Source organism: Pontibacter sp. LHS2 (genome assembly GCF_058932845.1).
In genome coordinates this window covers 863,615-1,094,300 of sequence record NZ_JBZYWG010000002.1, presented here as the reverse complement: position 1 = coordinate 1,094,300, position 230,686 = coordinate 863,615, and the positions used below count along the sequence as shown (strand labels likewise).

The 230,686-nt window shown below is 49.6% G+C and carries 179 protein-coding genes and 1 other RNA gene (2 of these 180 cut by a window edge); 82 read left to right on the top strand and 98 right to left on the bottom strand.

Translation table 11 applies throughout. The annotated features are described in order from the left end of the window. From porU to AC5FX6_RS13260, 3 genes are all read right to left on the bottom strand, one after another. Positions 1-176: the 5' portion of a type IX secretion system sortase PorU gene (porU, locus tag AC5FX6_RS13270; protein ID WP_493597529.1), read on the bottom strand. The gene continues 3,394 nt to the left of window position 1, outside the view; the window shows 176 of its 3,570 coding nt (coding positions 1-176); the start codon lies at positions 174-176; its stop codon lies off the left edge, out of view. A gap of 230 nt (positions 177-406) precedes the next feature. Next, positions 407-1,111: a CDP-alcohol phosphatidyltransferase family protein gene (locus tag AC5FX6_RS13265; protein ID WP_493597528.1), complete on the bottom strand. Its 705-nt coding sequence runs from the start codon at positions 1,109-1,111 to the stop codon at positions 407-409. Between the two features lie 9 nt (positions 1,112-1,120). Next, a complete protein-coding gene (locus AC5FX6_RS13260; protein ID WP_493597527.1) occupies positions 1,121-1,759 on the bottom strand; it encodes an MBL fold metallo-hydrolase in 639 nt (212 codons plus the stop codon). 80 nt (positions 1,760-1,839) lie between these two features. On the opposite strand from AC5FX6_RS13260, the gene AC5FX6_RS13255 reads away from it, so the two are divergent. The 5 genes from AC5FX6_RS13255 to AC5FX6_RS13235 all read left to right on the top strand — a co-directional run bounded on the left by AC5FX6_RS13255 (position 1,840) and on the right by AC5FX6_RS13235 (position 9,512). Then, on the top strand, positions 1,840-2,928 hold the full coding sequence (locus tag AC5FX6_RS13255) for an NAD(P)/FAD-dependent oxidoreductase (RefSeq protein ID WP_493597526.1): 1,089 nt from the start codon (positions 1,840-1,842) through the stop codon (positions 2,926-2,928). A gap of 4 nt (positions 2,929-2,932) precedes the next feature. After that, positions 2,933-6,139, top strand: coding sequence for a hypothetical protein (locus AC5FX6_RS13250; RefSeq protein WP_493597525.1), 3,207 nt, complete (start codon positions 2,933-2,935; stop codon positions 6,137-6,139). A gap of 7 nt (positions 6,140-6,146) precedes the next feature. After that, positions 6,147-7,298 carry a serine hydrolase domain-containing protein gene (locus AC5FX6_RS13245; RefSeq protein ID WP_493597524.1) on the top strand — a complete coding sequence of 384 codons (1,152 nt, stop codon included), beginning with the start codon at positions 6,147-6,149 and terminating at the stop codon, positions 7,296-7,298. A 156-nt stretch (positions 7,299-7,454) separates the two neighbouring features. Next, positions 7,455-8,336 carry a YicC/YloC family endoribonuclease gene (locus tag AC5FX6_RS13240; RefSeq protein ID WP_493597523.1) on the top strand — a complete coding sequence of 294 codons (882 nt, stop codon included), beginning with the start codon at positions 7,455-7,457 and terminating at the stop codon, positions 8,334-8,336. Positions 8,337-8,708: 372 nt separating this feature from the next. Further along, the gene (locus AC5FX6_RS13235; RefSeq protein WP_493597522.1) at positions 8,709-9,512 is read left to right on the top strand and encodes a M57 family metalloprotease; all 804 of its coding nucleotides are present in this window, start codon (positions 8,709-8,711) and stop codon (positions 9,510-9,512) included. 14 nt (positions 9,513-9,526) lie between these two features. On the opposite strand, the gene AC5FX6_RS13230 is transcribed toward AC5FX6_RS13235, so the two are convergent. The 18 genes from AC5FX6_RS13230 to AC5FX6_RS13145 form a co-directional block, all read right to left on the bottom strand. Next, entirely contained in the window at positions 9,527-9,673 is a 147-nt protein-coding gene (locus tag AC5FX6_RS13230; protein WP_493597521.1) for a hypothetical protein, read from the bottom strand. A gap of 47 nt (positions 9,674-9,720) precedes the next feature. Further along, positions 9,721-12,315 (bottom strand): S8 family serine peptidase, encoded by a 2,595-nt coding sequence (locus AC5FX6_RS13225; RefSeq protein WP_493597520.1) that lies wholly within the window; start codon positions 12,313-12,315, stop codon positions 9,721-9,723. Between the two features lie 215 nt (positions 12,316-12,530). Further along, a complete protein-coding gene (locus tag AC5FX6_RS13220; protein ID WP_493597519.1) occupies positions 12,531-12,857 on the bottom strand; it encodes a VanZ family protein in 327 nt (108 codons plus the stop codon). Between the two features lie 70 nt (positions 12,858-12,927). After that, positions 12,928-13,308 carry a glycine cleavage system protein GcvH gene (gene gcvH / locus AC5FX6_RS13215; protein ID WP_493597518.1) on the bottom strand — a complete coding sequence of 127 codons (381 nt, stop codon included), beginning with the start codon at positions 13,306-13,308 and terminating at the stop codon, positions 12,928-12,930. A 58-nt stretch (positions 13,309-13,366) separates the two neighbouring features. Continuing rightward, positions 13,367-20,497 (bottom strand): T9SS outer membrane translocon Sov/SprA, encoded by a 7,131-nt coding sequence (gene sov, locus AC5FX6_RS13210; RefSeq protein WP_493597517.1) that lies wholly within the window; start codon positions 20,495-20,497, stop codon positions 13,367-13,369. 72 nt (positions 20,498-20,569) lie between these two features. Beyond that, complete coding sequence (gene ruvA, locus AC5FX6_RS13205) at positions 20,570-21,163, bottom strand: Holliday junction branch migration protein RuvA (RefSeq protein ID WP_493597516.1); 594 nt, start codon at positions 21,161-21,163, stop codon at positions 20,570-20,572. Next, on the bottom strand, positions 21,164-23,437 hold the full coding sequence (locus tag AC5FX6_RS13200; protein ID WP_493597515.1) for an NADP-dependent malic enzyme: 2,274 nt from the start codon (positions 23,435-23,437) through the stop codon (positions 21,164-21,166). A gap of 298 nt (positions 23,438-23,735) precedes the next feature. Then, positions 23,736-25,247: a lytic transglycosylase domain-containing protein gene (locus AC5FX6_RS13195; RefSeq protein WP_493597514.1), complete on the bottom strand. Its 1,512-nt coding sequence runs from the start codon at positions 25,245-25,247 to the stop codon at positions 23,736-23,738. 6 nt (positions 25,248-25,253) lie between these two features. Beyond that, complete coding sequence (gene gatA / locus AC5FX6_RS13190) at positions 25,254-26,690, bottom strand: Asp-tRNA(Asn)/Glu-tRNA(Gln) amidotransferase subunit GatA (RefSeq protein WP_493597513.1); 1,437 nt, start codon at positions 26,688-26,690, stop codon at positions 25,254-25,256. Position 26,691: 1 nt separating this feature from the next. Next, positions 26,692-26,904, bottom strand: coding sequence for a twin-arginine translocase TatA/TatE family subunit (locus tag AC5FX6_RS13185; protein WP_007654420.1), 213 nt, complete (start codon positions 26,902-26,904; stop codon positions 26,692-26,694). A gap of 18 nt (positions 26,905-26,922) precedes the next feature. Beyond that, the gene (locus AC5FX6_RS13180; protein WP_101446552.1) at positions 26,923-27,132 is read right to left on the bottom strand and encodes a Sec-independent protein translocase subunit TatA/TatB; all 210 of its coding nucleotides are present in this window, start codon (positions 27,130-27,132) and stop codon (positions 26,923-26,925) included. Positions 27,133-27,866: 734 nt separating this feature from the next. Further along, a complete protein-coding gene (locus tag AC5FX6_RS13175; RefSeq protein WP_493597512.1) occupies positions 27,867-29,102 on the bottom strand; it encodes a murein hydrolase activator EnvC family protein in 1,236 nt (411 codons plus the stop codon). Positions 29,103-29,185: 83 nt separating this feature from the next. Next, the gene (gene lolB1 / locus AC5FX6_RS13170; RefSeq protein ID WP_493597511.1) at positions 29,186-29,929 is read right to left on the bottom strand and encodes a lipoprotein insertase outer membrane protein LolB1; all 744 of its coding nucleotides are present in this window, start codon (positions 29,927-29,929) and stop codon (positions 29,186-29,188) included. Further along, a complete protein-coding gene (locus AC5FX6_RS13165; protein ID WP_493597510.1) occupies positions 29,922-31,691 on the bottom strand; it encodes a tetratricopeptide repeat protein in 1,770 nt (589 codons plus the stop codon). The genes lolB1 and AC5FX6_RS13165 overlap by 8 nt, the downstream gene beginning before the upstream one ends. A 12-nt stretch (positions 31,692-31,703) precedes the next feature. Next, complete coding sequence (locus tag AC5FX6_RS13160; protein WP_493597509.1) at positions 31,704-32,711, bottom strand: sugar phosphate nucleotidyltransferase; 1,008 nt, start codon at positions 32,709-32,711, stop codon at positions 31,704-31,706. A 142-nt stretch (positions 32,712-32,853) separates the two neighbouring features. Then, the gene (gene dut / locus AC5FX6_RS13155) at positions 32,854-33,303 is read right to left on the bottom strand and encodes a dUTP diphosphatase (protein WP_493597508.1); all 450 of its coding nucleotides are present in this window, start codon (positions 33,301-33,303) and stop codon (positions 32,854-32,856) included. A gap of 16 nt (positions 33,304-33,319) precedes the next feature. After that, positions 33,320-34,813, bottom strand: coding sequence for a lipopolysaccharide biosynthesis protein (locus tag AC5FX6_RS13150; protein ID WP_493597507.1), 1,494 nt, complete (start codon positions 34,811-34,813; stop codon positions 33,320-33,322). 103 nt (positions 34,814-34,916) lie between these two features. After that, positions 34,917-35,699, bottom strand: coding sequence for an enoyl-CoA hydratase/isomerase family protein (locus AC5FX6_RS13145; protein WP_493597506.1), 783 nt, complete (start codon positions 35,697-35,699; stop codon positions 34,917-34,919). A gap of 202 nt (positions 35,700-35,901) precedes the next feature. Between AC5FX6_RS13145 and AC5FX6_RS13140 the strand changes: the two genes are divergently transcribed. Beyond that, positions 35,902-36,858 (top strand): DUF3078 domain-containing protein, encoded by a 957-nt coding sequence (locus AC5FX6_RS13140; protein WP_493597505.1) that lies wholly within the window; start codon positions 35,902-35,904, stop codon positions 36,856-36,858. 153 nt (positions 36,859-37,011) lie between these two features. Continuing rightward, a complete protein-coding gene (locus tag AC5FX6_RS13135) occupies positions 37,012-37,296 on the top strand; it encodes a hypothetical protein (protein WP_493597504.1) in 285 nt (94 codons plus the stop codon). Positions 37,297-37,710: 414 nt separating this feature from the next. Here AC5FX6_RS13135 and infB read toward each other — a convergent pair whose 3' ends face one another. The 3 genes from infB to rimP form a co-directional block, all read right to left on the bottom strand. Further along, the gene (gene infB / locus AC5FX6_RS13130) at positions 37,711-40,776 is read right to left on the bottom strand and encodes a translation initiation factor IF-2 (protein ID WP_493597503.1); all 3,066 of its coding nucleotides are present in this window, start codon (positions 40,774-40,776) and stop codon (positions 37,711-37,713) included. Between the two features lie 118 nt (positions 40,777-40,894). Beyond that, positions 40,895-42,148 carry a transcription termination factor NusA gene (gene nusA / locus AC5FX6_RS13125; protein WP_493597502.1) on the bottom strand — a complete coding sequence of 418 codons (1,254 nt, stop codon included), beginning with the start codon at positions 42,146-42,148 and terminating at the stop codon, positions 40,895-40,897. A gap of 7 nt (positions 42,149-42,155) precedes the next feature. Next, positions 42,156-42,629, bottom strand: a complete 474-nt coding sequence (gene rimP, locus AC5FX6_RS13120) for a ribosome maturation factor RimP (protein ID WP_493597501.1) — start codon at positions 42,627-42,629, stop codon at positions 42,156-42,158. Positions 42,630-42,939: 310 nt separating this feature from the next. Between rimP and AC5FX6_RS13115 the strand changes: the two genes are divergently transcribed. The 3 genes from AC5FX6_RS13115 (at position 42,940) to AC5FX6_RS13105 (ending at position 46,689) form a co-directional block, all read left to right on the top strand. Further along, on the top strand, positions 42,940-44,070 hold the full coding sequence (locus AC5FX6_RS13115) for an endonuclease/exonuclease/phosphatase family protein (protein ID WP_493597500.1): 1,131 nt from the start codon (positions 42,940-42,942) through the stop codon (positions 44,068-44,070). Between the two features lie 119 nt (positions 44,071-44,189). Then, entirely contained in the window at positions 44,190-45,683 is a 1,494-nt protein-coding gene (gene cysS, locus AC5FX6_RS13110) for a cysteine--tRNA ligase (RefSeq protein WP_493597499.1), read from the top strand. Further along, positions 45,673-46,689: a M28 family peptidase gene (locus AC5FX6_RS13105; RefSeq protein WP_493597498.1), complete on the top strand. Its 1,017-nt coding sequence runs from the start codon at positions 45,673-45,675 to the stop codon at positions 46,687-46,689. Before cysS ends, AC5FX6_RS13105 begins: the two co-directional genes overlap by 11 nt. Before the next feature lie 48 nt (positions 46,690-46,737). Here AC5FX6_RS13105 and AC5FX6_RS13100 read toward each other — a convergent pair whose 3' ends face one another. Then, positions 46,738-47,403: a DUF4136 domain-containing protein gene (locus tag AC5FX6_RS13100; protein WP_493597497.1), complete on the bottom strand. Its 666-nt coding sequence runs from the start codon at positions 47,401-47,403 to the stop codon at positions 46,738-46,740. Positions 47,404-47,679: 276 nt separating this feature from the next. Between AC5FX6_RS13100 and AC5FX6_RS13095 the strand changes: the two genes are divergently transcribed. The 4 genes from AC5FX6_RS13095 (at position 47,680) to AC5FX6_RS13080 (ending at position 51,822) form a co-directional block, all read left to right on the top strand. After that, positions 47,680-48,738, top strand: coding sequence for a class I fructose-bisphosphate aldolase (locus tag AC5FX6_RS13095; RefSeq protein WP_299987808.1), 1,059 nt, complete (start codon positions 47,680-47,682; stop codon positions 48,736-48,738). 172 nt (positions 48,739-48,910) lie between these two features. Next, entirely contained in the window at positions 48,911-49,810 is a 900-nt protein-coding gene (accD, locus tag AC5FX6_RS13090; protein ID WP_493597544.1) for an acetyl-CoA carboxylase, carboxyltransferase subunit beta, read from the top strand. Between the two features lie 295 nt (positions 49,811-50,105). Then, a complete protein-coding gene (locus AC5FX6_RS13085; RefSeq protein WP_493597543.1) occupies positions 50,106-50,837 on the top strand; it encodes a YiaD family glycine zipper/OmpA-like lipoprotein in 732 nt (243 codons plus the stop codon). 319 nt (positions 50,838-51,156) lie between these two features. Continuing rightward, positions 51,157-51,822: a YiaD family glycine zipper/OmpA-like lipoprotein gene (locus AC5FX6_RS13080; protein WP_493597496.1), complete on the top strand. Its 666-nt coding sequence runs from the start codon at positions 51,157-51,159 to the stop codon at positions 51,820-51,822. A 64-nt stretch (positions 51,823-51,886) separates the two neighbouring features. Here the strand turns inward: AC5FX6_RS13080 and AC5FX6_RS13075 are convergent, their stop codons facing one another. Together AC5FX6_RS13075 and AC5FX6_RS13070 are read right to left on the bottom strand one after the other, a co-directional pair. Next, a complete protein-coding gene (locus tag AC5FX6_RS13075) occupies positions 51,887-52,549 on the bottom strand; it encodes a DUF2238 domain-containing protein (protein ID WP_493597495.1) in 663 nt (220 codons plus the stop codon). 88 nt (positions 52,550-52,637) lie between these two features. Then, positions 52,638-53,330, bottom strand: a complete 693-nt coding sequence (locus AC5FX6_RS13070) for an MBL fold metallo-hydrolase (RefSeq protein WP_493597494.1) — start codon at positions 53,328-53,330, stop codon at positions 52,638-52,640. A 190-nt stretch (positions 53,331-53,520) separates the two neighbouring features. Between AC5FX6_RS13070 and AC5FX6_RS13065 the strand changes: the two genes are divergently transcribed. Then, positions 53,521-54,228 (top strand): endonuclease III domain-containing protein, encoded by a 708-nt coding sequence (locus AC5FX6_RS13065; protein ID WP_493597493.1) that lies wholly within the window; start codon positions 53,521-53,523, stop codon positions 54,226-54,228. Positions 54,229-54,243: 15 nt separating this feature from the next. Here the strand turns inward: AC5FX6_RS13065 and AC5FX6_RS13060 are convergent, their stop codons facing one another. From AC5FX6_RS13060 to AC5FX6_RS13040, 5 genes are all read right to left on the bottom strand, one after another. Beyond that, complete coding sequence (locus AC5FX6_RS13060; protein WP_493597492.1) at positions 54,244-54,765, bottom strand: GNAT family N-acetyltransferase; 522 nt, start codon at positions 54,763-54,765, stop codon at positions 54,244-54,246. Between the two features lie 24 nt (positions 54,766-54,789). Next, on the bottom strand, positions 54,790-55,308 hold the full coding sequence (locus tag AC5FX6_RS13055) for a GNAT family N-acetyltransferase (protein WP_493597491.1): 519 nt from the start codon (positions 55,306-55,308) through the stop codon (positions 54,790-54,792). A 196-nt stretch (positions 55,309-55,504) separates the two neighbouring features. Then, positions 55,505-55,630 (bottom strand): hypothetical protein, encoded by a 126-nt coding sequence (locus AC5FX6_RS13050; protein ID WP_493597490.1) that lies wholly within the window; start codon positions 55,628-55,630, stop codon positions 55,505-55,507. A gap of 105 nt (positions 55,631-55,735) precedes the next feature. Next, on the bottom strand, positions 55,736-56,425 hold the full coding sequence (locus AC5FX6_RS13045; protein ID WP_493597489.1) for a TlpA disulfide reductase family protein: 690 nt from the start codon (positions 56,423-56,425) through the stop codon (positions 55,736-55,738). A gap of 66 nt (positions 56,426-56,491) precedes the next feature. Further along, on the bottom strand, positions 56,492-57,391 hold the full coding sequence (locus AC5FX6_RS13040; RefSeq protein ID WP_493597488.1) for a S66 peptidase family protein: 900 nt from the start codon (positions 57,389-57,391) through the stop codon (positions 56,492-56,494). 165 nt (positions 57,392-57,556) lie between these two features. On the opposite strand from AC5FX6_RS13040, the gene AC5FX6_RS13035 reads away from it, so the two are divergent. Further along, on the top strand, positions 57,557-59,089 hold the full coding sequence (locus AC5FX6_RS13035) for an AbgT family transporter (protein ID WP_493597487.1): 1,533 nt from the start codon (positions 57,557-57,559) through the stop codon (positions 59,087-59,089). Positions 59,090-59,197: 108 nt separating this feature from the next. On the opposite strand, the gene AC5FX6_RS13030 is transcribed toward AC5FX6_RS13035, so the two are convergent. Together AC5FX6_RS13030 and AC5FX6_RS13025 are read right to left on the bottom strand one after the other, a co-directional pair. Then, positions 59,198-59,800: a porin family protein gene (locus AC5FX6_RS13030; RefSeq protein ID WP_493597486.1), complete on the bottom strand. Its 603-nt coding sequence runs from the start codon at positions 59,798-59,800 to the stop codon at positions 59,198-59,200. A gap of 179 nt (positions 59,801-59,979) precedes the next feature. After that, the gene (locus tag AC5FX6_RS13025; protein WP_493597485.1) at positions 59,980-60,411 is read right to left on the bottom strand and encodes a RidA family protein; all 432 of its coding nucleotides are present in this window, start codon (positions 60,409-60,411) and stop codon (positions 59,980-59,982) included. Between the two features lie 215 nt (positions 60,412-60,626). Here AC5FX6_RS13025 and AC5FX6_RS13020 point away from each other — a divergent pair, with 215 nt between their 5' ends. Together AC5FX6_RS13020 and AC5FX6_RS13015 are read left to right on the top strand one after the other, a co-directional pair. Continuing rightward, complete coding sequence (locus AC5FX6_RS13020; protein WP_493597484.1) at positions 60,627-61,607, top strand: radical SAM protein; 981 nt, start codon at positions 60,627-60,629, stop codon at positions 61,605-61,607. Positions 61,608-61,769: 162 nt separating this feature from the next. Continuing rightward, complete coding sequence (locus AC5FX6_RS13015) at positions 61,770-62,291, top strand: gamma carbonic anhydrase family protein (protein WP_493597483.1); 522 nt, start codon at positions 61,770-61,772, stop codon at positions 62,289-62,291. A 47-nt stretch (positions 62,292-62,338) separates the two neighbouring features. Here AC5FX6_RS13015 and AC5FX6_RS13010 read toward each other — a convergent pair whose 3' ends face one another. Together AC5FX6_RS13010 and AC5FX6_RS13005 are read right to left on the bottom strand one after the other, a co-directional pair. Further along, positions 62,339-63,676, bottom strand: coding sequence for a hemolysin family protein (locus tag AC5FX6_RS13010; protein WP_493597482.1), 1,338 nt, complete (start codon positions 63,674-63,676; stop codon positions 62,339-62,341). A gap of 189 nt (positions 63,677-63,865) precedes the next feature. Then, on the bottom strand, positions 63,866-64,177 hold the full coding sequence (locus AC5FX6_RS13005) for a hypothetical protein (RefSeq protein WP_493597481.1): 312 nt from the start codon (positions 64,175-64,177) through the stop codon (positions 63,866-63,868). Positions 64,178-64,580: 403 nt separating this feature from the next. Between AC5FX6_RS13005 and AC5FX6_RS13000 the strand changes: the two genes are divergently transcribed. Then, complete coding sequence (locus AC5FX6_RS13000; protein ID WP_493597480.1) at positions 64,581-66,800, top strand: protein-disulfide reductase DsbD family protein; 2,220 nt, start codon at positions 64,581-64,583, stop codon at positions 66,798-66,800. 153 nt (positions 66,801-66,953) lie between these two features. Here AC5FX6_RS13000 and AC5FX6_RS12995 read toward each other — a convergent pair whose 3' ends face one another. From AC5FX6_RS12995 to AC5FX6_RS12985, 3 genes are all read right to left on the bottom strand, one after another. Continuing rightward, positions 66,954-67,562: a superoxide dismutase gene (locus AC5FX6_RS12995; protein ID WP_493597479.1), complete on the bottom strand. Its 609-nt coding sequence runs from the start codon at positions 67,560-67,562 to the stop codon at positions 66,954-66,956. 88 nt (positions 67,563-67,650) lie between these two features. Then, positions 67,651-68,100 carry a nucleoside deaminase gene (locus tag AC5FX6_RS12990; protein WP_493597478.1) on the bottom strand — a complete coding sequence of 150 codons (450 nt, stop codon included), beginning with the start codon at positions 68,098-68,100 and terminating at the stop codon, positions 67,651-67,653. Positions 68,101-68,198: 98 nt separating this feature from the next. Continuing rightward, positions 68,199-68,750, bottom strand: a complete 552-nt coding sequence (locus tag AC5FX6_RS12985; RefSeq protein WP_493597477.1) for a hypothetical protein — start codon at positions 68,748-68,750, stop codon at positions 68,199-68,201. Positions 68,751-68,962: 212 nt separating this feature from the next. Between AC5FX6_RS12985 and AC5FX6_RS12980 the strand changes: the two genes are divergently transcribed. Both AC5FX6_RS12980 and AC5FX6_RS12975 read left to right on the top strand, forming a co-directional pair. Next, positions 68,963-69,394: a hypothetical protein gene (locus tag AC5FX6_RS12980; protein ID WP_493597476.1), complete on the top strand. Its 432-nt coding sequence runs from the start codon at positions 68,963-68,965 to the stop codon at positions 69,392-69,394. Between the two features lie 567 nt (positions 69,395-69,961). Further along, on the top strand, positions 69,962-70,378 hold the full coding sequence (locus AC5FX6_RS12975) for a GtrA family protein (protein ID WP_493597475.1): 417 nt from the start codon (positions 69,962-69,964) through the stop codon (positions 70,376-70,378). A 3-nt stretch (positions 70,379-70,381) separates the two neighbouring features. On the opposite strand, the gene AC5FX6_RS12970 is transcribed toward AC5FX6_RS12975, so the two are convergent. Then, complete coding sequence (locus tag AC5FX6_RS12970) at positions 70,382-71,998, bottom strand: glycosyltransferase family 39 protein (protein ID WP_493597474.1); 1,617 nt, start codon at positions 71,996-71,998, stop codon at positions 70,382-70,384. Positions 71,999-72,085: 87 nt separating this feature from the next. Between AC5FX6_RS12970 and AC5FX6_RS12965 the strand changes: the two genes are divergently transcribed. Continuing rightward, positions 72,086-72,991 (top strand): glycerophosphodiester phosphodiesterase, encoded by a 906-nt coding sequence (locus AC5FX6_RS12965; protein ID WP_493597473.1) that lies wholly within the window; start codon positions 72,086-72,088, stop codon positions 72,989-72,991. Between the two features lie 256 nt (positions 72,992-73,247). Next, on the top strand, positions 73,248-75,005 hold the full coding sequence (aspS, locus tag AC5FX6_RS12960) for an aspartate--tRNA ligase (RefSeq protein ID WP_493597472.1): 1,758 nt from the start codon (positions 73,248-73,250) through the stop codon (positions 75,003-75,005). A 493-nt stretch (positions 75,006-75,498) separates the two neighbouring features. Here the strand turns inward: aspS and AC5FX6_RS12955 are convergent, their stop codons facing one another. From AC5FX6_RS12955 to AC5FX6_RS12935, 5 genes are all read right to left on the bottom strand, one after another. Further along, positions 75,499-76,890: an NADH-quinone oxidoreductase subunit N gene (locus tag AC5FX6_RS12955; RefSeq protein ID WP_493597471.1), complete on the bottom strand. Its 1,392-nt coding sequence runs from the start codon at positions 76,888-76,890 to the stop codon at positions 75,499-75,501. A gap of 28 nt (positions 76,891-76,918) precedes the next feature. Continuing rightward, entirely contained in the window at positions 76,919-78,379 is a 1,461-nt protein-coding gene (locus AC5FX6_RS12950; RefSeq protein ID WP_493597470.1) for a complex I subunit 4 family protein, read from the bottom strand. Positions 78,380-78,391: 12 nt separating this feature from the next. Continuing rightward, positions 78,392-80,353 carry an NADH-quinone oxidoreductase subunit L gene (nuoL, locus tag AC5FX6_RS12945; protein WP_493597469.1) on the bottom strand — a complete coding sequence of 654 codons (1,962 nt, stop codon included), beginning with the start codon at positions 80,351-80,353 and terminating at the stop codon, positions 78,392-78,394. A gap of 46 nt (positions 80,354-80,399) precedes the next feature. Next, positions 80,400-80,729: an NADH-quinone oxidoreductase subunit NuoK gene (gene nuoK, locus AC5FX6_RS12940; protein WP_196117166.1), complete on the bottom strand. Its 330-nt coding sequence runs from the start codon at positions 80,727-80,729 to the stop codon at positions 80,400-80,402. A 246-nt stretch (positions 80,730-80,975) separates the two neighbouring features. Continuing rightward, entirely contained in the window at positions 80,976-81,101 is a 126-nt protein-coding gene (locus tag AC5FX6_RS12935; RefSeq protein ID WP_493597468.1) for a hypothetical protein, read from the bottom strand. A 65-nt stretch (positions 81,102-81,166) separates the two neighbouring features. On the opposite strand from AC5FX6_RS12935, the gene AC5FX6_RS12930 reads away from it, so the two are divergent. Then, positions 81,167-82,105 carry a DUF6929 family protein gene (locus AC5FX6_RS12930; RefSeq protein ID WP_493597467.1) on the top strand — a complete coding sequence of 313 codons (939 nt, stop codon included), beginning with the start codon at positions 81,167-81,169 and terminating at the stop codon, positions 82,103-82,105. Between the two features lie 53 nt (positions 82,106-82,158). Here the strand turns inward: AC5FX6_RS12930 and AC5FX6_RS12925 are convergent, their stop codons facing one another. The 15 genes from AC5FX6_RS12925 to AC5FX6_RS12855 form a co-directional block, all read right to left on the bottom strand. After that, positions 82,159-82,677: an NADH-quinone oxidoreductase subunit J family protein gene (locus AC5FX6_RS12925; RefSeq protein WP_493597466.1), complete on the bottom strand. Its 519-nt coding sequence runs from the start codon at positions 82,675-82,677 to the stop codon at positions 82,159-82,161. Between the two features lie 4 nt (positions 82,678-82,681). Continuing rightward, positions 82,682-83,191: a NuoI/complex I 23 kDa subunit family protein gene (locus AC5FX6_RS12920; RefSeq protein ID WP_493597465.1), complete on the bottom strand. Its 510-nt coding sequence runs from the start codon at positions 83,189-83,191 to the stop codon at positions 82,682-82,684. 73 nt (positions 83,192-83,264) lie between these two features. Beyond that, complete coding sequence (gene nuoH, locus AC5FX6_RS12915; RefSeq protein WP_493597464.1) at positions 83,265-84,326, bottom strand: NADH-quinone oxidoreductase subunit NuoH; 1,062 nt, start codon at positions 84,324-84,326, stop codon at positions 83,265-83,267. 3 nt (positions 84,327-84,329) lie between these two features. Continuing rightward, positions 84,330-85,310: an NADH-quinone oxidoreductase subunit G gene (locus AC5FX6_RS12910; protein WP_493597463.1), complete on the bottom strand. Its 981-nt coding sequence runs from the start codon at positions 85,308-85,310 to the stop codon at positions 84,330-84,332. Between the two features lie 224 nt (positions 85,311-85,534). Beyond that, on the bottom strand, positions 85,535-86,881 hold the full coding sequence (nuoF, locus tag AC5FX6_RS12905; RefSeq protein ID WP_493597462.1) for an NADH-quinone oxidoreductase subunit NuoF: 1,347 nt from the start codon (positions 86,879-86,881) through the stop codon (positions 85,535-85,537). A 63-nt stretch (positions 86,882-86,944) separates the two neighbouring features. After that, positions 86,945-87,478: an NADH-quinone oxidoreductase subunit NuoE gene (nuoE, locus tag AC5FX6_RS12900; protein WP_493597461.1), complete on the bottom strand. Its 534-nt coding sequence runs from the start codon at positions 87,476-87,478 to the stop codon at positions 86,945-86,947. 55 nt (positions 87,479-87,533) lie between these two features. Further along, positions 87,534-88,784, bottom strand: a complete 1,251-nt coding sequence (gene nuoD, locus AC5FX6_RS12895; protein WP_493597460.1) for an NADH dehydrogenase (quinone) subunit D — start codon at positions 88,782-88,784, stop codon at positions 87,534-87,536. A gap of 15 nt (positions 88,785-88,799) precedes the next feature. Beyond that, on the bottom strand, positions 88,800-89,306 hold the full coding sequence (locus AC5FX6_RS12890; RefSeq protein ID WP_493597459.1) for an NADH-quinone oxidoreductase subunit C: 507 nt from the start codon (positions 89,304-89,306) through the stop codon (positions 88,800-88,802). 5 nt (positions 89,307-89,311) lie between these two features. Beyond that, entirely contained in the window at positions 89,312-89,866 is a 555-nt protein-coding gene (locus AC5FX6_RS12885) for an NADH-quinone oxidoreductase subunit B (protein ID WP_007655226.1), read from the bottom strand. An 80-nt stretch (positions 89,867-89,946) separates the two neighbouring features. Beyond that, on the bottom strand, positions 89,947-90,321 hold the full coding sequence (locus AC5FX6_RS12880) for an NADH-quinone oxidoreductase subunit A (RefSeq protein ID WP_196117186.1): 375 nt from the start codon (positions 90,319-90,321) through the stop codon (positions 89,947-89,949). 295 nt (positions 90,322-90,616) lie between these two features. After that, entirely contained in the window at positions 90,617-90,844 is a 228-nt protein-coding gene (locus AC5FX6_RS12875) for a transposase (RefSeq protein WP_493597458.1), read from the bottom strand. Between the two features lie 67 nt (positions 90,845-90,911). After that, positions 90,912-91,160 (bottom strand): transposase, encoded by a 249-nt coding sequence (locus AC5FX6_RS12870; protein ID WP_493597457.1) that lies wholly within the window; start codon positions 91,158-91,160, stop codon positions 90,912-90,914. A gap of 163 nt (positions 91,161-91,323) precedes the next feature. Then, entirely contained in the window at positions 91,324-92,958 is a 1,635-nt protein-coding gene (gene pruA / locus AC5FX6_RS12865) for an L-glutamate gamma-semialdehyde dehydrogenase (RefSeq protein ID WP_493597456.1), read from the bottom strand. 118 nt (positions 92,959-93,076) lie between these two features. Continuing rightward, entirely contained in the window at positions 93,077-93,778 is a 702-nt protein-coding gene (locus tag AC5FX6_RS12860; protein ID WP_493597455.1) for a YjjG family noncanonical pyrimidine nucleotidase, read from the bottom strand. A gap of 141 nt (positions 93,779-93,919) precedes the next feature. After that, on the bottom strand, positions 93,920-94,306 hold the full coding sequence (locus tag AC5FX6_RS12855) for an ArsR/SmtB family transcription factor (RefSeq protein WP_196117194.1): 387 nt from the start codon (positions 94,304-94,306) through the stop codon (positions 93,920-93,922). Between the two features lie 73 nt (positions 94,307-94,379). Between AC5FX6_RS12855 and AC5FX6_RS12850 the strand changes: the two genes are divergently transcribed. Both AC5FX6_RS12850 and AC5FX6_RS12845 read left to right on the top strand, forming a co-directional pair. Further along, the gene (locus AC5FX6_RS12850; RefSeq protein ID WP_493597454.1) at positions 94,380-95,051 is read left to right on the top strand and encodes a carboxypeptidase-like regulatory domain-containing protein; all 672 of its coding nucleotides are present in this window, start codon (positions 94,380-94,382) and stop codon (positions 95,049-95,051) included. Positions 95,052-95,265: 214 nt separating this feature from the next. Next, on the top strand, positions 95,266-96,612 hold the full coding sequence (locus tag AC5FX6_RS12845; RefSeq protein ID WP_493597453.1) for an NAD(P)/FAD-dependent oxidoreductase: 1,347 nt from the start codon (positions 95,266-95,268) through the stop codon (positions 96,610-96,612). A gap of 107 nt (positions 96,613-96,719) precedes the next feature. On the opposite strand, the gene AC5FX6_RS12840 is transcribed toward AC5FX6_RS12845, so the two are convergent. Together AC5FX6_RS12840 and AC5FX6_RS12835 are read right to left on the bottom strand one after the other, a co-directional pair. Then, positions 96,720-99,059 (bottom strand): M1 family metallopeptidase, encoded by a 2,340-nt coding sequence (locus AC5FX6_RS12840; RefSeq protein WP_493597452.1) that lies wholly within the window; start codon positions 99,057-99,059, stop codon positions 96,720-96,722. Positions 99,060-99,131: 72 nt separating this feature from the next. After that, positions 99,132-99,725 (bottom strand): HupE/UreJ family protein, encoded by a 594-nt coding sequence (locus tag AC5FX6_RS12835; protein WP_493597451.1) that lies wholly within the window; start codon positions 99,723-99,725, stop codon positions 99,132-99,134. 222 nt (positions 99,726-99,947) lie between these two features. On the opposite strand from AC5FX6_RS12835, the gene AC5FX6_RS12830 reads away from it, so the two are divergent. Beyond that, a complete protein-coding gene (locus AC5FX6_RS12830; protein WP_493597450.1) occupies positions 99,948-101,162 on the top strand; it encodes a lactonase family protein in 1,215 nt (404 codons plus the stop codon). Positions 101,163-101,166: 4 nt separating this feature from the next. Here AC5FX6_RS12830 and AC5FX6_RS12825 read toward each other — a convergent pair whose 3' ends face one another. Beyond that, positions 101,167-102,021 carry an alpha/beta hydrolase gene (locus AC5FX6_RS12825; protein WP_493597449.1) on the bottom strand — a complete coding sequence of 285 codons (855 nt, stop codon included), beginning with the start codon at positions 102,019-102,021 and terminating at the stop codon, positions 101,167-101,169. Between the two features lie 129 nt (positions 102,022-102,150). Between AC5FX6_RS12825 and AC5FX6_RS12820 the strand changes: the two genes are divergently transcribed. Continuing rightward, positions 102,151-102,516, top strand: coding sequence for a SpoIIAA family protein (locus AC5FX6_RS12820; RefSeq protein WP_493597448.1), 366 nt, complete (start codon positions 102,151-102,153; stop codon positions 102,514-102,516). Positions 102,517-102,537: 21 nt separating this feature from the next. On the opposite strand, the gene AC5FX6_RS12815 is transcribed toward AC5FX6_RS12820, so the two are convergent. The 5 genes from AC5FX6_RS12815 to AC5FX6_RS12795 form a co-directional block, all read right to left on the bottom strand. Continuing rightward, the gene (locus AC5FX6_RS12815) at positions 102,538-102,972 is read right to left on the bottom strand and encodes a nucleoside deaminase (RefSeq protein WP_493597447.1); all 435 of its coding nucleotides are present in this window, start codon (positions 102,970-102,972) and stop codon (positions 102,538-102,540) included. A 145-nt stretch (positions 102,973-103,117) separates the two neighbouring features. Continuing rightward, the gene (gene clpB / locus AC5FX6_RS12810) at positions 103,118-105,736 is read right to left on the bottom strand and encodes an ATP-dependent chaperone ClpB (RefSeq protein ID WP_493597446.1); all 2,619 of its coding nucleotides are present in this window, start codon (positions 105,734-105,736) and stop codon (positions 103,118-103,120) included. A gap of 200 nt (positions 105,737-105,936) precedes the next feature. Then, positions 105,937-106,536: a transposase gene (locus tag AC5FX6_RS12805; RefSeq protein WP_493597445.1), complete on the bottom strand. Its 600-nt coding sequence runs from the start codon at positions 106,534-106,536 to the stop codon at positions 105,937-105,939. Between the two features lie 86 nt (positions 106,537-106,622). Next, positions 106,623-107,309, bottom strand: a complete 687-nt coding sequence (gene nfi / locus AC5FX6_RS12800) for a deoxyribonuclease V (RefSeq protein ID WP_493597444.1) — start codon at positions 107,307-107,309, stop codon at positions 106,623-106,625. A gap of 192 nt (positions 107,310-107,501) precedes the next feature. Beyond that, the gene (locus AC5FX6_RS12795; protein WP_493597443.1) at positions 107,502-108,191 is read right to left on the bottom strand and encodes a hypothetical protein; all 690 of its coding nucleotides are present in this window, start codon (positions 108,189-108,191) and stop codon (positions 107,502-107,504) included. Between the two features lie 148 nt (positions 108,192-108,339). Between AC5FX6_RS12795 and AC5FX6_RS12790 the strand changes: the two genes are divergently transcribed. Further along, positions 108,340-109,017 (top strand): dienelactone hydrolase family protein, encoded by a 678-nt coding sequence (locus AC5FX6_RS12790; protein ID WP_493597442.1) that lies wholly within the window; start codon positions 108,340-108,342, stop codon positions 109,015-109,017. A gap of 94 nt (positions 109,018-109,111) precedes the next feature. Next, complete coding sequence (locus AC5FX6_RS12785) at positions 109,112-109,747, top strand: phosphoribosyltransferase (RefSeq protein WP_493597441.1); 636 nt, start codon at positions 109,112-109,114, stop codon at positions 109,745-109,747. A 5-nt stretch (positions 109,748-109,752) separates the two neighbouring features. On the opposite strand, the gene AC5FX6_RS12780 is transcribed toward AC5FX6_RS12785, so the two are convergent. Together AC5FX6_RS12780 and AC5FX6_RS12775 are read right to left on the bottom strand one after the other, a co-directional pair. Further along, positions 109,753-111,087, bottom strand: coding sequence for an SGNH/GDSL hydrolase family protein (locus tag AC5FX6_RS12780; RefSeq protein ID WP_493597440.1), 1,335 nt, complete (start codon positions 111,085-111,087; stop codon positions 109,753-109,755). 87 nt (positions 111,088-111,174) lie between these two features. Beyond that, positions 111,175-112,053, bottom strand: a complete 879-nt coding sequence (locus AC5FX6_RS12775; RefSeq protein WP_493597439.1) for an SGNH/GDSL hydrolase family protein — start codon at positions 112,051-112,053, stop codon at positions 111,175-111,177. 282 nt (positions 112,054-112,335) lie between these two features. Between AC5FX6_RS12775 and AC5FX6_RS12770 the strand changes: the two genes are divergently transcribed. The 4 genes from AC5FX6_RS12770 (at position 112,336) to AC5FX6_RS12755 (ending at position 119,385) form a co-directional block, all read left to right on the top strand. Continuing rightward, positions 112,336-114,564, top strand: a complete 2,229-nt coding sequence (locus AC5FX6_RS12770) for an NADP-dependent isocitrate dehydrogenase (RefSeq protein ID WP_493597438.1) — start codon at positions 112,336-112,338, stop codon at positions 114,562-114,564. 141 nt (positions 114,565-114,705) lie between these two features. Beyond that, positions 114,706-115,386 carry a potassium channel family protein gene (locus AC5FX6_RS12765; RefSeq protein WP_493597437.1) on the top strand — a complete coding sequence of 227 codons (681 nt, stop codon included), beginning with the start codon at positions 114,706-114,708 and terminating at the stop codon, positions 115,384-115,386. A gap of 107 nt (positions 115,387-115,493) precedes the next feature. Then, positions 115,494-118,424 carry a DEAD/DEAH box helicase gene (locus tag AC5FX6_RS12760; RefSeq protein WP_493597436.1) on the top strand — a complete coding sequence of 977 codons (2,931 nt, stop codon included), beginning with the start codon at positions 115,494-115,496 and terminating at the stop codon, positions 118,422-118,424. A gap of 46 nt (positions 118,425-118,470) precedes the next feature. Then, on the top strand, positions 118,471-119,385 hold the full coding sequence (locus AC5FX6_RS12755) for an NmrA family NAD(P)-binding protein (protein ID WP_493597435.1): 915 nt from the start codon (positions 118,471-118,473) through the stop codon (positions 119,383-119,385). A gap of 86 nt (positions 119,386-119,471) precedes the next feature. Here the strand turns inward: AC5FX6_RS12755 and AC5FX6_RS12750 are convergent, their stop codons facing one another. Together AC5FX6_RS12750 and AC5FX6_RS12745 are read right to left on the bottom strand one after the other, a co-directional pair. After that, entirely contained in the window at positions 119,472-122,432 is a 2,961-nt protein-coding gene (locus tag AC5FX6_RS12750) for a M16 family metallopeptidase (RefSeq protein ID WP_493597434.1), read from the bottom strand. A gap of 132 nt (positions 122,433-122,564) precedes the next feature. After that, positions 122,565-124,466, bottom strand: coding sequence for a DNA polymerase III subunit gamma/tau (locus tag AC5FX6_RS12745; protein WP_493597433.1), 1,902 nt, complete (start codon positions 124,464-124,466; stop codon positions 122,565-122,567). Positions 124,467-124,779: 313 nt separating this feature from the next. On the opposite strand from AC5FX6_RS12745, the gene AC5FX6_RS12740 reads away from it, so the two are divergent. Further along, positions 124,780-127,578 carry a T9SS-dependent M36 family metallopeptidase gene (locus AC5FX6_RS12740; RefSeq protein ID WP_493597432.1) on the top strand — a complete coding sequence of 933 codons (2,799 nt, stop codon included), beginning with the start codon at positions 124,780-124,782 and terminating at the stop codon, positions 127,576-127,578. A gap of 424 nt (positions 127,579-128,002) precedes the next feature. Further along, positions 128,003-131,098, top strand: coding sequence for a T9SS-dependent M36 family metallopeptidase (locus tag AC5FX6_RS12735; RefSeq protein ID WP_493597431.1), 3,096 nt, complete (start codon positions 128,003-128,005; stop codon positions 131,096-131,098). A 179-nt stretch (positions 131,099-131,277) separates the two neighbouring features. On the opposite strand, the gene cfa is transcribed toward AC5FX6_RS12735, so the two are convergent. The 3 genes from cfa to AC5FX6_RS12720 form a co-directional block, all read right to left on the bottom strand. Next, entirely contained in the window at positions 131,278-132,399 is a 1,122-nt protein-coding gene (gene cfa, locus AC5FX6_RS12730; RefSeq protein ID WP_493597430.1) for a cyclopropane fatty acyl phospholipid synthase, read from the bottom strand. Between the two features lie 85 nt (positions 132,400-132,484). Further along, on the bottom strand, positions 132,485-133,843 hold the full coding sequence (locus AC5FX6_RS12725; protein ID WP_493597429.1) for a sensor histidine kinase: 1,359 nt from the start codon (positions 133,841-133,843) through the stop codon (positions 132,485-132,487). After that, the gene (locus AC5FX6_RS12720; RefSeq protein ID WP_493597428.1) at positions 133,833-135,212 is read right to left on the bottom strand and encodes a sigma-54-dependent transcriptional regulator; all 1,380 of its coding nucleotides are present in this window, start codon (positions 135,210-135,212) and stop codon (positions 133,833-133,835) included. Before AC5FX6_RS12720 ends, AC5FX6_RS12725 begins: the two co-directional genes overlap by 11 nt. A 289-nt stretch (positions 135,213-135,501) precedes the next feature. Between AC5FX6_RS12720 and AC5FX6_RS12715 the strand changes: the two genes are divergently transcribed. The 5 genes from AC5FX6_RS12715 (at position 135,502) to ssrA (ending at position 142,863) form a co-directional block, all read left to right on the top strand. Beyond that, a complete protein-coding gene (locus AC5FX6_RS12715; protein ID WP_493597427.1) occupies positions 135,502-137,859 on the top strand; it encodes an ABC transporter permease in 2,358 nt (785 codons plus the stop codon). A 41-nt stretch (positions 137,860-137,900) separates the two neighbouring features. After that, entirely contained in the window at positions 137,901-139,286 is a 1,386-nt protein-coding gene (locus AC5FX6_RS12710; protein ID WP_493597426.1) for a S41 family peptidase, read from the top strand. 25 nt (positions 139,287-139,311) lie between these two features. After that, entirely contained in the window at positions 139,312-140,724 is a 1,413-nt protein-coding gene (locus tag AC5FX6_RS12705) for a hypothetical protein (RefSeq protein ID WP_493597425.1), read from the top strand. Between the two features lie 491 nt (positions 140,725-141,215). Then, positions 141,216-142,352, top strand: coding sequence for a transglutaminase-like domain-containing protein (locus AC5FX6_RS12700; protein ID WP_493597424.1), 1,137 nt, complete (start codon positions 141,216-141,218; stop codon positions 142,350-142,352). 141 nt (positions 142,353-142,493) lie between these two features. Next, positions 142,494-142,863: a transfer-messenger RNA gene (ssrA, locus tag AC5FX6_RS12695) on the top strand. A gap of 127 nt (positions 142,864-142,990) precedes the next feature. Here ssrA and AC5FX6_RS12690 read toward each other — a convergent pair. Continuing rightward, positions 142,991-143,356: a hypothetical protein gene (locus AC5FX6_RS12690; RefSeq protein ID WP_493597423.1), complete on the bottom strand. Its 366-nt coding sequence runs from the start codon at positions 143,354-143,356 to the stop codon at positions 142,991-142,993. 326 nt (positions 143,357-143,682) lie between these two features. Between AC5FX6_RS12690 and AC5FX6_RS12685 the strand changes: the two genes are divergently transcribed. Beyond that, positions 143,683-144,111, top strand: coding sequence for a hypothetical protein (locus AC5FX6_RS12685; RefSeq protein WP_493597422.1), 429 nt, complete (start codon positions 143,683-143,685; stop codon positions 144,109-144,111). Between the two features lie 9 nt (positions 144,112-144,120). After that, entirely contained in the window at positions 144,121-144,480 is a 360-nt protein-coding gene (locus AC5FX6_RS12680; protein WP_493597421.1) for a hypothetical protein, read from the top strand. A gap of 22 nt (positions 144,481-144,502) precedes the next feature. On the opposite strand, the gene AC5FX6_RS12675 is transcribed toward AC5FX6_RS12680, so the two are convergent. The 17 genes from AC5FX6_RS12675 to kduI form a co-directional block, all read right to left on the bottom strand. Further along, positions 144,503-145,162: a trimeric intracellular cation channel family protein gene (locus tag AC5FX6_RS12675; protein WP_493597420.1), complete on the bottom strand. Its 660-nt coding sequence runs from the start codon at positions 145,160-145,162 to the stop codon at positions 144,503-144,505. 123 nt (positions 145,163-145,285) lie between these two features. Then, a complete protein-coding gene (locus AC5FX6_RS12670; protein WP_493597419.1) occupies positions 145,286-145,801 on the bottom strand; it encodes a GAF domain-containing protein in 516 nt (171 codons plus the stop codon). Between the two features lie 35 nt (positions 145,802-145,836). Further along, a complete protein-coding gene (locus tag AC5FX6_RS12665) occupies positions 145,837-146,241 on the bottom strand; it encodes a response regulator (RefSeq protein WP_493597418.1) in 405 nt (134 codons plus the stop codon). 1 nt (position 146,242) lies between these two features. Next, on the bottom strand, positions 146,243-149,164 hold the full coding sequence (locus tag AC5FX6_RS12660) for a PAS domain-containing sensor histidine kinase (RefSeq protein WP_493597417.1): 2,922 nt from the start codon (positions 149,162-149,164) through the stop codon (positions 146,243-146,245). A 420-nt stretch (positions 149,165-149,584) separates the two neighbouring features. Further along, complete coding sequence (gene xylE, locus AC5FX6_RS12655) at positions 149,585-151,039, bottom strand: D-xylose transporter XylE (RefSeq protein ID WP_493597416.1); 1,455 nt, start codon at positions 151,037-151,039, stop codon at positions 149,585-149,587. A gap of 34 nt (positions 151,040-151,073) precedes the next feature. After that, on the bottom strand, positions 151,074-152,405 hold the full coding sequence (xylA, locus tag AC5FX6_RS12650; protein WP_493597415.1) for a xylose isomerase: 1,332 nt from the start codon (positions 152,403-152,405) through the stop codon (positions 151,074-151,076). A gap of 33 nt (positions 152,406-152,438) precedes the next feature. Continuing rightward, on the bottom strand, positions 152,439-153,923 hold the full coding sequence (locus AC5FX6_RS12645; RefSeq protein ID WP_493597414.1) for a xylulokinase: 1,485 nt from the start codon (positions 153,921-153,923) through the stop codon (positions 152,439-152,441). 93 nt (positions 153,924-154,016) lie between these two features. After that, a complete protein-coding gene (locus AC5FX6_RS12640) occupies positions 154,017-155,315 on the bottom strand; it encodes a TRAP transporter large permease (protein ID WP_493597413.1) in 1,299 nt (432 codons plus the stop codon). A gap of 23 nt (positions 155,316-155,338) precedes the next feature. Further along, positions 155,339-155,833 carry a TRAP transporter small permease gene (locus tag AC5FX6_RS12635; RefSeq protein ID WP_493597412.1) on the bottom strand — a complete coding sequence of 165 codons (495 nt, stop codon included), beginning with the start codon at positions 155,831-155,833 and terminating at the stop codon, positions 155,339-155,341. A 12-nt stretch (positions 155,834-155,845) separates the two neighbouring features. Continuing rightward, complete coding sequence (locus AC5FX6_RS12630; protein WP_493597411.1) at positions 155,846-156,907, bottom strand: TRAP transporter substrate-binding protein; 1,062 nt, start codon at positions 156,905-156,907, stop codon at positions 155,846-155,848. Beyond that, the gene (locus AC5FX6_RS12625; protein ID WP_493597410.1) at positions 156,907-157,572 is read right to left on the bottom strand and encodes a bifunctional 4-hydroxy-2-oxoglutarate aldolase/2-dehydro-3-deoxy-phosphogluconate aldolase; all 666 of its coding nucleotides are present in this window, start codon (positions 157,570-157,572) and stop codon (positions 156,907-156,909) included. Before AC5FX6_RS12625 ends, AC5FX6_RS12630 begins: the two co-directional genes overlap by 1 nt. Continuing rightward, entirely contained in the window at positions 157,562-158,581 is a 1,020-nt protein-coding gene (locus AC5FX6_RS12620; RefSeq protein ID WP_493597409.1) for a PfkB family carbohydrate kinase, read from the bottom strand. The genes AC5FX6_RS12625 and AC5FX6_RS12620 overlap by 11 nt, the downstream gene beginning before the upstream one ends. Positions 158,582-158,586: 5 nt before the next feature. Beyond that, entirely contained in the window at positions 158,587-160,020 is a 1,434-nt protein-coding gene (gene uxaC, locus AC5FX6_RS12615; RefSeq protein WP_493597408.1) for a glucuronate isomerase, read from the bottom strand. 127 nt (positions 160,021-160,147) lie between these two features. Then, entirely contained in the window at positions 160,148-161,575 is a 1,428-nt protein-coding gene (locus tag AC5FX6_RS12610) for a tagaturonate reductase (RefSeq protein WP_493597407.1), read from the bottom strand. 173 nt (positions 161,576-161,748) lie between these two features. Beyond that, the gene (locus tag AC5FX6_RS12605) at positions 161,749-162,774 is read right to left on the bottom strand and encodes a LacI family DNA-binding transcriptional regulator (RefSeq protein ID WP_493597406.1); all 1,026 of its coding nucleotides are present in this window, start codon (positions 162,772-162,774) and stop codon (positions 161,749-161,751) included. Between the two features lie 37 nt (positions 162,775-162,811). Then, positions 162,812-163,600 carry a gluconate 5-dehydrogenase gene (locus AC5FX6_RS12600; RefSeq protein ID WP_493597542.1) on the bottom strand — a complete coding sequence of 263 codons (789 nt, stop codon included), beginning with the start codon at positions 163,598-163,600 and terminating at the stop codon, positions 162,812-162,814. A 7-nt stretch (positions 163,601-163,607) separates the two neighbouring features. Beyond that, positions 163,608-164,447 (bottom strand): 5-dehydro-4-deoxy-D-glucuronate isomerase, encoded by an 840-nt coding sequence (gene kduI / locus AC5FX6_RS12595; RefSeq protein ID WP_493597405.1) that lies wholly within the window; start codon positions 164,445-164,447, stop codon positions 163,608-163,610. A 441-nt stretch (positions 164,448-164,888) separates the two neighbouring features. Between kduI and AC5FX6_RS12590 the strand changes: the two genes are divergently transcribed. The 16 genes from AC5FX6_RS12590 to AC5FX6_RS12515 all read left to right on the top strand — a co-directional run bounded on the left by AC5FX6_RS12590 (position 164,889) and on the right by AC5FX6_RS12515 (position 186,912). Beyond that, positions 164,889-168,149, top strand: a complete 3,261-nt coding sequence (locus AC5FX6_RS12590) for a SusC/RagA family TonB-linked outer membrane protein (RefSeq protein ID WP_493597404.1) — start codon at positions 164,889-164,891, stop codon at positions 168,147-168,149. 19 nt (positions 168,150-168,168) lie between these two features. Then, positions 168,169-169,980 (top strand): RagB/SusD family nutrient uptake outer membrane protein, encoded by a 1,812-nt coding sequence (locus AC5FX6_RS12585; protein WP_493597403.1) that lies wholly within the window; start codon positions 168,169-168,171, stop codon positions 169,978-169,980. A gap of 35 nt (positions 169,981-170,015) precedes the next feature. Further along, the gene (locus AC5FX6_RS12580; protein ID WP_493597402.1) at positions 170,016-171,662 is read left to right on the top strand and encodes a DUF4957 domain-containing protein; all 1,647 of its coding nucleotides are present in this window, start codon (positions 170,016-170,018) and stop codon (positions 171,660-171,662) included. Positions 171,663-171,721: 59 nt separating this feature from the next. Then, positions 171,722-173,212 carry a pectate lyase gene (locus AC5FX6_RS12575; RefSeq protein ID WP_493597401.1) on the top strand — a complete coding sequence of 497 codons (1,491 nt, stop codon included), beginning with the start codon at positions 171,722-171,724 and terminating at the stop codon, positions 173,210-173,212. A 17-nt stretch (positions 173,213-173,229) separates the two neighbouring features. After that, positions 173,230-174,507: a DUF4861 domain-containing protein gene (locus AC5FX6_RS12570; protein WP_493597400.1), complete on the top strand. Its 1,278-nt coding sequence runs from the start codon at positions 173,230-173,232 to the stop codon at positions 174,505-174,507. A gap of 63 nt (positions 174,508-174,570) precedes the next feature. Continuing rightward, the gene (locus AC5FX6_RS12565) at positions 174,571-176,004 is read left to right on the top strand and encodes a pectate lyase family protein (RefSeq protein WP_493597541.1); all 1,434 of its coding nucleotides are present in this window, start codon (positions 174,571-174,573) and stop codon (positions 176,002-176,004) included. A gap of 3 nt (positions 176,005-176,007) precedes the next feature. Beyond that, positions 176,008-176,976, top strand: coding sequence for a pectinesterase family protein (locus AC5FX6_RS12560; RefSeq protein WP_493597399.1), 969 nt, complete (start codon positions 176,008-176,010; stop codon positions 176,974-176,976). Positions 176,977-177,022: 46 nt separating this feature from the next. Continuing rightward, positions 177,023-178,252, top strand: coding sequence for a glycoside hydrolase family 88/105 protein (locus tag AC5FX6_RS12555; RefSeq protein WP_493597398.1), 1,230 nt, complete (start codon positions 177,023-177,025; stop codon positions 178,250-178,252). A 24-nt stretch (positions 178,253-178,276) separates the two neighbouring features. Then, entirely contained in the window at positions 178,277-179,263 is a 987-nt protein-coding gene (locus AC5FX6_RS12550; protein WP_493597397.1) for a pectinesterase family protein, read from the top strand. Positions 179,264-179,288: 25 nt separating this feature from the next. Next, positions 179,289-180,995 carry a glycoside hydrolase family 43 protein gene (locus tag AC5FX6_RS12545; protein ID WP_493597396.1) on the top strand — a complete coding sequence of 569 codons (1,707 nt, stop codon included), beginning with the start codon at positions 179,289-179,291 and terminating at the stop codon, positions 180,993-180,995. 10 nt (positions 180,996-181,005) lie between these two features. Beyond that, on the top strand, positions 181,006-182,754 hold the full coding sequence (locus tag AC5FX6_RS12540; protein ID WP_493597395.1) for a glycoside hydrolase family 28 protein: 1,749 nt from the start codon (positions 181,006-181,008) through the stop codon (positions 182,752-182,754). 93 nt (positions 182,755-182,847) lie between these two features. Beyond that, positions 182,848-183,669, top strand: a complete 822-nt coding sequence (locus AC5FX6_RS12535) for a rhamnogalacturonan acetylesterase (RefSeq protein WP_493597394.1) — start codon at positions 182,848-182,850, stop codon at positions 183,667-183,669. A gap of 4 nt (positions 183,670-183,673) precedes the next feature. Then, the gene (locus AC5FX6_RS12530; RefSeq protein ID WP_493597393.1) at positions 183,674-184,879 is read left to right on the top strand and encodes a dienelactone hydrolase family protein; all 1,206 of its coding nucleotides are present in this window, start codon (positions 183,674-183,676) and stop codon (positions 184,877-184,879) included. 21 nt (positions 184,880-184,900) lie between these two features. Further along, positions 184,901-185,311 (top strand): VOC family protein, encoded by a 411-nt coding sequence (locus AC5FX6_RS12525; protein ID WP_493597392.1) that lies wholly within the window; start codon positions 184,901-184,903, stop codon positions 185,309-185,311. Between the two features lie 124 nt (positions 185,312-185,435). Further along, positions 185,436-186,176, top strand: coding sequence for a rhamnogalacturonan acetylesterase (locus tag AC5FX6_RS12520; RefSeq protein WP_493597391.1), 741 nt, complete (start codon positions 185,436-185,438; stop codon positions 186,174-186,176). Between the two features lie 49 nt (positions 186,177-186,225). After that, on the top strand, positions 186,226-186,912 hold the full coding sequence (locus AC5FX6_RS12515; protein WP_493597390.1) for a LamG-like jellyroll fold domain-containing protein: 687 nt from the start codon (positions 186,226-186,228) through the stop codon (positions 186,910-186,912). 109 nt (positions 186,913-187,021) lie between these two features. Here AC5FX6_RS12515 and AC5FX6_RS12510 read toward each other — a convergent pair whose 3' ends face one another. Next, a complete protein-coding gene (locus AC5FX6_RS12510; protein ID WP_493597389.1) occupies positions 187,022-188,668 on the bottom strand; it encodes a UxaA family hydrolase in 1,647 nt (548 codons plus the stop codon). A gap of 409 nt (positions 188,669-189,077) precedes the next feature. On the opposite strand from AC5FX6_RS12510, the gene AC5FX6_RS12505 reads away from it, so the two are divergent. From AC5FX6_RS12505 to AC5FX6_RS12495, 3 genes are all read left to right on the top strand, one after another. Next, complete coding sequence (locus tag AC5FX6_RS12505; RefSeq protein WP_493597388.1) at positions 189,078-189,614, top strand: YceI family protein; 537 nt, start codon at positions 189,078-189,080, stop codon at positions 189,612-189,614. A 132-nt stretch (positions 189,615-189,746) separates the two neighbouring features. Next, entirely contained in the window at positions 189,747-190,682 is a 936-nt protein-coding gene (locus AC5FX6_RS12500; protein ID WP_493597387.1) for a ring-cleaving dioxygenase, read from the top strand. 34 nt (positions 190,683-190,716) lie between these two features. Beyond that, positions 190,717-191,346, top strand: a complete 630-nt coding sequence (locus AC5FX6_RS12495) for an alpha/beta hydrolase (RefSeq protein WP_493597386.1) — start codon at positions 190,717-190,719, stop codon at positions 191,344-191,346. Between the two features lie 70 nt (positions 191,347-191,416). On the opposite strand, the gene AC5FX6_RS12490 is transcribed toward AC5FX6_RS12495, so the two are convergent. Further along, on the bottom strand, positions 191,417-193,000 hold the full coding sequence (locus AC5FX6_RS12490) for a hypothetical protein (protein WP_493597385.1): 1,584 nt from the start codon (positions 192,998-193,000) through the stop codon (positions 191,417-191,419). A gap of 493 nt (positions 193,001-193,493) precedes the next feature. Here AC5FX6_RS12490 and AC5FX6_RS12485 point away from each other — a divergent pair, with 493 nt between their 5' ends. The 15 genes from AC5FX6_RS12485 to AC5FX6_RS12415 all read left to right on the top strand — a co-directional run bounded on the left by AC5FX6_RS12485 (position 193,494) and on the right by AC5FX6_RS12415 (position 220,150). After that, the gene (locus tag AC5FX6_RS12485) at positions 193,494-195,917 is read left to right on the top strand and encodes a glycoside hydrolase family 2 protein (RefSeq protein WP_493597384.1); all 2,424 of its coding nucleotides are present in this window, start codon (positions 193,494-193,496) and stop codon (positions 195,915-195,917) included. Further along, a complete protein-coding gene (locus AC5FX6_RS12480) occupies positions 195,917-197,068 on the top strand; it encodes a galactokinase (RefSeq protein WP_493597540.1) in 1,152 nt (383 codons plus the stop codon). The genes AC5FX6_RS12485 and AC5FX6_RS12480 overlap by 1 nt, the downstream gene beginning before the upstream one ends. 136 nt (positions 197,069-197,204) lie before the next feature. After that, on the top strand, positions 197,205-198,239 hold the full coding sequence (locus AC5FX6_RS12475; protein WP_493597383.1) for a UDP-glucose--hexose-1-phosphate uridylyltransferase: 1,035 nt from the start codon (positions 197,205-197,207) through the stop codon (positions 198,237-198,239). A gap of 96 nt (positions 198,240-198,335) precedes the next feature. Then, positions 198,336-199,913 (top strand): sodium/sugar symporter, encoded by a 1,578-nt coding sequence (locus AC5FX6_RS12470; protein WP_493597382.1) that lies wholly within the window; start codon positions 198,336-198,338, stop codon positions 199,911-199,913. Positions 199,914-200,191: 278 nt separating this feature from the next. After that, on the top strand, positions 200,192-201,463 hold the full coding sequence (locus AC5FX6_RS12465; protein WP_493597381.1) for an exo-beta-N-acetylmuramidase NamZ family protein: 1,272 nt from the start codon (positions 200,192-200,194) through the stop codon (positions 201,461-201,463). Positions 201,464-202,059: 596 nt separating this feature from the next. Further along, a complete protein-coding gene (locus AC5FX6_RS12460) occupies positions 202,060-205,167 on the top strand; it encodes a SusC/RagA family TonB-linked outer membrane protein (protein ID WP_493597380.1) in 3,108 nt (1,035 codons plus the stop codon). Between the two features lie 11 nt (positions 205,168-205,178). Beyond that, on the top strand, positions 205,179-206,780 hold the full coding sequence (locus tag AC5FX6_RS12455) for a SusD/RagB family nutrient-binding outer membrane lipoprotein (protein WP_493597379.1): 1,602 nt from the start codon (positions 205,179-205,181) through the stop codon (positions 206,778-206,780). A 15-nt stretch (positions 206,781-206,795) separates the two neighbouring features. Further along, entirely contained in the window at positions 206,796-207,602 is an 807-nt protein-coding gene (locus tag AC5FX6_RS12450; RefSeq protein ID WP_493597378.1) for a DUF4397 domain-containing protein, read from the top strand. 208 nt (positions 207,603-207,810) lie between these two features. Beyond that, a complete protein-coding gene (locus AC5FX6_RS12445) occupies positions 207,811-209,352 on the top strand; it encodes a glycoside hydrolase family 10-like protein (protein ID WP_493597377.1) in 1,542 nt (513 codons plus the stop codon). A gap of 4 nt (positions 209,353-209,356) precedes the next feature. Next, positions 209,357-211,204: a glycoside hydrolase family 9 protein gene (locus AC5FX6_RS12440; protein WP_493597376.1), complete on the top strand. Its 1,848-nt coding sequence runs from the start codon at positions 209,357-209,359 to the stop codon at positions 211,202-211,204. Positions 211,205-211,240: 36 nt separating this feature from the next. Next, positions 211,241-211,858: a peptidoglycan recognition protein family protein gene (locus tag AC5FX6_RS12435; RefSeq protein WP_493597375.1), complete on the top strand. Its 618-nt coding sequence runs from the start codon at positions 211,241-211,243 to the stop codon at positions 211,856-211,858. 299 nt (positions 211,859-212,157) lie between these two features. Then, positions 212,158-214,020 (top strand): outer membrane protein assembly factor BamB family protein, encoded by a 1,863-nt coding sequence (locus AC5FX6_RS12430; RefSeq protein WP_493597374.1) that lies wholly within the window; start codon positions 212,158-212,160, stop codon positions 214,018-214,020. Between the two features lie 58 nt (positions 214,021-214,078). Then, positions 214,079-214,891, top strand: a complete 813-nt coding sequence (murQ, locus tag AC5FX6_RS12425; RefSeq protein WP_493597373.1) for an N-acetylmuramic acid 6-phosphate etherase — start codon at positions 214,079-214,081, stop codon at positions 214,889-214,891. A gap of 768 nt (positions 214,892-215,659) precedes the next feature. Beyond that, positions 215,660-217,186 carry a sodium:solute symporter gene (locus AC5FX6_RS12420; protein WP_493597372.1) on the top strand — a complete coding sequence of 509 codons (1,527 nt, stop codon included), beginning with the start codon at positions 215,660-215,662 and terminating at the stop codon, positions 217,184-217,186. A gap of 138 nt (positions 217,187-217,324) precedes the next feature. Beyond that, positions 217,325-220,150 carry an FAD-binding and (Fe-S)-binding domain-containing protein gene (locus AC5FX6_RS12415; RefSeq protein WP_493597371.1) on the top strand — a complete coding sequence of 942 codons (2,826 nt, stop codon included), beginning with the start codon at positions 217,325-217,327 and terminating at the stop codon, positions 220,148-220,150. An 81-nt stretch (positions 220,151-220,231) separates the two neighbouring features. Here the strand turns inward: AC5FX6_RS12415 and AC5FX6_RS12410 are convergent, their stop codons facing one another. The 3 genes from AC5FX6_RS12410 to AC5FX6_RS12400 form a co-directional block, all read right to left on the bottom strand. Beyond that, positions 220,232-220,975 (bottom strand): DeoR/GlpR family DNA-binding transcription regulator, encoded by a 744-nt coding sequence (locus AC5FX6_RS12410; protein WP_493597370.1) that lies wholly within the window; start codon positions 220,973-220,975, stop codon positions 220,232-220,234. Between the two features lie 317 nt (positions 220,976-221,292). After that, positions 221,293-222,468, bottom strand: coding sequence for an acyltransferase family protein (locus AC5FX6_RS12405; RefSeq protein ID WP_493597369.1), 1,176 nt, complete (start codon positions 222,466-222,468; stop codon positions 221,293-221,295). A 52-nt stretch (positions 222,469-222,520) separates the two neighbouring features. After that, a complete protein-coding gene (locus AC5FX6_RS12400; RefSeq protein ID WP_493597368.1) occupies positions 222,521-225,568 on the bottom strand; it encodes a serine hydrolase domain-containing protein in 3,048 nt (1,015 codons plus the stop codon). Between the two features lie 268 nt (positions 225,569-225,836). On the opposite strand from AC5FX6_RS12400, the gene AC5FX6_RS12395 reads away from it, so the two are divergent. The 5 genes from AC5FX6_RS12395 to AC5FX6_RS12375 form a co-directional block, all read left to right on the top strand. Then, positions 225,837-226,751 (top strand): N-acetylmuramoyl-L-alanine amidase, encoded by a 915-nt coding sequence (locus AC5FX6_RS12395; RefSeq protein WP_493597367.1) that lies wholly within the window; start codon positions 225,837-225,839, stop codon positions 226,749-226,751. Between the two features lie 28 nt (positions 226,752-226,779). Then, entirely contained in the window at positions 226,780-228,129 is a 1,350-nt protein-coding gene (locus AC5FX6_RS12390) for a D-alanyl-D-alanine carboxypeptidase/D-alanyl-D-alanine-endopeptidase (protein WP_493597366.1), read from the top strand. 236 nt (positions 228,130-228,365) lie between these two features. Beyond that, positions 228,366-229,382 carry a dipeptide epimerase gene (locus tag AC5FX6_RS12385; RefSeq protein WP_493597539.1) on the top strand — a complete coding sequence of 339 codons (1,017 nt, stop codon included), beginning with the start codon at positions 228,366-228,368 and terminating at the stop codon, positions 229,380-229,382. Beyond that, entirely contained in the window at positions 229,382-230,464 is a 1,083-nt protein-coding gene (locus AC5FX6_RS12380) for an aminotransferase class I/II-fold pyridoxal phosphate-dependent enzyme (protein WP_493597365.1), read from the top strand. Before AC5FX6_RS12385 ends, AC5FX6_RS12380 begins: the two co-directional genes overlap by 1 nt. 60 nt (positions 230,465-230,524) lie before the next feature. Continuing rightward, positions 230,525-230,686, top strand: partial view of a DUF819 family protein gene (locus AC5FX6_RS12375; protein WP_493597364.1) — the 5' portion only. The gene runs 1,098 nt beyond the window's last position; only the first 162 of its 1,260 coding nucleotides appear in the window; its start codon is at positions 230,525-230,527; its stop codon lies beyond the right edge, outside the window.

Genomic DNA, 230,686 nt, shown 5'->3' with positions numbered 1-230,686 from the left:
GAAGTGGCGAAACCAGTTTGTGTGTCTTCGGTACTATGGGTTGTGTTGCGAGACGATTCTTGCGTGATCTGCTCTTGTTGCCTGGTCGCTGTTATGCCTCCCTGTGCCCTTGCGTGGGGCGCTAGCAGGCAAGAGCCAAGCAGCAAACAGGTATACAGCGACAGAAAGATCCGCATAGCAGATGGGGGTAAATGAATGATAGGCTGTATAAATTTACAGAAGATTATCCTTAGAGCTAAATAATTGAGCAGTAATTATAATGACAGTGCCAGCAGTTCTTTGTCATACCTGTCGATATGTGTTTGCAGCGCTTATACCTGGGTTGCGACATGCTGCTATACCTTGTCCCTTCTATATGAAGCTTGCTGTCCGGAAAACTGCTTTGCAGTGAGTCCGGGCGTAAATTTCAGGAAGTAGTGGTTCTTCTGAAAATCGACAGGACCACGTAAAGTACGATGATCAAAGGTATGGCTGCGAACTTTGCAAGAGCCAGTAAGATGACAGAGATACCCAGGAAAACGAAACGGGTGGCATTGTCTTTCCAGGTCAGGTTCTTGAATTTAAGCGCAAACAAAGGCAACTCCGCTATCAGCAGGTATGAGAAGATGACTGTGACCGCTATCAGGAAATAAGGATTCAGAATAACGTCATCGTACAGATTGCCGGAAGTAGCCAGAATCAAAGGCAGCGAACCAATGAACATAGAACAGGCCGGGGTCGGTACCCCAATGAAAGACTCTGCCTGTCGTGTGTCGATGTTGAACTTAGCCAGGCGTAGGGCCGAGAAAATCGTGATCAGGAAACCGAAGAAAGGCAAAATATCAGCCGGTATACCTAGCACAGAGGCTTCGGCCTGCCAAAGGAGCGCAAACATAATAGCACCCGGCACTGCGCCAAATGACACCATGTCAGCCAGCGAATCCAGTTGCTTTCCTATCTCCGAATAAGCTTTCAGCACACGTGCCAGCATGCCATCCAGAAAGTCGAAGATGGCGGCTATACCGATCAGGTAGGCTGCATACTCCAACCTAAAGTTGAAGGCAAAGTATAGCGCCAGGCAGCCGCAAAAAAGATTAAGACAGGTGATGGCGTTAGGTATGTGTTTTTTCATCCGGGAGGCTTAGCGCAGGAATGGGTTATACTTCTTTTCGTACGCGATGGTAGTTTCAGGTCCGTGACCCGGGTATACCGTCGTTTCGTCCGGCAGTGTGAATAGCTTTGTTCTGATGCTGCTAATCAAGGTATCGAAGTCGCCGCCAGGCAGGTCAGTGCGACCGATGCTGCCTTTGAACAGCACGTCACCGCCTATGCATACCTGGTCGGGTTCGCTGTAAAACACCACATGGCCAGGTGCGTGGCCAGGCGCAAATATAATCTGCAGTTCGGTGTTGCCGAACTTGATCGTATCGCCTTCATTCAGGTAATTGGTAGAGGCCTCGACACCGCTGTACATCTGAAAGCCGTAGTTTGGGGCGTATACCGGCACGGCACGCAAAATCTCCAGTTCTTTTTCGTGTATTTCCAGCTCTACCTTGTAAGTGTCAGCTACAAACTTGTTGCCCAGCACATGGTCAATGTGGCAATGGGTGTTGAGCAGGCGCACCACTTTCAGGTCGTTCGCTTCGATATAGCGCTTTAGTTCTTGCTGTTCGGCTTGTTCATAGCAACCAGGATCCACTACTACGCATTCCTTGGTGTCGTCGTGCAGCAGGTAAGTGTTTTCCTGGAAGGGGTTAAATGTAAGACAGGTTACGTTCATGTTGTTTTCGTTCAAGGGCGCAGGCCCACAAATTCGGCTTCTAAGTTACGAACTTCAGGCGTAAGTCGTAAATTGCCTGTATGAATTATGACTACATAGTCGTGGGGCATGGCATTGCCGGCGCCACACTTGCCTATACCTTACGCAAACAGGGCCAGCGGGTGCTGGTGATCGACGAGCCGAAAGCAAACTCCGCCTCCCGTGTCGCAGCCGGCCTGGTAAACCCGGTGGCAGGCAAGCGCTTCGCCAAGTCCTGGCTCGTAGACACGCTGCTGCCCTATGCCGACAGCTTTTACGAGGAGTTGGAGGATCGATTTAATCAGCAGCTTTACATTCGCAAACCGATCTACAAAGTATTCTCGACTATAGAGGAGCAGAACAACTGGATGGCCAAAAGTGCCGAAGGGAACTGGAGCGAATACATTGGAGCCACCTATACCCAGAGCACTGGCCATGAAACGATCCAGGATCCATTTGGCGGCATCATGATCAGGAAAGGCGGCTACCTGCGCATAGCCGATACGCTTGATCTGTTGCTGCAAGACTTACAGCAGGATAATGCATTGCTGTCTGAGCGCTTTGAGATGGAGCAACTGCAACTGCCGGGACAAGGTATAGCATACAAAAACATTACGGCAAGTCATCTGGTTTTCTGTGAAGGCTGGCAAGCTGTGCAGAATCCTTACTTTAAGTGGTTGCCGCTACAGCCAACTAAGGGCGAGGTATTAGAGGTGCAGACACAGGATTTTAACCCGGAATGCATCTATAATAAAGCCGTTTACGTTGTTCCCGTAGGAGAGGGCCGCTTTAAGATAGGGGCCACCTACAACTGGCGCCAACCTGACGAGCAACCAACCACAGAAGGCAAGGATGAGTTAAGTGAGCGCTTTGAGCAGATTACCACACAATCTTACCAGGTGAGCAAGCACTGGGCCGGTATAAGGCCTGCTGTGCGCGACCGCCGTCCGCTAATAGGCCGGCATCCGGAGCATGCGCAGTTGAGCGTGTTCAATGGCATGGGTTCCAAGGGTGTGCTGATGGCGCCTTACCTCGCCTGCGTATTTGCCAAAGCACTCACGGAGGGTACAGAATTGCTGCCGGACGTACACATTTCGAGATATTATTCGTTATATTACGACTACATAAAACACCATAACCCAGAACTCTAAGCGCATGCGTTTTCCTATAAGGTTATTGTTACTGTTCCTGTGCTGCGTTGCTACAGGCGAAGTGGCTATGGCCCAGCCTAATGTCCAGACCTTTGGCCGGAGCCGAATTCAGTATAAGAACTTCGATTGGAAGCTCTACAGCACCCAGAATTTTAACATATACTTCTATGCCGGCGGTGATCAGTCGGCCCGCAACGCAGCGGAGTATGCCGAGCGCGAACTCAAGCGCATCACCAGCTTTATCGGGTACTACCCTTACTCCAAGATCACGCTGATCGTCTACAACTCGATGACGGACCTGAAGCAAAGTAACATCGGGATGCAGCGCGACCAGTTCCAGACGGGCGGCGAAACGCTCTTCCTCAAAAACAAACTGGAACTAGCATACGACGGCACTCAAACTGACTTCAAGCGTGACCTGAGCTATCAACTCACTGAGCTATTGCTCAACGATATGATGTATGGCGGTAGCCTGAAAGAAGCCCTGCAGAGCAGCTACCTGCTGCGCCTGCCTGACTGGTTTATCAGTGGGGTGGCGGCTTATACCGCTGAGGGCTGGAGCCTGCGCATGGACAACTATGTGCGCGATATGCTGATGGTGAACAGCAAGGCCCGTATGGAAGACGTGCTGGCCCGCGATCAGGAATTAGGCGGCCAGGCCATCTGGAATTACATAGCCGAGCGCTATGGCTATACCTCCATCCAGAACATACTGAACCTGACCCGCATTACCCGCGATACCGAGGTCGGCATTACAAGCAGCCTGAACATTCCATACAAGCGTTTTCTGCAGGACTGCCACAACTACTACATGCAGATCAATACCCGAGGGGAGAATCCACTGATTAGCCTGCCTGCTGAAAATAAGGTTTTCCAGAAAAACCGTAAGGATATCCGCTATACCCAACCTGTGCTGAACCCGGCCGGTACACTGATGGCTTATGCCGAAAATGAGAATGGAAGTTACCAGATCATCGTGAAAGAGGTGGGCAGCAACCGCAGCCGTGTGGTATGGAAGAGCGGCTATAAAACCGTTGACCAGCGCATCGATTACAAACTGCCCATACTGGCCTGGCGTACCAATACCCAACTTGGATTTATTGAAGCAAGACGCGGTCAGATGGTACTGCGTCAGATCAACTCCACCCGTCGCCGTTCCCGCATTCCGGTATTTGACGATGTGCGCACTCCTGCCGTCACACTCAGTCAGTTCTCGCAGGTCCGTGATATGAGCTACTCCGAAGACGGGAACACCCTGTTGATTAGTGCCGTTCGCGATGGGCAGACCGACCTTTACCTGCTCTCCAGCAGCGGCCGCATGCAACAGCAGCTGACCAATGATATTTATGACGATATCCAGCCAGTTTTCCTGAAAGGAGGAAACAACAACATCGCCTTTAGCTCTAACCGCTTTGTGGACACGACAGGTCAGGCTGCAACAGGCAGTTTCTTGAGTGTAGTCAACAACTACGACATTTTCCTGATGCCACGCGATGGTGGCAATGCGCGTCAGATCACATTCTCCATTGCAAGTGAGCTGCGACCTCGTGCCACAGCAGACGGCAACCTGGTATACCTCAGCGAAGAGACTGGTGTGCGGAGTCTTTACAAGTATGATATAGCCTCGGGTACGCGTCGGCCTTTAACCAACTTCCTGCAGGATATTGAAAGCTATGACCTGGGGGGAGATGCAAACACGCTGGTACTGACTGCAGATGACAACGCCCGCAGCTTTGTATACCTTTTCCCGACGTTCAGCCCAACCACCCAGAGCGAGCTGCCAAAAACCTCACGACAAATTATACTGGAGACCCGCGCACGAAGCACAGCTGCTACCACCGCCACTACCCGTAAGATTGTGGAAGGTGCTACTACCCGTAAGAGATCTCAGCGCCAGGGCGAGGTAGATATAGAGAATTACCAGTTCGAGAGTGATGCCAAGGAGCAACAACAGGCCGAAACCGAAGCTAAAACACAGGCCGCAGCACCGCAGCGTGCACGCACTACCGAAGGCGGTGTGCCGATTGCAGGCCCCGTGGACTATGATCTTCGCTTCAGCGTGCAGGAGGTAATCACGTCAGTTTATGCCGATCCGCAGCTAGGCTTTGGTATCGTGGCCGGAGTGAATATGAGCGACTTGTTCGAGAATCACCACATACGAGGTAATGCCTTTGTTCGCACCGACCTGGAGACCAGCCGCATGTTTGCGGAGTACATGAACCTGAAGAATCGCTTTGACATCGGATTGCAGTATCGCCGTGATGTGATTGTGGGGCAGGCACCGGAGTTTCCGGGATCTGTGGTGCGTTTCGGCAAGCACGAGTTCTCCCCAACCTTGGTTTACCCGCTAAGCTACAGTACCAGCATCCGCATGCAGCCTCGTTTCGTCAACACACGCTTCACCTATATCAACAGCTTTGTGACACCCGACCGTATTGATTACTTCGGTGGTGGTAGCGTGGAATTGGTATTTGATAACTCCGTGGTGCGCGGCGTGAACATGCTGGAAGGAACCCGCATGAAAGCAGGTATCATGAGTTTGAAGAACTTTGAGCATAGCGAAGAGAACTTCAGCAAGTTTTACCTAGATTTGCGTCACTATCAGAAAATACACCGCCAGATCATATTGGCCGGTCGCATCAACTACGGTGCTTTCTTTGGTAATGCACCCAAGAACTTCCTGATAGGCGGTATGGACAACTGGCTTTTCGCATCGGAGGACGATGGCATTTCCACACGTGACGATGTAGTGGTGAGAACACCTGCTGACCTCTTTTACCTTGATTATACCACACCGTTGCGTGGCTTTAACTTCAACGCACGCCGCGGTTCCAAGGTGTTGCTGGCCAATCTGGAGCTGCGTATACCTATTGTGCAGTATCTCTACGATGGCCCTATCCCGTCCGGCTTTTTCCGCAACCTGCAGTTTACTGCTTTCGGTGACGCAGGATCAGCCTACAACGGTACAAACCCATTCACTGGTAACAACTCCATCAACACCCGCGTCATAGGCGGCCGCATAGACCAGACCAACACGAGTCCGTTTGAGATCACGGTGATCAACTATCGCAATCCGTTCTTGCTGGGATATGGGGTAGGGGCACGTACCACCCTGTTTGGGGTATACGGTAAGGTCGATATGGCCTGGAGTCAGGAGGACAATTCGCGTAACGGACCTAAGTTTTACATTACCTTAGGCTACGACTTCTAGCATAAGCATGAACCGGAAAACCAAACGATTCGGTATTGGCTTTATTCTGGTGATCGGGCTGGCAGCCGCCTGGCTGCACATGGCCGACAAAAACTATGTGTACAAAGCGCTCTACCACAACTTTGCCGATATTGATGATCATCTGATTTTTCATCAGCGCAAAATAGAGGCCGCAGATGAGCCACAGCCCTGGCCGCTTGCAGTTAAATACAACCAGCTTACCCTGCCGCAGGAGTTACGGCAACTGCATAATCAGTTGGAGTCAGTGGCTTTTGTGGTGGTGCACCGGGACTCATTGCTGTATGAGCAATACTGGGAGGGCTATTCCAAAGAGTCGCTGAGCAATTCGTTTTCGGTTGCCAAAAGCATAGTGAGTATTCTGGTAGGCGTTGCGCTGCAGGAAGGAAAAATCCAAAGCTTAGACCAGCCGGTAGGGGATTTTCTGCCAGAATTCAGGGAAAGAGACAAGGCGAAGATCACGCTCCAGCACTTGCTTTGGATGAGCTCTGGCCTGAACTGGGACGAATCCTACGGTAACCCCTTCTCCATTACAACAGAAGCCTACTACGGCTCGGATCTCAGGAAAGTAATCAGAAGACTGGAAGCGGTGGAAGAGCCGGGGCAGGCATTTTCCTACAAAAGCGGTGACACCCAAATCCTGGGCTTTGTGTTGGAGGCAGCCACTGGGCAGAACCTGGCAGACTACGCTGAGGAAAAACTTTGGCGTCCGCTTGGGGCTGAGCGCAAGGCGGAATGGAGTATTGATCACCCATTGGGGAACGAGAAAGCTTACTGCTGCTTCTTTTCCAATGCTCGTGATTTTGCACGCATCGGACAACTATACCTTCAGAAAGGGAGCTGGCAAGGCAACACGCTGGTGTCGCCTGAGTATGTGCAGGCTTCGCTCACTCCTAGCGGTCTGACTGATTCAAACACCGGAAAACGGACAGACCACTATGGCTACCAGTGGTGGCTATTGCCGGATTACAAAGGCCAGTCTATCTTTTATGCGCGCGGCATTCTGGGGCAGTACATTATCGTTATACCTGAGAAAGAACTCGTGATCGTGCGGCTTGGCAAGAAGCGTGGTGAGCGCATCAACCATCACCCGGAAGAGGTCATGGCGATGATTGATGCCGTGAATAAGCTGGTGCCTTAGGTATAAAATTCTCTTCTGAATTAATGGCGAACAGCCTGTGCTACCTGATCGTAATGGAATCCTGCCACCCGGGCGGATTTTAGCTTTTGGCCTACCGGCTGCGTATAAGTGAGGAATTATACCTAATTTGCCAGAACATCATACATTCTAGTGCTTATGTTGCAGTCCATGACAGGCTATGGCAGTGCCCGCCTCGATACTGACCAGTATTCTATTAACGTCGAAATCAGATCACTCAATTCTAAAGGCATGGACCTTACTGTCCGTTTGCCGCGCTTTCTATCAGAGCGTGAATACGAGATACGTACGATGCTCACCAAGGCGCTTGTGCGAGGTAAGGTAAGCATCTGTGTTGATTATACCAGAAACAAAGCGCAGCGAGCCAAGAGCAATATCAACAAAGACCTGCTGAAAGCTTATTACGAAGAACTGAATGCAGCTGCTGATATGGTGGGCGGTTCTAAAAACGACCTTTTCCGACTAGCCCTGCACATGCCTGATGTGTTGCAGCAAGACCAGGGGGAAGATGAGGAAGGCGAAGCTGATTGGGATACAGTACAACCACTCGTACAGCAGGCGCTCGAAAGCATCAACTCATTCCGGGCTGACGAAGGCAAGGCACTTACTGCTGAGATCATGTCCTACATCGACCGCATCCGGATACTATTGGCTGAGGTTGAGAAACAGGATCCGGTACGTATGGAGCACATCCGCAACCGCATCAAGAACCACATCACTGAAATATCGACTTCTGACCACTACGACCAGAATCGCTATGAGCAGGAGATGATCTACTACATGGAGAAGCTTGACATTGCAGAAGAGAAAGTGCGCCTGATCAATCACTTGCACTACTTCACGGAAACGGTATACCTGCCGGAGCCAACAGGCAAGAAGCTTGGTTTCATTTCGCAGGAAATCGGTCGCGAGATCAATACGATTGGCTCAAAAGCGAATGATGCGGCCATACAGCACCATGTGGTTGAAATGAAGGAAGAGCTTGAGAAGATCAAAGAGCAGATCAACAATATCTTGTAAAAGTCTAGACCAAAGCAATCATAAAAAAAGCAGCTGCCTATCCGGGTAGCTGCTTTTTTTATGATTGCTTTGGAGTGTTTCTTTTAATTGAGAACTAGTGTTTAAACACCCGTCTGATTATAGATATCACTCCAAACTTTTTTAATTTTTTTTAAATTTTTTTGTGGTTCAGATACGACACTTTTTTGCAACCTAGTTTCATAAGTATCCTTAAATTCTTATATAAATTATATTTAATGTTTGTTATTTCTGAAACTTTTTAAAAGCATGAATTATGTTGTTAAAACGCTGATTTACAGCTTATTTGATAGGTTGTTTAGCATATTGTTTTCATCTATATTTCGCCATGTTTAACTATAAAAGTATATTTTAATGAAAACAACACGTTTACTTTCGCTCATGGCCCTGGCGGTCATGTTTGGCTTTTCCTCTTGCCAGAAAGAAGAGGCAGAAGTAACAGCCAACGAGATTTCACCCCTCACCATGGCTAAAATCTCAGAGATGGGTTTCAACACGGAAAATGTGCAGCGCACTGAGGGTGGCTACATTGTGGAAGGTGACATCTTCTTCTCTGACAGCGACCTGCAGGCCTCTTCTGAAACCACTGCCCTGCGCGTGGGTGAGGAGGAGCAGTACCGCACTAACAACCTGGTAAGCGTAGGTACTAGCCGCACGATCAACGTGGCCATCACCACCAGCCTGCCTTCTTCTTATGTAACGGCACTGGACGAGGCTATCCGTCGTTTCAACGCGGAGAACCTGCGCCTGAAGTTCCGTCGTGTGTCTTCGGGCTACAACATCCTGCTGTCGAAAGCGCCAAGCGGCTCGACTTACCTGGCCTCGGCCGGTTTCCCTTCTGGTGGCAACCCTTATAACTCCGTTAAGGTGAACTCAGACTATCTGGGCTCTAACCCGGGTACCAATTACCTGGCTACGATCCTGGCGCACGAGATCGGTCACACCATCGGCTTCCGCCATACCGACTACATGAACAGAGCCTATAGCTGCGGTGGTTCGTACTACAACGAGGGTGCCAGTACAGTGGGTGCCGTGCATATCCCGGGCACGCCGACTGGCGCCGATCCGAACTCCTGGATGCTGGCCTGTATCGGTACTGGCGTGAACCGCTACTTCAACGCTAACGACAGAACAGCCCTAAGATACCTGTACCAGTAGTCCAGCTCTTAATGCTACAAAAGGCACAGTCCCTCAACAGGGACTGTGCCTTTTTCTTTGGCCTTAGTCAATTGCTTAAGTAAGGTATAGGTATAGGTATAGGTATAGGTATAGGTATAGGTATAGGTATAGGTATGCTGAGTAAGTGAGGCGCTATCCAACTGGTAGGTATACCTGCAGCTGGGAGCTATACCTACTAGCTGCAGGTCTATTGCAGTATCACTTTGCTCGACAGGGTTGCGCCTTTTTCATTGGTTAGACGGAGTATGTAGAGCCCGGGCGGGAGGCCTTTGGTTTGGAGCTCCTTCAGCATACCGGTTTCCTGCGATTCCCGCACCAGCCTCCCCAAGCGGTCGAATACCTGCACCCGCACAGTTTCGCTTTCTACGGCCACAAACACTGTCTCGCCTGGTGCAGCCGGGTTGGGGTATACCTGTACAAAGTGCCGCGGGGTGTGGATGACTGTCTCTTCCTGACTGTAAATTGCCTTACCATCGATCGTGATCGCACTTGCGCGGTACACATTCCGGCCTGGCACCGGGGCTTCGTCGATGAGCTGGTATTTCAGGCTGGATGAGGGAGTTCCGGCATGTACTGTTTTGAAGTCGTCTTTCTCTAAGCGCTCCAGACGTAGGTATGCTAACTGATGCGTAGTACTCAGGCTCAAGGTAAAACGTGCTATATCAGGGGTTACCAATTGGCGGGGCTGGAAGCTGCTAATGTAGCAGGGCGATGCATCGGTCTGGGCTGTTATGCTTCGACCGTAAGCGGCCTGTGAGCCCTGAATAAGCGGTGCTACTGCCAGGTAACTGCCCTGCAGGTCGCTTCTGTCTATAATAGCAAGTGTGTCGGAAGTCCTCAGGAGAGGCTCCAGGTGCGTGGCACCTAGTTGGAATAGCTGATACTCTTGGGCATTAGGTTGTCGGGACCAATGCAGCATTACTTGCTCCTCGCAGTTGAAGCCGATCCGCAGATCAGCAGGGCGGGCCAGGATAAATTCTTCTGTTTGCAGGGTTATACCTTCACGGACTAACCGTAGTTGAGCTCGCGCTGCAGTATCAGGAGTTTGCCAGGTATAGCTGCCCTCACGGAGGTTCAAACCTTGTGCAATGGTATGCCAGGCAGCCGTGCCATGCAGGCGATACTGCAGCGTCGCTGTACCTGCCATTGTGCCCGCCTGCCAGGCAAGTCGGTTAGGCTGGCCAGCTGCCAAGGTAGAAGCGACTACTGGGTATAGCCATTCCATGCCCTGCTCCAATTCATAGACTAAACTGAACTGCTGTGGTCCCTGGGGCACATGATAGCCGGTCACTTGAAAAGTATACGTGCCGGCTGCTGGTACTTCAATGGTGATTTGTTCTACATTGTTCAGGCGGTCAATCCGGCGGCGGGCTGGTCGTTGCAGGGAGTCGGGGTGCGGGTAAGTACTCAGCACCCAAGGCCGCCAGGTCTTCCCGGAACTTGTGTGACGCAATACCAGATCCAGGTCGTTGATAAGCGCTTGCTCGGCATTGGGCTCCGCTTCCGGGTCATGCCATACCAAAGTGGCTTTTAGTCGCTGCACGCCTGCGGGTACTTTCAACTGAAAGGTGCGGGATTGGCCAGTCGTTACCGCATCGAGCTTGAAGTGCTGCGCCTGAATAGACCGGAGGGCACCAAGGGCGTCAGCATTGCCAAACCCGGAAACAAAATCAGGACCTGGGCTGCCTACTTCATCTGCGCTATTGATCAAAGCTGCTTTCACCAGAGAGGCTGGAGGCAGGCTGCCGTGCTTCCTCTGATAGGACTGTTGTACCAGTAAAGCTATACCTGACACCACTGCTGCGGCCTGTGAGGTGCCCCCTGCCCCATGTGCCACCAATTCAGGCTTGATACGGCCATCATACGCCGGCCCTCTGGAGCTAAGCACTCCGACCTGGCCATCCGGGTCCAGCGCTCCTACGCTCAGCGTGTTTTTAGAAGTCTTAAACTGCCCGGTCAGGTTGGCTATACCTGGCAAGTCAGCATAGGTGCCATTTGTCACAGCTTTATCGCCGCTGTTGCCGGAAGAGAATACATGAAGCAGCTCAGGATGCTGGTGGCTCTGTAGGTCATAGGCCTGTGCTTCCAAGCCATAATAGTTCTCGACACCTACACCGTAAGAGTGATTCTGCACACTTATGCCCTGGCTTTGCAGCGTATCAATTTTATCAGGAAACAATTCCTCGAAACTGGCGTGCGCAATGAAGGTATGCTGCGTGACACCTCTGCCATTCGGGCCTGTATTGCCGGCTCCCGCTATCAGAGTAGCCATGGTGGTGGCATGCGGACTGCGGTTGCCCGCCATGGATTGCGGATTGATTACGCGGCCCAGCAAGTCAATATCATCAGGGTCAAAGGCGTATTCTTTTACAGATACTGCCATACCTTGACCGGTCAGCTCCGGAAATTCGGCTTGGGCAGCATAAATGTTGTTTACCACAAAATCTGCATCGCGCAGCTCCAGTTCTTCCACGGCCTGGCGGTTGGGCTTGTCGATATACAGCACTTCTGGGGAGGCAGCCAACTGAAGTAGCTGGCTTGCTTTAATGCCAGTCACCAGCAGGGTATTAGGCTGATCACCCGTGTCTGATACCGTTGCGTCCAGTTGCTGCTGACCAAACCAGGTATAAAAGCCCTGTTTGTCTGCTACTTTGATGCGGTATGAGGCAACTGGAAGATCTCTTGCGACCTCTTGCAGAGGAGGTGCGAGTTTGCGGACTACCTGCTTTGGAAGCGGTAACGCTGTTTGCTGTGCCTGGAGTTGGAGGGGAAGCCAAACCATTAGGCATAGCACAGGCACCCATAGTGTTTGTTTAAGTTTGTAGCGTGGTGGCATAGAGCAGACGTCAGAGTAAAGCTCAGTTTCTATCCGGACAGAATAGGACTAAAGCTAAGCAATCGCCAGCATATAGACAATAGCCAATAAAGCATGATTTGCTGAGAATCAATACAATACTCCAAAAAGATTGCTCGAACAGGGAGGATGTTTAGCGTGAACTACTGTTTGTAGACCCACTTAAAGAGGAGGATGCCAAGGATACAGCCGATTGTGTTGCTCATGACATCTACAATGTCACCTTGGCGGCCAGGTACCAGGAAGTGCTGCAGCAGCTCGATTGCAATGCCAAACATAGAGCTCACAAAAAAAGCCGTGCGGATGGCATAGTGCTGCACGCGCGGAAAGGTATATTGCTTTTTCAGGCCCACCACCATCAGGTAAGTGAGCACGGCAAACATGAATGCGTGCGCAAAAGAATCAAAAGAAAAGATCTCCCAAAGGGAGAGGGCAGGCATAGAAGAGGAGGGCAGCAGCGTCAAAACCATGATCACTGCTGCCCAAATTATGGTAAAGAAATTATACCTTAGGATCAAACCTGCTTCTATACTTTCAAAATTACTGACCGATTACTTCGCGGTAGCCTTCTACTGTCAACAGGCCTTCCACTTCGCTTGTGTCGTCTATCGACATTTTAATGATCCAGCCGTCGCCGTAAGGATCAGAGTTTACCAGCTCAGGGCTACCGTCCAGCTTGTCGTTGAACTCCAGCACAGTGCCGCTCAGTGGGCTGAACAGATCAGATACTGTCTTTACTGCCTCTACTGTACCGAACACGTCGTTCTGGCCGATCTGCTTGTCCACTGTGTCGATGTCCACGTAAACGATGTCGCCCAGCTCGCTCTGTGCGAAATCAGTGATGCCTACATAAGCTACGTCGCCTTCTATGCGTACCCACTCGTGGTCTTTGGTATACTTTAGGTTGTCAGGTAAATTCATTTTTATCGCTTTGGGTTAATGATGTCCAAAAATACGCTCTTTTTTGCAATGCCAAAAATTATTGCAGACTAACACGTAGCTGTACTCCACCTTCCGACACACTGTTACGGAACGAGGTGGAAATTTTAGGGTCGGACACGGTGCGCAGCAGGTAGAACTGAATGTTCACGCGCTGGCTCAGTACATAATCCACAGTTGGCCGCAGCTGCACCTGGCGTGTACCATTCGTGATCTGGTTCTGGCTGATCTCGTTGCCTTGCTCGTCTTGTGTAATGGCCCGCTGCACGGTCTGGTTGTCCCGCACCGACATATCCATACGCATGGTCAGCTCGTTCTCCAGCGTGCGTCGTTCACCGCCAATCCGGAAAGGTATACGGAAGTTGGTGGTGCTGTACCCGAAGCCGAAGGTATAATCCTTAACGTTGGTTTCAGTTACCTGGGCATTTGTCAGGTTAAGTGACAGGTTGCGTTCCAGCCTATACCCGATGCGACCCGTCAGGTTGGTATTCGTTCGGAAATTCACGCCTAGCAATTCCAGTCGCTCCTGTACCGTGAGCTGGTTCACGATATAGTACGGGATCAGCTGCCCAAACTCGTTGGTACGGGTCGGATAGTCGCCTGGGCTATTATCGTAAGCCAATGAGGTGGTGAAGCTGGTTACGTTATAGGTCGAGTTGTAGGAGTGCGTCAGGTTCACCTGGCTAAACCAGCGTTTGAAGAACGCGAGCTGCGACAGACCATTGTAATCAATACGCCAGTTAGGTATAGGCATCCGCTTGACTGGGTTCCCGCCTTTCGCCTGGAATCCATCGGCGTCACGTCCCTGATAAGCATATAGGAAAGATTGCAGGAGCACATCCTGTGAGTTCAAGGTATAGCCTGAGTCACCGGCTGCCGCATTGGCATTGGTGAGGCGCTCCCGTATCTCGTAGCGGTTGCGGATAAAGTTGTCGAAAGCAGCAGAGGTTCCTCCCGCAGTAGACTCGAACATGGTGCCCAGTGCAAAGAATGAGGTACTGAATGAGCCTGTGTTGATCGGGTTCTGACGTTCGTTCACAGTGCCAATGTTACCGAAGTCATCAAACTGCTTGCGGTAAAACACCTCCTGTATCTCCGATATGTTGCGACGAGCATCCAGCTGCAGGTTAAAGTTACGGAAAGGCTCCATGTTGGCTCTGGCCGTGAATGTCTCCGTTTTGATACCGCTGAAAGGCGTGTTCAGGTACTGGCTGCTGTCGGTGTACCAACCATTCGTAAAGGCGCGGTTGTAGAGCGCATCCAGGTCATACTGGCGGCCAAGTATAAACGGTAGACCCGGAGCATCGAAACCATCATCAAAACCTAACATTTGAGTGCGCGGCAGGTAGCCTGGCATCATAGTGCCCTGGTTTTGCAGGTAGGTGAAGTTTACCGAGCGGGTCATCATCAGGAAGCGAGCCAGTCCCTTGGCAAATTTCATCTCAGATTGTTTCTTCACAGCCGTATCGCCTGGCGCAGGTACAGGTGGTCTGCCTTGCTGCGGTGTTGGGCTGTTTACGTCTTTCAGGAACTTCACCTTGTTGTACAGCTTCACCATATCGAAGCGACCATTTACGCTGAACTCGGCATTGTTCTCGGCCGTGTTACCCAAGCGGAAAGGAGCGTCCTGGTTTAATGCCGTGGAGCCTGCCGTCCAGATATACGTAACGGCATAGCGGGTTTCAGCACCCAGCCAGTCAGTGAGTGGGAATTTCTCGAACGGCACTTTGTAGTTGGCGGCAACCAGCTGATTGAAGTTCGTGTTACGGCCAAAGTTGCGCAGGTTCTCCCAAATCACTTTGTTCTTATAGCGCAGCGAGTCCACATCGCGGTTAATGCGGTAATCCGGTTCGTCTACCACAGCGCGGTTAGTAGCCGTGTAGTCCAGCGACAGACTCTTGCTGATGTCCCACTTCAGGTCGTAGATGCGGTTAAAGAAGAAGTACTTCTGGAACACCGGCTCTATACCTCTGGAAGTGATCAGGCCCGAACCTGGATCGCGGCGCTGCAGAAACGTTTCGTTATACCTGCGGTCAAGGTCGGCACGGAAGGCAAAGCGACTTGGCAGTGGCGTAAAGTTCAGGTCTTTGATCAGGCGCATGTACGGGGACTTGAGTCGCTCGCTTTTGGCAAACAGCTCGTAATTGCGCGGTGTATTGCTATAGGTATAAGCCACCGCCCCGGTATAGGTGCGGGTAAAGTCACGGTCTGTCTCGATGTTGGTGAATAGGCGTTCGGCATAAGAGTACGAGAAGGACAGGTTTTCCACATCATACGGGCGCACCTTGGCCTCCGGATTCGTCCGTTCTTTGCGCACATTGAGCAAGCTCACACTTTTTCGGGTTTCCCGGGTGCTCACCTCACGCCTGTATTCCCGCTGCGATGCGTCAGTCTCATACCTGGTCAGGGATTGCTCCAGCGGTACGTCCTTGTCGAGCGGGTCAAACTGTGGGGCACTGTTCATGGTGCCGTACTGCACCGACACCGGCACCTTGATACCTAACTTTTCAGGCAGGAATTTATCGGCTACGATGTTGGCGCTGACATCGAAAATGGCTGTGTTTTCGCGGGCACGTTGGGCGATCTTCTGCTGCAGTGATCCAAAACCGATAGTGGTATAACTACCGGTTGCTGTGATGTTTGCAAAGTCGGCCAGTTTGGTATTGAGTCGGGCGTTAGCGGCCCAACCCGAGTTATTGCGGAAGTCAGTTACACGCAACTCATCCACCCAAATACAAACCGAGTGCGGTCGGGCGTCTTCACCTGGCACAGTAGGGTTACGCAGACCGATCATAACGCTTTGCACTTCGCTGAAATCCGGGTTACCCACCACACGGATCATCTTACCGCCCTCGAGCATCACCTCCCAAGGCCGGCGGTTGTCCCAGCCTCCGGCGACCCTGTTACGGTCTACTTTGGCGTTCACAAAATCCTCTATGGCAACGTCAATTTCGTTTTCGGCAAGCCAGATGCCTTCGCGGCTGGTGATACCCAGCGGCGTAAGCTTAAGCGGCACCACGTATTCGTAGTAGTTCTGTGTATAATCCGTGCCGATCCGGATGAAAGCCTGCACATCGTTATCGCGGGTATTCGGGTCGCGGGTCTGAGCATGCAGGAATAACTTCAGGCGCTTGTAGATCAGCATGTCAATCGACAGGTTCTTATACACAGCCTTGGAGAAAGAGTCTTTCAGGTCCTCGACGCACAATTGCAGCGATTGCTCATTCTGGCGGCGGTTGTTGGTGGCGGCATAGTCGCGCAGCCGCTCTATACCTGGCGGCATCACATAAGGGATAATCGTTTCGTCGCCGCCCTGCTCACCATTCTCTTCCACGTTTACCGTCGATACAGTAAAGGAGCGGGCATCATCTGTACAGTTCAGGCAAGGGTTGCCGTCCGTGATCGGTTGCAGGAAAGTACGCCACTGGTTGGCTACAAACTGGAACTGCACAAAGCGAAGCACCACCGGGTCGGCAAACTCGGTCATGTACATACGCATGAAGCGGATCGACTTAAAGCCGCTGATATTACCCACATTGCCCGTTGGCTGACGCACCGGCACACGGAACTGGTACCAGGTAACATTATCACCAGTTGTAGGCTCTACGATCTTATCTACGATATAATTTTGGCCTACATTCATTTCTCCTGGCTGTAGCTTGATCTTATACTCGTAGTACTGCTCCAGGTCACTGATCACGTTATCGCGGTTCAGGTCTTCCTTGTCCGGGAAGGCATAGTTGGAGAAGCGGCTTTGCTCCGGCGAGTTGCCTTCCATGCCATTGAAGCGCTTGTAACGCTCCAGGATACCGGCGTTTTGCTGGTCGTAGGTAGCGTCGAGGTGATGCAGGAAGTTATCGGCTGACGGGTCGGCAAGAACAGTCTGAGGTGCTCCGCCAGGTATACGGCCCAGGAAAGAATCGCGGAAGAACTCCTGCTCACCGGCATCGCCCAAACCATCCAGACCTATATCCTGGAAGGAGCGTGCACCCGGCACAGCTGAGAAGGCGTCCGTAAGGAACTGTTGCGTCGTGACACGGCCCCATGCAGTCCGCTGCAGGTTTTGGTTGTCGGTAGCGGAGGTTGGCAGACCGTTCTCAAATGAATAGCGGTTGTCTTTCAGGATGTCCTCCGACACATTGCCCAGGTTAAGAACCAGTTCACCCCCTTCATTATTTACGATTGGGTTGCCGTTTGCGTCTTTCCGTCCGTTTGGTCCTGTCAGGAAGGGATCCATCAGCCAGAACTCCACATATTCTACGTTGGCATTATCAAAGTCAGTGTCGAAGGTGATCTCCCGGCTGATACCACCCCAATTCTTGCGTGGGTCGCCTGTGAGCCTGCCCCGTGCGTCCAGGTTTGGATTATAGTTGTACTGGCCACGCTCCTGTGGATAATAGGCCATGTCGAAGGTGTACTCGTAGGCATTGGCGATCTCACGGTCACGACCAGGGAACACTTCATACCTGGGAACGGCGCGCACATAATGGTTTCGTAGCTCTTCGTCGTTGATATTGCTCGGACGAAGACCCTCGCTATCGCGGTAGAAGATCTGGTCGATGGTATACCAGGCCACACGGGCACGGTTGTAAGCGTAATTCAGTCCCTCCCCCTGTACTAATGGGGCAGGAGTGGCTGCAAGTCGCCAGGTCGTATTGTTAAAGCCACCCAGGCTAAATGGCGTTTCAGCACCTTCAAAGTCATCCAGGTATGAAGTGCCGTCCTCGTTCACCGGCGACTTGGATGCAGCTGGCACCAGGTGCGCAAACTCACCGCTGAATGTTACGCTTGATGGCACTTTAGTCTGGATAAACGGAATCATGTCCGTCATCTTCGTCAGGAAGCGTGACTCCCGGTTGAAGTTCACATCCAGACCATAGATCGTGTTGTTGGTTGGCTCGTCGCCGATGCTCACGCGGTTGATGTAAGGCCGTTCGTTCAGGTGTAGCACCGTGCCGCCCAGGTTCAGGTCATTGTTCACCCGGTAGTCGAAGCGGGCACCCAGCAAGGTGCGAGGCTGTATATTCAGGAGTTCAGCCTTCTCGTACGTCACGCGCAGGTCGCTGGCCGAAGCGATGTAGCTTGGGTTCAGGATCTTGATACGGCCCAGGTCATAGAACACCTGGTAGTCGGTTCCTTCTTCGAGGCGTGTGCCGCCTGAGTAAACTGCTACTGATCCCTCTGCAATTCGGAAGCCAGGCAGCATGATTTCGTCAGTAGAACTAGCCTGTAAGCGGCCTTTGAGGAAGAACTTTGCCTTCAGCGTATTCTGCTGGGCGTCCGTCTGGGTCTGTTCGTAAAGCTCCTGGAATACATAGCGTTCAATCAAATCCTGCCGTCCTTCAAACTGACTGGCCAGGTATGAGCCAAAGGGCTCTACTACCGGGAAGATGATGCGCCCTGTTTCCGGGTCAATGGTTATACCTTCCAGAAAGTCAAAGTTGCCGTCACGTGGTTTGTCGTTGTTCGTGTTGACATTGTCCAAGTTGAGCACTTCGATCAGGGGAACGTTCTGAATCGGGCTCGGCTCTTTCAAGCTGGTGATGTCGACACCCGTTTCATCGTCTTTGTAAACGATCTGCATCTGGAAGTTCTGTCGGTTCACCTGCGTTGCATCCAAACTATAGACGTTCTTCATCATCAGGTCCCAAGTGGGATATTCCAGTGCCGGATTGGTTGCCTTCAGCAACTTCATATGGATGATCTGGTCGTCTCGCAGGTTCTGGTAGTCCTCCATCAACTCACCTACCTTGTAAGTCTGGCCGTTGTAGGTATACTCAAAAGCAACGCCCAGCACCTGGTCAGGGAGTAGGGCAGTGGTAAGGGAGATATAACCCAACTGTGGGTTGAACTTGTACTCACGCGGGTCCAGACGACGGGCACGAACGTGTTCAAAGTCGATGGCTTTCTGCAGACCCAGGCTTCGCAGGGTAGCGTCCACCTGGTCATTGTTACGGGCACCCGGATTACTGGAAATCTGGCTATACAATGTATTGGCATTGTTAGCGGCTGGTGCCAGCGCATTACGCTCAAACTGGTTTCTGAAAGGATCGGCCTCACCCAAGTCCATGTAGGCAACCATGTTGCGCAGGTTCTCGGTGCTGCGGTTGTTATTGGTTACATAAAGCTCGAGTCGGCGGATCACAATGCCTGAGTTCACCAATGGCAGGTTTTGCAGGGTGCGGTCGTAGCGATTACGGAAGAACTGTGACAGGAAGAAGTGCCTATCACGGTCATAATTGTCGACCCGGATCTCGAAAGGCTTGTTCTGGGCACCGTTCTGGATTACTACTTCATCGTTACGGCCCCGCACATTGGCGGCAATAGTGGTGACACCTAACCGGCCAAACTGCAGCTGCGTCTTTATACCAAACAGGTTTTGGGCGCCTGTGATCAAAGAGTTGTTGAGCGGCAGGCTTACGTTACCAGCCTCTACCTTGCGGATGATCTCCTCTTCAAAACCGGTATAGTCCAGCTTCATGTTGTTCTCAAACTCGAAGTTGGCGTTGTTGTCCCAGTTAAAGTTGAGGCGCATTTTCTCTCCGATCTTACCTACCAGGTTAAGTGAGATGTTCTGATCGAAGTCGAAGTCGCCGGTACGCTGCTGGCGTAGGGGGATGGAAGGGTTCTCGTTTCGGTTGAAGCGGGCCCCGAATTTCAGGTTGACGTTACCGTTTGGCTGAATGTCCACAAAGTTGCCTCCGAACACACGGTCAAATACCGGGCTGATATAGATTTTGGGTACCAGACGGCGACCACTTACGACACTCTCACCATCCAGACCGGCCGATTTGCTACGCCAGTAATCACGTATGGCTTGCTGGCGCTGATAACGCGAGTACTCTTCCCATGACATGGTAGAGGGTAGCCGGTAGTCCAGCTCACCCATGCGCTCGTTTATGTTATACTGCTGCAGACTGTCGTCCAGCTGTATCTCCAGCTCAATATTGGATGGCTGACCGAGTAATAGGGGAGAGGAGCTTGGGCGAGTACCGAATGGGCTTCCGAGACGGTCGCTTGGGGTAAAAGTCGGGCGGCGGCTCGGGATGTAAGGTTGAAGTCGGGCAGAGTCCTGCGGAATGGTATCCTGCTGGAAGAAATCTGAAAAAATGAGCGTGCTATACCTGTTGTGAGAGCGCAATGCTGCGGCCTGCGACCACCATGCCAGCATAGTGATAGCAGCAACCGTTGCAAACAGCAGGCTGTTTTTTTTACTTTTCCAGATCAAGTTGGGCTCTACCGATTAAGAAGACTTTAAGGCAAATTTTATTAGTTCCTCTACGCTCAGGCTTCTGTCTTCACGCTTGATAATTGCATCGAGCGTTTTCTCTGCCACGTTTTTGGCAAAGCCTAGTGTAACTAAAGCTGATAACGCTTCTGCACGTGACGTATTGTGTGCAGAAACAGGAACTGCTGTGCTACCAGCCAGCATGGTTTCTTTCTTTATTTTATCTTTTAATTCCAATATGATGCGCTGCGCGGTTTTCGCCCCGATTCCCTTCACATGCTGGATCGTGCGCACGTCTTCCCGCACAATGGCCTGCTGCACTTCGTCCACCGTAAGCGACGACAGTATCATCAAGCCCGTGTTGGGTCCCACACCCGAAATCGAGATCAGGTGCAGGAAAGTCTCCTTCTCGGCAGCCGTTGTGAAGCCATACAAGGTATGGGCATCTTCTTTGATGTGCAGGTAGGTATGTAGCTTACAACGCTCTCCCTCGGGCAACGACGAGTATGTGGTGAGAGAGATCTTGATCTGATAACCTATGCCATTGACATCGACAATGACATAGGTCGGATCTTTCACGGCAAGCTTACCGTCAATGTATGCGATCATCTATATATGTTTATTATTATAGTTTTGAGCATCTACGACAGCAATGGCCACCATGTTAACGATTTCACGGATGGAGCTACCCAACTGCAGAATATGCACTGGCTTGCGCATACCCATCAGTACAGGGCCAATTGCCTCAGCACCACCTATTTCCTGTAGTAGTTTGTAGGCAATGTTACCTGACGTAAGTGTCGGGAAAATAAGTGTATTGGCTCCTTTTTCTGCTAATTCGCTAAAAGGATAATGCTCTTTCAGCAGGTGACGGTTCATGGCTGTGTTCGCCTGCATCTCGCCATCTATCATCAGGTCTGGGTAGCGCTGCTTCGCTTTGCGCACTGCCTCAGCTCCTTTGTTCGGTATATCGCCCTGCACCGAACCGAAGTTAGAGTACGACAACACCGCCATGCGTGGCTCTGTGTCGAAGAAACGAACAGCACGGGCAGTCAGGCCAATGATATCAACCAGTTCATCAGCGGTCGGATTTACGTTCACGGTGGTATCAGCGAAGAAGTATGGCTCCTTCTTGCTTAGGATGATGTACATACCTGCCACTTTGTTAATACCGTCTTCTACCCCGATGATCTGCAGCGAAGGCAGGATTGTCTTGGAGTAGTCACGCGTGAGGCCTGATATAAGCGCATCCGCTTCGCCTGTTTCGAGCATCATGGCGCCGAAGTAGTTACGGTCGCGCATCTGGCGGCGGCTGTCAAACAGGGTAAGGCCTTTGCGCTGGCGCTTCTTATAAAGGAGCTGCGCAAACTCTTCGCGTTTGTCTTCTTCTTCGTATGGGTCGATGATCACACAGTCATGCAGGTCCAGGTTGGTTTCCTCTATGATAGCGGCGATGCGGGCTCTGTTACCCAGTAAGATCGGGTTTGCGATGCGTTGCTCTTTTACGATCTGAGCAGCCTTCAGAATCTTGTAATGGTCTGCTTCTGCAAATACCACTGTTTTCGGATTCTTCTTGGCCTGGTTGGTAATGCGGGTCATCAGCTTCTGGTCGATGCCGATGCGCTCCTGTAACTCTTGCTCGTAAGCTTCCCAATTCGTGATCGGGTATTTGGCTACACCGCTCTCCATGGCAGCCTTCGCCACCGCTGGCGATACCGTAGTGATCAGGCGTGGATCAAGCGGCTTTGGTATAAGGTAGGTACGACCAAAAGAGATCGTGTTATCCCCGTAAGCTTTATGTACCAATTCTGGAACAGGCTCTTTTGCAAGATCAGCCAGTGAGCGCACAGCGGCCAGTTTCATGGCTTCGTTGATCTCAGTAGCACGCACGTCCAGTGCACCTCTGAAAATGTATGGGAAACCCAGTACGTTGTTTACCTGGTTAGGATGGTCTGAACGGCCAGTTGCCATGATCAAATCCTCACGTGTTTCCATCGCCACGGCATAAGGAATCTCCGGGTCCGGGTTGGCCAGTGCGAATATGATCGGGTCTTTCGCCATCAGCTTCACCAATTCAGGGGCAAGTACGTTACCAGCCGACAGACCGATAAATACATCTGCACCTTCCATCGCCTCAGCCAGCGTGTTGATCTTGCGCAGCGTAACAAACTGGGCACGATAAATATCCAGATCGTCTCGCTCCGGACGGATGATGCCATCCTTGTCGAACATCACGATGTTATCGAGCTTGGCACCCAGCGCCACATATAGCTTTGCGCATGCAATGGCGGCGGCGCCTGCCCCATTCATTACGATTTGAATTTCATCTATTTGCTTACCGGCCAGTTCCAGTGCATTAAGCAGTGCTGCAGCCGAAATAATGGCTGTGCCGTGCTGGTCGTCGTGCATGAGCGGAATGTTCATCTGCTCTTTCAAAGCGTTCTCTATCTTGAAGCTCTCAGGGGCTTTGATATCCTCCAGGTTGATGCCGCCAAACGTTGGCTCCAACGACTTTACGATGCGGATAAACTCCTCTGGGTCGGTGCAGTCGATTTCAATATCGAACACATCTATACCTGCGAATTTTTTGAAAAGTACGCCCTTTCCTTCCATTACTGGTTTAGAGGCGTCAGGACCGATGTTACCCAGGCCCAGTACTGCAGTACCGTTAGAGATTACTCCTACGAGATTCCCTTTTGCGGTGTATTTATAAACATTCTCTTTGTCAGCGGCTATTTCTTTGCAGGGCTCAGCTACTCCAGGAGAGTAAGCCAGAGCCAGGTCATGCTGAGTGCTCAGCATTTTGGTCGGCACTACTTCTATTTTGCCGGGTTGCCCCTGCATGTGATAGTTCAGCGCGTCCTCTTTGTTTACTTTGATCATGGTATGCGTTATTGTGTTGTCTCGTGTTAAGTGTTCCCTTGCGCTGTGCAGCTCTTGCGCATAGCAGAAGCCCAAAGCCAATTTGATAAGATTTTATGGTTTATCAAAGCCGTAATCGACAAAGATACGTCCTGAAAAATCTTCATCTAGCAGAATATTGTGTTTTTTATCAGGTAGCTAGGAATCAGGAACTGGCTACTGTGGTTTTTTGCAATAAATTGATAATTCAGGTATGTCTGTAAACGAAGAAACACCCTTCGGTCGGAAGAGTGTTTCGTTCATTTTTACACCAGTCAGCTTATCCAAGAATAAGTTGCTGACCTGGTTTGATTGCGCTGTTTTTGAGTTTATTCAGTTTCTTGATCTGCTCGACCGTCACCCCTTCGTGACGTTGGGAGATGGTCCACAGCGTGTCGCCAGGCTGTACATGGTAAACGCGCTCTGGAAGGGCTTTGCTTTGGACTGGCTTTGCTTTTGCCGCCGTGCTAACTACTTTGTTTGTGCTGCTTCCGGCAGATGCCAGCAAAACAGGAGCTGCTTCCGGTGCAGGATGCCATACCAATAGTTTGTCCTGCACTCTGATGGATGTGCCATCCAGTTTGTTCCACTCCTTCAGGTCTTCTAGCGTGACGCCATACTTGCGGGCAATTGCATACAGGTTGTCACCACGCTGTACCACATAGGTAGCTTGCACCAAGCTATCTTTAGAAACTTCCTGGGTGGTAGCAGAGGCCAGCATAACTGGTGACTCAGCCGGTGACGCTATGTGTTTAGCTGGTGGAGGCGTTGGGGCAGAAGCCAGTAAAATGCAGCTTTGTTCAGCAGCCAATAATTTAGAGGCCTGTGCAGGAATACGCAGTTTATAATTGCGCATAGTGGCAGGAAGTTGGGTCTGTTTTAGCTCCGGATTTAGAGCTAGCAAGGCCATTTTGTCTACATGTAGTTCTACTGCCAGCTTTTCTAAGTCCAACGCCTGGTTCACTTCCAGGTGGGTATAGTCGGCGGCATACAGGATCGAGTCAGAGAAGATGTTGTGCTCTGGCGCATATTTCATGGCATAAATCACAGCAGTCATAGAGGGTACATAGCTGCGGGTTTCCTTCGGCAGGTATGGGAAGATCTCCCAGAATGTCTTTTTGCCACCACCGGCTCTTCTGATCGCTTTGTTCACATTGCCTGGGCCGCAGTTGTAAGCAGCCATAGCCAGTTCCCAGTCGCCATAAGTGCGGTGTAGTCTACTCAGGAAACGCATCGCTGCATCCGTGGATTTCTCCACATCCATGCGCTCGTCAATGTACTGGTCCTGGTCCAGGCCATATTCTTTCCCGGTAGATTTGATGAACTGCCAGGGGCCAACCGCGCCAGCCCATGAGGCGGCTTTCGGGTTCAGGCCAGACTCTACAATAGAAAGGTATTTGATGTCCTGCGGCATGTTGTACTTCTTCAGGTACTTCTCGTAGATCGGGAAATACACATTCTCGCGGGAGATCATAGTGCGCGTATACTTTCTGTTTCGAACAGTGAAGTAGTCGATGTGGTTGCGCACAAATTTGTTGAATACCAAAGGAATGTCAGCCTCTATACAGCTTAGCCTGTCCTGAATCACCTCGTCGGGCTCATAAGGGATATACTCCACCAGCAGGGCCATTTCCTCGTCAGAGAGGACTGTGGCATCTGGCTTCGGTTTCTTAAGTGAATCCTCTAGTATGTGCCTTTCGAACCTGAAACTGTAGCTGGAGGCTTGGGCATGGAATGCCCCTATACTTCCAACCAGTGCTGCAAGTACTGTAAAGAGTCTAAACTGCATCATTATAATTTATGCTTCAACGGTTAGCTTGTCCAGTATGTAATTCGAGAAAGCAAGCAGTTGCGGCTCCTCGAATGAGCGGGTCATTAATTGCAACCCGATGGAAAGGCCTTTCGCATCACGTCCTACCGGGATAGAAATGGCAGGAACACCAGCAAGCGAGGCCTGAACCGTAAAGATGTCGGCCAGGTACATGGCCAACGGGTTTGCCGTATTCTCCTCTAGCCTGAAGGCGGTAGTAGGAGCGGTAGGCAATATAAGAAAATCATAATTTTGCAGCAACTCGTCCGTCTTCTCTTTTATGAGACGACGCACGCGCTGTGCTTTGGTGTAGTAGGCGTCGTAGTAATCGGCGCTCAGCACAAAAGTACCCAGCATGATACGACGCTGCACCTCCGGACCAAAGCCCTCAGAGCGTGTTTTTTTGTATAGGGAGGTAAGGTCGGTTGCGTTTTCGCTACGGTAGCCATACTTCACGCCATCAAAGCGGCCCAGGTTAGAGCTGGCTTCCGCTGTGGTGAGGATGTAATAAGTGGGGACCATGAAATCCAGGTATGGGAATTCCACGGCTTCTACCTGATGTCCAGCGTCTTTGAGCATATCTTTCACGCCCAGGATGCTTTCTTTCACCTCTGCGTCCAGACCTTCGCTCTCGAAGCAGTCACGGATATAACCAATTTTGTATTGCTTGTCTGACTCCAGCAACTGGCTGTAAGCCGGCACTGGGCGGTGGCTCACGGTACTGTCATATTCGTCGCTACCTGCCATTACTTCCAGCAGCAATGCCGCATCTTCCACGCTTTTCGAAATGATACCGATCTGGTCGAAAGAAGAGGCATAGGCAATGAGGCCATAGCGGGAGATGCGCGAATAAGTAGGCTTCAGGCCTACCACACCACAGAAAGAAGCAGGCTGGCGAACTGAGCCACCCGTGTCAGAACCGATCGAAGCCAGGCAAAGGTCTGCCTGCACAGCTACAGCCGAACCACCAGATGAGCCACCCGGTACGCGGGTTGTATCGTCTGCGTTGAGGGCAGGTCCGAAGGAAGAGTTCTCGTTAGATGCACCCATTGCAAACTCGTCACAGTTCTGGCGACCGATGATGATAGCGTCTTCAGCAAGCAGGCGCTGCACTGCCGTAGCAGTGTAGAGTGATTTGAAGCCGTCAAGAATCTGGCTGGATGCCTGCAGCGAGTGGCCTTCGTAAGCCAGTACGTCCTTAAGGCCGATCACCATACCTGCTAGTTTGCCGGCATGGCCTGAAGCGAGTTTCTTGTCTACGGCATCAGCCTGGGCAAATGCTTCCTCCTCGAATATCTCCAGGAAGGCGTTTAGCTCAGGCTTCTGCTTTATGTTATGAAGGTAGTGCTCTACCAGCTGTCTGCACGAAAGTTGCCCGTTGGCAATATCGCTGCGAATGTCACGGAGTGAATGGTATGGTTTCAAACTATTCAGGCTTTTTTATGTCCTTGATGGAGCGTTCCAGCTCGTTCTGGATTTCGTTTTTGGCATCGTTAAAGCTACGGAGACCGCGACCGGCAGAACGTGCCATGCCTGGAAGTTTATCGGCGCCAAAAAGCAGGAGTACTGCGGTTAGTACAACAAGAATTTCTCCTCCTCCCAGGTCTGCCAGGAAGAGGAGAATTGCACTAAGTATCATAAAGCGGTATGCCGGAAATTACTTTACAGGAGTATCCTTTGTTGACTTTTCCAGATCGTCTTTGATCTCGTTGGTGGCATCTTTGAATTCGCGGATACCACGGCCCAGACCTCTTGCAAGCTCTGGAATGCGCTTTGCTCCAAAAAGAAGCAGAATCACCACAAGGATCAGGATTAGCGAGCCGCCCCCAATGTTCTGGATAAATGCTAGTGTGTTGGTAAGTACCATGTTCTTAAAATTTTAAGATGAATTGCTGCAAAAATAAAGCTTATATTTTAATAAAACCCACATTTGGAGACATTAGTTTACCAGTAGGCCAATATCTTGAAAAGTCATATTGGAGATGGGGGAAATGCGGCTACGGAATAGAGTCTCTGTAACCAACGCAAGTCAGTTGCAACTTCACTTGCCGGTAGGCGTATAGAAGAGCAAATAAATTTAAGATTCCACTACAAAGGCTACATTCCTAAGCCAATTTGCCTGTGCTCTTTCCCAAAATGAAAAAAAACATTCCGGGAGAGGGAAAAATGAATGCATTGGTCAGATAAATTATGGCTGATAATCAGCTAGTTGATGTTGCTGGCATTTTTGGCAAGCTACTTGTAATATGCCATGTACAACAGTATTACACAAAGCCGCCTAACCGAGGTGGAAATCAAGGAAGCAATTTAAGAAGAAAATAAATATTAAGTTTTTTTAATCTTCTGTTTGCAAGTGTAATGAAAACGTTGTAAATTAATCCTAGAAATTTAACACCATACTCTCTGCTTGAGAGAAAGTGTATAAATATAATTTTAAGTTTGTTTTCATAGCTTGGAAAGGCACCCTGCTTTGTAGGGTGTTTTTTCTTTTATAGGATTTTTAGAAAGCAGGCTTCAAATGGAATGAAAGCAGAAAAGCGCAGCGGGTATCCTGATAGGTAGCCCCGCTGCGCTTTTTTTATACAAGGTATAACAAAGGGTTTACTTTGGTCTGATCCAGCTTTCAGGGTTTAGGTTGGTGTTGTTTTTCCAAAGCTGGAACTGAAGTTCTGTTGTGCCGTTTGCGTCAGTATACACGGTGCCTATTACATCTTTTTGCTTCACGTCCTGGCCCTCTTTAACACTGACTGTACGCAGCTTTGCATAAACTACGAAGTACTCACCGTGCTGCACCATCACAATGTTATTCATACCAGGCACGCTGGCCACCGTTAATACCTTGCCTTCAAAAATAGCTCGCGCAGGTTCTCCCTGACTGGTCTGAATGTCGATGCCATTGTTTTGAGTAACTACCCCCTTCAGCACCGGGTGATTGTGACGGCCGAATTTCTGTGAGATAAAGCCACGGTCCACTGGCCAGGCGAGACGTCCCTTATTGCCAGCGAACGATGATGAGATAAGTGCAGCTTCCGGTGTAAGAGTGATCTTGCTTGCGCTTCCGCTGGTAGCACGTCCTTCTTCGCGAGCGGCTCGGGCGGCTCGGGCCATTTCTTCCTTTACAATATCGGCAATCAGATTGTCCAGCTTTTTGATGGACTGCTGGCGCTGTGCTACCTCTTTCTTAAGTTGCTCCTCCTGTTTGCTGAGCTTTTGGATCATGCCATCCTGCTGCGTGCGCAGTGTCAGGAGGTTTTTATTCTCTACCATCTGCTTGCTGAGCAGGCTGCGTTTCTCTTCGCGCTGCGACTCCAGTGTACGGAGTTGGCCAGTAAGGGCTAGCTGTACTTTATTAATCTGCTCCACCTGTTTTTTGCGGGCTTCGGAGTATTGCTGCAAATAACGCAGACGGCGTACCATCTGGTTGAAAGAATCAGCTGCAAACACAAACATGAGCTTATTGTAGCTATTGGCGGTTTTGGATGCAGCGTATACCATGGTGGCGTACTCTGCTTTCAGGCTCTCCAGGTCGGCCTGTAGTTCACCTACTATACCTTCCGTCTCCTTCATACCTGATTCCAGTAGCTGTATTTCGCGTGAAATGGTGTTGATAACGCCTTTCTGTACCGAAATTTTTTCCTGAATGGCGTTGAGCTGGCCAATAGAGGCTTCCTTCTGCACCTTGGTCTGCTGCAGAATGCGGTTAGCTTCTTTAATACGGTTTAGGTTTTCCTTTTTCTCTTTCTCGAGCTGCGCCTTTGACTTTTGTTTTTGGGCTTGGGTAACCAGCGGCAACAGCAGGATGATCAAGAAAAAGGCTGATTTGTAAAGGGCCTTCATCAGAAATAGGGGTATACTACACTTAGCTTACAAATATGGCAAAACTAAATGGCAGGAACCAGAACCCCGAAGATTTTATTCGGCTAAAGACGCTTATAACCAGTAGGAACGCTGAAAGGAAACTCCAGCACCTCGTCAGAAACGGAAACTTTGCTGTGGCTCATGTTGAAGTCAGATATCTGTCCTGACTGCAGTACCTGGGCCAGCATGTTGTGTGCGAAAGGAACTTTGCCCAGTGGCTGAAAGCCCTCGTACTGTACCACAATACTGTTGCCGGAGAGCTGGTCTTTCACGTTGAGCTGCTGCAGCTTCATGTTTTCAGAGCTGATGAAATAATCGAAGAGCAGGTTCTGACGCAATTGCTGCACATGCTGCATCTGTCCTTGATTGGTGGATTTTTCGGATCCGTTTGCCTGGTAGTTTCCCAGCAGAATGGCCTGTACCACCTGAAAATCGAGCGCTACGTTAAAACGCTTGCTTAGGAAGGCATAATCAGTGGCAGCATACTCTCGCTGGATGCGGTTCACCATGTATACCGAGTCAGGCGTGAGTTTAATACGGGCAGCTTCTATACCTAGCCCTGGCAGCACCGATATCCAGATCACGCTATCCTTTTGCATACGCAGGGCATAGCCTGATGAAGTGCTTTGGCCTTTGTCGTCAAACTTAAGCTGGCCACGGGCATTCAGGTAAGTGAATTCCAGATTTTGGACAGTAACGTTTCCAACTGTTTCGGTGGTGGCAGTGGCGCTAGACGGGATTGTTTCTTTTTTGCAGGCGGAAAACAGGAGTATGCCCAGCAGGCATAGCAGAAGCTGTTTATTCATAGAGTCTTTTTTCTTTTATCTTTCTGTCAAGGAAAGCGGAAGCCTCCCCTTTAAGCTTAGCTTTTTCCCACTGTCTTACTGCCTCGTCGCGTTTGCCCATTTTGAACAGCACGTCGCCGTAATGCTCCACAATGGTAGCGTCTTCAGAAACAGCAATAGCCTGCTCGAGGTATTTTAGTGCGCCTTCGTAATCTTCCATTTTGTACAGTACCCAAGCGTAAGTGTCCAGGTAAGTCGGATTGGCAGGATGTTTTTCTATCAGTCGGCCCGCCATGGTTTTGGCTTTAGGAAGCTGCTCACCACGAAGTGATAAGAAGTAGCTGTAGTTGTTGAGCACATGCTCATTGTCGGGATCCTGAGAGAGCACGGCTTCATAGGCCTCATCTGACTTTTTATACTCCTTCATGGAGTTGTACGCATCCCCCAGCTGTGCATTGAACTGCATTACCAGTTCAGGTTCACTTGCTGAGAGTCGCTTGCCATGCTCCAGTGACTTAGCAGCCCGATCAAAGTTTTTCTCAATCAGGTGGCCCGTACCGTTATAGAACCAGAAAACAGCCTGGTTGGGAAATAACTCCAGCGCCTGCTCCGAGTGCTTTACCAATTCTCCGGACTCGCCTAATTCAGCATCCAATAGCACAATCTGCTGCCAGATCTTGAAGTGGGAGTCATCCAGTTTGACGGCTTTGATATAGTTGACACGAGCTTTGTCCTTTTTGCCGGTGATCGTTTGCAGGTCTCCTGCTACGGCATAGGCTTTAGCCTCCTCGGGATGAGACGCTATGGTGAGGTCTGCCAGCTCCAGGGCTATACCTTCCACCGCAGGGTTAGGCAGCTGTCTGATAAAATCTACCAGGATGCGCACTTTCGTGTCGATATCCAGGTCAGTACTGGCAAAAGCGATCTTTACCTGCTTTTCAGATTCCTGCAGGTTGCCTTTTTGGCGGTACAGGTCTGAGAGCATGAGGTGCGCAAACGGGTTATTGGGCTCGATGCGAAGGGCACGATTCAATGTCTCGATTGCGATATCTGGCTTCTGGCTGGCATTGTAGAGCTCAGCCTGAGCAAGTAGGTAGCGGATCTCAGACGGGTTAGACGCGATAAGCTTTTCTCCTTCTGCAATGGCTTTCCCAATGTTCTTCTGGCGCAGGTATATCTGCTGGCGGTTCATGGAAAGCTGCTCCAGCGCACCGTACTTTTTCTCGATGCGATCATAAGTCTTGAGCGCGTCATCATACTTGGACTGTGCCAGGTATAGCTCGGCCAAACTAAACAGGTGTTGGTCCTGGTCAGGTATATTTCGCATCAGGTCATTATAAGCCTGAGCGGCCTCAGTATACTGCTTCTGGTCGGTATGCAGCTGCGCAAGCAGCAGGTAGTAATAGGGGTTTTGGTTATCGCTGGCGATAGCGGCTTGCGCAAATGTAAGGCCCACTTTGGGGTTATCCATCAGCATATACGTCTCGGCCAGTTTGTAATTAAGCGCCGCGTTATTGGGTGTAACGGCATACGCTTTCTGGAACTGGCTAAGTGCCTGCTTGTAATCCTCCAGCATGAAGTATTTCATGCCCTCCAGAAACAATGCCTCACTCAGCAGCTTTTCCTGTTCGCTGGGTTCGGGCTGCGGCGCAGGTAGGGCTACCTGTGCCGCTTCGCTCTTCTCCCTGGCCTTCTTTTTTTTCTTAGACTGGGCCTGGCTTTCGCCGGTCGCGACCAGTGCAAGGCAGCAAGTAGCGAGCACAATGTTTCTGAATCGGGTCATAAAATGGGTATGCTAATCTTTAAGCGTGTTGTAGTCGCCAATGCTCAGGTCCGATTGGCGTCCTTCATAGGAAACAAAATTACCTACCATTGAGTTTGCTATGTTCCCGTTTTTGATGGTTGACTCCTTCTGAACAATAGAATTGCTCAGTATAGACTCCAATACGCTGGTGTTGTCTCCAATAGAAACGTGCGGGCCTACCACTGAATTGTGGATCACAGCATTCTCTCCGATATACACGGGTGGAATGATGACAGAGTTCTGGATATCAGCTGATTCGGCTACCAAACCCTTTTCATCTTTGATATACTCTAAATAGCGTTGATTTGTGTAAACTGTTGCATTTTTATTGCCACAATCGAGCCATTCTGAGATAACGGCAGGAATAAATTTCGTGCCTTTGTTTTTCATGTTCTCCAGCGCATTGGTTAGCTGGTACTCACCCTTGTCTTTGATGTCGTTGTCGAGCAGGTACTGCAACTCGTTGCGCAGGTATGCGCCGTCTTTGAAGTAGTAGATACCAATGATAGCCATGTCAGAAATAAACTCCTGAGGCTTCTCTACAAAGTCGGTGATCTCGTTGTTTTCGTTGAGTTTGATCACGCCGTAAGGACGCGGATCTTCTACACGCTGTACCCAGATCGTGCCATCAGCATTGGTGTCAAGTTGAAAGTCTGCTTTGAACAGGGTGTCGGCAAAAGCCACTACTACCTTTCCTTCCAGTGAGTCTTTTGCGCACATAATGGCATGCGCCGTTCCCAGGGCTTCATCCTGATAATAAATACTGCCCTTAGCGCCAACTGACTCGGCTATAGACTTTAGGTCACGCTCTACCGCCTCACCGAAGCGACCGATAATGAAAGCCACTTCCTCAATCGGCTCGTGACATACTTTCGCGATATCTTCTACCAAGCGATGCACAATCGGCTTGCCTGCGATCGGTATAAGTGGTTTGGGAACAGTAAGTGTGTGTGGGCGCATGCGCTTGCCCATACCTGCCATAGGTACAATAATCCTCATAGCTATTAGTTTATGGATTGAAAAATGTAGCCAAACGTGTTGCCTGGCCACTATTGGTTTTGATTAATACTGTATTTTGAATGTTTGGTTTTAGCCTGCTCTAAAAAGAAGAAAAACGCAGGCTATACCTGAAGAGGAGAGGCTACTTAGTACCTGTGCTGCCGTAACCGCCGGCTCCGCGCTCAGTGTCTGTCAGTATCTCAGCCTCCGACCAAACGACACGCTCGTAACGCGCCACGATCATCTGTGCCACACGCTCGCCGTCCTCTACTACAAAGTCCTGATCCGACAGATTGACCAGTAGCACCTTGATCTCGCCGCGATAATCGGCATCAATGGTGCCCGGGCTGTTTACGATCGAGATACCAAATTTGTAGGCCAGGCCGCTGCGGGGTCTGATCTGTGCTTCGTGTCCTTCAGGCAGTTCAATGAAAAGGCCGGTAGGTATAAGGGCACGTTGCAAAGGCTTGAGGGTAATAGGTGCTTCTAAATTTGCGCGCAGGTCCATACCTGCCGAGTGCTCCGTCTGGTAAGAAGGGAGCGCATGCTTGGATTGGTTAATAACTTTAACCGGTAAGTTCATAGTGTTCATCTATTAAAGATAAAGATTATTTTTTAGATAGGAAGTAGGCCCGCTCCCTCAACCAAACCACCGCCAGGAAAACGCCCGAAAGTGACAGGTGGTATGCATGACGCAGCCAGATGTTTTCGATAGGTACCAGAAAGGCCGCTATCACAAGCGCTGTGGCCAGTACGATATACCCCAAAATGGTCATGACAGGGTAGGGGATCGGGTAGTGCACATTGCCCAGCAGATAAGTAGCCAGTGCCATACCTACGTAACAAATGAGTGTGGCAATAGCGGAGCCCATATATCCCAATACAGGTATAAGCAATAAGTTGAGCGCGATGGTAATGGCTGCCCCCCCAAAGCTGATGTAAGTGCCAAAATACGTTTTGTCAGTTAGCTTGAACCAAACGGTGAGGTTATAATAAATGCCTAGGAATAGGTTAGCGAGCAAAAGCACCGGCACGACCATCAACCCGTCGTGGTACTCAGGCCCGATAAGCAGGGCGAAGTCCTCCAGGTTGGTAGAGATAAACAAGTAGATAAAGGCGCAAGCGATCACAAACCACTTCATCACCAGGGCAAAGGCCTGTGGTGACTCCTTTTCTTTGGCCTGTGAGAAGAAGAACGGCTCGGCCGCATAGCGGAAAGCCTGTATGGTGAGCGTCATAAAAATGGCAAGCTTGTAGCAGGCACTGTATATACCTACGGCGGCCATGTTACTAGTGCCCGGATAGAAGCCTTCGGGCAGGTAGCGCTCCAACAGGATGCGGTCGATCACTTCGTTGACCATACCAGCCAGTCCCATAAACAGGAGGGGCCAGGCGTACTGCAACATAGGCTTGAGTTGCTCCACATCCAGCCTGAAGCGGAAAATGCGGAGTTCTTTCCAAAGCATAGGAAGCAGCAGCGCATTGGCCACCAGGTTAATCAGGAAGATATACCCTACTCCAAAGTCAGGGTCGTAGAGCGTGTTGGCAAGCGGTTGAAGACTTGTAAGGTATTGACCTTCGTAGATATGCCGTAGCAGAACCAAAAAAAACAGATTGGCACCTACCGTCAATAGGATGTTAGAAATTTTGATGGAAGCAAACTTAATAGCTTTATTCTGATGCCGGAGCCAGGCAAAAGGTATAGCCACCAGCGCATCGATCGCCAGCACCAACGCCAGCCAGACAATGTACTCCCGATGCTCCGGGTAACCAATGTAATTGGCAATTTGCTGGGAGAAGAGCAGCAGTATACCTGTCAGGATAGTACTGCTAACCAGTATGGCACTTAATACCCGGTTATAAACTGCTTTCGGATCGTCCTCAGGTTTATTGGCAAAGCGGAAAAAAGCCGTCTCCATCCCGTAGGTATACACGATGTTGAAGAAGGCCACAAAAGCATACAGATACGACACCACCCCATATTCCTCGGGCAGGAACACACGGGTATAGACCGGTACGAGCAGGTAATTGAGGGCGCGGCCCACGATGCTGCTCAGTCCGTAGGCAGCTGTTTGCCCAACCAGTTTTTTGGCAATGCTCATGCGTTTGTTTTAGGGCAGGGAGGTATAGGTGTCAGCTCAGAAAGAAAGAACGCGCTATACCTGTCTTTTATGATAGGTATAGCGCGTCTCTATAGGTATAAGATTAAGCGCCTTTGAATGCAGGCTTGCGTTTCTCCAGAAAGGCGTTGGTGCCTTCAATGAAATCCTGTGAAGAGCAGCAGCGGGCAAAAGAGTTCGCCTCTGTCTGGTAGCCGTCCTCATCTTTGTCATATACCGCATTTACGCAATCGATCACAAGACCAATGGCTAGTGGTGCTTTTGACAGGATCTTGTTCATGATTTCCATCGCCTTTGGCATCAACTCAACGGCAGGCACAACGTGGTTTACCAAACCAAGCGCTTTAGCTTCTCCGGCACCGATCATGTCAGCGGTCATCATCAATTCCATCGCTTTGCCTTTTCCGATCAGCTGTGTCAGGCGCTGTGTGCCGCCATAGCCAGGTATAAGGCCCAGGTTTACTTCCGGCTGACCAAAACGAGCTCCTTCGCTGGCGACACGCATGTGGCAGGCCATGGCCAGTTCACAACCACCACCCAGTGCAAAGCCATTTACGGCTGCTATCACAGGCTTGGTGCAGCGCTCGATCATGCTAAAAACTTCCTGACCACGCTCCGCAAATCCACGGGCGTTTACTTCGCTCAGTTCTGAAATCTCTGATATATCAGCACCCGCTACAAAAGCCTTCTCTCCGGCACCGGTAAAGATTGCACCCTTCACTGCTGGGTCATCATACACTTGCTGGATAGCCGCCTTAATCTCCTTTATCGTGTCGATGTTAAGCGCATTGAGCTTGTCGGCACGGTTGATAGTGATGATCAGGACTCCATTCTCAAGGTTGAGTAGCAGGTTTTCGTATAAAGACATAGTTTATTATCTCTGTGTAGATGTATAAATACCAGCAGCAAATATAACAGTGATTTAGATAAATCCCTAAAGTGCAATCTGGCAATGGCCTAGTTCAAATTGGCTCTCCCTCAAAGTTTCGCGCCAGCTCCCTCTCTCCGGACTCGATTTGTTATATTTGCACAATTGTATACGCTTTCCGCTCACTTTATACCTTATTTTCATGCTTAAGGCCTTATCGCGCACTCTTTTTATATTTCTCTTTCTCACTCATTTTAACTTACCCTCCGCTTCTGCACAAGACACCCTGGTTGATACAGTAGCACAAAATATCTGGGATTTTGGAGGGACCGGCACAGTCAACTTTAGTCAGGTGAGCCTTAGTAACTGGGCAGCAGGAGGACAGAGTTCGCTGTCAGCGCTGGGGATTCTAAACCTATACAGTAATTACAAGAAAGGCAAAAACACCTGGAACAATACCATTGACCTAACCTATGGCACGGTGAAGTTGCAGGAGCAGCGCCTCCGCAAAAGTGATGACCGCCTGGAGCTTAACCTTAAGTACGGCCGGCAGGCCTCAAGCAGGTGGTTCTATACGGCACAGTTTAATACCCGCACCCAAATCAGTCCGACGTATACCCCCGAGCGAGACTCCGTCATATCTAACTTCATGGCACCTGCTTTTATGCTGGCCTCCATTGGTATGGATTACAAGCCTAACCCTAAGCTATCAGTCTTTATTTCTCCTTTTACCGGAAAGTTCACGGCTGTGCTCAACCAGCGCATGGCCGACTATGGCGCTTTCGGTGTGGAGCCTGCCCAGCGTGATTTAGAAGGACGACTCATACCTGGCACAGGAGAGCGTCTGCGGGAAGAGTTTGGTGGCTTTGTAAATGTGCGCTTCCGCAATGAAATTTTCAAGAACGTAACGCTCCAATCAAAAGCGGACCTGTTTTCGAACTACTTGCGCAACGCCAAAAACATTGATGTGAACTGGGAGAATCTGGTGAACTTTAAAGTGAACAAGTTTCTGTCAGCCAGTCTGTTTTTGCATATGATTTACGATGATGATATACTGATTGATGTAGATCGCAGCGGTGATGGTAATAAGGATGGGAAAGGGCCCCGTATGCAGCTGAAAGAAACAATGGGAATAGGACTTTCTTATAAATTTGAATAGTAAACTTTTGGCCCGCACTTCTTGTTATTCACTAAAAATGTATACTTTAGCGTATGATGTACGTTGTATAGATACATTATCAAAAGTGGATTTATGAAAAAAGTCATATCGTCAATATTTTGTCTAGCTTTCTTCCTGTTTGTGTCTGATGCAATGGCGCAAAATTCGAGTGCTTCGAGCACTTCGCTGAATTCGGGGAAAGATGAATTTTGGGGTACTGCTAAGGTACAGGAAAAAGGTAGCGCTGCTGATGCCGTTGGCACACGTGCTTCCGGTATGGACACTCGTTGGAATGCCTATGAAAATACGAATCGCAACCGTTTCACCAAAGACCGCATCAAAGGCAGTAAGCGAATGGAGGCTATCCTGAAAAAAGAAAAAGAAATGCACCGCAAGCATAAGCGCGATAAGCGTCGCCTGGCCCGGATGTCATTATAATGAATCACCACTAAAAGATCAAAAGGCCCTGACTGGTATACACCAGGCAGGGCCTTTTTTGTTTTATGCTATTTGTAATAAGAGTAGTCTTGTATTTCGCAGGTATAGCTCCATTCAAAATTGTTGGAGGTCGACGTCTCACATATCTCAAATTTAAAGGCTGGACTTGGTAGGTATTGCTGCTCTAAAAACCAGTGCTTGTTTAGGTATAGATAAAAACTTTCAAGTATAGCTGCTTCTGAAATTAGTATTAGAGTTTCTCTTCTGATCAATGGTCGTTGTTATAGTCAAGCAGTTTCAGGTATAGCGCTACTATGTAGGGACAACTTATAGTGCTTCTTAGAGTAGCGGTAAAACAAAAGGCTCCTGCTTGCGCAGGAGCCTTTCTTATGATCTATAAAGAGAGCGGTACTACTAGAGTGTACGCTTCACTTCTTTTTCTACGTATGCTTCGATCACGTCACCAATCTCAATCTCGTTGTATCCTCTTAGACTGATACCGCACTCGTAACCCTGACGTACTTCAGACACATCGTCTTTGAAACGCTTCAGTGCCAGAATCTCACCGTCATGTACTACGATGCCGTCACGTACCAGACGTACCTTAGAGTTACGCTGGATAGAGCCGTCAGTAATCATACAGCCTGCAATGGTACCAACCTTCGTGATTCGGAACACATCGCGAACTTCAGCATTACCAGTGATCTCCTCTTTCATGGTAGGAGCAAGCATACCTTCCATCGCATCTTTCACCTCGTTGATTGCGTCGTAGATGATAGAGTACAGACGAACGTCGATTTGCTCTTGCTCTGCCAGTCTGCGGGCGTTCTGAGAAGGACGCACCTGGAAACCGATGATGATCGCATCTGAAGCTGAAGCAAGCAGTACGTCAGATTCAGAGATGGCACCTACACCTTTGCTGATGATGTTCACCTGCACCTCGGCAGTTGACAGCTTCAACAGGGAGTCAGAAAGTGCTTCCACTGAACCATCCACGTCACCTTTTACGATCACGTTAAGCTCCTTGAAGGTACCGATCGCCAGTCGACGTCCGATCTCGTCCAGGGTAATGTGCTTACGTGTGCGCAGGCTTTGCTCACGCTGCAGTTGAGCGCGGTTGCTTGCAATTTCACGTGCTTCACGCTCCGACTCCATCACCTGGAACTTGTCGCCTGCTTGTGGTGCACCGTCAAGTCCGAGTAGCTGTACCGGAGTAGAAGGACTAGCCTCTTTCATTTTGCGACCACGGTGGTCTGTCATGGCTTTCACTCTACCATAATGTGAGCCAGCCAGTACAACATCACCGATGTGCAGTGTACCTGTTTGTACAAGTACAGTCGCTACGTAGCCACGGCCTTTGTCAAGGGAGGCTTCGATCACAGTACCTACAGCTTTTCTATCCGGGTTGGCCTTCAGTTCAAGTAGTTCTGCTTCAAGCAGTACTTTCTCCAACAGGTCAGGTATACCTGCACCTGTTTTAGCCGATACTTCCTGTGACTGGTATTTACCGCCCCACTCTTCCACCAGGATGTTCATCTGGGCAAGTTCCTCACGTACCTTGTCCGGGTTAGCACCTGGCTTATCAATTTTGTTGAGCGCGATAATGATTGGCGAACCTGCAGCTTGTGCGTGGTTGATCGCTTCTTTTGTCTGTGGCATCACCGAGTCGTCAGCTGCTACCACAATGATAACAACGTCTGTTACTTTCGCACCACGGGCACGCATCGCCGTAAAGGCTTCGTGACCAGGTGTGTCAAGGAAAGTAACGGTGCGGCCGCCTTCTGTTTTCACACTATAGGCACCGATGTGCTGCGTGATACCACCGGCTTCGCCAGCTGTTACGTTGGCATTTCGGATATAATCGAGGAGGGACGTTTTACCGTGGTCAACGTGACCCATGATGGTCACAATCGGAGCACGGTCTAGCAGGTCCTCTTCGTTGTCTTCTATGGCTTCTTCCAGCGCCTGCTCATCTTCTGATGTGATGAACTCAACTGCATAACCAAACTCGTCAGCAATGATCGTGATCGCTTCGGCATCAAGGCGCTGGTTGATGGATACGAACATACCCAACTGCATACATACCTTGATGACCTCGTTTACGCTCACGTTCATAAGCGATGCCAGGTCATTAGCTGAAACGAATTCCGTTACACGCAGTGTCTTAGACTCTGCCTGCTCCATCAAACGACGCTCTTCTGTTGCATCTGCGATAGCTGAACGCTTCTCACGACGGTACTTGGCACGGTTACCACCGCCACCTTTGCCACCGCTAAGTTTAGCCAGTGTCGCTTTAATCTGCTCCTGGATTTCCTTATCGGTAACCTCTGCTTTCTCAACACGTGGTGCATGCTGTCCGCCTCGGCCGCCGTGGCCACCGCGACCACCTGGTCCACCAGCTGGACGTGGGCCGCCACCTGGACGGTTACCATGCTGCTGTGCAGGCTGGTGAGGGCGGTTCTGCTGCTGTTGGTCCTGAGCTGTCTGCTCAGGGCTGGCTACGATAATACGCTTGCGCTTCTTCTTCTTACCGGCCTTCCTGTCATCGGAAGACGCTACCGGCTTAGTACCTTTTCTACGGGAGCTGTCTGGCAGTTCTATTTTGCCAAGCACCGTCAGGCCTTTAAGCTGGTCGGCTTTTGCTGTAATTGTTTCTATTTTTTCGGGTCCTTTTTCTTCAGGAGTGGTAGGTGCCGGCTTCTCCGGTGCCTGTGGTGCCGCTGCTTGCGCAGGAGCTTGTGGTTTTTCAGCTGGTTTCTCAGCCGGCTTCTGTTCCGCAGCAGGGGCAGGAGGCGTTGCCGGCTGCTGTGGCGCTTCAGCCTTTGGAGCCTCTACCTTAGGGGCTTCCTCTTTAGGTGTTTCGGCTGCAGGTGCCGCAGGTGCTTTAGGCGTTTCCTGAACAGGTGCTGATGGTTTCTCCACAGGCTTTTCTTCCTGAGGAGCAGCGGCTGGCTGTTCTGGTGCTTTTGCTTCCGGCGCTTTTGGTTGCTCTGCTGCTGGTGCCTTTGGCTCTTCAGCTTTAGGTGCTGCCTTTGGTATAGGGCGACCTTTTGCGTCAAGCTCTATTTTGCCAAGTACTTTTATACCTGGAAGTTTCGATTCAACAGGAGCTGGTTCTGGTGCCGGCTCAGGAGCTTTTGGCTTCGCTTCAGCGGCCTCGCCTTTTGGCTGGTGCACGCTCTTGATCAGGATTTCCTGTTCAGGCTCTGTTGTTTTCTTGGGCTCGTGATGCGGCTCGGATTCCACTACCTGGTTGCCTTGTGGTTTCTTGCCGATATTGAGTTCTTCTGCTTCAATCTTATCTTGCATTGAAGAAGCGAACTCCTTAGCCAGCATACTGAACTGCTCTGCCGTGATTTTGGTAGTGGGTTTGTTTTCCACGTCAAAGCCTTTAGCAGAGAGGTAATCCACAATGGTAGCTGTACCAATGTTTAAAGTAGTTGCAACCTGTTTGAGCCTCCTGATTTTGTCTTCTGCCATGTTCTGATATGCTGTCTTTATTTAATCTGTTAATATGCTATAGTTGCCTTGCAAGGTATAGAACTGAGCTCCGTTCTGATTTTTTTTCAAAATTACAGCAACGGAGCTCAACTCACAACTATTGATTGTCTTCTTCTTCCAACTCTTCGCGCAGGATAGAGAGCACGCTTTCGATTGTCTCTTCTTCCAGCTCTGTTCTGCGAAGCAGGTCTTCTTTTGAAACTGCCAGTACACTCTTGGCAGTGTCCAGACCGATGCGGCGCAGTTCTGCGATCACCCAGTCTTCGATCTCGTCCGTGAACTCTTCCAGGCTGATGTCTTCTTCGTATACCTCAGACTCTCTGAATACGTCGATCTCCATGTCTACCAGCTTACTGGCCAATTTAATGTTCTGTCCGCCTTTACCGATCGCAAGCGATACCTGGTCTGGCTTCAGGAAAACTGATACTCTACCATTCTCGTTGTCTACCTTCATGCTGGTGATCTTAGCCGGGCTAAGGGCACGCTGAATATAGAGCTCCAGGTTGTCTGTGTAGTTGATCACGTCAATGTTTTCGTTCTCCAGCTCGCGCACGATGCTGTGGATACGAGAACCTTTCATGCCCACACAGGCACCTACCGGGTCAATACGGTCGTCAAACGATTCTACGGCTACTTTAGCGCGCTCGCCGGGCTCACGCACAATTTTTTTGATCGCGATCAGTCCGTCATAGATCTCTGGTACCTCGTTCTCGAACAAACGCTCCAGGAACGCTGGTGATGTACGGGAAAGAATGATCTTTGGGTTACCGTTAACGATCTCAACACGCTGTACCACAGCACGTACTACGTCGCCTTTGCGGTAGCGGTCTTTCGGTATCTGTTCGCCTTTCGGGATGAGCAGTTCGTTTTCTTCCTGGTCAAGCAGCAGTACTTCGCGGTTCCATACCTGGTATACCTCACCGGAGATGATCTCACCCACCAGGTCCTTATACTTCTGGAACAGGAGTTCTTTCTCCATGTCTTTGATGCGCTGGATCAAGGTCTGGCGGGCAGTCAACACAGCACGGCGACCGAAGTCTTCCAGCTGTATCTCTTCCGACACCTCTTCACCTACCTCAAAGTCAGGCTCTATTTTCTGAGCCTCCGAAAGGCTGATCTTGTCATGGTCCCAGATGTCCTCCGAGTTGTCGTCCACGATTTCGCGGTTGCGCCAGATCTCCAGGTCACCCTTCTCCACGTTCAGGATGATGTCAAAGTTCTCGTCAGTACCCCACTTCTTGCGGATCATGGTACGGAATACATCCTCCAGGATGCGCATCATCGTCGGGCGGTCTATGTTCTTGAATTTCGCAAATTCAGCGAACGACTCGATCAGGACTGAACTGTTCATTATTTTATCATTTAAAAGATATTACAACATTTGCTTTTACAATCTCCCCGAAAGGTATTTGCACAGGCTCATACGTTGCCTTTTTGCCTTTTTGTTTGATTTCTTCTGTCAGGTTTAAACCTGCTTCGGTTACTTCTTCCAGCTTGCCGATTTTCTCGGTGCCGTCCTGCATTTTCAGTTTCAGGTTGCGGCCGATGTTTCGCTTAAACTGCTGCGGCTGGGTAAGCGGAAAATCCACTCCAGGTGAACTCACCTCCAGCACGTAAGATATTTCCTCACCGTACTTCTCCGCGATCCTTGCGTTTACGCGGCGACTGATCGTGGCGCACTGGTCTATGGTGATGCCTTGCTCGCCATCAGCCAGCACGGTTATCTTAGGGCGCACCGCCGAATCAGATACCGCCACATCTACGATGAACAGGTCGTTTTCCGGTAGGCTGGCTTCCGCCATTGCGCGAATACTTTGTGCCGTTATTGCCATATTCAAATTTAAGAAAATAAAGAAGGGGACCTCGCGTCCCCTCATCTCCTTGGAAATAATGTCACAAATTTACTATAAAAACATTATATAAACAACAGTATGTATTTAAGTACGCTGTAATTATACGGTTTCAGGAGATTTCGGACGGCATTTTGACTGCTGATGCCAGCGGTCGGAAGGGCTTCGGTTGTGTAACATAAACTGCAGCGCTAAAAGTTCTTTTGGTGTTAGGGTGCCATGGCCGCTGTATTAAATATATTCTGAAGCGTAGCTTGATATTCCTACAAGCATAATTTGTAAGTTTGCCACCGTGGCAGGTACATTCAAACAAATACGCCGGAGAATCTGGCTGATCCTGAACATCCTTGTAGTGCTTTGGCTACTGCTGGGAGTATTCAGTATGCGCATACCCCCTTACGAATTCTGGCCTGCCGGCTTTGTCGCTTTTTCACTTCCCGGGGCTTTGGTCCTCAATTTTCTGTTCTTCATTTACTGGTTGCTGAAACGCTCGTGGTATGTTTTTCTGCCGCTTGCTGTTATAGGCCTTGGCTGGAATCATTACGGCCGACTGGTATCGATCACTTGGGATAAGGAGCTACCTGAAGGTGCCAAAACACTGGAGGTGCTGAGCTTCAACGTCCACATTTTTAATGCCTACGAAAAGATAGTGGAAGGTGTGCCGCGTGTCTCTGAAGAGATGGTGGACTGGGTCGCGACACACCCCGCCGATGTGTTCTGTTTGCAGGAGTTTTACAGCCGGGTCAATTCTACTGAGTATAACAATTTCAACCGGATCGGGAAGAGGTATAACCGGTATGTGTTTGCCTCCACTTACCAGGGCGATCGCGTGAAGGCTGATCTGGGTATAGCCATTTTCTCGAAGTACCCGATCATCAGGGGGAATACCATACGCTTTCCGAACACACCGGAGCGCAGCGCCAACCGGGCTGCCTGGGTAGACATTAACGTGAAAGGGGATACTGTGAGAGTGTATGCCGTGCACCTGCAGTCCATGAGCATCAAAGCGGAGGATATCGAGAATACCTATTCGGCAATAGGCGACGAGGAGAGCTTCCGGAAGGAGAGCCGCAACCTGGCCCGTCGTTTGCGCATGGGTTTCCGGGCTAGGGCCATGCAGGTACAGCAACTGCTTGACCACGTGAAAACTTCACCCTACCCGGTTATCGTAACAGGCGACTTCAACGATATTCCGTTCAGCTATACTTACAGTCAACTGGTAGGTGAACTGAACAACTCATTTGAGAAAGCAGGCAACGGGGTAGGCGCCACTTATAACGGGCCTCTGCCATTCCTGCGTATTGATAATCAGTTCTTCAGCGAAGGGCTGGAGGCTTACGATTTTAAAACGCATTACGAGATGCCGCTTTCTGACCACTTCCCGATTTCGGCGACCTACGTCATCAAACCGAAAGAGGAATAAGGCACTGACGGTATAATTTTTTAGTTTTGAAGGTTGGTTTGCCAAAGAAGCATATCAACTGATTAATCAAGTATAAACAGAAAGCATGCCCTAATGCGCATGCTGTGCTTATCGATACCATGCAACACAAACTGAACCTGTATAACACGCTTACGCGCAAAAGAGAACTGTTCGAACCGCTGCACGCACCCTTCGTGGGAATGTATGTCTGCGGGCCGACTGTATACGGCGAGCCGCACCTGGGCCATGCCCGCAGTGCCGTTACTTTCGATGTGCTGTACCGCTACCTCAAATACCTGGGTTATAAGGTGCGCTACGTGCGTAACATTACCGACGTAGGCCACCTCGAAAACGATGCCGATGAGGGTGAAGACAAGATCCAGAAGAGAGCTAAGCTGGAACACCTCGAGCCGATGGAAGTGGTGCAGCATTATACGAATGTATACCAGCAGGACATGGCGACACTCAATACTAAGTCACCTGACATAGAACCGCGTGCTTCCGGTCATATCATTGAGCAGATCCAGATGATACAGGAAATACTCGAGAACGGCATGGCCTATGAAGTGAATGGCTCGGTGTACTTTGATGTACCGGCCTATCACAAGAACCACAACTACGGCAAGCTGTCAGGTCGCATCATTGAGGACCTGCTGAGCAACACCCGTGATACGGAAGGGCAGGGAGAGAAGCGTTCGCCGCTGGACTTTGCGCTTTGGAAAAAAGCATCGCCGCAGCACATCATGCGTTGGCCTTCGCCGTGGAGCGACGGCTTCCCGGGCTGGCACCTCGAGTGCTCGGCCATGAGCCGCAAGTACCTGGGCGAAACCTTCGACATACACGGTGGCGGCCTCGACCTGATGTTCCCGCACCACGAGTGCGAGATTGCGCAGAGCCAGGCCAGTCACAGCCATAGTGATGCTGCCCGCTACTGGGTGCATAACAACATGATCACGGTAAACGGCCAGAAGATGGGCAAGTCGCTGGGCAACTTCATTAACCTGAGCGAACTATTCAGCGGCAACCACAAGATGCTGGAGCAGGCCTACAGCCCGATGACCATCCGTTTCTTTATCCTGCAGGCGCACTACCGCAGCACCCTTGACTTTAGCAACGAGGCGCTGCAAGCTGCTCAGAAAGGGTATAGAAAGCTAATGAACGGTATGCGGGTGCTTGAAAAATTGTCTTATCCGGAGGAAGGTATAGGCACACCCGATGAAAAGCTGAACGAAGAGCTGCTGAAGTTGACAGAGGATTGCTTCCGTGGCATGAACGACGACTTGAATACGGCCCGCACGATTGCGTCGCTCTTCAACCTGCTCAAGAAGATCAACAGTCTATACCTGGGGCAGCTGCAGATCGGGGCACTGACGCGTGGTACGTTTGATACCATCCGCACGACCTATACCGAACTGGTAAGCGATGTGCTGGGCTTGAAAGATGAGCCGACTGCCGACATGGAGAATATGCTGGAATTGGTACTTGGTTTTTACAAAGAGGCGAAAGAGAATAAGGCTTACGACAAAGTAGATGCCATCCGTGCCGAACTGAAGAAGCAGGGTATCGTGATCAAGGACCTCAAAACCGGAATTGACTGGGCTTATGAAGAATAATATGAAGATGCTGGCCATCCTGCTGCTTAGTGCTATGGGGCTTAACAGCTGTGACTCTTCTGAAAACGGAAGCAGTGACGAGCGTGTAGCGACGACTGAAGTAGAAGAGGCCTCTGCTGTGAAAGCTCCTGAATTCAATGCGGACTCTGCTTATTACTTTGTAGAGCGCCAAGTGGCTTTCGGGCCACGTGTGCCCAATACAGCTGAGCACTACAAAACCGGTGACTGGCTTATAGAAACGCTGCGCGGCTACGGTGCCGAGGTGCAGGTACAGAGTTTCCAGATGCGGGCTTTTGATGGCAAAATGCTAAACCTGCGCAACATCATCGGCACTATCAATCCTAATGCAACCAAGCGGGTATTGTTGGCTGCGCACTGGGATACACGCCCCTTTGCTGACAAGGATGATAAAGACCAAAACAAACCAATTGACGGAGCCAACGACGGCGCCAGCGGAGTAGGTGTGCTACTCGAGATTGCCCGAGCCATTCAGGCGGCAGAGCAGAAGCCAGATGTAGGCATTGACATTATCTTCTTTGATGGGGAAGACTACGGTCAGCCTGACGAGAGCGAGTATCCTTATCAAAACGATACTTGGTGCCTGGGGTCGCAGTACTGGAGCAAGAACATGCACAAGCCGAATTACAAAGCGAACTACGGCATCCTGCTCGATATGGTAGGGGCCGAAAACGCCAAGTTTGCGCGTGAAGGAACATCTATGCAGTACGCCCGCAACATCGTGGACAAGGTATGGCGTGCCGGCAACAAGATCGGTTACTCAGACTACTTCAAGTATGTAAACGCCCCGGCTATTACCGATGACCATTACTATGTGAACACAGTAGCTGGCATTCGCATGATCGATATCATTGAGTACAACATGGCCAATCAGGATGATTACTTTGGACCTTATCATCACCGTCATACTGACACGATGGATATCATCAGTAAAAACACGTTGAAAGCCGTGGGCCAGACTGTACTGCATGTGCTGTATAACGAGTAAAGCTATACCTGACCGACAATAAAAAAGGCGCTCCTTGGAGCGCCTTTTTTATTGCCTTACAACAGAGGGAAGCACATTGTCTTCCGTCATTTTCTGGACGGTGAGCTCAGCAAATTTAGTGGCAGCCTTGCTCAGGCTGCGGGGGCTGTGCGACTTAGATTGCGCGGACCACACCAAACGGTCTGTGTTGGTGTCGTAAAGGTTGGTTTCGAGGTAGTATACCTTGTCTTCGGTGTAGTAGCCTGGGTCGTAGAGAGTGGGGTACCAATGGTTGTAATACCCTCTGAAGCTGCCATACCATACAAACCGCGACATGGGGCGGTACCCCATATTGCCGGGCACGTAGCGGGTTTCTGTTTGCTCATCTACCAGCGTGGCAGTCAGGATGGCATCGTGACCGTCTTCCTTTATACGCTCCATGAGCAGATTCACATCCGGGCCAGCTTTAGCGGTGGCGGAAGGCGGGAAGAGGTCAATACTGCGTGTAGCCTGTATGCCCCGCATCTGTAACTGCGTTTGCAAGTCACTCTCAACTTCCTGCCGGGCCAGCACATTATCGGTCAGGGCAGCCACAACCACCCTTTGATAGTTCTGTGCTTCGATATCAGGACTCTTCCAGGAACCCATGATTTGGGTAGAAGAAGAACAGCCTGCTATACCTGCTAATAGTAGCAAGATGGGAATCCAGGTGTTCGAGAGAAGTTTGTTATTCATATTGGTGGTGCTTAATGTGCTTGTTTATACTATTTTATATAACGAGTGTCGCGTTTAATTAGATTTTAGAGTGACCAGTAGGTAAATAAATCAGGTACAGGCTATGCTGTACGGTTGCATTTTGTGTAAGGTATAGGGCAACATTTTGAAGAGGTATGTGGTATGTTGGGGCAACGCTTCTCGGCTAGGGTGAGACCACCCTGTCTTCTGAAGTATTCAAAAAGCATTATATATTTGTCCTATCATTCAATACGTCCCTTTATAAAACTTAAAAAAATGTCGTACGATAACATCGTTTCCTTACTTGGTTCTGAAGCGGAGAATCTGCTTCAGTATGAAAGCAAAACAATTTCTAAGGACCTGATTCATGCACCAGGCCCTGACTTTGTAGATCGTGTTTTCTCACAGTCTAACCGTAACCCGCAGGTATTGCGCAGCCTGCAACAGCTCTTCAATCATGGTCGCCTGGCTGGTACTGGTTACCTGTCTATTCTGCCCGTGGACCAGGGTATAGAGCACACAGCGGGTGCCTCTTTTGCCCCAAACCCAATCTACTTCGACCCTGAGAACATCATCAAGCTGGCCATAGAGGGCGGCTGCAATGCAGTAGCTACTACCTTTGGTAACCTGGCCATGATGTCCAGAAAATATGCGCACAAAATTCCGTTTGTGGTGAAGATCAATCACAATGAACTGATGACCTACCCGAACAAATATGACCAGATCATGTTTGGCTCTGTAGACGAAGCCTGGAACCTGGGCGCAACAGCGGTGGGTGCTACTATCTACTTCGGTTCGGAGGAGTCTTCCCGCCAGATCATTGAGGTGGCTGAGGCCTTTGAAAGAGCGCATCAGTTAGGTATGGCCACTATCCTATGGTGCTATACCCGAAATAATGCGTTCAAGAAAGACGGTACCGATTACCATGTGGCGGCTGACCTGACGGCACAGGCGAACCACCTGGGCGTAACGATCCAGGCGGACATCATCAAGCAGAAACTGCCTGAAAACAATGGAGGCTTCAAAGCGATCGGTTTCGGCAAAACGCACGAAAAAATGTACTCTGAGCTTTCTTCTGACAACCCGATTGACCTGGCCCGTTACCAGGTGGCGAACTGCTACATGGGCCGAGCCGGCCTGATCAACTCCGGTGGTGAGTCTAAAGGAGAGTCTGACCTGGCGGATGCTGTGCGTACAGCCGTTATTAACAAGCGTGCAGGCGGTATGGGCTTAATATCAGGGCGTAAGGCGTTCCAAAAAGATATGAAAGTAGGAGTGGAACTGCTGAACGCAATTCAGGACGTATACCTGGCCAATGACATTACACTTGCTTAATCAGTAGCAGAACTGCTGATTATTAACTAATTTTACAGCCTGCTTTGGAGCCGCTCCTTTGTGAGTATTCCGAAGCAGGCTATATTTGTGCCCAAATCTGCCCGCAGCTGGTACAGATGAGTATGGCAGAACAACCATTTAATGTGCGGTACGCACGACCGATACGATTATGATGCCTTGGTTTAAACGAGTAGAAAAAGGAATTATCACACCGACAGAGGAGAAAAAAGAAACTCCGGACGGCTTGTGGTTTAAGTGCCCGGAATGCAAGACAGTGACGAGCATGACCGAGCACCGCAAAAACCTGAAGACCTGCGTGAAGTGTAACTATCACGACCGTGTTGGTTCCAAAGAGTATTTTGCCATCCTGTTCGATGACAACAAATTCACGGAGATGGATGAAGACATGAGCTCGGGTGACCCACTAAACTTCGTCGATTCCAAGCCATACCCAAAGCGGACCGATGAAACACAGCGCAAGACTGGCTTGAAAGATGCCGTGCGTACTGCCTATGGCAAGTCCGGCGGCAAGGATATCACCATTGCCTGTATGGATTTCGCTTACATTGGCGGCTCTATGGGATCTGTGGTGGGAGAGAAGATCGCTCGTGCCATTGACCATGCCCGCAAGACACGCACCCCTTTCATGATGATCTCAAAATCGGGCGGTGCCCGTATGATGGAAGCTGGCTTCTCGCTGATGCAGATGGCTAAGACCTCTGCCAAGCTAGCATTGCTTTCAGAAGAAAAGCTGCCTTATATCTCTTTGCTTACTGACCCGACCACTGGTGGCGTGACAGCATCCTACGCCATGCTAGGTGACTTCAATATTGCCGAGCCAGGTTCCCTGATTGGTTTCGCCGGACCTCGTGTTATCAAGGAAACCATTGGTAAGGATTTGCCAAAAGGCTTCCAGAGCGCTGAGTTCGTATTGGAGCATGGCTTCCTTGACTTTATCGTAGACCGCAAAGAACTGAAGCAGCGTCTGGTTGACCTGCTGAGCATGATCATGCCAGTTGCAGAAGAGAAAAACGGCACTGCCAAAACGCAGAAAGTGGCCAAGTCGTCATAGGTTCATTGCATTAATATTCATATTTGAAAAGCCTGTCAGTAACCCTGGCAGGCTTTTTTATTGGTACTCAGTATGGACAAAATATAAGCTGAACAGGTGCAGACGAACTTTTTCATCTGATGAAAGTAATAGTTTGGATAAAGCACAATATTGTGCCCAAGTTTGGCATTAGTATTGCGAAAGCACAAATGCAACGCAATACATGAGTTGTATGAATTAATACTACTATTAACCAAAACCAATTTTAAAAATTTATTACAAGACTATGAAACTAGTAAAACTATCGTTGACATCGATGCTGGCTGTGACTATGCTTTTCACTTCCTGCCAAGGTACGCGCCAGACTACATCAGGTACAGGCGACACTTCCACTACAACAGGAAACACAACTGGAACGAACACTACCGGCGAAGAAAAGAAGGGCATGAATAAAACCACCAAAGGCGGTGTGATCGGAGCTGGCTCTGGTGCTGTAGTTGGTGGTATCATCGGTAACCGCATGGGTAACACAGCAGCGGGTGCTATTATAGGTGCTGCCGTGGGTGGTGCCACAGGTGCCGTGATTGGCCGCCGTATGGATAAGCAGGCCGAAGAACTGGAGAAGAGCATGGAAAATGCTAAAATTGAGCGTGTAGGCGAGGCTATCCGTATCAATTTCGATTCAGGTATCCTGTTCGCTGTGAACTCTGCTGAGCTGAGCGCCAATGCCAAGAAAGACATTGACGGACTAGTAACAACACTGCAGAAGTACGAAGGCACAAACATCATTATCGAAGGCCATACGGACAACACGGGTAGCCGTGAACTGAACCAGGGTTTGTCAGAGCGTCGTGCGCAGGCTGTAGCCAACTATGCCCGTACCCGTGGTGTGGATGCATCGCGTATGCAGGCTAAAGGTTATGCTTTTGATCAGCCAATTGCTGACAACACAACTGCTGAAGGCCGTTCACAAAACCGCCGCGTAGAGATTATCATCATCGCGAGCGAAGAGTTGAAAAAAGCTGCTGAAAGCGGTCAGGTAAAATAAGGTATAAGGTATTATACCTGTACTGAAGCGCCTGCCGGGTATACCTGGCAGGCGCTTTTTTATGCAGGCGATTTTATTCAAAAACCTGCTTAAAATACTGTCAAAGCTGTTTGAAGCAGGTGTTTGTAAATTCTTTGAGTGCCTTACGTATACATCTGTCTAGTATAACTAGTAGTATGGCGTTGTCAATGTGTTGATAAATATAGCGTTACTAGCCTTCAGTAGTAATCTGCTATATCCGGATACAACATTTTAACGCATTTAGAGTATTAAGGGCTTAATCTGACAACTATAAATGGAATTTAAAAAAACGAAAACAATGAAACATATTAGAATTTATTTCTTGGCTCTAGCCGTAATCGGCTTCCTGTTTACTTCTTGTAATGCCAGTCGTACGGCCAAAGGCGGGGCCATTGGTGCCGGTGGTGGTGCCGTAGTAGGCGGTGTAATTGGTAAAGTAGCCGGTAATACAGCGGCGGGTGCCATTATAGGTGCTGCTGTGGGTGGTACGGCAGGTGCCCTGATCGGTCGCCGTATGGACAAGCAGGCTGAAGAACTGCGTCGTGACCTGGAAAACGCCAAGGTAGAGCGTGTAGGTGAAGGTATCAAAATTACCTTCGATTCAGGTATTCTGTTCGATGTGAACTCTGCAGATCTCCGCTCAAATGCTCAAGCTGACATTCAGAAACTGGCGACCACGCTGAAGAAGTACGAAGACACGAACATCATCATTGAAGGACATACCGATAATACTGGTAGCCGTGAGCTGAACCAGCGTCTGTCGGAGCGTCGTGCTGAGTCTGTTGCTAGCTATGCTACTCAGCAGGGAGTTGCTCGCAATCGTATCACAACACAGGGCTGGGCTTTTGACCACCCGGTAGGTGATAACTCTACAGCAGCTGGCCGTCAGGCTAACCGTCGTGTAGAGATTGCGATCTTTGCTAACGAGAAAATGAAGAAAGCCGCTGAGCGTGGTGATTTGTAAGCATTATATATTTTAAATAAAAGCCGGCTATACCCTCAGGTATAGCCGGCTTTTTTATGCTTAATTAGTTTTTAGTGGCCGATGAAGATTTGCGCTTGCGGAGTATGATGGCTAACCCGATGGTTAAGATGGATCCGATAAAGGCGAGCACCATGTCCTTTTGTGCGTCCCATATATCGCCCTGCATACCCAGGTAATTCATTCCCTGTTCATCCCCATCGTACACGAGGTCCGCCACGATCCACTCCACAATTTCATATACCGCACTCAGCGACAGAATAAGTGACAGCGTGAGCACGGCACTCAAAAACACACTCAGGCTAAAGCCTCGCTTCGCTATTTCATAGATGGGGTAGGTCAGCAGCAAACCAAAGCCAAAGTGCACGATGCGGTCATAGTGATTGCGCTGGAAATTGAACTGCTCTTTCATCCACTCGCCAAACGGATTGTCTGCATACTGATAGTAACTGCCGTACACGTGCAGCATCATGAACAGGAAGATTAAGGTATAGCTGGTATCGGTAAAGCGGAAAATATTATAAAAAGCCACCAGGAGGATCACGACAGAGAGCGTGAGGGAGTTTTCGAGCAGCCAGTTTAGCAGGTCTGGAGTAGTGAAGCCTGTGTACGCCCAGAAAGCCATAAAAATAGCCGTATAGGCCATGTGCAGCGGCTTGCGCATGAAAGGCAGCTTATGCTTGGAACGGAAAGTCATTGTAAGTGTCATGTGCCAACAGGTTTTGTGCAGTATGCAGCATTAACCTAAAATTGATACACATGTTTTACGCAATAAGATACAAGCTTTTCTAAAAGCCTTAGGCCAGCAGGTCTTTTTGGTAAAACACCAGTCTGATCGGGTTGTCCTCCGGGTTTTGGGTTGGGTCACAGTGGTAACCGAACATCTCGACGCCGTTCATGTAAGGGAGTAGCTTTTTGTAGAAGGTATGGCCCGTGTTCTCGGGGTTGAATGTGATGTCGTGGTACACACAGGTAGGCAGCGAGCGCATGCGGCTCAGCTTATCAAACAGCACATCAGGCTTACCCAAGTCACCGGAGTACACAATGCGGTTGTCGTCTTCTTCAAAAATATAAGCAAACGACTGCAGGCCCTCCGAGTGCTGCCCGTAGGTGTTCACTGCTTTTATACCTTCAAAATGCTCCAGTGGCACGAATTCGGCATACTTATCCGGGTCTTTTACCTGTATTTTGAGGAACTCGTAAATCTGGGACTTAAACTGGTCGGAAGGATACAGGATCGTAGGTTTGGGCGCCTTGTCTACCACATGCTTGTGTAGCAGTAAATTGGCCAGGCTGCCGCAATGATCATTATGCAGGTGTGTGAGCAGGATATGATCTACCCGATGTAAAAGGTTTTTGTGCACCAGTGTCTGGTACACGGTAAAGCCACAATCTATCAGGACACACTTCTCCCGCACCGTCACTAAAGCGGCTGAGTTTTGATAATCAATGTCGAAAGCACCTCCTGTTCCTAAGAATTTAATTTGCATAAACGTAAAGCTAATGCCCTTTTAGGCTGAGACTACAGGTATAGCGGGAATTGAAATAAATTGTTGTGATATATTATGATTTTTCTGAAATAAATGTTCGAACATGTACTTTTAGAAGGTTCAGCTGAAAATGTGCTAAACGCCTTACGCACAAAGCCGTTTATTAATATCTGGCAAAATAAAGTGCGCAATGGAAGGATACGAACTACCCGCTGATGAAAAGATAATGATTACCCACGAGCTGCTGAACCAGGAGTACAAGCGCCTGGAGCTTGACCCACGTCGCAGCCACATGCACGAGCTGATCTCGACCATGCTCTCGCACCGCACCAATCATGCTGATGAACAGAAGGCCTACTATACCATGTTGGAGCGCTTCGGCGATTGGGAAGGCGTGCTTAATGCTCCGGAGGATGAGCTTGCTGATGCGGTAAGCACGACCCGCTACCCTCTGCAGAAAGCCCCGCAGATACAGGAAACGCTGCGCATGATCAAAGAAGATCGGGGCGAGATAAACATTGATTTTCTGGCCGACCTACCCATAGAGGAAGCCATGGCCTGGCTGACACGTTTACCCGGCGTAGGACCCAAGACGGCTACCTTACTGCTACTGTTCAATTTCAAGAAACCGGTATTGCCTGTCGATACGCACGTGTTTCGGGTGAGCCAACGGGTAGGTTTGATCGGAGCTAAGGTCACTGCTAACAAAGCCCATGATGTCTTGCTGGAGATGCTCCCCAAAGATGCCACCGAACTATTCAACTTCCACAAACACTTGTTTTGGCACGGACAGAAGGTATGCACCTGGTCATATCCGAGGTGTGAGAAATGCGTGTTGAACGGGATATGCAATTACTACAGCCAGGTGCGGGCAAAGGGGATCGATAAAGCAGCGTGATAGATTTAATCCAGCCTAACTTTTCGAGTTGCACCAGTCCTGCCGTTCCAGGCGATAAACAAAGCATAGATCATCGTTAAATTGCCTTTGCTCTACGAATCGGAAGCCGATGCGCTCGTAGAACCGATGCGCTCTGACGTTAGAAACTAATGGATCAATGAGAACAGCTGCTGCCTTATAGTCTTCGAAGCACATGGCCAGGGCCAGTTGCATGATTTGCGTGCCGTATCCTTTGCCCAGGCAGTCGCTTTCCCCGATCCAAATATCGATTGCCCTGAGGTTAGCCGATACGTTACCCCAGTAATGTGACTCTTCCTGTGCAGGATCTATGATCTGTACAAAGCCAATAGGGCGATCAGCCAGTTCCGCCACAAATTGATCACGCCATGTGGGGTGGCGTTGCAGTTCTTCTTCCCAATTCCAGTCGTCATTCGGGTCAGCATCCAGCACATGAGGTTCGGCGTCCCATTTCTGAAGCAGCGTTATATCATCTATTGTTGCTTGCCGCAGTTTGATAGGATGTGATGCTGAGGACATGGTATGCCGGGTTTTAAGAGGGGTTTATAATTGTAGTTTCATCATGATGTCAGTCTGTTCGTCGCCGCCTAATTTGAATACGTGTTTGTCGAATTCTACAAACCCATTCTTCTTATAAAAATTTATCGCTCTCGTGTTTTCTTCCCATACACCTAGCCATACAAAATCAGCATGTCTCTGTCTGGCGATATCTATCGCGTGTTCATAAAGTTGTTGTCCTACGCTTTTTCCATGGTAATCTTTGAGCACATAGATCCGTTCTATTTCCAGCCCTTTATCATCTTTCAATTCTGTCTGTGATTGGCCAGAATTTAATTTTAAGTAGCCAACTACTTTGTTGTCAATTGTCGCAAAATAAAAATGAGAGTTGTTTTCACGGAGTTCTGTGTTCAGCTTTTCAATAGAAAGCTCTTCCTCCAAATACTTTTTCATGTTCTCCTCAGTATTACCTGCTGAGAATGTCTCAGAAAAAGTCTGTCTGCTGATTTTTAGCAGTTGGTTGATGTCGTTAAGGGAAACTCTTTTTATAGTGATGTTAGTCATTTTACTTTTTCTTAAGCTATTCTAAAACAGCTTCGGGCATCATTCTGCTTTTTGTCCTTTCGGTTCAGGGATGTTTTAAAAGATCAAGTTATGTATGCGTGCCGAAGATAGGATGAATAAGTTCAAGATGAGCTCATCTATATAAATGCAGCGTCAATAAATTGCTACTTATTCGGATTGTGGGTTTATTATTCTACTAAAGCAAATCCTTAAGCCATACCCCAAAATGATAGCCAGCTTTGGCAATGTCAATCAATGCAATTATCGCAAATACTCCCAATACAGCATGTACTGGTTTGAAACCTCTATTCAGTGTTTTCATGATGTAAGATTTTCGAAACGGGTTAACTAAATGGTTGAAAGTAGAATCTACAATAATAATACAAGAGATGACCGATTTTAGTCAATGTATCTTGTTATCAAATAGTTATCTTTTGTTTGTCAACCTGTCTAAGATTGGCGAGTAAGACTCCATGACAGCTACCTGCACGCGACCTTTCTCGTCTCTTTCATTTAATATCGGTGTGCCTTCTTTTATTTCCCGAATTACTCCATCCTCGTCTACAAAGAAATTTTTAGGATAATCTTCTATTCCCCACTTTTCAAATAATTCTTTTGCGTCAGGAAGAATAAGAAACTCAAAAGGGTGTTTGGCCAGAAGACTCTTGATTTTTGTTGCGTCTTCAGGTGCAGGGGCTAAAAATACTACCTGTTCGTATTTGTCTTTGAGCTTATTTAGTTCTGGGAATTCCAGAATACATGGTCTGCAAGTGGTAGACCAAAAGTTGAGCATAACTACTTTGCCTTTCAAAGAATTGGAGTCTACTACTTTTCCATCAAGTGTCTTCAACGAAAATGACGGAAGCACTTTGTTCTTATATTTTCGGACAAACTCATTCTCTATGGGTAGCACCTCAATATCAATGATGCTAGTATCTCCCACAATTGTTTCATCTGTCATGGCAATGGGGTAACCTAACGCTCTGATGCTGTCTTTTTGAGCTACAGTATAGAGCTTTCCTGCCTCATTTCGATACAACTTTACTTTTGTCTGAGCATAACCTGTCATGTAAATGGTTAACAGGGCTAGGGTCAATAATAAAACCTTAAGTTTCATAGCTCTTCTTTGTGTTTAAAGTTACTGGGAACCACTATAAAGGTCACTATGATGTATATCTGTCAGTTAGGTAGAATAATTATACCCCAACCTGACCCCACTATCTTTAACTTCAAGCCTCGCTTTCCTGCCGCAAACAAGCGCCAAGTTATCTGGTTCGTGACCGGTCGGGAAGCCGTAGCAAACAGGATAATCATACTTGCCGGTGTGCTCCGCTATGATCTCGTAAGCGTCTTTGCCAAAAGGAATAGCGTTGTCTTTCATCAGGCTGAAGTGCCCGACGATAAGGCCTGCCAGGTCTTTTAACTTACCGGCGCGGTCAAGGTGCACCATCATCCGGTCGATGCTGTAGAGATACTCGTCCACATCTTCCAGAAACAAAATCTTGCCCTTGGTGGTGAAGTCAGAACTGGTGCCGGAAACGTTGTGCAGGAGCGCCAGGTTGCCACCGATCAGCTGACCTTCAGCTATACCTGTGCGGTTGAAAGCATGGGGGGCAGTGCTGTAGCTGAGTTCCTCGCCAAAGAGTATACGGCGCAGGCTGTCCAGCGCGGCCTCGGTACCTGTCGGGAATAGCAAGGGCATGATGCCGTGAATGCTCTCTATACCTAAACTGTGAATGTGGCAAAGGAGAGAGGTGATGTCGCTGAACCCGACTACCCATTTTGGGTGCTTCTGAAAACGGCTGAAATCTACCTGGTCGAGGATGCGGGTGGTGCCGTAACCGCCACGGGCACAGATGATGGCTTTGATATCGGGTCGGTCGAGGGCCTGTTGAAGGTCCTGCAAACGCAGAGCATCATCGCCGGCAAATACACCATACTGCGCTCCCACTGACGGGCCTACTTCCACTTTTAGACCCCAACCTTTCAGGATGTCAATGGCGCCGGCAATTTCTTCGTGGCTGATGAGTCGGGCGGTGGCGATGATGGCGATTTTGTCGCCAGGCTGAAGTGGTGTGATCATGGGTAAAGCAATTTTTGGTGATAAACGAAGGTATGGCTTTTTGCTAAAATTTGCGAGGCTGCAAAATTTTGGGCAATTTCGGAACCTCGTTTGCTGTGGCCTCTTCGCCCGCCGCCTGTACCTGAACAAGCGCTGTGTGAGCGGGAACCTTAAACTAACCTTTTTATGACTGAACTTCAGAAAAAAAAGTCAGGAATTGACAAGTTCCTATCGGTAGTGGAGCGTATTGGCAACGCCCTGCCGCATCCAGCCACGCTGTTTGCAGGCTTTGCGCTGCTTGTGATTATCCTGTCGTGGGTTGCCAGTTTGTTTGACCTGGCGGTAACGCACCCAGGTACCGGCGAGACCATAACACCAGTTAACCTGCTCTCCACCGAAGGCTTGCACCTGATTCTGACCAAGATGGTGACCAACTTCACAGCTTTTGCGCCACTGGGTACAGTACTCGTTTCTTTGCTAGGTATAGGTATAGCCGAGGGTACAGGCCTGATCGGTGCGGTGCTGCGATTAGTGGTACTGTCGTCACCTAAAAAACTGCTGACCTTTGTGATCGTATTTGCGGGGGTTATCTCCAACACGGCTTCTGAAGTTGGTTACGTACTGCTGGTGCCATTGGCGGCTGTTATTTTCCTGGCAGCTGGTCGTAATCCGCTGGCTGGTTTGGCGGCGGCTTTTGCTGGTGTGTCAGGTGGCTACAGTGCCAACCTGCTATTGGGTACCATCGACCCGCTTTTAGCTGGTCTGTCTACGGAGGCTGCCCGCATCATTGATGCAGACTATACCGTAAACCCTGCGGCCAACTACTATTTCATGTTTGTTTCTACTTTCCTGGTAGCTGGTCTGGGTACCTGGGTGACGGAGAAAATTGTGCTGCCCCGATTGGGTGAGTACACCGGTGATGAAAAGCCACAAAGCATTGACCGTCTGAACAAAGACGAAAAACGTGGCTTGCTATATGCGACGCTAGCCATCTTAGCTTCCATTGCTTTCATATTGGGGGGCTTGATACCAGAGGATGGTTACCTGCGCAACCAAGAGACAGGAGAGGTGCTCAACTCGCCATTCATGTCAGGTATAGTAGCCTTCATTTTCTTGCTTTCTGCTATTGGCGGTATCGCTTACGGTATAGGCGCCAAGACCATCAAAAACGACAGCGACGTAATGCGTGGTATGTCCAAGTCAATGGAAACACTGGGTTCTTACATCGTACTCGTGTTCTTTGCAGCGCAGTTCGTAGCTTATTTCAATTGGACCAATCTGGGCCTTATTCTGGCGATTAACGGAGCGGATGTGTTACAGACAATGGGCCTGAGTGAGATTCCGCTTATGATCATGTTCATCCTGGTGGCTGCTGTAATTAACCTGGTAATGGGCTCTGCTTCAGCCAAGTGGGCGATCATGGCGCCAGTGTTTATCCCGATGTTCATGCTATTGGGCTATACTCCGGAGTTTACGCAGGTAGCTTACCGTATCGGTGACAGTGTAACAAACATTATCTCACCGATGATGTCGTATTTCGCCCTGATTGTGGCCTTTATTCAGCGGTATGACAAGAACGCAGGTATAGGCACCGTGATCTCCACCATGCTTCCTTACTCTATTGTGTTCTTTATTGGCTGGGTGATCTTGCTGATCGTCTGGATCCTGCTGGGCTTGCCGATAGGGCCGGGTGCCGAGATGTATATGCCACAGCCTTAAGAAGCATTAGGTATAAAACTGAAAGGGCCGGTATTGCATATGCAGCACCGGCCTTTTCTGTTAGTAACTTTATCCCGCTATTATAGCAGAGGTGTAATCGCCTTGATATTAAAACAGCTTCAGTCCCACACTCAGTAGGATTTGCTCATTCGCCAAGTCGTAATTGCTCTGATTTGTTGGGTTTTCGTAGTTGCGACTGATGCGCTCGTAGCGCAGGTCAACTGTCAGGCGCTGGATATCAAGGCCTATACCTGCCTGGTAACCCCAGTCAGAGTTCTCCATAAAGCTCCTGATGTTCTGTCCATCCTGGCGAGCGCTCAGCAGCGTAGAAGCCACTGGTCCTGCCTGCACGCGAACCAAATTGGCTATACTTATACCTGCCATAATAGGCACATCCAGTCGGTTGAACTTGATATCAGACACCCGGTTGGCGATTGAAGTGTTAGGGTTAGAATCCAGTCGACCCCCGGTCTGCGTAAAAATAGCCTCGGGCTGAATAAAGAGGCCCAGGATGTTCACGCGGGCAAAAGCGCCGGCATGGTAACTGGTCACAGATTCTTTTTTTGCATACTCAGCAGGGTTGCTGGTGACATCACGCACACTTACACTGGAAGATCCCACACCGGCTTTCACGCCACCAGTCAAAAATTGCGCCTCAGCCGCCGTACTTAGGGCAAAGAGCGCGCATATAGTTAGCACTAAATTCTTCATAGCTATTAGTTTAGATTCAAAAAGGTTATGCCTCACTCAACGTGATATGGGTATAACGAATAATCAATAGCCATTTAGTACGTAACTATGTAAATATAGGGTATGTAGTATTGAATTGTAGTACTATTCTATGATTGGTTAGCTGAGCTGCTACCGGCAAAAGATGCATAATTTATCCATTACACTTCATCGTAAGGTATAGCCCGAGGGCTAATCAAACTGTCATCTGCACTGAGTATAGCAGTCGCCTCTATCTCTACCAATTGCTCCGGTTTGATGAGCGCCCTTACCTCCACAATAGTTGATGCTGGTTTTATCTGACTGAAGAACTCACCATGGGCGCGGCCCACAGCCTCCCATTGGCTGATATCGGTTAAGTAAATACGAGTGCGCACTACATGCTGCAGCGTGGCACCGGCCTCATGTAAGGCCTTCTCTATTTTCTGAAGGATATACCGGGTCTGCTCATAAGCATCGCCTACACCGATCACTTGGTCGCCATCAGTGGCTGTAGTGCCCGCCACTTCCACTACATTGCCCACACGCACGGCACGGCTATACCCAATCATATTTTCCCATACAGCACCCGAAGAAATGTTTTGTCTTTTCATAGTTTGATGAGTTTAGAAGTAATACCTGTCAAAACAGATAAAAGCCTGCTGAATTGTGCATCTAGTATCAGCACGTATGGTACAGCAAGCAATGAACAATTTAACAATTTAGTCCTCAACAATTAAATATATCCGACGCATTATCAGCTTCCTGTCGGGTTCTATACCTGATACTCCGGCAGAATCCTTAATTTTGGGTAAACAATTGCCTCTTAATGCGCCTAAGATCGAAACCTGTGCTTTGCAACTACTACGTTACTTACCGCTGTAACGCAAAGTGCTCATTTTGCGACATCTGGGAAAAGCCATCGCCTTATATCACCTTAGAGGACGTCGAGCAGAACCTGCGTGACCTGAAGCAGCTAGGCGTGCAGGTGATTGACTTTACGGGGGGAGAGCCATTGCTGCATCGGCAAATCGATCAGATGTTGGAAATGGCTCACGACATGGGCTTCATCACTACGCTCACCACCAACGGCATGCTCTACCCCAAACTGGCGGAGCGACTGAAAGGCAAAGTAGACATGCTGCATTTCTCGCTGGACTCAGCCCACAAGGAGGAGCACGATACCGGACGAGGCGTGGCCTGCTATGATTTTGTGATGGAGTCGATCCAGGTAGCCAAGCGATTGGGTGAGCGACCCGATATTCTCTTCACCGTGTTCCGCCATAATCTGAATCAACTGGAGGAGGTTTACCACAGCATCACGCAGCCTAACAAACTGATGCTGATCATCAATCCTGCCTTTGAGTATAATGACGTGGCGGTAGGGGAGCAACTCACAGAAGCGGAACTCGACTACCTGACTGACTTTGGAAAGCGCAAAGGCGTATACCTGAATGATGGCTTCGTACAGCTGCGTCGCGATGGAGGAAACAAAGTAACTGATCCGGTTTGCAAAGCGGCAAGCACGACACTGGTTATCTCGCCGGAAAATGAACTAGTACTGCCTTGCTACCATCTTGGTACCAAAAGCTTCCCGATAAAGGGTAGTTTGCGTGCGCTATACCTGAGTCAGGAGGTTGAGGAACTGAAGCAACTGGAAGGGCGATTGCCAGCCTGCGAAGGCTGTACCATCAACTGCTACATGCAGCCCAGTTTTGCCGTAGAGATAAACAAATACTTTTGGAAAGCACTTCCGAGTACCCTCAAATACAACCTGAGCAAAGGAACCTGGAAGCGCCTTTTAAATTGATGCTTGGTAAATGGTTGAATTGCTGATAATAGTGCACGAAACAATTTGAGTCACTTTACCAGATAAACCCAAACGTCCCCTCGGCACCTGGGCAACGACATTACACAGTAACTTCGCTACGACTTTTTAACTTTCTAACTACTAAACTTTCTAACTTAAAATATGCCAGTTATACTTCCTGTGAAAGGTATAAGCCCGCAAATGGGCGATGATTGTTTTGTGGCCGAAAACGCTACGATTGTGGGCGATGTCGTGCTGGGCCGTGAGTGCTCGGTGTGGTTCAACGCTGTGATCAGAGGCGATGTGAACGCGATTCGGATTGGTGACAAAACCAACATCCAGGACGGAGCTGTGATCCATTGCACTTACCAAAAAGCCGCTACGACTATTGGCAGCAACGTGTCCATTGGGCACAACGCCATCGTACATGGCTGTACCGTGGAGGATAATGTGCTGATCGGGATGGGAGCGATCGTGATGGACAATGCGCTGGTGCAGAAAAACTGCATTGTGGCTGCCGGAGCAATTGTGCTGGAGAATACCGTGTGTGAGTCAGGCTCCATTTATGCCGGTATACCTGCCCGTAAGGTAAAGCAACTGAGTCAGGAACAGATTGATGGACTGGACAAAGTAGCTAACAACTATGTAATGTATAGCGGCTGGTTTACTAACCCGGAAGGATAAGGCTATAAAAAAAGAAGGCTATACCTGTCAGGTATAGCCTTCTTTTTTTAGAAGTTCGGTTCCTCTGTTTGAGGTTCTATCTGCGACTGAAAATCTTCTTTGACTGTAAAGAGTACCCATTCTACGCGTCGGTCCGATTTCTCCAGTACTCTGATCTCATACTCATTAGAATCGGCTACTTCATTCAGGTCATCCGGGATATGGCCATAGGTCATGGTCACGAAGCCGCCTACGGTTTCGTAGTCTTCGCCTTCGGGTATAGGGAAAGGAAGGTAGTCATTCGCATCTGACACAGGGGCGCCGCCATTGACACGGTATTCAAAGTCGCTCAGACGCTCCACAATCGGAACCTCCTCATCGTATTCATCCTGTATCTCGCCTACTAATTCTTCGATGATGTCTTCTATCGTAACAATGCCTGACACACCGCCAAACTCATCTGTGACGATGGCCATGTGCATGTGGCGTCGCTGAAACTGCTGCAACAGGCGGGGGATCTTTTTGGTCTCGGGCACGAAATAAGCCGGGCGCATTAGCTTCTCGATAATGATCGGCTCACCAAGTCGCATCAGGCTCAGGATGTCCTTCACGTACAGCACGCCCACAATGTTGTCAATGGAGCCATCGTATACGGGAAGTCGGGAGTAGCCCTCCTCAAATATCACCTCCATTAGTTCTGGCTCCGGTATGTTAACATCAATAGCCACCATGCGGGTGCGGGGCACCATGACCTGTTTCACCATGCGCTCGTTAAACTCAAACACATTTTCCATCAGCTCATGCTGTGAGTCTATCAAGAGGCCACCCTCAGCACTTTGTTCAAAGAGCAATCGGAGCTCTTCGGGAGAGTGCACTTCGGAGCCATGCACCGGGCGTATACCCATAGAGCGCAGCACCAGGTTGGCAAACCCGTTGAGTATCCAGATAAAAGGCCTGAACAGGTAGTAGAAAAAGCGAAGGGGTAGGGTAATGGCAAGTGTTGTAGCCTCGGAGCGCTGTATGGCCAGTGATTTAGGAGCCAGCTCACCAAATACAATGTGCAGCACGGTGATGATCGCAAAGGATATCGGAAGGGCTATTTTGTGGGCCAAGGCCTCGCTGCCCTGGTAGCCGAAAAACTCCATCACGTTGATGACGATCTGGGAAACGACACTTTCGCCTATCCAACCCAATCCGAGTGAGGCCAGCGTTATACCTAGTTGCGTGGCTGACAGGTATGCGTCCAGGTGGGTGAGCATGTGCTGGGCCAATCTGGCCATGGAGCTGCCTGCCTGTGCCCGAAGCTCGATCTGTGAGGCTCGAACTTTTACGATCGCAAACTCCGCCGCCACAAAGAAGCCGTTAAGCAATACCAGAAATATAGTGAGAAAGATGTTTAGAATCATAGCGTGTTACGGTGCGGTTTGCTTCCGGCTGCGTAAAATTAAGCTAAAATACGTGTTTTTACTATATATGTGTATGCTATAAGCAAGATAACGGATCGTTGGTGACTTAGCGGCTTCACAAATGGCATCCCGCCAAAATAAGAAGAGGTGCCACGGGGGCACCTCTTCTTATGGACACTTTTCAGGTGGTTAGTATTGAACCTGCATGGCGGGTGCCTGGGCGGTGCTAAACAACTCGCGGGCATTTTCAAGTGAAAGAAGTGGCAAAAAAACAGCTTTGGCCTCTTCTTCCGAAATTATTCTGTAAGCATGCTCTGAAGAAGTGTCGAGGAAGGGATTGCAGAAAGAGTAAATAAATTCATCTGAGAAAGTACGGTACACAATATGAAAACTGTGTTTCTCGTCGCGTGCAAGTTTGATCGCCTTAAAAGTAGGGCTCATTTCCTTGCCGCAAACAGTTTTGATAGTGGTGAACTCCTGTGGCTGAAAGTCTGTATTCATAGTTTTGAATAGGGGTTATGTTAATTATCGGATATAAAATATACGTTTTAGCACTTCTTATAATTCCTTAGGCAGGCTTTATGAATACTTTATATCCGTGAATGGCTTGAATTGGAGGGTGAATAGCTACCGTCTGACAATCAACGGCTTAGTATGCTTGCATACGGTCACAGAATGAGGGTTTTTGCTTCCGGGCTGGTCATTTGTGCTAAACAGAAACTACCTGCTGGTTCTAGCTGTTATTCATAGCAATAAGATGGGCTTTGGCAGGTAATAGCCTGTCATCTGTCTTTTGGCATGGGACGATGCTGCCGGAGAGATGGGGCTTTCATTCAAAATCTTTACTTTTGTAAGAATGCTTCCGGGCGTTGGTGATCTTATAGAATTAACTAGACATACCCTTATGAGAAATAATTTAAGGCTAGCGCTTCGCCTTACCTGGCTGCTACTGGTTATGATGACCTTTACAGCGCAAATGGTGCAGGCACAGGTGCTCAAGCCTGCTTCCTGGAGCTACGATGTCTCCAAAAAGGAAGTCAAAGTGGGTGAGGAGGTGGAGCTCATTTTCAATGTGAAAATTGACAAAGACTGGTACCTCTACTCTTCTGATTTCGATCCGGACCTGGGACCGATGGTGACGGAATTTAAGTTTGCCAAACACCCGTCGTATCAGCTCGTGGGTAAGATCAAGCCTGTCAATCCCAAGAAGAAATACGATGAACTGTGGGAAGGGGAGTATACCTATTTTGTTGGCACGGCGCAGTTCCGACAGAAAGTAAAAGTGCTGCAACCTGACCTGGTGGTGAAAGGCTCTTATGAGTATCAGGTATGTACCGATATAGACGGCAAGTGTATTCCGTTTGATGATGACTTTGCTTTCACCAATGCACAGATCAAAGTATCAGCAGCGAGCGGTGCTGCGACACCACCAACCACTACTCCTACCCAATCGCCTGTAGAGGCCATAGAGCAGGCTCCTAAGGAGGCTACTACACAGGCAGCAGCTCCAGACGGACTTGATACGGCTGTTCCGCCTACCTTGCCGCTAGACTCTGTACTAGCCGTTGAAGATACCCTGGCAGAAAATGGAGAGACAGCAGAAACGCTAACACCTGCTCTGATCGACTTTTCAAACGAAGATGAGTCGGGTGGAAGTCTCTGGGCCTTTATGCTGATCGCTTTTGGCTCGGGACTGGTGGCATTGCTAACACCCTGCGTATTTCCGATGGTGCCTATGACAGTAAGCTTCTTTACGGGAAGCAGCCAGAGCCGTGCTCAGGCTATCGGAAAGGCTTTTTTATACGGCATCTCGATCATTGCCATTTACACTGTAGCAGGTACTATAGCTGCTAAGCTGTTTGGTGCCGATGGTGCCAACTTCCTGAGCACGCACTGGCTGCCTAATGTGCTTTTCTTTGCCATATTTGTGATCTTTGGTATGTCTTTCCTGGGCTTGTTCGAAATCACGCTGCCAAGCTCGTGGCTGAACAAAGCCGATGCGCAGGCTGATAAAGGCGGCATTTTAGGGGTGTTTTTCATGGCCTTTACGTTGGTGCTGGTGTCGTTTTCGTGCACAGGACCCATTGTAGGCAGCATCCTGGTCGCTTCTGCCGGAGGTGAAACGCTGCGTCCGGTACTGGGTATGTTCGGTTTTTCACTGGCCTTTGCGCTGCCTTTTACCTTGTTCGCGATCTTCCCATCATGGCTAAGTGGCCTGCCAAAGTCCGGTGGCTGGCTTAACTCTGTGAAAGTAGTGCTGGGCTTCTTGGAGCTGGCATTGGCACTTAAGTTTCTGAGTATTGCCGATCAGGTATACCACTGGGGGATATTGGACCGTGAGGTATACCTCGCACTGTGGATCGTGATCTTTACCTTGATGGGTTTCTATCTGCTGGGCAAGCTTAAGTTTGCGCACGACTCCGATCTGCCATACATCAGCGTGCCGCGTATTTTCATGGCCATCGCTACGTTTGCCTTTGTGGTATACCTGATCCCGGGTATGTTCGGGGCCCCATTGAAAGCACTATCAGGTTATCTGCCACCGCAGTCTACCCATGACTTCGACATCAACGCCCTGGTGCGCCAGAGCGGGGGAGGCAGCTCAGCTCAGTATACCTCATCTAATCAGTTGTGCGAACCGCCTAAGTATGCCGACTTCCTGCACTTGCCACATGGCTTGCAGGGCTATTTCGATCTGGAGCAGGCCAAGCGCTGCGCCGCTGAGCAGGGCAAGCCTATTTTCATCGACTTTACGGGGCACGGTTGCGTGAACTGCCGCGAGATGGAGGCCAACGTATGGTCACATCCGGAAGTGCTGAGACGCCTGCAGGAGGATTATGTGATAGCGGCTCTGTATGTCGATGATAAAAGCGAATTGCCTGAAAGTGAGTGGTATGTAAGTGAGTATGACGGTAAAGAGAAGAAAACGCTCGGCAAAAAATACGCTGACTACCAGATCACCAAATTCAACGTGAATGCCCAGCCTTATTATGTGCTGATGGACGAGAACGAGAATATGCTGGTGAAACCCATCGCCTACGACCTGAGTGTGGAGAACTTTGTGAAGTTTTTGGATGCGGGTGTTGCGGCCTACAATAACAATAAGCAGGTAGCACAGAAGTAACGACAGACTTCACTTGTCTTCCAGACCTGTGAGTGTCTTGCATGCTACGAAGCAAAAAATATATACCATAGTAACTTCACTTGAAGCGGGTATAAAATAAGAAAGCCCCACCTGAATAGGTGGGGCTTTCTTATTTTAGAAGGTGTACTAACCTTACTTTGCCTCGTTGTAGCGACGGGTTACTTCTTCCCAGTTCACCACGTTCCAGAATGCGCTGATATAGTCTGGGCGACGGTTCTGGTAGTTCAGGTAGTAAGCGTGCTCCCACACGTCAAGACCCAGGATTGGCTGGCCACCGCAACCCTCTGCGAATGGCATCAGTGTGTTGTCCTGGTTTGGTGTAGAGCAGATTTCCAGCTTGCCGTCTTTCACGCAAAGCCAAGCCCAACCTGAACCGAAGCGGGTAGCCGCAGCTGCATTGAACTTCTCTTTCATCTGGTCAAAAGAACCGAAAGCAGAGTTGATGGCATCAGCTATTTCACCTGAAGGCTGACCACCACCATTTGGTGAGAGGATCGTCCAGAACAGGTTGTGGTTATAGTAACCACCGCCATTATTGCGAACTGCTTTGTTGTCTTCTTTCACATTGCGCATGATTTCCTCGATGCTCATGTTTTCCATCTCAGTACCAGCGATCGCCTTATTCAGGTTATCGGTGTAGGCCTGGTGGTGTTTTGTATGGTGGATTTCCATCGTGCGCGCATCGATATGTGGTTCCAGCGCGTCGTAGGCGTAAGGTAGTTTCGGTAATTCGAAAGCCATAGTTTTGTGTGGTTTTATATGTGAAAAATAGCATACGTACAGATTTATAGGTGTACGTATGCATTTGAAATGTGAGTTTCAAAGATAGTTATTTTCTTTTTGCTGCAAAGAACGAGGCCATCAGTTCGGCACACTCCTGGGCCATCACACCGCTCACCATTTCGGTTTTGGGATGCAGCAAATTGCCCACTCTTCTGTAACCGCGCTTGGGTTCAGATGTTCCGAATACGACACGCTTGAGCTGTGCCCAATAGCTTGCGCCGGCACACATCACACAAGGCTCCACAGTCACATACAGGGTACAGTCGTGCAGGTATTTATTGCCCAGGTATTCAGCTGCAGCAGTAAGGGCCAGCATCTCGGCATGGGCAGTTACGTCATTGAGCTTCTCGGTCTGGTTATAGGCTTTGGCAATGATGCGGTTGTTGCTTACGACCACGGCTCCAATTGGAATCTCCCCCTCCTCAAAGGCGTAAGTCGCCTGCCGGTAAGCCTCCTGCATAAAGTGGTCGTCGCTGTGTATAGATAGTAAGTCCACAGGTATAGGTGTTAGTGTTCGCTTTTGCACAAGATACACAAAAAAGCCCCTCCAGGAAAGGAGGGGCTTGAATGATCAGGTATAGGAAGTAGTCTGTTTTATTTTTTTATTCTGACTGAGGCCATGACCTCGCGGGCTGTCTCCTGCCAGTTGTTTTTCATCATAAAAGGCATGTGCATAGAGAATACCATCAATTGATTGCCCTGCACGGTATACTGCATGATGCTATACTTCTGCACCGGTGACAAATGGCTGCCAGAGCGCTCGTCGGCCATCACGGAAACGAACTCGAACACAATATAATCGCGGCCATTTATGGTAGCTACTTCGTCTCTGATGAAATCGACCTTCGTGAAACGCTCCAACAGGTTCGCCTTGTACACATCACGAAGCATCTTCAAGTCCTGAGCACCAAATTGCGAACGCTTCTGGGTCATGCTGAAATCAACCTGACCATTGGGGCTCGAGTATACCGCAACCGGTCGGTTGGCTGCCGGGTACTTGCGGGCAATACCATCGTCAGGGAGCGGCGTAAAATCGCGGGGCAGCATAACACTGACCTCCTTGGTGATCTGTATTTTCTTAAGTTTTGTATCGGCCAGGGCTACGCCGGCAATCAGGATAATAGCTAAAAAGGCTAAGTAGCGCATGTTCATAGGGTTGTTCGGGCAAAGGTATCAAATAATAAGGACTGTGATAGAGTATAGCAATTATTTTGCCAAAGCCTGAAAAGCCTTTAATCATGGTGTATACCTAGTAAATTGATATCTTCTACAAGTGAATGACGTTAAAAATTAAACAGTTGGACGCTACCGTATAGTGCCAGCAATTTGAAATTGAAGACCATTTAATTGTAAAAGCTATGTTAGGAAACATCATCGACAGTGTAAAAGGCCAGTTGACCGGCGAACTGCAAGACAAATTTCAGCTCGATCCACAGCAGGCAAATCAGTCTGTGGACTTAGCGAAAGACCACGTGGCAGAGGGGCTAAAGAAAGAGGCCTCGGGCGGCGATGCAAGTGGCATCATGAACATGCTGAAAGGCCAGAAAGCGCCTCAGGACAGCTCGGCTATGAACAGTACAATCCAGAATTATATAGGCGATCTGACATCTAAAGTAGGTATACCGGAGTCTGTAGCAAAACAGGTAGCTCCTTTTGTGGTGTCGTTCGTGATGAATAAAATAGGAGGCAAAGTCAATAACCAGTCTGACCTGATGGGCATGCTGGGCGGCGGTTTAACAGACAAATTGCCCAAAGGTATGGGAGACAAGCTTGGAGGGCTTTTTAAGTAAGCCAGCGGCAAGCCTGAAATAAAAGAAGCCATACCTAGTGGGTATGGCTTCTTTTTGGTTGTGTTGTTGTGTTTTTTGGTTGCAAGTCGGCAACTTACTTACATCTCACCTTAAACAAGTGTGCCTATAATTGCCGGAGCGGGGAGCTCCAAAGCAATGTTTTTAAGTCAGTTATCAAAAACTGAACTGGGTTTTTTCAATATTGACTACTTAACCGTGTCAGGTGCTAAAAAGTTTAACAACAGGTGAAAGAAAAGTCAGGAAACCTTTCCGCTACGATCTGCTTGGGTACACAATAGGCGTGCAGCGTCTGCTGTTGCGGCGCGAATATAGCACAAAATTCTATCAGAAAACCAAGTCAGGTAACAAGGGAGTGGTATTTTAAGGCACGGCTTTGTTGGGCTATACCTTAAAGGTGCTAAATAAGGGGCTTACCCAGATATATCAAAATTTACTATACTAACTTATATATATTATCGACCAAACCTACCTATGCTTCGGTCAATTGAAGTTGTCACTGTGTACTAAAGTCCTTAATTTTACCAGCTAAATGGTAGGTTAAATCAGTTGTACACTCCAACTGCCGGCATGTCCGAAGGTATAGGCGCTTTCTTTCTAAAATTTCTGAAGTTTGGCTTAGTAGGCTTTACCGGTCTCGTCCTTGATTTTGGTGTGACCTTTCTGGTAAAGGAAAAGCTGCGCTGGAACAAGTACATAGCCAATAGCCTGGGCTTTATCCTGGCCAGCATCAACAACTACATCCTCAATCGCCTCTGGACTTTCCATAGCCTGGACCCCGAAATAGGCTGGCAGTTTTCTAAGTTCCTGCTGGTGGCCGTCGCCGGTCTGATCATTAACAACCTGATCGTATACCTGCTGACCGAGAAGGTGAAGCTCAACTTCTACATTTCCAAATTCATCGCCATTGTGGTCGTGTTTATCTGGAACTTCCTGCTCAACTACCTCTATACCTTTACCCGCTAGTACTTATTCTTGGATACGGTAGATGCGCACATGCTCGTCTTTGTGCACACGCGGGTTCAGGAAGTGCAGCACCCGGTCATAGAGCGAAGGCGTGATGGTCGTTTCGAGCTCCAGTGCAGGGTATAAGCTATTGATGCGCTGCATGCGCTCTCCCATGTCTTTCTGACCCACCACCACCACATAGTCCGGTTGGAAAGGGTATAGGCTCAGCTCAGTTTGCAGACTGTCCAGCGACTTTTCTCCGTTCAGGCTATAGGCCATCACAAAGTCCTGTGGCAGCGGCTTGCCAGCCTTGTACTCGTCCCAGTCACGCTTATGGTTGAAGTGATACTCGTGAAACTCAGCAGCCAGACGATTCAGGTAATAAAGTGGTGGCTGCTTCATGGATGAGTTGCCGAACTCGAGTAAGACAGCATCCATATTCTGCTTCTCACCCAGGTATACGAGCGGTGCTACCCGGCTCTTTTTGGTGTAGGTAAACGACATGGCCACAGCTACCACTATGTTGAGGATCCAGAAAAAGGTCCAACTGGCTGCGAGTAGCTTTTTGCGCCGCTGCCAAAACTTGGCCGTACGCACAAAGTCCTGCCAGCCGATGACACCCAAAATCATGATAAGCGGGAAAAGCGGCAGAATGAAGCGCTCCTGCTTGTTCGGGAAGAGCGAGTGCACTACAAAAAATAGCAACCCAGCCCAGAAAAGCATGGGGGCCAGCCTAGCCGTGCGGCTGTAGCCCAGCAGCAGGTATACGCTGATGGGAGGGACCATGAAGCCCAGGATGGTTAGCAGGAAACGGTATACCGGTCCGGTACTGTAATTGTAAGCATTGTCGGCGTTGTAAAAGAAGTAAGTAACCACCGAGTGGAAAGGGTAATCAAAAAAAATCAGGTCGATCGTGCCCTGGATCAGCGTGGCCATGAGTATAAAGCCCAGAGTGAGCCATAAGATATCCTTCCATTGACGACGGTAAAGCAGCACCAGTCCAGCGCCGCCTAGAAAGAGTGCTGCATGGTAGCGGAACACAAAGGCCAGCGCAAACAGCGCTCCTGCCCATAGGTAATGCCAGTTTCTTTTGCGTTCATCTCCTTTCAGCATGTAATAAAAAGCCGCCATATAGGGCGGGATGCATACCATCTCCACAAGATTACGCACACTCATGAAAGGCATGAACCACATCAGTGCCAGCATCAAACCTACAATGCGGGCATTCGCCTGATTGGAAAGCCGCTCCGTGATCTTGTAGCCATAGTACACAATCAGCAGTGAGTATAAGCCGTGCAGCACCCGCACAAGGGTCATCTTGGTATCCGGGTTTGTGATGCCTGTACTCTCCATCAGGTAAAACAAACCGTAGTGTATACCTGCATAAAACATGCTGTGGCGTGGCGGCATAGGCTCGTGCAGCCACGAAGGCAAGCCATACAGCCAGTGCTGTGCAATTGTAATCACGTCAAAGTGATCGTCGTGGAAAGCAAAACCTTTCGAAAAGAAGGCGGCTATCATGCGAACCACGAATGCGATCAGCAGGATAAGCGACAGCGGCACCATGAGCCGGTTGTGAACCCCGACTTGATCGGCCGTCGCAAGCTTTTCGGAAGCAGTTTGAGAAGGGAATGACATAAGACAATATTATATATAATAGGATTGACCTATGATATTTTAAGAAAACCCGTTCCAAAGTTAAAAGATATACACTTAAGTTTGTGTATGAATTTGACTGAGCCAAAGTATAAGACGCCTTTTTTGGAGCGCAAAAGCATCACCTTGCTTGTTGGTATACTAGGTATAGCTGTGCTCCTGCTTATGGGCTATAACCAACTGCAACCCGAATCAGGCATTTACTCCCGCAATATTCTGGTGATGGGACATGCTGGCTCTGGGTTTTTCTCCCCCTTTAATCCTTACAATCCGCTGCCCGCCAACAGCATGGCATCTATTATAAAAGCCATGGAAGAGGATGGTGCCGATGGGGTAGAGGTAGATGTACATGTCAGTCAGGACGGCATCCCCATCCTTTACCATGACAATACCCTGGAAACGATGAGCGAAGGAGCTGGCATAATCGCAGAGCTGCCTGCCAGTGAGGTAGTAGGTATAAGGTATAAAGGAGGTGTTCTATACGACCTTTTCCACAGCGAGAAGATCATCACGATGGAAGCCATGCTACAGCGTTTCCAGACCTATCCTGAGCTGCCCTACCTGCACATTGATATCCGAAATCATGACGGTAGCCGAAATGCTTTTTATGCTCAATCGGTCTTAAACCTACTTCGTAAATATGAATACCCTGTAGAGAAATTAGCTTTCATCTTCAACCAGCCGGACATCCTGCATGCCGTGCGCGAACTGGAGCCCGAGGCCATGCTGATGCTGGATGCTGGCGAGGATTTTGACCTTTCAGCAAAGGAAGCGTTGGACAATCAGCTGCATGGTGTAACAGCCAATGGTAAGCACGTGAGTCAGGAACAGCTGTTGCAGGCGAGAGCACAGGGTTTGCAGGTGGTGCTGTTTGGAGGCAAATCGAAGGGGAGCATCGCCAAAATGCTGGAAATGGAGCCTGACGCCATTCAAGTGAATAACGTGAAGCGCATGCGCTCGCTACTGGGCAACTAGTAGAATAATCTTATCCAACGAGCATCATTAGCAATGCAAGCAGTATGATTGCCAGCGCGATATTTCGGAACGTGAACAAATGGCGTTTCATGGTAGGCGACTCTTATGGCAAGTTATTACAGCTACAGGCATAATAACGTGATTGGCAAGGCCTGAGATTAGCGTTGCAAGATTATACCTGCTAGTGCCTTGTTTTTCGACGCATGACAGCGAAACAATTATTACTTTTGCACTATATCAAAACAAAACGACATTTATGCTCCGGACACATACTTGCGGCGAACTAAGAATAGATAATGTAGGTGAAGAGGTTGTACTGACAGGCTGGGTACAGCGCCTGCGTGACAAGGGCGGCATGCTCTGGATTGACCTGCGCGACCGCTACGGCATTACGCAGCTTACGTTTGAAGACGGCGTAACATCGGCGCACCTGTTTGAGCAGGCCCGTGGCCTTGGCCGTGAGTACGTGATTAAAGTAGTGGGCAAAGTGATTGAGCGCTACTCCAAAAATGACAAAATACCGACTGGTGATATCGAGATTCACGCCTCTAAAATAGAAGTGCTGAATGCAGCCAAACTCCCTCCGTTTATGATAGAGGACGAAACCGACGGCGGCGATGACCTGCGCATGAAGTACCGCTACCTGGACCTGCGCCGCACACCTGTACGCCGCAACCTGGAGTTGCGTCACCAGATGATGCGTGCCGTGCGTTCTTACCTAGATGACCATTATTTTATCGAAGTAGAAACGCCGGTGCTGATTAAGTCTACGCCGGAAGGCGCCCGCGACTTCGTGGTTCCGAGCCGTATGAATCCTGGTGAGTTCTATGCCCTGCCACAGTCCCCACAGACGTTCAAGCAACTCCTGATGGTTTCTGGTTTCGACAAGTACTACCAGATCGTGAAATGCTTCCGTGACGAAGACCTGCGTGCTGACCGCCAGCCAGAGTTTACCCAGATCGACTGCGAGCTTTCTTTCGTAACCCAGGAAGATATTCTGAACACCTTCGAAGGCCTGATTCGCCATCTCTTCCTGAAAGTGAAAGGCGTAAACATCGACAAACTGCCGCGCATGACGTATGCCGATGCGATGAAATTCTACGGTTCTGACAAGCCAGATACCCGCTTCGAGATGCGTTTTGTGGAGATGAACGCGTTGGTGAAAGACAAAGGCTTCAAAGTATTCGATGATGCCGAACTGGTAGTAGGTATAAACGCCAAAGGCGCTGCCGGCTATACCCGCAAGCAACTCGACGAGCTGACGGACTTTGTGAAGCGTCCGCAAATCGGAGCGACTGGCCTGGTGTACGCCCGCGTGCAGGAAGACGGTACTGTGAAATCTTCAGTTGATAAGTTCTATACAGTAGAAGATCTACAAGCCTGGGCGACTGCCTTCAATGCTGAGCCAGGTGACCTGATTCTGATATTGGCCGGTGGAAGAGACAAAACCCGCAAAGCCCTGAACGAGTTGCGTCTGGAAATGGGTGAACGCCTAGGTCTGCGTGACAAGAACGTGTTCTCTCCGCTGTGGGTAGTAGACTTCCCGTTGCTCGAGTGGGACGAAGACAGCAACCGCTTCCATGCGATGCACCACCCGTTCACGTCACCAAAGCCAGAAGACCTGGAACTGATCGACGACCGTCCGGGTGATATCCGCGCGAATGCCTATGACATGGTGATCAATGGCGTAGAAGTGGGCGGTGGTTCTATTCGTATCCACGACCGCCGTTTGCAGGAGCAGATGTTCCGTTTACTGGGCTTTAGCAATGACGAGGCCAAGGCACAGTTCGGCTTCCTGATGGATGCTTTCGAGTACGGCGCACCGCCGCACGGTGGCATCGCCTTCGGCTTCGACCGCTTGTGCTCACTCTTCGGCGGCTCCGACTCCATCCGCGACTACATCGCCTTCCCGAAAAACAACTCAGGCCGCGATGTGATGATCGATGCACCGTCACCGATTGCCAATGCACAGCTGGATGAACTGCATATTAAAATGAAGAACCTGCCGTCGTAAGGTATAGGTAAATAAAATTAGAGGAAAGGCTGCCCGATGAGGGCAGCCTTTTTTTGTTTGAATCAGGATTTTCAGGATTTTATGATTTACAGGATTCTTGCAGATGCCGGGTCCAACCACCCTAACCCCTCTTTAGTTAAGGCGGGGAATTAGCTATTACTATTTACAAAGTATAGGGTTCGTAGTTTCTTCACATCCACTGGCACGCATTGCAAGCTAACTTGCACGATAGCTATGAAACAATGAATTAAGCCAAGTGCACTTTGTGGCGCTCCTCTGTTTGAGCGTTCAGCGAGTTTGGAGCGTCTTGATTTTTTTGCCTACTTTTTTCATCAAGGAAAAAAGTAGGTGCCCGCCGCACAGGCGAAGCTATGAAACAAAGTTAGTGACTAAGTAAAATTACAGTTGCTACGCCATTAAGGCATAGGTATAACTATAAAAAAAAGCGGCTGCCCTTTCCAGAGCAGCCGCTTTCATATCATCTCGCTATACCTTACAGCACGTCACTCAAAAGAGCAGGCGCTATACCAAGCAGAATCGTTAAAGCAGTAATGATAATTAGCATCACGTTCATAAAGCTGGTTGAGCGGATAGGCGCGTGCTCTTCATTAACAGGGTGCAGGTACATCGCGATAATTACGCGGAAGTAGTAGTACACACCCACGGCAGCCAGAATCACCGCTACTACAATCAGCCACATCATATCCGGATTCTCTATCAAGGCCGAGAACACGAAGAACTTACCGAAGAAACCGGCCGTGAGTGGTATACCTGCTAACGAAAGCATTGATACTGCCACAGAGAAAGCCAGCAGTGGATTGGTTTTGCCCAGGCCGTTGAAAGCTTCGTAATTTTCGTTCTGACGCTGTCTTGATACCAGCTGCAGCACACCGAAAGCGGCGATAGAAGCAGTAGAATAAGCGAACGAGTAGAACAGGATAGCAGAAGTAGACAAATTGTTGAAAGCGAGCAGCGTCATCAGTAGGTAGCCTGCATGCGAGATACTGGAGTAAGCCAGCATGCGCTTCATGCTTTGCTGTACCACCGCGCCTACGTTACCAATCAGGAGCGTCAGCACGATGATGGCCACCAGCGTTGGCATCCAGCTGCCGTAAGAAGCGGCGAAGGCGGCATCCATTAGCTTGTAGAAAGCAGCCACACCAGCCGTCTTTACCACGGTTGACATATAAGCCGTCCATACCGTTGGTGTACCTTCGTACACGTCAGGCGTCCAGAAGTGGAAAGGAGCGGCAGAAACTTTGAAAGAGATACCGATGATAATCATTAGCACACCCAGCAGGAACATGGCGTTGTACACACCGTCCGTCCCCATGGCTTCAGCTGAACCGGCAATCTCAGCGATGTTGAAGGTACCTGTTGCACCGTAAATCATTACGATACCGAACAGCAGTACGCCCGTGAAGAAAGAACCCATGAGGAAGTACTTCAGGGCGGCTTCTGCGGAGCGCAGGCTACCTTTGTCGCTGCCCGCCAGTACGTACATGGCAATCGAGAGAATCTCTATACCTATGAACAGCATCAGCATGTTGTTGTAGCTCACCATCATGATGGCGCCTACCAGCGAGAACAGAATCAGGGCGTAGAGTTCGCCTATGTTTTCGTCGTTGCGGGTAATGTAGTGCTGCGTGAAAGGCAGAATCAGGAGCGTCGAAAGGACCATGATGCCTGTGAAGGCCACCGCGAAATTGTCGACGGTAATCATGTTCTCGAAGTAGCTCTGGGTATCGTTCCAGTCGAGTAGGTTGATGCCGAACACAATCGCTAAAAACAGCAGCGACAGCGGCAACAGGATTCTTTTAGATTTCAGGAAGCCTACGAAGAGGCTGATAATCCCAAATCCAGATAGAAGTATAATCGAAATCATGTCGTTTAGTATCGTTTCGTTTTGCGGACTATCGGTTGATTATGCTCAGCAGCTGTCCAACCGCAGGCTCTGAAATGCTCAGGAAAGTGTTCGGGAACAAACCAATCCAGAAGACCATAATCACCAGCGGAATCAAAACAGCTTTCTCATGGAAGGTCAGGTCAGCGAAGCCTTCGGTGGCTTCTGACTTCGTGCCGAACATCACGCCCTGGAACATGCGCAGCATGTATACCGCACCCAAGATGATGGTCAGGCCGGCCACAGCGCCGAAGTAGTGGTTGTACTGGAACACACCCGACAACAATAAGAACTCCCCGATGAAGCCGTTTGTAAGCGGAAGCGCTACAGAGCCCATCAGCAGCACAAGGAACATAATAGAAAGCGCTGGCGTGGTCTGCGTAATGCCACCTAAGCTAGAAATCTCTCTCGTGTTGGTTCTGCGGAAGATGATGTCGATGATGAAGAACAGGCCGACTACGTTGATACCGTGGCTCAGCATTTGAATCACGCCACCTTGCAGGCCTTGCTCGTTCAGGGTGAAGATACCCGCCGCAATCAGGCCAACGTGCGCGATTGACGAATAAGCAATCAGGCGCTTGACGTCGCTCTGACGGATGGCGATGATGGAACCGTAGATGATACCGATGATGGAAAGCACGAGCACCGTGTCAGCCCACTGGCTCACACCTAGCGGCACAACAGGCAGCAACCAGCGCAGCACTCCGTAGATACCCATCTTCAGCATGATACCAGCCAGTAACATCGTCGCCTGTGTAGGAGACTCGGTATAGGTGTCCGGCTGCCAGGTATGGAACGGGAACACCGGCATTTTAATGGCGAAAGCAAGGAACAGGAACCAGAAAATCCAGCTCTGCGTCGCGCTGTCCAGCGTCAGTTGGTAGAAGGCGTTCACATTAGAAGAGTGCGCCGCCAGCTCGGTGCCAGCCGTCTGGAAGTACAGGTATACGAAAGCGGCCAGCATGAAAAGCGAACCGAAAATCGTGTAGATAAAGAACTTGAACGTAACCGGTATTCTGCGTGCACCGCCCCAAATGGCTGCGATGAAGTAAATCGGAATCAAGGCCACTTCCCAGAAGAAGTAGAACAGGAACGCATCCATCGCCACAAAAACGCCAATCAGGCCTGTCTGCATGAACAGCACCAGCGCATAAAACACGTGCGGGTTTTTGTAGTCGTGCTTGAAAGAAGAAAGCACAATCAGCGGCACCAGGAAAGTCGTCAGGAGCACCATCAGGAGGCTGATGCCGTCCATGCCGATGCTGAAACCGATACCTGCACGCTCCACCCACGGCATACTGAGGGCGAACTGTGTGGTAGCGTCTGGGACAAAGTTTACGATTGCGAATAGGGCAATGGAAAACTCAACGAGCGTTGCTATAAAAGCCACTTTCTTGGCACCTTCGCCTTTGATAAGCAACACCAGCAGTGCAGCTAGGGCAGGCCAGAAAAGTAATAGAGCTGTAATCATCTTCTTAGAACCTTAAGCGATAAAGAAGTTTAAAAATAGAATCAGGACAATGCTGGCTACCATCACAAACACATAGAAGCCAATAACGCCACTTTGTGTCAGACGCAACACGCGGCCGCTTGCCATCACCAGTTTGCCAAAGCCATTCACGATACCGTCTACTACAATCACATCCACAAAGCGGTGGAAAGCGGTTGACATGGCCATTACCGGACGAACAAACACGGTGTCGTAAATCTCGTCGATGTAGTATTTGTTGTAAATCAGGTTGTGGATAGGAGACAGGCGCGTTCCTTCTGGAGCCGGCACTGTTTCTTTCTTCACGTACATCACATAAGCAATGATAATCGCTATAACCGATACGACAACCGAAACAGCCATCAGAATGTACTCTGTGGCGTGGTCGATATGCGGTGCTTCCAGTGCGGCAGCGTTAGCCTGACGGGCAAAGTTGTAGATAGGCGACAGGAAGTTGCCTAAGGTATGCGTATCGCTGAAAACGGCTGGCAGACCGATGAAACCACCTATAGTGGAAAGGATAGCCAGTACAATCAGCGGAATGGTCATAGAAGAAGGTGACTCGTGCAGGTGCGAACGTTGCTCCTCCGTGCCACGGAACTTACCGAAGAAAGTCAGGAACAGGAGGCGGAACATGTAGAACGAGGTCATGAACGAAGCCAGAAGGCCGAGCGCCCACATCAGCTTGTTGTGCTCAAACACATGCGCCAGTAACTCGTCTTTCGAGAAGAAACCAGCGAATGGTGGTATACCTGAGATAGCCAATGTACCAATCAGGAAGGTGATGAACGTAATCGGCAACCACTTGCGCAGACCACCCATGTTGCGGATATCCTGTTCGTTGCTCACGGCGTGTATAACAGAACCAGCACCAAGGAACAACAGCGCCTTAAAGAAAGCGTGCGTGAGTACGTGGAAGATAGAAGAGGAGAAGGCCATCACACCCAGCGCGAGGAACATAAAGCCCAGCTGGGAAACGGTAGAGTAGGCCAGTACTTTCTTGATGTCATTCTGCGCTAGACCAATGGTAGCAGCTAGTAGTGCAGTTGCCAGACCGATGATGGCGATAAACTCCATCGTGGTTGGGGCCAGCACATACAGCACGTTCGAACGCAGCACCATGTAGATACCCGCCGTCACCATGGTTGCGGCGTGAATCAGGGCTGAAACTGGCGTAGGACCCGCCATCGCGTCAGGAAGCCATGTAAATAACGGAATCTGCGCACTCTTACCCATGGCACCCACAAACAGGAGCATCGTAATCGCAATCATCACACCGCTGTCGGTCAGGCCCGTCATCTGCGAAGCAGACAGGAATACCTCTGGGTAGCTCACGCTTCCGAAGGTGATGAAAATAAGGAAAATGCCTAATAGGAAGCCCAAGTCACCGATACGGTTCATGATAAAGGCTTTCTTGGCGGCATTGTTATAGTTGTGGTTCTTGTTCCAGAAGCCAATCAGCAAGTAGGAGCAAAGACCAACGCCTTCCCAGCCTACAAACATCATCACGTAGTTAGAGCCCATCACGAGCAGCAACATCGAGAACATAAACAGGTTGAGGAAAGAGAAGAACTTGCCGTAGTTTTCGTCGTGGCTCATATACCCCGCCGAGTACACGTGAATCAGGAAACCGATACCTGTTACCATCAAGAGCATCAGCAGTGTGAGCTGGTCAATCAGGAACGAGAACCCAATCTCGAGGCTGCCTACCGTGAACCAGTTGTAGAGGTCAACGATGTAAGGGCGGCTGCCATTGGAGGTGAAGTCGATGAACAGGTATACCGATATCAGAAACGAGGCCAGCACCGTGCCAGAGCCTAGCAGACCTACAAGGGCCTTAGGCAATTTGCGGTTGCCAAGTCCGTTAATCAGAAAGCCTATGAACGGCAGGAGCGGCACAAGCAAACACAGCAGCGCCATTTCCTGATTGTTGATGGGCATTACTACTTCTTGCATTTAGCGTATGATTTAGTGAAGCTATTCAGGTTAAGTAATGTGTGGGCTACCACTTGAGGTAGTTCAGCAGTTGCACATCGGTGGTGCGCAGGTTGCGGTAAATCATCACGATGATGGCCAGACCAACTGTTACTTCCGCCGCTGCTACCGCCATGATGAAGAACACAAAGATTTGTCCGTTCGGGTCAGAGCGATAAGATGACAAAGCGACCATCAGGACGTTCACGGCATTGAGCATCAGCTCAACACACATAAAGATGACAATTGCGTTTCGTCTGGTAAGAACGCCGATTACGCCAATGGCGAAAAGGGCCGTGCTGAAGTACAGGTAGAATTCAAGCGGGATGGTTCGGATAACCTCTGGCATTTGGTTCATCGTCTGGTTGCTGAACGTATTACTGGTAAATTACAATTCTGAAATCAAGTCGCAAAGTTATCCCCATTTTTGTAAAATCCATAACATATTTCTAATCTTCTTGCCCGATCAACAGCTTAGTTTCATGTCCCTGAAGATTTATATTTTAGTTGGTGCGGACACACCTTGTTAGCCGATAGCTTATACTTTCCTTTTCGGGCTGCGTAGGGTATAAGACTTATTTTTGATAGCATTATCGCTCTTGTGCTATACCTTCGCCTGATCAGGTATAGTGAAGTTGAGTTGTCCATTCAGGATGTTATGACCTGATGCTTTAAAATTGTATGAAGTTAGAATACTTATCTCCTCTATACCTGATTTGCCTGGTTGCACTGTTTTCGTCTTGTCAACAGCCAACTACCAGATCGTCCACAATACCTTATCATGCCGATCTGACTATGAAAGCTACTATTGAGAAGCACCTTCACTTCGATAACCTGCCATCTGCTTCGGGGCTTGAGATGCTGGGGGACCACTATTATGTGACTGGAGACGACTCTCCATACCTATACAAGCTGGACGAAAACTACCAGTTAGTATCCCATGAAGCCATTTTTGATACAACCGGCTTCGAAAATGGACGCACTGCTAAAGCTGACAAAGCTGACCTAGAGGGCATGACCCTTTTGCAACATCAAGGCAAGCCCTATCTGCTTATGATGGGTTCAGGTTCAGCCCCTTCCCGTCGTAAAGCCTATCTTTACAACATTTGCGGTGATGATATCTGTAGAGAAGGAGCAGGCACACATGGAGCAAGGACCATCGATTTGGATCCCCTTTACAAAGAACTTGAAGCGCAGATGAAGTTAGGGGAGAGTCTGCTTAACATTGAAGGCGTAGCTGCCGGGCATGGCCGGCTCTACCTGATGCAGCGAGCTATCGGGACTGGTCAAAATATGTTGATCTCTTATAATCTAGCCGAATTTATACCTTATCTGTTGTCAGAGTCAGCTGCACAACCACCCAGGCCAGAATTGGCATACTTCCGTTTACCCGAGCTTAAACTCCTGCAGGCTGGCTTTTCTGGTGCCTATGTGTATGATGACAAGCTTTTCTTCACGGCTTCACTGGAAGATACGAACGACGCCTACGGTGATGGTGAGGTTTTGGGAAGTTATATCGGGTATATTCCTTTCGATGCGATAGGAAAACAGGATACCTTGGAAATCCCTGCTACACTTATGCTGCAAGCAGATGGACAGCCTTACACAGGTAAGGCGGAATCATTAGTCGTGCAAAAGCGTGAAGGAAAAGGAAGGTATCGATTAGTAGTAGTTTCAGATGACGATATGGGCGGATCTGAGTTGCTGGAGGTGCTATTAAGCGTAGAGCAATAAAAAAGCCAGCACTTCGCAGCACTGGCTTTCTATTTTTTGAAAGTATACCTCGCTTAGAAGTTCTGCTCTCCCGCTTCTCTTTTGCCAATCATCACGGCACCCACCATCGATACCAGGAATAATACCGCTACTAACTGGAACGGCAGCATGTACTTCGTAAACAGCACCTTGCCCAGGTTCTCTACCATGCCTACCTGCGAATTGAAGGTGGCTGGATCTGGGTGGCCTAACGTCACATCTTTCAAGGCAGCTACTACCACTGTGAACAGCAATCCACCTGCTACAGTACCCGCTATTTTGGCCAGTACATTTCGTTTAAGGGTACCTTCCACGTTTTTGCCTGTGTTGATGAACATCAGTACGAACAGGAAAAGTACCATGATGGCCCCTGCATATACGATGATGTTTACCGCTGCCAGAAACTGGGCATTTAGTAGAATGTAGTGTGCTGATATTGTGAAGAATGTCAGGATCAGGAAGATTACACTGTACACAGGGTTCTTAGAAATCACAACCATCACGGCGCAAAGCAGTGTCAGCGAAGCAAAAAAGAAAAACAGACTCTCTGTCATCGGATTATTTGGTTTCAGTGGTTTTCAACGGTTCTACCAAGCGGTCTTTACCGTAAATGAATTCGTCGCGCTCGTAACGGGCAGGAGCCAATTTATCGTCCTGCAAGAAGATGGCCGCTTTCGGGCAGGCTTCTTCGCACAGTCCGCAGAAAATGCAACGCAGCATGTTTACTTCGTAGGTCACGGCGTACTTCTCCTCACGGTACAGGTGCTCTTCGCCTTTCTTGCGCTCACCAGCTGTCATTGTGATAGCTTCGGCAGGGCAGGCCACAGCGCATAGACCACAGGCCGTGCAACGCTCAGCACCGTTCTCGTCGCGCTTCAGCACGTGCAGACCACGCCATATGTCACTGCGCGTGCGCGTCTCTTCCGGGTAGTTTATTGTCGCCTTCTTCTTGAAGAAGTGCTTCAGTGTAATACCAAGACCTTGCGCAATAGCAGGCAGGTACATGCGCTCAGAGAGCGTCATCTCCTTTTGTGCTACATTTTTCTTTCTATTAGATAGTGGTTCCATTATATCTCGATTATGATTGCTGTCTATGCTGTCTGGCTATAACAGTGCCTGGCATGGCAACATTCAAATGTCGTTATCCTTTTGTAAAATAGTCGTAGAGTAGAATGCCTCCGCCCGTGAGCAGGATATTCAAAATCGCCAGCGGAATCAGGATGTTCCAGCCCAACTTCATCAACTGGTCGTAGCGGAAACGTGGCAATGTCCAGCGTACCCACATGAAGAAGAAGATGAAAGCGAAGATTTTCGCAAACATTACCCCAACACCTAGTATGGTCACCACGTTGTTACCCAAAACAGGATCCTCAAACGCATTGCGCAGGTTGTCCATGAACGGGAAGTTGTAAGCGCCGAAGTACAATGTCGCCATAACAGCCGAAGCCACAAAGATGTTGATATACTCCGCAAACAGGTACATACCCAGTTTCATGGAGCTATACTCGGTGTGGTAACCACCAATAAGTTCGGCTTCCGATTCAGGTAAGTCGAATGGTGTTCTGTTGGTCTCAGCAAAAGCGCAGATCAGGAAAATCAGGAAGCCCAGCGGCTGATACCAGATGTTCCAGTTAAAGCCCGCCTGTTGTTCTGCAATTACTTTCAGTGATAGGGAGCCGCTCAGCATCAGTACCGCTATAAGTGACAGACCCATGGCCAGTTCATACGAAATGTTCTGCGAAGCTGCACGAATAGCGCCCAGCAACGAGAATTTGTTGTTAGAAGCCCAGCCACCGATCATCAGACCATACACACCCAGCGAAACCACACCAAAGATGTAGAGCACGCCGATGTTCACGTCAATGGCAATCAGGTCAAAGGTTGTTTCTCCTAAAATAAGCGTATCGCCAAAAGGAATAACCGCACTCGACATAGCTGCCACAAGCATCGCTATACCTGGGCCGAGAATGAAGAGCATCTTATTCGCTTTGGCAGGTATAAATTCTTCTTTGAAGAACAGCTTGCCAGCATCAGCTAACGGCTGCAGCAAACCCATCGGACCCGCTCTGTTCGGGCCTACACGGTCCTGAATAAAAGCGGCGATCTTACGCTCAAAATAAGTAGAGTAGGTCGCAATCAGTAGTGAAATACCGAAAATGGCCAGAATGTAAATACCCTTGTAAATGAGAACTACAGAATCCATGCTTTATTCCGTTGGCATTTTTTTAACAGTAGATTTAGGCAGGTTCGGTACGATCGGCACGTTCACTACAGGCAATTCGTAGTGGTTGGCTGATATCACAGAACCTCTGTCGATGTGGCGCGGTCCTTCGATGGTCCAGTCCGTCATCTCCTTCTTATCGAAGCGGCAGGTATTGCAAATGAACTCTTCCACCTCGGCATACTCGTCCTTGCGAGCCGTTACGCGCAGTACCGTGTCACCACGGCCCCACAGGGTTACTTTACCACTGCAAGTAGGGCAGTCGCGGTGCGCATTCATCGGCTTCGTGAACCACACGCGGTTCTTAAAGCGCCAAGTCTTATCTGTCAATGCACCTACAGGGCACACGTCGATCACGTTTCCAGAGAAATCGTTGTCGATTACGTTCTCGATGTAAGTACCAATCTCTGCAGCATCGCCACGGCCTAGGACACCATGCACACGCTTCTCAGTGATCTGGTCGGCGGTATATACACAGCGGTAGCACAGAATGCAGCGCGTCATGTGCAGTTGGATATAAGGACCCAAGTCTACTCTATCGAAAGTACGGCGCGGTTCTTCGTAACGTGTAGCGCTCACACCGTGCTCGTAGGACAGGTTCTGCAGGTCGCACTCACCAGCCTGGTCGCATACAGGGCAATCCAGCGGGTGGTTGATCAGCAACATCTCCACAATGCCTTTGCGGGCGTTCAGTACTTCTTCGTTGGTTGTGTTTTCCACTACCATGCCGTCTTGCACTGGTGTAATGCATGAAGCAACCAGTTTCGGCATAGGGCGTGGATCGCGGGCAGAACCCTGCGTTACCTTTACCAGGCACACACGGCACTTACCGCCACTGCCTTTCAGCGGGGTATAAAAACACATGGCAGGAGGCACTACATCACCACCGATTTTACGGGCGGCCTGTAGGATGGTGGTTCCATCTTCTACTTCTACCTCGATGCCGTCAAATGTTATTTTAGCCATCTTTTAATTCGTTATTCGTTATTCGTTGCTCGTTTTTCGTGAAGCCTCGCAACAAACGATTTAAGCTATACTTCCCTTTACAGGAATCTTATTTATATCCTCTCATTTTATCATCCTATAAGGATCTTGTTGGCAAGTTGCAGAGGCTTAACCTACGGGGGTAGGGGGCCTCTATTTCGACCAAGTTTCTTTCAGAATGACAGAAGAGACAATATTCTTGTCAATTACACAGTAGCTGCAGCCAGTTGTCCTCTGTACACCGCGCCCGGAGCTGTTGCTTCCTGCGGGTGCTTGATGTGCCACTCGAACTCCTCACGGAAGTGACGGATCGCGCTGGCTACTGGCCATGCGGCTGCGTCACCCAGTGGGCAGATGGTGTTACCTTCGATTTGCTTGGCTACACTTACCAACAGGTCGATGTCCTGCTGATGGCCGTGGCCGTATTCAATGCGGTGAAGCACACGCTCCATCCAGCCTGTACCTTCGCGGCAAGGGCTGCACTGTCCGCATGACTCGTGGTGATAGAAACGGGCATAGTTCCACGTGTTACGCACGATGCACTGGTCTTCGTCGAACACGATAAAGGCACCTGAACCCAGCATAGAGCCGCTCACAAAACCACCGTCAGACAGTGATTCGTAGGTCATCAGTCGGTCTTCACCGGCAGCTGTTTTCAATATTAGATTAGCTGGCAAAATGGGAACAGAAGAACCTCCCGGCACGACGGCCTTCAGTTGTTTGCCTTTCCAGATACCACCGCAGTACTCGTCAGAGTAGATAAATTCTTCAACTGGAACACCCAGCTCGATTTCATATACGCCCGGACGGTTGATGTTACCGCTGGCAGAAATCAGCTTCGTACCTGTGCTACGGCCTACACCAATTTTGGCATACTCCGCACCAGAGTTGTTTACTATCCATGGCACAGACGCGATGGTCTCCACGTTGTTTACCACTGTCGGTGATTGGAACAAACCTTTCACCGCCGGGAATGGAGGCTTGTTACGTGGGTTGCCACGCTTACCTTCCAGTGATTCTAGCAGAGCAGTCTCTTCACCACAAATATACGCACCTCCACCTGGCGCCACATGCAGGTCCAGGTCATAGCCTGAGCCCAGAATGTTCTTGCCAAGCAAGCCGGCTGCGTAAGCCTCAGCGATTGCTTTCTCCAGAATGCGCAGGACAAATAACAACTCACCGCGGATGTATATATAAGACGTGTTCGCACCCAGCGCATAGCTTGATGTGATCATACCTTCGATCAGGGCGTGCGGGTTTTTCTCCATGAACACGCGGTCCTTGAAAGTGCCCGGCTCCGATTCGTCGGCGTTGCAAACTAAGTAACGCGGAACACCTTCCGGCTTAGCCAAAAAGCTCCACTTCATACCGGCCGGGAAGCCAGCGCCACCACGACCACGCAGGCCGGATGTCTTCACTTCTTCCACCACCTCGTCCGGGGTCATCGTTTTGATGGCTTTCTCTACCGAGCGGTAGCCGCCATGCTTGCGATACACCTCCAGGGTTTCGATACCCGGTACGTTAATATGTTCGGTTAATATCTTGATTCCCATTGTAACAGGATATATAGCTCGGCAGTCGCTTTGTTAAGGCAGGCTGCCTGATTTATCAATGAATTACTTCGCCCACTCAGGCGTTTCCACTTCTTTGTTGCGCATCATCTCGATGAACTGGTCCACCGCTTCTTCGCTGTCCAGATTCTCGTAATAGGTTTCGCGCACCTGCAGCATAGGGCCTGTTCCGCAAGAAGCAAGGCATTCTACTGGCTTCAGTGTAAACATACCGTCAGATGTTGTTTCGCCTTCCTCGATGTTGAGTTTTTGCTTGAACGTCTCAATCATCTGGTCAGCACCACGTAGGCAGCAAGGGCCTGTGCGGCATACCTCGAGCACGTGCTTGCCAACCGGCTTCAGGTTGAACATGGTATAGAAAGTAGCTACTTCGTATACCTCAATTGGCTGTATATTTAGAATTTCAGCAATCGCGTCCATTGCCTCCGGGCTCACCCAGCCGTTGTTTTCCGCCTGTGCAACGTGCAGGGCAGGCAACAGGGCAGACTTCTGGCGTCCTTCCGGGTAATGGCTGATATAGCGCTGAATCTCAGCAAGGGCCTTATCAGAAAACTTAAATGCGTTTATAGTCTCTGCCATCTTTGTAAGTATCATCGGCCAAGAACCGATGTTAGATGATATTTATAATAATGTATTAAGCGTCGAGTTCCCCTGCAATCACATTCAGGCTAGACAGCGTTAAGATAGCGTCGGCCAGCTGACCGCCTTTAATCATCTCGGTGTATGCCTGGTAGTAAATAAAGCAAGGTCTTCTGAAGTGCAAACGGTACGGTGTTCTGCCGCCATCGCTTATTAGGTAAAAACCTAGCTCGCCATTGCCGCCTTCCACGCTGTGGTATACCTCACCTTTCGGAGCGTCAATCTCGCCCATCACAATCTTAAAGTGATAGATAAGCGCTTCCATGTTGGTGTATACTTCTTGTTTTGGAGGCAGGTAGTAATGCGGTGCATCGGCATGGTATGAGCCTTCCGGCAGGTTTTTGTAAGCCTGCTCAATGATTTTCAAGCTCTGCCATACCTCTTCGTTTCTTACTAAGAAGCGGTCGTAGGTATCGCCTTTCTCGCCAACCGGTATTTCAAACTCGAAGTCCTCGTAAGAAGAGTAAGGGTTCATCACGCGCACGTCGTAGTCAACGCCAGTGGCACGCAGGTTTGGACCTGTGAAACCGTAGTTCAAGGCACGTTCCGCGGTGATAGCACCAACTCCTGTCGTTCTGTCGATGAAGATACGGTTGCGGGTCAGCATTTTCTCAAACTCCGCCCATACCTTCGGGAAGCGCTTCAGGAACTCACCAATCAGGTGCAAAGCCTTCGGCGACAGGTCACGCTCCATACCGCCAATACGACCCATGTTGGTCGTCAGACGGGCACCGCATACCTCTTCGTAGATGTCGTAAATGTGCTCACGCTCCTGCATCACGTACAGGAAGCCGGTGAAAGCGCCGGAGTCCACACCCAAGATCGAGTTACAGATCAGGTGGTCGGAAATACGGGCCAGCTCCATCATAATTACACGGATGTACTGGGCACGCTTTGGAATCTCTATACCTAGCAGTTTCTCTACTGTCATGTGGTACCCCATGTTGTTGATAGGGGACGAGCAGTAGTTCATGCGGTCGGTCAGCGGTGTAATCTGGTAGAACGGTCTGCGCTCGGCAATCTTTTCGAAAGCACGGTGTATATACCCGATGGTCGGCACAGCGTCCATGATTACCTCTCCGTCCATCTGCAGGATGTTCTGGAAGATACCGTGTGTCGCCGGGTGCGTCGGACCCAGGTTCAGGGTCGTCAGGTTCTCGTTCTTTTTGTCCTGCAGTTTCAGGTCGCGGTTGTCGCGGAATTCCTGCAACTGGTCAGTATCAGCTGTTTTATTATCAGTAGCCATAGTGGTTTATCTGGCTTAGCGTCCGAAATACGTATCGATTTTGTCTTCCCTTGTCTGGTCTTCCAGCGGATACTGCTTGAGCATCGGGTGGTACTCCATCTCCTCGATGTTGAGGATGCGGATCAGGTTCGGGTGACCGGTAAAGATGAAACCGTAAAAGTCATAGGCCTCACGCTCCATCCAGTTGGCGGTGGCGTAAATATTGGTCAGCGTCGGCAATATCGGGTCTTCCGCAGGCACGAATACCTTAATGCGCAGACGGTAATTGTGACGCAGGCTATGCAACTGGTACATCATGCACATCTCACGGCCTTTGTGATCCGGGAAGTGTATACCTGCCATCGTGGTCAGGAACTGTACCTGCATGTCCTTGTCGTCATACAGGTATTGTATCAGGGCAATGATGTTCTCACGAGTGGTCGTGAACGTCATGATGCCATCCGGGCTGTAAGCGTCGAAGATATTCTCTTCACCGAACTGCTCTATCAGTTTGCCGAGTACGTTTTCGTTCGTAAGCTTCATGCTGCTTATTTAATGTTGTAAGAAGCCAAAAGTGCCTGGTATTCAGGTGAGTGGCGACGACGTAGCGATTCGTTCTTGGCCAAATCCTGCACACGCATCAAACCGTCCAGAATCTGCTCTGGTCTTGGCGGGCAACCCGGCACGTACACGTCCACCGGCACAACGCGGTCTATACCTTGCAGCACAGAGTACGAGTCGAAGATACCGCCTGACGTAGCGCAAGCACCCACGGCCACCACCCAGCGTGGCTCCGCCATCTGCTCGTATACCTGCTTTACAACAGGGCCCATTTTCTTGGCGATGGTACCCATCACCAACAGGATGTCGGCCTGACGAGGAGAGAAGCTCGGACGCTCCGAACCGAAACGTGAAATGTCGTAGGTAGAGCCCATGGTCGCCATAAACTCGATACCGCAGCAAGAAGTGGCAAAAGGCAATGGCCAAAGCGAGTTCGCACGGGCCAGACCAATCACTTTCTCAAAGGAAGTAGCAAAGAAACCAGCGCCGCTGTGGCCCTCTGGTGCCTCCACCATGTTTATATCTTTATTTGTATCGCTCATGTTTCTGAAATTCTAATGTTTAACCTGCATTTACCCTTGCAAAAACACCGTTCACTCTGTAAAAGTTTACTAGTGTCAAACTACTTGAGAATGCCTTTTTTGATTTCGTAGAAGAAGCCTGCAAGTATTACGCCAAGGAATAACATCATGGGTAGGAAGCCCTCCAAACCGAATTCGCGGAAGTTCACCGCCCAAGGGTACATGAAGATAATTTCAATATCGAACAGCACGAACAGGATGGCCGTGATGAAGTACTTGTAAGAGATAGGGGTACGTGCATCGCCAACCGACTCCACACCACTTTCCCAAGAGGCGTCTTTAACCTCACTTTTTCTTTTCGGACCGAGCAAATGGGTCACCACCAGCGCGAAAATAACGAAGCCGATTGCTGCCGCAAATTGTATCAAAATAGGTAGGTAGTCCGACGGTAGATACTGAGTACCAGTAGTTTCCATATTGCTGTAATGCTTTATTGAAATTTGGGAGCAAAATTAGGTATAAATAGCCAACAATCAAAAGACTATATCCAATGTAAATACCGTTAAGAATGGTTCTAAAGTAGAATTGGCCAGTGTGAATGCAATTCCGGTGATTTTGCATCGTGTACAGCCGGTGTTGTTTGTAGATAGGGGATTGTAAGGTATTGCTATCAGGTATAGCGGGGTGGATGTTGGGACATGGGTTGGGGTGGCTATGGCGCGAGCGTCCACGCTCGTGTCTATTATGGTGGGGCCTCTGGCCCCGTTGCATTTACACTTCTGCCAAAATCACAGCACTACCCGGATTTGCACTGCTGAAAGTATAACAAGTTGCATCGGTCACCAAGCCAGCCTCTACCGGATTTTGCTCAATATAGTTTATCTTCTGCTGCAGCATGGGCGTATCCGTCAAATCGATAGGATGATTATGCTGCTGCCAGAACTGGAATTCTTTGTTATGCGTATTGTGCTGCTTAAAGTAGCGAAACAGGTATAGCAACCACTCCTTTCTGCTCTCAGCGGGGTTGCTTTCAATCTGAGCTATGATCCGTTTGGCTGTATAACTCTTAAAATCTCTTCTTAAAATCTCTGAGCACCCCGCTTAAATTGCCGTCTTCTACCGAGCAAATCATGTGCAGGTGGCTGGGCATCAAACAGTAACTGTAAACCTGCAGTCCTTTGTGTTTGCTGCAATAGTTCAGGTTCTGCACTAATTCGTCGGCATATTCTCTTCTGGTGAATACATCGATCCAGCCTACAACGGTGAGGGTGATGAAGAATAGGCCGCCGTTGTAGATTTTGTATTTCTCAGACATAGGTTTAATGTTTGGGAAATAGTACGCAGAAAATTACAACGGGGCCAGAGGCCCCACCATAATAGACACGAGCGTGGACGCTCGCGCCATATACTAGCCCAAATGCAAAAGCACCACGCCCTTTACGAGCGTGGTGCTTTTTGTTTCAGGTATACGCTATACCTTATTTATTCTCACCCAGGAACGGGTAGCGGTAGTCTACTGGTGTTACGAACGTCTCCTTGATAGAGCGGGCAGATACCCAGCGCAACAGGTTCAGCATAGAACCGGCCTTGTCGTTGGTACCCGAAGCACGGGCGCCACCGAATGGCTGCTGGCCTACCACGGCGCCGGTTGGCTTGTCGTTGATGTAGAAGTTACCGGCAGCGTTTACCAGTTTTTTTGTGGCAAACTCAGCTGCATAACGATCACGGCTGAAGATGGCGCCTGTCAGAGCGTATGGCGAAGTGGAGTTTACCAGCTCCAGCGTTTCTTCGAAGTTGTTCTCGTCATACACGTAGATCGAGATAACCGGTCCGAAGATCTCTTCGCACATGGTCACATACTGCGGATTATGCGACAGCAACACAGTTGGCTCGATGAAGTAGCCTTTTGACTTGTCGTAGTTACCACCGGCGATCACTTCCGCCTCGTTGCTCTCTTTGGCGTTGTCGATGTACTTGGCAATCTTGTCGAAGGACTTCTCGTCGATCACCGCGTTGATGAAGTTAGAGAAATCTTCCGGAGGACCCATTTTGAAGGTCTTCAGGTCTTCTATCACGTAGTTTTTCACGTCTTCCCAGATGTTGCTTGGAATATAAGCACGGGAAGCAGCAGAGCATTTCTGGCCCTGGTACTCAAAAGCACCACGCACGATACCGGTTGCTACTTGCTTGGCATCTGCAGAGCTGTGCGCTACGATAAAGTCCTTACCACCAGTCTCGCCTACAATGCGTGGGTATGACTTATACTTGTGGATGTTCGTGCCGATCGTCTTCCAAATATGCTGGAAAACGCCTGTGCTACCTGTGAAGTGGATACCAGCGAAATCAGCGTGGTTGAAGATTACATCACCAGTCGTTGGGCCGTCTACATACACTAAGTTGATTACGCCATCTGGAAGGCCGGCTTCGCGGAACAGCTCCATGATCATCTGCGCAGCATAGATCTGTGTGTGGGCTGGCTTCCAAACCACTACGTTACCCATCATGGCAACAGAAGCAGGCAGGTTACCGGCAATAGCCGTGAAGTTGAACGGTGTCAGGGCAAACACAAAGCCTTCCAGTGGACGGTGCTCCATGCGGTTCCATACGCCCGGAGAAGACTCCGGCTGCATGTGATAAATCTCAGTGGCATACTGTGCATTGAATCGCAGGAAGTCCACCAGTTCGCAGGCAGAGTCGATCTCAGCCTGGTAAGCGTTCTTTGACTGACCCAGCATAGTGGCTGCGTTCATGCGAGCTCTCCAAGGGCCAGCCAACAACTCAGCGGCTTTCAGGAAGATGCTTAAACGGTGCTCCCAGCCCATGGCAGCCCACTCTTCGCGAGCAGCCAGAGCAGCATTGATTGCCTGTTCCACGTGGGACGCATCGCCTTCGCTGAAGTGACCCAGAATGTGCTGGTGGTCATGCGGCTGAAGCATTGGCTTCTTGTTGTCAGTATATACTTTGTCGCCACCGATGTACATAGGCACATCGATTTCCTTCGACTTAAGTTCTTTATAAGTGCGCTGTAGTTCCTCGCGCTCCGGAGAACCCGGTGCATACGATTTTACAGGTTCGTTTATTGGTGTTGGTACTCTAAAAAATCCTGTTGCCATCTCTTTTTGATATTTTACAGATTCAGAATAAGACATTCGACAGACCGCACGAGGCAGCCTTCTATACAAAGGTAAGGCGAATTATTTTATTTTCCGGCCTGTAAGGGGTATAGCTTTGCTATAACATAGCCCGCAGTTCGCTCAGGCAGTGGATGTGATAGGTAGGTTTGGGCGAGAGTTTACTTTTACTCTTCTCCGGGTTAAAGAAAACCTGGTCCATCCCTGCAAGTCGGGCCCCGTCAATGTCGCATTCCAGGTTATCGCCGATCATCAGGCAGTCCTGTGAGCGAACCTGAATGCGTTCTAGGGCATGTTCGAATATGCGCTTATCAGGCTTCTTATACCCGCAGCACTCTGATGTTACGATCTCACCGAAATAATCTGTTAGCTTAGAACCGTTCATTTTGATGTACTGCACATCCTTAAAACCATTGGTAATGATGTGAAGGCCATACTTGGGTTTCAGATAGTCCAGCACCTCAAAGGTATAGGGGAAAACGGCCGTCTTCTGCGGACACAGGTCGGTATAGGCTTCGGATATACCCGTCGGCACCTGGTGTGGCTCCAGGCCCAGGCCAGTCAGGGTCTTGACGAAGCGGGACTCACGCAATTCTTTCTGATCAATCTTTCCTTTATTGTATAAATCCCAAAGGAGGTAGTTCACAAACTTATACTTCTTGTAAAAAGAGTCGCAATCGAACTTGCCAAACTCAGCCAAGCCAAACTCGTGGTATAAGGTATAGAGTGTCTCTTCAGAATTTTTTTCAAAATCCCACAGCGTATGGTCGAGGTCAAAGAAGATATGTTTGTAGGGCTTCATAAGAAATTATAGGGTCAGCTAAATAGAAACGACTTGGCGGGCGGTATGTTTGAAAAAAATATATAACAGCACCAGGCTAATTATACTAAAAGTTCTATATCACTGTTTAAACCAATAGGCTGGAAACTTGTCTTATAAGTGCTAACTGTCTGTCCAGCGGCGTGTTTGCATACGGTTAACGGCCAGCTCGCGATTAGAGTACAAGATGCGGTACGTTTCCTGATCTTTCTGCAGCATAGCATCACGCTCCAGGTAGGTGAAGATTTGTTGAACGAAATCAGAGGCTTCTTCCTTTAAGGAGTAGTACACCCATTGATCGAGCTTGCGGGGTGCCACCAAGCCGGCATTGCGCAGGTAGGCGAGGTGGCGTGAAGTCTTGGTCTGGGTGAAGTCCAGCACATGCTCAAGGTCGGAAGTGCACATTTCCTTGTTGCGCAGGATCAGGTGCAGCATGCGCAGCCGCGAGTCGTCTGCGAGTGCTTTTAGAACCTGTTCGCCGAAGGAAAGACTGAAGTGTTTGAGCCTCATATTTGAAAGCGTGTCAGAACAAAATTAGCCAAAAGATGCTATAATAAAATTATATGAAGTATTATTGTACTACATGATGCCCGATCTACAAAGACTACTACTTACAAATAAACGTGCCTTCGGCTTCCTGTTGCCCATGGCCTTTTTTGCTTTCCTGATGATGGGAGCGCCTAACGAGGCGGCAGCCCAGGGCCACAAACGGGTGGTGCAGCTGACTGGCTTCGTAACCATCGGCGACAGCCTGTACGGGGTGGCCGGCGTGAACGTGTTTGTGCCCAAAACCAGTCGCGGTGCGCAAACCAATGCTTACGGTTTCTTCTCTGTACCCGTTTTGACCGGCGACAGCGTTGTATTCAGCGCTATTGGTTACAAAAAGCAATACCTGAAAATACCGAAGAACTACCAGAGCCAGAGTTACTCTATCATTATGCAGATGCAGGAGGACCCGACGCAGCTGCCGGAAGTAACGGTGTTCCCATGGCCCACGGAGCGTGATTTCCGGGAGGCCGTACTGGCTGTGAAACTGCCGGATGACGGGATGGCCATTGCCATGCGCAACCTCGACCCCAAACGGTTAGAGGAGCTTTTCAGCACGGTGCCTATGGACGGAAACGCCAACTTCAGGGCCTGGAACATGCAGCACGTGCAGCGGCAGGAACAGCGCAACATGTTCCCGACTGTCAGCCCGTTTGCGATCATCAAACTGCTCGATATGCTCAAAAACGGAGAGTTTAATAAAAAGTAATCACTTCAGAATTTTGAGGAGCCCGGCTCAGGTATAGCTATACCTGAGCCGGGCTTTTTTTATGGCTCAGATGAGCTGCGCAACGCCCATAATTGCACCAAAAGTAACCAACAACATCAGGCTGCGTTAGTCCCCAATATAGAAAGAAACGTATACTAATTGGCCCTGTATTGACTTGAGCCATGTATGCTTTCAAAAGTTAAAAATTCACCTTATGCTGGATATAGATAAATTATCGCTCAATATACCTGATACAACCAAACCCCGTGTCGTGATCATTGGCGGTGGGTTTGGGGGCATTAATGTAGCCCAAAAACTGAAATGTAAGGATTTTCAGGTCGTGATGCTCGACCGCCAGAACTATCATGGTTTCTGGCCACTGCTTTACCAGGTAGCCACCGCCGGTCTGGAGCCAGACTCCATTGCCGAACCACTCCGGAAAATGTTCGGAAGCGACGAATTCGAAGACTTCCACTTCCGGTTAGTGAAAGTAAACGGTGTGAATCCTATTGCAAAGACTGTCCATACCATCGTGGGCGATTTGCAATATGATTATCTCATCATCGCGACGGGTACCAAGACCAATTACTTTGGAAATGAAGAAGTGAAGAAGAATGCCTTCCCACTGAAGCAGATACCGCATGCCCTGAACCTGCGCAGCCAGTTGTTACAGTGCTTCGAGCAGGCCAGCATGACCGAGGACCCTTTGTTGCAGCAGAGCCTTCTCAACTTCGTGATCGTGGGCGGAGGACCAACCGGTGTGGAGACAGCCGGCGCACTGGCGGAAATGCGGAAGCACATTCTGCCTACCGACTATCCGGGTGTGGACTTCAGTAAAATGAACATCTACCTGATAGAAGGAATGGACCGCGTACTGCCGCCTATGTCGCCGGAGTCAAGTGAAAAGACGCTGAAGTACCTGCAGGAGCTTGGTATCAATGTGCGCTTAAATGTACTGGTTGAGTCTTACGACGGTTATGTGGCCACGCTAAAAGGCGGCGAGCAGATACATGCTCAGACCTTGGTATGGGCAGCAGGCGTACAAGGTGCGCTGATCGATGGCCTGCCTGTCGAAGCTGTAGAACGTGGACGAATACTGGTGAACCGTTACAATCAGGTGCTAGGTTTTGAGGATATTTTTGCGATAGGAGATATAGCCCTCATGAAAACAGACAAATGGCCGAAAGGACATCCGGGGGTAGCACAGCCTGCCATACAGCAAGGCAAACTACTGGCCAAGAACCTGAAGCGCCTGATCAAAGGAGAGAAGATGGAAGAGTTTGAGTACTTCGATAAGGGCTCACTGGCGATTATCGGGCGTAACCGTGCGGTAGCGGACCTGCCAAAGGATATTCATTTGGGCGGTTTCTTCGCTTGGGTGACGTGGCTGTTTGTGCACATCATGTATCTGATCGGTTTCCGCAACAAGCTCGTCGTGCTCAGTAACTGGATCTATAAGTTCTTTACTTATGAAAACGGCACACGCCTGATTATCCGTCCATTTGTTCGGAAAGGCGATCGTGTGAAGCGGCAGTTTGTCGATAAGTATAATATGGAGTAAATCGGATTGCTAACTTGTTAGTAACACCTATAAAACAGAAGCGCCCCGGATCAGCTGATCCGGGGCGCTTCTGTTTTCCTCTACTGGGAGGGGGTAGTTATACCTTATTAACGATTTGAGCCGCTATTGCCATTGCCCGCGCCCCGGTTTGATTCCTGAAGCTGTTGTTGCATTGGGTTAGGCTGCTGCTGGCGGTTTTGCTTGAACAGGTCGAAGCGGGATGGCGCCATACGGCGTGGGTAACTGTTGTTAGACAAGTCTATGTCAGCTGTTTGCAGGAGCGGGTCCAGCGTGAAGCTAACGACTGGCTTCTCTGTCACAAATACCTTGGTTACCTCTTCGTTATTGTAGCGCCAGATCTCAGCAGGAATGTTTACCACTTCGTCAGTGCCGTCTTCGTATTCCATCCGCACGATCAATGGCATCACCAGTCCGCCGAGGTTCTTGAAGCCTACTTCGTAGAAGTTCAAACCAGAATCCAGTACCTTCTTCTCTGTGTCAGATAGGGAAGCATAGAAACGCTGGTAACGCTCCTTGTCGGTGGCGGTGCTTGTGAGTGGGTCATACTTGTTGTAGAAGTCAGCCAGCTCCGGGCGCTCATCCAGGCGGGTTCGCTTGATATCTTGCAGGTTGCGCTGCTGTGAAAGTGTCTGTGGTGCCTTGTTCTGCTGCTCGCGCTTCTGGGCGTTCACGAAGTCCGGGTTTTGCGAATCGATGGTAAACCATTTTACACCTTCGATGGCGATATCAGTATGGTCGGTGGTATAAAACCAGCCTCTCCAAAACCAATCGAGGTCTACGCCAGAGGCGTCTTCCATGGTGCGGAAGAAGTCGGCTGGCATTGGGTGCTTGAAGGCCCAGCGGTTAGCATACTCTTTAAAAGCATAGTCAAACAGCTCGCGGCCCATCACGGTCTCGCGCAGTACATTTAGAGCGGTCGCCGGCTTGCCATAGGCATTGTTGCCAAACTGCAGCACCGATTCTGAGTTGGTCATGATCGGCACCTGTGTGTTTTTGGCGCTCTTCATGTATTCTACGATTTGAGACGGCTCACCTCGGCGTGACGGATAGCCTTTTTCCCACTCTTGTTCCGCAATGTATTGCATGAAGGTGTTCAGACCTTCGTCCATCCAAGTCCACTGGCGCTCGTCGGAGTTGATGATCATCGGGAAGAAGTTGTGACCTACTTCGTGGATGATCACGGTGATCAGGCCATACTTGGTGTTCGCCGAGTAAGTGCCGTCAGCCTCCGGACGATAGCCGTTAAAAGAAAGCATCGGGTATTCCATGCCGCCAACCGGGCCGTGAACCGAGATAGCCACTGGGTATGGGTAGTCAATCGTGTGCTTCGAGTATACCTTGAGCGTATGCGCTACCGACTCAGTGGAGTACTGGCCCCAAAGCGGGTTAGCCTCTTTGGGGTAGTAAGACATGGCCAGTACATTCTGGTTGCCCACTTTCACGTTCATGGCATCCCAGATAAACTTGCGGGAGCTGGCCCATGCAAAGTCGCGTACGTTTTTGGCGCTGTACACCCAGGTTTTCTTGCCTTTTGATTTGTTCTTCTCGGCTTGTGTAGCTTCCTCCTGCGTTACGATCAGGGTAGGCTTGTCGGCTTTAGCGGCGTCAGCAAAACGCTTCTGCTGTGCTGATGTGAGTACCTGGCTGGCATTTTGCAGTTCGCCTGTAGAAGCTACAATGTGGTCGGCAGGTACAGTGATGCTCACTTTGTAGTCGCCGAATGGCAGCGCAAATTCACCAGCTCCCAGGAACTGCTTGTGCTGCCAGCCATTCACATCGTCGTACACGGCCATGCGTGGGAACCACTGGGCCATCTCGTATAGGTAGTTGTCATCACCGGGGAAGTACTCGTAGCCACCACGGCCGCCCAGCGCTTTTTGGTCATTGATGTAGTTAAACCAGTCGATGCTGAAGGTATAAGACTGCTTTGGCTTAAGAGGAGCAGGCAGGTCGATACGCATCATGGTGTTGTTGATGGTATACTTCAGGTCTTTGCCTCCACGATCCTTTACCGCTCTGATTTTGTAGCCGCCGTCAAAAGCCTCCCGGGCAATATGCTCAATCGCCGCAGTCGACATCCTGTCTTGCAGGGTGCCGGTTTGAGTCATGTTGCTCATCGACTTTGGCTCGAAGATATTCTGGTCGAGCTGTACCCACAGGTAGGTGAGCACATCCGGTGAGTTGTTGGTATAGGTGATGGTCTCAGAGCCGGTAACGGACTGGTTTTCGTCATTTAGCTCTACCTTAATGGTATAGTCGGCACGCTGCTGCCAGTACTGGTGGCCGGGTGCGCCCGAAGCGGTGCGGTAGGTGTTCGGAGTAGGCAGTTCCTGCCCGAGCTGGCCAAATTTGGTATCCTGTGCTATGGCCGCAAACGGGCCAGCCAGCAAACCGAAAAATGCCAATCCTCTGATAAGGTTTTTCATGGAAGGTATAAGGTGAGTTTAGATTTGTGTGAAGGTATAGGCAAAGGTTGTTTTGTAAAGTTTAGGGGCGTCCTAAAAGATATTAGTCTCGATCATCAGAATCAGCGCTATACCTGCTGCTGCGCTTGATAGCACCAGGATCCAGTCACGCTTTTTAGCCCGGAACAGGTTCATGATCAGGAAACCGATCACCAGCAAAATGCTTACGATCAAAAGCTGACCCAGTTCAATGCCGATGTTAAAGGCCAATAACTGTTGCCACGTATCGCCGCTACGGCCGAGCATGGATTTCAGGAAGTTAGAGAAGCCCATGCCGTGAATCAGCCCGAAGGTGATCGCCAGCAGGTTGTGGAATGACCAGATCGGATGCTGCTTTGATGCAGCACCGTTGAGCTTAAAGAAGTTGATGAAACAGGTAAATAGGATCGTAACCGGAATCAGAAATTCAATCAGGGCGGTGTCAAACTTGATAATATTAAAAGTGGAGAGCGCCAATGTAACGGAATGACCAATTGTGAAACTGGTCACAAGCGCCACTACCTGACGCCAATCGCTCAAGGTATAGATGGCACAAAGGGCCAGTAGAAACAGCATATGGTCGTAGGCTTTGAAATCAAAAATATGATGGAAGCCCAGCTCGATGTAAGTGGAAAAAACCGATGACACAGTAAAAGGATGAAAAGGTGGAATAACGGCTAAGCTGCAAATTAATGCTTAGGAGGGAAGTTTGCAAGAGCTGTGCGACAGCTAAAGGCAGTTAGCGTAAATAGTTAAATATATAGCCACGACCGGAGTGTCATCCAGTTAAAGTGAAATCGATGGTGTATGCTACCTGTTTTTTCTGTTTCTTAGGGTATTCAGCCTACAGTTTAACACATAACAAGGTATATGAAACACACGCAACGCAGTTATGGGAAAGCAGTGCTGGCCGGTATAGCACTCTTGCTGGCAAGCTGTAACTCCTCCCAATCTGAGCAAGAAGAAAGATCCGACACAGTCAATGTACAATCTAGTGATAACTCTGTAAATGCCATGGTCTATGTAGGAACGTATGCTGAATCCGATCAGGAAAGTATTTGGCTCTATACGCTGAATACAGAAACAGGTGAACTAGAACAGGTACGGGGTGTTAAGGCTGGTGAAAATCCATCTTACCTAACGCTGGACAAAGAGCGACGCTTTCTGTATGCCGTAAATGAAACAGGAGATTATGAGGGGAAGGAGAGTGGGGCTGTGAGTGCTTTTTCCATCAATCAGCAAACGGGCGACTTGACGCTGCTGAACAAAGTGCCGTCGTATGGCGGAGCACCTTGCCATATATCGTTGGATGAACCGGCCAAAACTGTGATGGTGGCGAATTATACAGGCGGGAATGTGGTGGCTTATCCTGTTCAGCAAGATGGAAGTTTAGGGGACCCGTCCATTGTGCATCCGCCGAATAGTGGGTCAGGTCCGAACAAAGAACGACAGGAAGCAGCCCATGCACACTACATTGGCCCCAGCCCGGATGGGAAGTATGCTTTTTCAGTGGACTTAGGCACGGATGAGGTTTTGCGGTATACCTTGAACTCAAAGCAAGCCGAAGTGACAGGCAAAACAACTGCCTTTGCTGCAAAACCCGGCGCAGGACCGCGGCACATGGTGTTCCACCCGAGTGGCCGTTTCGCCTATGTCATCAACGAGCTCAATTCCACTATGACTGCGCTGGCTTATGAAAGTGAAACGGGTACTTTGAGCGAATTGCAAACCATCAGCACTTTGCCCTCTGATTATAAAGGTGAAAACTCCTGTGCAGCTGTGAAAGTGTCGGCGGATGGGCAGTTTCTGTATGGCTCTAACCGGGGACACAACAGCATCGTGGTATACGCAATTGATGGCGATAGCGGAAAGCTAACACTGGTGCAGCATCAGGATGCAGGTGGCGACTGGCCACGGGACTTTACGCTCGATCTAACAGGCAATGTGATGCTGGTTGCCCATGAGCGCTCCAATTCCATTGTATCCTTTAAAGTAAATAAAACTACAGGTCGCTTAGCGGCTACAAATCATAAAGTGGAAGTGCATAAGCCTGTTTGCTTGCAGGTTGTGCCGGCCTTTAGGTAATAACCTACTTCGGCTGAACAGCTAAAGCTTGCCTGGCCTTCTGGAAAAACAGTAAGTGGTATTCAAGGGAATTTCCCCAGTAAGCCCAGCTATGTGCTCCCGGGCGCTCAATGTAGTCGTGTGGTACTTTCTCGTAAACCAGGCGACGGTGTAGCTCGCGGTTGTCCTCAATCAGGAAATCGTCCACGCCGCAGTCAATTATCAATTGCACACCGCTTTGCTTGAGCTGCGGGACCATGTGCACAATGGAATTGGCCTGGTATACCTGCTGGTTTTGCGCTTTCGGGCCCAGCACTGCTTCTATGCTGGGAAGGAGGTTCTGGCGGTCTATACCTGATACGTTCAAAGAGCCGCTCATGCTGCCGGCTGCCAGGTATAGCTCCGGGTGCCGGGCCGCCAGGTATAGCGCTCCATGTCCCCCCATACTCAATCCTGAAATAAAACGGCCTTCACGGTTGGCAATAGTTCTATACCTGTTCTCGATCTCCCGCCGCAGTTCCTGGGTAATAAACGTTTCATATTGACTGGACTTGTCAACCGGGCTATCGTAGTACCAGCTGCTGAAGCCACCATCGGGCGTTACGATCATAAGCTGATATTTGTCAGCCATTGTTTGGAGCAGGTCTTTTTGTGGTGGAACCTTAAGCCAGTTACTGAAGTTGCCGCTGTAGCCGTGCAGCAGGTATAGCACAGGGTAGGGGCCACTCTTTTTCTTCTTATAGCTGTCTGGGGTTACCACGCCTGCCTTGAGCGTCTTCTGCATGGACGCGCTTTGTATGACCAGGGTGTCTACTTTGGCCTGAGCGACAAACAGTGTGAGTGTAAAAAGTAATAGCAGGGTATAGCGTATCAGTTGCATAGGCTAGCAGGTATAGCGGAGCTGCAAAATAGGGAATTTGAGTCTAAACGGAGGAATAGGTCCAATGAATATTTGCCATGATAGAGCTGAGTGCGTAAAGGAAAGTACTTACACCAACGCTAAATTATTATGCTGGAGATACTATCTGAAACGCATGACAACATACTCGCCGTGCGGGTGAGAGGAGAATTGTCTATACCTGATTTTGACAAGTACCGCAACATGGTGCGTGACCTGATGCTCAAAAACGAGGAAACGCACATCTACTACGAAATGGTGGATGTGGGCTGGATAAATCCAGTGGCGGCAATTGAAAACGGACTATTCGATATTATTCACGGGCTGGACTACGGCCGTGTAGCGATGGTCGGAGAGAAGAAGTGGCAGGAGTTGTCAGCTAAGCTCGCGAGTACTGTAAAAAAACACGGCATACGTTACTTCGACCTGGCAGAGAAGGAGCAGGCGATGATGTATGTGCTGAAAGGGGAAGATTAAACTTGCTACCAGCAACTCTTGCTACAACTCCATTATATCCTCGTTCCAAAGCTCGGGCTTCTCTTTTATGAAGTCCTCCATCATGTTGATGCATTCCGGCAGGTTAAGATCCACTACTTCCACGCCATGCGATTTCATGAATTCACGCGCTCCATCAAACGTCTTGGACTCACCTACGATCACTTTCGGAATTTTGAACTGGACAATGGTACCCGCGCACATGTAGCAAGGCATTAGAGTTGAATAGATAACGGTGTTGCGATAACTGCCGATGCGACCGGCGTTGTTGAGGCAATCCATTTCGCCATGCAGGATCGGGTTATCTTCCTGCACCCGTTTGTTGTGTCCTGAGGCGACTACTTTGCCGTCCTTCACCAGTACCGAGCCGATTGGAATGCCGCCTTCACTGCGGCCTTTTTTTGCTTCGTCAATCGCCAGTTGCATAAATTCGTCCATAGGTATAGCTTTTATAAAAATTCTAAAATTAGACTCGTGCTTTGGTTACGGCAGTTCTATACCTGCAGTTCCCATAAACAAAGAGGCCTTCCCATCTGGGAAGGCCTTTTGCTCAACTAAACTTTACTCTTAATACGCAATCAATTTACTTTTCGGTAGGCAATTCGATGTCTACATTGTTGAAACGAATCTGTCCGTTTTCTAGTACGGCCTCCACCACAGAATCTTTATTAATGTGGCCGGCCAATATCTCTTTGGACAGTTCGTTGAGCACCTGACGCTGTAGCACACGCTTCAGTGGTCGGGCACCAAACTGCGGGTCGTACCCCTGCTCGCCTAAGTAATCCAGCACCTCGTCAGTCGCGATCAGCTGTATACCTGCTTCCTCCAGACGATCCTGGATGTGCGCAAATTGAATTGTTACAATCTTGCGGATATCGCCACGGCTCAGCGGACGGAACATCACCAGTTCGTCGATACGGTTCAGGAACTCGGGTCTAACTGACTTTTTAAGCAATTCAAATACCTCGTCCTTGGTCTGCTCCAACATATCATCCTGATTCAGCGGCGTCATCTTTTCAAAGTTCGCCTGAATGATCTGTGACCCAATGTTGGAGGTCATGATGATGATCGTGTTCTTGAAGTTCACCACACGGCCTTTGCTATCGGTCAGGCGACCGTCGTCGAGCACCTGCAGCAGGATGTTGAACACATCCGGGTGCGCTTTCTCGATCTCGTCGAGCAGCACCACCGAGTACGGCTTGCGGCGAACGGCTTCGGTCAGCTGACCACCTTCGTCGTAGCCTACGTAGCCTGGAGGCGCTCCGATCATGCGGCTCACGGCGTGGCGCTCCTGGTACTCACTCATGTCGATGCGCACCATCGCGTTCTCGTCGTTGAACAGGTAATCAGCTAGGGCTTTGGCCAGCTCAGTTTTACCGACACCGGTTGTGCCCAGGAAGATGAACGAACCGATCGGACGTTTCGGGTCTTGCAGACCGGCACGGCTGCGACGTACGGCATCCGATATGGCCTGTATGGCTTCTTCCTGACCTGCGACACGCTTGCCTAGTTCCGCTTCCAGGTGAAGCAATTTCTCGCGGTCACTCTGCAGCATTTTGCTGACAGGTATACCTGTCCACTTGGCAACAACTTCACCAATATCTTCGGCGGTCACTTCCTCCTGCAGCATCGGATTTTCGCCCTGCATCTGGTGCACCTGCTCCTGTAGTTCTCTTAGCTTAGCTTCGGCTTCCTGAATCTTGCCGTAGCGTAATTCTGCCACACGGCCGTAGTCACCGGAACGCTCCGCCTGCTCGGCCTCCAGCTTATAGTTTTCGATGTTCTCCTTCTCTTTCTGGATGCCCTCGATGATCTGCTTTTCGTTCTGCCATTTGGCCTTCAGGTCATCCCGTTTGGTGGAGAGTTCGGCAATCTCTTTGGAAAGCACCGTTTCTTTGTCCTTGTCATTTTCACGGCGAATAGCTTCGCGTTCAATCTCAAGTTGCATGATGCGGCGCTGAATCTCGTCGAGCTCCACCGGCAGGGAGTCAATCTCAATGCGCAGCTTGGCGGCAGCCTCGTCCATCAGGTCAATTGCCTTGTCTGGCAGGAAACGATCAGTAATATAACGGTTTGAAAGCTCTACAGCCGCAATGATAGCGTCGTCTTTGATGCGCACACCGTGGTGCACTTCATACTTGTCTTTGATGCCGCGCAGGATCGAAATAGCGTCCTGCACGCTTGGCTCGTCCACCATCACAGCCTGGAAGCGACGCTCCAGGGCTTTGTCCTTCTCAATATACTTCTGGTATTCCTTTAGCGTAGTCGCACCGATGGCATGCAACTCGCCACGAGCCAGGGCTGGCTTGAGCAAGTTGGCAGCATCCATGGCACTCTCGCCACCGGCACCCGCACCGATCAGGGTATGGATCTCGTCGATGAAGAGCACAATCTCGCCCTCGGCATCTACCACTTCCTTGATCACCGCTTTCAGGCGCTCTTCAAACTCACCTTTATACTTGGCACCTGCCACCAACAGACCCATGTCCAGGCTCATTAGTGTCTTGTTTTTCAGGTTTTCCGGCACGTCGCCACTTACAATGCGCTGCGCCAGACCTTCCACAATGGCGGTCTTACCCACGCCAGGCTCACCTAGCAGCACCGGGTTGTTTTTGGTACGGCGGCTCAGGATCTGCAGCACACGACGTATTTCTTCATCTCGACCAATCACCGGGTCGATCTTGCCGTTTCGCGCCATCTCGTTCAGGTCGCGGGCATAGCGCTTGAGCGAGTTATACTTCGCCTCAGCGTTTTGGTCCGTTACCTTGGCACCGCCACGCAGTTCCTTAATGGCTTTTTTCAGGTCCTTTTCACTGAACCCCACATCCTTCATAATACCAGCCACCTTATCACGACCAGCCAGGATGCCGAGCAGTATGTGCTCAATCGCGACATACTCGTCTCCGAATTCTTTCAGGTATGCTGTCGCCTTTTGCAGGGCTGCCGCCGCGTCGTTGGCCAGGTATGGACTACCGCCGCTTACTTTCGGGTAAGCCGCTACTGTTTCGTCCAACTTGGTATGCAGGATGTTTCCGTTGATGTTAAGTTTCTTAAGCAAAAAGTTGGTGACGTTCTCGTCCGTCTCCAATATTGCTTTTAAAATATGCCCGGTTTCGATCGCCTGCTGCTGAAAGCCACCTGCTATCTCAGTGGCCTTTTGGATGGCCTCCTGGGCTTTGATGGTATAGTTATTAAAGTTCATATCCCTACTTGTTTCCCCTTAGTTTTAGTTCTACGAGGACCACAGCAAAGGATACACCAATGGGATTTAAAGGTGATTTTACTGAAATTATGGCAGGGTGTAGAGTAGTGTTTTAAGTAAATGCGGACAAAATGACTGGCTGCGATGACCTCACAGTGTCTTCCAGACCTGTGAGTGTCTAAGGAGCAACGAAGCAACAACTAATCATCACCTTCAATTAAATGCCCAATGTTCTGAAGCTCTTCTTCATTTTCATTATGGAATTCAATATAAGCATCCCTGCCGCCAAACCAGTCCAAAACTTCTTGACGATGTAAAGCCGTTGGATTATCTGATAAAATACTGCAATAAGAAGAATGCTTCCAGTTTCTAAAATCATCTGTTAAACAATGTCTTTGAGGATTGAAATGAATGTAGAAAACAAGTCTGGTAAAGTAAGCTTCTGATTCTACTTCCTTTCGTTTGAATCGCTCTTGAAACAAGCTTCCAGTCCTATTGTACTTCAAGTTAAATGATTTGGTGTAAGCATTCAATAGATGTGAAAATTGGCGCTGTGGGTCAGGTATGAAGTTAGGTTGGTCGAGTTCGTTATAATTGCGATCTCTCATTTTAATTAGAAAATGAAAGTGATTGGGTAAAAGACAATAAGCATAAGTATCAGCCACAGAGGAAATATATTTTTTGAATAGCTGAAGAAAGTACCTATAGTTTTCAGGTTCTCTGAATATAGTTTCTTTGTTATTGCCCCGGGTGTAAATATGGTATAGCTTGTTTGGTTCGAGGCGGATGGTTTCTTGCATAATGCTTTATACCTATTGTGAGAGCATATTTATTTGCTTTGTGGACCTAAGACACTCCCAGGTCTGGGAGACACTGTGAGGTCTGGCTACCGCACCTCACTCTTAAATACCGCCGCATAATGATCCGCTAGCCTTGTAGGCTCAGGGAGTTTGTGCTTTACGGCGCAGGCCATAGCGATGTCGGTTGCTGCAGCAAGATCCATCAGGTGCCCAGGTGATACAAACACGGGTTTTACTTTATCCTTGGTGCGGAGCACGTTACCAACAATTTCCCCTTTGTACTCTAGTGGTGAAATAGAACCTTTCAGTGTGTCGGGTTCCTTATACCTGCCAACCAGTACTTTTTTGGCAACGCCCATGGTGGGTTTATTTAGTTGCAGCCCCAGGTGTGTGGCTATACCCAAGCGGCGGGGATGTGAGATGCCATGACCGTCTACCATGATCAGGTCTGGCTTTTGCTGCAGCTTTTCGTAGGCTTTGAGCAGATTTGGTGCTTCGCGGAAAGAAAGGAAGCCGGGCACGTAAGGCAGTTCTACCTCCCCGTAATGCCATACCTTTTCCAGTACTTCGAGCGCTGGGTAGGAGAGCAGCACAAACACCGACAGAATATGATCTTCCCCTACAAAGGAAGAGTCGCAACCGGCAATCAGCCTCAGATCAAAATCAGGCTTTTGGATAATGATACGCTCCTGCATTTCCCGTTGCTGCTCAGTCAGGCGGGCAAGAAGGGCCGGGTCTGGAGCAGGCTGGTCGAAGCGTCGGTAGTAAGCCATAGGTATGTATGATGGAGTGAGTGTTTTTTTGATTGAGATTACGTTCGGTTACGCTAGCAGTTCAATTTCCGGTTTCTTTTGTTGCTGCCCCGTTTAAGATAAGTTGAAGTGAAGATTGATTTATTCCCCTCTCACTAATCCCTCAATCACCTAATCCCTAAATCAGAAATTACTCATGCACTAAATCCATTTTCAAGCACTGCAAGGGTAGATGAGTTTGGCGAAGAGCAGCCGCCACTGACCGTCCACAGGACCAAAATGAAACTCAAATGAAGTAGCTGTGTGCAGTACGGATTTTTCTAAAAGGGGAAGAGAAGCTTTAACCTGCTCTATCTCTGCATCAGTTAGGCTGGCATAATCCCAATAACCGCTTTTTTGAAACTTAGCTGCATGTGACACAAAACAACCTTCTTTGCTATAACCCGATTGCCCCTTGTCATAATTCAGGTTTGCGCAGTCAAAAGATGGCCATGCCTCCTCCTGTAGGTCACAGGCTTTTACTTCGTCCCGGATAGTGAAAAATGACTTGTCCTGATACTCCCGCTTGAAATTCTGGATATCAGTGACACGCGTCATCTTAGGCATAGCGCCGGGCTGTTCTATGATCCAAAGGCCATGATCAGGGTGGATAAATTGGTTAAGGGTACTCGCTTCAGATGACTGTAAAGCAGTCATGAAAAGTGAGAAGGCTTGTTCGAAAGCAACAGTATCCTGATTTGGAGCGATTCCCCGGCGCATGTGTTCCTCCTGCACTTCCTCCAGGCGTTGGTGCTCTTCCGCAGGCTGCTCAGCCATTGTTTGCTCTGAGTCGCCGGATCCGCAGGATATTAAACCTGATGATAGTATCAGGCAGGCTAGTGAAGGTATAAGAATGCTGCGCATACGTCTCAATTTTGGGTATAGCTTCTATACGTCGTATTGCTCACGAAGGCTTAGGCCGAAGGGGTTGGAGAGTGAGTACTGTTTCAACTATTACTATTTCAAGACGTAAATTAAGTAAGCAGAAGCATTACAAACGAAAACAAACTAAATGACAAATCTCATATTCAACGATAGCCTTCAGATTAAGGCCGGAAACGCAACGCTGACTGGTGACCTGGTTGTGCCGGAGAACGCCAAGGGACTGGTGATTTTTTCGCATGGCAGTGGAAGCAGCCGTCTTAGCTCGCGCAATCGCTTTGTGGCAGAGCACTTGCAGCGCTCACGTTTTGCCACATTGCTGTTCGACTTGCTTACCGAAGAGGAAGATCAACGACAAGAAAATCGGTTTGATATACGGCTGCTGACAACCAGATTGGTGGAGGCAGTCAACTGGGTGCAGCACCAGGAGCACGTTCAGGATCTTCGGATCGGTCTGTTTGGAGCCAGTACCGGAGCTGCCTCAGCGCTAAGTGCCGCCGCTGCACTTGGAGGTGACATCATCTATGCTGTGGTGAGCCGCGGCGGCCGCCCTGACCTGGCCGACGAGGTGCTGCCTGATGTACAAAGCCCGACTTTGCTGATTGTTGGAGGACTTGACGAAGAGGTGCTCGATCTCAACAAGTGGGCACAAGACCGACTACAATGCCTAAAGGACCTGGAGATCGTGCCTGATGCCACCCATTTGTTTGAAGAACCGGGAGCATTGGAGATGGCCGCCCAGTTAGCAACAGACTGGTTCCGGAAGTACCTGGAGCCTGGCAAGCAGCACCCGTTGAGGGAGAGTTAAAGAGTGAATGAACGAGTGATTAGTCGATTTGTGTGTTAAGAATCAAGAATTTAACCAACTGACAATCGCTCAATCACTCAAAAATTAAAGTCCCATGGAAATAATACCCAACAGGCAGGTTGCTGCGGAGATGCTGGCCAGCAGGCTGGCGCGCTACAAAGGGCAAGAGGGCGTGGTATTGGCTATACCCAGGGGAGGTGTGCCTGTAGCAGCGCCCATTGCCAAGCAGCTGGGTATGCCATTGGATGTAATCGTTTCCAAGAAGATAGGCCACCCCTTGAATCCGGAATTTGCGATAGGAGCAGTTAGTCTCGAAGATGTGGAAGTAGATGATCGAGCTGATGTATCCGCGAGCTATATTCAGGCTGAGGTGGAGCGGATAAAAGAGAGTCTACGCCAAAAGTATAAGCTTTTTATGGGCAACCGACAGCCCGTTGACTTGCATGGGCGCATTGTGATTATTGTGGATGATGGCATAGCTACTGGAAAGACGCTGCTGTCTACCGTGCATATGGCCAGGCATAAGCAACCCCGAAAAATTATAATAGCCGTACCTGTTGCTCCTCAAGCTGCCATTGACCAGTTTGAGTCTCTGGTGGACGAGGTAGTGTGTCTGTTAGTACCTCCTTTTTTTCAGGCGGTAGGGCAGTTTTACCAGGTGTTTGAACAGGTAAGTGATGATGAGGTAATACGCCTGCTAAGGCAACAAAATGATAGCCAGGAAGGGTAGGTCGCTTAGCGATCAACCATGAGGTGACGGATAAAAGCTCTGCCAGGCAGCGTAGCCCGCACCATGTACATGGTGCCATCACTAAGGTCGGATGTGTTAAGTAACTGTATGAAATTGCCTCTGTTGTCAGCTTCTGCATCAAATTGCTTAATCAGTTTTCCTTCCAGCGTATAGATCGAGATGCTGAACTTTTCCATGGGTTGCAAGGCGAGCATCTGCAAAGTGATAGGGGTATTGCTCTTAGTGCGGGTAGGGTATACACGCATTTCTTCTGCTGTAGCTTGCATCAGACTCACTGCTAGCACCGAAGAAAAGCTCTCAGTGCCATCATAATCGACCTGGCGTAGACGATAATAATTTACGCCATTGCCGGCCTCTTTATCTTTAAAGGTATAGTTTTGGGGTAAAGCAGTTGTTCCTGCTCCCTCTATGCGGCCAATAGGGACAAACTCTGTAACCGTTTGACCACGCTGCACTTCAAAATACGCATTGTCCTGCTCCGATGCTGTTTTCCAATTGAGCTGCACCCCGCTTTGTGTTGCCATACCTTTGAAGCTGTGCAGTTCTACTGGCAACGGGATGATAATTTCATTCATGAGCGCCTCAAACCAAACTTGAGCCATTTTTTTCATTCCGCTCTCATTCGGATGTATACCATCATAAGTGTGTGCACCTTCAGCAGCATCAAATCCGGTGTTTTGATCAATCAATAAAAGGGGTGGGCCAGTTGAGGTTTGATTATTGACCAAAGCTTCTATCCTCTGGTTTAATATTTGAATATTTTGGGCTATACCAGGACCAACCACCTGTCCATCAGCAGGAATTAGTTTAGCTAAAAAGATAGTAACTCCAGGCGAATATTTGTAGATCGTATCTATAACGGCATTTATCTCCGTGATAGTCTCATCTATACTCTGGCCTAAAAACATATCGTTGGTGCCTAAGTGCATCAAAACGATATCCGGTTTATGTGTATTTGCCCATTGTGCGATATTGCCCTTGCCATCTCTGCCATTCAGAACCTGATCGGTTGTCCAACCCCAATGGCCTTCGTTTCTATTATTGAAGGACTGTCCTTTATAAACATCAAACTGAGGGGTACCACCATTATTTTCTGTGTGAGAACCCACAAACTCAAACTTGACTTCCGCATCAACCAGCTTTTTCCACAGAGGATACCTATAGCTGACAAAATCCATATTGCCCTGCGTAATAGAATTGCCCAGAGGCATGATTTTGATTGGTTGGGATTGCGGGTAGGCTTCGAAACCGACTAACAGAACTAGGACGAAGGGGAGGGTATAAGTTTGTTGTAGAAGGCGGCAGAGAAAGGGTAGCATAATACTGTAAGCTAAGTAATTAGTACTGAGTAGCTCATAAAACGTGCGCAACCCTATTGAGTTGCGCTTATTTCAGATACGCAGATGCTACTTGCCTAACTCTTTGCGGTAACGTTGAGCCGCTAAACTGTACAATGTTTCTTCATTTGCTTTGATGGCATCATACCAACGTTTTGCAATAAACTTTTCACCTGCAGTATTGGGGTGCAGCATGTCATAAGTTAGGGTTGTTGGGTTATAGCCAGTATTGATGTCAACTATGATAATTGGAGAATTTTGAGTTGAAAGACGTGTTGCCAATTCAGGTAATAAAGAAACAAAGTGCTGAGTTGAGTCAACATTGGCATATTGTGAAGGGATAGGTGTGATTTTGGCCAACATGATAGCTACGTTTTCATTGTCTGCACGCAGCTGTCCGATAATCAGCTCTATTCTATCCAGTGTGCTCTTTGTAGTTTTACTATGGATCATGTCGTTGGTGCCCAAGTGCATCAAAACAACATCTGGAGTATAGCCCTTGAGCCAATCGCTTAACTTTCCTTTGTCCCGCTTGTACTGGGTGGGGCTTTCGTAGCCATTTAAGATGTCAGTGGTATTCCACCCCCAGTGGCCTTCATGTTTGTTCGTAAAAACCTGCCCTTTATACTCTGTTCCCATCATGGGTGAGGCTACATCGGCACCATGCTCAGTATTAGGAGCATCCCGATGCCAGTTCGTATCTAAAGAGCCGACAAATTCAAAATCCAGACCAGCATCTACCAGCATTTTCCATAGTTCATATCGGTAGCTTGGGTTGGTTTCACCACCTTGTGTGATAGAATTTCCTAAAGGCATAATTCTGATAGGCGCTTCTTCTATCTGAGGCTCTATCTCTTCCTCGGTCTTATTGTCGGTGCAGGATATTGAAAATAGGATAATTGAAAGGGAAAATAAATATCTAAAGTTGGTCTTAAGTTTCGAAAACATAATAAGTATAGCAGATTTTTAATAAGGTAAGCTCAAAGGCTAGAAACGAGAAGTACAAAATTCGGTTACATTTGAACAACTCACGTGCCCGTCTAATTGTCCAATTCTACTGACGACAAGGGCGTAGGAAATGGTGCAAACGAAACACTAACCTAAGGTTTAGCCTTATCAAAAAGACTCTTATATTTGCTTCCTAAACTAGCGCAGGGGAATAGGTAGTTTGCTAACTAAAAAGACAGCACACTTTGGTCCCCGAAATTAACTCATTAAACACTGACCTAAATGACGACAAAAACATCTAGAATCATCTATACCATTACTGATGAAGCGCCAGCCTTAGCGACGCGCTCTTTCCTGCCGATCGTACAGGCGTTCACGAAAGCCGCCGATATCCAAGTGGAAACCAGAGATATCTCATTGGCTGGACGTATTATCGCGTCTTTCCCGGAGAACCTGACCGAAGAGCAGAAGCAGTCGGATGACCTGGCCTACCTGGGCGAACTGGCCAAGACGCCAGAAGCCAATATCATCAAGCTGCCAAATATCAGCGCCTCTATACCTCAGCTGACAGCGGCTATTAAAGAATTGCAGTCGCAGGGCTATAACATACCTGACTATCCGGCCGACCCTAAAAACGATACGGAGAAAGAAGCGAAAGCACGTTATGCTAAAATATTGGGTAGCGCTGTGAACCCGGTGTTGCGCGAAGGTAACTCTGACCGTCGAGTAGCGGATGCGGTGAAGCAATATGCTAAGAGCCATCCGCATTCTATGGGCAAGTGGTCTTCTGACTCTAAAACACATGTAGCTCACATGAACGGTGGCGACTTCTACGGCAGCGAGCAATCTGTGGTAGTAGACAAAGCAACCGATGTGCGCATCGAGTTTGTAGGCGCCAACGGCGAAACCAAAGTGCTGAAAGACAAAGTAGCCCTGAAGGCTGGCGAAGTGATGGACTCTTCTGTGATGAGCCGCAACGCATTGCGCTCGTTCCTGGAGAAAGAAATTGCAGAGGCGAAGGAGCAAGGCATTCTGCTGTCGCTGCACTTGAAAGCCACCATGATGAAGGTGTCTGACCCTATTATGTTCGGTCATGCAGTAACGGTGTTCTTTAAAGAGACATTTGAGAAGCACGGCGCTACGTTCAGAGAACTTGGTGTTGACGCGAACAACGGACTAGGCGATGTGTATGCCAAGATTCAGAACCTGCCAGCTGAGAAGCGTGCGGAGATTGAGGCTGACCTGAAAGCAGAGATGGAGAAGCGCCCTGAACTGGCGATGGTAAACTCTGACAAGGGCATCACGAACCTGCATGTACCAAGCGACGTGATCATCGACGCCTCTATGCCAGCGGCTATCCGTTCGTCTGGCCAGATGTGGGGTCCGGACGGCAAACTGCACGACACCAAAGCGATCATTCCAGACCGCTCTTACGCACAGATTTACCAGGAAGTAATCCAGTTCAACAAAGAGAACGGCGCTTTCGACCCGACTACGATGGGTACTGTGCCGAACATTGGTTTGATGGCGCAGAAAGCCGAAGAGTATGGCTCGCATGACAAAACCTTTGAGATGGCGGCGGCTGGTACTGTTCGCATTGTAGATGCAGACGGTAACACGCTGATGGAGCAAAAGGTAGAAGAAGGCGATATCTTCAGAGCCTGCCAGACAAAAGACCTTCCGATTCAGGACTGGGTGAAGCTGGCCGTGACAAGAGCCCGCATTACGAACACACCGGCTATTTTCTGGCTGGACCCGCAGCGTGCACACGATGCCAACCTGATCCAAAAAGTAGAGAAATACCTGCAGGACCACGATACGAACGGTCTTGAGATCAAGATCATGTCGCCGGTAGAAGCCATGTGCTATACCTGTGAGCGTGCCAAAGCAGGCAAAGATACCATTTCGGTAACTGGTAACGTGCTACGCGACTACCTGACCGACCTGTTCCCTATCATTGAGTTAGGAACCAGCGCAAAAATGCTTTCGATCGTTCCATTGCTGGATGGCGGTGGCCTGTTCGAAACCGGTGCCGGTGGATCTGCACCGAAGCACGTGGAACAGTTCGTAGAAGAAAACTACCTGCGTTGGGATTCGCTGGGTGAGTTCCTGGCACTAGCGGTATCGCTGGAGGACCTAGCTTACAAGACTAAAAACGAGAAAGCAGAAGTGTTGGCAGAAGCGCTGAACAAAGCCAACGCGGAGTTCCTGGAGAAAGACAAGTCACCATCCCGTAAAGTAGGCGGCATCGACAACCGTGGCAGCCACTTCTACCTGGCTATGTACTGGGCACAGGCATTGGCTGAGCAGACCAAGAACCAGGAGCTGAAGGACCGATTCACAAAGCTGGCACAAGAGCTGACCGACAACGAGCAAAAGATCGTGGACGAGCAGATCGCCGCCCAAGGCAAACCAGTTGACATCGGCGGTTACTACCACCCGAACGAAGAGAAAACCAGCAAAGCCATGCGTCCAAGCGAGACCTTGAATGCAGCTTTAGCTAATTTCTAATAGGAGGTATAATGTATAAAGGAAGGCTGCCTGAGCGATCGGGCAGCCTTCCTTATTTATATGGCGGTTCAGTTTAAATGCTTATTTTGTGATTGACTTAATACTGTGCAGCCACAGAACATAAAAAGCTATTTATAAATTATGCTTCTTTTAGTCGAGAAAATTCGGTCTTACTGGCTAGCTGATGTCAGCTTTGTTATATTATTGATCATGCTAATTGCGGTAGTGTTTGTGCTGCCCATTATAATGGAGGTCAGCGTACATGGTGTACTGCTTTTCAATGTACTGTTGCTAAGCGTTTTCTTGTCTGGTATTTTTGCTACCAGCAACTATTGGGTGATGATGTTGTCCTCGATCTTATTCGGTGTGCATCTAACCTTGCGTCTCATTCGCTTCGGAGAAAACCCCTATTCTTACTACGTCCTGGAAAATGTGATCGCAATTGCCAATACGGCAGTATTCCTGTATATCAACTTCCGGTTACTGTTTCGTGACCAAAGTGTAAATGTTTATCGCATTGTAGGAGCTGTTAATGTTTATTTGTTGCTCGCACTTATGGGGGCGCTTACGCTGGAGGTGATTCATGCTACCACGGGGGTCTCCATCGGAGGCAATGTGGTGTTAACAGGAACAGACCAGGATTATGCCCACTTCATTTATTTTAGTCTGACATCGCTAACGACAGTAGGATTTGGGGACATCTATCCTGTGAGTACGGCTGCTAAAATGGTGGCGACTAGCTTGGCGGCTGTTGGCATCTTGTTTCCTGCTATTGTGATTGCGCGCCTGGTTGGGCTAGCTTCGCAGCAGCAGCATTCATAACCTGTAGTTCATGCTGTATACCTGCCTGCTATACCTATGCCATATATTTTATCATTACGATAGTAGGTCCTATCAGCGTATGCTACAAGTATTATAGGAAAGCAGGCATGGAACAGTATTCACAGTATTTTGAATCCTTTGAAAGTAATGGTGACCCAGAGTCGCTTTTTGCCGCCTACCTTGCTGCTCAACCACAACTGGCCAACGCTTCTGCCGATTTAAAAACGATCATTGTCATTGGCAGGCATCGCTACTACAACCTGTTCAGTGCCCAACTTGTCTCTTGTAGCCTAAGCAGCACAGGCGAGTTAAAAGCTCCTTTTACCGTGTTAAACCCCTTGGAACAGGTATGGCGAACCGAGCAGCCAGACGAGTTAAAGTTTTACAGTGCCATAGCCCGCTTCCAGAGTTTTTACGAAAAGTCAGCTGCCGATGCAGCCAGTCTAAAGGCGCTTGTGCGCAATCCGCTCCGCTATACCTTCTACCTCCACGACAGCGATGTATCTGATAAAATAACACCGCGCTCCATCACACCTGTTCAGGTGACGCAACCGAAAATGGACTTTAAAGTGCGTGTTGGTCTGAATAGCGACGTGTTCACCGTCACCAACGATCTGTTTATCAACGGCACTTACTATCCCCTTAGCCGCATCAGCGTCCGGTACGACCATTTTCTGATTGCCGACGACACCTGGTATCTGTGCGCCAACCCGCACCTGCCTCCTGTGGTGGCCTATTTCAAAAAGCACGACCAGGAGCTTCAGTTGCCGCACGATGCCTTTTTGCAATTTCAGCAGCAGGTGCTGGCCAAAATAGACACGCATGTGCCCGTGGAGCATACCTACCTGAAGCCTGCCACCAAAGCCCAGTTAAGGAGCAGGGGCTTCAATCAGGAACTGGAAAAGGTGCTCTACCTAATCGAGTCAGAGAACTACGTGCTGCTGCACCCTTTCATGCGCTATGGGGAAATCGAGATTCCCTTGCTGTCAAACAAGCTGATCTATGACCAGGACAACATGGGCCGACCCTTTTTTGTGGCGCGTAATACCGAAGCAGAAGCGGCCTTCACAAAGTTGCTGATCCAGCAGCACCCGCACTTCTGGGAGCAGCTCGATAACATGCTCGACTATTTTTACCTGCACAAGACACGTTTTCTGGATGAAGCGTGGTTTCTCGATGCTTTCGATAACCTGGCTGCGTATGGGGTTGCGATTCTGGGCTTCAACGACCTGCAGGGGAACAAGCTCAACCAGCACAAAGCGACTGTGTCAATCAACGTAGACAGCGGCCTGAACTGGTTCAATGTAACGGTTCAGGTAAAATTCGGGCGTAAGAAAGCGTCGCTGAAGCAGCTGAAGAAGTCGGTCGTGAACAAAAGCAAGTACGTACTGCTTGATGACGGCACGATGGGTATTATACCCGAAGAATGGCTGCAGCGTCTGCAGCTCTATTTCGAAACAGGCGCGGTGGTAGGCGAGGAGGAACTGCAGATTCCGAAAACGAACTTTGCGGCGATTACCGAGTTGTTCGAAGACTACATGCTGAACGAACAGGTACATAAAGAACTGTGGTGGTACAAGGCACAGCTGAGTAACGTGGAAAACATTGCCCCGGCACCCTTGCCAGCCGGGCTGCAGACCACGCTTCGACCTTACCAGTGGCAGGGGCTCAGCTGGCTCAACTTCTTGGACGATCTGCAGTTTGGCGGCTGCCTCGCCGATGATATGGGTTTGGGTAAAACAGTCCAAATCATTGCGCTTATACTGTTGCTGCGCGAAAAAAGGGAGCGACAAACACACCTGCTGGTCGTACCGACGTCGCTGATTCCAAACTGGCAGGCAGAACTGCAGCGGTTTGCCCCATCCCTGCAAGTACACGTACATCATGGTCCCAACAGAGCAAAAGACACAGCTGCCTTTCAGGAGTACGACGTTGTCATCACGACCTACAATACCCTGCTCTCCGATATAGTCTTTCTGAAGAAATTCGGGTTTGGCTATACCTTCCTGGATGAGTCGCAGAACATCAAAAACCCGAACTCGCAGCGCTACAAAGCGGCCTGTCTGCTGCAATCACGCAACAGAGTGGTGCTCACAGGTACGCCTTTCGAAAACAACACCTTCGATATTTATGCGCAGCTTTCCTTTGTCAACCCGGGTTTGCTGGGCACCAGGACCTATTTCCGGAACACGTACTCCATGCCCATCGATAAATTTAAGGACAGGCGAAGTGCGCAGGCCTTACAGGAGAAGATTGGCCCTTTTGTGCTGAGAAGAACAAAGGCCGAGGTAGCTAAAGAACTCCCTGATAAAACAGAAATGATTCTGTACTGCGAAATGGGAGAGGAGCAACGCAAGGTATACGACACTGCCGAGCAGGAATTCAGAGACTATATCAACGCCAGCGGTGAGGAAGAACTGACTAAGCATCCGATGCACGTGCTGCGCGGCATCACCAAGCTGCGCCAAATCTGCAACTCACCTCTGCTGATCAGTGATGCCAAGCTTTTCACGGATACATCCGCTAAAATACAGGTACTGTTGCAACAGATCCAGAATGTAGTGCACCATCACAAAGTGCTGGTGTTCTCTCAGTTTGTAGGTATGCTGGATCTGATTAAAGCGGAGCTGGAGAAGGAAAACATCAAGTACTCATACCTCACAGGCAGCACCCGTAACAGGGGAGAAGTAGTCGACCAGTTCCAAACGGATGAAGAGATACGGGTATTTCTGGTGAGTCTGAAAGCAGGAGGAACAGGCCTTAACCTAACTGCAGCCGATTATGTTTTTATCGTGGACCCATGGTGGAATCCGGCTGTGGAAAATCAAGCCATAGACCGCAGCTACAGGATAGGACAGGAGAAGAAGGTGATTGCCGTGCGACTCATCTGCCCCAACACGGTGGAAGAGAAAATTCAGATACTGCAGCAAAACAAATCCAAATTGGCTACCGATCTGGTTACGGCCGACAACAGCTTTTTCAAGTCGCTGACCAAGGATGATTGGCTGAACTTAAGTAGCAACAGCAGTAGCATGTAACCTTTCCCGCCAAAGCCTGTTACACACCAAAGGTAATCGAGCAATTATGGCAAATAACAATACTTCAGATGCTTCAGTTATAGTGTTGGCAGGGGGAACAGGGGATCTGGGCGGGCGCATTGCCAAGTCCCTTTTAGAGAAGGGGGCTCAGGTGAGAGCGCTGGTCCGACCTAAAAGTGATGCAGATAAAGTAGAATATTTAAAAAGTCTGGGAGCTACCATTTGTGAAATAGACTTTCATGATGCCGCTGCACTGGCCAAAGCCTGCGAAGGAGCGAGTTGTGTTGTTTCTGCTCTGTCGGGCCTGCACTATGTCATGGTAGGTATACAGACCTTGCTGTTAAGAGCAGCAGTAGCGGCTGGTGTCCCCCGTTTTATACCTTCTGACTTTGCGATTGATTTCACAAAGCTTCCTGCTGGCAATAACCGCAACCTGGACCTCCGAAAAGAATTCAAAGAGCAGCTGGACAAAGCCCCAATAGCCGCTACTTCCATCCTGAATGGCATGTTTACGGATTTGCTCACCGGGCAGGCGCCCATTGTGCTCTTTCCACTAAAGCGGATCATGTATTATGGTGACCCGAACCAGCTAATGGATTTTACTACCGTCCAAAATACTGCCGAGTATACCGCTGCTGCAGCTCTTGACCCATCCACACCACGCTACCTGCGCATTGCCGGTGATGTACTGAATGCTCATGGTTTGAGAGAGGCAGCCACCAAAGCCACCGGAGAAGAGTTCAGTTTGCTGCGGGTTGGTGGGATAGGCTTACTTAATGGGATTATCAAGATCACTAAAACACTTACACCAACTAGTAAGGAAGTTTTCCCTGCCTGGCAAGGCATGCAGTACATGCGTGATATGTTCACCGGGCTTCCGAAACTTGAGCCACTGGATAACGACCGCTACCCTGAGATAAAATGGACCAGTGTAGCAGAAGTGCTGGCTACAAAAGAATAAGCTCAATTGCATACGGATTCAATAGAAAACAAAAGCGGCAGCCCATACAGGCTGCCGCTTTTGTTTATAAGGTATAGCGCTCAGGCTTAGTACCCAAATACTTGCTCCAAAGTCAGTTGCTGTACTTTACCGTATTTCTCCAGCTCTTTAAAGTTCAGTCTGTCTTTTGAACCGATCACCAGGATTGCCTGTGGCTGGCCACTCACATATTTTTTCTGGAAGGCCTGCAGTTGGTCAAATGTCAGGCTGTTAGCGCTTTCATACACGTCTTTGCGGATGTCATAGTCCAGACCGAGGCGCTTGGCACGCTCGTAGTCAAACAGGATAGATGACTTGGTGATGCGCTCCGAAGAGATGCTATTGCGCAACGAGGCTTTTGCCAGGTTGAAGTTCTCGTCGGCCAGAGGCATGTTCGTCAGGAGCTCCTGCATACCTGCCATCGCCTCCGGCAACTTGTCTGACTGCGTACCGATGTAAGACATGATGTAGTTCGAGCGATCCTTCTTGGCAGCAGTGCTGTAGCTGGAGTAAGCTGAGTAGGCAAGGGCCTTCGACTCACGCAGCTCCTGGAATACGATAGAGCTCATACCTGCACCGAAGTACTGGTTGTACAAGCGAATGGTCGGCACCATGGCTTTATTGAAGGCATCTGCTTTTGTCAGGAACATCAACTCGGCCTGTACCATGTTGTAATCCACCCAGTATACCATTGGTTGCTTGATGTCCAGTTCAGCGTATACCTTCTCGGCCGGAACCGGCTTCAGTTTAGCTGGCACAATGTGGCCGGCATTGAGTGTCGCTACTAATTTGTCTGTTTCACGTGGGCCATAGTACAGCACGCGGTGCTCATAAGTAGGGATGCTCTTGATGATGTTCACCAGCTCCTGCGGTTTCACAGCTTTCAGCTCTTTCTCAGAAAGTACCGATGTGAATGGATTCTTAGGGCCATACTTCGCGTAGTTCACAAGCGCCTGGTTCAGGATCACGCCTTTGTTCAGCTTCGCGTCATTGCGGGCCTTCAGCATACCTTGTACCATGTCATCCAATGCCTTTTGGTCAGCTTTCGGGTTCTGCAGCACGCTCTCAAACAGGGCCAATGCCGGTTCAAAGTTCTCGTCAAGGCCAGAGAGTGACACGTATACCTGATCACCTGAAGCAGACACGTTGAAAGAAGTGCCCAGCTTGTAGAATTCCTTCTTCAGTTCTTCCGCTGTATACTTGTCGTTGCCAAGGAACTTGAGGTAGTTCACGGCCATACCTAACTTTGGATCATTGTCGCTGCCCATATCCAGGATGTAGTACATCTGGAAAAGACCGTTTTCGCTGTTCTTCGTGTATAGCAGCGGGATGTTATTCTTTAGTTTAGCCTCTTTGATGTCGGTCTTGTAATCTACAAACACCGGCGAAAGCTCAGAAGGGCCTTTGGCCATGAAATCGCTGTAATAAGCTGACTGCGCCTCACGGTTAACAGGTACCGGTGTGATGCTTGGCTTTTCTACTTTTAGGCTGGCAGCGTTCTTATCATTTCGCTTGTATACCTGCACATAGTTGTTGTTGAGGTACTTGTTGGCAACAGCCATCACATCCTGCTTGGTGATCTTCGCAAATTCCTCCGGACGGCTCACGTAGTCAGCCCACGGAATGTCATAAATAAAGGCCGTCACGAAAGCGTCAGCACGGTCTGAGTTGCGCTCATAAGCACGCATCAGGCTGATCTTGTTGTCATTGACAATGGCCGGGATCAGGTCGTCGTCGAACTTGCCCTGCTTTACCAACTCCACTTGTGCCAATAGCAGATTCTTTACTTCATCCAGACTCTGGCCCTGACGCGGCGAACCACCCAGGCGGAACACCGAGTAGTCTTTCATCTGGTTGTCGTAGCCATAAGCCTGCAACACTTTCTGCTGCTGGTTCAGGTTCAGGTCGATCAGGCCGGCCTGTCCGTTGTAGAGGATTGCGCTGATCATGCTTAGCACCTGTGCGTCGCGTGAGCTCATACCCGGGAAGCGGTAAGCAATCGAAATGTTCTCAGCACTTGGACCAGACACTTCTTTCACGATTGGCTGCGCGATTGGCTTCTCCTGTGCTACCGTGAAGGTTGGAGCTGTGCCAGGCTTCAGTTTGCCGAAGTGCTCGTCGATCATACGGATCGTTTCATCAAAGTCAATGTCACCGCTCAGCGCGATAGCCATGTTGTTTGGCACATAATAAGCATCAAAGTATTTCTTGATCTCTGTGATCGAAGGGTTCTTTAAGTGCTCGATCGTACCGATGGTGGTTTGGGTACCGTACTGGTGCGTTGGGAACATGGCCGCGTTCAGCGTCTCCATCACTTTCCAGCCGTCGTTGTCGAGGGTACGGTTCTTCTCTTCGTATACCGCTTCCAACTCCGTGTGGAACAAGCGTGGTACAAGCTCACCGAAACGATGTGCTTCGAGGGCTACCCAACGCTCCAACTGGTTGCTTGGAACGTCATTGGTGTATACCGTCTGTTCCACTGAGGTATAGGCGTTAGTACCTTTGGCGCCAATCGCGCCCAGGATCTTGTCATACTCGTTGGCTACGGCATAGGTCGCAGCTACGCCTGAGATGGAGTCGATCTGGTGGTAGATCTTTTTGCGCTGTGCAGGGTCGGTGGTATTGCGGTGCTGTTCGTAGAGGGCTTCGATCTTGTCGAGTTCCGCTTTCTCTTTCTGCCAGTCCTGTGTGCCAAGCTGGCTGGTTCCTTTGAACACCATGTGCTCGAGGTAGTGCGCCAGACCGGTTGCGTCGGCTGGGTCGTTTTTGCTGCCGGCGCGTACCGCAATGAAGGTCTGCACACGCGGCGCATCTTCATAATCCGACAGGTATACCTTCAGACCATTGTCCAGGGTATAGACGCGGGCGTTGAGCGGATCGTTCGGTACTGTTTCGTACTTATACTCCTTCTGTGCCGTAGAGGCCGCTACACTAGTGTCAGAGGCTGACGATGTTTGGTACGTTTCATTCTTGCATTGCGTGAGCGTGAGCGCCGACGCAACCAGAAACAACGATAATCCTTTTTTCATGGGTTTTTAGTTAGGTACAGTATAGGGTACACCAAAACAAATAAGGCTAAGTCACGAAGTTTCCAAGAAGAAAACCTCATGACCCACCTTGTGTTTTAATTAGAACTTTACAAATATAAAATTTTTCTCGAATTAGAAATCAGTGTCGAGGCCAAAGCGCTGCTTCATATCGACGAGCACCGGATATTTCTCGGCCAAGTAGTTGAATTTGTCCTGCGAAGTATAGAGTTTGTTTCCTTCCTGTACTTCCATTACCTCAGCTCTCAGCTTAATACTGCGGTTTCCGGTCTGTGCTTTCAGTTCACGGAGTATTTCAGGGCGCAAGCTGGTGAACTGGTCCATCATCACATGGTTTTCCAGGTGAAGGATGATTTCATTATCCTCGCCGATGTGATACTGCCGGTTAAGAAGTGTATACTCCATCATGTTTTCCGACTTTTTGCGACGCAGAATGGCATGCCATACCGTGTTCAACCGGGCTTGATCAAGCGGTGCGGCTACTCCGTAGCCTACTTCTTCCTCTTCTTCAGCCACAGCCACATCGGCTACAGCCACAGGTGGGTTTTGTAGGTCCTTCAGGCTAGGCAGTTTACCCAGTTTTTTCTGAGGGGGCACAGGTATAGACGGCCGCTGCATAGCTGGAGCGGGAGCGGCCTGCGCCTGAGGTGGCGTCAGGTGAGCGTCTGGAGTGACCTGTTGTGGCTTGTGTGGCTGCTGCAAATCCTGCGAAGGCACCGTGCCCTGCTGATTTGGTTGCTGCAAACCCACTGAAGGTATACTGCCACTGCCTTGCATGGCAGCCGATGGTACAGAGCTAGCGGTAGGCTGCTGCATCGCTGCCGAAGGTATAGCTGGGGCACCTGCAGGCTTGGTAGCGGCTGGTGCCGGGGCTACTACCTTAGCTTTTTTTAATTCAGCTCCCTCTTGCGCAAAACTAAAAGCTGCGTTCAGGTGCGCCATTTTCATCAGGCACAGCTCCACATGCAGGCGCTGGTTTTTGCTGCTCTTGTAATTGGTATCACAGGTGCTTACCAGGTTCAGTCCTGACAACAAAAACGACACGGACGACTTCTGAGACTGCTCTGCATATTTCGCCTTGATATTATCCGACACCTCCAGCAATTGCACGGTCTGCGGGTCTTTGCAAACCAGCAGGCTCCGGAAGTGCTCGCCTATACCTATCAGGAAATTGTGGGCATCAAAGCCATTCTTCAATATCTCATCAAACAGCAGGAGTGAGCCTGACAGATTCTGCTCCAGCAGGTGGTCGGTGAGTCGGAAGTAGTAGTCGTAATCCAGAATGTGCAGGTTCTCGACCGTGGCCTTGTAGGTCACATTGCTGCCTGAAAACGTCACCATCTGATCAAAAATCGACAACGCATCACGCAGGGCACCGTCGGCTTTTTGCGAGATCAGGTGCAGGGCATCCGGCTCTGCCTGTATGTTTTCCTTTTGGGCGATGTTCCCCAAATGGCGCATCATATCCTCGATCCGGATACGGTTGAAGTCAAAGATCTGGCAGCGTGACAGGATAGTTGGGATGATCTTGTGGCGCTCAGTAGTTGCCAGAATAAAGATGGCATAAGCCGGTGGTTCCTCCAGCGTCTTCAGAAACGCGTTGAAGGCCTGGTTCGAGAGCATGTGCACCTCGTCAATGATGTAGATCTTATACTTACCCGTCTGCGGGGCGTAGCGCACCTGCTCCACCAAGTTCCGAATGTCCTCCACGGAGTTGTTAGAGGCGGCATCGAGTTCGTGTATGTTGAACGAACTGTTGCTGTTGAAGCTGCGGCAAGACTCGCACTCATTGCAGGCCTCTACCTCCGGCGTGATGTTCTGGCAGTTAATGGTCTTTGCCAGGATACGGGCGCAGGTAGTTTTACCCACCCCACGCGGTCCACAGAACAAAAACGCCTGCGCCAAATGATGGCTGCTGATAGCGTTTTTGAGGGTGTTGGTGATATGGTGCTGCCCCACCACACTGTCGAACGTGGACGGACGGTATTTACGCGCAGATACTACAAAATTTTCCATTAGGACAAAGATAATCAATCTGTAGCTCAGATGGGAGAGCTTTTTATCCAGTAGTTATCCCAAGGTTTATCCACAAATCAGAATTCATAACACAGGCTGTTTTGATCAAGGTTGCGTTTTTCGTTATATGTGATTTTTAGTTCAATTCATATATATGAATATAGAATTTGAATGAATGCAATTGTTTGAACTGCAAACATTTATGGATTTAAAGTATTTTATAAAATAAAGTATTATAATATAACTATTAAAATAAACAGGCGTAGTAAAGTTCTATCCATTATTCTTTTATTCCTAACTTAAACTATTAACTATGACCAGAGCATTACGCATGTGTTTGCAGCTAGTCCTTATTGTGGCTATGCTGTCAGGATCCACCGTTTCTTTTGCACAAGGGAAAAAGCCAGCCAGTAAAAAGCAGGTACCCCAGGTAGCACTTGATCACATCAACAAAAACAAAGCGAAGCTAAAAGTTAAAGACAAAGACGTAGCTGATCTGGAACTGAGCAGTGAGTCTGAAAGTAAAAAGAGTGGCGTAAAGCACTACTACATCAAGCAGCAAGTAGACGGAATTGAAATTCACGGTGCAATTACGAACATCAGTGTCAACAGTAAAGGTGATGTAGTAACAGTTGGTAACCGCTTTCAGGAAGACATCGACCGCCGGATAAATGGAAAACAACCAGTGCTGGATGCGAGCGGGGCAGTAGCCGCGGCTGCCCGACACTTGGGCGTTGCTGTAAGCGAGTCTCTGACTGTGCTGGAGAGTACCAATGCTAAAAACAGAGAGGTGCTGCTTTCTAAAGGAGGCATCTCGCTGGAGCCTATACCTGCCAAGCTGGTATACCAGCCTATGTTGGATGGTACATTACGACTGGCCTGGGAGGTTTCCATCTATGAACTGGACGCCCAGAACTGGTGGAACATCAGAGTGGATGCCAGTTCGGGTGAGCTATTGGATAAAGACAACATGGTAGTGCATTGTCAGTTCGAAAACGATGGAGCTGGAGGCGAATTTTTGCATGCCAATCACAGCCATACAACTGCTGCCCCTGAAGCTCAGATAATGGATATGACACCCTATGCACCGGCTGCCGGACCTGTTAACAATGGGAAAACACCTGGTTTGTATGAGGTATACCCAATGCCAATTGAGAGTCCAAGCCATGGCGGTAGAAAACCAGTAAACGCAGCCTCAGTGGCAGACAGAACCGCATCGCCTTTTGGCTGGCATACAACAGATAAGATGAGCTATACCATTACCAGAGGTAACAACGTGTATGCTTATGAAGATCCGAACAATACTGGCCATATAGCCAGTAACGCTGATAATGGAGCAGATGTCGTGCATGGGCACAGTCCTGATGGGGGTACACAGCGGGTTTTCAAATACCAGGTTAATTTCTCTCAGCAACCGGAAGCTTACCGGGATGCAGCTATCACAAACCTCTTCTACTGGAACAACATCATCCACGACGTATGGTATAAGTATGGCTTTGATGAGGAGAGCGGTAACTTCCAATCCTCCAACTTTGGTAAAGGAGGTTTGGGTGGTGACTACGTGATGGCTGAAGCCCAGGATGGCAGAAATATACCTACGGTTCGTAACAACGCCAACTTCGCGACGCCAATTGATGGCAGAAGACCAAGGATGCAGATGTACCTGTGGAGCGGCAAACCAGATCCTGACAAGTTTAGAGTGACAGCTCCTTCCTCTATTGCCGGAAGCTACCCTGCAGCCACTGCGGCATTTGGACCTGCTCTTTCCCCAACTCCAGTGACCGGGAAGCTAGTGCTCGCAAACAGCAACGACGCGTTACCTGTTGAGGGTTGTAGCCCTATGCTCAACGCCGCGGCTATTGCCGGGAATATAGCCGTGGTTTACAGAGGTTCGTGTGCGTTTACTATCAAAGTTAAAAACGCTCAGGATGCCGGTGCCATCGCGGTGGTGGTTATCAACAACGCCCCGGGTGCTCCAGGTACCATGGGTGGCGCTGATCCTTCTATTACTATACCTTCTGTCATGATCAGTGACGTAACTGGTGCCAGCATCAGAGCACTGCTCGACGCAAACCAGGAGGTGATTGTGTCATTAAAAGACGACGGGTCAGGACCTGAAATTGACGGTGACTTCGACAACGGCATCATTGTGCACGAGTATGGCCATGGTATCTCCAACCGACTCACAGGTGGCCCTGGTACTACATCCTGTTTGCCAACTCAGGTATTGGCCAGCGGTATGGTACTGACAACTGAGCAAATGGGTGAAGGCTGGAGCGACTGGTTCGGCCTGATGATGACCATGAAAAAAGGTGATACCCGCGAGAAGATCAGAGGTATAGGTACTTATGCGGTAGGTGAGCCAACTACAGGCCGCGGCATCAGACCAGCTCCCTATACCACAGACTTCAGTGTAAACAACTTTACCTATGGTGCAACCAACAATCCTGGTTTGTCAGCTCCGCACGGTATCGGTTTTGTGTTTGCGACCATTCTCTGGGAGATGACCTGGGATATGATCGATCAGTACGGCTTCGATGAGGACCTGTACAATGGCAATGGCGGTAACAATATGGCGATGCAGCTGGTGATCGACGGTCTGAAGCTGCAGCCTTGCTATCCGGGTTTTGTGGATGGTCGCGATGCGATCCTGCTGGCGGACCAGTTGAACTACGGAGGTGCCAACCAGGAACTGATCTGGAGAGCTTTTGCCAGAAGAGGTGTGGGCTATAGCGCCAGCCAGGGATTGAGCTACTATCGTTTTGACCAGGTAGAGGCATTTGACTTGCCAGAGAACTTTGCACTTACCGCAAACTCAAGTCAGTCGTTGCGCTCTTCAGAGTTGAACGACAGAGAGATCCTGTTGAACTACCCTAACCCATTCTCTGAAAGCACGACGATCAGCTTCAAAGCGAAAGAGTCAGGCCATACCATTCTCAAGGTATATGACATCACAGGTCGTGAGGTGGAGACGGTATTCGAAGGCGAAGTAAAGCAAGGTGAAACCTACAAGAAAACCTTTAATGCAGCAGGCCGTGAAAACGGTATGTACATTTATCGGATTGTAAATGGTGGCAGTACCCGATCGGGGACCATGCTGTTGCTGAGGTAGCAACAGTCACCAGAAAGAATACAGGCAAGGGCCGGCGAAGCAATTCGCCGGCCCTTGCTGTTTTAAGCTATACCTGAATCAGTTCTTACTGGCCAAATGTAATGCTATGTCCTTGGGAGTATTGTCTGAGTAGAGCAGTTTTCAGAAGGAATTGTGATGGAGTAGATACAATTCCAGGAGATATTATCAATATAAAGATAAAACTATGTAAACATAATTGTACCGGATGTTTTGGCTAATACAGATCGCTTAGAACGATTAATATTTTTTTGTTCAAAAAAATAATGCTTTTGTTATAGTTACTTTTATTGCCTATTATTCCTGTTTTTCATGCTGTAAGCTATTTACTTTTAGGAAGTTATTAATCCCTTTCCAACAGTCCGGGTCCTCCAGCCTCGATTGTCTAACCCTTAAAAATTAGCGCATGAAAACACGTCTACAATTGCACTGGCAGCTGTTGCTGTTGGTCTTATTCTTATCTGGCACTTTTACCGCCTTCGGGCAGGGGAGGTCTGACCAAAGACCAGTCCCGCAAGCCGCTCTGAACCACATTCAGAAAAACAAAAAGCAACTCGAACTGGAAGATGAAGACGTAGCTGAGCTTGAACTGGCCAGTGAGACTGAAAGTCCAAAGAGTGGCATGAAGCACCTGTACATCAAGCAGCTCTACAGAGGCATTGAAGTGCATGGTGCCGTGACAAACATCAGCATGAGCAAAGAGGGGCGTGTGCTCACAATGGGCAACCGACTGCAGAAGCAGGTAGGCAAACGAGTGAAGTCAAACCAGCCGGGTTTAGACGCCGCCGGAGCCGTGGGCGCTGCTGCGCAGTATTTGGGCATTACCATGAAAGAACCACTAACAGTGCAGGAACGTGGCAATGGACGAAGCAGAGCGGTTACCTTCTCCAAAGCAGGTATCTCGCTGGAGCCTATACCTGCCAAGCTGGTATACCAGCCCATGGAAGACGGCAGCCTGCGACTGGCCTGGGAGGTGTCTATCTATGAACTGGATGGGCAGAACTGGTGGAACCTCCGGCTAGACGCCACTACAGGCGCTGTGCTGGACAAAGACAACATGGTGGTGCACTGCCAGTTTGAAAATGATGGTCCGGGAGGCAGGTTCCTGCACGATGACCACAGCCACAGCACGGCATCGCCTTATGTAGCGGCACCCCAGGCAAGCATCGTACGGGTGTCCAATGCCTACAATGTGTTTGCTATGCCGTTGGAGAGCCCAAGTCATGGACCACGCTCTCTGGTGAGCACCTCTGCCGCTAATCAGTTGGCTTCGCCACAAGGCTGGCACACTGAAACCAGAACCCGTGGCAACAACGTGTACGCTTACGAAGACCCTAACAATAATAACAGCTGGAGCACCAACTACAGTCCGGACGGAGGTCCTGAGCTGAGCTTCGATTTCCCGATCGACTTTAACAAGCAGCCCGTAACCTATCGCGACGCTGCCATCACTAACCTGTTCTACTGGAACAACGTGGTGCATGACGTATGGTACCAGTATGGCTTCGACGAGGCCAGCGGTAACTTCCAGCTCAACAACTATGGCAGAGGCGGCTCACAAGGTGACCCGGTACTGGCAGAAGCGCAGGATAACCGAAACGGCACCTCCCGTAACAATGCAAACTTTGCGACCAACGTTGATGGCTTTGCTCCCCGCATGCAGATGTACCTGTGGAGCAGCCCGCCTGATGCTGACATGGTATCCGTTACCTCCCCCTCATCAGTGGCTGGCAGCTACCCTGCAACTGAAGCAGCATGGGCACGCAAACTCAACTCAGACCCTGTAACAGGCAAACTCGTGGTAGGACAGGGTACAACCGGCCTGCCGCAAGAAGGCTGTGGCGTGCTGACCAACACCTTGGCAGTTGCCGGTAACATTGCGGTGGTATACCGGGGCACTTGTCCCTTTACAGAGAAAGTAGAGGCCGCACAGTTAGCGGGTGCTATTGCTGTGATTGTGATCAACAATGCAGCAGGCGATCCGATTGCGATGGGTGGAACGCCAACGATGCCTATTACTATACCTGCTGTCATGATCAGCCAGGAGGCAGGCGCCCTGATCAGAGCCCGTATGGATGCCGGTGAAGAAGTAAGAGTTCGTCTGAAGGATGATGGCAGACCTGAAATAGATGGTGACTTCGACAATGGCATTATCGTGCATGAGTATGGCCATGGCATCTCAAACCGTCTGACAGGTGGCCGCACGGTGGCAAACTGCCTCAACAACGCCGAGCAGATGGGCGAGGGCTGGAGCGACTGGTTCGGCCTGATGATGACCATGAAGCCTGGTGATACAGGCGCCAAAGTAAGAGGCATCGGTACCTACGCCAAAGGCCAGCCAACAGACGGTCCCGGCATCCGGCCTGCCCCTTATTCTACTGACTTCGGCGTGAACCCGCATACCTATGCTTCTACTAACAATGCAGCGATCAGCCAACCGCACGGCGTTGGTTTTGTATGGTCTACCATGCTGTGGGATATGACCTGGGCCTTGATCGACAAGTACGGCTTTGAAGCAGACCTCTACAATGGCAAAGGGGGTAATAACATGGCCATGCAACTGGTGATCGATGGTCTGAAACTGCAGGCATGTCGCCCTGGATTCGTAGATGGTCGTGATGCGATCTTGCTGGCTGACCGTCAGAATTACGAGGGTGCCAACCAGGAACTGATCTGGAAAGTGTTTGCAAGAAGAGGTTTGGGCTTTAGTGCCGACCAAGGTTCTAACCTCAACCGCTTTGACCAGGTAGAGGCTTATGATCTGCCGGAAACCTACGCTTGCACAACACCTCTGACACTCGACGCAGTTGCTACTTCGAATGTATACACAGGCGGTGTAGCATCAAACCTATACCTGGGTTACGGACCACAGAACGTGCGTCTGCAAGCAGGTGGCGATGCGGATAACGAGTATACCTGGAGCGGACCAGAAGGCCTGAGCGCAACAACAGGTGCCAGTGTGATCTTCACTCCGAAAGCAGCGGGTAGTTATACCTTCACAGTGCGTGCCGTGAACGGCGATGGCTGCATCAAGCATCAGACGATCACAATAACAGTGGTGGATGTGCGCTGCGGCGATGGCAAGAAGAAAGACAAAGTGCTGGTATGTGTAGACGGAGTAGCGGAGTGCGTGGCTCCGAATGCAGTGCCATACCTGCTGACAGCTGCCAAAGGAAACCTGGGTGACTGCGGATTGGCTGCTACGGCAACGGCTACTGCCAAAGCGGAGATCAGCGCCGAGAAAATGGCCCTGCGCGCTGTGCCTAACCCATTTGGTGCTAAAACTGACATTGGCTTCACACTGACGCAGGACGGTAGCTACAAGCTCGAAGTGTTGGATATGCGAGGTGCTGTAGTAGCAGTACTGGCACAGAGCACTGGCAGAGCGGGTGAGCATAAAACTTACCAGTTCGAGAAAGGCAAGCTGGCTGGCGGCATGTACATCGCCAGACTGGTAACAGATGAAGGTGTGTCCTTTATCCGAATTGTAATGCAAAAATAATGCGTGTTTAACTATCCTAACGAGGCGGGGCCGGTGATTCATTTCGCCGGCCTTTGCTTTTTGGGTGTAGATTGTAATAGGATCCACGATTGCCTTTCCTCCATCGGTTCAAAGCGCTCTATGTTCCATACAGAGATTTGTCAAATTAGATTTTGATTTGCTATACCTGACCCCTATACCTAACGCACTGCTTCATAACCGCCAGGTATACCTTGCTTGGAAAGCACAAACTGCCACAGCTGGTTATTGCGAGACCGGAAAGACCCGGCACTGGAAAGCAGGTAGTAGTTCCACATACGCCAGAAGCGATCTCCGTATTCCCCCTGCAGCTCGGGCCAGTGCTGATTAAAGTTATGATGCCAGGCCATCAGTGTTAGGTCATAATCAGGGCCAAAGTTATGCAGGTCCTCCACCACAAAAACATGTTCCATGGCAGCCGTGAGTTGCCGCAGCGAAGGGATCAAGCAGTTTGGGAAGATGTACTTGTCAATAAATGGGTCGGGGGATGTTTTAGAGAAATTGACGCCGATGGTGTGCAGCAGGAACAGTCCGTCGTCTTTGAGACAACGTGCAGCTGTCTGCATATAGGTGCGGTGGTTGCGGTAGCCCACATGCTCCGCCATCCCGATGGACACCACATGATCGAACTGCTCACGCACATCACGGTAGTCCTGCAGCCTGATCTCGATTGGCAGCCTTTTGCAAAGCTCTCGGGCCAGCACTGCCTGCTCCCGCGAAACGGTTACGCCTACAACCTCTACACCGTACCGCTCGGCCGCATACCTGGCAAAGCTTCCCCAGCCACAGCCAATGTCGAGCACCCGCTGTCCGGGTTGCAGCCGCAGCTTACGGCAAACTAGGTCGAGTTTATGTTCCTGTGCCTGGTCCAGGGTGTCTGCCTCTTTCCAGTAGGCGCAACTGTAAACCAGTCGTTTGTCGAGCATGCGCTGGTACAGGCCATTGCCTATGTCATAGTGGCGCTGGGCGTTGCGTGCCGCCTTCCCTTTGGGTTGCAGGTTGATCACTTTGGCGAGCAGAACTTCGAGCACGGTGCGCCACCCGAATCGGGCCCTTTTGTACAAATCTGCACGAATGGCTTTGTTCACAAACTCGTCTATCTGCGCACAGTCCCACCAACCCTCCATGTAGGACTCTCCTAAGCCGAGGGAGCCCTGGCTCAGCACTCGCTTGTAGAAGCGATCATCATGAACATGCAAGTCCCAGGGATCAGGGCCATTGACCTTGACATCGGCTGTGGCCAGCATGGCAGTCACCTGCTGTTGTAAGGAGACGCTTTTCATAGGGAAGGAGTATGTAGGAGCCTGTATATACTCGTTTTTCTATGAACGAAAGCGGTGTTAATAGGTTAGTAATGAGTGGTATCTGCTAAAAGATAAGAGTGAAAACAGTTCCTGTCCCCTCTTGTGATTCCACCTGAATCGAGCCTTTGTGCAGTAGCATGATATGCTTGGCCAGGCTTAGGCCTATGCCTGAACCGTCTTTGTGTGAGGTGAAAAACGGAATAAAGATACTCTCCATGAGGGCCTCCGGTATACCAGTGCCATTGTCTCGCACCTCAATGAATACTTTGCCGTTATCCAGTTCACCGGCACTAAGCCAGATCTGTGGGGCTGGCACATCCTTTACCGCTCGGGCCGCATTCAGAATGAGGTTGATCAACACTTGCTCCAGTAAATTCACGTCGCCATTCAGCGTCAGGTCAGGTATGGATACCCGGCAGCTAAGGGTTATACCTTGTTCGTGCAGCCGTGGGCACATCAGGCCATCAATGCTGTTGAGCAGCTCCTGCACATAAACAGTAGTCAGCAGGATCTGTTGCGATTTATTGAGGTTGCGGTAGAAGTGGGCAAAGCGCAGCAGACCTTCGCTCCGCTTCTTGATGATCGAAATGCCCTCCTCTGTATCCTGCAGCAGTTCGTGGTTAGGTAGTTGCTGCCCCATTGCTTCCTGCTCTTCGCGCTCTGCCTGCAGGTGCTTGCCTAGTGAGTCGGCCAGGGAGGCGATGGGCGCCACCGAGTTCATGATCTCATGGGTCATTACACGTAGCAGCTTTTGCCAGGCTTCGGTTTCTGTTTCATCTACGGCAGAGCTCACGTTCTTGATTGCAACCAGTGTGAGATGATGGCTGTGCATGGTGAACGTGGTGACCGATAGCAAAAGCTGGGTATTGCCCTGTGGCAGTTTCTGTTTCAGCAGTTTGTTCTCGCCGGGCTGTAGTTCCAGTATTGCTTCCAATAGCTGTGGATAGCGCCTTTCAAGGTTGTCAAGGCTCTTAAGGTGCGGTATACCCAGTATCTTCTTGAAAGCATCGTTCACCCACTCTACCTGCGCCTCTTCGTCATAGGCCATGATGCCAGTGTCAATCAGCTGCAGGATGGTCTGCATGTAGTGGAACTGGGCCTCCTTCTCGATCTGCAGCTGCTTAAAGGTATGGCTGATCTGGTTGAACGCCTGGTGGAGCGGCCGTAGCGAGTGATTGGAGGGGTTTTCGTTGAACTGCTGCGTAAAATCCCGCTGCCTGACTGCCTGCAGGAACTTGGCCAGTTCATAATTGCTACGGGTCACGTAGTTGGCCAGCTCCCATACCTGTGCCAGCATCACCAGGATGCCGGAGCCAACCTGTAGCCAGGTAAACTGCACCAGGTATAGCGAGGTCAGGAGCATCATGCCAAATAGCAGGATGAACCGGACCAGGAGTGCAAACTCGAGCCGTTTAAATTTCATGCTTGTTCAGGCGGCGATACAGGGCGGTACGGGTCAAGCCCAACTCTTTGGCTGATTTGGAAATGTTGCCTTTGTTCTTCTCGATCACACGGCGGATAGTCTCTCGCTCGATCTCACTGAGCGGCAGCTGCTGATCAAACACCAGCGCACCGGCTGCAGTAGGTTGAGGAGCCTCTAGTTCCATAGCCGAGAAGCTGAAATCCTGTGGCTGCAGTACATTGCCTTCGGCCATAATGATGGCCCGCTCCACAGCATGCTGCAGTTCGCGGATGTTGCCGGGCCAGGTATGCTGCCGTAGTTTCTGGAGAGTGGCAGGGGCAAACTCAGGTATAGCCTTGTGGTTCTTGGGAGCGTAATGAGCGGCAAAGTGCTGTGCCAGTAGCTCCACGTCGGCACCGCGTTCACGCAGCGGAGGCAGCACGATCTCTACAGTGTTGATGCGGTAGATCAGGTCTTTGCGAAACTGGTTCTGGGCGGCCAACTGGTAGATGGGCGCATTGGTCGCCGTGATCAACCGGATATCGACAGGTATAGGCTGATTAGAACCCAGAGGGGTTACCTGTCGGTTTTGCAACACCGTAAGTAGTTTGGCCTGCATGGGCAGTGAGATATTCCCGATCTCATCCAAGAAAAGCGTGCCGCCGTTGGCAGCCTCAAAGCGTCCCTTTCGGTCTTCTTTGGCATCAGTAAATGCTCCTTTTTTGTAGCCGAACAATTCACTCTCGAACAGTGAATCGGTCAGGGCGCCCACATCCACACTTACAAAAGGCTTATCGGCTCTGAAGGATTTCTGGTGAAGCGCCTGTGCGACCAGTTCTTTGCCGGTGCCGTTTTCGCCCAATATCAGCACATTAGCTTCAGTAGGCGCTATCTTCTCAATCTTATACAGGACCTCCCGTATGGACACCGATTCGCCTAGAATAGGGGAAGTATTGCTGTTCGTTTTAGCTTTGGGAGACTGTCCTTTTTGCTTTAGTTGCTTCGCCTCCAGGGCATGGTGTAGCGTCTCAAGCAGTTTGTCATTGTGCCATGGCTTTACAATGAAATCGTAGGCGCCTTCTTTGAGCGAACGCACGGCCAGCTCCACATCGCCGTAAGCCGTAATGAGAATCACGGTGGCATTCGGGTCCTTTTCAAGTATCCGGTTGAGCCAGTAAATGCCTTCGTTGCCTGTGTGTAAGGCGCTCTTGAAGTTCATGTCCAGAAAGATGGCATCGAATTGCTCTTTTTCCAGCAGCTTCATCAGGTTCTCGGGATTCTTCTCCGTTACGACCTCTTTCACCTCCGTTTTGAGTAACATCTTCATGGCGAAGAGCACATCTGTCTCATCGTCGACTACCAATACCCGTCCGTTTTTAACTGCAGCCATAAGCAAAAAGCTAATTTTCAATTCGAAGGTAATGAGTATTTCGCAATTTTGCCTTAGGTAAAACCAACTTTTTAGACCGTTTGGGTTGTGTTGCGAATGCGTACAGGTGTACCTCTTGCATGTGTATCAGAAGCGGACACTATGTACAAGGGGTTATTTTGTAACTGGTTTGTAATCAATAATTTGTGATTGTGGCATTTTTATTTCTTACTCTAATAAAGATACACAATGGAAACATATGCTGCTGGGTATTTTAAAGAAAGAACTTGACGAGGTAATTGAAAAAACTATGCTGAAGAACTATCTCAAAATGGCTTACCGCAACCTGATGCGACATAAGATGTTCTCCCTGATCAATGTGTCAGGTCTGGCATTGGGTATGACATGCAGCATCCTGATCCTGCTGTGGGTGAAGGATGAGTTGAGTTTTGATCGTTTTCATACGAATGTAGACCAGCTATACAGGGTGATGAACATTCAGCACTATCCGGGGGCGGATGACCTCACCACAGAGTCGGGTCCTGGAATGTTGGGGCCTGCCATGCGGCAGGAGTTGCCGGAGGTACAGCATGCCGTGCGGGTAACCTGGAATGAGGAGCAACTGTTCGGCCATGAAGAGAAGGCAATAAAAGCAGATGGCGTTTATGCAGACTCTACCTTTTTTCAGGTATTCACTTTTCCGCTGTTGCAAGGCGGTGCTGAGCAGGTGCTGCTGCAGCCCAAAGGGGTAGTCATCAGCGACAGTCTCTCCCTGAAACTTTTCGGTAGCCGGGAGGCAGTGGGCATGGTCGTAAAGTTGAATAATGCCGAAAGCTATACCGTAACGGGTGTGATGCAATCTGTGCCGGAGAACTCCTCTCTTCAGTTTGATTATGTAATTCCATTTGCCGACTACGAAGCTAAAAATGAATGGACCAAAGGGTGGGGCAATTATGGATTACGAACTTATGTGCAATTACACCCCGGGGTTGATGTCGGGGCTTTAAATGATAAGATCAGGCATTTTCTGCAGCAAGGTGATAAGGGCAGCCGCGACACAGACTTATTTGTACAGGCGGTAAAAGACATTCACCTGTACTCCGACTTCCGGAAAGGAAGAACGGAAAGCGGGTTGATCATGTATGTCAGGCTGTTTTCGGTAGTAGCTGTTTTTCTGCTCCTGATCGCCTGCATCAATTTCATGAACCTGGCAACGGCCCGGTCTGCCAAGCGTGCCAAGGAAGTGGGCGTGCGCAAGGCCATTGGTGCCAGTAAGGGCTCACTGGTGTGGCAGTTCATGATCGAGTCCGTGCTGATTGCCTTTCTGGCGCTATTCATTGCAGCCAACCTGACAGGCATGCTGTTGCCGGCCTTTAATGACCTGACTGGTAAGGCAGTAGTTTTCGATCTGACCGACCCAGAGCTTTTGCTGCTTTTGCTAGGCGTTGCGCTTTTTACAGGCATCGTATCGGGTAGCTACCCTGCTTTCTTTCTATCTTCTTTCGACCCGGTGGTGGTGCTCAAGGGTACAGTGAAACTTAACGACCGTGTTGCCTTCTTCCGGAAAGGGCTGGTGGTATTTCAGTTCGTATTATCGGCCCTGCTGATTGTAAGTACGCTGGTGGTGTACCTGCAGCTGCACTACATCCGCACCACTGATATTGGTTTGCAGCGCGAAAACACGGTGCTCATACCGATAGAAGGCCAAATGAAAGAGCGCTATGAAGTGATAAAACAAGACTTTCAGAACATAAACGGTGTGACAGCTGTGTCGGCCTCTGATCAGATCGCACTGCGGATGGGATCGAACACGAGCGATGTGGAGTGGGAGGGGAAGGAGCCGGATGCGGCAGTGCTGATAGACTACATGCACATCGACTATGGCTTGGTGGAAACCATGAAAATGAAGCTGAAAGATGGACGTACTTTCTCTAAAGAATTCGGCGCCGACACCGCTAATTACATCATCAACGAAGAAGCTGCCAAGCTCATGCAGCTAGATAATCCGGTTGGGGAAAGACTCAAGCTTTGGGAGGTGGAAGGGCGCATTATTGGCCTGATTGAGAATTTCCAGTCCAGGAAAATGCAGGTGGGTCCTGCCCCGTTGATCATAAAGCTGGACCCGGATAACTTAAATTACCTCTATGTCAGAATTGAGCCTGGCCAAACCCCAGCTGCGCTTGCTGCCATGGAGCGCGTCTTGCAGAAGCACAACCCGGCTTTTCCTTTCGAATATCACTTTCTGGACGGCATGTTTGAACGCATGTACAAGAGCGAGACTATCATCGGAAAGCTAACCAATTACTTTGCAGGCATCGCCATTTTTATCTCCTGCCTTGGTTTGTTTGGTCTGGCGTTATTCACAGCTGAACAGCGCAAGAAAGAGATTGGTGTGCGCAAGGTGTTGGGTGCGTCCATATCGAGCATCGTGTTCATGCTCAGCAAAGACTTCCTGAAACTGGTGCTCATCGCCAATGTCATCGCGCTTCCTTTGAGTTGGTACCTGATGAACTCCTGGCTCAGCGATTACGCCCACCGCACCGAGCTAAGCTGGTGGATCTTTGCATCAGCCTTTGCTGCCACCATCATCATCGCCATGTTCACACTCAGTTTCCACGCCATCAAAACAGCCATGGCCGACCCGATCGGTTCACTCCGGACAGAATAAGTAAATCATTTAATATCAAGCCAAAAGTATAAAATAACCCTATGAAAAAGTATCTCCTATTGCTGGTGTTGCTGACAAGTTTTGTCGCGAAAGCACAGGTTCCTAACACGCTGTCTACTACTGATAAAGTATACGGGCTGTCGAAGTTCTGGCAGGAAGCAAACTATAATTTCGTATACCTGGATAAGGTGGATCGGACCAAGTGGGACAACGCTTACCGCGAAGCGATCACCAACGTGCAGCATACCCAAAATGACTATGAATACTACCGTGAGCTACAGAAGTTCTGTGCCCTGCTCAACGACGGTCACACCAACGTCTATTTCCCGAAAAGTGTGGATACCCTGCTATACAACGACATGTTTGGCAAGTACAGGATTTTCCTAAGCAACATCGATAACAAAGCCATCGTCACAAGGACCAACCTCAGCATAAAAGATGAGGTGCCGGTGGGCAGTGAGATACTTGAGGTAAACGGGCAGCCGACAGCGGAATACCTGAAGCAGCATGTGCTTCCTTACATTTCCTCGTCTACGGATTATGTGCTAATGGATTGGGCTGTTAGTAATATGCTAAAAGGCCTGAAAGGGGAAAAGTATGACATCACCTACAAAACCCCGAAAGGGAAGGTGAAGGCATTGACACTGACGCATGCCAAAACTGCCGAAAAGGAAGTATTTCCTACCATTGAGAAGCGGGAACTGCTGACCCTGAAGTGGTATCCTGATCAGACTGCCCACCTGGCTCTGAATGGCTTCCATGACCCGAAGATAAATGAGCTGTTCCTGGAGAAACTTCCGGAGTTGCGCAAAGCGAAAGCCCTGATAATAGACCTGCGCTCCAATGGTGGCGGTTCTACAGCCATAGGCCGTGAGATACTGGATTACCTGAGCCCCGATACGCTACTGTACGGTTCGAAGAATTCTACACGCCAACACCTGGCTAGCTATAAAGCATGGGGTGCATTTACAGCTCCTAAAGATACGGTTGATAATGTCTGGGCCGCTAAATCGTTGAATGCTTTCCAGGACAGGCTGATGCATGAGTTTGACTACAGTCCGGCCCAGAATAAAGTAAAACAGAGCGAAAAGGTGATTGTGCCTACAGCTATACTTATCGGGCATAATACCGCCTCTGCCGCCGAAGATTTCCTGATCTACGCCGACAACCAGAAGCACATGACCAAAATTGGCGAGAACTCCTTCGGTAGCACAGGCCAACCTTTTATGTTTGACCTGCCTGGGGGAGGAGGAGCCCGAATCTGTACGAAAAAGGACACCTACCCTGATGGCCGTGAGTTTGTGGGCTATGGCGTAAAGCCTGACATAGAAGTAAAAATGACGCTGCAGGATTACATCCAGAAGAAGGATCCGGTAATGGAGCGTGCCCTGAAGCACCTGAAGAGTCAAAAATTAGCCGCTAAGTAAAACCTAAATCTCCTAATAAAACTTAATGAAAAGCTTACCAAAGTATGCGCTGGCCCTGATGCTGGCTGCAGGTACAACCGCGTCTTATGCCCAGCAAGTAAAAGAGCTGCCAGGTATAAAATCGAATGTAGAAACCATCACTTATGTGCTGAATGATACCGAAAGGCACGCTGACTGGAAAATATCACCTGAACAGAAGCCAGACCGACTGTCCGTAGAGTGCAAGCAAAAAGAGACCAAGGTAGCCTTCGTGACAGATGTAGATTCGATTACCTTTAATGTAAAGGTTGGCGACACCATCCAGTTTTATGTGCTGCAGAAAGGAAGGGAAAAAGCGCTGACCGAGATTGTGGGTGTTCCGAAGAATGTGAACTTCACAAAGAAGTATATCCGCGAGCACCAGGGCAAGTTTAGCGTGGAGGTACCGGAAGTGCATGAACTGGCGAATATCCTGGTGGCTATCTCTAAAATAGGGCAACAGGACTCCAATATGGTAGATATGACCACACCCTACCACAAGGAGGTAATAGCGCATTTCTCACCCTACAAGAACCACCCGATCATGGAAGTGGTGAACCGGCACATTACCAAAGTATTCGATAACGAGAGCTACTGGTACTACTATGCCATGAAAATGAACGCTTGCGCCTATGTGTTTGATAAAAAAGGCAACATCACAAACGAAGGCATTATCCGAAAAATGGGTTTTAGTAACCAGGATGATCCAATACTGATTAACCGGGCTTTGATAGAAGATTTCGCCAAAAAATCGAACTTCCGGGCGTTTTACAAGCAGCACCAACCTTACTATAACGAGCTTGTAAAGGTATACCGCACCCAGAATCCGATTACCCAGCAGCAGGTGTGGCTGGAGAAAATGTTTGGGTTTAAGTATGGCAATTACCGGGTTACTTTCTCGCCTTTGGTAGGGGGGGCTCATGCCACTATGAGCTTCGAAGACAATGGCTTTAATCAGACCGTCATGTTTGTGAAGAGGGCAGACCTAAACCCGAAGTATAACGAAAAGGTAAATGAGATGCGCAACACACGTGTGGTGTTCACTGAGATAGATCACAACTTCGTGAACCCGACATCAGATAAGTATACCGGACAGATAAATGAAGCGTTTGGCGACAGAGCCAAGTGGGTAGTGGAAAGTAACGGTACCAGCGCCTACAGCTCGTCTTATAACGTGTTCAACGAGTACATGACCTGGAGTATCTATTCACTCTATTGCCTGGATAAGTTTTCTGACGAAGACAACGCCACTTTTATACCAATAATGGAGCACCAGATGGAGCAGAAGAGAGGCTTTATCCGCTTCGGAGACTTTAACCAGAAACTGATCTCGCTCTACAAGGAAAACCCACAGATAAGCATAGACGAACTATACACTACCATGCTGGACTGGAGCAAGGATCTGCAAGCGAAACTGTAGCGAGGTAAACTTCATCCATAATGGAAGACACCATTGTTTGCTTTATGCTAGCTGCTAGAGTAATTATAGCCGCATGTGTAGTTTCCGGTAAAGCAACTGAAATAGTCCCAATCACATACTGTGTCTAGGCACACGATGGGTCAGGCCAAAAAAGCCCTGCAAGCAACCAGCTTGCAGGGCTTTTTTATGCGAAATGAGATTGTTAGCTGCAGCGTCCAGACGATGGATTTGCAGCAAACAGGCTGTCTCATAAGCGCACAGATGTATCAGATGCAGGTGTATCGAAAGCGAACAGGTATAAAAAGGGATTCTGTTTAAAGTGTTGATTTTCAGTTAATTAAATTTTTTGGCACTGATCTTTCTAATACACTTACAACAGGCTGGGAGACATGGAGTTGAGAACAGACCTGCTGATTAGAGAAAGAAACAACATCAGTTAAAAGCGAAATAAAAAATCATCTATAACACATTATTAAGCGCAAAATAAAATTATGAAAAAGTTATCATCAATCCTGTTTTTGTTGTTCGTGTTGGCCATGCCTGCCTTAGCGCAGCAGAAGTACAAAGGCCTGCCAGTAATCAAAGCCAACGTCGCCAAAGCCGATTACAAGATTGGCAAGGAATGGACAAGAGGCACCTGGAGCATTATGCCGGAGCTTTCGCCTGATGTAATGCTGGTGCCAGTGCACAACAAGAAAACGTATGTGATGTTCCGCACCGATCTGGACTCTATTTCTTTCCAGGTGAAGCCGGGCAAATCGTACCAGTTCTATGTGCAGCTTAGCGAAAAAGACTACGCTCTGACAGAGTTCAAAGGCTACGGCCACGAAGCCCTGCAATTCAACAAGGCGCAGGAAGTGTCTGGCTATACCTTTCTGTACGAACAAAATCAGGGCAATGCCTTCCTGCAGACTCTCCGCGAGCAGTACCAGCTGGATGCGATTGTCGCTGGTGCCACCAACGACACTGAAAAAGCGCTGCGTATTGTGAACTGGGTACACCGCCAGTGGCAACACGATGGCATGAACGAGCCAAGCAGCCCGGATGCCCTAACTATTCTGTCTGAGGTCAAAGAAGGCAAGAATTTTCGCTGTGTGGAGTACGGTATCGTGACAACTGCTGCCCTAAACGCAATTGGACTGCCAGCCCGCACCATGGGTTTGAAAATGAAGGAGGTAGAAACCATTGAATATGGAGCTGGCCACGTGGTGCTGGAGGTATTCTTGCCAGACCTGAACAAATGGGTGATGCTTGACGGCCAGTTTGATGTAATGCCGGTGCTCAACAATGTGCCACTCAACGCAGTAGAGTTTCAGCAGGCCATTGCCAATAACTACGAAGCGCTGGAGATCAGAAGTCTGTCAGGTACTTCAAAGAGCAAATACGTGAGTTGGGTATACCCTTACCTGTACTACTTTGATGTGAAGTTCGACAACCGCGAAGGTATAGCCCTGAAACGTGAAACCATCGACAGCAAATCTTCACTGATGCTGGTACCTGCCGGCGCTAACCTCCCAAAGGTGTTCCAGGTAAAGTACCCTATGAATTACCTCAAGTACACACACTCCCTGATAGACCTGTACGAAGCGCCTAAAATGACAAAGCAGGGAGTGCTGACAGTGAAGTAAGAAGCCTGACACAATGAAACCCAGCGATAGCTAATTGTGTTGTATAGATAGAAAACAGATAGAAGTATGCCACAAATTACTTACCTTTGTGGCATACTTCTTGAAGTATAATGCGTAGGAATACGACGTTCTTTAACTTATGGGGTAGACTGGAATTGACAGCTTGTGCAGATTGCGTGTAAGCATGTCGGGTGATGAACGTACCACCTGTTAAAAATCCGTTCGAACAATAACTGGCGAATATAACTACGCCATGGCTGCTTAATCTAGGTATTAAGCACTAGCCATAGTCTCGTGCAGGTTTCGTGAATCTGCTTGCACATCAGAGGCTTCGACTCGATTGACTAGTCTGTGTAAGGGTGCGGTGCACAGGCGAAATAAAGCATCTAAGGAGTGCGCATAAGTTTGACTTATACTTGCAAGCTCCCGACAATCCGAATAAGTCTAAGCATGTAGAAAGCCCGTTGATTTCCTTGTCTGGACCAGGGTTCGAATCCCTGCTACTCCACAACCCTAAGCAGAAAGCCCCGCTGGTAATGAACCAGCGGGGCTTTTTTGTTTGATTCGCATAGTCCAAACTGATAAGGATTGACGTTGCTGTTACTTTTGGTTGCAGGGTAAACAAGCGTATGATAACCCTAGTTAAAATCTGACTTCTCTGTGGCTTTAGCAGCCTTCTTGGCTTGTTTGTCCGCATCAGTGCGGTTTCGCTGTGCTTTTGCCTCCATCCGGGCAGCACGTTTAGCCTGCTTCGCTGCATAAGCAGCTTCCTTGTCAATTCGCTTAGCCTCTTTTGCGTTTGCCTTGGCAACACGTGCATCCGCCTTCGTGTCTTTTCTCAGATCGGAGGCGTCATCAAGGCGCTGCTTGTCGGCTTTCACTTTTGCTTCCTGCTGTTCTGTTTTGCGCTCTTGCTCAGCCTGTGTTGTCTGAGCGTAGGTATGGGAAGAGGCTAGCAGCAGCGTTCCGGTTAGTAATGTGATAAAGAGGGTATTGTTTTTCATGTTGGCAGGAAAAGGTTTATTCTATTATCCTACTCTGTTATACGTATATATAATTGTTTAAACTATAAATTGTTGATAATAAGGGTTTTATATTTGATTGTTGCTCTCCTGCTTGTTTCAAACCACATATTTGACTGGTGTTATATATCTATAAGTAACATATAGGTATAGCCTCCTGAACCAATTGTAATAAACCTGTTGATTTCTAAACTATTAAAGGTATAGCACTTGTTATAAAGTCTTAACACCCACCCGGCCCGATGGCCTAAACTGATCAGCCAATTGGCTGTACCACTTTTATACGTCCCGCTGCTTAAGCTTTAACCATGAAGAATGACTACGTTTATTACAGCGATTACTCTGCCTATCTTACTCAACAGTTAGGAAGAAAGCCTAGTATGTCTGAATTGATCAGTTTTGAAAGCAACCAGAACTTAATGCTGATAAACAAGCGATCATCAAAGAACGATGTATTTTATATCAGTTTCATGAACGGTACAGAAAAGCAGTTAATAACGGACGGGATAGTAAAGGGCGGCATGATTCAAATGCACAGTCAGGAAGCAGGGCATCGGTTCTACTCTGTTATGTTTGAGCAACAGGATCTGGTGGAAGAGCATTATCTTATATTGGACGCCTCCATTGAGTCAGTGGAGTTGGGGCAGTCAATAACCACTTTGGTTCAGTGCGTGCGGCTAATTACTATCGAGGATCTGGTGCAGCAGTACAACCCGATCACCTACAACCTTAATTAACTGACTAAAATGACAAAAGACCAATTCTACTTTTGCCTGGGCAGGATTCTAGAACTCAGAGAGAAAATCAATGAGACTTACAATGTTCGCAAAAATGCACAGTTAACAGAGTCTGCCTTGGCAGAAGAGCCACAAGTGGATTTTGATTCGCTGCGGCGTTTTGTCGAGAACAAAGCAAATGCCGATAAGAATACAGCGGAAGCTCAAGCTCTCATCAAAGAGTTGGCGGCCCAGGAAGCTAAGATCAGAGCTTTTGTTCCGGTATCACTTTACAGTACTAAAATAGAGGCCACCCAACCTGGTTCGCCAACATTGTATGTGATTGTAGATACTGAGCGTATAAGTATCGGACAACTGAACAACAACTAACTTTTATTACTTGATAGGAGCATCAAGCTTTTTTGTCTCTGTCGTTGAGTTCGGTGTCAATAGGATTTAGAAAGGGTAGCTGAATATGATACCGCACTGCTACAACCCGGATCAGAATCACGGTGAGGGCTGCGAGTAGTTCCGTCAGCGAAATGGATAGGCCGGACTGGTAACTGATCATGTACACAATGCCGCCTACAATACAGGCCAGGGCGTAGATGTCCTTCCGGAACAGCAGCGGTACTTCATTCAGCAAAACATCCCGGATGACGCCGCCCACAGAACCTGTAATGGCGCCCATCACAATGCATACCCAGAAGGGGAGCCCTGCCTCCAGGCTTTTTCCTACACCTACTACCGTAAACAAACCCAATCCGATAGAGTCGAACAGGAACAGGGCCCTACCCCAGCGGAAAAGCTGGTTCCGGAACAGGATCGTGGCCACCAGGGCTATACCTGTCACAGTAAGGTAAGTGGCATCCTGCATCCAGAAGGGAGTAACGTTGAGCAGGAGATCCCGGGTGGTTCCGCCACCGATGGCTGTCACTAGTCCTATAACATAAGCACCAAACCAGTCGAACTGCTTAGTAGAAGCCCAACGGATGCCGCTTACGGCAAAAGCGAAAGTCCCCAGGAGGTCTAATACAGTTGTGAAGCTTAATGCCGATAGGTCATCTATCATAGTCTTACCTGCGCAAATCTGTTTGACGGAATTGCCTGTCATTGGCAGGACAGGCATAACCATTCGTGCTCCCGAAGATAAGGCAGTTTTAAATATTTAGCTAGTAAAGACTATGTATGTCCACTACTTCCTCAGGCGTCTGCCCTCTAATTCGTCCATTACCATGGCCGCTAAACCTTCCAGCATCATTGTTTCCTCCTTCGAAAATACCCGCGGCTTTTTATCAGCAACTACCAGTACACCAATATTGAATCCGTCAGGTGTTTTGAGGGGAGCAGCAGCGTAAAACTGAAGCCCGAACTCGCCGTGCACAAAGGGGTTAGATTTTAGGCAAGGTTCCTCTTTTGCATTTTCGAATATGGTCACTTCGTCCTGCAAAATTGCCTGCGAGCAGATTGATATCGATCGGTCGACTTCCTGTATGCCATCTACACCGATGCCTGATTCTGTCAGAATAACCTTTTTGGCTACAAAATTAACTATCGCTATGGGTACCTCAAATATGTTGGCTGTTAAGGTAACCACATGTTGAAAAGTACCAGATCTGCTGTAATTTTTTGCTACGTCATACCTTTGGAGTCTGGCTAAGCGCTCCCTTTCATGATCCACGCCTTGCCGCGTCGCAACTACTGTTTCCATGGTCAATGTTCGTTTATTCTTGTTGCTGATCGTGACTATTTTTGAGAGAGGCCTGAAGTGGAGTAGTTGAAGAACATAAGCTGAATGTCTTCGCTACTGATTGGTTTGTGAATCATATCGAGCACATGCGGATATTCCTTCATCTTAACCCTATCCGACTTATTTACAGAAGAGGTCAGGATATAGACATCACATTTCTTTTTGAACTTCTGTTCTAATAAAGTAAACTCCTCTAAAAATCCCCATCCGTCCAATAGGGGCATGTTCAGGTCAAGTAAAATCACATCTGGCAGGTTTTCTTTGCTGCTGATACGCACCGCTTCCAGCGCATCTGCGGCAGTTTGAAAGATGCTGATGTCCTGTGTTATGCCTTCGAGTTCCAACATATTCTCCGTGACAAAGATGCTCAGTACATCATCGTCGATGACAAATACTTTCATATCAGGCTTTAGGTAAATAAATGATGAATCTTGTGCCTACTCCAACTTCACTTCTGACTTCAATATGGCCACTCATTACTTCCAGATGAGTCTTAATCAAATAAAGCCCAATGCCCCGTCCTTTTTTATCGGCGTGGAATCTTTTGTAGAGTTTGAAGATATTGTCTTTTGCTCTGTTCATGTCAAAGCCAGAGCCATTGTCAGAGAAAGAAATGATCGTACCTTTCTTATTGTCTGCAAAACACTTGATGCGTACCTCCAGTGGGCGCTCCTCTGATCTGTACTTAATGGCATTTGAGAGCAGATTGTAGAAGATGCTGTACAAGTAAGCTTTGTTGGTGTAGGTGCTTACCTCATCTCCAATGTCGATAGATAAGGTGGCCCCGCAACGCTGAAGATGCTCCAATAAGGCGGATTGTGCCTGTTGTATCTCTAATTTTATATTGACCTGTTCTCTTTCAAGGTTCCCCTTACTATCCCGTACGCTCAGTATCGTATTCAAATCCCTTAAAACAGTATCCAGACTCAACACACTTCGTTTTAAGTTTACCAGTGACTTTTCATACAGCTCAGAATCCTTATCGATTCTTTCCATAAGGTTAGTCAAGCCTAGCGCATTGGCAACTGGTGCCCGTAGGTTGTGAGATACGATATAAGTGAACTGCTGCAAGTCCGTGTTCTGGGTATAAAGGTCCTGCGTCATCTTAAGCAGGCTCGCCTCCGTCTCTTTTCTGAATGTAATGTCTTTCTGGATGGCAATGAACTGGGTGATCTTGCCGTTTTCATCAAGTATGGGAGTGATATCCATAGACACCCAGAATTTCTCTCCAGACTTTCTATAGTTGATGATATTGGTATTGAAGTGAAGGCCCTGCCTGAGGTTCATGCTCATGGTGCGCACTGTTTCCTGCTGCGTTTCCTGCCCTTGCAGCAACGCTCCTGGTTTCAATCCTACTACTTCGGGTAAGGTATACCCTGTCATTTTAGTGAAGCCTTCATTAACCCACTCCGTCAGTCCGTTGGCGTCTGTTATGACAACGCCATTGTCTGTTCTGCTTGCCACTAAGGACAGTTTTTCAAGTTCCTGTTGCGACTTCTTTCTTTCAGATATGTCTGTCAGAATGATGATGAACCTTTGGATATCGCCGCTCTCATCGTAAACTGGGTTTACCTGCAAAGAGGTCCAGATTATTTCACCGCTTTTTCTCTTATTCTGGATTTCAAGGGAAACAGGCTCTCCGCGGAGCAAGTCTTCTTTAATCGATTCGTAAGGTGTGATATCTATGTCCTGACTTAACAGTAATTCGCTGGGTCTGGCACCCGTAATTTCTTCCAGGTTATACCCGGTCAGTTTAGTGAATCCCTCATTTACCCATTCTATTCTGCGATCAGCGTCTGTAATAATTACACCATTGGTTGTATGGCTCGCAACCAACGACATTTTCTGAAGTTCTTTTTGCACCTTGATCTTATCAGAGATGTCGCTGAAGTAAATTGATAGACCTTCTTTGGAAGAGTATGCTTTCACGTTAAGCCACAAATCAAGCTCTTCAGAGTAGGCATCAAAATGCACCGTGTCACCTGTCTCCATCGCGTGCAGATAGTGTTGATGGAAAATTCCGCCAGCAGCATTAGGGTATATGTCAAAAAAGTTTCTGCCGACAAATTTTTCCTTGCTGCACCTTGTCTGGAGCTCAAACTCACTGTTTACATAGGTATAGTTCCAGTTTCTGTCGATGGTACAGAAGGCATCCGTTATACTCTCAAAAATGTTCGTCAGCTTGTTGGCATGTTCTTCTACTGCTTTGTGATAATTAGTAGCGGCTGTTATATCCTTTATGATAGTATGGACTGCCAATACCTCCCCATTTATCGTGACAGGAATTTTGGTAATATCCATTATAACTTCTTCGGCATCATCATTGGTAGCCTTTAGAATGAACTTAACCGTATTACCATCAAAAGCTTTCTGTAAGTTCTCTGAGCATAGATCTAAGGCTTTTGGAGAAAGAAATGCCCCTACGTGCTTGTTCACAATTTCCTGTTTGGGTAGGCCGAGCATTGTTTCTGCAGCACGATTCGCATCTAATATTACTCCTTCTCTGTTTTCTATCAGCACCATATCCGGGTTGTCGTCGAACATGGCCTTGAAACGCTGCTGACTTTCCAGTAATCGCTGCTCATAGATAACGCGCTCGGTTATATCACGCGAACTCGTAACGAGCGCTTTCACGGCAGGGTTATGCAGCTGATTGCTTAACGATGTTTCCAGCCAGCGCCACTCTCCATTGCTGTGTCTGAATCGAATACTCGAGATAGTGATGTGCTCCTCTGAAACAAGTACTGTGGCCAACTTCTCCAGTACCATAGGCTGATCATCTGGGTGGATGAAGGAAAGAGCGTTAAACCCTACAAGTTGGTCTGGCGCATAGCCCAATATTTTTTGAGTAGAGCCGCTGCTGTAGATAAAGTTGGCTTCTTCATCAAAAAGGGCTAGCATGTCTGTTCCGTGCTCCACCAGTGCTCTGTGCAGCTCTTCTGCTTCCCGCAATTTTCGGTTTGCCAGTATCTGCTCCGTGATATCACGGCCTACAAAGCATAATGAGTTATCCTCTTCTGACCAGGTGCCAGACCAGCGCATATACACTGACTTACCCTCCCGATGAAGTACGCGATTGTCGACCGTCAGGTCGCGTTGGCTTTCAAACACTTCTTGTATGACTTGAGCCGTACTCTGAAGTTCATCGGGGTGGAGAAAATCCGAGAAATGCTTGCCGATTATTTCAGAGCTGTCGTACCCGGAAATTGCTTTGCAAGCCTTATTAACATATTGAATGTATCCTGCACGATCTATACGCCCGTACACATCAAGAGATGTATCAATCATCTTCTCAAATACACCTAAGCCTTTTCCGAATTCCATCTAATTGTAGTGTAAGTTGCGTTATATGGAATTGTTGATAAATTTATATTTTTCCTAAATACAACTATCAATATTGTCTAAATCCACGCTCAAAAACAAGATATGAAAATATTAAATTCAATTTGTTAAGTGTTTTAATGTTTTTTTAATCTGTTAAATAAGTGCAATTAATTTGGAAGGGGGCTGAAATCAGCTTCTCAGGTATAATAATAGCTGAACTGCCTTAGAGATTTAGGCAAAGAAGATTAACAACTGGTATAGAAATGCATTTGAATTAGAGGAATTCGTGCTCCCAGCAAGGAATGATTTAACGAAAAGGAGATAAAAATGCTGCCAGGTATAGCAATTGCTGCTACCTGGGTACAGAAAAGCCCCGCTGGTAGTAAAACAGCGGGGCTTTTCTGTAATGTTCAGCCGATGTTATACTTTCAGTTTTTCGGCGAAAACTTGGGCTGTTGCCTCTAGCTGTTCTGACTTCATGTGCCACAGCTCTTCCATTTCCTCCAGCGACTTGCCTTTGGTTTCTGGAACCATCTTCCAGACAAACAGGAGCGATACCACACTCATCACGCCATAAAAGCCGTAGGTGAAGGCCCCACTAAACTCCATCATCGACGGGTAGGTAGAGGAAATAAAATAATTGGCCGCCCACTGTGCCGCCACAGCCACCGCCACTGCTTTGCCTCTTATCTTGTTCGGAAAAATCTCGGAGATCAGCACCCAGCAAATTGGTCCCCAGGACATCATAAACGAGGCTGTGTAGACGATGATAAACACCAGGGTACTAATGCCGATGATCTCAAAGTAAGAGAGACCGGCGATGGCAAACATGCCGATAGCCATACCTACAGAGCCAATCATCAGCAGTGGTTTTCTGCCCCATTTGTCTACTGTAACAATGGCCAGCACCGTGAAGATAACATTGATCACACCCATGACCACAGTTTGAAGCATAGAAGCATCTTTGCCTGCACCCATGCTCTCAAAAATGCGGGGAGCATAGTACAAGGCCACGTTTATACCTACAAACTGTTGGAAAACAGACAGGAGTATACCTATTATGATAACAGTGTGTCCGTATGCGAATAACTTGCCGGAGTGGTGCTCCACTGTGTTTTTAATGTCAGCCAGTATTTGTCTGGCGGCTGTAGGACCATTTACTTCCGTCAAGACTTTCAGTGCCTCCTCATCCCGCTTGACCATGCTCAGGTAGCGGGGTGTTTCAGGTACGAAGAACAACAAGGCGGCAAAGAGACCAGCAGGTATAGCTTCTGACAAAAACATCCTGCGCCAGCCGATTTCATTGATCCACTCGATGGATTGGCCGCTCGCTATACCCCAGTTCACGAAGTACACCACCAGCATCCCGAAAATAATGGCAAACTGGTTCAGTGAAACTAGACGACCGCGAAGGTGGGCCGGAGCTAATTCTCCGATGTAGACCGGGCTTACCGCGGAGGCAAGACCAACGCCTATACCACCCAATATACGGTAGAAGTTGAATAGGTATAGCAGCCCCATGGTAGGTTCCCCCTCCTCAAAGAAAAGGAATTCGGGATAGGCAGAGCCCAGTGCCGAAAAGAAAAACAAGAGCGCTGCTACCAGCAGTGTTTTCTTACGGCCTATACCTGATGCCAGCAAACCCGAAATTGCCCCGCCTATGATACAGCCAATCAGCGCACTGGAAATCGTGGCGCCATGCACCCAGGTGCTCAGCCCAAGTCCGTCGATCAGGTATGCCTGCACCGATTTCTCAGCACCTGATATCACAGCTGTGTCATATCCAAACAGCAGCCCACCGAGCGTGGCGATCAGGGTGATGCCAGCAATGTAGGGCAGGTTGCTGGCCGAAGTGTCCTGTGCGTTTTCCATCATGACGAAGCAGGGTTATGGTAGAAGGTGCTGCCGATTAGATAAAGCGGTTGATCAGATTCTCGAGGTACTCCTGACGGCCACTTCTCACTTCCGGCTCCCCATGCACAATGGCATAATCGCGAAGCTCTTCCAATGTCAGCTTGCCCTGCTCAAAATCCTTGCCCTTGCCACTGTCGAAAGAGGCGTAGCGCTCCTGGCGCAGCTTTTTGAAATCAGACTTTTGCAGGATATTGTCTGCTGTGATTAATGCTCTGGCGAAGGTGTCTGCACCACCGATGTGGGCGTAGAACAGGTCTGCTGGATCGGTGGAGTTTCTTCGGATCTTGGCGTCGAAGTTGATGCCGCCGCCCTGTACGCCACCTGCTTCCAGGAACACCAGCATGGCCTCCGTTAACTCGTTGATGTTATTTGGGAACTGGTCAGTGTCCCAGCCGTTTTGGTAGTCGCCGCGGTTGGCGTCGATAGAGCCGAGCAGTCCGGCGTCGGCTGCTACCTGAAGCTCGTGTTGGAAGGTATGGCCGGCTAGCGTCGCGTGGTTCACTTCGATGTTGAGTTTAAAATCGTCGAGCAGGTCATACTGACGCAGGAAGCTGATAACAGTGGCGGCATCGTAGTCATACTGGTGCTTGGTTGGCTCCATAGGCTTTGGCTCGATGAAGAAAGTCCCCTTGAATCCCTGCTTGCGGGCATAGTCGCGGGCCATGTGCAAAAACTTAGCAAAGTGCTCCTGCTCCCGCCTCATATCAGTGTTCAGCAGCGTCATGTAACCTTCACGGCCTCCCCAGAATACATAGTTCTCGCCACCCAAGGCAATAGTCGCATCCAGAGCAGCTTTTACCTGAGCGCCTGCATGGGCTGTCACATGAAAGTCCGGGTTGGTAGCCGCGCCGTTCATATAGCGACTGTGCGAAAAGACATTAGCAGTTCCCCAAAGGAGCTTGACACCGGTCTCTTTCTGCTTTTGCTGGGCATACTCCACGATAGCCTGCAGCCTGCGCTCGTTCTCCCGGATGTCGTTGCCATAATCCACCAGGTCCACATCATGGAAGCAGTAGTAGGGCAGGCCGAGTTTGGTGATGAATTCAAAAGCAGCGTCCATTTTGCCTTTCGCTCTTTCGATCACGTCCTCCTTCTTGTTCCAGCCATACTTCAGGGTCGGACCGCCAAAAGGATCGGAACCATCGGCATTAAAGGAGTGCCAGTAAGCCACAGCAAAACGCAGGTGCTCTTTCAATGTTTTTCCGGCTACTACGCGGTTCTCATCATACCAGCGATAGGCTAGCGGATTGTCAGACTCAAGTCCTTCAAATTTGATGGTGCTTATACTTTTGAAATATTCTGATTGGGTTAGTGTCGTGTTTGCCATAAGGTATGAGGGTTAGCTTGTTTGCGGTTAAGGTTATCTGTCGTTCAGGTGTTTTTCGAGCAGGGCTTTCCATTCCTGGTAAGCCGGTTCGTACTGGTCGATAGCTTTAGGTTCCACCACCCGCAACCTTTTGCTGTTGGTGAAAGCCTCTTTCTCGGAGGCAAATGCTTTCACCCCAATGCCAGCACCTAGGGCAGCGCCTATGCTGCCATCGTTCAGGTATAGCTCAACAGGCACGTGGGTGGCGTTAACAAAAGCCTCCGTAAAGCACTCACTCAGGAAAAGATTGGCTTGTCCTGCCCGGATTATGCTGGGGTTCATGCCGTTCTCCCGCATAATGTCCAGACCATAGCGAAAGGCAAAGGCTATACCTTCCTGCACCGCCCGGAACATGTGGGCTTTTGTGTGTAGATTCAGGTCAATGTGATGGAAGTGTGTGCCGACGATCTTGTTGTTGAGCATCCGCTCGGCTCCGTTCCCGAAAGGAATTACCCGCAGGCCATTACTGCCGACAGGTATAGGGCCGGCCATTTCGTTCATGGCAGCATAGCTTATACCTGAGCCGGCTATATTTTTTATCCAGCGGTTGAGACTGCCAGTGCCGTTGATGCAGAGCAGCATGCCCAACCTCTTCTGGGAGTCGGTGTAGTTGACGTGGGCAAAAGTATTCACCCGGGACTGCGGATCGTAGAGCAGCTTATCGCTCACGCCGTAGATTACGCCCGAAGTACCCGCCGTAGCTGCTACCTCGCCGGGCTGCAGCACATTCAGCGACAGGGCATTGTTCGGCTGGTCACCTGACTTGTAGGTCACTGGTATACCTGCTTTCAGGCCGAGTTCATCGGCTATATGCTGCTGCACGTTGCCGTGTTCTGAAAAAACTGGATGGATAACAGGTATAAGTTCTTTGTCGAACTGATAGTAGCCTAGCACATCACTGGAAAGCTCGTTCTCCTGGAAGTCCCAGAGAACACCCTCCGATAAAGCCGAAACACTGGTCGTAACCTCGCCTGTGAGCCGCATGGCCACGTAGTCGCCCGGCAGCATGATCTTGTCGATGCTATCGTAAAGTTCGGGTTCGTTGGCTTTGACCCAGGCGAGTTTGGAGGCAGTGAAATTGCCAGGGGAGTTGAGTAATCGTGACAGGCTTCGTTCTTCGCCTATCGCTTCGAAAGCTTTGTTGCCGATTTCCACGGCGCGGCTGTCGCACCAGATGATGGCGTTGCGCAGGGCTTGCTGTTCTTTGTTCACGACCACCAGGCCGTGCATCTGATAGGCTATACCTATCGCGCCGATATCCTGGGGGTTATACCTGCCGGTTGCGTGCGCTTTCAGGATGGCAATCTTGGCGTGTTCCCACCACATAGCCGGCGCCTGCTCAGCCCAACCAGCTTTCGGCGCCAGAATGTCTGACTCTTCTTCCGGATGCTGAGCCGAAGCCAGGCAAGCTTGCGTCTGTGAATCCACCACCGACACTTTGATCGAAGAAGTACCTACGTCTATACCTAATAGGAGCATAAAATAGTATTAAACTGCTTAAAGGTGATTTATAGGATAACGAAGTAACTACGCTGGCCGCTGCAATTTAGCCCATCTTCACTTAGTTAAATATTACAATCCGAATACTTCTGGCAGCCAGAGGCTAAGCGCAGGAATATAGGTCACTAGCAATAGGGCTACCAGCATGGCGATAAATAGCGGCACCAAAGGTTTGATCACTTTGCTGATGCTGATATTCGCCACGCCGCACCCCACAAAGAGCACCGAGCCAACAGGTGGGGTACAAAGGCCAATGCAGAGGTTGAATACCATCAGGATGCCGAAATGCACGGGATGCACACCCAGAGCCGTCACGACAGGTAAGAATATCGGCGTGAAAATCAGCACAGCAGGTGTCATGTCCATGAAGATGCCCACAAACAGCAGGATCAGGTTGATGATGATCAGGATCACGATCTTGTTGTCGCTGATAGAAAGCAGCGCCTCACTTACTGCCTGCGGGATGTTCTCAAACGACATCACCCAGGACATGCCCATGGAAGTACCGATCAGCAGCATCACAATAGCCGTGGTAATTACTGTTGTGATCAGGATATCCGGCAGGTCAGCTACTTTCACCTCACGGTAGACCACCATCGACAACACGATGGTGTAGAGCACTGCAATAGCCGAGGCTTCTGTTGCTGTAAAAACTCCCGCTATGATGCCCCCAATTACGATAAAGAGCAAAAATAAACTTGGGAGGGCATCGACCAGCTTTTTGAAAACTTCACTGAGCGGAATGCGATCGCCTACCGGATATTTGTTTTTGTAAGCCATGAAGCCGGCCACACCCACCAACGACATGCCCAACAGTATGCCCGGCACATAACCAGCCACAAACAGGGCTGCAATCGATACGCCGCCACTCGCCAGTGAGTACACAATCAGGATATTGCTCGGTGGAATAATCATGCCAGTCGTGGCCGAGGTAATGTTCACGGCTGCACTAAATGGTCTGGAATAGCCTTCCTTGACCATACGCGGATTCATGATACCACCAATAGCCGAAGCCGCCGCTACCGCTGAGCCGGAGATGGCACCGAACAGCATGTTGGCTACAATATTCACGTAGGCCAATCCACCGGGTAACGTGCCGACCAGGCTTTTGGCAAAATCGATAAGTCTTGTAGCAATACCACCCCGGTTCATGAGCTGACCAGCCAGTATGAAGAAAGGTATAGCCAGGAGCGCGAAACTGTCAAGTCCGGTGGCCAGGCGCTGCGCCAGTGTGGTAAAGGCGGGTACCGGTGCAATGCTGACCAACATGGTGAGCAGCGCAGAGATACCAATGGAAAAGGCAATGGGTACGCCGATGATCAATAGGAAAATAAAGCTGACAACGAGTACGATGATCTCTATAAAATCCATAAGCTCCTGTTATAAATGTGATGCTAGGCCAACTCTTTTCCAATCTCTTCCGGCTCTTCGCCAGATATGCGCAAGTTTACCAGACTGTAATACATGATCAGCAGTCCACTGAGCGGGAGCACCGTGTATACATAGCCCAGCGGAATGTTGAGGGCTGCGGATGTCTGCTCCAGTTTCAGAGTGATGTACACCAGTTTGATGCCACCCCACACCAGCACTAAAAAGGCGAAAGCTGCTACCACCAGATTTGTGAAAATGCTCAGGTTGCGGGCTTTTCTGCCGTGCAGTTTAGACGGGAGTATATCGATAGCCAGGTGCATCTTCTTGCCCGTCACGTAACTGGCGCCCAGCAAACCAACCCAGATCAGGATAAAGCGGGCCAGCTCGTCTGTGAAGGAGCTAGGCGACTTCATCAAATACCTGGAGGCTACCTGCCACAGCACATTGAACACCATCAAACTCATCAGCACGACAAGTGACCAGAATAATGTTTTATCTATCGTATCCCTGATTTTCATAAAGGCTGGTTTTTAGGGTTTTGATGCAGATACAATTGTCTCTTTTGGGTTGCCAGTCTGGCGGATACGCTGGATCAGGCTGTATACCTCAGGTTCATTTTTGAAGCTCTCGTACATAGGCTCTACCAGCTTGGCAAAAGGCGCTTTGTCTGGTGTGCTCACGGTGACGCCGGCGTCTCTGATTGCCTGCAGAGCTTCCACTTCGGCTTCCTCCCACAGTTCACGCTGTACCTGCGCTGATTCTTCGGCAGCCTCCTGCAACCATTGCTGCTCCTGCGGCGTCAGGCTCTCCCATACCACGGTGCTGATCAGCAGAATGTCCGGGATCATAGTGTGTTCGTTCAGGGAGTAATATTTGCTCACTTCATAGTGGCGCGATAAGAAGAAACTAGGCGGGTTGTTCTCGGCGCCGTCTACCACGCCTTGCTGTAAGGCGGTATAAAGTTCTCCCCACGATACCGGCGAAGCGGCTCCACCGAAGCTCTTGATCATGCTGAAAGCCGTGTTGCTGGCCTGTACCCGGATCGTCATGCCGCGTAGGTCGGCTGGTGTGTTGATTGGTTTGTTAGTGCTGTAAAAACTGCGGCTGCCCGCATCATAAAAGCAAAGTCCACGCAGCCAGTACTTTTCACCTTCTTTGAGCAGATCATCGCCAATGCCGCCATCCAGTACATCGTAATAGTGCGCTTTGTCCCGAAATACATAGGGCAGGCTAAGCACTTTGAAATTTGGGGAGAAGCTTTCCATGACAGCTGCCGATACCTTCGTCATGCCAATGCTGCCGATCTGGAGGAGCTCTATGCTCTCACGCTCGCTGCCAAGCTGGGAGCTGGGGTAAATGTCGATCGTCATCTTGCCGCCTGATTTCTCTTTGACACGCTCGGCCATGTAGACCATCGCTTTGTGTACCGGGTGTGTTACCTCAAGGGTATGGGCAAGCTTCACTTCAGTAGTATCCTTTATTTTCTGGCAGGAGTTGGCAACGAAAAGTATGACCAACAGCGGAGCACAAAATGCAAGACGCTTATACCTGTAAGCGATGCGGGAGAGGAGGTTTGGATGCAGCTTTTTCATCACTTCCTCCTGACTGTTTTCACGATCTCGATTGCCTCTCTCGTCAGTTCATCCAGCTTAGTGTAGTCTCTTGTTTCGAGGATGTCCTTGCTGATCATCTTCGAGCCCATGCCTACCGCACAAACGCCGGACTTAAACCAGGTGCTGATGTTGTCCTGGTCAATCTCTACACCCCCTGTTGGCATGAAGAGTTGTCCCGCAAAAAGCTCCTTAATGGAAGACAAAAATGCTGGACCTAAGATGTTCGCCGGGAAAATTTTGATAAGTGCCGCCTCGTGCTGCTGGGCGGTGTGTATTTCAGTAGGGGTAAAGCAACCTGGTATCCAAAGCAGGCCGGCTTCGTGAGTCAGGTCGCCCACAGCCGGGTTCACGATGGGGCACACAATGTAATCCGCTCCTGCCTCTATGAAGGCTTCTGCTTGGTCGGTGGTTTTGATGGTGCCGATTCCCAAATGTAAGTCAGGGCATTGCTCGGAGAGTTCCTTTTTAAGGAATCTGAAGTTTTCGAGTGCTGACGGGCCTCTGTTGGTGTATTCCAGTGTGCGGATGCCGGCCTGATACAGCGTTTTTACAACCTCCAGGCTCACCTCGGGGTTTTCGTAGAAGAACAGAGGCAGTAGACCTTGCTCTAAAATGGTGTTCAGGGCGCTTTCTTTAGTTTGCATAAGCTAAAATGGTATCGTTTATTTCCGCAACCGTGCTGGTGGTGGCATCACTTGGAATAAATAATTTCTTGAAGGCAGCGGCGGTGGCAAACTCAAGTGTCTCAGAAGGAGGGAGCTGGTGGTAGAAACCATAGATCAGACCTGCCATAAAACAATCGCCACTTCCCACTTTGTCCAGAATCTGCTCTACCTGGTATTCGTGCGAGGTATACAGTTCACCCGCTTCGAACAGCGTAGTAAAATACCGAATGCCTTGCTGATAATCAAATCGGAAAGTATTGGCTACTGTGCGACAATTCGGGAATTTCTCCAGAATGGCCTTGGAAGTCAAGGTGGCATGCTCTTGCAAGGCTGCCTTGTCCAGGTTTGCGATCAGGGCTTCATCCAAAGGTATACCCAGCATTTTGTTGGCTGCCCAGATGTTGCCCATGATCAGGTCACAATACTGCGCCAGGGCAGGCATTACCTCCACCGGATCTTTGCCATACTGCCAGAGTTTGGCGCGGTAGTTCAGGTCCAGCGAAACGGTGATGTTCTTTTGTACTGCCACTTTCAGAGCCTCTTCGCACACCTCGGCCACATTTTGGTTGATAGCCGGACAAATGGCGCTGAAATGAAACCAGCTTACGTCCTCGAATACTTTTTCCCAGTCAATAGAGCTTGGCTGTAGGTCAGCATAAGCCGATCCGGCCCGGTCGTAGATGACACCGGTATTTTTCAGGTCTTTTCCTTTTGGCAGGAAGTACAGGCCCACCCGGCTCCCTTGATACACAATGTTGTCGGTCTGCACCTGGCGCTTGTTAAGGTAGCTAACCAACTGCTCTGCCACAAAATTGTCGGGCAGGGCAGTCAGATAGGTAGAAGGGACGCCCCATAGGGCCAGCGCCGTCGCTACGTTGGCTTCTGCGCCGCCTACATAAAACGGCAGGTTGTTCTCGCGGAGCCATTGTCCGTCCTCGTCAGGGCATATCCTGAGGAGCAACTCGCCAAAAGAAAGTACCTTACCCATGTGTTTTAAAAATTGAAGTAAGACTTAGCATTGTTGTAGCAGATATCCTCCACCATCTGGCCTAACCAGGCCATTTCGCTGGCCGGAAGCTCACCGTTCTCCACGTCATTGCCGATCATGTTACAAAGGATTCTTCTGAAGTACTCGTGGCGTGGGTAGGACAGGAAGCTGCGTGAGTCGGTCAGCATACCTACAAAGCGGCTCAGCAAGCCCATGTTGCTCAAGGCGTTCAGCTGGCGCTCCATACCGTCTTTCTGATCGAGGAACCACCAGGCGGAGCCATACTGGATCTTGCCCGGCGTGCTGCCGTCGTTGAAGTTGCCGATCATGGTCGCGTATAGCTCGTTCTGGCTCGGGTTGAGGTTATAGAGAATAGTCTTGGCCAGTTGGTTGGAGTTGTCCAGCTTGTCCATGAATTTCGCCAATGGACGGGCCACGTCGAAGTCTCCGATAGAGTCGAAACCAGTGTCCGGGCCCAGTTCACGCATCATGCGGGTATTATTGTTGCGCAGCGCACCGAGGTGAAACTGCTGTGTCCAGTCTTTGGCGTGGTCCATCAGGGCCAGCTGCATCAGCATCGCCGACTTGAACTTGAGTACTTCCCCTTTTGTAATCGACTGCTTCTGCAGCGCCTTCTCAAAAATGGCTTTTACTTCCTGCTCAGTATAGGCTTCTGCATAGATCGTCTCCAGACCGTGGTCAGAAAGACGACAGCCGTTCTCGTGGAAGAAATCGTGGCGCTGCTGCAGCGCGTCCAGCAGACCCTGGTAGTTATCAATGGCTATACCTGCGGCCTCGGCCAGTTTCTGCAGGTATGGCAGGAATACGGCTTCGTCATCAATGGCCAGTACTTTGTCGGCGCGAAAGGCGGGAAGTACCTGAATGCCGAAGTTGTCTGCTTTGATTTTCTGGTGGTGCTCCAGCGTATCGATCGGGTCATCGGTGGTGCAGATGATCTCTACGTTCATCTTCTTGAGGATACCACGGACACTGTACTCGTCTGTCTGCAGCATGTCGGTGCAGGCGTCGTAGATCTCACGGGCCGTCTCTGGCTTCAGGATAGTCTCTATGCCAAACGGACGCTTGAGCTCCATGTGTGTCCAGTGATAAAGTGGGTTGCGCATGGTATAGGGCACGGTTTCGGCCCACTTCTCAAACTTAGCATAATCATCGGCATCACCGGTACAGAAGCGTTCCGGCACCCCGTTGGTGCGCATCGCACGCCATTTGTAATGGTCGCCTTCGAGCCAGATTTGGGTCAGGTTCTTGAATTTGCGGTCGTTGGCAATGTCCTGCGGCGACAGGTGGCAGTGGTAGTCGATGATGGGCATGTCTTTGGCATGCTCATGGTATAGTCTGCGAGCCGTCTCTGTCTGTAACAGAAAATTCTCGTCCAGAAATGGTGTAATGGTGTAAGTGTCTGTAATCGTGTTTCTCATGGGTATGGGTTAGGCAATGTGCCTGGTAAAGTCTGATGTATAGATAAATGCGCTGGCTCCAGGCTATTCAATTTACTGAAGATATGGCTTGGCCTATTCAGGTATAGCAAAGCCATAACTGAAGTCGTTAAGCCATGTTCGACTGCTGCTCTGCCAGCTGTAAGGCCCCTAATTCAGCTGTCACTAAATCGGCCAGTCCCGATATCTCGGTCAGGTCGCCATCCCAGAAATCTTTGTTCGATAGCACGGTGTGTACTACTTCCTGAGCGGATTCCTGCTGCCATGCCTTCTCAAAGAAAGCGAGTACTTCCGGAGTATCGTTGAGCGGGATTTGCTCGCCGTTCCAATCGCCTTTGTAGAACAAGATAAGTGCCGCCAGCGACTGCAGCAGTCGTTTAGGTAACTCGCCTTTGCGCTTATGATACTCCAGCACCGATGGCAGTACGCGCACCTTGTACTTTGACACCGAGTTAAGAGAGATGCTGATCAGTTCGTGGTAGATGAACGGATTCTGGAATCGCTCAATCACATCGTTGGCAAACTGCTCCAGTTCTTCCTGTGGCAAGTCCAGTGTCGGGATGATCTCCTCGAAAATAGCTTTCCGAATGAAGCTGCCGGCTTTTTCATCTTCAATGGCTTCGCGCACTGTGCGCAGTCCCTGCAAGTAGGCTACTGGTACAAGAGCGGTATGTGCTCCGTTCAGGATGCGCACTTTGCGGGTGCGGTAAGGGGTGAGGTCCTCTACAAACTTCACCTGCAACCCGGCTTCATTAGCCGGGAAAGCCGCTTGAACAACCGCTGGTGCTTCGATTACCCACAGGTGGAATGGCTCCGCCTTCACAACCAGGTTATCATGGTAGCCCAATTCCTGCTGTATTTCCTGTATGTTGTCTCTCGGGAAACCCGGCACGATGCGGTCTACCAATGTGTTGCAAAAGTGATTGTGCTGCTCGATCCAGGCGGCGAAGTCGGCTGGGAGGTTCCAGTGGTTGGCGTATGCCAGAATGGAGTGGCGCAGGGCCTCTCCGTTTTTCTCGATCAGCTCACATGGGATCAGGTATAGCCCTTTATCGGCAGCGCCTCCAAAATGACGGAAGCGGTGATAAAGTAAAGCCGTCAGCTTACCCGGAAAGCTGTTAGGCAAACTTTCCATACTTGTATCTGCTTCATCGAAAGCGATGCCCGCCTCTGTCGTGTTAGAGATCACAAACTGCAGCTCCGGATTTTCGGAAAGTGCCAGGTAGGCCTTGTAGTTATCGTAAGGGTTCGTCGCATCAGCGATACAGCTGATCAATCGTAATTCGCGGGTCGTTTCACCTCCCTGTATACCTTCCAGCAATACGTGGTACAGTCCCTCCTGGTGTTGGAGCAAATGCACGATTCCTTTGTCCAACGGCTGCACGATATGTACCTGCCCATTGAAATTGGTGCGCTCGTTGAGCAAATCGATGATCCAGTCCACAAAACCACGAAGAAAATTACCTTCGCCAAATTGCAATACCTTCACCGGGTGCCGCTGTGGCAAACTGGCTGTACGACGGTTGAGCTGCTTCATAATAATCTGATTTTGAATAGGTATAAGCCCCTGTTGCTTTATGATTGTATTTGATATTCCTGGCAATCCTGAAGGCACATTATTTTCTCTAAAATTGTGCAATCGATTGTATTCTCTTTCTAAAAAACAGCCGCCTTTTACAGCGGCTTATACTTGGCTTCCGGCGCTTACAGCTACTTGCGCAGCGTCGACTTCCGGACGATCAGTTCTGGTTTCAATACCGTCTTTTGCGACACGATGCCTTTCTCCCCGGCTTTGAAGTGCTCAAAGAAGAGCTCTGCCGTGATATTGCCCATCTTAATGCTTCGCTGATCCACAGTAGTGAGCGGCGGGTCGGTGAACGAGGTAAACGGTTCGTTCGAGAATCCGGCCAGTGCTACTTCCTGCGGAATCTGGATGCCGCGCTCCTTCAATACCTGCATAGCACCCATGGCCGCGTAGTCACTGGCTGAGAAAACTGCATCCGGCATCTGCTTGAGTTTGAGCAGTTTCTTCATGCTCTCTCTGCCGTCTTCCAGTTGTAAATCACTTTTGATCACCAGTTGCTCGTCATACGGAATTTCGTAATCACGCAGGGCATCGGTGTAACCGCGCAGACGCTCCTTAAACACGCTCACCTTTTTCGGGCTAGTGAAGTGCGCAATGCGCTTGCAACCCTGTTGGATCAGGTGCTCCACTGTTTTATAGGCGCCCAGGTAGTCATCGATCATCACTTGACTCACTTCCAGCTCATCGGTGGTGCGGTCAAATAGCACGAGCGGTATACCTTTCGACTGCACCTTTTTGAAGTGGTCGAAGTTTTCGGTGTTCTTACCGATAGAGGCAATGATGCCGTCTACCCGTGCATTCAGCAGTGCCTCGATCGTCTGCACTTCCTTCTCGTAGTTGTCATACGACTGGCAGATGATCACCTTGTAATTCAGGTTGTTGGCGATCTCCTCTATACCTCGTACCACGGAGGCGAAAAAGAAACGATCCGCTGTCGGCACGATCACACCGATGATGTAACTCTTGCCATGGCGCAGGGCCGCTGCAATATTATTGGGCTGATAGTTCAGCTGCTTGGCAGTTTTTATTACTGCCTTTTTGGTGGCGTCGCTGATGCGCGGGTTGTCATTGAGCGCACGCGACACCGTAGAAGCCGTAATATTCAGCTTCTCTGCAATATCATGTATCGTTACTTTCGTCTTTGTTGACATATATGTCTCTTAGGGCTTTTACCGGATTGCCGGAGCCCTACTGTTCGTTGGCCGGTTTACCGATGGTTGCTAATATACCACCATCTACATAAATAATCTGACCATTTATAAAATCACTGGCTCTGCTGGATAGAAAAACTGCAGTCCCACCCAGATCCTCCGGGTCGCCCCATCGCCCAGCCGGGGTGCGGTGCAAAATAAATTCGTTAAAAGGGTGTCCATCCACACGGATAGGGGCTGTTTGCTCTGTTGCAAAGTAGCCCGGTCCGATGCCGTTTACCTGTATGTTATACCTGGCCCATTCAGTGGCAAGGTTGCGTGTCAGCATTTTAAGGCCGCCTTTGGCAGCCGCATAGGCCGAAACCGTATCACGGCCCAGTTCACTCATCATAGAGCAGATGTTGATGATCTTGCCCTGTCGGCGCTCCACCATATACCTGGCCACGTGTTTCGACACAATGAAGGGAGCGGTCAGGTCCACATCCAGTACATGCCGGAAATCCGCCTCGTCCATCTCCAGTGCAGGTATGCGCTTGATGATGCCGGCATTGTTTACCAGAATACTGATCGGACCAACTTCCTGTTCTATTTGCGCAATATTTTGCTTTACCTGCTCTGCGTCCGTAACGTCGAACAGGTAGCCGTACGCGGTCAGCCCTGCTTCCCTGTAGCTGGCAAGGGCCTCTTCCATTTTGGAGGGCGTGTGGCCGTTGATGACCAGTGTAGCCCCGGCCTTGCCTATTGCAGTGGCCATGGCCATACCCAAGCCATGGGTGGATCCGGTAATCAGGGCAACTTGTCCGGTCAGGTCAAACAATCCATTCATGCTCATCTTACTTCAGTTCAGTGGGTGCTACTTTGTCCATGTCATTGTAGTCCAGGTTCTCCCCGGCCATACCCCATATAAAGGTATAGTTGGAGGTACCCGCACCGCTGTGGATAGACCAGGGTGGTGAGATAATGGCCTGGTTGTTCTTCACCCAAAGGTGGCGCGTCTCCTCTGGCTCTCCCATAAAGTGGCACACGGCCTGGTCATCGGGCAACTCAAAGTAGAAGTACGCTTCCATGCGTCGGTCATGGGTATGCGCCGGCATGGTGTTCCAAACGCTGCCCGGCTGCAACTCTGTGATGCCCATTTGCAGCTGACAGGTCTCTACCACACTATTAATAAGCACCTTGCGGATGATGCGGTGATTCGAGTTCTCCAGTGCGCCCAGCTCTACTGTCTCGGCTTCGCTCAGCGATACCTTACGGGTAGGGTAGGCGTGATGTGCCGGGGCAGAGTTAAAGTAGTAGAGTGCTTTGCCAGTCTCACTGGTGTTAAAATAAATCTCTTTGGCGCCTTTTCCTATATAGAGGGCCTCCTTTGGAGCCAGTTCATAGGTCTCGCCATCCACGGTTACACTACCTGCTGCTCCAACATTGATAATGCCTAGCTCGCGGCGGTCCAGAAAGTGCTCGGATCGCAGCGTCGGGAAAGTCTCCAGTTTCAAAGGCTGCGCTACCGGATGGGCTCCCCCAACCACTAATCTGTCATGCAGGGTATAGGTCGCGTGCACGGTGTCTGCTTGGAACAACTGTTCGATCAGGAAGTGCTCGCGCAGCTTTGCTGTATCATAGTTCCGGCTGTCAGCCGGGTGGGTGGCGTGTCTTACTGTATAGGATATGCTCATGGCTATTTTATACTCTCAATGTGCGTAATCGTTTGCGCAAAGTAGTGAAATTTTTTACACAACAATAAAAAAATTGAGAAAATTTATCTGCCGCTATTAGTAAAGTGATAGGGGGTATATATAGATGGGCAGGTTTTAAAATGTCAATGAATAGGCTGATTTGTTAGTTTATTTTCAAAAATGTTTAAACAAGGTTGCTGGAAAATGATTTTTTGAAAAATAAAAGAACTTTTTATTGTTTTTTTTGAGGAGAGTTATTAAAATGCAATCGGTTGCGCAAATTATTTGTGCAAGCCTGGCAGAAGTTTAGGTTCATTTGGTGCAATTACAATGCCTTCATAAGATTCAAAGATCTGCCAATTACGCGCCGGAAATACATACGCAAGGTTTTATACCTGAAGAATAAAAATAGTCCTTATTATAACAAACTAATCTATACCTATGCAACATGTTTTACTAAAGAAGATGAAGTACCTGCTCACGGTATCGTTTGTCTTCGCCGCCTTTGCCGGCGCGTTTGCCCAGGGCTTTACTGTAACTGGCAAAGTAGTGGATGAGAAAGGGGAAGGCTTGCCCGGTGTAACCGTCATATTGAAGGGTACTTCGGTGGCAGCTCCTACGGATGTGGAGGGTAGCTACAGGCTGGTTGCTCCAAATGGTGATGGCGTGCTGGTGTTCCGCTTTATTGGCTACCAGACGCAGGAAGTGGGAATTGGCAACCGTGCAACAGTAGATGTGAAGCTACAGCCTGATGCGAAAGCACTGGAAGAAGTGGTGGTGATTGGTTACCAGGAGGTCTCCCGAAAAGAACTAACGGCTTCTGTTTCTTCTGTAAGCGCAAAGCAGATCAAGGACATACCTGTAAGTACGGCTGCTGAAGCGCTTGCGGGTCGTCTTGCAGGTGTGCAGGTAACTACAACGGAAGGACGGCCTGGTGCTGATATCCAGATCAGGGTGCGTGGTGGTAGCTCCATCTCACAGGATAACTCTCCTTTATATATAGTAGATGGCATACAGATGGAAAATGCCCTTTCTGTTTTGTCACCGCAGGAAATTGAGACGATTGACGTACTGAAGGATGCAGCCTCTACTGCCATATATGGTGCCAGGGGGGCAAACGGCGTAGTGGTTATCACAACCAAAGGTGGTGTTGAGATGCCTACCCAGGTGACTTATAACGGTTTCGCGGGTGTCCGCAGCATCGTGAATAAGCTGGATGTGATGAATCCGTACGATTTTGTGAAATACCAGTACCAGATTTACAACTATAATACAAACGAAGAAACCAGAAACAACTTCGTAAGCCGCTATGGTCGTTACGAAGATATCGATATCTATCAGAACATGCCTTTTGCCGATTGGCAAGACAAAGTGTTCGGGCGCGATGCTTTCAGCCAGACACATATTGTAGGGGTGACCGGAGGTAGCAAGACCACAACTTTCAACCTGACGCTGAATCACACAGATGAAGAAGGCATCATGCTCAATTCCGGATTTGTGCGAACATTGGCTTCCTTTAAATTTGACCACAAGATCAACGATCGCCTGAAAGTAGGGGTAAACACTCGTTACAGCCGCCAGCGAGTTGATGGCATAGGTACCTCCAGCACGGGATCACAAAGCTCTAACAGACTCAGAAACGCTGTTAGATTCAGACCATTTATAGCACCTGGCCAGGAAAACGTGGTGGACGAGTTTGATCCGGAGTTTGCCAACCTGACCAATCTGACCAGTCCGGTGCTCCTGGCAAATCAGGAAATCAGAAATGACTACCGCAATAATCTCCTGTTGAACGGACAGGTCTCTTATAGTATTCTGAAAGACTTGACTTTCAGAAGCGTGTTTGGTATTAACACCACCAGCAGAGACGTAAACATCTTTAATGGGCCAGTAACAGGCGTGGCCCGACAAAACGCAGGTATGCCGGTTGTGCAGCTGCAGGGTAGCGAAGCAATATCGCTTACAAACTCCAATACACTCAACTACCGCTTCTCTCTAAACGAGATACATAAGCTTGACGCGCTGGTAGGTCAGGAGATCTTCCAGACCAATATCACCAACCGCAACATTACAACCAAATGGCTGCCTGTCGATATAACCCCGGAACAGGCTTTTGCAGGCATACAAACAGCCTCACCTCCTGCAGGTCTGGTGCAGGATGCTCCGTCAACTTTTGAATCCTCCACTAGCCTTCTTTCTTATTTTGGACGATTGACCTATAGCTTCAAGGACAGATATCGCGCAGTATTCAACATGCGTCGTGATGCTTCCTCGCTTTTTGCTCCACAGAGACGTGTGGGTTACTTCCCATCGGCCTCATTGGCCTGGCACATCGGAGAAGAGAGCTTTATGGAGTTTACCAAAAACTGGATGTCTGACCTGAAGCTTCGTGTAAGTATGGGTGAGGTGGGTAATAACAGAATCCCTCTTGATTCGTGGAAAATTCTATTGGCGCCTGGCAGCAATGATGGTTATGGTTTCAACGAGTCTATCACACCAGGCTATGCACCCGGCGATGAGTTAGCAAACCCTAATCTGCAATGGGAAACTACTGTTTCGAAGAACATCGGATTAGACTTTTCCATTCTTAATAATCGTGTTACAGCTTCTGTTGATGCCTACCAGACCACCACAAAGGACCTATTGCTGAGAGCTGCCATTCCTCAAACCAGTGGATATTCCTGGCAATTGCAGAATGCCGGATCGACAGAGAACAGAGGTCTGGAAGTGCAGTTGAACGGAATTGTGGTAGACTCAAAAGACTTTACCTGGAACGCTAACTTCAACGTCGCCTTCAACAGAAACAAGATCACAAGCCTGGGCCGGGATGTAATGGGCAATCCATTGAACTCTTACCTGGTAGAGTCTGGCTGGGTGAACAACCTGCAGGACTTTTTGGTAGAGGTGGGGCAACCAGTAGGTCAGTTCTACGGCTATGTAACAGATGGCTATTACACCCTGGATGATTTTAACCACACCTACAATGAATCAACAGGTGTCTGGACTTATACCTTAAGAGACGGTGTGCCTGACAGCCGTGCTGTTGCATTGGGTAACAGAGCACCACAGCCTGGCGATCTGAAACTGAAAAAGCTTGCCGATACCGGCAGCAACCTCATCACACCTGAAGACAGAACCGTGCTGGGCAATGCGCAGCCAAAATTCATTGGTGGTTTCAACCAGCAGTTCACTTACAAAGGCTTTGACATGAGCATCTTCATGAACTTCTCTTATGGCAACAAGGTGTACAATGCCAATAAGATTGAGTTCACGACACAGTACCTCTACCGCGATAACAACATGCTCAGCCTGATGAACGACAGATGGCAGTGGTACAACAATGCTGGGGAACTGGTAACAAATCCGGAGCAATTGGCTGAAATGAACCAGGATGCCAAATACTGGACGCCACCAGGGGGACAGTACTTCCTGCACTCGTTCGCCATCGAGGACGGTTCATTCCTGCGCATCAGCAACCTGACACTCGGCTATTCAATACCTGAAAGCATATTAAAGAGAACAAGGTTTATCTCTAAGTTCAGAGTATATGGCACAGTAAATAACCTTTGGACCATCACCGGTTACTCTGGTTATGACCCGGAAGCTAACACCAGACGAGGAAGCTCTCTTACTCCAAGTGTAGACTATGCTGCTTATCCACGCAGTCGCTTTATACTAGGTGGTGTTAATGTTACTTTCTAGATTTTAATTAAAGTATAAGATGAAAAAGACATATAAAAAGTCCCTGCTCTTTATCCTTGCACTTGGGGGAACACTCAGCTTTACATCCTGTAAAGACTATCTGGACATAGAAACACCTTCCACTGTTTCTCCGGCTACGATGTTCTCTACCCCTTCCTATTCGGAATCGGCAGTTGTTGGTATTTACAACAAGCTGATGGGAGACAATAGCTACGGCAGCCGTATTTCTACCCTCTATCCAAATGCAACTGACGATTTCAGGGTAGGCGGGGCCTACAACCCGCTTGACCGAAGAGGGATAGCCGGTTATGGTATACACCCCGATAATACAGAACTTAACAGGCCATTCCTTGATCTCTACACAGGCATAGAAAGAGCGAACATTGCCATCAAATACATTCCGGCTTCTAATGTGTTCAGCAACGGAAGTGATAGCGAGAAAGCAGCCATGCGAAGATTGCTGGGAGAGGCACTTACGCTTCGTGCTATCTTTTATCATGAGTTGATTCGGAACTGGGGCGATGTGCCCGCCCAATTTGAGCCATCCGCCGATATTCCAGACCTGAACCTTCCGAAGACGGATCGCGATGAAATCTATGATCGCCTGCTGGATGACCTGGAGTATGCTGCAGAGCTTGTGCCATGGAGAGGGCAAACGGGTGCTCCAAGTACTCGCATTACAAAGGGCGCCGTGAAAGGCCTGCGTGCTCGCCTAGCATTGGCAAGAGGTGGGTACTCACTCAGAAGAGAGAGCCGCACCATGGAACGCCGTGGTAACTACCTGGAGTACTACCAAATTGCAAGAGACGAGACCTGGGACATCATGCAGAGCGGGCAGCATGGTCTTAACCCGAACTACGAGAACATCTTCCGCGGACTGCACCTTAGTTCTGTTGACCCAACCGGCGAGCGTATTTTTGAGGCGGGGGCTTATGGCGGTAATGCCCGAACAGACAGCAAGCTGGGCTTCTCGAATGGCCTGCGCATAGATGCCAGTTCCAGCTATGGCCAGGCAAACGGCCAGATAGAGGCAATCCCAACTTATTTCTACGAGTTCGATCAGATTGGTGACTCCAGAAGAGATGTGACCATTGCTTACTTCTCCATCAACAAGGATGACCAAATCGATCTGGCTACCGCCAATCTGATGCGTGACGGCAAGTTCAGAAAATACTGGACAGGCATTACCGGCACAAACCAGACACTGGGTATCAACTGGCCTATCCTGCGCTATGCTGATGTGCTGCTGATGTTTGCAGAAGCAGATAACGAATTGAAGGGCGGCCCTTCAGCAGAGGCCATTGCAGCCTACGAAGCGGTGAGAAGAAGAGCCTTTGCTGGCCATGAAGGGCGTATGGGTACAACTCCTGCCGACAAGCAAGGCTTTTTCAGAGCGATACAGCAAGAGCGTTTCCTGGAGTTTGGTGGAGAGGGCATACGCAAGTATGATCTGATTCGCTGGAATGAACTGGAGAAGATGATAATCGACACCCGCGCCAAACTAGGTGCCTTCCAGAAGGGCGAAGGCAAGTATGCGAATGTGCCAAATTATGTTTACACGAAGCTTGTTCCATTCCGAAATGCGGCAACCGTTGCACTGGAGATGGATGGACTGGAGCTATTTGGTGGTACAGTCGAGGAAGCAATGTTTAAACCGGCTCCATCTTCTGCGCCAGAAGGCTATGTTAGAAAGAACTGGCGAGCCGCTGTGAATGATAATTATATAAAGGACTTTGCAGTTGCTTTCAAACCAGGTCAGTCTGAGTTGTTCCCGATCTACTCTGGTGTGCTTAACCAGAACTTCAGGCTAACACAGGACTACGGATATTAATTTTTAATCAGATCATGAAATCTAGCTATCAAGAGATGAAGAAATATTTAAAGAAAATATCCGGTACGCTGGTGCCCGTGCTGATGCTGGGGCTGGTAACGGTGGCCTGTAAAAAAGAAGTAGATTCCCTCGAGCCGATGCGCATGTTCACACCGGCCGGTGCGATCAAATCAGTAAACGGTGAGACGCAGGTAAAGCTGACCTGGAACCCATCGCTGTACACAACAGCCAGCAGCGGCGTAACCTACACCGTAGAAGTAGCGGCTGATACGCTTTTTGCCACACCGGTTATTCTGACCGTGCAAACAGATACTGCCGGAGTTGTTTTTACGGATGAACAACTGGAAGAGAAGAAGGACTACTATGCACGCATTAGAGCCAATGCGTTAGGGGACAGGCCGGAATCAAAGACAGTGGTGAGTAATAGGTTCCGAATAAGAGGAGAACAGATTATTTCGCCTATACTCAGCTCGGATGTCAAAGACAAGTCTGTGCTGCTGCGTTGGAGAAATACGGCCGGCCTGACCAAAATTGTAGCGACCCCACAAGGCGGCAATCCTATAGAGTATGAGATTACGGCAGAAGACGTGGAAGCGCAGCAGAAGCGCCTGACAGGACTGGCTCCGACGACTACTTATTCCGTTGAGATCTTCGCTGGTGTCAGAAGCAAAGGTGCCATCTCGTTTACCACAAAAGAGGAAAGCGCATTCACGGTAACCGTGGCGCCAACGGATGATCTGCTCGCTGCGATTGAAGGCGCCGCAAATGGCGACGTAATTGGCCTGGAGCAGGGTGTGCATGATTATTCAGGTTCCACGTTCGTCATCGCCCAGAAGCACCTGACAATACAGTCTGTGTCCGGGAATCCGGAGAATACGAAAGTACTTTTCAAGGAAGTGAACCTGAAAGGTACCGGAGCAGGCGTGAAGCTGTCAGGTATAGAGTTTGACGGTGGCCCGGGTAATGCGGCTTATTTCCTGAACTTGGCAGGTATGAGCAGCGACTCTGAAGCGGCGGATTTCACTTCTATTCTGGTAGAGAACTGCATTGTTAAGAACACAGCTAACTGCTTTATGCGCGCCAACCGCGGTGGCAACAACGCGCATAAGATAGAGAGCATCGTGATTACCAACACCATAGGTTTTAACAACGGTGTCTCAACCTATAACTACATCATGCTGGATAAGATGGAGTTCAAGAAACTGGAAATCAAGAACTCTACTTTCTTCAACACTGCCAGAGCCTTCATCAGTTGGGGAACCAACCTGACGGCAGCTACCCGTCCGGTTATCACCATCGACCAGACCACCATCAATAGCTTTGGCTTTGCTGAAAGAAACAACATCCTGATGGATGCCAATGCAAACCCGATCAGCTTTACGATGCAAAACAGCATCGTGGCAAACACGCCAAGAGAAGCAACTGTAGGTACGAGTTTGTTGCGTGCCGCTGCAGAAGGTTCTGAAATCATGGTACGTAACAACAATCTGTTCAAACTGACTAACGGAGCGACGCCAGAGGTAGCGCTTACTTTTCCGAGCTATGTGCAGCAGTCTAATAACCTAGCTGTAGACCTAGGCTGGACCAAAGCAACCACTTCTTTTGCCTTGCCAGCTGATTCTCCGCTGCGCACCGCAGGCAATACGGGAGGCCCTATAGGAGACCTTCGTTGGACACGATAATTTAAGCTAAGTCAGGTATAGCTTTGCTGGCTATACCTGACTTTTACAAACTTAGCCTTATGCACAAGCATTGCTCGAAACTAGGATTACTGGTCAGCTTATCAGCACTGGTGCTTTCTGTGGGATTCACTTCCTGCAAGTCCAAAAGCGAGCCGGCACCCAAGATTGAGAAGCCGACTGCCGAGGGACCTGTTCAGGTGGTAGAACAAGCGCTGGCTTTTCCGGGAGCAGAAGGTTTTGGGAAGGATGTGACCGGCGGACGTGGAGGCAAGGTGATCAAAGTGACAAATCTGAACGACGCTGGAACAGGCAGTCTGCGAGCTGCAGTTGCTACGCCGGGTGCGCGGATCATCGTGTTTGAAGTATCCGGCACGATCGCCCTCAACTCCCGGCTGACCATCGGCAACGGAGACCTGACCATAGCCGGCCAGACGGCACCGGGCGACGGCATCACGATTCGCAATTACCCAGTAGTCGTGAATGCAGATAACGTGATTATCCGCTTTATGCGCTTTAGAATGGGAGACGCGGCCGGTCAGGAAGCAGACGCACTGGAAGGAAGATTTCGCAAAAACATCATCATCGACCACTGCTCCATGAGCTGGTCTACCGACGAATGCGTTTCGTTCTATGCCAACGAGAATTTTACGTTGCAGTGGTGCATTATTTCAGAGAGCCTCCGCAACGCTACCCACGCCAAAGGAGCGCATGGTTACGGCGGCATCTGGGGCGGCAAAAATGCTTCGTTTCATCACAACCTGCTAGCTCACCACGACAGCCGCAACCCACGCTTCGGCGAGGAAGCAGGAAAAGCATTTGCCCTTACCAACCTGGTAGACATGCGCAACAACGTGACCTTTAACTGGGGTAACAACAGCGCCTATGGCGGAGAGGCGATGAACATCAACATCGTGAACAACTATTACAAGCCGGGGCCTGTCACTACCAAGAAGGAGCGCATCTTCTCGATTGATAAAAATAAAATAGAAGGCACGGAGGTATACGACATCTGGGGTAAGTTTTTCATTGACGGTAACGTGGTGGAGGGGAGTTCCCGCGCCACCCATGATAACTGGACTTTCGGCGTGTACAACCAGTTCCATGGCAGCTACGGCACTGTATCTGCCGCTGATAAAGCAGCGATGCGCCTGGAATCCCCACATCCGATCAATAACAATGTGACCACCCATACGGCTGAGGTCGCTTACGAAAGAGTACTGGACTATGCCGGGGCCTCACTGTTGCGTGATGCCGTGGATGTGCGGGTAGTGGGCAATGTGCGTAACAGCTCGTTCACCGCGCCAGGCTCCAACGGCAGTACCAACGGCATTATCGACTCGCAGGAAGATGTGGGCGGTTGGCCGGAGCTGAAATCGAAATCTGCCCCGAAAGACACTGACGGCGACGGTATACCAGACGACTGGGAACTAGCCCATAAGCTGGATCCTGGCAAGCCACAGGACAAAAGAAATCTAAGTACTGCCTACGATGATATCGAAGTGTACATCAACAGCCTGGTGCAGGATATCATCAAAGAGCAGGTGAAATAAAGATGACAAGAGTGAAGATGAAATACAAGAATATGGTGTGGAGAAAAGGAGTGTGTGTGCTGGCAGCGGTATTGTTCAGCATCAAACTTTCGGCGCAGGATCTACGCAAGGAGTATCCGAAGTCCTTCACCGTGAAAGTAACGAATCCACTTGGCCAGGAGCGAGAAAGCACCCCGGTATACCTGAATGCGCAGGAGCTGCAGAAGAAGTATCCGAAGTTCAATACGAAAGCCTTTGTGGTGCTGGATGGCAAAACAGAAATAGCCAGCCAGTACAACCAGAAAGACGGTGACAAGCCAGGTGTATACCTGGTGCTTGACAAAATGGCCCCTAAAACGACCCGCTACCTGACGGTTCGCTACAAAGAAAACGGGGAAGCCAACCGCAACTATACCAAGCGCACACAGGCCGAGTTATCGCACAAAGTAGGAGGGGAGTTCAAAGACCGCAAGTACATGGGCGGCACGTTCCAGAACGTAGACTCGCTACGTGTACCCGACGAAGTAACCGATCATTCATACTATATCCGCTATGAGGGTCCAGGCTGGGAATCGGATAAGGTGGGCTACCGCTTTTACCTGGACTGGCGCAACGGCACCGACGTGTATGGCAAAACCACCCGCGATATGGTGTTGCAGCAGGTAGGTCTCGACGGGTACGACTCTTATCACCAACTGCAGGACTGGGGTATGGATGTGCTGAAAGTTGGAAAGTCATTGGGCGTAGGTACGCTGGCGCATTTCCATCATGGAGCCGCCAACCGCATGGCCGAAACCGACAGCATGATCAGTGTGATCACCGAAAACGGACCGGTGTATTCTTCTATCCGGACCAACTACTACGGCTGGAAGATCGCTGACCTCAACCTTGATATCAACTCGAACATTAACATACACGCTGGCACCCGGCTAACGCACCATCAGGTAGGTATAGCGGGCGGCGAACCGCAGAATCTGGCTACTGGTCTGATCAAAGATAAAAGAGCCAAACTCCATCAAAAGCAGGGTAGCGCTAATGAATGGGGCTACATCGCCACCTACGGCAAGCAGAGTTTGAATGGCGAAGGCGACAACCTGGGTATAGCGGTGCTCTTCCGTCCACAGGACTTCATGGAATTTACTACGGACGAGCACAGCCACGTGGTGAAGCTGAAGCCAAACGGCAATAAGCTGGAGTACTATTACCTGGCTGCCTGGGAACTGGAGCCGGAAGGTATAAAAGACGAAGCCCAATTCCTGCAGTATCTGGACAAAACAGCTCGTGAGCTGGCAAACCCGGTGCAGGTAAAATTTTAAAGAAAGACAAACAAGGTATAGCCTTTAAATAAAGCGCCGATACCTGCAGCATAAATGAATAGCATGACAATCCGAAAAGACCTGAAGAAATTGATATCAAATAGCGTGGCGCTATTGGTAGTATGCCTGGCCGGGTGCGCAACGCACCCGACAGGTATACCTGTCGGGTCTTCTGGGGAGACTGTAACAGCATCTACGGCCCCCGCTATACCTGCTGACTCGAAGCCCCTGGCTTTTCCGGGAGCGGAGGGCTTTGGTAAATACACCACCGGCGGTCGTGGCGGAGAGGTCGTTTATGTGACCAACCTGGACGATAGCGGGGAAGGCAGTCTGCGCAAGGCTATACAGAAAAAAGGACCGCGCATCATCGTGTTTGCAGTGTCGGGCACGATTGCACTCAAAGAGCCACTGGATATCAACAACGGGGATGTGACCATTGCCGGCCAATCGGCTCCGGGCGATGGCATTACCATTCGCAACTATCCGGTCAATGTCAAGGCCGATAATGTGATCCTGCGCTACCTGCGTTTCCGGCTGGGCGACGTGACCGAGCAGCAGGAAGACGCTTTGAGTGGCAACAAAGGGCGCAGCAACATCATCATTGATCATTGTTCCATGAGCTGGGCTACCGATGAATGCGCTTCTTTTTACCGCAACAAAAACTTTACAATGCAGTGGAGCATTGTTTCGGAGAGCCTGAATAGATCAGTGCACGCCAAAGGAGATCATGGCTACGGTGGCATCTGGGGCGGAGAGGGCGCCAGCTTTCATCATAACCTGATCGCTAACCACAGCAGCCGTACACCGCGATTCTCTGGCTCTAAGTCTACGCCAAACAGTCCGGATGAGCTGGTGGACTTCCGAAACAACGTCATCTTTAATTGGGTGCACAACAGTTCGTACGGTGGAGAGAAAGGCCGCTATAACATGGTGAACAACTATTACAAGGCTGGGCCAGCGACGGCTTCTACCAAAACAGACCGCATTGTAAATCCATCGCAGCCATACGGCAAGTTTTATGTGGCCGGCAACCACGTAGAGGGCCATCCGGCTATCACCAGAGACAATTGGGCGGGCGGTGTGCAGGCGGATCATGTAGATTCTGTGAAGACGGTTAATCCTTTTGAGGTGGCAGCCATCAAAGAACAAACGGCTGCCCAGGCATACGAGCTGGTGCTGGCCCATGCCGGAGCCAGTTACAAACGTGATGCCGTGGATGCCCGTGTCGTAGCTGATGTACGCTCAGGAAATCCAACAAGCGGCGCAAAGAAAAACGGTATCATCGATTCGCAACAGGATGTGGGCGGCTGGCCTGAACTGAAGTCTGCCCCGGCACCTGAAGACAAGGACCAAGACGGCATGCCGGATGCCTGGGAACTGAAGCACAATTTGAACCCGAACGATCCGGCGGATGCGGCCGGCTATACCTTGGACAAGCAGTACACCAATGTGGAGGTATACCTGAACAGCTTAATAAAACCAGCAACCGAATTATAGTACATGAAATACCTCCTAACCATATTGTTTACACTTAGCCTTTGGTCAGCACATGCACAGCATAAAAAGCTGGTGGTGGCCCAGGACGGAAGCGGAGACTACACCAGTCTGCAGGAGGCAATCGATGCGGTACCGGCTTTCCCGGTGGGCGGCATGGAGATATTCATCCGGAATGGGGTTTACAAAGAAAAAGTCGTGATTCCTTCCTGGAAAACCGACATACACCTGATCGGGGAGGACAAGCATAAAACGATCATCTCCTGGGACGACTACTCAGGAAAAGGCGACATCAACACCTTCACCTCCTATACCATACTGGTGCAGGGCAATGGCTTCAGGGCCGAGAATATAACCTTCGAGAACACTGCCGGACCGGTCGGCCAAGCCGTGGCGCTGCACGTGGAGGCCGACCGGGCGGTGTTCCGGAACTGCCGCATTGTCGGTGATCAGGATACGCTATATGTTGGGGTGAGTGGCAGCCGGCAGTACTTCGTGGATTGCTACATTGAGGGTACTACCGACTTTATTTTCGGTCCGGCCACCTCGGTTTTTGAGCGCTGCACCATCCAGTGCAAGAAAAACTCTTACATCACGGCTGCTTCTACACCTGAAGGACAGCCTTTTGGATTTGTGTTTCTGAACTGTACCGTAACAGCGGCCGACGAGAAACTTCAGGTATACCTGGGCAGGCCCTGGCGGCCATACGCACAGACGGTGTTTCTGAATCCAAAGCTCGGAAAGCATATTCGACCGGAAGGCTGGCACAACTGGAACAAACCGGAGGCGGAGCAGACAGCTTTTTATGCGGAGTACAATTCCTCCGGCCCCGGCGCTATACCTGCACAGCGGGTGAAATGGTCCAGACAGCTGACAGCAAAAGAAGCCAGGCGCTATACGGTAGAGACAATACTAGCGGGCAAAGACAACTGGAAACCTGATTTGAAAGAGACAAGCGCTGTAGGCAAGAAATAATCAAAAAGAACACGAAAGCTGAAAAGCTACGCAACACAATAAGCTTATGAAATTAATACGCTATACCCTAGCCGCCATGGTGCTCCTGACTACTGCCTGCAAAACAGGTGAGCCTGTGCAACAGCAACAGTCTGTTACACAGGAGGAAGCTAAACCCTGGTCAGTACAGATGGCTGACTCCGAGATGAAGCGCAGTCCGGAAGGGTGGATGATCGACTTTCAGCCGAAGCCGAAGTGGGACTATACCCAGGGACTGTTTGCCAGTGCGCTGGAGCAGGTATGGAAGCAAACCGGCGACGAAAAGTATTTGACCTACATCAAGACCTTTGCCGACACCATGATCACGGCTGACGGCACCATCCGCACCTACAAAAAGCTGGATTATAACATCGATCGTGTGAACCCGGGCAAGTTCCTGATCAAGCTTTACGAAGAGACCGGCGACAAGCGGTACAAGATAGCATTGGACAACCTGCGCGACCAGATGCGCACGCACCCGCGCACGAGCGAAGGCGGCTTCTGGCACAAGAAGGTATACCCGCACCAGATGTGGCTCGACGGCCTGTACATGGCTTCCCCTTTCCTGGCAGAGTATGGCGCCAAGTATAACGAGCCCGCCTTGTTCGACGACGTGGCGAACCAGATCATCTTAGTAGACAAGTATACCTGGAATCCGGAGAAAGGTCTGTACCACCACGGTTGGGACGAAAGCAAAGAGCAGCAGTGGGCTGACCCAAAGACTGGTCGCTCGCCGGAGGTATGGGGCCGTGCCATGGGCTGGTTTGCCATGTCGCTGGTCGATGTGCTCGATTACTTCCCACAGGACCATCCGAAGCGTGTTGAGATACTAAACATCACCCAGAAACTGGCGAAAGCTATTGTACAATACCAGGACCCGAAAACAGGACTCTGGTGGCAGGTGGTAGACCAGGGTGGTCGTGAAGGCAATTACCTGGAGTCTTCGGCATCGAGCATGTTTACTTACTTTTTGGTAAAGGCCAGTAAGAAAGGCTACCTAGATCAGAGTTACATGCAGGCGGCTAACAGAGGCTACCAGGGTATACTGGATAACTTTATCCGTCAGGATGCAGATGGCGGCATTAGCATTACAGAAGTTTGCGCCGTAGCCGGACTTGGTGGAAAACCTTACCGCGAAGGTACCTACGAGTACTACATCTCTGAACCGAAGCGTGACAACGATCCCAAAGCAGTTGGTCCTTTCATCATGGCCTCTATCGAATTTGAAGAACTGAAAACAGCGGCCGCTGTACGTTAGGTATAGCAGCTGCATATAGCAAGCATGGCACACAAAACTTACCTCTTACTGATCACCCTATTCTTTCACTTTGCGCTGGCGAAGGCACAGTCCCCTGCCCAGGATTTTGTGGTGGCGCAGGATGGCAGCGGTGATTTCAAGACTGTGCAGGAAGCCATCAATGCCGTGCCGGATTTCCGCAAGAACCACACAACGATCTACATCAAAAAGGGGGTATATAAAGAAAAGCTGGTGCTGCCGACTTCCAAAACGATGGTGAAATTTGTGGGCGAAGATGTGCAGCATACCATCCTGACCTACGACGATTTCGCTTCTAAGAAGAATCGATTCGGGGAGGAAATGGGTACCACCGGCTCCACCAGTTTCTTTATTTTCGGAGATGACTTTTCGGCTGAGAACATCACCTTTGAAAACTCCGCAGGACCGGTAGGGCAGGCGGTAGCGGTGCGCATCGACGGCGACCGGGTGATGTTCACCAACTGCCGCTTTCTGGGTAACCAGGACACGCTATACCCGCACGGCGAGAAGAGCCGGCAGTACTACAAGAATTGTTACATCGAAGGCACGACCGACTTCATTTTTGGCTGGTCCACGGCTGTGTTCGAGAACTGCGAGATCTATAGCAAGAAAGGCGGCAGTTATGTTACGGCTGCCTCTACACCAGAAGGTGCGGCTTATGGCTTTGTGTTCCTGAACTGCCGTCTCACCGGCGACGCCCCGAAAGCCTCTTATTACCTGGGCCGTCCCTGGAGGCCGCATGCCAGAACGGTATTCATCAACAGTTATCTCGGGGCGCACATCAAGCCGGAAGGGTGGCACAACTGGAGCAAGCCGGAAGCAGAGAAAACCACTTACTATGCCGAGTATAAGTCCAAAGGTCCGGGAGCCAAAGCTGGCAAGCGGGTAGATTGGGCGCATCAGTTGAGCAAAAAAGAGCTCAACGACTATACCTTAGAAAAGATATTCAATGGCTGGACACCGGGGCAACCTTATGTCCAGGCCAGTAAATAAACCCTTGCAACCAACTGCCTTTGCTATGACTCAAAAACCTGTACTTTACGCTGCCGTTTGCTTTTCATTGCTGCTCGCTTCCTGCTCAGGACTCGCACAGCAGGACAATACAACTGCAACCGCAGAGACACTACAGTCAACAGCAGCTGCTGTCTCGGAGGTATGGGTGGCCGATCTGGGCGATGGCAGGTATAAGAATCCGATCCTGCATGCCGATTACTCCGACCCGGATGTGGTGCAGGTGGGCGAGGACTACTACATGACATCTTCCAGCTTCAATGCTATACCTGGTCTGCAAATTCTGCATTCCAAAGATCTCGTGAACTGGTCCCTGATCGGGTATGCACTGGACCGCAATCAGCCTTACGACCACTTCTCTAAGCCACAGCACGGCAACGGGGTATGGGCACCTTCCATCCGTTACCACAAAGGTGAGTTCTACATCTATTGGGGAGATCCGGATTTCGGCATCTACATGGTGAAGACGAAAGACCCCGCCGGACAATGGGAGAAGCCCGTGCTGGTAAAAGAAGGCAAAGGCTTGATTGATGCTTGTCCGCTGTGGGATGAAGATGGCAAGGCTTATCTGATACATGGCTGGGCCGGGAGCCGCGCAGGTATAAAGAGCATCCTTACGATAAACAAAATGAGCCCGGATGGCACAAAGGTGCTGGACGAGGGTATGATGATATTTGACGGGCATGATGCGCATCCAACCGTGGAAGGACCGAAGTTCTACAAGCGCAACGGCTACTATTACATTTTCGCTCCGGCCGGCGGCGTTTCGACAGGTTGGCAGCTGGTGCTGCGCTCAAAGAACGTGTATGGCCCTTATGAAGAAAAGATCGTGATGGATCAGGGCAATACGCCGATCAACGGTCCGCATCAGGGTGCCTGGGTTGAAACCACGACTGGCGAAGACTGGTTTATCCACTTTCAGGATATAGAAGCCTATGGTCGCGTGGTGCACCTGAACCCGGTGAAATGGGTGAACGACTGGCCAGTGATAGGTATAGACAAAGACGGCGACGGCAAAGGGGAGCCCGTGCTGACCTACCAGAAACCAAACGTGGGCAAGGTATACCCAGTGGCTACTCCACCGGAGTCAGACGAATTCGATAACCATACCTTAGGGTTGCAGTGGCAGTGGCATGCTAACCCAAGAGCTACCTGGGCATTTGCAACCGGTACCAAAGGCCAACTGCGTCTGTTCACGGAGCAGCTGCCGGAAGACTTTAAAAACTACTGGGATGTGCCGAATCTCCTGCTGCAGAAGTTTCCGGCAGAAACGTTCACGACCACAACCAAACTCAAATTCACGCCAAACTCGAAACTGCAGGACGAGCGCACTGGCCTCATCGTCATGGGCGAAAATTACGGCTATGTATCGCTGGTGAGCAAAGCTGATGGACTATACCTGACTTACAACACCGCCTCTAAAGCCGACAAAGGCACACCAGAGAAAGAAGAGGTACTCGGCAAGCTGAACGGCAACGAAGTATACTTCCGGGTGAGCGTGAGCAAAGGTGCCGCGTGTCAGTTCAGCTATAGCGAAGACGGCACTACATTTAAAAACGTGGGCGCTCCTTTCACAGCTGTACCGGGGCGCTGGATTGGCGCTAAAGTAGGCTTGTTTGCCACCCGTCCCGGCAAAACCAACGACTCTGGCTTTGCTGATGTGGACTGGTTCCGCATCACCCCAAACCCTAAAACAATTTCTGTAAGAGACTAAAGCTGAAGATATGATTACGAAGAAGTTCTTGAAACACCACTTGTTCCTGTTGGCAGGTATAGCCGGCGCGCTGCAGTTCGGCTGTCAGCAACAGCCAGCCGCTACAGCTACAGCCAATGCAACTGCCCCTGTGGCTACAACAGCTAGTACTGCCAGCAACGATTGGGTATACGAAGGCATCGAGTTTGATATGCCACGTGTACAGGAGCCAACTTTTGGCAACTATAGCGTGCGCATCACTGACTTTGGGGCAGTAAGCGATGGCCTCACCAAAAACACAGCTGCCTTTGAGAAAGCTATTGCCGATGTGGCGGCCAAAGGAGGCGGTAAAGTGATTGTGCCGCGCGGCATGTGGATGACCGGCCCGATCGTGCTCAAAAGTAACATCAACCTGCATGTAGAAGACGGTGCACTCGTGCTGTTCAGCAAAGACTTTGATGATTACCCGCTCGTGCAAACCAGTTTTGAAGGACTCAATACCTTCCGCCGCCAGTCACCTATCTCCGGGAATAATCTGGAGAACGTGGCGATTACCGGTAAAGGTGTGATCGACGGAAACGGCGATGCCTGGCGTCCGGTGAAGAAAACCAAAATGACCGATGCGCAGTGGAAGAACCTGTTGAAATCTGGTGGCGTGCTGAGCGATGATGGCAAGGTATGGTATCCAACAGAAGGCTCGAAACGTGGCGATACAAAAGATAACTTCAATGTGCCGATCCACTTCACGAAGAAGGAGCAGTTTGAGCCCGTGGCAGACTTTATGCGTCCGGTGCTCCTGAGTATCGTGAACAGTAAAAAAGTAATGCTGGACGGACCGACTTTCCAGAACTCCCCAGCCTGGAACCTGCACCCGCTGATGTGCGAAGACGTGACAATCCGCAACCTGACCGTGCGCAACCCCTGGTACTCGCAGAACGGCGACGGCCTGGATTTAGAGTCCTGCAAGAACGCCGTGGTGTATAACAACACCTTCGACGTAGGCGATGACGCCATCTGCATCAAATCCGGTAAAGACAAAGACGGACGTGATCGCGGTATGCCAACTGAAAACGTGATCGTGAAAAACAACGTGGTTTACCATGGCCACGGCGGCTTTGTGGTAGGCAGCGAAATGTCTGGCGGCGTAAGGAACGTGCACGTGTCTAACTGTACGTTCATTGGCACCGACATTGGCCTTCGCTTTAAGAGCACACGCGGACGTGGTGGTGTGGTGGAAAACATCTGGATCTCCAACATCGACATGATCAACATCCCGACACAGGCCATCAGCTTTAATCTATTCTATGGCGGTAACTCACCTACCATGGATGCTGAGCAGGGCGGGGCTAAGAAGGAAGAAAAGCTGGAGCCGGTGACAGAAAAGACACCATCGTTCAAGAACATCTACATGAAAAACATACGCGTGGCAGGAGCTGACGAGGCGCTGGCGCTGCAAGGACTGCCGGAGATGAACCTGCAGAATGTGAACATTGAGAATGCCGTACTGAAAGCCAAAAAAGGGATAACGGCGGTAGACTCTGACGGCATTGTGCTCAAAAATGTGAAGGTAGAAGCAGAACAGGGGCCAGCTTTGACCATCTTCAACAGCAAGAACATTGATATCACCGGGTTCACCTACAGCGCGAGCAAAGAGCCTGTGGTAAAGGTGCTGGGCCCGAAGACAAGCAATGTAAAGCTTGATAAAAAAGATTTTAAGGACGCTGCCAATCAGGTTTCGAAAGGCAAAGACCTGACCGACACGGCGCTCAATATTGAGTAGTAAGAACTTTCATTTGAAACACTAAGCATGGTCACTCTAGGGCCATGCTTTTTTATCTTTTCACACCAAAACTGTTAAACCTGAAGCAACCTTATGATGCAAAAACTAGCTTTTGGACTTGTGGCCCTTACACTGAGCCTTGTGCTGGTGGCTTTTGTGCCCCTCAAGAAGAAACCTGTCACCATATATCTGATTGGCGACTCTACCGTAGCCGACTACACTGGTGACTATGATGAAAAAGACTATATGACCTCCCGTTACCCGGTCGCCGGCTGGGGACAATTTTTTCAACCTTTCATGCGACCTGACAGCCTGCGCAAGATCAAGCATTTAATCAAAACGGACAGTGTAATCGTAACCGACAAAGCCAGAGGAGGACGCAGTACGCGTACTTTTTTTGAGGAAGGCCGCTGGGCGGAGGTCTATCGAGCGCTGCAGAAAAACGACTTGGTGCTGATTCAGTTTGGCCACAATGATGCCGCTGAAAATAAACCAGAGCGTTATACCAATATCACGGCCTATAAAGAATACCTCCGCCTGTACGTGCACCAGACCCGTGATAAAGGCGCTATACCTATTCTGCTGACACCCGTGAACCGCAACTACCCCTGGAAAGACGGTAAGCTGAGCAACGTGCACGGGGAATATCCACAAGCCGTGCGCGATGTGGCAAAGGAGCTGAACGTTCAGCTGATCGACCTCACGGAGCTTTCTATGGCTGCCTTCACAGCCAAAGGACAGGACTACGTAACAGATCATTATTTCATGAACCTGCCTGCAGGCAAGTATGTCGCTTATCCGGAAGGTCTGAAAGATAACACACATTTCCAGCCGGAGGGAGCAACGGCAGTGGCCCAGCTGGTTTTTCAGGGAATGCAGAACTTGAAAGCAAACACAGCGGTTGGGCGGAAGTAAGCTTATGAAGAGAATACGCTGCTTATACCTGATCGCCTTTTTTATAATATGCTGGTTACCTGTTCAGAGTCAAGACCAGACTTCTGATATAGGTAACTTCTACCCGGTACTGCACGAGTATGCAAGTCAGCAAAACAGCAGTCTCTCCTTCTTGGACAGCAAGCACCGCAATACAGAAAAGTGGCGGAAGGAAGCTAAGGGAAAACTGCAGGAGTTACTGGCTTACAACCCTGCGGCAGTTCCTTTACAAAGTCAGGTTATCAGCACCACCAAGCGCGATGGCTATACCCAGCACTTGGTGCGCTACTACGTTAGTGCAGGTCAGCAGACCGAGGCCTTTCTGCTTATACCTGATAACCTGACCAAACCTGCTCCGGCCATTATTGCCTTACACGACCACGGCGGATTTTACTTTTTTGGCAAGGAAAAGCACAGCCTGACCGATGACCAGCCAGCGGTACTCAAGACTTACATCGAGAACCTGTACGAGGGCAGAACCTATGCCGATGAGCTGGCTAAACGGGGTTTTGTGGTGCTTTCCCCCGATGCTCCTTACTTCGGCTCTCAAAGGCTAGACCCGGAGCAGGTGAGTGAGAACCTTACCAAAAACTATCACAAGCAGCTGACCGGTGACCGCGACGCCGACATTATAGCCTATAACAAGTTTGCCAACGGGCACGAGGCGGCTATCAACAAAACGGTGCTGGCAGCGGGCACCACCTGGCTGGGCATGATCGTGCAAAGCGACCGGGTAGCGATCGACTATTTGCTGTCACGGCCAGAGGTGGATCCAGAGCGCATCGGCTGCATGGGGCTGTCGCTTGGCGGATTGCGCAGCACGTACCTGTTCGGACTTGATGCCAGGATAAAGACAGGTATAGTGGCGGCTTTTTCGACTACTTTTGAGCACATGCTGCGCAATCACACCCGCCATACCTGGATGATGTACGTTCCCCGCCAAAACCTATACCTGGATCTGCCCGATGTGGCTTCGCTGAATGCACCGCGTCCGTTGTTGGTACAGAATTGTCAGCAGGACAAGCTTTTTAACCCAGCGGGCATGAAAGCTGCAGAAACAAAATTGACCGGCATCTACAGCAAGATGAAGGCTGCAGATAAATTCAAGGCTAGCTATTACGACGTGCCACACTCTATGACCATTGCCATGCAGAACGATGCTTTTGAGTGGCTGGAGAAATGGCTGAAATAAGTACGAAGAGAGAATACATTTATGAAATTAGAACACTTTGCGCTGAATGTAGAAGACCCGGTAGCCATGGCGGCCTGGTATGTAGAACTCCTGGGTATGACAATTGTCCGGCAGATGGAGCAGGCGCCTTTTATGACCTTTCTGGCCGATGACAGCGGGAGGGTTATGGTGGAGATATACCTCAACCCGGCTGACGAAGTGCCGACCTATCGGGAAATGAACCCGCTGTTGGTGCACCTGGCCTTTGTGTCCGAAAACCCAACTGCCGATCAGGATCGATTAGTCGCTGCAGGAGCAAGTTTGGTCTCGGAACAGCACTTGGAAGATGGTTCGCATCTGGTGATGCTGCGCGATCCCTGGGGCCTGGCCCTGCAGCTTTGTAAAAGGGGAGTGCCGATGCTTGCTGAGAAAGAACGTTTGTCGAAGGTATAGGCGCAAGTATTTAGGCTATTTAGAAAACGGTGACTGTTGCATTCATCCTATAATAGATAAAGCACCAGCCCTGAGAGTGGTCTGATTTCAAAGTGACAGATGTAAAATATTAAAGTGTGTTCGTATGAAAATATTCCTGTTGTTGGCGACTACATTACTGATGGCATTGCTTCCTGCCCAACAGAAGCAGCCCATCAAGGTATACCTGATCGGTGACTCTACCATCTCCATCAAAGAAACGAAAGCGTATCCGGAGACGGGTTGGGGAATGCCATTTGTACATTTCTTCGATTCGAGCGTGACAGTGGACAACCGGGCAAAAAATGGCCGCAGCACCCGCACTTTTATTGAGGAAGGCCTATGGCAACCTGTAGCCGACAACCTACAGGCTGGTGACTATGTGTTCATTCAGTTCGGGCACAACGACGAAGTAGAGACCAAAAAAAGCTACACCCCGCAGGACCAATACCGCGCTAATCTGGCACGGTTCGTACAGGAGACCAGAAAGAAAAAAGCTATACCTGTGCTGATCACGCCGGCTGCTCGTCGTCAGTTTGACGAAACCGGTAAGATTGTGGGAACACACGACACCTATTCAGCCATAGTGCGGGAGGTAGCCAAGAAGCACAAGGTGCCGCTTATCGACCTCGACAAGAAAAGTCAGGAGCTGCTGCAGCAGTTCGGCCCTGAAAACTCGAAGCACCTGTTCCTGCAACTGGAAGCCGGTGAGCATCCAAATTATCCCGAAGGCAAAGATGATAATACCCATTTCAGCGAACTGGGCGCACGCAAGATGGCGCAGCTGGTACTGGCCGGCATAAGAGAGCAGAAGCTGGAATTGGCAGATAGGATTGTGAAGAAGTAAGGGGTGGTGTAGCAATGGATGTGTGTGTCCTGAAACAGGTATAAGTGAAATGAAAAGTAAACAGCCGTGTTGGAGGAACGCTGTAGCAGGAGTAATGCTCGGTGTCCTGTGCCTGTCAGGTTTAAACTGTTCTAATCTCAGAACACAGGCATCGCAGCCGGGTGTAAAGGTATGGCAGGTCAATTCGCTCACGTCGATTGCGGGGCATCAGCCAACAGTAATAGGTAACCCAAAAGTAATTGATGCTGGGACGCGGGATAAGGCGATTGTGTTTGATGGTGTAGACGATGGGCTATTGATCAATGCAAATCCGATTGCCGAAGCAGAGGAGTTTGAAATAGAGGTGGAGTTTAAGCCTTATGCCGGTTATCCCGATAACATCGAGCAGCGCTTTCTGCATATACAGGACCCTACTAATCCAGACCGGAGAATCCTGATCGAACTTCGGCTCAACAAGCAGCAACAATGGTATGCCGACTTCTTTATGCGCACCGAGAACACAGCCCTTACCCTGATCGACTCTACCAAAACCCATCCGGTTGATGAATGGGCTACCATCAAGTTGCATTACAGACAAGGAAAGATGACAGGTTTTGTAAACGGCAGAGAAGAGGTGTCAGGAGAGATCACTTACTTGCCTATTAGTTCAGCTGCCAACACTTCCATTGGTACCCGCATGGATAAGCGCTCCTGGTTCAAAGGGACGATCAAGACAGTTCGCTTCACGACAAAGTAACCCATCACCAGTTAAGCTTAGGTATAGAAAAAGGCCGGCTCCTCTAAAGAAGATCCGGCCTTAACCCCATTTAACAAACTCAAAAAAAATCTGTTATCATTCAGGCGTATTACAATGATACGCCACGTTTCCAAGGTATAAAGTCATCCTGACCCAACAGCTGTGCTTTGGATTGAATGTTGCCACTCGCTACTTCAATGATATAGTCCAGCATTGCCTCTCCCATCTCTTCAATGGTTTTCTCGCCGGCTATCACCGGGCCTGTGTCCACATCGATGATATCCGGCATACGCTGTGCCAGTTTTGTGTTGGACGACACCTTGATCACCGGAGCGATCGGGTTACCGGTTGGGGTCCCAAGGCCTGTCGTGAACAGGATGACATTAGCGCCAGAGCCAGCCATAGCGGTCGTGCTTTCCACGTCATTGCCCGGCGTACACAGCAGGTTCAGTCCCGGATGGGTAGCGTATTCGCCATAGTCGAGCACATCCACCACCGGAGAGGTACCGCCTTTCTTGGCCGCACCCGCTGACTTGATCGCATCTGTGATCAGGCCGTCTTTAATATTGCCTGGGCTCGGGTTCATGTCGAAGCCAGAGCCTACTGCTTCTGCAGCACGCGCATAGGCACGCATCAGGTGCACGAAGCGGTCAGCTTTCTCGTCGCTTACGCAACGGTTAATCAGTTCTTGCTCCACGCCACACAGCTCCGGAAACTCCGACAGCATGGACTTACCGCCCAGCGCTACCACCAGGTCAGACACATGGCCTACGGCCGGGTTAGCCGAAATACCAGAGAAGCCATCGGAGCCGCCGCACTCCAGTCCGATCACCAATTTGCTGAGCGGAGCAGGCTCACGTTTTTGCTTGTTAGCCTCTACCAGCCCCAGGAACGTGCGTCGGATGGCCAGTGTTAGCAGCTCCTGCTCGGTACCCTCTTTCTGTTGCTCGAGTATAATAAGCGGTTTCGAGAAATTCGGATTAAGTGCTTTGATTCGCTCTTCAAGTATAGGCACCTGCGCATTCTGGCAACCCAGACTCAAGATCGTAGCGCCTGCCACATTCGGGTTATGGATATAACCAGCCAGAAGGGCGCAAAGCATATCCGAATCCTGGCGAATGCCACCGCAGCCGCCTTCGTGTGTTAGAAACTTGATGCCGTCGATGTTCTCAAAAATGCGCTGTTGTCCGTTCGAGGCAACTGAATTGAGCGGTAGTTTGGCTATTTCGTGTGTCTTGCCGGCCTGGTAAAGATCTACCATCTGCTGCACATACGACTTGTACAGATCCTGGTGTCCAAAGCCGAGTGTCTCCATGAAAGCCTGCTTAATGGTTTCCACGTTGCGGTTTTCGCAGAATACCAGCGGAATCACAAGCCAGTAATTACCCGTGCCTACCTGTCCGTCTTTGCGGTGGTAGCCCAGGAAAGTCTTGTCCACCCATTTCGACACGTCTGGTGCCTGCCAACCAATGGTTTTGGTCTTCCCCGTAAATCCTGATACCTGGTGTTTGACGTTGCCAGTTGTCAGGATACCGCCGGCAGGTATAGCTTCCACTGCCTTGCCTACCAGAGAACCATACATAATGATTTCCTGCCCGGGTGTCAGTTGCTGCTCGGCAAACTTATGCTTGGCAGGTATATTCGCCACAATCCCAATCTGTCTGCCATTGAATTCTACCACCTCACCTGCCTGCAGGTCTGTCAGGGCGACCAGCACATTATCCTCCGGATGAATCTTTAAAGTATTATTTGCCATGCTATTTAAATGCTCTTGTGTGCAATCGATTGCGCATTAAGACAAGTATACAGAAGTTTTAGGAAAATGAAAAATAATGAAGCAGAAGTTTTGCTGAAAACTTACACCATTGCTTGGGCAGCTTTATGTCATCTTGACCTTTGGGAGAAATCCGGATCTTTTATGCATTACCCAATTAACCCGGATTTTTTATTGCTTTCAAGAAGATAGTATTGCGTTTTATCCCTTGGGTTGGCAGCAGTAGAGGATACAGATAGCTTTCTAGTATCAGGTTGAATGTCCTTAAAAAACCAAAAATCCACAGAAAGGAAACCTTTTTAAAATAATTGATGTATATACATTTAAAGTCTATACATTTATTGTAAGTTTGTAGCAGAAAATCAATTCACCAATAAAACAGATACACATTATGTCAAACGTAAGATGGTCAGTAGACCCAACGCACAGCGAAGTACAGTTTAAAGTAAAGCACCTGATGATCACGACTGTGACAGGTTATTTTGAGAAGTTCACGGTAGAGGCCGAGAGCGAAGACGAGAACTTCAACGGTGCCAGCAACATTGTGTTTACAGCCGATGTGAACTCCATCAGCACCAACAATGAGCAGCGTGATACGCACCTGAAATCAGCTGACTTCTTTGATACGGAGAAACATGACGAGATTCGCTTTGTCGGCAAAAACTATGAACTTAACGGCAATGGCGAGGCTAAACTGCACGGTGACCTGACCATCCGTGATGTAACCAAGCCAATGACAGTTGACGTGGAGTTCGGCGGTACCGTAGTAGACCCTTACGGACAGCACAAAGCAGGCTTTACAGTAACTGGCAAGATCAGCCGCAAAGAGTTTGGCCTGACCTGGAATGCCGTAACAGAAGCGGGTAGTGTGGTGGTGAGCGACGAGATAAAGCTGCAGGCTGAAGTACAGTTGGTAAAGCAGGGCTAAGTTTGCACATTGTCACTTAGAATGCAAGGAGAAATCTGGAGAACAAATCGTCTTCAGATTTCTCCTGAGCATTCGGAATGACATCTTAACTCCCACCTCGCGTATACCTTATAACAGCTAAATTAAATTACCATGGAAGACAGAATCTTAGGAATCCACCATATCACAGCCATAGCTGATTCAGCAAAAAGCAACCTGGACTTTTATACCAAAGTGCTGGGCTTGAGGCTGCTTAAAAAGACGGTCAACTTCGATGACCCCGGCACCTATCACCTCTATTATGGCGATGAAGCGGGCAGTCCGGGGACTATCCTGACCTTCTTCCCATACCAGGGAGCACGCCGTGGCAAGGCAGGTACGGGTATGGCCACGCATATTGGCTACGCTGTTCCTGAGGGCAGCTTCGACTTCTGGATGAAGCGCTTCGAGGAACATGGAGTAAGTTACGGTCGCCCTGCGGAGAAATTCGGGGAGCAGTATCTGCCTTTCCAGGACCCGGATGGATTGTTGCTGGAACTGGTGATCCCTAAGAATGCTGACAACCGCAAGCCTTGGGAAACGGACGAAGTGAAAGCCGAGGTGGCAACCAAAGGTTTTCATAGTGTGACGCTGACTTTAGACAAGGCTGAAAGGACGGCAGCGATTCTGACCGATATCTTTGGTTATACCTTGCAAGACCAGACAGGGAACAGCTACAGGTATAGCACCGATGCGGTGGAAGGCGCCAACATCATTGACATTGTGGAGAACCCGAATGTAAGTCGTGGTGATGGCGGAGCAGGTACGAATCATCACATCGCTTTCCGGGTGAAAGACGAGGAGGTGCTGATGCGATTCCGTGAGAAAGTGGCCAGCAACGGCTTCAATATCACCGAGAAGATAGACCGCAACTACTTCTACTCCCTTTACTTCCGTGAGCCGGGTGGCGTGCTGTTCGAGATCGCAACCGACAATCCAGGCTTTGCGATAGACGAGCCGGTGGAAGAACTGGGCCAGAAGCTCCTGCTGCCACCGCAGTACGAACCGCACAGATCTAAAATAGAAGCTGCTCTGCCAAGTCTGGACTAAGACGGCAGACCGAAAACTGAACGAAAGGGACAGCATGTATACACACGAAAAGCAAGTATTGACGAAGGGCAAACCTCTGTCGGAAACAGGCAAGGCACTGGTCCTGATTCATGGGAGAGGGGCTACGGCTGCCAGTATATTACCGCTGGCGCAGGAACTGGGAGCCGATGATTTCACATGCTTCGCACCGCAGGCCACCAACAATACCTGGTATCCTTACAGTTTCATGGCCCCGGCAGCACAGAACCAGCCCGCGCTTGACTCGGCTCTTGAGCTGATCGATGAAACGGTGCAAGGTATAAAGGCTCAGGGTATCGCAAGCGAGAATATCTACCTAGTTGGCTTTTCGCAGGGTGCCTGCCTCACGGCTGAGTATGCTACCCGGCACGCACAGCGCTTCGGTGGCCTACTGATCTTCACGGGTGGCCTGATCGGGCAGGAACTGAATAGGGACAACTACAGCGGTGACTTTGCAGGAACACCTGTGTTCATTTCTACTGGTGACCCTGATCCGCATGTACCGGTGAGCAGGGTAGACGAGACTGTGAAGCAAATGGAAGGTATGGGCGCTCAAGTAACCCGCAAGGTATACCCGGGCCGACCACACACCATCTTACAGGAAGAGTTGGAGCTAGCCAGAGAGATAATGGTTACTAAAGAATAGTCTTATTGTTTAGCTGTAAACGAGAGAGCCGGAGGCGTCAGCTTCCGGCTCTCTCGTTTTGTAAGGTGTATTAATTCTGACTCTCGTAACCGAAATCCTTAAAGGTCTTGGCGATGTTCTCGTCGGTGGCTTTGCTCTTATTCTTCCAGTTAGCATCGAGCTCCAGCGCAACCAATCCTTTCAAATTCATGACCGCTACAAAATCATCCACATCTTTCAGGAAGTCCGGCTTGCGGCGGGATGACTTGAGCGCATACTTACGGGCGAAAACATCGCCTTTGGTTTGCAGTTCGTTGCGCTTCTCAATGATGTAATTCAGGCGCTCTACCAGGTCTTTGGTGGACCGGCCGATCACCTCTGTGGCTTCTAGTGTACCGATGGTCATGACGGTGGTGCCGCCGATAGTGGTGATCTTCTTGCTGGTAGCCGGCTCATCTATGATCACAGGAGCTATCCCCGTCACAGCACCCATGGAGGCATTGGCCAGAGAACGGCCTTTCTTTCCCTTTCGGGCGCGGTTATACTTCTTCTTCAGGTCTTTTTCGGTTTCCTTGAGCTGCTCCATCAGGTCCCAGGCACGTACCAGCGAAGCACGGTATTCGTTGTAAAGCTTCTGGTCTTTTTCACCTTCGTTCACCGCATTAAGGATCGTAAGAGAAAGCGTGCGCTCGTCTCGCTTGTTCGATTTATCCAGTACAAAGAAGGTCATCTCAAAAGCGACTGAGTCAAGCGGGTCACGCACAAAGTCATAGCCTGGTCTCCAGATAAACTCATACTGCGAAGGCGTATTCTTGACCAGAGCGGAGGCCGGCACATTGGTATTAGTCGAGATAAAGCTAAACGAAGCGATGTCGGCCTCGCCGTTCGGATCATAGATCTGAAACTTGATGTTTACAGTAGCGTCCTCTTTGTAAACAAAGCGCTTCTGTGACGGAATCATCTGCAGGGTAGGGGGCAGGTCCTGCTGCGTTACCTCCACTTTAAAGGAACCGCGGGTGCGGGCTTTCGCAGGCTGATCCTCTACGTAAAACTCAACCAGGATCGGCTTATTGCGCAGGCGGTTGAACTGCGTGAGCGAAGGCCTCCAGGTAAATTCGCCCTGCGCCGAAAGCTTGGCACCCTCCGGCATCCCATCCGCAATGGCTACAAACACGATCGGGTCCTCATCTTCGTCCTGCACAGCGGCCGACTCAATGGTATAGGTATTCTGGGTGTTGTAGCGCACATAAAGCGGCTTCAGTTCGCCTACTACTGGTGGACGGTTCACGTGCTCTACCTTAAAGTCCACTACCTGGCTGGTGCTTTCGTCTTTCTCGTTGCGGGCCTCAAAGATCACCTGCAGAATACGTCCACCGCTCAGGCGGTCCACAAAGTCGTAACTGGGCGTCCAGGAGAAGTAGCCGAGCGAGTCGAAGACCATGCCATCGACCTTGCCTTGCTTGATGCTATACCTGAACTCCGTGCCCGTGCCACCACTGGCCTGTACCTTAAATTCGAGCTGCTGCCCTTCTTTGAGCACGTTCCAGCCGGGCTCAGTCGGGAATTGCAGCTTGATAGCAGATGGCCTGGAAGATTTGCCGGAAGGTGCGTCCTGGGCAATTGCTTGGCTGATTATGAGTATCAGAAGAGAAAAAAGAAGTAGACTCTTTTTCATATAAGGTGAATTGTACAATAAGGTGCGTAGAGAATGCTTTAATTTAAAACGTCCTTTAGAACGGGCAGGAACCAGCTTCAGAATGGTACTAAAGCTGCATAGAAGCGTTGTGCGTCCTGAGGTAGCGAATTGTGGCTTCCGCTGCAAAATGAGTGCTGTATGAAAGACGGAGTTTGAACATGCTCTTTTAGAAGCCTCTAAGTTAGCAAAGACTTCTGCGTTTATCAAAGCAGCCCCACCTCTAAAATTTTAAGCAGTCCCGTTCTCAATTCCGGCGAGTAAAAATATTATACAGGATTGCACTATACCTGGTGTTAAGGGATGGAGAGATGGCGAAATGATGATGAGCAGCCAAATGGTCTGTTTTTGTCTTTAGAAAAGCTTTATCTTCAGGTATGCCAAACGCAGGGCATTATTTTTCGTTTGTAAGCAGGCCGGTAAAACGGATGCAAGTCCCGTTACCAGGCATGCCGTCTACAGAAAAATCATCTCTATGCTCAAGTTTAGATTTCTGCTATACCTTCTGCCGTTGGTTCTCAGCGTAGTAGCGGCAGGCTGTTCCACTCAATCAGGAAGGCCTGCGCTTCTTGCGACTGCTTCTGAAACCGAAACAAGGCAATTGTTCAATGAGGAGTGGGACTTTGTGCGGGATCTCGACACCAGCAACTTTGTGGCGAAGCTTCCGGAGTTCGCCTCTGGCCGGATCAGTTGGGAGCGGGTGACATTGCCGCACACAGCTCGGGTAGAGCTTATTCACAAAACAGAGCAACAATGGCAGGGCACGGCTCTCTACCGCAAGATCTTCCGCCTGCCCGACAGTGACAAAGGCCGGCATATTGCGCTGCACTTTGAGGCGGCGATGCAGGTAGCAGATGTATACCTGAATGGCAAGCACTTGCAGCGTCACCTGGGTGGTTATCTTCCTTTTTATGTCGATATCAGTGCGCATGTGCGGTTTGGGGAAGAAAACATTCTACTGGTGCTGCTCAACAATGAAGACAACCCGGATTTTCCGCCGGGCAAGCCACTGGCTGACCTGGATTTCAACTATTACAGCGGCCTTTACCGCAACGTATACCTGATCTCGAAAGACAAACTGCATATACCGGATGCCGTGGCAGCTAACCGTGTGGCGGGAGGCGGTGTGTTGCTGCATTACGAAAACGTAAGCACCAGCCAGGCCACCCTGCATGTGCAGACCGAGGTCAAGAATGACCATGCAGAGAACCGAAACGCTCAGATCAGGCTACTCTTATCGGACGCCGAAGGTAATACGGTGGGGGAAGCACTTGCTGAGGCTACGCAGGTAGCAGCAGGGGAGTATGGTACTTTCCGGCAGCAGATCAGCATCCAAGAGCCACAGCTATGGTCACCGGACAAGCCCCATCTCTATACCTTAACGGTAGAGCTGTTGCAAGACGGGAAAGTATTGGAACAAACGCAGCTCAAAACCGGTGTCCGGACTTTCCGGTTTGCTAAAGATGGTTTTTACCTCAACGGTGAAAAGCTATACCTGCGCGGTACCAACCGCCACCAAGAGTATCCCTACGTAGGTTATGCCCTCTCCGATAATGCCAATTACCGGGATGCTTACAAGATAAAGGAAGCGGGCTTCAACTTTGTGCGTCTCTCACACTACCCACAGTCGCCGAGCTTTATGCGGGCCTGTGACGAACTGGGGCTGCTGGTGATGGACGCCATACCTGGCTGGCAGTTTTTCGGGGACGAGGAATTTCAGGACAATGCGATACAGGATGTGCGCGACATGGTGCGCCGCGACCGCAATTATACCTCGGTGGTGCTTTGGGAAGCCTCGCTCAACGAGTCAGGTATGACGCAGGAGTTTATGCAGCGTGCACACGCTGCCGTGCACGAAGAGCTGCCTTTCGGGGAGGTCTATACCTGCGGCTGGCTTGATGAGGTATACGATGTGTTCATCCCAGCCCGCCAGCATGGCAAAGCGCCCGACTACTGGAACAAGTACGCCAAAGACAAACCGATCTTTATAGCTGAATACGGCGACTGGGAATACTATGCTCAAAATGCCGGTTTCAATCAGAAAGAGTTTAAGAACCTGAAAGAAGACGAGCGTACCTCCCGGCAGCTGCGCGGCTTCGGTCAGAAGCGCCTGATGCAGCAGGCGCTTAACTATCAGGAGGCACACAACAGCAATCTGCAAGGGCCGGCTGTGGGCGATGCCAACTGGCTGATGTTTGACTACAAACGCGGCTATGCCGACGATATCGAGTCCTCGGGCATCATGGACATCGTGCGCCTGCCCAAGTTTGCCTATTACTTTTACCAGAGCCAGGCTGGTCCGGATGTGAATAAGGACGCTGAGTTCCACAAACCAATGGTGTTCATCGCCAACTACTGGACCAATCCTGCACTAAAAACCGTGCGCGTGTTTAGCAATTGCGAGGAAGTAGAGCTGCAACTCAATGGCAAAACCATTACCCGTCAGCAACCAGACAAAGGACCAAACGCCACATATCTGCCACATCCGCCGTTTACATTTGAAGTACCGAAATACGAAGCTGGAAAGCTCACCGCAATTGGCTACATTGGAGGCAAGAAAGCAGCCATGCATACCCAGCAAAGCGCCGGCAAAGCCACTAAACTGGAGCTTCGCGCCGACTACAGCGGTAAGCCCCTGCAGGCAGGTGTCAACGATGTGGTGTTCGTCTATGCAAGCATCACCGATGCTGATGGTGTGGTAGTGCCTGGTGCAACGAATCAGGTGAGCTTTACACTGGAAGGTGATGCTGAGATTGTCGGCGCCTCCACTGTGGCAGCCGAAGCAGGTATAGCGGCTGTGTTGGTGAAAGCTGGTAAGCAAGGAGGAAGTATAAAAGTGCAGGCGCAAAGTCAGGGTCTTGAAATGGGAAGCTATACCTTGAAAATACAGAATAAATGATGCTAAACGATATAAAAAAAACCTTTCAAGCCCGTTTCGGCGGAAAGCCAGTTATTGTCCGCTCACCCGGTCGGGTAAACCTGATCGGCGAGCACACGGACTACAACGAAGGTTTCGTGTTGCCGGCTGCTATCAACAAGGAGATTTACTTTGCCTTGTCGCCAAATCAGTCCAACACGTTTCGGGTTTACGCTTACGACCTGCAGCAGGAAGCAGAATTTGATTTGCACCAAGTACAGCGCTCCGAATTAGGCTGGGCGAATTATCTGCTCGGCGTGATCGCGCAGTTGCAGCAGGCCGGGCATGAAGTGAGAGGCTTCGATTTAGTGTATGGCGGCAATATCCCCATCGGGGCAGGGCTCTCGTCTTCAGCGGCCGTGGAGTGCGGACTGGCTTTTGGGCTGAATCACATCTTTAAGTACGGTATACCTAAATTCGACCTGGTAAAGATGGCGCAGATGGCCGAGCATACTTATGCTGGGGTTCGCTGCGGCATTATGGACCAGTTTGCCAGCATGTACGGCCGTCAGCAGCACGCTGTCAAGCTCGACTGCCGCTCCCTCGACTTCGACTACTACCCGCTGGACATGGCCGACTACCGCATTGTGCTTTGCGACACGCAGGTAAAGCATAGCCTGGCCTCGTCGGAGTACAACACTCGCCGACAGGAGTGCGAAGCCGGTGTCGCTTTGCTGCAGCGCCACTACCCACAGGTGCACAGTCTTCGTGACGTTACCGTGGCCATGCTGGAGCAGCATCAGGAAGAGTTTAATCCGGTAGTGTACAGGCGATGCTCGTATGTCGTGCATGAGAACATCCGTGTGGAGGAAGCCTGTCGGGCTCTCGAGCAGGGCGATCTCCATACCTTTGGCGAAAAGATGTATGCCTCGCACCACGGTCTGCAGCACGACTACGAAGTGAGCTGTCCGGAGTTGGACTTCCTGGTAGACCAGACGAGTGATATGGAAGAAGCGATGGGAGCCCGTATGATGGGCGGTGGTTTTGGTGGCTGTACCATTAATCTTGTGAAGCTGGACGCACTGCAGGTTTTCATCCAGAATATGGAGGAAGCTTACAAACTGCGGTTCGGCATTAACCTGAAAACCTATGTTGCCGAGCTTGTGGATGGCACTAGTCTGATACAAGAGTAAGTATAAGAACCTTGGAGGAATAATTAACCAAAATGGCAGCGGACTTAACCTCTTATCACCTGCCACCAGGATTCTTTCAGAATGACAAAAAATACAATGGCCTTGCTTTCGAAGCAGTAAACTAATTAAACATACCATGGCTACTTTTGATCTGGCAGAACATCCGCATCGTCGCTACAACCCGCTCACCGGTGAGTGGGTGCTGGTATCGCCGCATCGTTCCAAGCGCCCCTGGCAAGGACAGCAGGAGGAGGAGAGCTGCGAGACACGCCCCGAGTATGACCCCAGTTGCTACTTGTGCCCTACCAATACCCGCGCCAACGGTGAGCAGAACCCCGCTTATACCTCAACCTATGTGTTCGACAACGACTTCGGTGCCTTGCAAGCAGACGTGCCCCAGGGGGCCTATGTAGTGGGTGATCTGATACGGGCTGAGAGTGAGCGTGGCATTTGCCGGGTTATCTGCTTCTCGCCAAGGCACGACCTGACATTGGCGGAGATGGAAGCTGCCGACATCCGCCAGGTGGTTGACCTCTGGCAAAAGGAGTATGCCGAACTGGGTAAGCTGGACTTCATCAACTACGTGCAGATATTTGAAAACAAAGGCAGTATCATGGGCTGCAGCAACCCGCACCCGCACGGACAGATCTGGGCGCAGAGCACAGTGCCGGTAGAGCCAGCCAAAGAAACTGCGCAACAGACCCAGTACTTTGAACAGTACGGTCGCAGCCTTCTGGCAGATTACCTGCAACTGGAGCTGGAGAACGGTGAAAGGGTGGTGGTGGAGAACGAGCATTTTGCGGCGCTGGTACCGTTTTGGGCTGTGTGGCCTTTCGAAACCATTATTATTAGCAAGCGCCATTACCAGCACATCGGGCAGATGACTGATGAAGAGAAAGATGGTTTCAGTCAGATCATTCAATCGCTCACGGCCACTTACGATCGGGTGTTTGGTGTGTCTTTTCCGTACTCATCAGGTATACACCAGAGTCCTACGGATGGACAGCCGTACCCAGGCTGGCACTTTCACATGCATTTTTACCCGCCACTGTTGCGTTCGGCCACTGTTAAGAAGTTTATGGTAGGCTACGAGATGATGGGAAATCCACAGCGCGACATTACCCCGGAAGCAGCTGCTAAGCTGTTGCGAAGCCTGGTGAAGTCATTGTAAAAGCCAGGTGGCGAGGGCTAATTGAAAATAACTGTTTCTGCATGTACTATTTATTGAATCTAATATTATATATTAGCTATTCTAAATAACCATGCAATGAACTTTTCTACACTGGATTTTGCCATTTTTATTGGCTACTGTGTGCTTATTATAGCGGTCGGCATTTGGGTGTCCCGCGAAAAGAAAGGCCACATCAAAAACTCAACTGACTACTTCCTGGCTAGTAAGTCCCTGCCCTGGTGGGCGATCGGAGCTTCGCTCATCGCCTCCAACATCTCGGCTGAGCAGTTTATCGGTATGTCAGGCTCTGGTTTTGCCATCGGTTTAGGTATAGCCAGTTACGAGTTTATGGCGGCGGCTACACTCATCATTGTGGCAAAGTTTTTCCTGCCGATCTATATCAAAGAAGGCATTTTCACCATGCCGCAGTTCCTGAAGCTGCGCTATGACGATCGCATCCGCACCAGCCTGGCCATTTTCTGGATCATGCTCTACATTTTCGTGAACCTGACCACGGTGCTATACCTGTCGGCACTTGCCCTCAGTGTGGTGTTTGGCGTGAGCACGATGTGGGCCATCGTTGGCCTGGCCGTAGTGGCGGTTTCCTACTCGATCTATGGAGGTCTCAAAGCCGTGGCCTGGACTGACGTGATTCAGGTGGTGTTCCTGATCCTGGGTGGTCTGGTGACGACTTTCCTGGCACTGGATGCCGTGAGTGGTGGTGAAGGCCCGATGCGTGGTATGGCGATGCTGTTTGAGCAGGCGCCCGAGAAGTTTGACATGATCCTGTCCGAGGAGAACCCTTTCTACAAAGACTTGCCAGGTATGACGGTGCTATTCGGAGGTATGTGGATCGCCAACATCAGCTACTGGGGTTTCAACCAATATATTGTACAGCGTGCCCTGGCCGCCAAGAGTTTGAAAGAAGTGCAGTGGGGTCTGGTGTTCGCCGCTTTCCTGAAGCTCTTGATCCCGTTGGTAGTGGTGATTCCAGGTATAGCGGCCTTTGCCCTGAATGCTGAGATCAGCCGTTACGATGAAGCCTATCCATGGCTACTGAGCAACCTGGTACCGACTGGTCTGAAAGGCTTAGCCTTTGCCGCCCTGATGGCAGCGGCTCTATCTTCACTTAGCTCAATGATGAACTCTACAGCCACGATCTTTACCATGGACATCTACAAGGCCCACCTCAAGCCGGAAGCCAACGAAAAGCAGTTGGTTGTGATCGGACGACTGGTGAGTTTAACGGCCATTATCATTGCCGTACTGGTAGCAGAGCCACTGCTGGGAGGGGAGGAGCAAATCTTCCAGTTCATCCAGAAGTATACCGGCTATGTGAGCCCGGGCATCGTGGTGCTATTCGTGTTTGGTCTGTTCTGGAAAAAGGCCACTTCTAATGCCGCGCTTGCCACGGCCATCGCTTCAGTGCCATTCAGTATTGCCATCGACCAGTTATTTCCAACCATGCCGTTTCTGGACCAGATGGGTATCGTGTTCCTGTTGCTGTCTACGCTGATGGTTGTGTACTCACTTTATGAGAATAGGTCACGAGGCATCACACCGGCCAATCCAATTCAATACGAAAGGTCGCTGTTCCGAACAGATATGATCTTCAATGTGGCTTCCTTTGCCATCGTGTTGACCCTAGCTGCCATCTATATTATCTTCTGGTAAACTAATATAAAACCAGCGGTTGCGAAGGGCAGGTATAGCGAGGCTATACCTGCCCTTCGCTTTTATAGATTATTAAAATGCTAAGATCACCCCCGTTTGTGTGCATGTTTTTGCGGATTTGATAAAATAATCAGCATAAAATTTGGTATATATAAATATAAATGAGTTAATTAGTGAAGGAAAAAGCAGGTATAGCAAAAGAGATTGCATAAAGCTGCGTATTTGGCTTCTCGCCGAGCCTTTAAAGTAGGTCGGGCTGCCGGAGTAATTAATTAACTATGGATACTTCCTTTAAAGTAAAAATGCTGGTGAATAGTGCGCTGGCTATCATGCTGGCTGCTGTATCATGCAAAGCGCCACAGTCGGGTGAGACCTCGCCGGTAGCACAAAGCACTATAACGGCTCCCGTTGCGGCCAAGCAGTCTTCCCTTGTAACCGGTGCTGACCAGACCGAGGCCTATCTGCCATACCTGAAGGGTAAGCGCGTCGCGATGGTGGTGAATCCCACCTCCATTATCGGCAACAAGCTGAGTGTAGACAGTTTGCATGCACTTGGTGTAAACATCGTGAAAGTGTTCGGTCCGGAGCATGGCTTCAGAGGGGATGCCAGTGCCGGTATTAAGGTAGACGACAGCGTGGATCCTAAGACAGGTATACCGGTGGTGTCACTTTACGGTAAGCGCAGCAAGCCTGCGAAAGAAGACCTGGCCGATGTGGATCTGATGATCTTTGATATACAGGATGTAGGCACCCGTTTCTATACCTATACTATTACGCTGCACCGTGTCATGGAGGCCTGCGCCGAAAACGGAGTGGAACTCATGGTGCTGGACAGGCCTAACCCCAATGGCTTCCTGATAGACGGCCCCATTCTGGAGCCGGAAAACAAATCCGGAATAGGTATACATCCTATACCTATAGCGCACGGCCTGACAGTGGGCGAGTTTGCTCAGATGATCAACGGCGAAAAGTGGCTGGCGAATGGTGTGCAGTGCAAGCTCAACATCGTGAAGGTCAAAAACTATAACCACGATATGCCTTACGACTTACCTGTATGGCCATCTCCAAACCTGAACACACAGCAGTCTATTCTGCTATACCCATCTACTTGCCTGTTTGAAGGCACTATTTTTAATCATGGTCGCGGCACACTGTTTCCTTTCACAGTGATGGGGCATCCGGATATGAAAGATAAGTACTCCTATAGCTATACCCCTACAGGTATTAAAGGTATGGCTGAGACACCTCTGCATCAGGATAAGGTTTGCTACGGACTAGACCTGCGTAATTATGATGTGAGTACGTTCCGGAAAACTGGCAGAATTAACCTGAGCTGGATGATCGAGCTTTACCAGGCCTATCCGGATAAGGAGCGTTTCTTTGATCAATCGCAGAGTAATCAGATCGGTAACATTGACCGGCTGGCAGGTACGAAAAAATTCAGGGAACAGATCATTGCCGGTGTTTCTGAAGAGGAGATTCGCCAGAGTTGGGAGCCAGGACTGAGCCAGTACAAAGAGAAACGCAAGAAGTATCTGCTATACCCTTGATGCCAGATATAGGCTGGATTGAAAAATTTCGGGAACAGAGCAATAGTGCCCAAAGCATTAAGGGCTGCATGCATAATATGTTATAGATTAATCACTTGATGAAATGAGGTCTAACAACGCAGCTTGTGGTTTCATCTATGCTTTGTTCTGAATAGTAATTGATTGCCGAGTTGTGCGTGTTTGTACTTGACTGGTAATTTCAGTGTGTAAGTGAAAATGCATGTTTAATGCTGATAAAAGCCTGATTGTAAGGGTAAATATTTTTATTAGATTTATAATTTAAAAATTTATTAAATAAGTTTAATTTTTAATGCGCTTTTTTGCGGATTTGGCTTAATGCGATGATTGCCGATTTGTTCTTTGTTGCTTAAAATCATTGCAATAACCTGTGTGCTGTTCAGCTTTTTTAGTAGCTTTAATGTAAATTTAATATATACGAGGATTCAAGATCATGAATGCAACTGGCTGAATTGTACTTTGTGAATACAAAGCACAGAAGTACAAGGCCGGATAGTTGGAGCGAGTTAATTCTATGTTTTACTAAATAATCTATAATCAATCTACCCACAATAATCTTAACCAATAGCCACGTAGTTATGATGAAAAAATTACAATGTTACCTATGGGGGGTGTGTTTCCTTCTATTTCATTTTACAGCCAATGCCCAAAGCACGACTGTAACCGGCACGGTAACTGCCGCCTCCGACAATACCCCGCTACCTGGTGTAACGGTAGCTGTTAAAGGTCAGCCGCGTGGTACGAATACCGACACGGATGGCAAATTCTCGATTTCAGTAACACCATCTGATGTGCTGGTATTCAGCTTTATCGGTATGAAGTCTGCTGAAAGGCCGGTTGGTACAAATACAGTGATCAACGTAGCGCTGCAAGCCAATGCTGAAAGCCTGAGCGAAGTAGTAGTGACGGCCCTCGGTATCAAGCAGGAAAAGAAAGCGCTTGGTTACGCCGTAACAGAGGTTAAAGGCGCTACCATTGCCCAGACACAGCGCGAGAACTTCGTGAACGGCCTTGCCGGACGTGTGGCAGGTGTGGAAGTAAACGCTTCTTCTGGTCTGCCAGGTTCTTCTTCTTCTATCGTAATTCGTGGTATCAGCTCCCTGAGTGGCAGCAACCAGCCGCTTTTCGTAGTAGACGGCCTTCCGATCAGCAACAACACAACTTCTACAGGTGTGTTTGCTTCCTCGCTAGGTGGTACAAATCGTTCTTTCGAGAACAGAGGTGTTGACTTCACGAACCGTGCAGCTGACATCAACCCAGAGGATATCGAAAGCATCACGGTGCTAAAAGGTCCTGAAGCGGCTGCCCTTTACGGTATCGAGGCTGCTTCTGGTGCGATCGTAATCACGACTAAGCGTGGTCAGGCTGGCAAAGCCCGTATCAACTACAGCAACAGCTTCCGTTTGGATCGTATCGTTCGTTACCCTGAGATTCAGCAGAAGTACGACAGAGGTATCAACGGTTTCACAATTGATGGAGATGAGAACATTGGTTTCTTTGGTGCGCCATATTCATCTGAAGTGCAATTTTATGACAACGTGAAGAACTTCTTTCAGGACGCCTTCACGCAAAAGCATAACCTCGCCTTTACTGGCGGTAACGAAGCAGCGCAGTATCGCATTTCTGGCTCTTTTACCGATGCACAGGGCTTTATCCCTAACACAGGCCTGGAGCGTATTACGCTTTCTACAGCTATCACAGCGAAGTTGAGCAAATACCTTTCAACTGATGTTACCTTTGACTACACCCGTTCTGACAACGATCAGGCCTTCAGAGGCGCCGGTGGTCCGCTGTTGCAATTGTTGCGTTGGCCATCTACTGATGATGCGAGCAATTACCTGACACCAAGCGGAAACCGAAGAGATTTCGCTCCATTCGCTACAGCTGTAGAAAACCCATTCTTCAACGTAAACAAGAATATTTTCAACTCGCTGACAGATCGCTATAGACTGAATGCTTCGTTAACAGCTGATGTAACTGATTGGATGAAGCTTGTAGGACAGGCTGGTGTAGACTACTACACAGAGAAAAACACCATCGTTCGTCACCCTGAGTCAAACGCAGGTCGCTCGTTTGGAGGTATTTTCGACCAGGCAGTAGTTACAAACCGTAACCTGACACTTCAATACTATGCACATTTTACAGCACCTACGTTGTTCAACGATAAACTGCGTACTGATCTAAAAGTAGGAAGCAGTGTTTATGACTGGAACACCTTCAGTGCAGCTGCTACAGGTGAACAGTTTATGGCGCCAGACCTGTATTCAATTAACAACACAGCCCTTACGACACAGCGTGCTTATAACAACCTGACGCAACGTCGTCTGGTAGGTGCCTGGGGTAGCTTCAACGCCAGCTACAACGACATCCTCTTCCTGACTTTGACAGGCCGTAATGACTGGAGCTCTACGCTGCCAGTTCAAAACAACTCTTTCTTCTATCCATCTGCAGGTCTGAGCTTTGTGTTCACGGAGCTGGAGCCATTCCAGGGTATGCGCAATGTGTTGTCTTACGGTAAGTTGAGAGCCTCCATCGCTCAGGTAGGTAAAGATGCCCGTCCTTACAGCATCCGTCCGTTCTACGAATCTGCTCAGACAACTGGTGGTGGTTTCCGTTACGGTTTCACTGGACCAAGCCTGAACCTGCGTCCGGAGATGACAACTTCATACGAATTTGGTACAGAGTTGAAATTCTTCAACGACCGCTTCGGTATCGATGCGACCTACTTCAAGAAAAAGTCTGTTGACCAGATCGTGCAGAACCTGCGACTGAGCTATGCAACTGGTTTTATCTTGATGACCTTCAATGCCGGTGAAATGGAAAACTCTGGTATAGAGTTGCAGCTGAATGGTACGCCGGTTCAGAACAGCAACTTCACCTGGGATGTCCTGATGAACTTCACCAAAAATGAGAGCAAGCTGACGAAGCTGCCTGGCGATGTGCAAGAGTTTTATAACTCTGATACCTGGTTGTATGGTAACGTGCGCGTAGGTTCTCGTCTCGGTGGACCTTTGACTACCTTTACAGGTTATGACTACCAGCGCAACGACAATGGTGATGTGCTGATCAACCCATCTACAGGTCTGCCATTGTTGAACACCAGCGAGTGGGTAGTAGTAGGTGATCGTAACCCAGACTTCAATATTGGTCTGACGAACACCTTCACTTATAAGAACATGTCATTGAACTTCCTGCTTGACATCCGCAAAGGCGGTGATGTGTATAATGCAACAGAGCACTACCTGACGGTAACTGGTTTGAGCAAACGTACATTGGACCGAGAGACACCACGTATTGTGACAGGTGTGCTGAGAGACGGACTGGAAAATACTGCTAATCCTACGCAGAACAACATTCCAATCGACCTTTACAGAAATTCCGACTATTGGGCTTCAATTTATCCGCACCAGAACTTTGTTGAAAAAGACGTGAACTGGGTGCGTCTGCGTGACGTGACACTGAACTACCGCATGCCGACTAGCATCATGCAGCGCGTGAAGTTTGTTGAAGATCTGAATGTGTTTGTAACAGGTACAGACCTGTTCCTGATCACAAATTACTCTGGCCTGGACCCAGTAGCTAACGGTAACTCTGCTGCAGTGGGTGGTGCCGGTGGCTCCGGCCTTGACTATGGTAACTTCCCGTTGCCGAGAGGAATTAACTTTGGTATTAGAGCAGGATTTTAATTAAAATGAAAATGAGAAAGATAATATTTGCTTCTCTTATAGCAGCTAGTGTGTTTTCGGCATCTGGTTGTAAAGATTACCTTGATGTAAACACTAACCCGAACGGTCCGGATGCCTTGTTGCAACCGGAGTTGTTCCTCCCACAGATACAGTCTGAAATGGCTGTGGCCGTGCAGTGGGATGGCCGATGGGCAGGACAATACGTGCAGAACTGGGCGAACACAACTGTAAATCATGTTGTAGATCAGCACGGTAATCCGTTGTCTGACTCTTATGCGCAGCTTTGGAGAGCCGTGTACTGGAGCATGGGCTACAACCTCTCTGATATGATCGAGAGCGGTGAGCGCAGTAAGAAGTACGACTTTGTGGGTGTTGGACATGTGATGCGCGCTTATGGCTGGCAGAACCTGACAGACTACCACGGTCCGGTTATTATGACGGAAGCGTTCGATCCGGATAAGCGTGTTTTCAACTTTGATGAGCAGGAGGTTGTGTATCCTGAGATCAAGCGCTTACTGGAAGAGGGTATCAAAAACCTTGAAAGAACAGACGGGCTTGATGCTGCTAACTCTGGTCTGGCTAAGAGCGACCTAATTTATGCGGGTAACCGTGAGCAATGGAAGAAGTTTGCCTATGGTTTGCTAGCGATCAACGCACACCGTCTGACGAACAAATCATCTTACGACCCGAATAAAGTAATTGAGTATGTTGACAAGTCTCTTGCTAGCAATGCCGATAATGCTTTGATTCGTTTCCAAGGCGAAGTAAGTGCAAACACAAACTTCTTCGGGCCGCTTCGAAACAATATCGCATCTAATCGTCAAACCAAATTTATTGTTGGACTTTTAGATGGCACTAATCCTGCTTTAACGGATAACGCATTGCGTGAAACTGACCCAGTATTTGCGGGCCAGCACTTGAAGGATCCGCGCATCACTGCTATGTTAGCTCCTGCTCCTGATGGCGAGTACAGAGGTATTACGCCTACTCTGGGACTAAGCGAGTTCCCTAGCTCAAGTGACCCTCGTATCCCTAAAAACCTGTGGAATGCGACTGGAGTCTCTACCGTGCCAACCGGCCCTCAGATTTACTTCTTTGCGAATTCGGCTAAGTTCCCGCTTATGACTTATTCACAACTCCAGTTTATCAAAGCTGAAGCCGCTTGGATTGCTGGTAAGCAAGATGTTGCGCTGGATGCCTACAGAAAAGGAGTAACAGCGCACATTGATTTCGCTCGTACTTATGCACCTGACCCAGCAGTATTCGATCAGCGCAAAGCCGCTTATTTAGCAAGCGAAGTGATGATGCCAACTACGACTGCCGGCCTAACACTTTCCAAGATTATGCTGCAGAAGTACATCGCTACTTGGGGCTGGGGCTTTATAGATACTTGGTCAGATATGAGAAGATATCACTACAACCAGGACGGTGAAGTGTATACGGGCTTTACTTTGCCGGCAACCTTAAACGTAGCCAATATGGGCAAGCCTGCTTATAGAGCACGTCCGAGATATAACTCTGAGTATATGTGGAATCAGGAAGCGCTACGTGCTATGGGTGGTTTTGAAGAGGACTATCATACATATGAAACTTGGTTCAGCAAACGTCAATAACTAGATTGAAACGTTATGAGAAAGATATTAAATAGAGCAATGTTGTTTATAGGAGCCGGCCTGATGCTAGCTGCCTGTGAAAAAAATGATATACCTGAAGTAGCCAAGCCAGTTGGGGAGGGGGCTTATGTTAAGTTCTTTTTTCAAGCTCAGGATGCTCCACGGTCTAACTTTTACCTGGATAACAATAAAGTTACGGGAGTAGCGCCTACAACAGCAGGGCAAGTTTTAGGGAATACTTATGCTTCTGTGTACCCAAGTAACGCTTATGCTTTGATGCCTGCAGGTTCTTATTCCATGAGTGTAATTGATACTGTTAAAGAAGGTAAAGGAAACGCAGATGTATTAGCTAGTACAGCTGTGAACTTGGCTAACAACAAGTTCTATTCTGCTTACTTAGTAGGTGCGAAGCCCAACTTTGATGCCTTTGTGATTGAAGATGTACTGCCACCAGCCGACAATACTAAAATCTGGTGGAGATTTGTAAACACGATGGCAAATATTCCATTTGCGGTTGATGCTTACGCTGTGCGTGCAGCAATTCCAGCAACAGGCGATAGACCTGCAGAACCAATGGAAATTGTTCAGATTGGTAAGAATATCAATTTCAAGGATTACAGCCAGTATGTGGAGCTAAAAAGAGGTGTGTACGCTTTCAAAGTGTATCCATCAGGTACAACTTATGATCCAGCTACTTCTGCGCCATTCATTCAACATTCAGTAACACTAGCAAGTTTGGGACGAGTGTATTCTACCCAAATCAGAGGTACTTACACTGAAAAGCCTGCAGCAGGCAATATCGACTACTGGAGAGAGAGATAAGGTGTTAAAAGCCCGGGGCTGCGCTGGCCCCGGGTTATTGACCGCTTTTATTCTCGTGTAAATGCCAGTCGGCTCAAAGTCAGAATTGGTTTGTAGTACAAATAGTGATAGATTAGCTTACGAATAGTTTTCTTACCATGAAAGAGCCCCTCCTTTACTAAACTATCGGAGGGCTTTTTTTTAGCCACCCTTATCCCCAACCGGAACAATGATTAGAAACTTTACACTTTTAGCCACCCTGCTGCTCAGCTCCGTCACTCTTTTTGCGCAGGTAACAAAAGACCCACCCAAACGTGAGTTCAGAGGCGTATGGATTGCCACTGTCCAGAACATTGACTGGCCCTCCAAGCCAAAGCAGGGCGTAGACTCCCAACAGCAGATGCAGGAGCTGATCGATATTTTCGACGCCCATCAGAAAACAGGTATAAATGCCGTGATGTTGCAGGTGCGCCCTTCGGCCGATGCCTTTTATGCTAAGGGGCGTGAGCAGTGGAGCATGTTCCTTACCGGTAAGCAAGGCACGCTGCCTGAGCCGTTTTACGACCCGCTGGAGTTTGCCATCGAAGAAGCACACAAGCGCGGCATGGAGCTGCATGCCTGGATCAACCCTTACCGTGCCTCAACCAGTTTGGTCGACTCCTTGGTGAGCACCGAGCATATCTCCCGCATTCAGCCGGACTGGTTCTTTACTTACGGCGACAAAAAATACTTTAACCCCGGCATACCTGAGGTGCGTCATTACCTGGTAGATGTGATTATGGACGTGGTGCGCAACTACGACATCGACGGTATTCACTTCGACGATTACTTCTATCCATACCCTGGCAAAACTGCCCTGCCAGACTCCATCACGTACATGCTGCATGACCAGGGTATTACTAACATAGAAGACTGGCGTCGTAGCAACGTAGACCAGTTGATTAAGGATCTGTCAATAGAAATCAAGAAAGAAAAGCAGCATGTGAAGTTCGGGATCAGCCCATTCGGTATCTGGCGCAATAAGTCACAGGATCCGATGGGTTCAGAGAGTAACGGGCTGTCAGGGTATAGCGCCCTTTATGCTGATGCACGCAAATGGGTGCAGGAAGGCTGGGTGGATTATATTAACCCGCAGCTCTACTTCCCGTTTGGCTATACCCCTGCACCTTATGAAAAACTGCTAGACTGGTGGGCCGCCAATGCAAACGGCAAACACGTGTATATTGGCCAGGGCGCCTACCGTGCCATGGAAGACCGTGAAGGCTGGCGCGACCGGCAGCAGCTGCCAAACCAGGTGCGCTACCTGCGTGAGAACCCACGTGTGCAGGGTAGTGTGTATTTCAGTTCCCGTTCGCTTACCAACAACCTGGCAGGCTTCCGTGACTCGCTGCAGCATGACCTGTACCGCTACCCGGCGCTGCAGCCTATCATGCCCTGGATGGGCACAGCCAAACCGGCCAAACCAGCGGCATTGCGGGAAGATAAATTCCTATTTGTATTTCCTCGTCTGCGCAAGGCTATTATCCGATGGGATTACCCAGACCAGGAGGAGGACGTTTATGGCTTCATAGTATACCGCTTCGACGAAAACGAGCCGATCAACCTGGAACACGCCCGCAATATCCGCCGGATTCAGTTCAATGACTATGAAATGGGCTTCTATGACGAGACTGCGGAAAGAGGAAAGACCTACAAATATGTGGTGACCTCGATCGACAGGCTCAAAAATGAAAGTAACCCATCTAATGTATACCTGAAGAAACTGCGCTAAGCCTATGAAAAGCAGCAAAACTACCTTGGTACTGGTGTTGGCGGCCCTGATCGTGGCGGCCAATGCCATTGCTTTTTCCAATAAAGCAACGCCTGATTTTGACGAAGCAGGTATAGCCGCCAAAGGCCCGGCCTGGATTCGCATCAATCAATTGGGTTATACCCCATCAGGTATAAAAGTGGCTGTGTGGGGAAGCAAGTCCAAAGGAAAGCTGCGCCGCTTTGAGTTGGTGGACGCAACCACAGACAATGTAGTCTACAAAGGAAAAGCGGGAGAGGCATTTGGTACTTATGGACCTTTCGTAGAGTCGTACCGTCTCAGGTTTACGGATTTCAATACGCCGGGCACCTATTATCTGCAGGCTGGAAATGCTAAGTCTCCGGTGTTCCGCATCGGGGATGATGTGTACAAAGGCACCGCTGACTTTGCGCTCCGCTATATGCGACAGCAACGCAGCGATTTCAATCCTTACCTGAAAGACTCCTGCCACACCGCCGACGGCTATACCATGTATGGCCCGATGCCCGACAGCACCATCATCGATGTATCGGGTGGCTGGCACGATGCCTCGGATTACCTGCAGTACAGCACTACTTCAGCCAACGCTACTTACCACCTGTTGGCCGCTTACCGCGATTTTCCGGGTGTGTTCTCTGACAAGCACCAGGCGAACGGCCTTGAAGGGACAAACGGCGTAGCAGACATACTCGACGAAGCAAAGTGGGGACTGGACTGGCTCCTGAAGATGCACCCGCGAGAAGACTGGCTCTTCAACCAACTAGCCGACGACCGCGATCATCAGAAGATGCGCCTGCCGAACCACGACAGTGTGGATTATGGTATGGGACGGGCCCGTCCGGTATACTTTGCCACCGGTGAGCCACAGGGCTTGGGTAAGTACCAAAACCGGGCGACAGGCGTAGCTTCCACAGCTGGCAAGTTTGCCAGCGCCTTTGCCCTGGCTGCCCAGGTATATGATGGCAAAGACAAGCAGTTAACCAGTTTGTTCGGACAGAAAGCCAAGTCAGCGTACCAACTGGGTCTGGACAAGCCGGGTGTTTGTCAGACGGCTCCAAACCGAGCACCTTACTTTTATGAAGAAGATAACTGGGTAGACGATATGCAGCTAGGTGCAGCCGCTCTTTACCAACTCACTGGTTTCAAAGAGTATTTTGACCAGGCCTATACCTATGGATTGCAAGAGAAAGTAACACCCTGGATGGGAGCCGATACAGCCCGTCACTACCAGTGGTATCCGTTTCACAACTTTGGTCACTTCGAGTTAGCTAAAAGAGCCGATGCGAAAACCAAAGCGGAACTGATCGGATTCTACAAAGAAGGTATAGAGCGAGTGCACGCCAAAGCAAAGCGCAACGCCTTTTACAGAGGAGTGCCTTTCATCTGGTGCTCCAACAACCTGACGACCTCCTTTGCGATCCAGAGCTTTTTGTACCGCCAGATGAGCGGCGACCAGACTTATGCTGAACTTGAGCAGGCCAATTTTGACTGGCTATTCGGGCTCAATCCATGGGGCACGAGCATGGTGTTTGGTTTGCCAGCCAACGGTGACACACCCGTTGATCCACATTCGGCCTTCACCTACCTGTACAAGTACCCGATAGATGGCGGTTTGGTGGATGGGCCTGTTTATGGCAACATCTATAAAAACCTGATCGGGATTAAACTGTACGCACCGGATGAGTACGCTGCTTTTCAGTCTGACCTGGTGGTATACCACGATGACTACGGCGACTACAGCACCAACGAACCTACCATGGACGGGACAGCATCGCTGATCTACCTGCTGGCAGCCAAAGAACATAGCTCACAGGGGAGACAGACAAAAAAATAAAATACTGTACCTGCGCATTGAAAGATGAGTTACTGCATGAAAAAGATATGGCTATTGGTTTGTGCTTTGGTGGGCTTCGTTGGTTGCCAGCAGCCTGCCGCTACCTCCGATGCCCCGCTTATACCTGAAGGTATAACCTACCTGTCGCGACAGGAGTGGGGAGCCAATGCGCCTGTGTTGCCGATGCGCCCGCACAAGCTAACGAGGCTGACCATACACCATACCGGTGTGCCCCAGTTATTTGAACGGAGCCTGACGGACAAACTACGCAATCTGCAGAAGTTCTCGCAAGAGGAAAGTCCCTTAGCTGATGGGCGCATGAAGCCTGCCTGGGCGGATATACCTTATCACTTGTATGTGGATGTGCATGGAGCAGTAGGAGAGGCGCGTGATCTTAACTATGCCGGCGACTCTAATACGAGCTACGATCCTGCCGGGCATCTGCTAGTGGTAGTCGAAGGCAACTTTGAAAAAGAAACGATCACACCAGCACAAATGAAGACGTTGGAAAAGCTGGTGCCAGCCTTGGCAAAACGCTACGCTATACCTGCCGATAGCCTGGGAGCACACAAAGATTTTGCTCAAACCAGTTGCCCGGGCTCCGGTTTATACGCTGAGCTTCCTCGGTTCAGGCAACTGATATATGGGAAGTAAAAGCTGGCAGCCTTATTCGTGCTGCAGGTTTATGCAGGTATAATAGAGGGGCAATTTGATGGATAAGGGGTGATTAATGCGGGTTTGTGCAAGTTTTAAGAAAAAACATGCGAAAATATTTTGAACTATACCGACGAGTGCTTAGTTTTATACAAAATAAAGGGACAGTATTCGTTTTGCTCATGCGCTTTTGTGCGGTTTCTGCGCTAGTTTACCAAACAAAAGGCAGCATGAGCAGAATGGGTACAACTACTCTAAGTGCTGCCATCGGTCTTTTTGCTTCAACAGGAAATAAACAGATGAATTTACGGAAGTATGCCGCTTTGTTAGCACTGATACTGATTGCCAACCTTGGCTATGGTCAGTCTTTTCAATTTGCCTTCGTATCCGATACCCACATCGGCAACCCTACAGCTCAGGAGGACCTCGAGCGCACCATTTCTGATATCAACGCCAATCCCAATCTTGATTTTGTAGTCGTAACCGGCGATATCACCGAATTTGGCTCAGATGAAGAATTAACGTTAGCCAAACAAATCTTCAATACCATTAAGAAGCCCTGGTACATCATACCTGGCAATCACGATACGAACTGGTCTGAGAGCGGTAGCAACAGCTTTCGGGTAATCTTTGGAGCCGAGATGTTTGCTTTTACGCACAAAGGCTACCTTTTCGCAGGCACTGGCTCTGGTCCAAACATGCGCATGGGACCGGGGCAGATTCCCCGCGAGCACATTGTCTGGCTCGATTCTGTGCTCAACAACATGCCTGATGCGGAAATGCCGGTTATCTTTCTCAACCACTATCCGCAGGACTCTTCTTTAAACAACTGGTACGACGTAACCGACCGTTTGCGCACCCGCAACACGCAGCTGATCCTGCATGGCCACGGGCATAATAACCGCGAGTACCGCTACGACGGTATACCTGCCGTGATGGGGCGCTCCAACCTGCGCGCCAAAGACCCAGTGGGAGGGTACAATATCGTGACCTTTGCAGATGGGAAAGCCAGCTTTGAAATCCGGAAACCAGGCATAGAAACTTTGCCAAAGTGGATAGAAGTGCCACTGGTAAAGCATGATTTCGCCAGCGATCCAACCCAACACCATCGCCCGTCTTTTGCGGTAAACAGTTTATACCCGAATGTGAAATTGGTTTGGGAATACCAGGATAACAGCGACGTGGGTGCAGGGACGGCTCTGTACAAAAACATGGTGATCGCTACGAACACAAGTGGAGAAATCTATGCGCTGGACCAAAAGACTGGACAGCGTAAATGGGCTTACCGCACAAACGGCAAAATCTATTCTACTCCGGCTGTAGCCAATGGCTACGTGGTGGTAGGATCTTCTGACAACAACATCTATTGCCTGTCGGCTAGCACGGGCAAGCTGGTATGGAAGCTGATCGCTAATCGGCCTGTACTAGGCTCGCCACTTATCGAGAAGGGTATTGTCTACATAGGCGCTTCCGATGGGCACTTCCGAGCAATCAATCTGCAAAACGGGAAGTTGCTTTGGGATTTTGACCAGGTGAACAACTTTGTTGTGACCAAGCCTTTGCTTTACCAAGGCAAGGTATACTTCGGTAGCTGGGGCAATGAGTTCTACGCCCTCAATGCCAAAACCGGTCAATTGGCCTGGAAATGGAGCAATGGCTCCAGCAATCGCATGTTCTCCGCAGCTGCCTGTTACCCTGTGGCTGCCAATGGTCGTATTTTCATTGTTGCCCCCGACCGCTTCATGACAGCACTGGATGCTACTACGGGTGAAGTAGTGTGGCGTGAGCAAATGAAAGAAGGCCGCGTGCGTGAGTCGATGGGCCTGTCGCAAGACGGTAAGCTGGTCTATGTAAAGACGATGGACGGCCAGGTATACGGTGTGTCTACCACGTCAAACGCCTTGCAGGTTGACTGGAAATCACCGTTGCAACTACCTTATGAGCTGGCTCCGTCAGCTATTATTGAAAGTAACAATGTCGTACTGGTACCTTCACACTCAGGCTTGGTCAGCGCACTGGACCGTCAGAGTGGAGCGGTGCTTTGGAAATACAAAAGTTCAAACAGCCTCATGAACCCGGTAATGCCACTCGGCAAAAACCGTGTAGTTGTGAGCACGATGGATGGGAAGATCGCCTGCCTGGAGTATGTGCCTGCCAAGTAATCAGGTATAATTACATAGGTATAGCGATCAATTATGAAGGATTTATTTAAAACACACAATGGAAATTACGACCGAGAAAGACTCGAACTATAACAATCTGGAAAAGATGTCGGTGAGGGAAGTGCTGGAGAACATCAACCGTGAAGACAAAAGCGTACCCCTTGCTGTTGAGAAAGCCTTACCACAAATAGAAGCCTTGGCTGAAGTAGTGGCAGACCGCATGAAAAAAGGTGGCCGTTTATTTTATATCGGCGCCGGCACTAGCGGCCGTTTGGGTGTAGTAGACGCGTCTGAGTGCCCACCAACCTTCGGTGTTCCTTTTGACATGGTGGTAGGCCTGATCGCTGGTGGCGACACAGCCATCCGCAAAGCAGTGGAGTTCGCCGAAGACGATGCAGAGCAGGCTTGGGAAGACTTAAAAGAATACGGACTGGGTGAGCATGATGTGATCGTAGGCCTTGCTGCCTCTGGTACAACACCTTATGTGATTGGCGGCTTGCGCACGGCGAACGAGTATGGCCTGGCAACCGGCTGCATCGTGTGCAATACAGGAAGTCCGGTGGCTGCTGAAGCGCAGTATCCGGTAGAGGTAGTCGTTGGCCCTGAGTTTGTTACGGGCAGTACCCGGATGAAGGCCGGAACCGCGCAAAAGCTTGTTCTTAATATGCTGAGCACAACGGTTATGATCCAACTGGGCCGTGTGCGCGGCAACAAGATGGTGGATATGCAGCTGACAAATCATAAGCTGTATCACCGCGGTGTGCGCATGGTTATGGCGGAGACGGGTGCTGATGAACCGACTGCGTCTGCTTTGCTGGAGAAGCATGGGAGTGTTAGGAAGGCGGTAGCGAGCGTGCTGGTTTCGAAGTAGGGTTTGCCTAATGACCTTATGGCGCGAGCGTCCTCGCTCGTGTCTATTATGGTGGGGCCTCTGGCCCAGGTATAGCTGCGGCTATTGCAGGTATGCAGTAAGTTTAGCGTTAGCGCAACTTGTGGTTGTGTACGAGGCCAGTTTTTAATTGGCATAAGCTATGCTTTAGGTATAGTAAACCAACTTGTTCTATAGCTTCGCCTGTGCGGCGGGCACCTACTTTTTTCCTTGATGGGGGTAGGGGCCCTCGATAAAGAAAAAAGTAGGCAAAAAAATCAAGACGCTCCAAATCGAGGGCCCCTACCCCCACTCGCTGAACGCTCAAACAGTGGAGCGCCGCAAAGTGCACCTGGCTTTGTGAACTGTTTCATTGCTTCAGGGGCAAGTTAGTCTTGCTATACCTGCCAGTGTAAATTAAGTTTAACTACAAGGCTTATACCTGAAGATTGTTAGTGGCAGCAAAGTCCCCCTTCGAAGGGGGCAGGGGGATGACAAGCGTTCCTAAGATTCCCCTCTAGGGGTAGGGTCCCTCTTTAAAGAGAGGGGCAGGGGTGTGTCAATCATGCATGGGAATCCTGCAAATCCTGAGGATAGGGGCCCTATAAAAAGATGCAGCCCATTTCCAGTCAGGGGCTTCGAAAACGTTGAAACAAACTAACATTACCGCCATATCGGCAAAACTTAGTAACTTACAATCATGTGCGGAAGCGAGAGGTATAGGCAGGGGTGCTGATGACCTTCTTTCGCTGATGACCAATAAACTGTATTATGTCTCCAATTGTTCTTCTGTCTTTCCTGATAGGCTATTTTGCGGTGCTGATAGGTATATCCTACTTTACTTCGAAAGGAGCATCAGACAATTCCAGCTTCTTCATCGCCAACCGTAACTCGAAGTGGTACTTCGTTGCTTTTGGTATGATTGGTACCGCTTTGTCGGGTGTGACCTTCATTTCGGTGCCGGGTGCGGTGGTCAATAGTAGTTTTGGCTATTTTCAGTTTGTGCTCGGTAATACCGTAGGCTTCGTGCTCATAGCTTTTGTGCTGTTGCCGCTTTACTACCGCATGAATCTTATCTCCATTTATACTTATCTGGAGAAGCGTTTCGGCTATTGGAGCTATAAAACAGGCGCCATGATCTTCCTGGTGTCACGTACCATCGGTTCAGCATTCAGGCTATACCTGGTGGCCATCGTGCTGCAGCGATTCATTTTCGATGCCTGGGATGTGCCCTTTGTCGCGACTGTAGCGATTTGCCTTGTTTTGATCTGGCTCTATACCCACAAAGGCGGCCTCAAGACCATTGTAATTACAGATACGCTCCAGACCGTCTTTATCATCGGATCTGTTATCTTTTCCATCATCTTCATCGCCAATAGCCTCGATCTGAATGTGGTGCAGACTTTCGAAGCGGTGAAAAACAGTTCTTACTCCAAGATGTTCTTCTGGGAGGATTTCCTGGGTACGAAGAGCCATTTCCTGAAGCATTTTATAGGCGGTGTATTCGTGACAATTGCTATGACCGGGCTTGACCAGGACCTGATGCAGAAGAACCTGAGCTGCAAAAACATTGGGGAAGCGCAGAAGAATATGCTCACCTTTACGGGCGTTTTCGTTTCGATCAACATCTTCTTCCTGAGCGTGGGCGCTTTGCTGTACATTTATGCAGAAGCCAACGGGATTGACGTAACGGCGCTGGCAACTCCTGACCACCTGTTTCCGGAGATCGCCCTGAACCATATGGCCATGATTCCGGCTATCATCTTCATGCTGGGCCTTACCGCAGCTACTTTTGCTACAACTGACTCAGCCCTGACAGCCCTTACCACATCCTTCTGTGTGGACTTCCTGAACTTTACCAAAAAGGCCAATCACGACGACATCAAACTGATCAGGACCCGCCACTGGGTGCACATTGGTTTCTCGGTGGTGATGCTGCTGGTAATCCTTGTTTTCAAAATCATTAACGATGACTCTGTGGTGAATGCCATCTTCAAAGCGGCCGGCTATACCTATGGTCCGTTGTTGGGCTTGTTCGCTTTTGGTATGGCTAATAAGCGTGCTGTGGCTGATAAACTGGTGCCTTACATCTGTATTGTCTCCCCAATCCTGACGTATGTGCTGGACACTAACTCTGTTGATTGGACAGGTTATGCCATGGGCTTTGAGCTGATCGTAGTGAATGCTGCGATCACGTTTATCCTGTTGCTTATAACAAGCAAGCCGGGCGGTGGTATGATGATGGATGCCTTGGAAGAAGCTGAAACCGGTAATAAAGTAAAACAGACAACGTATTAAATTTAAGTCTGCCAAACAGCTGGCCAGACTTCATGCAAAGCATTGATAAGGATTCGGATTGATTAATTTGTTGATCAACAGTTATTCGGGACGTACTATCCTTCACCCTTTGCCTAAAGCACTTTTGTACTCATGCTTATGAACATAGCATTGCTTTTGGAGAGTATTTTGCCAAAAGCGCGCATCCGGGCACGCTTGATCGATGTCGTGTCTTACGCTTCCGACGCTGGCTTTTACTACCTGAGGCCCAAAGCCGTGGTGCAGCCCGTTTCAGAAGAAGAGATCAAACAACTATTTGCTTTTTCGCACCAGCACAAGGTGCCGCTTACCTTCCGTACGGCGGGAACCAGCCTTTCAGGGCAATCTATTACCGATGGTATACTCGTCGACCTCAGCCAATACTGGAACAAGGTTAAGGTAGAAAACGAAGGTGCACAGGTACGCGTGCAGCCAGGCGTAATTGGTGCGATTGTGAATGCGCATTTGCGTCCGTTTAAGCGCAAGATCGGTCCTGACCCGGCCAGTATCAACTCGGCTATGATGGGCGGCATTCTCTCCAACAACGCCAGCGGCATGTGCTGTGGCGTGAGTAAGAACTCCTACCATACCACTAAGTATATCCGTTTTGTGCTGCCTGGCGGTCAATACTTCACCACTGAGAAGCAGATTGACTACCTGCGCTTCAGCGAGGAATGCCCGGAGCTATACCTGAAGCTGCAGCAGATCAAGCGACAAATACGTAACAATCCGGAGCTGCACTACCTGATCCGGCACAAGTATAAAACCAAGAATACGGTTGGCTACTCTGTCAACGCCTTTATCGATTACGAGCACCCGCTCGACATTATGGCGCATTTGCTGATCGGTGCGGAAGGTACACTGGGCTTCATAGCTGAAGCCGTACTGCAGACTGTTCCTGATTATCCGGCTAAGTCCACGGCGCTGCTTTATTTCCCTGATATCTACGCCGCTTGCCAGGCCATCGTACCACTCACAGAAGCGGGTGCCGAGGCGGTTGAACTGATGGATCGTGCCTCGTTGCGCTCGATCGAACATATGGCAGGTGTTCCGGCTATCATCAAGACCTTGCCTGATACAGCTGCCGCTTTGTTGGTAGAATTTCAGGCGAACACGTTCGAAGAGGTGCAGGAGAAGATACTGAAGTTCTTTAGCCTGTCGCCCGAACTGGCATTGCTGGAGCAACCTGTTTTCACAACTGATCCGGTTGAACAGGCTTTTCTGTGGAAGGTGCGCAAAGGCATGTTCCCAGCCGTGGGTGCCGTACGGGCCAGCGGTACGACCGTATTGCTCGAAGATATTGCCGTACCTGTTGCCCAACTTGGCGACGCTATTCTGGACCTGCAAGGTCTTTTCCGCAAGCATGGGTATCCCAATGCCATCATTTTCGGTCACGCCAAAGACGGCAATATTCACTTTGTCGTTACGCAGGCCTTTGATACACCGGAGGAAGTCACCCGCTACGACCGTTTCCTGAAAGAAGTGGTGAAGCTCGTGGTAAAGAAATATGAAGGGGCATTGAAGGCTGAGCACGGTACAGGCCGCAACATGGCGCCGTTTGTAGAGACAGAGTGGGGCCCGGAGGTATACCGTATCATGAAAGCGCTGAAACAAGTCGTGGATCCGGAGAACCTGCTCAACCCTGGCGTGATCATCAACCACGATAAAAATGCGCATATCCAAAACTTGAAGGCCTTGCCAAAGGTGGAGGAAGAAGTAGACCGCTGCATGGAATGTGGTTTCTGTGAACACAAATGCCCTAGCCGCAATATTACACTGACGCCGCGTCAGCGCATCGTAGTGCGCCGCGAATTGCTCAACTTAAAGCGAAAAGGGGAGAAGAAACAGCACAAAGAACTCCTGAACCAATATCAGTACGACGGCCTCGATACCTGCGCTGTGGACGGACTATGCGCCACTGCCTGTCCGGTTGATATCAACACTGGTGATTTGGTAAAGCGCCTGCGTCGTGAAAACCATAGTGAGCTGGCAAACCAGGTAGCACTGCTGGTCGCTAAGAATTTCAAACCTGTGTCATCAACTGTTAAGTTTGGCCTGCAAGCTGGAGCAAGCGTGAACAAGCTCTTGGGTGCTAATACCCTGGGTAGGTTCACCGAAGAGGTGAAAGATATGATCCCGTCTTTCCCGCTCTGGACAAAACAGCTGGCCCCGGCCCCGGGCATTGCCAAGTCGATCGCCCATGCAACTGCCCCTGTGGCAGAGGCAACTGTGGTTTACTTCCCGACTTGTATTTCCCGCACCATGGGTACCGCTGAGTCAGGTAAGAAAAATATCATTGATACATTCAAAAGCGTTTCAGATAAGGTAGGAGTGAGGTTCACGATTCCGCAGGATGTAAAAGGTGCTTGTTGTGGACAAATATTTTCTTCGAAAGGGTATAGCCAGGCCTATGCCTATACAGCCAACGAGACAATAGAGAAGGTATGGGATTGGACTGATAAAGGCCGTCTGCCGCTCGTGCTCGACATTACCTCCTGCACCCAGACCCTGCAAAACTGTCGCCCTGTGCTCACAGAGGAGAACAAGCAGAAGTTCGATAGCATTAAGATCATCGACAGCATTGACTATATCGCTGACTTCATTTTGCCAAAAGCCACTGTGCTACGCAAAAAAGCGAATGTGGTGCTGCACCCGGTTTGCTCGTTGCAGAAAATGGGATTGGAAGGACGCTTCGTAGGTATAGCCAGACAAATGGCAGACGAAGTAACCGTACCGATGCACGCCGGTTGCTGCGGTATGGCTGGCGACCGTGGTTTCCTGGTGCCAGAACTCACTGCTTCCGCTACAGCACCTGAAGCAGCGGAAGTGAAGCAGCGTGCGTATGACGGATATTACTCTTCCGGTAAAACCTGCGAAATGGCCATGACAGAGGCAGTTGGCCGCAACTACGAGTCGATTGTTTATCTGTTGGACGAGTGTTTGTAGAGTAGTTAGTTCGCACAGATCATAAAAGTAAAGAGGCCCGCTCATGTGAACGGGCCTCTTTACTTTTATATTTGTAATACTTTAAACTGCCTCAACCACTGATGCATACTCTCTCAAACTTGAATCTTCCGGTTTTAGATCCGTCACCAGATAGTGAATAGAATTCAGGTCACATACCTTCATGTTCTGGTCGGAGCCAAGCTTTTCGGCGATACTCATGATAGCGGTTTTCTTGGCAGATCGGATCATCGCTTTCTTAACCTGTACCACTTCCCAGTCAGAGTCGGTAAGGCCGTCTTCTACAGATAGAGAGTTCGTGCCGAGTATACAAAGATCCACTTTGATCTCGGATAGCTGGTTTACTACCTGTGCACCGATCATGATGTGGGAGTTCTTCGAAAGCTGCCCGCCAAGCAAAATCACGTTGATGTTCGGGCGTTCGGCTAACTCCAAAGCTACCAGTGGGCTCACGGTAAAGAAGGTGCAACGTAGTGTGTCAGGGATCATGCGAGCCACTTCGATCATAGTGGTACCGCCGCCAACCAGTATGCTCATGCCGTCTTTCAGCAGGTCAATTACTTTTCGGGCAATCTCTTTCTTCGATTCCTTCGCGTATACCTCGGACTGACTGAATGGGTAATGGAAAGACTTTGACAGAGCGCCACCATGCACCTTCAGAATCTGGCCGCTTTCCGCCAGTTCGTTTAAATCTCTTCTAACAGTATCTTCCGATACGTTGAGTTTCAAACTCAGATCTGATGATAGCACTTTGTTGTGCAGATTGATCTGCTTTATGATAAAAGCCTGCCGTTCTTCCTTAAGCATTCTGGTCGTATTTAATCTGTAAAAATCAAATATAGATTTTTTTCTGAAAATATAATGTCAGAATCAGGATTTTTGAGATTACCCCAGCCCAGCCCTGTTTTTAGGGGAGGGCCGAGGAGGGTATAAAAAAGCCTGCTCCTTTTTAGAGAACAAGCTTTCATTTCAATCATACAACAAGGGCAATAGAATCGGTTATCTGCCTATATCCCGACTTCTGTGAGCATCCTGTAAATCCTTTAATTCTGAAAATCCTGATTCTGACAAAAAAAGCCTGTCCCACTAATGGAATAGGCTTTCAAAATCAGGTATGCTATACCTTATACCTTCACATAAATCTTCTTTTTATCCATCCAGAAGCCAATCACCCACATCACGAGCATGTAACTTAAGGCAAACATTAATGAGGCAGCCTCACCTTCTGACCAACTCAGGAAAAGTTTAGTATAGAGCCACTTCTGCAGACTCATGTCGTCGATACGAATGAAATTAAGCAGCTTAATAACAAGTGTAGCAAAGGCAAAGATGAAGAGTGGGTTCTTGCCGAAAGCCTCAAAGAAGTAAGACCATTTCACAAAGCCCAACACTTCGATCACCAGCATAAGCGCAGCAATCAGCATTACGCTTAAGCCCACTGAGTGTAGCACATAAGAACTTGTCCAGATCGGTTTGTTGATCGGGAAAGCGAAGTCCCACACGAAAGCGATGGCCACCAGTGCTGCGCCGGCCAGGTTGAGTTTGAAGACGGTACTCAGGTTATTGCCATTTTTCTGGATAAACAGTCCTGCAAAATAACCGGCCAGTACGTTCACGGTGGCAGGCAGCGTACTCAACAATCCTTCCGGATCAAAAGGTATACCGAAGCCTTTGTAGAGGTTGGTTTCAGGTATGATCAAGTCGTCGAACTTGCGGGCCGCATTGCCCGCGAGACTGTAGGGATCAGCGGAATCGCCGAAGAAGTACATCACAGCCCAGTAGCCGAGCAGTATGACCACACTGAAAATGGCAGCTCCCTTGAACTTAAGGTAATGCACCGCCAATGAAGCGATGAAGTAGCACAGCGCGATGCGCTGTAATACGCCCATGATGCGCACCGCTGTAAAGTCCTTCAGCACGATGGCGCCTTCCGGATCACGTGTGATAAAAGGGAACAAGTTGAGGAACAGACCGATCAGGAAAATAAGGGCGGTGCGCTTGAATACTTTGCGCAGGAACACGCTATCGGACTGCTTTTCAAACTTGCGCATGCTGAAGCTCATGGCGTTGCCTACCACAAAGAGAAAGGACGGAAACACCAGGTCAGTCACTGTAAAGCCATGCCAGGCTGCGTGTTTGAATGGCGCATAGATGCTGCCCCAACTGCCGGGGTTGTTTACCACGACCATCAAAGCGATGGTCAGGCCACGGAGTACATCCAGCGAAAGGTAGCGCTCATACGTTTGAGGTCTGAGTAAACCAGAGCCTGTCAGGGGAGGGGCTGTCGAAAGTTTAGTCATGGGTTCTAAAAAATAATGCCGCCCCATGTGTAGGGACGGCTATACCTTTAAATTACTTTACGGAAGCCTCTGTAGGCTGCTTTTCTTTGCTCTTGCCCATGGCGTCGTATACCACTTGCAGTACATTGGTGCGGGTATTGAGTTTACCCAGCTTGCTGTTTTCGCGGGTCGGGTTCACGCGGTTGCTCAGGAACACATACACAAGGTTGTTCACAGGGTCGATCCAGGTATAAGTGCCGGTGAAACCAGAGTGGCCGAAGCTCTCAGCCGGAGCGCTTGGGGCAGCGTTGCTGTTCTGAGCACCCGGTTTGGCCGGACGGTCGAAGCCAAGCGCACGGTAGTTGCCCTGGTCGCAGAAGTGACACTTGCTGTATTCCTTTACCACGTTCTCGCCGATATAGCGCTTGTTCGCATACAGGCCGTCGTTCAGGTATAGGTGCATCAGCTTGGCTACGTCGTTGGAGTTGCCAAACAAACCAGCGTGACCGCTCACTCCACCTAACATAGCAGCGCCCTCGTCATGAACCGTGCTGTGCAAAAGTTGCTTGCGGAAGTGCGGCTCAAACTCGGTCGGCACAACGCGGGAAGCCGGATAGCGCTTGTAAGGGTTGAACGTCAGAGTCGTCGCGCCAATAGGCTGGTAGATGGAGTTTTGCAGGTAGGTCTCGAAGCCTACGCCGGTGATGTTCTCCACTACTTTCGGTGCCAGAATGAACGACAGGTCACTGTATACATAGCCCGGCTTTTCATTCAATGGCGACTCCATAATCTCCTTGTAAATTCTGTCAGCGTACTTGCGGTGGATGTACAGGTTGTTAGCTACCCTGATCGGGAAACGAGCAGAAGAATCTGCCTTGAAGGTACGCCACTTAAAGTTGCCGTTTTTCTTCACGGTCTCTTTCCAGAATGGAATCCAGGACTTGAGACGGGCCTGGTGTGTGAGGATGTCACGATAGTTCAGGTCAGCCTTGTTTGTGCCGGCAGCCATTGGTAAGTAGGTGCCTAGCGTTTGGTTTTCGTCGAAACGGCCTTCGCCTTTCAGACGCATCAGGGCGGCCATGGAGGTGCTGATTTTGGTAACAGAAGCGAGGTCGTAAAGGTCGTCAACGCGAACCGCCTGCTCCTTGTCGTAGGTATGGTGACCGAAAGCTTTGTGGTAAATCACTTTGCCGTCTTTGGCCACGAGTACCTGCGCACCCGGCGCTGCTTCTTCACGGATGGCCTGGTGCACGAGCGAGTCTATACCTGCCAGGTCCTGTGATTTTATACCTACCGCCTCCGGCATAGAGTAGGCCATGCGCCAGCCACCGCGGGTCAGCAAACCGTCGTCAATCTTAAAGTTATTACTCACCGTAACCGGCAGCTTGCCAGTCGCGCCTATACCTCCGAAAATCAGCTGGGAAGTCAGATCCTGCGTAACGGCATTCTCCTGGTAGGCTGCAATCACGGCATCGGCTTTGTCGAGGCTCTCCATCTCAGCAAGGCTGTACACGTTGCCAAATACACTCACGATGGTTTTCTTATTGCGGATAAGCTCCTTTAGGAACACGTTCATCTCAGCCGTGATACCAAAGTTGCTACTTCCCGCCTTGAGTTGCAGCGAATGCACCCCTGCAATAATCAGGTTGTAATCCTTCAGTTTTTCCTTCATAGCCCATAGCTCTTCAAGCGAGTTAGTAGGCTTCAGGAAAAACGTGTCCACTTGGGTATAGCGGGCCAGGTCGCGCTGGAAAGCAGTTTCCTTCTTCGTGCCAATCGCCAGTGCCGCTACCTTCAAGGTGTCCAACGTTTGGATCGGCAGGATGTGGTTCTTGTTGCGAAGCAGCGTGAGCGAAGCTTCTGTCAGCTGACGGTTCAGGTATTGCGCATGCGGATTGTTGAGATCGGCAATCAGGTTTTTGGTTTCGATTGGTTCGAATTTATCCAGTCCTACCCATTGTTTGGCAGCCAGCACTTTGCGGACACGGAAGTCGATCTCAGCCTGTGTGATCTCCTTGTTAGCGATGGCTTTCTTTACTTCTTCAATGGTTGTTTTTACGTCCATTGTATTAAGCATCACGTCGTTGCCAGCCACTAAGGCCTTTACATCCACAACGCCCGGAGGATAGAACTTGGCTACACCCTGCATGTTGAGGGCGTCGGTAAACACGATTCCCTTATAGTTGAGCTCGTTTTTGAGGAGGTCAGTCACAATCGGCTTCGAAAGCGTAGAGGCAAGGTTAGGGGTATTGTCAAGCACCGGGATGTTCATGTGCGCCACCATCACGCTGCCCAATCCTTTGTCCATCAAGGCGCGGAAAGGGTGTAGCTCTGTGGAATCGAGGCGAATGCGGGAGAAGTTGATCAGGGGCAAACCGTAATGTGAGTCCACGTTAGTGTCGCCGTGGCCCGGGAAGTGCTTGGCGCTGGCCAGCACATGGTTGTCCTGCATGCCTTTCATGTAAGCCAGTGACTTGCTGGCCACGTTATGCTTTTCTTCACCAAAAGAGCGGAAGCCAATCACGGGGTTGTTGGCATTGTTATTAATATCCACGGTAGGAGCGAAGTTCACATGCACCCCCAGACGCTGGCACTGGCGGGCAATTTCGGCACCCATCTCGTAAATAAGTCGTTCGTTATCGATGCCACCTAGCGCCATCTGGTACGGGAAGCGGATGGTGCTGTCGAGGCGCATGGCCAGACCCCACTCACCGTCAATCGAAATCATCAATGGTACCTTGCTTTCCTGCTGATAGCGGTTGGTCATCTTGGCCTGACGCACCGGACCACCCTGGAAGAAGATCATACCGCCGACCTTGTAGGTCTTCACGATGTTGCTGATCGAGTCAATGTGCGCCTGATTCTTGTTGGAATAAACTGGAATCATGATCAGCTGGGCGATGCGCTCTTCCGGTGTCAGGGTTTTCATGACAGAATCAACCCAGCGGCTGTTCATGTACCGCAGGAATTCAGCGTCACGACCCGGCGTGTAGCTGGCAGCCGTCGCTTTTTGGGCAGTAGCTTTGCCTGTTTTTGCTTTGTTGGTCTGGCCTTGCAGGTTGTTTGTGCCGAAAATCAGCAGCAGAACAAAGGCCATGGAGAAATAATAGGATGGTTTCAAGGTGATATAGGTTAATTTAATATCAGATACACTGCAATTTAACAGTTTTCAGGTATATGTATTTTTATTTGCGGTAATTTTTTAAATTCCTGCAAATAAAAGCAATATTAGTGGCGTCGTGTAGAAGGCTATTACTCAAAGATACGAACTTGGAGCGGGTATAACTATAGCCGGCGCTTCGCCTGTTATGCTAACCTGACCGAGTAAGTGCCTAACCAACAGGTATAGCCAAATTAATGAATATCTTTACTGAACAAGTAATCACAACATGAAACGTATTTTTAGTCAGGTTTGCGGACTATTGCTTTGCAGCGGCATACTAGCCAGTTGCACAACAAACCCTTATGCCGCAACCAACAAATCATATAAGAAGCAGGCCAAAGCCTACGCCAAATCGCTGCAAGCTATACCTGCAGCTCCGAATGGTGAGCATATCTATCCGCAGGGTGACTACTGGGTAGGTACCACCAACTTCAACCTGCGCAAACCAAATTATGTGATCATCCACCACACAGCGCAAAACTCAACCGAGCACACTTTGAAGACCTTCACGATGCCTTCGACCAAGGTGAGTTCGCACTACGTAATCGGGCGTGATGGCAAGGTATACCAGATGTTACATGACCACATGCGCGCCTGGCACGGGGGTAACAGTAAGTGGGGTAACAACACCGACCTCAACTCTTCTTCCATAGGTATAGAGCTCGACAACAACGGTTCCGAACCTTTCCCGGAAGAAATGATAACCAGCCTGATCGCTGTGCTGGGCAAACTCAAAAAAGAGCACGGTATACCTGCCGAGAACTTCATCGGTCACGCTGATATCGCCCCGGTGCGTAAGGTAGACCCAAGTCCATTGTTTCCATGGAAGACGCTGGCCGATAACGGATTTGGTCTGTGGTATGACGAGGATGTGCTGGAGAAAGAACAGGTGCTGCGCGAAGTGCCTGTAGGTGGGGAGGGCGACCAAACACCTCTATTGGTAATGGAGACGCTGCCCAAGTATACGCTGCCTGATAACTTCAACCCACTCGACGCCTTGCGTATCATTGGGTATAATGTACGTAATCCAGAGGCTGCGGTAAGAGCTTTCAAGATTCACTTTATCCAAACGGATGTGAATGCACCATTGACGGAGGATGAGAAATTGATACTTTATAACCTGTATCAGAAGTATTTGTAAATTAGTGCTAACTAACACCCCGCCCACTATGACCAAACCCTTACTCACCCGCTATACCTTACAACTAATCCCTTGCCTCAGCCTACTCTTTCTCCTCGGTTGTAGCACCGCCAAGCCTGTGGCGGAAGCGCCTGCACCTTACGGACCTGCAGAGATTCAGCGGCAGGTGATGGAAGTGGCGGCCTTGCAACAGAGCTTTGTGGGCTTTGTGCTGTATGACCCGGAGTTGGGTAAAGCGGTGGTGGAGCACAATGCAGACAAGTACTTTGTGCCGGCTTCCAACACGAAGTTGTTCACGTTCTATGCGGCTTCTAAAATGCTGGGCGACTCTATACCTGCGCTCAAGTACGTGGCCAAAGGTGACTCGCTGATTTTCTGGGGAACCGGCGACCCGACGTTCACGCATATGGATCTGCAGAATAACATCGCCTATGACTTCCTGAAGAACCGAAAAGAGAAGCTCTATTACATCGAGGCGCCCATGACCAGCACGCCCTTCGCAACTAACTGGGGCTGGGACGACTACAACTACTACTACCAGCCGGAGCGCAATCCTTTTCCAATTCACGGCAACATTGTCAAATTCAAGAAAGACAGCACGACGGCCTATACTACCACGCCAGCTTTCTTCAAAAAGCAGGTAAAACCAGACACTTCCAAAAACGCACACCGCGATACTTTCCGAAGAGCCTGGCGCACGAACGATATTGCTTACAATCCGAAGCGTGCTGGGGTTGCCTTCTCGCAGGAAGTGCCTTTTATTACCTCACCTGAACTCACTGTGGAACTGCTAGCCGATACATTGAAGCGGCCTGTTAAACTGGTGAAACGGGCTATACCTGCCAATGCCCAAACGCTCTATGGTTTGCCAGCTGATACCGTGTTCAAACGCATGCTGCAGGTAAGCGACAACCTGATGGCGGAGCAATTGATGGTGCTAAGTTCAGGAACACTCTCTGACACGCTGTCGGTGGAGCGGGCCATTAAACATGCTGTGAAAACATACCTGTCTGACCTGCCGGATGCACCGGTTTGGATAGATGGTTCCGGCCTTTCTTCTATGAACATGTTCACACCACGAAGCATCATTGCACTCTTACAGAAAATGCATGCCGAGCGCCCGAGAGAGAAGTTGCTGCCCATGCTGGCAGTGGGCGGTAGACCAGGTACTTTCCGGAACATCTACAAAGCGGATGTGCCTTTCGTGTTCGGCAAATCCGGCACGCTGGCGCACGTACACAACCAAAGCGGCTACATCATCACCAAAAGCGGTAAACTGTTGATGTACAGTTTTATGAATAACAACTTTAAAACATCTTCGTCAGAGATAAGAAGTGCCATGGAGCGTATTATGACAGAAGTGCATGAAAAGTACTAGCAGCTGAACTTGGCCTCGGAGCCCTCGCTCGCCTCTGGCGAGTGTGAGCTATCCGGCGGACTCTGGCCGCTTGAATTTGTGTCTCTTGGCACAAGTGGCGGGACGCCTCTGAATAGCTCACACTCGCGGGACGCGAGCGAGGGTAGCTAAAGATAACAATCCGTAACTGACAACTGACAACTAACCACCAATAATTAACAACCTATACCTGACCACACAAACAAACCGATACTATGTTGAAACTAACGATACGCTCTTTTGACCTGCCGCTCCGGCATACCTTCACCATTTCCTATGACTCTCGCGACGTACAGCCAACCATGATTGTTGAGCTGCAGCACGGCGAGCACAAAGGGTATGGCGAGGCGACCAGCAATCCATATTACGGCTTTACCATCGAAAGCATGACCGAAGCGCTGGAGAACATCCGCGAGAAAATCGAGTCGACAGAACTGACTTCACCTGAGGAGTTCTGGGCACAGATGCAGCCACACCTAACCGACCATCCTTTTGCCCTTTGTGCCTTAGATTTAGCTGCCAACGACTTGTTCGGCAAAATGAAAGGCCAGCCGCTCTACAAAATCTGGGGTCTGGAAGCGAAGAACATGCCGCTCACCAACTATACCATCGGTATCGCTTCTATTGACGATATGGTGAAAAAGCTGCAGGAAATGCCGTGGCCGCTTTACAAAATCAAGCTGGGCACAAAAGAAGACGTCGCCATTATTAAAGAATTGCGCAAGCACACCGACGCTATTTTCCGGGTAGACGCCAACTGCGCCTGGGGTGTGGAAGAAACCATCGAAAACTCAAAGCAACTCAAAGAACTAGGTGTAGAGTTTATCGAACAGCCTATGAAAGCCGATGATCTGGAAGGTATGAAGCAGGTATACGAGCGCTCCGAATTGCCGCTTATTGCCGACGAAAGCTGCATTACCGAGTCCGACGTAGCCAAGTGCCATGGTCTGTTCCATGGCGTGAACATTAAGCTCACAAAATGCGGTGGATTGACACCTGCCCGTCGAATGATTGCCGAGGCCAAGAGCTTGGGTATGAAAGTGATGGTCGGCTGCATGACGGAGTCCAGCATTGGTATATCGGCTATTGCGCAGCTACTGCCTATGCTCGATTACGTGGACATGGACGGCGCTCTTTTGTTGAGTAAGGACATTGCCACAGGCGTAACCATCGAGCAAGGCAAAGTGAGCTACAGCGAAAACGTGAAGGGTACTGGCGCCACCCTGATAGTGTAATGGCCAACAAGGTATACACAGACCAATTGCCGGGCCGCACCCTGGTCGTAAACGGAGAGGAGTTTCTGTTTTTTAGCGGGACCTCCTACCTGGGTATACCTGTTAACGAAGCGTTCAGAGCATGCCTGTTCGAAGGAATGGCCCGCTACGGCACCAATTACTCCAGCTCCCGCAACTCTAATCTGCAGCTGCGGGTGTTCGAGGAGGCGGAAAATTACCTGGCAAACTATACCGGTGCCGAAGCAGCCTTCACGATGTCGTCAGGCTACCTGGCCGGACAGGCGCTGGTTCAGACCCTGCAAGGGAACGGACATTTCATTTACGCAGCCAACACGCATCCGGCTCTTTGGCGCAGCACCACCGACGAAGTCACCGGCGACTATGATACCTGGGTGGGCCCCATGCTACAGCAGGTAAAGGATTCGAAGGAGCAGCATGTCATTCTCGTCTGCAACTCCCTCGACCCGCTGAAAGCCCGCAACCACGGTTTCAGCTGGTTGAGTGATCTGCCAAACGACAAGCAAATCACGCTGATTGTCGATGATTCGCATGGTTTTGGCGTGACAGGTGAGGATGGAGCGGGTATCTTCGCACAGCTGAAAGCACGTTTGCAGCCGAATGTGCGACTGGTTGTGGCGAGTTCGATGGGGAAGGCCCTGGGTATACCTGCCGGCGTGGTATTGAGTGATAAGGAGCTGGTTGATAAGCTGCGATACAGCCATTATTTCGGCGGTGCTTCTCCGGCTATACCTGCCTACCTGTATGCATTTCTGCAGTGCGAGTCTTTGTTCAGAGAAGCCCGACAGAAGCTGTTTTCCAACATTGCGCTTTTCCTGCAATATTTGGAGCGACCGGCACAATTCAGTTACTTTGAAAGATACCCGGTGTTTGGCGTACACGAGCATCGTTTAGCGACATACCTGCAGGAGCAGGGTATAATCATCTCCAGCTTCCGGTATCCGACGCCTGCCGACGATCCGATTACACGGGTTATTCTGAGCAGTGCGCATACCGAAGAGGATGTGCTGCAATTGACGGGGTTGATCAATCGTTTCGCTGTGGAGCAGCAGGCCGGTAGCTAAACCAATAAACTTATCAATCTTTTAATCTAATTCCCTTTACAGAGGGAAATCAACTATTACATGGAAGAAACCACCGCTGCAGCACCTCTTATCACCAACGACGCCGTCGTGCTGGGTATTCTCGTCGTCATACTGGCTATCATATTTAAGACATCGTCCAGTGAGCGTACTGTATTCAAGAAGTTCTATTCGGTAGTGCCTTCGCTCTTGCTCTGTTACCTT

What these genes read in the sequence shown, in the direction of transcription:
- AC5FX6_RS12820 (WP_493597448.1), top strand. Translation starts at nt 102,151, where the DNA reads ATGCTGGAGATACTATCTGAAACGCATGACAACATACTCGCCGTGCGG.
- AC5FX6_RS12755 (WP_493597435.1), top strand. Translation starts at nt 118,471, where the DNA reads ATGGCAAATAACAATACTTCAGATGCTTCAGTTATAGTGTTGGCAGGG.
- nuoK (WP_196117166.1), bottom strand. Translation starts at nt 80,729, where the DNA reads ATGAACCAAATGCCAGAGGTTATCCGAACCATCCCGCTTGAATTCTAC.
- AC5FX6_RS12625 (WP_493597410.1), bottom strand. Translation starts at nt 157,572, where the DNA reads ATGCAAACTAAAGAAAGCGCCCTGAACACCATTTTAGAGCAAGGTCTA.
- AC5FX6_RS12955 (WP_493597471.1), bottom strand. Translation starts at nt 76,890, where the DNA reads ATGATTTCGATTATACTTCTATCTGGATTTGGGATTATCAGCCTCTTC.
- AC5FX6_RS12855 (WP_196117194.1), bottom strand. Translation starts at nt 94,306, where the DNA reads ATGAGGCTCAAACACTTCAGTCTTTCCTTCGGCGAACAGGTTCTAAAA.
- AC5FX6_RS12740 (WP_493597432.1), top strand. Translation starts at nt 124,780, where the DNA reads ATGACCAGAGCATTACGCATGTGTTTGCAGCTAGTCCTTATTGTGGCT.
- AC5FX6_RS12635 (WP_493597412.1), bottom strand. Translation starts at nt 155,833, where the DNA reads ATGAAAATCAGGGATACGATAGATAAAACATTATTCTGGTCACTTGTC.
- lolB1 (WP_493597511.1), bottom strand. Translation starts at nt 29,929, where the DNA reads ATGAATAAACAGCTTCTGCTATGCCTGCTGGGCATACTCCTGTTTTCC.
- AC5FX6_RS12880 (WP_196117186.1), bottom strand. Translation starts at nt 90,321, where the DNA reads ATGGAAACTACTGGTACTCAGTATCTACCGTCGGACTACCTACCTATT.
- AC5FX6_RS12840 (WP_493597452.1), bottom strand. Translation starts at nt 99,059, where the DNA reads ATGAAAAACCTTATCAGAGGATTGGCATTTTTCGGTTTGCTGGCTGGC.
- AC5FX6_RS12605 (WP_493597406.1), bottom strand. Translation starts at nt 162,774, where the DNA reads ATGTCAACAAAGACGAAAGTAACGATACATGATATTGCAGAGAAGCTG.
- nuoH (WP_493597464.1), bottom strand. Translation starts at nt 84,326, where the DNA reads ATGGATTCTGTAGTTCTCATTTACAAGGGTATTTACATTCTGGCCATT.
- AC5FX6_RS12700 (WP_493597424.1), top strand. Translation starts at nt 141,216, where the DNA reads ATGAAAAAGTTATCATCAATCCTGTTTTTGTTGTTCGTGTTGGCCATG.
- AC5FX6_RS13055 (WP_493597491.1), bottom strand. Translation starts at nt 55,308, where the DNA reads ATGACTAACATCACTATAAAAAGAGTTTCCCTTAACGACATCAACCAA.
- AC5FX6_RS13030 (WP_493597486.1), bottom strand. Translation starts at nt 59,800, where the DNA reads ATGAAGAATTTAGTGCTAACTATATGCGCGCTCTTTGCCCTAAGTACG.
- AC5FX6_RS12470 (WP_493597382.1), top strand. Translation starts at nt 198,336, where the DNA reads ATGAACTTTTCTACACTGGATTTTGCCATTTTTATTGGCTACTGTGTG.
- AC5FX6_RS13105 (WP_493597498.1), top strand. Translation starts at nt 45,673, where the DNA reads ATGAAGAATAATATGAAGATGCTGGCCATCCTGCTGCTTAGTGCTATG.
- AC5FX6_RS13020 (WP_493597484.1), top strand. Translation starts at nt 60,627, where the DNA reads ATGCGCCTAAGATCGAAACCTGTGCTTTGCAACTACTACGTTACTTAC.
- AC5FX6_RS12795 (WP_493597443.1), bottom strand. Translation starts at nt 108,191, where the DNA reads ATGCGCAGCATTCTTATACCTTCACTAGCCTGCCTGATACTATCATCA.
- xylE (WP_493597416.1), bottom strand. Translation starts at nt 151,039, where the DNA reads ATGATGGAAAACGCACAGGACACTTCGGCCAGCAACCTGCCCTACATT.
- AC5FX6_RS12735 (WP_493597431.1), top strand. Translation starts at nt 128,003, where the DNA reads ATGAAAACACGTCTACAATTGCACTGGCAGCTGTTGCTGTTGGTCTTA.
- AC5FX6_RS13060 (WP_493597492.1), bottom strand. Translation starts at nt 54,765, where the DNA reads ATGTCCTCAGCATCACATCCTATCAAACTGCGGCAAGCAACAATAGAT.
- AC5FX6_RS13260 (WP_493597527.1), bottom strand. Translation starts at nt 1,759, where the DNA reads ATGAACGTAACCTGTCTTACATTTAACCCCTTCCAGGAAAACACTTAC.
- AC5FX6_RS12805 (WP_493597445.1), bottom strand. Translation starts at nt 106,536, where the DNA reads ATGCAAGAAACCATCCGCCTCGAACCAAACAAGCTATACCATATTTAC.
- AC5FX6_RS12670 (WP_493597419.1), bottom strand. Translation starts at nt 145,801, where the DNA reads ATGGAAACAGTAGTTGCGACGCGGCAAGGCGTGGATCATGAAAGGGAG.
- AC5FX6_RS13075 (WP_493597495.1), bottom strand. Translation starts at nt 52,549, where the DNA reads ATGACACTTACAATGACTTTCCGTTCCAAGCATAAGCTGCCTTTCATG.
- AC5FX6_RS13255 (WP_493597526.1), top strand. Translation starts at nt 1,840, where the DNA reads ATGAATTATGACTACATAGTCGTGGGGCATGGCATTGCCGGCGCCACA.
- AC5FX6_RS13250 (WP_493597525.1), top strand. Translation starts at nt 2,933, where the DNA reads ATGCGTTTTCCTATAAGGTTATTGTTACTGTTCCTGTGCTGCGTTGCT.
- AC5FX6_RS12760 (WP_493597436.1), top strand. Translation starts at nt 115,494, where the DNA reads ATGGAACAGTATTCACAGTATTTTGAATCCTTTGAAAGTAATGGTGAC.
- AC5FX6_RS13160 (WP_493597509.1), bottom strand. Translation starts at nt 32,711, where the DNA reads ATGAGGATTATTGTACCTATGGCAGGTATGGGCAAGCGCATGCGCCCA.
- AC5FX6_RS12455 (WP_493597379.1), top strand. Translation starts at nt 205,179, where the DNA reads ATGAGAAAGATAATATTTGCTTCTCTTATAGCAGCTAGTGTGTTTTCG.
- AC5FX6_RS12475 (WP_493597383.1), top strand. Translation starts at nt 197,205, where the DNA reads ATGGCTACTTTTGATCTGGCAGAACATCCGCATCGTCGCTACAACCCG.
- sov (WP_493597517.1), bottom strand. Translation starts at nt 20,497, where the DNA reads ATGCTGGCATGGTGGTCGCAGGCCGCAGCATTGCGCTCTCACAACAGG.
- AC5FX6_RS12380 (WP_493597365.1), top strand. Translation starts at nt 229,382, where the DNA reads ATGGCCAACAAGGTATACACAGACCAATTGCCGGGCCGCACCCTGGTC.
- AC5FX6_RS12525 (WP_493597392.1), top strand. Translation starts at nt 184,901, where the DNA reads ATGAAATTAGAACACTTTGCGCTGAATGTAGAAGACCCGGTAGCCATG.
- AC5FX6_RS12920 (WP_493597465.1), bottom strand. Translation starts at nt 83,191, where the DNA reads ATGGAACCACTATCTAATAGAAAGAAAAATGTAGCACAAAAGGAGATG.
- AC5FX6_RS13200 (WP_493597515.1), bottom strand. Translation starts at nt 23,437, where the DNA reads ATGATCAAAGTAAACAAAGAGGACGCGCTGAACTATCACATGCAGGGG.
- AC5FX6_RS12660 (WP_493597417.1), bottom strand. Translation starts at nt 149,164, where the DNA reads ATGGAATTCGGAAAAGGCTTAGGTGTATTTGAGAAGATGATTGATACA.
- AC5FX6_RS12520 (WP_493597391.1), top strand. Translation starts at nt 185,436, where the DNA reads ATGAAAATATTCCTGTTGTTGGCGACTACATTACTGATGGCATTGCTT.
- AC5FX6_RS12910 (WP_493597463.1), bottom strand. Translation starts at nt 85,310, where the DNA reads ATGGCTAAAATAACATTTGACGGCATCGAGGTAGAAGTAGAAGATGGA.
- nfi (WP_493597444.1), bottom strand. Translation starts at nt 107,309, where the DNA reads ATGGCTTACTACCGACGCTTCGACCAGCCTGCTCCAGACCCGGCCCTT.
- AC5FX6_RS12885 (WP_007655226.1), bottom strand. Translation starts at nt 89,866, where the DNA reads ATGAGCGATACAAATAAAGATATAAACATGGTGGAGGCACCAGAGGGC.
- AC5FX6_RS13040 (WP_493597488.1), bottom strand. Translation starts at nt 57,391, where the DNA reads ATGATCACACCACTTCAGCCTGGCGACAAAATCGCCATCATCGCCACC.
- AC5FX6_RS13245 (WP_493597524.1), top strand. Translation starts at nt 6,147, where the DNA reads ATGAACCGGAAAACCAAACGATTCGGTATTGGCTTTATTCTGGTGATC.
- AC5FX6_RS13175 (WP_493597512.1), bottom strand. Translation starts at nt 29,102, where the DNA reads ATGAAGGCCCTTTACAAATCAGCCTTTTTCTTGATCATCCTGCTGTTG.
- AC5FX6_RS12435 (WP_493597375.1), top strand. Translation starts at nt 211,241, where the DNA reads ATGAAAAAGATATGGCTATTGGTTTGTGCTTTGGTGGGCTTCGTTGGT.
- AC5FX6_RS12585 (WP_493597403.1), top strand. Translation starts at nt 168,169, where the DNA reads ATGAAAAAGACATATAAAAAGTCCCTGCTCTTTATCCTTGCACTTGGG.
- nusA (WP_493597502.1), bottom strand. Translation starts at nt 42,148, where the DNA reads ATGAACAGTTCAGTCCTGATCGAGTCGTTCGCTGAATTTGCGAAATTC.
- AC5FX6_RS12535 (WP_493597394.1), top strand. Translation starts at nt 182,848, where the DNA reads ATGATGCAAAAACTAGCTTTTGGACTTGTGGCCCTTACACTGAGCCTT.
- AC5FX6_RS12725 (WP_493597429.1), bottom strand. Translation starts at nt 133,843, where the DNA reads ATGAAATTTAAACGGCTCGAGTTTGCACTCCTGGTCCGGTTCATCCTG.
- AC5FX6_RS12420 (WP_493597372.1), top strand. Translation starts at nt 215,660, where the DNA reads ATGTCTCCAATTGTTCTTCTGTCTTTCCTGATAGGCTATTTTGCGGTG.
- AC5FX6_RS13015 (WP_493597483.1), top strand. Translation starts at nt 61,770, where the DNA reads ATGCCAGTTATACTTCCTGTGAAAGGTATAAGCCCGCAAATGGGCGAT.
- AC5FX6_RS13010 (WP_493597482.1), bottom strand. Translation starts at nt 63,676, where the DNA reads ATGATTCTAAACATCTTTCTCACTATATTTCTGGTATTGCTTAACGGC.
- AC5FX6_RS12555 (WP_493597398.1), top strand. Translation starts at nt 177,023, where the DNA reads ATGAAATTAATACGCTATACCCTAGCCGCCATGGTGCTCCTGACTACT.
- AC5FX6_RS12430 (WP_493597374.1), top strand. Translation starts at nt 212,158, where the DNA reads ATGAATTTACGGAAGTATGCCGCTTTGTTAGCACTGATACTGATTGCC.
- dut (WP_493597508.1), bottom strand. Translation starts at nt 33,303, where the DNA reads ATGAACACTATGAACTTACCGGTTAAAGTTATTAACCAATCCAAGCAT.
- AC5FX6_RS13085 (WP_493597543.1), top strand. Translation starts at nt 50,106, where the DNA reads ATGCTGGCTGTGACTATGCTTTTCACTTCCTGCCAAGGTACGCGCCAG.
- AC5FX6_RS13035 (WP_493597487.1), top strand. Translation starts at nt 57,557, where the DNA reads ATGACTGAACTTCAGAAAAAAAAGTCAGGAATTGACAAGTTCCTATCG.
- AC5FX6_RS12465 (WP_493597381.1), top strand. Translation starts at nt 200,192, where the DNA reads ATGGATACTTCCTTTAAAGTAAAAATGCTGGTGAATAGTGCGCTGGCT.
- AC5FX6_RS12630 (WP_493597411.1), bottom strand. Translation starts at nt 156,907, where the DNA reads ATGAAAAAGCTGCATCCAAACCTCCTCTCCCGCATCGCTTACAGGTAT.
- AC5FX6_RS13100 (WP_493597497.1), bottom strand. Translation starts at nt 47,403, where the DNA reads ATGAATAACAAACTTCTCTCGAACACCTGGATTCCCATCTTGCTACTA.
- AC5FX6_RS12645 (WP_493597414.1), bottom strand. Translation starts at nt 153,923, where the DNA reads ATGCTCCTATTAGGTATAGACGTAGGTACTTCTTCGATCAAAGTGTCG.
- AC5FX6_RS12770 (WP_493597438.1), top strand. Translation starts at nt 112,336, where the DNA reads ATGACGACAAAAACATCTAGAATCATCTATACCATTACTGATGAAGCG.
- AC5FX6_RS12980 (WP_493597476.1), top strand. Translation starts at nt 68,963, where the DNA reads ATGTTAGGAAACATCATCGACAGTGTAAAAGGCCAGTTGACCGGCGAA.
- AC5FX6_RS12485 (WP_493597384.1), top strand. Translation starts at nt 193,494, where the DNA reads ATGCTCAAGTTTAGATTTCTGCTATACCTTCTGCCGTTGGTTCTCAGC.
- AC5FX6_RS12545 (WP_493597396.1), top strand. Translation starts at nt 179,289, where the DNA reads ATGACTCAAAAACCTGTACTTTACGCTGCCGTTTGCTTTTCATTGCTG.
- AC5FX6_RS12870 (WP_493597457.1), bottom strand. Translation starts at nt 91,160, where the DNA reads ATGTCTGAGAAATACAAAATCTACAACGGCGGCCTATTCTTCATCACC.
- AC5FX6_RS12830 (WP_493597450.1), top strand. Translation starts at nt 99,948, where the DNA reads ATGAAACACACGCAACGCAGTTATGGGAAAGCAGTGCTGGCCGGTATA.
- AC5FX6_RS12860 (WP_493597455.1), bottom strand. Translation starts at nt 93,778, where the DNA reads ATGAAGCCCTACAAACATATCTTCTTTGACCTCGACCATACGCTGTGG.
- AC5FX6_RS13065 (WP_493597493.1), top strand. Translation starts at nt 53,521, where the DNA reads ATGGAAGGATACGAACTACCCGCTGATGAAAAGATAATGATTACCCAC.
- AC5FX6_RS13080 (WP_493597496.1), top strand. Translation starts at nt 51,157, where the DNA reads ATGAAACATATTAGAATTTATTTCTTGGCTCTAGCCGTAATCGGCTTC.
- AC5FX6_RS12505 (WP_493597388.1), top strand. Translation starts at nt 189,078, where the DNA reads ATGTCAAACGTAAGATGGTCAGTAGACCCAACGCACAGCGAAGTACAG.
- AC5FX6_RS13145 (WP_493597506.1), bottom strand. Translation starts at nt 35,699, where the DNA reads ATGTCTTTATACGAAAACCTGCTACTCAACCTTGAGAATGGAGTCCTG.
- rimP (WP_493597501.1), bottom strand. Translation starts at nt 42,629, where the DNA reads ATGGCAATAACGGCACAAAGTATTCGCGCAATGGCGGAAGCCAGCCTA.
- pruA (WP_493597456.1), bottom strand. Translation starts at nt 92,958, where the DNA reads ATGGCAACAGGATTTTTTAGAGTACCAACACCAATAAACGAACCTGTA.
- AC5FX6_RS12395 (WP_493597367.1), top strand. Translation starts at nt 225,837, where the DNA reads ATGAAACGTATTTTTAGTCAGGTTTGCGGACTATTGCTTTGCAGCGGC.
- xylA (WP_493597415.1), bottom strand. Translation starts at nt 152,405, where the DNA reads ATGGCAAACACGACACTAACCCAATCAGAATATTTCAAAAGTATAAGC.
- AC5FX6_RS12950 (WP_493597470.1), bottom strand. Translation starts at nt 78,379, where the DNA reads ATGATTACAGCTCTATTACTTTTCTGGCCTGCCCTAGCTGCACTGCTG.
- AC5FX6_RS12460 (WP_493597380.1), top strand. Translation starts at nt 202,060, where the DNA reads ATGATGAAAAAATTACAATGTTACCTATGGGGGGTGTGTTTCCTTCTA.
- nuoL (WP_493597469.1), bottom strand. Translation starts at nt 80,353, where the DNA reads ATGCAAGAAGTAGTAATGCCCATCAACAATCAGGAAATGGCGCTGCTG.
- AC5FX6_RS12560 (WP_493597399.1), top strand. Translation starts at nt 176,008, where the DNA reads ATGAAATACCTCCTAACCATATTGTTTACACTTAGCCTTTGGTCAGCA.
- AC5FX6_RS12925 (WP_493597466.1), bottom strand. Translation starts at nt 82,677, where the DNA reads ATGACAGAGAGTCTGTTTTTCTTTTTTGCTTCGCTGACACTGCTTTGC.
- AC5FX6_RS13140 (WP_493597505.1), top strand. Translation starts at nt 35,902, where the DNA reads ATGCTTAAGGCCTTATCGCGCACTCTTTTTATATTTCTCTTTCTCACT.
- AC5FX6_RS12580 (WP_493597402.1), top strand. Translation starts at nt 170,016, where the DNA reads ATGAAGAAATATTTAAAGAAAATATCCGGTACGCTGGTGCCCGTGCTG.
- AC5FX6_RS13135 (WP_493597504.1), top strand. Translation starts at nt 37,012, where the DNA reads ATGGCGCAAAATTCGAGTGCTTCGAGCACTTCGCTGAATTCGGGGAAA.
- AC5FX6_RS13185 (WP_007654420.1), bottom strand. Translation starts at nt 26,904, where the DNA reads ATGATACTTAGTGCAATTCTCCTCTTCCTGGCAGACCTGGGAGGAGGA.
- uxaC (WP_493597408.1), bottom strand. Translation starts at nt 160,020, where the DNA reads ATGAGAAACACGATTACAGACACTTACACCATTACACCATTTCTGGAC.
- AC5FX6_RS12600 (WP_493597542.1), bottom strand. Translation starts at nt 163,600, where the DNA reads ATGAATGGATTGTTTGACCTGACCGGACAAGTTGCCCTGATTACCGGA.
- AC5FX6_RS13265 (WP_493597528.1), bottom strand. Translation starts at nt 1,111, where the DNA reads ATGAAAAAACACATACCTAACGCCATCACCTGTCTTAATCTTTTTTGC.
- AC5FX6_RS12575 (WP_493597401.1), top strand. Translation starts at nt 171,722, where the DNA reads ATGCACAAGCATTGCTCGAAACTAGGATTACTGGTCAGCTTATCAGCA.
- AC5FX6_RS12590 (WP_493597404.1), top strand. Translation starts at nt 164,889, where the DNA reads ATGCAACATGTTTTACTAAAGAAGATGAAGTACCTGCTCACGGTATCG.
- AC5FX6_RS12675 (WP_493597420.1), bottom strand. Translation starts at nt 145,162, where the DNA reads ATGATAGATGACCTATCGGCATTAAGCTTCACAACTGTATTAGACCTC.
- AC5FX6_RS12450 (WP_493597378.1), top strand. Translation starts at nt 206,796, where the DNA reads ATGAGAAAGATATTAAATAGAGCAATGTTGTTTATAGGAGCCGGCCTG.
- AC5FX6_RS12440 (WP_493597376.1), top strand. Translation starts at nt 209,357, where the DNA reads ATGAAAAGCAGCAAAACTACCTTGGTACTGGTGTTGGCGGCCCTGATC.
- infB (WP_493597503.1), bottom strand. Translation starts at nt 40,776, where the DNA reads ATGGCAGAAGACAAAATCAGGAGGCTCAAACAGGTTGCAACTACTTTA.
- nuoD (WP_493597460.1), bottom strand. Translation starts at nt 88,784, where the DNA reads ATGGCTACTGATAATAAAACAGCTGATACTGACCAGTTGCAGGAATTC.
- AC5FX6_RS13165 (WP_493597510.1), bottom strand. Translation starts at nt 31,691, where the DNA reads ATGACCCGATTCAGAAACATTGTGCTCGCTACTTGCTGCCTTGCACTG.
- AC5FX6_RS13050 (WP_493597490.1), bottom strand. Translation starts at nt 55,630, where the DNA reads ATGAAAACACTGAATAGAGGTTTCAAACCAGTACATGCTGTATTGGGA.
- AC5FX6_RS12710 (WP_493597426.1), top strand. Translation starts at nt 137,901, where the DNA reads ATGAAAAAGTATCTCCTATTGCTGGTGTTGCTGACAAGTTTTGTCGCG.
- AC5FX6_RS12890 (WP_493597459.1), bottom strand. Translation starts at nt 89,306, where the DNA reads ATGAAGCTTACGAACGAAAACGTACTCGGCAAACTGATAGAGCAGTTC.
- AC5FX6_RS12745 (WP_493597433.1), bottom strand. Translation starts at nt 124,466, where the DNA reads ATGGAAAATTTTGTAGTATCTGCGCGTAAATACCGTCCGTCCACGTTC.
- AC5FX6_RS13005 (WP_493597481.1), bottom strand. Translation starts at nt 64,177, where the DNA reads ATGAATACAGACTTTCAGCCACAGGAGTTCACCACTATCAAAACTGTT.
- aspS (WP_493597472.1), top strand. Translation starts at nt 73,248, where the DNA reads ATGCTCCGGACACATACTTGCGGCGAACTAAGAATAGATAATGTAGGT.
- AC5FX6_RS12785 (WP_493597441.1), top strand. Translation starts at nt 109,112, where the DNA reads ATGGAAATAATACCCAACAGGCAGGTTGCTGCGGAGATGCTGGCCAGC.
- AC5FX6_RS12720 (WP_493597428.1), bottom strand. Translation starts at nt 135,212, where the DNA reads ATGGCTGCAGTTAAAAACGGACGGGTATTGGTAGTCGACGATGAGACA.
- AC5FX6_RS13235 (WP_493597522.1), top strand. Translation starts at nt 8,709, where the DNA reads ATGAAAACAACACGTTTACTTTCGCTCATGGCCCTGGCGGTCATGTTT.
- AC5FX6_RS12985 (WP_493597477.1), bottom strand. Translation starts at nt 68,750, where the DNA reads ATGCGCTACTTAGCCTTTTTAGCTATTATCCTGATTGCCGGCGTAGCC.
- AC5FX6_RS12410 (WP_493597370.1), bottom strand. Translation starts at nt 220,975, where the DNA reads ATGCTTAAGGAAGAACGGCAGGCTTTTATCATAAAGCAGATCAATCTG.
- AC5FX6_RS12405 (WP_493597369.1), bottom strand. Translation starts at nt 222,468, where the DNA reads ATGACTAAACTTTCGACAGCCCCTCCCCTGACAGGCTCTGGTTTACTC.
- cysS (WP_493597499.1), top strand. Translation starts at nt 44,190, where the DNA reads ATGCAACACAAACTGAACCTGTATAACACGCTTACGCGCAAAAGAGAA.
- clpB (WP_493597446.1), bottom strand. Translation starts at nt 105,736, where the DNA reads ATGAACTTTAATAACTATACCATCAAAGCCCAGGAGGCCATCCAAAAG.
- AC5FX6_RS13220 (WP_493597519.1), bottom strand. Translation starts at nt 12,857, where the DNA reads ATGGTTTTGACGCTGCTGCCCTCCTCTTCTATGCCTGCCCTCTCCCTT.
- AC5FX6_RS12970 (WP_493597474.1), bottom strand. Translation starts at nt 71,998, where the DNA reads ATGTCATTCCCTTCTCAAACTGCTTCCGAAAAGCTTGCGACGGCCGAT.
- AC5FX6_RS12640 (WP_493597413.1), bottom strand. Translation starts at nt 155,315, where the DNA reads ATGGATTTTATAGAGATCATCGTACTCGTTGTCAGCTTTATTTTCCTA.
- AC5FX6_RS12815 (WP_493597447.1), bottom strand. Translation starts at nt 102,972, where the DNA reads ATGGACGAATTTATGCAACTGGCGATTGACGAAGCAAAAAAAGGCCGC.
- AC5FX6_RS13025 (WP_493597485.1), bottom strand. Translation starts at nt 60,411, where the DNA reads ATGAAAAGACAAAACATTTCTTCGGGTGCTGTATGGGAAAATATGATT.
- kduI (WP_493597405.1), bottom strand. Translation starts at nt 164,447, where the DNA reads ATGAGCATATCCTATACAGTAAGACACGCCACCCACCCGGCTGACAGC.
- AC5FX6_RS12765 (WP_493597437.1), top strand. Translation starts at nt 114,706, where the DNA reads ATGCTTCTTTTAGTCGAGAAAATTCGGTCTTACTGGCTAGCTGATGTC.
- AC5FX6_RS13150 (WP_493597507.1), bottom strand. Translation starts at nt 34,813, where the DNA reads ATGAGCATTGCCAAAAAACTGGTTGGGCAAACAGCTGCCTACGGACTG.
- AC5FX6_RS12530 (WP_493597393.1), top strand. Translation starts at nt 183,674, where the DNA reads ATGAAGAGAATACGCTGCTTATACCTGATCGCCTTTTTTATAATATGC.
- AC5FX6_RS12750 (WP_493597434.1), bottom strand. Translation starts at nt 122,432, where the DNA reads ATGAAAAAAGGATTATCGTTGTTTCTGGTTGCGTCGGCGCTCACGCTC.
- AC5FX6_RS12510 (WP_493597389.1), bottom strand. Translation starts at nt 188,668, where the DNA reads ATGGCAAATAATACTTTAAAGATTCATCCGGAGGATAATGTGCTGGTC.
- AC5FX6_RS12480 (WP_493597540.1), top strand. Translation starts at nt 195,917, where the DNA reads ATGCTAAACGATATAAAAAAAACCTTTCAAGCCCGTTTCGGCGGAAAG.
- AC5FX6_RS12500 (WP_493597387.1), top strand. Translation starts at nt 189,747, where the DNA reads ATGGAAGACAGAATCTTAGGAATCCACCATATCACAGCCATAGCTGAT.
- gcvH (WP_493597518.1), bottom strand. Translation starts at nt 13,308, where the DNA reads ATGAATTTACCTGACAACCTAAAGTATACCAAAGACCACGAGTGGGTA.
- AC5FX6_RS13195 (WP_493597514.1), bottom strand. Translation starts at nt 25,247, where the DNA reads ATGATGCAGTTTAGACTCTTTACAGTACTTGCAGCACTGGTTGGAAGT.
- AC5FX6_RS12685 (WP_493597422.1), top strand. Translation starts at nt 143,683, where the DNA reads ATGAAGAATGACTACGTTTATTACAGCGATTACTCTGCCTATCTTACT.
- AC5FX6_RS12775 (WP_493597439.1), bottom strand. Translation starts at nt 112,053, where the DNA reads ATGTTTTCGAAACTTAAGACCAACTTTAGATATTTATTTTCCCTTTCA.
- AC5FX6_RS12680 (WP_493597421.1), top strand. Translation starts at nt 144,121, where the DNA reads ATGACAAAAGACCAATTCTACTTTTGCCTGGGCAGGATTCTAGAACTC.
- AC5FX6_RS12995 (WP_493597479.1), bottom strand. Translation starts at nt 67,562, where the DNA reads ATGGCTTTCGAATTACCGAAACTACCTTACGCCTACGACGCGCTGGAA.
- AC5FX6_RS13240 (WP_493597523.1), top strand. Translation starts at nt 7,455, where the DNA reads ATGTTGCAGTCCATGACAGGCTATGGCAGTGCCCGCCTCGATACTGAC.
- AC5FX6_RS12690 (WP_493597423.1), bottom strand. Translation starts at nt 143,356, where the DNA reads ATGAAAAACAATACCCTCTTTATCACATTACTAACCGGAACGCTGCTG.
- AC5FX6_RS12565 (WP_493597541.1), top strand. Translation starts at nt 174,571, where the DNA reads ATGACAATCCGAAAAGACCTGAAGAAATTGATATCAAATAGCGTGGCG.
- AC5FX6_RS12780 (WP_493597440.1), bottom strand. Translation starts at nt 111,087, where the DNA reads ATGCTACCCTTTCTCTGCCGCCTTCTACAACAAACTTATACCCTCCCC.
- AC5FX6_RS12515 (WP_493597390.1), top strand. Translation starts at nt 186,226, where the DNA reads ATGAAAAGTAAACAGCCGTGTTGGAGGAACGCTGTAGCAGGAGTAATG.
- AC5FX6_RS13000 (WP_493597480.1), top strand. Translation starts at nt 64,581, where the DNA reads ATGAGAAATAATTTAAGGCTAGCGCTTCGCCTTACCTGGCTGCTACTG.
- AC5FX6_RS12705 (WP_493597425.1), top strand. Translation starts at nt 139,312, where the DNA reads ATGAAAAGCTTACCAAAGTATGCGCTGGCCCTGATGCTGGCTGCAGGT.
- AC5FX6_RS12570 (WP_493597400.1), top strand. Translation starts at nt 173,230, where the DNA reads ATGAAATACAAGAATATGGTGTGGAGAAAAGGAGTGTGTGTGCTGGCA.
- AC5FX6_RS13045 (WP_493597489.1), bottom strand. Translation starts at nt 56,425, where the DNA reads ATGAAACTTAAGGTTTTATTATTGACCCTAGCCCTGTTAACCATTTAC.
- AC5FX6_RS12845 (WP_493597453.1), top strand. Translation starts at nt 95,266, where the DNA reads ATGCTGGATATAGATAAATTATCGCTCAATATACCTGATACAACCAAA.
- AC5FX6_RS12620 (WP_493597409.1), bottom strand. Translation starts at nt 158,581, where the DNA reads ATGGGTAAGGTACTTTCTTTTGGCGAGTTGCTCCTCAGGATATGCCCT.
- AC5FX6_RS12930 (WP_493597467.1), top strand. Translation starts at nt 81,167, where the DNA reads ATGAAAGCTACTATTGAGAAGCACCTTCACTTCGATAACCTGCCATCT.
- accD (WP_493597544.1), top strand. Translation starts at nt 48,911, where the DNA reads ATGCCTTGGTTTAAACGAGTAGAAAAAGGAATTATCACACCGACAGAG.
- AC5FX6_RS12490 (WP_493597385.1), bottom strand. Translation starts at nt 193,000, where the DNA reads ATGAAAAAGAGTCTACTTCTTTTTTCTCTTCTGATACTCATAATCAGC.
- AC5FX6_RS12850 (WP_493597454.1), top strand. Translation starts at nt 94,380, where the DNA reads ATGATGCCCGATCTACAAAGACTACTACTTACAAATAAACGTGCCTTC.
- murQ (WP_493597373.1), top strand. Translation starts at nt 214,079, where the DNA reads ATGGAAATTACGACCGAGAAAGACTCGAACTATAACAATCTGGAAAAG.
- AC5FX6_RS13070 (WP_493597494.1), bottom strand. Translation starts at nt 53,330, where the DNA reads ATGCAAATTAAATTCTTAGGAACAGGAGGTGCTTTCGACATTGATTAT.
- AC5FX6_RS13225 (WP_493597520.1), bottom strand. Translation starts at nt 12,315, where the DNA reads ATGGTTTGGCTTCCCCTCCAACTCCAGGCACAGCAAACAGCGTTACCG.
- AC5FX6_RS12540 (WP_493597395.1), top strand. Translation starts at nt 181,006, where the DNA reads ATGATTACGAAGAAGTTCTTGAAACACCACTTGTTCCTGTTGGCAGGT.
- AC5FX6_RS12390 (WP_493597366.1), top strand. Translation starts at nt 226,780, where the DNA reads ATGACCAAACCCTTACTCACCCGCTATACCTTACAACTAATCCCTTGC.
- cfa (WP_493597430.1), bottom strand. Translation starts at nt 132,399, where the DNA reads ATGAAAAGCGTCTCCTTACAACAGCAGGTGACTGCCATGCTGGCCACA.
- AC5FX6_RS12790 (WP_493597442.1), top strand. Translation starts at nt 108,340, where the DNA reads ATGACAAATCTCATATTCAACGATAGCCTTCAGATTAAGGCCGGAAAC.
- AC5FX6_RS13180 (WP_101446552.1), bottom strand. Translation starts at nt 27,132, where the DNA reads ATGGTACTTACCAACACACTAGCATTTATCCAGAACATTGGGGGCGGC.
- AC5FX6_RS12495 (WP_493597386.1), top strand. Translation starts at nt 190,717, where the DNA reads ATGTATACACACGAAAAGCAAGTATTGACGAAGGGCAAACCTCTGTCG.
- AC5FX6_RS12445 (WP_493597377.1), top strand. Translation starts at nt 207,811, where the DNA reads ATGATTAGAAACTTTACACTTTTAGCCACCCTGCTGCTCAGCTCCGTC.
- ruvA (WP_493597516.1), bottom strand. Translation starts at nt 21,163, where the DNA reads ATGATCGCATACATTGACGGTAAGCTTGCCGTGAAAGATCCGACCTAT.
- AC5FX6_RS12715 (WP_493597427.1), top strand. Translation starts at nt 135,502, where the DNA reads ATGCTGAAGAACTATCTCAAAATGGCTTACCGCAACCTGATGCGACAT.
- AC5FX6_RS13095 (WP_299987808.1), top strand. Translation starts at nt 47,680, where the DNA reads ATGTCGTACGATAACATCGTTTCCTTACTTGGTTCTGAAGCGGAGAAT.
- nuoE (WP_493597461.1), bottom strand. Translation starts at nt 87,478, where the DNA reads ATGGCAGAGACTATAAACGCATTTAAGTTTTCTGATAAGGCCCTTGCT.
- nuoF (WP_493597462.1), bottom strand. Translation starts at nt 86,881, where the DNA reads ATGGGAATCAAGATATTAACCGAACATATTAACGTACCGGGTATCGAA.
- AC5FX6_RS12965 (WP_493597473.1), top strand. Translation starts at nt 72,086, where the DNA reads ATGAATTTGACTGAGCCAAAGTATAAGACGCCTTTTTTGGAGCGCAAA.
- AC5FX6_RS12415 (WP_493597371.1), top strand. Translation starts at nt 217,325, where the DNA reads ATGAACATAGCATTGCTTTTGGAGAGTATTTTGCCAAAAGCGCGCATC.
- AC5FX6_RS12610 (WP_493597407.1), bottom strand. Translation starts at nt 161,575, where the DNA reads ATGAAGCAGCTCAACCGTCGTACAGCCAGTTTGCCACAGCGGCACCCG.
- AC5FX6_RS12665 (WP_493597418.1), bottom strand. Translation starts at nt 146,241, where the DNA reads ATGAAAGTATTTGTCATCGACGATGATGTACTGAGCATCTTTGTCACG.
- AC5FX6_RS12825 (WP_493597449.1), bottom strand. Translation starts at nt 102,021, where the DNA reads ATGCAACTGATACGCTATACCCTGCTATTACTTTTTACACTCACACTG.
- AC5FX6_RS12550 (WP_493597397.1), top strand. Translation starts at nt 178,277, where the DNA reads ATGGCACACAAAACTTACCTCTTACTGATCACCCTATTCTTTCACTTT.